The 230,686-nt window shown below is 62.4% G+C and carries 169 protein-coding genes and 7 pseudogenes (2 of these 176 cut by a window edge); 75 read left to right on the top strand and 101 right to left on the bottom strand.

Going from position 1 to position 230,686, the window contains the following annotated elements:
• The 4 genes from J3P86_RS12325 to J3P86_RS12310 all read right to left on the bottom strand — a co-directional run.
• Positions 1 to 356, bottom strand: the beginning of a protein-coding gene (locus J3P86_RS12325; RefSeq protein WP_434651871.1) for an MFS transporter. The gene continues 934 nt to the left of window position 1, outside the view; the window shows 356 of its 1,290 coding nt (coding positions 1-356); it begins with the start codon at positions 354 to 356; its stop codon lies beyond the left edge, outside the window.
• Between the two features lie 123 nt (positions 357 to 479).
• A complete protein-coding gene (locus J3P86_RS12320) occupies positions 480 to 1,211 on the bottom strand; it encodes a GntR family transcriptional regulator (protein WP_434623987.1) in 732 nt (243 codons plus the stop codon).
• Positions 1,212 to 1,338: 127 nt separating this feature from the next.
• Positions 1,339 to 2,544 carry an organoarsenical effux MFS transporter ArsJ gene (arsJ, locus tag J3P86_RS12315; protein WP_434623988.1) on the bottom strand — a complete coding sequence of 402 codons (1,206 nt, stop codon included), beginning with the start codon at positions 2,542 to 2,544 and terminating at the stop codon, positions 1,339 to 1,341.
• 9 nt (positions 2,545 to 2,553) lie between these two features.
• Positions 2,554 to 3,558 (bottom strand): ArsJ-associated glyceraldehyde-3-phosphate dehydrogenase, encoded by a 1,005-nt coding sequence (locus tag J3P86_RS12310; RefSeq protein WP_434700446.1) that lies wholly within the window; start codon positions 3,556 to 3,558, stop codon positions 2,554 to 2,556.
• Between the two features lie 269 nt (positions 3,559 to 3,827).
• On the opposite strand from J3P86_RS12310, the gene J3P86_RS12305 reads away from it, so the two are divergent.
• Positions 3,828 to 5,549 (top strand): amidase, encoded by a 1,722-nt coding sequence (locus J3P86_RS12305; RefSeq protein WP_434700444.1) that lies wholly within the window; start codon positions 3,828 to 3,830, stop codon positions 5,547 to 5,549.
• Between the two features lie 81 nt (positions 5,550 to 5,630).
• On the opposite strand, the gene J3P86_RS12300 is transcribed toward J3P86_RS12305, so the two are convergent.
• Entirely contained in the window at positions 5,631 to 6,410 is a 780-nt protein-coding gene (locus J3P86_RS12300; RefSeq protein WP_434651882.1) for an EAL domain-containing protein, read from the bottom strand.
• A gap of 197 nt (positions 6,411 to 6,607) precedes the next feature.
• Here J3P86_RS12300 and J3P86_RS12295 point away from each other — a divergent pair, with 197 nt between their 5' ends.
• On the top strand, positions 6,608 to 7,957 hold the full coding sequence (locus tag J3P86_RS12295; RefSeq protein WP_434700442.1) for an OprD family porin: 1,350 nt from the start codon (positions 6,608 to 6,610) through the stop codon (positions 7,955 to 7,957).
• Between the two features lie 71 nt (positions 7,958 to 8,028).
• Complete coding sequence (locus J3P86_RS12290; RefSeq protein WP_434700440.1) at positions 8,029 to 8,979, top strand: DNA/RNA non-specific endonuclease; 951 nt, start codon at positions 8,029 to 8,031, stop codon at positions 8,977 to 8,979.
• Between the two features lie 44 nt (positions 8,980 to 9,023).
• Here J3P86_RS12290 and J3P86_RS12285 read toward each other — a convergent pair whose 3' ends face one another.
• The 5 genes from J3P86_RS12285 to J3P86_RS12265 all read right to left on the bottom strand — a co-directional run bounded on the left by J3P86_RS12285 (position 9,024) and on the right by J3P86_RS12265 (position 13,701).
• Positions 9,024 to 9,863 (bottom strand): oxidoreductase, encoded by an 840-nt coding sequence (locus tag J3P86_RS12285; RefSeq protein WP_434700439.1) that lies wholly within the window; start codon positions 9,861 to 9,863, stop codon positions 9,024 to 9,026.
• 20 nt (positions 9,864 to 9,883) lie between these two features.
• Positions 9,884 to 10,648: an SDR family NAD(P)-dependent oxidoreductase gene (locus J3P86_RS12280; RefSeq protein ID WP_434568649.1), complete on the bottom strand. Its 765-nt coding sequence runs from the start codon at positions 10,646 to 10,648 to the stop codon at positions 9,884 to 9,886.
• A 184-nt stretch (positions 10,649 to 10,832) separates the two neighbouring features.
• Positions 10,833 to 12,125 carry a PQQ-dependent sugar dehydrogenase gene (locus tag J3P86_RS12275; protein WP_434700438.1) on the bottom strand — a complete coding sequence of 431 codons (1,293 nt, stop codon included), beginning with the start codon at positions 12,123 to 12,125 and terminating at the stop codon, positions 10,833 to 10,835.
• Positions 12,122 to 12,550 carry a DUF2231 domain-containing protein gene (locus tag J3P86_RS12270; RefSeq protein WP_434624001.1) on the bottom strand — a complete coding sequence of 143 codons (429 nt, stop codon included), beginning with the start codon at positions 12,548 to 12,550 and terminating at the stop codon, positions 12,122 to 12,124. Before J3P86_RS12270 ends, J3P86_RS12275 begins: the two co-directional genes overlap by 4 nt.
• A 227-nt stretch (positions 12,551 to 12,777) precedes the next feature.
• Positions 12,778 to 13,701, bottom strand: a complete 924-nt coding sequence (locus J3P86_RS12265; RefSeq protein WP_434700436.1) for a LysR family transcriptional regulator — start codon at positions 13,699 to 13,701, stop codon at positions 12,778 to 12,780.
• 113 nt (positions 13,702 to 13,814) lie between these two features.
• Here J3P86_RS12265 and J3P86_RS12260 point away from each other — a divergent pair, with 113 nt between their 5' ends.
• From J3P86_RS12260 to J3P86_RS12250, 3 genes are all read left to right on the top strand, one after another.
• The gene (locus tag J3P86_RS12260) at positions 13,815 to 14,810 is read left to right on the top strand and encodes an aldo/keto reductase (RefSeq protein ID WP_434700434.1); all 996 of its coding nucleotides are present in this window, start codon (positions 13,815 to 13,817) and stop codon (positions 14,808 to 14,810) included.
• Between the two features lie 176 nt (positions 14,811 to 14,986).
• Positions 14,987 to 16,396: a putrescine-ornithine antiporter gene (gene potE / locus J3P86_RS12255; protein WP_434700433.1), complete on the top strand. Its 1,410-nt coding sequence runs from the start codon at positions 14,987 to 14,989 to the stop codon at positions 16,394 to 16,396.
• Positions 16,393 to 18,681, top strand: a complete 2,289-nt coding sequence (locus J3P86_RS12250; RefSeq protein WP_434700431.1) for an Orn/Lys/Arg decarboxylase N-terminal domain-containing protein — start codon at positions 16,393 to 16,395, stop codon at positions 18,679 to 18,681. Before potE ends, J3P86_RS12250 begins: the two co-directional genes overlap by 4 nt.
• A 1-nt stretch (position 18,682) precedes the next feature.
• Here the strand turns inward: J3P86_RS12250 and J3P86_RS12245 are convergent, their stop codons facing one another.
• Positions 18,683 to 19,246 carry a TetR/AcrR family transcriptional regulator gene (locus tag J3P86_RS12245; protein WP_434651902.1) on the bottom strand — a complete coding sequence of 188 codons (564 nt, stop codon included), beginning with the start codon at positions 19,244 to 19,246 and terminating at the stop codon, positions 18,683 to 18,685.
• A 188-nt stretch (positions 19,247 to 19,434) separates the two neighbouring features.
• Between J3P86_RS12245 and J3P86_RS12240 the strand changes: the two genes are divergently transcribed.
• Positions 19,435 to 20,091, top strand: a complete 657-nt coding sequence (locus J3P86_RS12240) for a glutathione S-transferase (RefSeq protein WP_434700636.1) — start codon at positions 19,435 to 19,437, stop codon at positions 20,089 to 20,091.
• A 77-nt stretch (positions 20,092 to 20,168) separates the two neighbouring features.
• Here the strand turns inward: J3P86_RS12240 and J3P86_RS12235 are convergent, their stop codons facing one another.
• Positions 20,169 to 20,864, bottom strand: coding sequence for a tRNA (adenine(22)-N(1))-methyltransferase (locus tag J3P86_RS12235; RefSeq protein ID WP_434624014.1), 696 nt, complete (start codon positions 20,862 to 20,864; stop codon positions 20,169 to 20,171).
• Between the two features lie 247 nt (positions 20,865 to 21,111).
• Between J3P86_RS12235 and J3P86_RS12230 the strand changes: the two genes are divergently transcribed.
• Positions 21,112 to 21,846 carry a substrate-binding periplasmic protein gene (locus J3P86_RS12230; protein ID WP_434658183.1) on the top strand — a complete coding sequence of 245 codons (735 nt, stop codon included), beginning with the start codon at positions 21,112 to 21,114 and terminating at the stop codon, positions 21,844 to 21,846.
• Between the two features lie 12 nt (positions 21,847 to 21,858).
• Here J3P86_RS12230 and J3P86_RS12225 read toward each other — a convergent pair whose 3' ends face one another.
• Positions 21,859 to 22,317 (bottom strand): winged helix-turn-helix transcriptional regulator, encoded by a 459-nt coding sequence (locus tag J3P86_RS12225; RefSeq protein WP_434700429.1) that lies wholly within the window; start codon positions 22,315 to 22,317, stop codon positions 21,859 to 21,861.
• A gap of 141 nt (positions 22,318 to 22,458) precedes the next feature.
• Here J3P86_RS12225 and J3P86_RS12220 point away from each other — a divergent pair, with 141 nt between their 5' ends.
• Positions 22,459 to 23,640 carry an MFS transporter gene (locus J3P86_RS12220; protein ID WP_434700427.1) on the top strand — a complete coding sequence of 394 codons (1,182 nt, stop codon included), beginning with the start codon at positions 22,459 to 22,461 and terminating at the stop codon, positions 23,638 to 23,640.
• Positions 23,641 to 24,000: 360 nt separating this feature from the next.
• Positions 24,001 to 24,126, top strand: a complete 126-nt coding sequence (locus tag J3P86_RS12215; RefSeq protein WP_434624020.1) for a hypothetical protein — start codon at positions 24,001 to 24,003, stop codon at positions 24,124 to 24,126.
• A gap of 60 nt (positions 24,127 to 24,186) precedes the next feature.
• Here J3P86_RS12215 and J3P86_RS12210 read toward each other — a convergent pair whose 3' ends face one another.
• Positions 24,187 to 25,071, bottom strand: coding sequence for a LysR substrate-binding domain-containing protein (locus J3P86_RS12210; RefSeq protein ID WP_434624022.1), 885 nt, complete (start codon positions 25,069 to 25,071; stop codon positions 24,187 to 24,189).
• Between the two features lie 105 nt (positions 25,072 to 25,176).
• On the opposite strand from J3P86_RS12210, the gene J3P86_RS12205 reads away from it, so the two are divergent.
• On the top strand, positions 25,177 to 25,632 hold the full coding sequence (locus J3P86_RS12205) for a PACE efflux transporter (protein ID WP_434624024.1): 456 nt from the start codon (positions 25,177 to 25,179) through the stop codon (positions 25,630 to 25,632).
• Positions 25,633 to 25,642: 10 nt separating this feature from the next.
• On the opposite strand, the gene J3P86_RS12200 is transcribed toward J3P86_RS12205, so the two are convergent.
• The gene (locus J3P86_RS12200; protein ID WP_434624026.1) at positions 25,643 to 26,497 is read right to left on the bottom strand and encodes a LysR substrate-binding domain-containing protein; all 855 of its coding nucleotides are present in this window, start codon (positions 26,495 to 26,497) and stop codon (positions 25,643 to 25,645) included.
• Between the two features lie 74 nt (positions 26,498 to 26,571).
• On the opposite strand from J3P86_RS12200, the gene J3P86_RS12195 reads away from it, so the two are divergent.
• Entirely contained in the window at positions 26,572 to 27,534 is a 963-nt protein-coding gene (locus J3P86_RS12195) for a DMT family transporter (RefSeq protein ID WP_434700426.1), read from the top strand.
• 69 nt (positions 27,535 to 27,603) lie between these two features.
• Positions 27,604 to 27,873 carry a YceK/YidQ family lipoprotein gene (locus J3P86_RS12190; RefSeq protein ID WP_434568665.1) on the top strand — a complete coding sequence of 90 codons (270 nt, stop codon included), beginning with the start codon at positions 27,604 to 27,606 and terminating at the stop codon, positions 27,871 to 27,873.
• A 191-nt stretch (positions 27,874 to 28,064) separates the two neighbouring features.
• Here the strand turns inward: J3P86_RS12190 and J3P86_RS12185 are convergent, their stop codons facing one another.
• A complete protein-coding gene (locus J3P86_RS12185) occupies positions 28,065 to 30,119 on the bottom strand; it encodes a 2Fe-2S iron-sulfur cluster-binding protein (RefSeq protein WP_434700424.1) in 2,055 nt (684 codons plus the stop codon).
• Positions 30,120 to 30,440: 321 nt separating this feature from the next.
• Here J3P86_RS12185 and yghU point away from each other — a divergent pair, with 321 nt between their 5' ends.
• Positions 30,441 to 31,280: a glutathione-dependent disulfide-bond oxidoreductase gene (gene yghU / locus J3P86_RS12180; RefSeq protein ID WP_434624034.1), complete on the top strand. Its 840-nt coding sequence runs from the start codon at positions 30,441 to 30,443 to the stop codon at positions 31,278 to 31,280.
• A 161-nt stretch (positions 31,281 to 31,441) separates the two neighbouring features.
• Here the strand turns inward: yghU and J3P86_RS12175 are convergent, their stop codons facing one another.
• The gene (locus J3P86_RS12175) at positions 31,442 to 32,134 is read right to left on the bottom strand and encodes a B3/B4 domain-containing protein (protein WP_434700422.1); all 693 of its coding nucleotides are present in this window, start codon (positions 32,132 to 32,134) and stop codon (positions 31,442 to 31,444) included.
• Between the two features lie 157 nt (positions 32,135 to 32,291).
• Here J3P86_RS12175 and J3P86_RS12170 point away from each other — a divergent pair, with 157 nt between their 5' ends.
• On the top strand, positions 32,292 to 32,894 hold the full coding sequence (locus tag J3P86_RS12170; RefSeq protein WP_434604657.1) for an XRE family transcriptional regulator: 603 nt from the start codon (positions 32,292 to 32,294) through the stop codon (positions 32,892 to 32,894).
• 45 nt (positions 32,895 to 32,939) lie between these two features.
• Here the strand turns inward: J3P86_RS12170 and J3P86_RS12165 are convergent, their stop codons facing one another.
• Both J3P86_RS12165 and J3P86_RS12160 read right to left on the bottom strand, forming a co-directional pair.
• Entirely contained in the window at positions 32,940 to 33,866 is a 927-nt protein-coding gene (locus J3P86_RS12165) for a Gfo/Idh/MocA family protein (protein WP_434697904.1), read from the bottom strand.
• 90 nt (positions 33,867 to 33,956) lie between these two features.
• On the bottom strand, positions 33,957 to 34,742 hold the full coding sequence (locus J3P86_RS12160; protein ID WP_434568671.1) for a DeoR/GlpR family DNA-binding transcription regulator: 786 nt from the start codon (positions 34,740 to 34,742) through the stop codon (positions 33,957 to 33,959).
• A gap of 223 nt (positions 34,743 to 34,965) precedes the next feature.
• Between J3P86_RS12160 and mqo the strand changes: the two genes are divergently transcribed.
• Complete coding sequence (mqo, locus tag J3P86_RS12155) at positions 34,966 to 36,615, top strand: malate dehydrogenase (quinone) (protein WP_434700420.1); 1,650 nt, start codon at positions 34,966 to 34,968, stop codon at positions 36,613 to 36,615.
• Positions 36,616 to 36,642: 27 nt separating this feature from the next.
• Positions 36,643 to 37,155: a GNAT family N-acetyltransferase gene (locus J3P86_RS12150; protein ID WP_434700419.1), complete on the top strand. Its 513-nt coding sequence runs from the start codon at positions 36,643 to 36,645 to the stop codon at positions 37,153 to 37,155.
• 27 nt (positions 37,156 to 37,182) lie between these two features.
• Here the strand turns inward: J3P86_RS12150 and J3P86_RS12145 are convergent, their stop codons facing one another.
• Together J3P86_RS12145 and J3P86_RS12140 are read right to left on the bottom strand one after the other, a co-directional pair.
• Complete coding sequence (locus J3P86_RS12145) at positions 37,183 to 37,560, bottom strand: hypothetical protein (protein ID WP_434700418.1); 378 nt, start codon at positions 37,558 to 37,560, stop codon at positions 37,183 to 37,185.
• 165 nt (positions 37,561 to 37,725) lie between these two features.
• On the bottom strand, positions 37,726 to 38,067 hold the full coding sequence (locus tag J3P86_RS12140) for a hypothetical protein (RefSeq protein ID WP_434604648.1): 342 nt from the start codon (positions 38,065 to 38,067) through the stop codon (positions 37,726 to 37,728).
• Between the two features lie 142 nt (positions 38,068 to 38,209).
• On the opposite strand from J3P86_RS12140, the gene J3P86_RS12135 reads away from it, so the two are divergent.
• Entirely contained in the window at positions 38,210 to 38,452 is a 243-nt protein-coding gene (locus J3P86_RS12135) for a hypothetical protein (RefSeq protein WP_434651935.1), read from the top strand.
• Here J3P86_RS12135 and J3P86_RS12130 read toward each other — a convergent pair.
• Positions 38,441 to 39,616, bottom strand: a complete 1,176-nt coding sequence (locus tag J3P86_RS12130) for a XylR family transcriptional regulator (protein ID WP_434651937.1) — start codon at positions 39,614 to 39,616, stop codon at positions 38,441 to 38,443. The two genes, J3P86_RS12135 and J3P86_RS12130, sit on opposite strands and share 12 nt — an antisense overlap.
• A 155-nt stretch (positions 39,617 to 39,771) precedes the next feature.
• On the opposite strand from J3P86_RS12130, the gene xylA reads away from it, so the two are divergent.
• From xylA to leuD, 6 genes are all read left to right on the top strand, one after another.
• The gene (gene xylA / locus J3P86_RS12125) at positions 39,772 to 41,088 is read left to right on the top strand and encodes a xylose isomerase (protein WP_434651940.1); all 1,317 of its coding nucleotides are present in this window, start codon (positions 39,772 to 39,774) and stop codon (positions 41,086 to 41,088) included.
• Positions 41,089 to 41,237: 149 nt separating this feature from the next.
• Positions 41,238 to 42,239, top strand: a complete 1,002-nt coding sequence (gene xylF, locus J3P86_RS12120) for a D-xylose ABC transporter substrate-binding protein (RefSeq protein WP_305494967.1) — start codon at positions 41,238 to 41,240, stop codon at positions 42,237 to 42,239.
• Positions 42,240 to 42,403: 164 nt separating this feature from the next.
• Positions 42,404 to 43,960, top strand: a complete 1,557-nt coding sequence (gene xylG, locus J3P86_RS12115) for a D-xylose ABC transporter ATP-binding protein (protein WP_434700417.1) — start codon at positions 42,404 to 42,406, stop codon at positions 43,958 to 43,960.
• Positions 43,961 to 45,097: a sugar ABC transporter permease gene (locus J3P86_RS12110; protein ID WP_434700416.1), complete on the top strand. Its 1,137-nt coding sequence runs from the start codon at positions 43,961 to 43,963 to the stop codon at positions 45,095 to 45,097. It begins immediately after the preceding gene.
• Positions 45,098 to 45,222: 125 nt separating this feature from the next.
• Positions 45,223 to 46,644: a 3-isopropylmalate dehydratase large subunit gene (gene leuC / locus J3P86_RS12105; RefSeq protein ID WP_434700414.1), complete on the top strand. Its 1,422-nt coding sequence runs from the start codon at positions 45,223 to 45,225 to the stop codon at positions 46,642 to 46,644.
• Between the two features lie 2 nt (positions 46,645 to 46,646).
• Complete coding sequence (gene leuD / locus J3P86_RS12100; RefSeq protein ID WP_434700412.1) at positions 46,647 to 47,252, top strand: 3-isopropylmalate dehydratase small subunit; 606 nt, start codon at positions 46,647 to 46,649, stop codon at positions 47,250 to 47,252.
• A gap of 550 nt (positions 47,253 to 47,802) precedes the next feature.
• Here leuD and J3P86_RS12095 read toward each other — a convergent pair.
• Both J3P86_RS12095 and treA read right to left on the bottom strand, forming a co-directional pair.
• Positions 47,803 to 48,726: a LysR substrate-binding domain-containing protein gene (locus tag J3P86_RS12095; protein ID WP_434700411.1), complete on the bottom strand. Its 924-nt coding sequence runs from the start codon at positions 48,724 to 48,726 to the stop codon at positions 47,803 to 47,805.
• Positions 48,727 to 48,788: 62 nt separating this feature from the next.
• Positions 48,789 to 50,393 carry an alpha,alpha-trehalase TreA gene (treA, locus tag J3P86_RS12090; protein WP_434700410.1) on the bottom strand — a complete coding sequence of 535 codons (1,605 nt, stop codon included), beginning with the start codon at positions 50,391 to 50,393 and terminating at the stop codon, positions 48,789 to 48,791.
• A gap of 148 nt (positions 50,394 to 50,541) precedes the next feature.
• Here treA and J3P86_RS12085 point away from each other — a divergent pair, with 148 nt between their 5' ends.
• Positions 50,542 to 51,843 (top strand): SDR family oxidoreductase, encoded by a 1,302-nt coding sequence (locus J3P86_RS12085; protein WP_434700408.1) that lies wholly within the window; start codon positions 50,542 to 50,544, stop codon positions 51,841 to 51,843.
• A 21-nt stretch (positions 51,844 to 51,864) separates the two neighbouring features.
• Here the strand turns inward: J3P86_RS12085 and J3P86_RS12080 are convergent, their stop codons facing one another.
• Positions 51,865 to 53,865, bottom strand: coding sequence for a sigma-54 interaction domain-containing protein (locus tag J3P86_RS12080; protein ID WP_434700406.1), 2,001 nt, complete (start codon positions 53,863 to 53,865; stop codon positions 51,865 to 51,867).
• Positions 53,866 to 54,060: 195 nt separating this feature from the next.
• Here J3P86_RS12080 and J3P86_RS12075 point away from each other — a divergent pair, with 195 nt between their 5' ends.
• Genes J3P86_RS12075 through J3P86_RS12065 form a run of 3 tightly spaced genes read left to right on the top strand, consistent with a single transcriptional unit; the run spans position 54,061 to position 56,855 of the window.
• Entirely contained in the window at positions 54,061 to 55,083 is a 1,023-nt protein-coding gene (locus tag J3P86_RS12075; protein WP_434700405.1) for a Gfo/Idh/MocA family oxidoreductase, read from the top strand.
• Entirely contained in the window at positions 55,080 to 55,871 is a 792-nt protein-coding gene (locus J3P86_RS12070; protein WP_434624059.1) for a TIM barrel protein, read from the top strand. Before J3P86_RS12075 ends, J3P86_RS12070 begins: the two co-directional genes overlap by 4 nt.
• A gap of 57 nt (positions 55,872 to 55,928) precedes the next feature.
• Positions 55,929 to 56,855, top strand: coding sequence for a sugar ABC transporter substrate-binding protein (locus J3P86_RS12065; RefSeq protein WP_434700404.1), 927 nt, complete (start codon positions 55,929 to 55,931; stop codon positions 56,853 to 56,855).
• 158 nt (positions 56,856 to 57,013) lie between these two features.
• On the opposite strand, the gene J3P86_RS12060 is transcribed toward J3P86_RS12065, so the two are convergent.
• Positions 57,014 to 58,444, bottom strand: coding sequence for a diaminobutyrate--2-oxoglutarate transaminase (locus J3P86_RS12060; RefSeq protein ID WP_434700402.1), 1,431 nt, complete (start codon positions 58,442 to 58,444; stop codon positions 57,014 to 57,016).
• 35 nt (positions 58,445 to 58,479) lie between these two features.
• Entirely contained in the window at positions 58,480 to 58,695 is a 216-nt protein-coding gene (locus J3P86_RS12055; protein WP_186610593.1) for an MbtH family protein, read from the bottom strand.
• 197 nt (positions 58,696 to 58,892) lie between these two features.
• Here J3P86_RS12055 and fhuF point away from each other — a divergent pair, with 197 nt between their 5' ends.
• Positions 58,893 to 59,630, top strand: a complete 738-nt coding sequence (gene fhuF, locus J3P86_RS12050) for a siderophore-iron reductase FhuF (protein WP_434700401.1) — start codon at positions 58,893 to 58,895, stop codon at positions 59,628 to 59,630.
• Between the two features lie 9 nt (positions 59,631 to 59,639).
• On the opposite strand, the gene J3P86_RS12045 is transcribed toward fhuF, so the two are convergent.
• From J3P86_RS12045 to J3P86_RS12000, 10 genes are all read right to left on the bottom strand, one after another.
• The gene (locus J3P86_RS12045) at positions 59,640 to 61,283 is read right to left on the bottom strand and encodes a cyclic peptide export ABC transporter (RefSeq protein ID WP_434700400.1); all 1,644 of its coding nucleotides are present in this window, start codon (positions 61,281 to 61,283) and stop codon (positions 59,640 to 59,642) included.
• Entirely contained in the window at positions 61,280 to 65,062 is a 3,783-nt protein-coding gene (locus tag J3P86_RS12040; RefSeq protein WP_434700399.1) for a non-ribosomal peptide synthetase, read from the bottom strand. Before J3P86_RS12040 ends, J3P86_RS12045 begins: the two co-directional genes overlap by 4 nt.
• A complete protein-coding gene (locus tag J3P86_RS12035) occupies positions 65,059 to 74,091 on the bottom strand; it encodes an amino acid adenylation domain-containing protein (RefSeq protein WP_434700398.1) in 9,033 nt (3,010 codons plus the stop codon). Before J3P86_RS12035 ends, J3P86_RS12040 begins: the two co-directional genes overlap by 4 nt.
• Positions 74,092 to 74,102: 11 nt before the next feature.
• A complete protein-coding gene (locus J3P86_RS12030) occupies positions 74,103 to 83,567 on the bottom strand; it encodes an amino acid adenylation domain-containing protein (RefSeq protein ID WP_434700397.1) in 9,465 nt (3,154 codons plus the stop codon).
• Between the two features lie 43 nt (positions 83,568 to 83,610).
• Positions 83,611 to 88,425 (bottom strand): condensation domain-containing protein, encoded by a 4,815-nt coding sequence (locus J3P86_RS12025; protein ID WP_434700396.1) that lies wholly within the window; start codon positions 88,423 to 88,425, stop codon positions 83,611 to 83,613.
• A 70-nt stretch (positions 88,426 to 88,495) separates the two neighbouring features.
• Positions 88,496 to 89,449, bottom strand: a complete 954-nt coding sequence (locus J3P86_RS12020) for a TauD/TfdA family dioxygenase (protein WP_434631341.1) — start codon at positions 89,447 to 89,449, stop codon at positions 88,496 to 88,498.
• Positions 89,450 to 89,605: 156 nt separating this feature from the next.
• On the bottom strand, positions 89,606 to 90,544 hold the full coding sequence (locus J3P86_RS12015) for an ABC transporter substrate-binding protein (RefSeq protein WP_434568698.1): 939 nt from the start codon (positions 90,542 to 90,544) through the stop codon (positions 89,606 to 89,608).
• Positions 90,545 to 90,599: 55 nt separating this feature from the next.
• Entirely contained in the window at positions 90,600 to 91,649 is a 1,050-nt protein-coding gene (locus tag J3P86_RS12010) for a FecCD family ABC transporter permease (RefSeq protein WP_434624079.1), read from the bottom strand.
• Positions 91,646 to 92,629 (bottom strand): FecCD family ABC transporter permease, encoded by a 984-nt coding sequence (locus J3P86_RS12005; RefSeq protein WP_434568700.1) that lies wholly within the window; start codon positions 92,627 to 92,629, stop codon positions 91,646 to 91,648. Before J3P86_RS12005 ends, J3P86_RS12010 begins: the two co-directional genes overlap by 4 nt.
• Positions 92,626 to 93,429, bottom strand: coding sequence for an ABC transporter ATP-binding protein (locus tag J3P86_RS12000; protein WP_305495001.1), 804 nt, complete (start codon positions 93,427 to 93,429; stop codon positions 92,626 to 92,628). Before J3P86_RS12000 ends, J3P86_RS12005 begins: the two co-directional genes overlap by 4 nt.
• Before the next feature lie 290 nt (positions 93,430 to 93,719).
• On the opposite strand from J3P86_RS12000, the gene J3P86_RS11995 reads away from it, so the two are divergent.
• The gene (locus J3P86_RS11995) at positions 93,720 to 95,909 is read left to right on the top strand and encodes a TonB-dependent siderophore receptor (RefSeq protein ID WP_434697919.1); all 2,190 of its coding nucleotides are present in this window, start codon (positions 93,720 to 93,722) and stop codon (positions 95,907 to 95,909) included.
• Positions 95,910 to 96,093: 184 nt separating this feature from the next.
• On the top strand, positions 96,094 to 97,308 hold the full coding sequence (locus J3P86_RS11990) for a multidrug effflux MFS transporter (protein WP_434697920.1): 1,215 nt from the start codon (positions 96,094 to 96,096) through the stop codon (positions 97,306 to 97,308).
• 7 nt (positions 97,309 to 97,315) lie between these two features.
• Here the strand turns inward: J3P86_RS11990 and fabF are convergent, their stop codons facing one another.
• Genes fabF through J3P86_RS11975 form a run of 3 tightly spaced genes read right to left on the bottom strand, consistent with a single transcriptional unit; the run spans position 97,316 to position 102,767 of the window.
• Complete coding sequence (fabF, locus tag J3P86_RS11985) at positions 97,316 to 98,602, bottom strand: beta-ketoacyl-ACP synthase II (protein ID WP_434697921.1); 1,287 nt, start codon at positions 98,600 to 98,602, stop codon at positions 97,316 to 97,318.
• Positions 98,599 to 101,661, bottom strand: coding sequence for an efflux RND transporter permease subunit (locus tag J3P86_RS11980; protein WP_434700394.1), 3,063 nt, complete (start codon positions 101,659 to 101,661; stop codon positions 98,599 to 98,601). The genes fabF and J3P86_RS11980 overlap by 4 nt, the downstream gene beginning before the upstream one ends.
• The gene (locus tag J3P86_RS11975) at positions 101,658 to 102,767 is read right to left on the bottom strand and encodes an efflux RND transporter periplasmic adaptor subunit (RefSeq protein ID WP_434700392.1); all 1,110 of its coding nucleotides are present in this window, start codon (positions 102,765 to 102,767) and stop codon (positions 101,658 to 101,660) included. The genes J3P86_RS11980 and J3P86_RS11975 overlap by 4 nt, the downstream gene beginning before the upstream one ends.
• A 221-nt stretch (positions 102,768 to 102,988) precedes the next feature.
• Here J3P86_RS11975 and J3P86_RS11970 point away from each other — a divergent pair, with 221 nt between their 5' ends.
• Positions 102,989 to 104,449 carry an efflux transporter outer membrane subunit gene (locus J3P86_RS11970; protein WP_434700391.1) on the top strand — a complete coding sequence of 487 codons (1,461 nt, stop codon included), beginning with the start codon at positions 102,989 to 102,991 and terminating at the stop codon, positions 104,447 to 104,449.
• A 129-nt stretch (positions 104,450 to 104,578) separates the two neighbouring features.
• Here the strand turns inward: J3P86_RS11970 and J3P86_RS11965 are convergent, their stop codons facing one another.
• Both J3P86_RS11965 and J3P86_RS11960 read right to left on the bottom strand, forming a co-directional pair.
• Entirely contained in the window at positions 104,579 to 105,199 is a 621-nt protein-coding gene (locus J3P86_RS11965) for a TetR/AcrR family transcriptional regulator (RefSeq protein WP_434700389.1), read from the bottom strand.
• A gap of 97 nt (positions 105,200 to 105,296) precedes the next feature.
• On the bottom strand, positions 105,297 to 106,253 hold the full coding sequence (locus J3P86_RS11960) for a threonine dehydratase (RefSeq protein WP_434604597.1): 957 nt from the start codon (positions 106,251 to 106,253) through the stop codon (positions 105,297 to 105,299).
• A 106-nt stretch (positions 106,254 to 106,359) separates the two neighbouring features.
• Between J3P86_RS11960 and J3P86_RS11955 the strand changes: the two genes are divergently transcribed.
• The 6 genes from J3P86_RS11955 (at position 106,360) to J3P86_RS11930 (ending at position 113,022) form a co-directional block, all read left to right on the top strand.
• A complete protein-coding gene (locus J3P86_RS11955) occupies positions 106,360 to 107,172 on the top strand; it encodes a helix-turn-helix transcriptional regulator (RefSeq protein ID WP_434700387.1) in 813 nt (270 codons plus the stop codon).
• A 185-nt stretch (positions 107,173 to 107,357) separates the two neighbouring features.
• Complete coding sequence (locus tag J3P86_RS11950; RefSeq protein WP_434700635.1) at positions 107,358 to 108,317, top strand: response regulator; 960 nt, start codon at positions 107,358 to 107,360, stop codon at positions 108,315 to 108,317.
• 3 nt (positions 108,318 to 108,320) lie between these two features.
• On the top strand, positions 108,321 to 109,277 hold the full coding sequence (locus J3P86_RS11945; protein ID WP_434700385.1) for a diguanylate cyclase: 957 nt from the start codon (positions 108,321 to 108,323) through the stop codon (positions 109,275 to 109,277).
• 391 nt (positions 109,278 to 109,668) lie between these two features.
• A complete protein-coding gene (locus J3P86_RS11940; protein ID WP_434700383.1) occupies positions 109,669 to 110,679 on the top strand; it encodes a zinc-binding alcohol dehydrogenase family protein in 1,011 nt (336 codons plus the stop codon).
• 17 nt (positions 110,680 to 110,696) lie between these two features.
• Complete coding sequence (locus J3P86_RS11935) at positions 110,697 to 112,226, top strand: UxaA family hydrolase (RefSeq protein ID WP_434700381.1); 1,530 nt, start codon at positions 110,697 to 110,699, stop codon at positions 112,224 to 112,226.
• 82 nt (positions 112,227 to 112,308) lie between these two features.
• A complete protein-coding gene (locus J3P86_RS11930) occupies positions 112,309 to 113,022 on the top strand; it encodes a FadR/GntR family transcriptional regulator (RefSeq protein ID WP_434700380.1) in 714 nt (237 codons plus the stop codon).
• 810 nt (positions 113,023 to 113,832) lie between these two features.
• Here J3P86_RS11930 and uxuA read toward each other — a convergent pair.
• The 6 genes from uxuA to J3P86_RS11900 form a co-directional block, all read right to left on the bottom strand.
• Positions 113,833 to 115,020, bottom strand: coding sequence for a mannonate dehydratase (gene uxuA, locus J3P86_RS11925; RefSeq protein WP_434700379.1), 1,188 nt, complete (start codon positions 115,018 to 115,020; stop codon positions 113,833 to 113,835).
• A gap of 16 nt (positions 115,021 to 115,036) precedes the next feature.
• A complete protein-coding gene (locus J3P86_RS11920; protein ID WP_434700378.1) occupies positions 115,037 to 116,494 on the bottom strand; it encodes a mannitol dehydrogenase family protein in 1,458 nt (485 codons plus the stop codon).
• A gap of 12 nt (positions 116,495 to 116,506) precedes the next feature.
• Positions 116,507 to 117,799 carry an MFS transporter gene (locus J3P86_RS11915; RefSeq protein WP_434568715.1) on the bottom strand — a complete coding sequence of 431 codons (1,293 nt, stop codon included), beginning with the start codon at positions 117,797 to 117,799 and terminating at the stop codon, positions 116,507 to 116,509.
• Between the two features lie 78 nt (positions 117,800 to 117,877).
• Positions 117,878 to 118,909: a Zn-dependent oxidoreductase gene (locus tag J3P86_RS11910; RefSeq protein WP_434700376.1), complete on the bottom strand. Its 1,032-nt coding sequence runs from the start codon at positions 118,907 to 118,909 to the stop codon at positions 117,878 to 117,880.
• Positions 118,910 to 118,964: 55 nt separating this feature from the next.
• A complete protein-coding gene (manD, locus tag J3P86_RS11905; RefSeq protein ID WP_305495029.1) occupies positions 118,965 to 120,176 on the bottom strand; it encodes a D-mannonate dehydratase ManD in 1,212 nt (403 codons plus the stop codon).
• Positions 120,177 to 120,179: 3 nt separating this feature from the next.
• The gene (locus tag J3P86_RS11900) at positions 120,180 to 121,187 is read right to left on the bottom strand and encodes a sugar kinase (protein ID WP_434700634.1); all 1,008 of its coding nucleotides are present in this window, start codon (positions 121,185 to 121,187) and stop codon (positions 120,180 to 120,182) included.
• A 152-nt stretch (positions 121,188 to 121,339) separates the two neighbouring features.
• Here J3P86_RS11900 and kdgR point away from each other — a divergent pair, with 152 nt between their 5' ends.
• Entirely contained in the window at positions 121,340 to 122,122 is a 783-nt protein-coding gene (gene kdgR, locus J3P86_RS11895) for a DNA-binding transcriptional regulator KdgR (protein ID WP_434700374.1), read from the top strand.
• 299 nt (positions 122,123 to 122,421) lie between these two features.
• Here the strand turns inward: kdgR and J3P86_RS11890 are convergent, their stop codons facing one another.
• The gene (locus J3P86_RS11890; protein ID WP_434697934.1) at positions 122,422 to 122,847 is read right to left on the bottom strand and encodes a VOC family protein; all 426 of its coding nucleotides are present in this window, start codon (positions 122,845 to 122,847) and stop codon (positions 122,422 to 122,424) included.
• 124 nt (positions 122,848 to 122,971) lie between these two features.
• Here J3P86_RS11890 and J3P86_RS11885 point away from each other — a divergent pair, with 124 nt between their 5' ends.
• Positions 122,972 to 123,850, top strand: coding sequence for a LysR substrate-binding domain-containing protein (locus tag J3P86_RS11885; protein WP_434624117.1), 879 nt, complete (start codon positions 122,972 to 122,974; stop codon positions 123,848 to 123,850).
• Between the two features lie 15 nt (positions 123,851 to 123,865).
• On the opposite strand, the gene J3P86_RS11880 is transcribed toward J3P86_RS11885, so the two are convergent.
• From J3P86_RS11880 to J3P86_RS11810, 15 genes are all read right to left on the bottom strand, one after another.
• On the bottom strand, positions 123,866 to 125,476 hold the full coding sequence (locus J3P86_RS11880; protein WP_434700373.1) for a gamma-glutamyltransferase family protein: 1,611 nt from the start codon (positions 125,474 to 125,476) through the stop codon (positions 123,866 to 123,868).
• Between the two features lie 41 nt (positions 125,477 to 125,517).
• Positions 125,518 to 126,297, bottom strand: a complete 780-nt coding sequence (locus J3P86_RS11875) for an amino acid ABC transporter ATP-binding protein (RefSeq protein ID WP_305495035.1) — start codon at positions 126,295 to 126,297, stop codon at positions 125,518 to 125,520.
• 2 nt (positions 126,298 to 126,299) lie between these two features.
• Positions 126,300 to 127,076, bottom strand: coding sequence for an amino acid ABC transporter permease (locus tag J3P86_RS11870; RefSeq protein ID WP_305495036.1), 777 nt, complete (start codon positions 127,074 to 127,076; stop codon positions 126,300 to 126,302).
• Positions 127,077 to 127,088: 12 nt separating this feature from the next.
• A complete protein-coding gene (locus tag J3P86_RS11865) occupies positions 127,089 to 127,895 on the bottom strand; it encodes an ABC transporter substrate-binding protein (RefSeq protein ID WP_434700372.1) in 807 nt (268 codons plus the stop codon).
• 76 nt (positions 127,896 to 127,971) lie between these two features.
• Positions 127,972 to 128,640, bottom strand: coding sequence for a GntR family transcriptional regulator (locus J3P86_RS11860; protein WP_434624124.1), 669 nt, complete (start codon positions 128,638 to 128,640; stop codon positions 127,972 to 127,974).
• Between the two features lie 237 nt (positions 128,641 to 128,877).
• Positions 128,878 to 129,819: a helix-turn-helix domain-containing protein gene (locus tag J3P86_RS11855; RefSeq protein ID WP_434624126.1), complete on the bottom strand. Its 942-nt coding sequence runs from the start codon at positions 129,817 to 129,819 to the stop codon at positions 128,878 to 128,880.
• Positions 129,820 to 129,911: 92 nt separating this feature from the next.
• Positions 129,912 to 130,676 carry a 2-keto-4-pentenoate hydratase gene (locus J3P86_RS11850; protein ID WP_434700370.1) on the bottom strand — a complete coding sequence of 255 codons (765 nt, stop codon included), beginning with the start codon at positions 130,674 to 130,676 and terminating at the stop codon, positions 129,912 to 129,914.
• A complete protein-coding gene (locus J3P86_RS11845) occupies positions 130,673 to 132,280 on the bottom strand; it encodes a bifunctional 3-(3-hydroxy-phenyl)propionate/3-hydroxycinnamic acid hydroxylase (protein WP_434700368.1) in 1,608 nt (535 codons plus the stop codon). The genes J3P86_RS11850 and J3P86_RS11845 overlap by 4 nt, the downstream gene beginning before the upstream one ends.
• A 14-nt stretch (positions 132,281 to 132,294) precedes the next feature.
• Positions 132,295 to 133,146, bottom strand: a complete 852-nt coding sequence (locus J3P86_RS11840) for an alpha/beta fold hydrolase (RefSeq protein WP_434624132.1) — start codon at positions 133,144 to 133,146, stop codon at positions 132,295 to 132,297.
• A 26-nt stretch (positions 133,147 to 133,172) separates the two neighbouring features.
• A complete protein-coding gene (locus tag J3P86_RS11835; protein ID WP_434624134.1) occupies positions 133,173 to 133,775 on the bottom strand; it encodes an amino acid synthesis family protein in 603 nt (200 codons plus the stop codon).
• 14 nt (positions 133,776 to 133,789) lie between these two features.
• The gene (locus J3P86_RS11830; RefSeq protein WP_305495050.1) at positions 133,790 to 134,239 is read right to left on the bottom strand and encodes a VOC family protein; all 450 of its coding nucleotides are present in this window, start codon (positions 134,237 to 134,239) and stop codon (positions 133,790 to 133,792) included.
• A gap of 11 nt (positions 134,240 to 134,250) precedes the next feature.
• Entirely contained in the window at positions 134,251 to 135,291 is a 1,041-nt protein-coding gene (locus J3P86_RS11825; protein WP_434700367.1) for a YCF48-related protein, read from the bottom strand.
• 12 nt (positions 135,292 to 135,303) lie between these two features.
• A complete protein-coding gene (locus J3P86_RS11820) occupies positions 135,304 to 136,098 on the bottom strand; it encodes an SDR family NAD(P)-dependent oxidoreductase (RefSeq protein ID WP_434624138.1) in 795 nt (264 codons plus the stop codon).
• A gap of 25 nt (positions 136,099 to 136,123) precedes the next feature.
• Positions 136,124 to 137,614: an aldehyde dehydrogenase family protein gene (locus tag J3P86_RS11815; RefSeq protein ID WP_434700366.1), complete on the bottom strand. Its 1,491-nt coding sequence runs from the start codon at positions 137,612 to 137,614 to the stop codon at positions 136,124 to 136,126.
• A gap of 10 nt (positions 137,615 to 137,624) precedes the next feature.
• Positions 137,625 to 139,166 carry an acetolactate synthase large subunit gene (locus tag J3P86_RS11810; protein WP_434700365.1) on the bottom strand — a complete coding sequence of 514 codons (1,542 nt, stop codon included), beginning with the start codon at positions 139,164 to 139,166 and terminating at the stop codon, positions 137,625 to 137,627.
• Positions 139,167 to 139,439: 273 nt separating this feature from the next.
• Here J3P86_RS11810 and J3P86_RS11805 point away from each other — a divergent pair, with 273 nt between their 5' ends.
• On the top strand, positions 139,440 to 140,192 hold the full coding sequence (locus J3P86_RS11805; RefSeq protein WP_434700364.1) for an IclR family transcriptional regulator: 753 nt from the start codon (positions 139,440 to 139,442) through the stop codon (positions 140,190 to 140,192).
• 183 nt (positions 140,193 to 140,375) lie between these two features.
• On the opposite strand, the gene J3P86_RS11800 is transcribed toward J3P86_RS11805, so the two are convergent.
• From J3P86_RS11800 to J3P86_RS11785, 4 genes are all read right to left on the bottom strand, one after another.
• Positions 140,376 to 141,701 carry a hypothetical protein gene (locus J3P86_RS11800; protein WP_434700362.1) on the bottom strand — a complete coding sequence of 442 codons (1,326 nt, stop codon included), beginning with the start codon at positions 141,699 to 141,701 and terminating at the stop codon, positions 140,376 to 140,378.
• An 82-nt stretch (positions 141,702 to 141,783) separates the two neighbouring features.
• Positions 141,784 to 143,133 (bottom strand): aminotransferase class III-fold pyridoxal phosphate-dependent enzyme, encoded by a 1,350-nt coding sequence (locus tag J3P86_RS11795; protein ID WP_434624148.1) that lies wholly within the window; start codon positions 143,131 to 143,133, stop codon positions 141,784 to 141,786.
• 11 nt (positions 143,134 to 143,144) lie between these two features.
• Positions 143,145 to 144,566 (bottom strand): aldehyde dehydrogenase family protein, encoded by a 1,422-nt coding sequence (locus J3P86_RS11790; protein ID WP_434700361.1) that lies wholly within the window; start codon positions 144,564 to 144,566, stop codon positions 143,145 to 143,147.
• Between the two features lie 85 nt (positions 144,567 to 144,651).
• Positions 144,652 to 146,100, bottom strand: coding sequence for an APC family permease (locus tag J3P86_RS11785; RefSeq protein ID WP_434624152.1), 1,449 nt, complete (start codon positions 146,098 to 146,100; stop codon positions 144,652 to 144,654).
• A 497-nt stretch (positions 146,101 to 146,597) separates the two neighbouring features.
• Here J3P86_RS11785 and J3P86_RS11780 point away from each other — a divergent pair.
• The 4 genes and pseudogenes from J3P86_RS11780 to J3P86_RS11765 form a co-directional block, all read left to right on the top strand.
• A pseudogene (locus J3P86_RS11780) lies at positions 146,598 to 147,743 on the top strand (PDC sensor domain-containing protein); the annotation flags it as partial.
• A 150-nt stretch (positions 147,744 to 147,893) separates the two neighbouring features.
• Positions 147,894 to 148,649, top strand: a complete 756-nt coding sequence (locus J3P86_RS11775) for a methyl-accepting chemotaxis protein (RefSeq protein ID WP_434700633.1) — start codon at positions 147,894 to 147,896, stop codon at positions 148,647 to 148,649.
• A 94-nt stretch (positions 148,650 to 148,743) separates the two neighbouring features.
• The gene (locus J3P86_RS11770) at positions 148,744 to 149,910 is read left to right on the top strand and encodes an efflux RND transporter periplasmic adaptor subunit (RefSeq protein WP_434700359.1); all 1,167 of its coding nucleotides are present in this window, start codon (positions 148,744 to 148,746) and stop codon (positions 149,908 to 149,910) included.
• A gap of 3 nt (positions 149,911 to 149,913) precedes the next feature.
• Positions 149,914 to 153,009, top strand: a complete 3,096-nt coding sequence (locus J3P86_RS11765; RefSeq protein WP_434700357.1) for a multidrug efflux RND transporter permease subunit — start codon at positions 149,914 to 149,916, stop codon at positions 153,007 to 153,009.
• An 11-nt stretch (positions 153,010 to 153,020) separates the two neighbouring features.
• On the opposite strand, the gene J3P86_RS11760 is transcribed toward J3P86_RS11765, so the two are convergent.
• The 5 genes from J3P86_RS11760 to J3P86_RS11740 form a co-directional block, all read right to left on the bottom strand.
• The gene (locus J3P86_RS11760) at positions 153,021 to 153,923 is read right to left on the bottom strand and encodes a hypothetical protein (RefSeq protein WP_434700355.1); all 903 of its coding nucleotides are present in this window, start codon (positions 153,921 to 153,923) and stop codon (positions 153,021 to 153,023) included.
• Between the two features lie 185 nt (positions 153,924 to 154,108).
• Positions 154,109 to 154,957 (bottom strand): ureidoglycolate lyase, encoded by an 849-nt coding sequence (locus tag J3P86_RS11755; protein ID WP_434700354.1) that lies wholly within the window; start codon positions 154,955 to 154,957, stop codon positions 154,109 to 154,111.
• A gap of 25 nt (positions 154,958 to 154,982) precedes the next feature.
• Positions 154,983 to 155,723 carry an SDR family oxidoreductase gene (locus J3P86_RS11750; protein ID WP_434700352.1) on the bottom strand — a complete coding sequence of 247 codons (741 nt, stop codon included), beginning with the start codon at positions 155,721 to 155,723 and terminating at the stop codon, positions 154,983 to 154,985.
• Complete coding sequence (locus J3P86_RS11745) at positions 155,720 to 157,102, bottom strand: MFS transporter (RefSeq protein ID WP_434624165.1); 1,383 nt, start codon at positions 157,100 to 157,102, stop codon at positions 155,720 to 155,722. Before J3P86_RS11745 ends, J3P86_RS11750 begins: the two co-directional genes overlap by 4 nt.
• 306 nt (positions 157,103 to 157,408) lie before the next feature.
• Entirely contained in the window at positions 157,409 to 158,347 is a 939-nt protein-coding gene (locus tag J3P86_RS11740) for a LysR family transcriptional regulator (protein WP_305495087.1), read from the bottom strand.
• Between the two features lie 113 nt (positions 158,348 to 158,460).
• Between J3P86_RS11740 and J3P86_RS11735 the strand changes: the two genes are divergently transcribed.
• The 4 genes from J3P86_RS11735 to J3P86_RS11720 all read left to right on the top strand — a co-directional run bounded on the left by J3P86_RS11735 (position 158,461) and on the right by J3P86_RS11720 (position 166,799).
• Positions 158,461 to 159,642: a fumarylacetoacetate hydrolase family protein gene (locus J3P86_RS11735; protein WP_434624168.1), complete on the top strand. Its 1,182-nt coding sequence runs from the start codon at positions 158,461 to 158,463 to the stop codon at positions 159,640 to 159,642.
• Between the two features lie 46 nt (positions 159,643 to 159,688).
• Positions 159,689 to 161,473, top strand: a complete 1,785-nt coding sequence (locus J3P86_RS11730) for an IlvD/Edd family dehydratase (RefSeq protein WP_434700350.1) — start codon at positions 159,689 to 159,691, stop codon at positions 161,471 to 161,473.
• A gap of 191 nt (positions 161,474 to 161,664) precedes the next feature.
• A complete protein-coding gene (locus J3P86_RS11725; protein ID WP_434700349.1) occupies positions 161,665 to 166,449 on the top strand; it encodes an RHS repeat-associated core domain-containing protein in 4,785 nt (1,594 codons plus the stop codon).
• Complete coding sequence (locus J3P86_RS11720; protein WP_434700348.1) at positions 166,446 to 166,799, top strand: hypothetical protein; 354 nt, start codon at positions 166,446 to 166,448, stop codon at positions 166,797 to 166,799. Before J3P86_RS11725 ends, J3P86_RS11720 begins: the two co-directional genes overlap by 4 nt.
• Before the next feature lie 253 nt (positions 166,800 to 167,052).
• Here J3P86_RS11720 and J3P86_RS11715 read toward each other — a convergent pair whose 3' ends face one another.
• Positions 167,053 to 168,789, bottom strand: coding sequence for an OPT family oligopeptide transporter (locus tag J3P86_RS11715; protein ID WP_434700346.1), 1,737 nt, complete (start codon positions 168,787 to 168,789; stop codon positions 167,053 to 167,055).
• A gap of 231 nt (positions 168,790 to 169,020) precedes the next feature.
• Here J3P86_RS11715 and J3P86_RS11710 point away from each other — a divergent pair, with 231 nt between their 5' ends.
• The 4 genes from J3P86_RS11710 to J3P86_RS11695 all read left to right on the top strand — a co-directional run bounded on the left by J3P86_RS11710 (position 169,021) and on the right by J3P86_RS11695 (position 172,614).
• Positions 169,021 to 169,791: a substrate-binding periplasmic protein gene (locus J3P86_RS11710; protein ID WP_434700344.1), complete on the top strand. Its 771-nt coding sequence runs from the start codon at positions 169,021 to 169,023 to the stop codon at positions 169,789 to 169,791.
• A 1-nt stretch (position 169,792) separates the two neighbouring features.
• Positions 169,793 to 171,136, top strand: coding sequence for a GGDEF domain-containing protein (locus J3P86_RS11705; RefSeq protein WP_434700632.1), 1,344 nt, complete (start codon positions 169,793 to 169,795; stop codon positions 171,134 to 171,136).
• Positions 171,137 to 171,160: 24 nt separating this feature from the next.
• A complete protein-coding gene (locus J3P86_RS11700; RefSeq protein WP_434700343.1) occupies positions 171,161 to 171,895 on the top strand; it encodes a substrate-binding periplasmic protein in 735 nt (244 codons plus the stop codon).
• 188 nt (positions 171,896 to 172,083) lie between these two features.
• A complete protein-coding gene (locus J3P86_RS11695; protein ID WP_434652083.1) occupies positions 172,084 to 172,614 on the top strand; it encodes a cupin in 531 nt (176 codons plus the stop codon).
• 15 nt (positions 172,615 to 172,629) lie between these two features.
• Here J3P86_RS11695 and treS read toward each other — a convergent pair whose 3' ends face one another.
• The 6 genes from treS to J3P86_RS11665 form a co-directional block, all read right to left on the bottom strand.
• Complete coding sequence (treS, locus tag J3P86_RS11690) at positions 172,630 to 174,696, bottom strand: maltose alpha-D-glucosyltransferase (protein WP_434700341.1); 2,067 nt, start codon at positions 174,694 to 174,696, stop codon at positions 172,630 to 172,632.
• A 541-nt stretch (positions 174,697 to 175,237) separates the two neighbouring features.
• The gene (locus J3P86_RS11685) at positions 175,238 to 176,500 is read right to left on the bottom strand and encodes an alpha/beta fold hydrolase (protein ID WP_434700339.1); all 1,263 of its coding nucleotides are present in this window, start codon (positions 176,498 to 176,500) and stop codon (positions 175,238 to 175,240) included.
• A complete protein-coding gene (locus tag J3P86_RS11680; RefSeq protein ID WP_434700337.1) occupies positions 176,497 to 177,462 on the bottom strand; it encodes an alpha/beta hydrolase in 966 nt (321 codons plus the stop codon). Before J3P86_RS11680 ends, J3P86_RS11685 begins: the two co-directional genes overlap by 4 nt.
• Positions 177,459 to 178,487: a phosphoglycerate dehydrogenase gene (locus tag J3P86_RS11675; RefSeq protein WP_434700336.1), complete on the bottom strand. Its 1,029-nt coding sequence runs from the start codon at positions 178,485 to 178,487 to the stop codon at positions 177,459 to 177,461. The genes J3P86_RS11680 and J3P86_RS11675 overlap by 4 nt, the downstream gene beginning before the upstream one ends.
• 30 nt (positions 178,488 to 178,517) lie before the next feature.
• Positions 178,518 to 179,915, bottom strand: a complete 1,398-nt coding sequence (locus J3P86_RS11670) for an OprD family outer membrane porin (protein ID WP_434700335.1) — start codon at positions 179,913 to 179,915, stop codon at positions 178,518 to 178,520.
• Positions 179,916 to 179,999: 84 nt separating this feature from the next.
• Positions 180,000 to 181,289 (bottom strand): CitMHS family transporter, encoded by a 1,290-nt coding sequence (locus tag J3P86_RS11665; protein ID WP_434700334.1) that lies wholly within the window; start codon positions 181,287 to 181,289, stop codon positions 180,000 to 180,002.
• A 257-nt stretch (positions 181,290 to 181,546) separates the two neighbouring features.
• Between J3P86_RS11665 and J3P86_RS11660 the strand changes: the two genes are divergently transcribed.
• Positions 181,547 to 182,752 carry a citrate synthase gene (locus tag J3P86_RS11660; protein WP_434700332.1) on the top strand — a complete coding sequence of 402 codons (1,206 nt, stop codon included), beginning with the start codon at positions 181,547 to 181,549 and terminating at the stop codon, positions 182,750 to 182,752.
• Between the two features lie 672 nt (positions 182,753 to 183,424).
• On the opposite strand, the gene J3P86_RS11655 is transcribed toward J3P86_RS11660, so the two are convergent.
• The 3 genes from J3P86_RS11655 to J3P86_RS11645 all read right to left on the bottom strand — a co-directional run bounded on the left by J3P86_RS11655 (position 183,425) and on the right by J3P86_RS11645 (position 186,624).
• Entirely contained in the window at positions 183,425 to 184,834 is a 1,410-nt protein-coding gene (locus J3P86_RS11655) for an MmgE/PrpD family protein (protein ID WP_434700331.1), read from the bottom strand.
• Positions 184,835 to 184,903: 69 nt separating this feature from the next.
• Positions 184,904 to 185,212: a DUF4387 domain-containing protein gene (locus J3P86_RS11650; RefSeq protein WP_434700330.1), complete on the bottom strand. Its 309-nt coding sequence runs from the start codon at positions 185,210 to 185,212 to the stop codon at positions 184,904 to 184,906.
• The gene (locus J3P86_RS11645) at positions 185,209 to 186,624 is read right to left on the bottom strand and encodes an acyclic terpene utilization AtuA family protein (RefSeq protein WP_434700329.1); all 1,416 of its coding nucleotides are present in this window, start codon (positions 186,622 to 186,624) and stop codon (positions 185,209 to 185,211) included. The genes J3P86_RS11650 and J3P86_RS11645 overlap by 4 nt, the downstream gene beginning before the upstream one ends.
• 198 nt (positions 186,625 to 186,822) lie before the next feature.
• Between J3P86_RS11645 and J3P86_RS11640 the strand changes: the two genes are divergently transcribed.
• On the top strand, positions 186,823 to 187,755 hold the full coding sequence (locus J3P86_RS11640; protein ID WP_434700328.1) for a helix-turn-helix domain-containing protein: 933 nt from the start codon (positions 186,823 to 186,825) through the stop codon (positions 187,753 to 187,755).
• Between the two features lie 31 nt (positions 187,756 to 187,786).
• Here the strand turns inward: J3P86_RS11640 and J3P86_RS11635 are convergent, their stop codons facing one another.
• The 3 genes from J3P86_RS11635 to J3P86_RS11625 form a co-directional block, all read right to left on the bottom strand.
• Positions 187,787 to 188,689 (bottom strand): LysR substrate-binding domain-containing protein, encoded by a 903-nt coding sequence (locus J3P86_RS11635; protein WP_434700631.1) that lies wholly within the window; start codon positions 188,687 to 188,689, stop codon positions 187,787 to 187,789.
• Positions 188,690 to 188,791: 102 nt separating this feature from the next.
• Complete coding sequence (locus tag J3P86_RS11630; RefSeq protein WP_434700326.1) at positions 188,792 to 189,664, bottom strand: nickel/cobalt efflux protein RcnA; 873 nt, start codon at positions 189,662 to 189,664, stop codon at positions 188,792 to 188,794.
• An 8-nt stretch (positions 189,665 to 189,672) separates the two neighbouring features.
• Complete coding sequence (locus J3P86_RS11625; protein WP_434568764.1) at positions 189,673 to 189,966, bottom strand: metal-sensing transcriptional repressor; 294 nt, start codon at positions 189,964 to 189,966, stop codon at positions 189,673 to 189,675.
• Positions 189,967 to 190,279: 313 nt separating this feature from the next.
• Here J3P86_RS11625 and J3P86_RS11620 point away from each other — a divergent pair, with 313 nt between their 5' ends.
• The 3 genes from J3P86_RS11620 (at position 190,280) to map (ending at position 192,904) form a co-directional block, all read left to right on the top strand.
• The gene (locus tag J3P86_RS11620; RefSeq protein WP_434700324.1) at positions 190,280 to 191,836 is read left to right on the top strand and encodes a TerC family protein; all 1,557 of its coding nucleotides are present in this window, start codon (positions 190,280 to 190,282) and stop codon (positions 191,834 to 191,836) included.
• Positions 191,837 to 191,915: 79 nt separating this feature from the next.
• Entirely contained in the window at positions 191,916 to 192,128 is a 213-nt protein-coding gene (locus tag J3P86_RS11615; RefSeq protein WP_434568766.1) for a ParD-like family protein, read from the top strand.
• On the top strand, positions 192,125 to 192,904 hold the full coding sequence (map, locus tag J3P86_RS11610; protein WP_434700323.1) for a type I methionyl aminopeptidase: 780 nt from the start codon (positions 192,125 to 192,127) through the stop codon (positions 192,902 to 192,904). Before J3P86_RS11615 ends, map begins: the two co-directional genes overlap by 4 nt.
• Positions 192,905 to 193,052: 148 nt before the next feature.
• Here map and J3P86_RS11605 read toward each other — a convergent pair whose 3' ends face one another.
• The 7 genes from J3P86_RS11605 to J3P86_RS11575 form a co-directional block, all read right to left on the bottom strand.
• Positions 193,053 to 194,372, bottom strand: a complete 1,320-nt coding sequence (locus tag J3P86_RS11605; protein ID WP_434700321.1) for an NTP/NDP exchange transporter — start codon at positions 194,370 to 194,372, stop codon at positions 193,053 to 193,055.
• Between the two features lie 69 nt (positions 194,373 to 194,441).
• Entirely contained in the window at positions 194,442 to 195,497 is a 1,056-nt protein-coding gene (locus tag J3P86_RS11600) for an SDR family oxidoreductase (protein WP_434700320.1), read from the bottom strand.
• Positions 195,498 to 195,541: 44 nt separating this feature from the next.
• Entirely contained in the window at positions 195,542 to 195,802 is a 261-nt protein-coding gene (locus tag J3P86_RS11595) for a DUF2790 domain-containing protein (RefSeq protein ID WP_434568770.1), read from the bottom strand.
• Between the two features lie 296 nt (positions 195,803 to 196,098).
• Positions 196,099 to 197,472: a heavy metal sensor histidine kinase gene (locus J3P86_RS11590; RefSeq protein ID WP_434624213.1), complete on the bottom strand. Its 1,374-nt coding sequence runs from the start codon at positions 197,470 to 197,472 to the stop codon at positions 196,099 to 196,101.
• Entirely contained in the window at positions 197,472 to 198,176 is a 705-nt protein-coding gene (locus tag J3P86_RS11585) for a heavy metal response regulator transcription factor (protein WP_434568772.1), read from the bottom strand. The genes J3P86_RS11590 and J3P86_RS11585 overlap by 1 nt, the downstream gene beginning before the upstream one ends.
• Positions 198,177 to 198,346: 170 nt before the next feature.
• Positions 198,347 to 198,754 carry a VOC family protein gene (locus J3P86_RS11580; RefSeq protein WP_434624215.1) on the bottom strand — a complete coding sequence of 136 codons (408 nt, stop codon included), beginning with the start codon at positions 198,752 to 198,754 and terminating at the stop codon, positions 198,347 to 198,349.
• Between the two features lie 23 nt (positions 198,755 to 198,777).
• Positions 198,778 to 199,203: a YciI family protein gene (locus J3P86_RS11575; protein WP_434700319.1), complete on the bottom strand. Its 426-nt coding sequence runs from the start codon at positions 199,201 to 199,203 to the stop codon at positions 198,778 to 198,780.
• Positions 199,204 to 199,430: 227 nt separating this feature from the next.
• Between J3P86_RS11575 and J3P86_RS11570 the strand changes: the two genes are divergently transcribed.
• Together J3P86_RS11570 and J3P86_RS11565 are read left to right on the top strand one after the other, a co-directional pair.
• Complete coding sequence (locus J3P86_RS11570; protein WP_434700317.1) at positions 199,431 to 200,327, top strand: alpha/beta fold hydrolase; 897 nt, start codon at positions 199,431 to 199,433, stop codon at positions 200,325 to 200,327.
• Positions 200,328 to 200,488: 161 nt separating this feature from the next.
• A complete protein-coding gene (locus J3P86_RS11565) occupies positions 200,489 to 202,432 on the top strand; it encodes a sigma-54-dependent Fis family transcriptional regulator (RefSeq protein ID WP_434700315.1) in 1,944 nt (647 codons plus the stop codon).
• Positions 202,433 to 202,550: 118 nt separating this feature from the next.
• Here J3P86_RS11565 and aldA read toward each other — a convergent pair whose 3' ends face one another.
• The 6 genes and pseudogenes from aldA to J3P86_RS11535 form a co-directional block, all read right to left on the bottom strand.
• The gene (gene aldA / locus J3P86_RS11560; protein WP_434700314.1) at positions 202,551 to 203,987 is read right to left on the bottom strand and encodes an aldehyde dehydrogenase; all 1,437 of its coding nucleotides are present in this window, start codon (positions 203,985 to 203,987) and stop codon (positions 202,551 to 202,553) included.
• Between the two features lie 66 nt (positions 203,988 to 204,053).
• Positions 204,054 to 206,231 (bottom strand): PQQ-dependent dehydrogenase, methanol/ethanol family, encoded by a 2,178-nt coding sequence (locus tag J3P86_RS11555; RefSeq protein ID WP_434700313.1) that lies wholly within the window; start codon positions 206,229 to 206,231, stop codon positions 204,054 to 204,056.
• Positions 206,232 to 206,870: 639 nt separating this feature from the next.
• Positions 206,871 to 209,024: a glycosyltransferase gene (locus J3P86_RS11550; RefSeq protein WP_434700630.1), complete on the bottom strand. Its 2,154-nt coding sequence runs from the start codon at positions 209,022 to 209,024 to the stop codon at positions 206,871 to 206,873.
• Complete coding sequence (locus J3P86_RS11545; RefSeq protein WP_434700312.1) at positions 209,017 to 209,703, bottom strand: 2OG-Fe(II) oxygenase; 687 nt, start codon at positions 209,701 to 209,703, stop codon at positions 209,017 to 209,019. Before J3P86_RS11545 ends, J3P86_RS11550 begins: the two co-directional genes overlap by 8 nt.
• A pseudogene (locus tag J3P86_RS11540) lies at positions 209,697 to 211,010 on the bottom strand (polysaccharide pyruvyl transferase family protein); the annotation flags it as partial. The pseudogene J3P86_RS11540 and the gene J3P86_RS11545, both read right to left, overlap by 7 nt.
• Before the next feature lie 183 nt (positions 211,011 to 211,193).
• Positions 211,194 to 212,420: pseudogene (locus J3P86_RS11535) on the bottom strand (ABC transporter ATP-binding protein); the annotation flags it as partial.
• 182 nt (positions 212,421 to 212,602) lie between these two features.
• On the opposite strand from J3P86_RS11535, the pseudogene J3P86_RS11530 reads away from it, so the two are divergent.
• The 11 genes and pseudogenes from J3P86_RS11530 to J3P86_RS11480 all read left to right on the top strand — a co-directional run bounded on the left by J3P86_RS11530 (position 212,603) and on the right by J3P86_RS11480 (position 225,947).
• Positions 212,603 to 213,422: pseudogene (locus tag J3P86_RS11530) on the top strand (ABC transporter permease).
• 146 nt (positions 213,423 to 213,568) lie between these two features.
• Complete coding sequence (locus tag J3P86_RS11525; RefSeq protein WP_434700311.1) at positions 213,569 to 216,019, top strand: glycosyltransferase; 2,451 nt, start codon at positions 213,569 to 213,571, stop codon at positions 216,017 to 216,019.
• Positions 216,020 to 216,238: 219 nt separating this feature from the next.
• Positions 216,239 to 218,647: a phospholipid carrier-dependent glycosyltransferase gene (locus J3P86_RS11520; RefSeq protein WP_434700310.1), complete on the top strand. Its 2,409-nt coding sequence runs from the start codon at positions 216,239 to 216,241 to the stop codon at positions 218,645 to 218,647.
• Between the two features lie 11 nt (positions 218,648 to 218,658).
• Positions 218,659 to 219,678 (top strand): glycosyltransferase family 2 protein, encoded by a 1,020-nt coding sequence (locus tag J3P86_RS11515; RefSeq protein ID WP_434700309.1) that lies wholly within the window; start codon positions 218,659 to 218,661, stop codon positions 219,676 to 219,678.
• A gap of 92 nt (positions 219,679 to 219,770) precedes the next feature.
• A pseudogene (locus J3P86_RS11510) lies at positions 219,771 to 220,019 on the top strand (methyltransferase); the annotation flags it as partial.
• 135 nt (positions 220,020 to 220,154) lie between these two features.
• Complete coding sequence (locus J3P86_RS11505) at positions 220,155 to 220,457, top strand: hypothetical protein (protein ID WP_434624238.1); 303 nt, start codon at positions 220,155 to 220,157, stop codon at positions 220,455 to 220,457.
• Positions 220,458 to 220,516: 59 nt separating this feature from the next.
• Positions 220,517 to 220,867, top strand: a complete 351-nt coding sequence (locus tag J3P86_RS11500; RefSeq protein ID WP_434700307.1) for a GtrA family protein — start codon at positions 220,517 to 220,519, stop codon at positions 220,865 to 220,867.
• Entirely contained in the window at positions 220,864 to 222,147 is a 1,284-nt protein-coding gene (locus tag J3P86_RS11495; protein WP_434700306.1) for an SDR family oxidoreductase, read from the top strand. The genes J3P86_RS11500 and J3P86_RS11495 overlap by 4 nt, the downstream gene beginning before the upstream one ends.
• On the top strand, positions 222,137 to 223,723 hold the full coding sequence (locus J3P86_RS11490; protein ID WP_434624244.1) for an FAD-dependent oxidoreductase: 1,587 nt from the start codon (positions 222,137 to 222,139) through the stop codon (positions 223,721 to 223,723). Before J3P86_RS11495 ends, J3P86_RS11490 begins: the two co-directional genes overlap by 11 nt.
• Positions 223,720 to 224,823, top strand: coding sequence for a non-hydrolyzing UDP-N-acetylglucosamine 2-epimerase (wecB, locus tag J3P86_RS11485; RefSeq protein ID WP_434700305.1), 1,104 nt, complete (start codon positions 223,720 to 223,722; stop codon positions 224,821 to 224,823). Before J3P86_RS11490 ends, wecB begins: the two co-directional genes overlap by 4 nt.
• Complete coding sequence (locus J3P86_RS11480) at positions 224,820 to 225,947, top strand: glycosyl transferase (RefSeq protein WP_434700303.1); 1,128 nt, start codon at positions 224,820 to 224,822, stop codon at positions 225,945 to 225,947. Before wecB ends, J3P86_RS11480 begins: the two co-directional genes overlap by 4 nt.
• A 1-nt stretch (position 225,948) precedes the next feature.
• Here the strand turns inward: J3P86_RS11480 and J3P86_RS11475 are convergent.
• Positions 225,949 to 226,143, bottom strand: a pseudogene (locus J3P86_RS11475) (PLP-dependent transferase); the annotation flags it as partial.
• A gap of 87 nt (positions 226,144 to 226,230) precedes the next feature.
• A complete protein-coding gene (locus J3P86_RS11470; RefSeq protein ID WP_434604421.1) occupies positions 226,231 to 227,148 on the bottom strand; it encodes a LysR substrate-binding domain-containing protein in 918 nt (305 codons plus the stop codon).
• Positions 227,149 to 227,343: 195 nt separating this feature from the next.
• Between J3P86_RS11470 and J3P86_RS11465 the strand changes: the two genes are divergently transcribed.
• The 4 genes and pseudogenes from J3P86_RS11465 to J3P86_RS11450 all read left to right on the top strand — a co-directional run.
• Positions 227,344 to 228,093 (top strand): SDR family NAD(P)-dependent oxidoreductase, encoded by a 750-nt coding sequence (locus J3P86_RS11465; RefSeq protein WP_434700301.1) that lies wholly within the window; start codon positions 227,344 to 227,346, stop codon positions 228,091 to 228,093.
• A 99-nt stretch (positions 228,094 to 228,192) separates the two neighbouring features.
• Positions 228,193 to 229,490: pseudogene (locus J3P86_RS11460) on the top strand (MFS transporter).
• An 18-nt stretch (positions 229,491 to 229,508) separates the two neighbouring features.
• Positions 229,509 to 230,357 (top strand): transketolase, encoded by an 849-nt coding sequence (locus tag J3P86_RS11455; RefSeq protein WP_434700300.1) that lies wholly within the window; start codon positions 229,509 to 229,511, stop codon positions 230,355 to 230,357.
• Positions 230,354 to 230,686 carry the beginning of a transketolase family protein gene (locus J3P86_RS11450; protein WP_434605109.1) on the top strand. 690 nt of this gene lie beyond the right edge of the window, so 333 of the gene's 1,023 nt are visible here — the first part of the coding sequence; it begins with the start codon at positions 230,354 to 230,356; its stop codon lies beyond the right edge, outside the window. Before J3P86_RS11455 ends, J3P86_RS11450 begins: the two co-directional genes overlap by 4 nt.

Here is a 230,686-nt window from a genome sequence, read left to right as displayed (position 1 = left end):
TCTCCGCCAATGCCAAAGCCCTGCAATGCCTTGACGATCAACAGTTGGTGAAAGCCCGTGACGAACGCCGACAGGAAGGTGAAGAACGAGAACCACAGGATCATCCATTGCAGCGTGCGCACCCGGCCATAACGGTCGGATAGCGTCCCGCCGACCCAGCCACCCAGGGCCGAGGTCACCAGCGTAACGCCGCTGATCAGCCCCGCATCGCCCTTGGACAAGGCGAACGCGGCGATCAACGCCGGTATCGCCAGGCCGAACATCTGGACCTCCAGCGCGTCGAGCGACCAGCCGCCAAAACACGCCCAAAACGTCTTGCGCTCCCGCGAAGTGATCTGGCGATACCAACTGAACATGATTCTTATCCTTATGAGTGAAACAAAAGGCAGCCGAGAGCGAACCGCGCCGCTGCAGGGCCAGTCAGGAAAAACACACAGGGCAAGGGCAGCGGCGTTCGAGACGCCGCTAGCCCGCCGAAGTCAGCGGATTTCGACGCTGTAGCGGAAATGCTCGGCATGCCCGCGCGAACGGCGCCATTCCAGCGGGTTGCCGGCGTAATCGCGGGCCAGGCGCTCGATCACCACCACCGGGCTGTGGACCGGAACCTGCAACAGGCGCGCATGCACCTCGTTGACCGATTCGGCCGTGAGGGTTTCCTGCGCATAGGCAACCACCTGCCCGCAGATTTCCTCGTAGATGGGATAGAGCAACGGCCCTTTCTGGTTCAGGTCGATCTCCAGCAACGGCTGGAATCGGCCACGTGGCAGCCAGATTTCTTCGGCGAGCACCGGCTCGACTTCCAGCAGACGCACCCGGACGATGCGGATCACCGGCGCATCGACCGGCAACCCCAAGGCCTGCGCGACCGCCGATGGCGCCGCCACCGGCTCGACAGACAGGATGCGACTCTGCGGAACCCGGCGTTCACCGGACGCCGACTGAAAGCGAAAGAAACGAAACAACGATGACTGGAACTGCGGACGACGAATGAAGGTGCCCCGCCCTTGCTGGCGCTCCAGGATGCCCTCGCTGACCAAGGCATCAATTGCCTTGCGCACGGTTCCGGTGGACAGCTGGTATTCGGCTGACAACGCTGCCTCGGTCGGAATCGCCTCCCCCGGACGCCAGCGATTGTTGGCGATCTGCTCCGCCAGCTGGTCACGCAAACGTTGATAAAGCGGCAGGCGGGCGTCGCTGGACAGGGCGTTCATAGGACTATATCCACCTTGTTATCTAGTCATCTATATGAATTTGAGCCGAGTATTTGCTTCGACCCGCCGTGTTGTCAAGACGGGGCCTGATACTTTGCAGACCAACGGAAACAGCAAGGGCAGCGAATCAGTGCGTTGCGTGACGAGGCAACGCCAACGAAATCAGGGCAGCGAGCAACACGAATGCACTGGAAATCCACAGGCATGCCGCCAGCCCGTACCCTTGGTAGACCCAACCTGAAAGCAGCGTCCCGGCCAGCCGGCCGATGGCGTTGGACATGTAATAGAAACCCACGTCCAGCGACACGCCGTCCTCCTTGGCGTACGACACGATCAGATAACTGTGCAGGGAAGAATTCACCGCGAACAGCCCGCCAAAGACCATCAGCCCGCCCAACAGCATCGCCTGTTGTGACAGCCCCAGGGCCATCGCCGCCGGCAAGCCCGCCAACGCCAGCGCCCAGAGGAACGCGGCGCGCCCATCCGGCACCTGCCCGCGTTTCTTGCCGGTGATGTTCGGCGCCAGGGATTGCACGATGCCGTAGCCGATGACCCACGCGGCGAGAAATCCGCCCACGGTCGAGAAATTCCAGCCGTAGACACTGCTCAGGTAGACCGGCAGGGCCACCACGAACCAGACATCCCGGGCGCCGAACAGGAACATTCGCGCGGCCGACAAAATATTGATCGCCCGGCTCTTGGAAAGGATGTCGCGAAATCTGGGCTTGGCCTTGGCCTTGCCCAGGTCCTTCTTCAGCAGGATCAGGCTACCGCCCCAGATCAGTGCCAACACGGCGGCCATCGCCAACAATGCGCCCTGGAAACCGATCCATGCGAGCAACGCCCCACCGAGAAAAAAGCCGACGCCTTTGAGCGCGTTCTTCGAGCCGGTGAGGATCGCTATCCAGCGATAAAGCCTGCCCTGCTCACCGTCAGGCACCAGAAGCTTGATGGAGCTCTTGGCGCTCATCTTGTTCAGGTCCTTGGCGATTCCCGAAAGCGCCTGGGCCATCATCACCCAGGCGATGGTCAGCCAGGCGGACGGAACCGTCAGCATCAGCAGCGCCACCACTTGCAGGCCCAGGCCGATGTTCATCGTCCGATTCAGGCCCAGCCGGGCACCGAGGTAGCCGCCCAGCAGGTTGGTGACCACGCCGAAGAGTTCGTAAAACAGGAACAGCGCGGCAATCTGCAACGGGCTGTAGCCCAACGCGTGGAAGTGCAGCACCACCAGCATCCGCAGGGCGCCGTCGGTCAAGGTAAAAGCCCAGTAATTACCGGTGACGAGCAGGTACTGTCGCACTTGCGGCGCTAAGGCTGACAAGGCTTTCATCACGATTCCTCAGACAGCCAGGCCAACCATCCGGGCCAGTTCGACGGTGCGGTTGGCGTAGCCCCATTCGTTGTCGTACCAGGCATAAAGCTTGACCTGGGTGCCGTTGACAACCAGGGTCGACAGCGCATCGATGATCGACGAGCGCGGATCGGTGCGGTAGTCGATGGACACCAGAGGGCGCTCCTCAAAACCGAGGATGCCCTTGAGCTCGTGCTCGGCTGCGTCCTTGAGAAAACCGTTCACTTGCTCCACCGTGGTAGCTCGCTCGACCTCGAACACGCAATCGGTCAGCGACGCATTGGCCAACGGCACCCGCACGGCATGGCCATTGAGGCGCCCGCGCAGCTCGGGAAAGATTTCGGCGATAGCGGTGGCCGAGCCGGTGCTGGTGGGAATCAGGCTCATGCCCGACGCCCGGGCGCGGCGCAGGTCCTTGTGCGGCTGGTCGAGGATGCTCTGGGTATTGGTCAGGTCATGGATCGTGGTGATCGAGCCGTGACGGATGCCGAGCTTCTCGTGGATTACCTTGACCACGGGTGCCAGGCAGTTGGTGGTGCAGGAAGCCGCCGTCACGATGCGATGCCGGTCCGGCTCGAACTGCTGGTGATTGACCCCCATGACGATATTCAAGGCGCCTTGCTCTTTCACCGGGGCACTGACCACCACGCGCTTCACGCCCTGATCGAGATACGCCTGGAGCACCGCGACCGTCTTCATCTTGCCGCTGGCCTCGATCACCACATCGCAGCCCGACCAGTCGGTGTCGGCGATCGCTTTGTTGGCTGTGACCTTGATGCGCTGCCCCTCGATGATCATGCTGGCGCCATCGGCGTCGGCCTGGCGGTTCCAGCGGCCGTGCACCGAATCGAAGTTCAATAGATGCGCATGGGTCGCCGCGTCGCCCGCCGGATCGTTGACCTGCACGAACTCGAAATCCGGCCAGCCCCAGGCTGCGCGCAAGGCAAGGCGACCTATGCGTCCGAAACCGTTGATGCCTACTTTGATCGTCATTTTGAAGGGGGCCGTCTATCTGTGTTCAGTCGAATATATGTTTTTCCGGATACAAGAGGAAATCGAAAGTGGCGCGTCCCCGTGGCGAGGGAGCTTGCTCCCTCGCCACGGAGTCCGTTGTTATTTCAGAAGGGAGAGTGTTCCGATCACGCTCTCGTAGTACAGTCTGCACCCGATGTCAGCCCCCATTTGAACGGCATGAGGCGTCCGGGAATTTTGCTTGAACAGACCCGCACCTCATGTTCTTCGTCAGCCGAAGCGGTAACAGCATGATTGAAATCACCGAAGTCTCCATTGCCCAACTCCGGGCCGCGCTGGAATCCGGCCAGACCACGGCGGTCGAGCTGGTCCAGGCCTATCTCGCCCGGATCGACGCCTATGACGGTCCCGACACGCCTACCGCCCTCAACGCGGTGGTGGTTCGCAACCCTTCTGCGCTGGACGAGGCCAAGGCGTCCGATGCCCGTCGGGCCAAGGGCCAGACTCTGGGTCCCCTCGATGGCATTCCCTATACCGCCAAGGACAGTTATCTGGTGAAGGGGCTCACCGCTGCGTCTGGAAGCCCGGCCTTCAAGGACCTGGTTGCCCATCGCGACGCCTTCACCATCGAACGCCTGCGTGCCGCCGGGGCGATCTGCCTGGGCAAGACCAATATGCCGCCGATGGCGAACGGCGGCATGCAGCGCGGTGTTTATGGCCGCGCCGAAAGCCCTTATAACGCGGATTACCTCACCGCGCCTTTTGCCTCCGGTTCGTCGAACGGCGCGGGCACTGCCACCGCTGCCAGTTTCGCCGCCTTCGGCCTCGCTGAAGAAACCTGGTCCAGCGGACGCGGCCCGGCCTCCAACAATGGCTTGTGTGCCTACACGCCCTCGCGCGGGGTGATCTCGGTGCGCGGCAACTGGCCCCTGACGCCGACGATGGACGTTGTCGTGCCCTACGCCAGGACCATGGCCGACCTGCTGGAAGTGCTGGAAGTGGTGGTGGCGAACGACCCCGACCCCCGTGGCGACCTGTGGCGCCTGCAACCCTGGGTGCCGATTCCGTCCGTCGATTCGGTCCGTCCCGCCTCGTACCCGAACCTTGCCGCCAATCCCGAAGCGTTGGCCGGCATCCGTTTCGGCGTGCCGCGCATGTACATCAATGCCGACCCCGAGGCGGGCACCGCTGAAAAGCCAGGCATTGGCGGCCCGACCGGGCAACGAATCATCACTCGCCCGTCGGTGATCGCCCTCTGGGAAGCCGCGCGCCAAACCTTGGAGGCCCAGGGCGCCGAAGTGATCGAGGTGGATTTCCCGCTGGTGTCCAACTGCGAGGGCGATCGCCCTGGCGCGCCGACGGTGTTCACCCGCGGCCTGGTGTCCAAGGAGTTCCTGCACCATGAACTCTGGGACCTGTCGGCCTGGGCGTTCGACGATTTCCTGCGGGCCAACGGCGATCCGAAACTCAATCGCCTGGCCGACGTCGACGGACCGCTGATTTTCCCTCACGACCCGGGCACCCTGCCCAATCGCGAGGATGATCTTGCCGCCGGCATGGACGAATACGTGAAGATGGCCCAGCGCGGCATCACGCCGTGGGATCAAATCCCGACGTTGCCCAATGGCTTGCGCGGCCTCGAAGAGACACGCCGGATCGATCTTGAAGACTGGATGGAGCGGCTCGGGCTGGATGCGGTGATCTTCCCTACCGTGGCGGACGTCGGGCCCGCCGACGCGGACGTCAACCCGGAGTCAGCCGACATTGCCTGGAGCAATGGCGTATGGGTCGCCAACGGCAACCTCGCCATCCGCCACCTCGGCGTGCCAACCGTCACCGTGCCGATGGGCGTCATGGCGGACATCGGCATGCCGGTCGGGCTGACGTTCGCGGGCCGTGCCTATGACGATTCGAAACTGCTGCAGCTGGCCTCGGCATTCGAGTCGACGGGCTCGAAACGGATGATCCCGCCGCGGACTCCGCCGTTGTCTGGTGATCATCCGCGCGCGTGATCGCGGCGGGTACATGAAACAGGAAAGCAGGCTCACCGCTTCAATAGCTGTGAGGCCTGCGTCATCAGCGCCTGCTGCAGGCTAATCGAACCTGCCCACCGCAAGCCGCCCCGTCTCGGGCCGCGCATAGAGATACCCCTGCATCAGCTCGATGCCCAACTCCAGCAGCGTCGCGCTTTCTTCTCGCGTCTCGACGCCCTCGGCGATGACGGTAATCCCCAGCCGGCCGGCGACCAGGATGATCCCCTCGACAATCGCGCGCCTGACCGGATCCTGGTCGATGCCTCGGGTCAACGCCATGTCGATCTTCAGCACTTGGGGCTGGAACAGCGCAAGCAGATTGAGCCCCGAGTAGCCAGAACCGAAATCATCGATTGCGGTAGTGAAACCCTGACGTTCGTACTCCAGAAAGATCGACTTGAGGTGCTCGGGGTCGTCCACCCTTTCGCCTTCCGTGACCTCGAACATGAGCCTGTCCGGCGGAAAGCGGCTTTGACGCGCAGCTTCCAATGTCGCCCGTATGCAGGTCTCGGCCCGGTACACGGCGTTGGGCAGGAAATTGATGCTCAGCAGGCAACCGGGAATGTCGAGGATACCCAGCCTGGCAGCCTCCTCAATCGCTTTCACCCGGCAGGCCTGGTCGAACCGGTAACGGTTGCCGTCATTCACCAGCCCGAGGATATAACCTGCCGATTCGCCGTTCACGCCTCTGACCAGTGCCTCATAGGCAAAGGCTGTGCGCGTGCGGACATTGAAGATTGGTTGGAACGCCATGGTGAAATCAAATCCCAATGCCGAATGGTCGCGACACTCGGCGCAACCAAGGGATTTGAATGTTTGAGGAGAAGAGGATGCGGTCATATCAGTGTTCCGTCGCGGCAGCGGGTGTCCCTGTGTTGCAGAAACTATAGGCAATCTCCCTTGAATCGGCACGGGTCGCGCTTTCTGGAGTGCGGTCGGGCCCGCGTTACGCAATTAACAACGTTTAACTCGCCCCTGCGCGCGACCTCACCAAGAATGGCGCTCTGTCCAGGCCTTGGTTCACACGGAAAAGACGCATGTCGCCCGCATCCACAAACATGATTGTACCCGGGCCAGCACCGGTCGCCCTGAAGCCGATCTGGCTGCTGGCTTTGCTGGCGGGAAGCGCACCCGCACTGGCAGGACAAACCGCCGAGGGTTTCCTGCAAGGGGCGACATTTGAGGTGCTGAGCCGCAACTTCTACCTCAACAATGACTACCGGTCCCCGACCCCGGCGGGCAAGAGCTACAAGGCGGAATGGGCCCAGGGCTTCATCGCCACGTTCGAGTCCGGCTTCACGCCCGGCATCGTCGGTGCAGGCATCGACGCCCATGGGTTCGTCGGTTTGAAACTGGACGGCGGCAAGGGCCACTCGGGGACGGGACTGCTGCCGCTGGACGAAGACGGGCGCAGTGAGGACGAATACTCCAGCGCCGGCGCTGCACTGAAATTCAACACCTCGCGAACCACCTTGGCGCTGGGCGAAATGACCGTCGCGACACCGGTATTCGATACGGCTGACAAGCGCCTGCAACCGGAATACGCCAGCGGCGTGTTGTTGTCGAGCCAGGAAATCGATGAGGTCGATTTGCAGGCGGGTCATTTCAACGCCTTCAAGAATCAGGATGCCTCCACCGCCAAAGGTGATTTCTCCGGTTATGGGGCAAGTACCCGCCACGGCAGTATCGACTTCATCGGTGCCGACCTGTTCAGCGGCCGCACGGTGGGCGGCGCGCTCTATGCTTCCGAGCTGAGCGACACCTGGCGCCAGTACTACGGCAATCTGCATTCGACGCTGGGCCAGCTGTTCCTCGACGGTAACGTCTACTACACCCGCGACCATGGCCAGGCCAGCGCAGGCGCCATCGACAACACGGCCTTCAGCCTGTCCGGCAAATATCGACATGAAGCCCAGGCATTCACCTTGGCGTACCAGAAAATCAACGGCGACACGCCTTTCGATTTCGTTGGTGGTGACTCCATCTACCTGGCCAACTCGATCAAATACGCTGATTTCAATGGCCCGGGCGAACGCTCCTGGCAGGCTCGTTATGACCTCGACCTGGGCACGTTGGGCATCCCCGGCTTGAGTTTCATGGCCCGCTATGTAACCGGCGACGGGATAGATGGCAGCCATGCGCCACGGGGCGGCGCCTACAACCCGTTCGACAGCGACACCGGAACCTACAGCCCGCAGCAGGGGGACGGCGGCCGTCATTGGGAGCGCGACCTGGACCTGCATTACGTCGTGCAATCAGGGCCGGCCAAGGACCTGTCGCTGCAACTGTCCCACGTCACCCACCGCGCCAACAGCGCCCAGGCCGGCGATGACATCGACAGGCTGTACGTCGTCATCCAGTACCCGCTGAAGCTCGGACCGTTCTGAAAAGACGCATCATCAAACCTTCACGCTGCTGACGGCATGATAGTTGGCATCGAGCCCAGCGAGGAAGCGCCATGCCGTCATCAGGACTAGCGACGAACGTCTCTCACCGACCAAGGCTTGCGGATCTCAAACCGCTTGTCCAATCCTTGCGGGCAGCTCCCGCTGCCCTGCGCAGACAGGCGGAACCCAGCGTCACTCCGGCAACACAGCTGGAGAATCGAGAGGGTTATCGCAGCGACTTCCTTGGCGATTTCCTGGTGCCCTGGCCGTCCCTGGATGCAGCCCAGGCAGAGGACGTCCACCCGACGGGCGCAGCCATGAATCGCCTGGATTACACCCATTTCTCCATCATCATGTCTCGAAGTCGACGATTGGCGCTCGTGGCGGGAGTCAATATCGATGGCGCCAGCAGTGTCGAAGTCGATCGCGGGCGCGATGCCTGGGCCTATGACGGGCGACTGCCCAGCGATGCGCAGCTCGGCGAAGAGCTCTATGCCGACAACCTGCTGGATCGCGGCCATCTGGTGAGGCGCCAGGACCCCAACTGGGGCCAGGAGGCGCACACGGCCAACACCGACACCTTCCACTTCACCAACTGCTCGCCACAGATGGCCGCCTTCAACCAGAAAACCTGGCTGGAGCTCGAGGACTATATCCTCGACAACACTCGCCGCTGGAAAGCCCGGGCGACGGTATTCACCGGGCCGTTGCTGCGCGAAGATGATCCGACCTATCGGGGCGTGCAGATCCCCACCGCGTTCTGGAAAGTCGTGGCATTCCTCGGTGACGACGGCAAGCCCTCGGCCAGCGCCTACATGATTGACCAACGCCGGGAACTGGGGAAACTGGAACTCCTGTTCGGAGCGCTCAAGACCTACCGACACAGCGTTGATCAGATCGAAACGCTGACGGGTGTTCGTTTTGGTGATCTGGCCGACTACGACGGTTTCTCGAACGAGGAACGCTTGACCGGAACACGGATTGAAGCGGCCATCCGCGGGCCCGAAGATATCCTTCTGTAAAACGGACCGGCCGGCGCCCGGTACAACGGACGCCGGTCGGGCTATCAATGCTCCAGACCAGGAAAATCAGCTCCACGCGCCGTGGCCTCCCACGCGCGAAACTCTTCCTGCATGGCGGACAGCTTGGCCATCGCCACTTCGAACGCGCGATTGCCCAACAGCAACCGCTGAGGCGGCTGCTCGGCATTGACCGCGGTATAGATCGCCGCGGCCGCACGCGCCGGGTCGCCTTCCTGCCTGCCGACCGAGACGTGATAAGCGCGGCGTGCGGCGCCTGCGGTGGCGTCGTAGTCGTCGATCGACTCGCATACCTCGGCTGCCGAGCCGGCCCACTCGGTGCGAAACGCGCTGGGTTGCACGGTCATGACCCGGATGCCGAGCGGTTCGACTTCGGCCCGCAAGGCATCGCTGAGCCCTTCCACAGCAAACTTGCTCGCGCAGTAATAACCCACCGCAGGAAAGCCGGCGAGCCCGCCGATGGACGTCAGGTTGACGATCATCCCCTGCCGCCGCCGGCGCATGCCAGGCAGCACCGCGTGGATCATGTTCGCGGTACCGACCAGGTTGACCTCCAGAAGCCGACGCGCTGCCTGCGGATCGGTCTCCTCGACGGCGGCGAAGTAACCGATACCGGCGTTGTTGATCAACACGTCGACCTTACCAAAGACTCGCTCGGTGGCGGCCACTGCGTCGCGGGCCTGCTGTGGGTCAGTGACATCGAGCGGCAGCACCAGAGCTTCGCCGAGGCGGCCCAGGTCCTGCACTTGCTCGACTTTGCGGGCGGTGACGACCACGCGCTCACCCTGCTTGAGCAGATGCTCGGCAATGTATCGACCAAAACCAGTGGAACAGCCGGTGACCAGCCAGGTTTTACGATTGCTCATGACGGTTCTCCTCTGTTGGCTCAGCCGGCGGTGACTGTCATGCCGCCATCAGCCATGACCACCGAGCCGACCATGAAGCTGGCACGGTCCGAGGCCAGGAAGGCGACCACCTCGGCGATTTCTTCAGGTTGCGCGGCCCGGCCGATGGGGGCGGCTTCGCCGTGCTGGGCGAGAAACTGCGGGCCGTCCTCGACCACGTCATTGAGGATATTGGTGACCACATCGCCAACGCCGACCGCATTGACTCGGATGCCATGCTCGATGGCTTCCAGCGCCAGCGTGCGGGTCAACTGCGCCAGGGCGCCCTTGGACGCGGTGTAGGCGGCGATGGTCGGGAAAGCGAAATAGGATGCATAGGAGGCAATGTTGACGATGGCCCCGGACTTGTTGGGCATCATTGCCTTGACCGCTTCGCGTGAGTGCAGGAACGCCGCGGTGGCGTTGACGGCCTGGATGCGTTCCCAATCCTGGCGCGTCATGTCGACCACGAGTTTGTTGATGATGATGCCGGCGTTATTGACCAGGATATCCAACCGGCCGAACTGCTCGACCGCCAGGCCCACCGCGCGCTCGGCGGCGCCGTCCTCGGTAATGTCAGCCACCAGCGGCACCAGTCCCGGGCGGGCCAGCTCGTTGACGGCGGGGTTGATGTCCTCGGCGATCACCTTGGCGCCACGGGCGTGTAGCAACAGGGAAATGGCCTTGCCGATACCGCTGGCGGCGCCAGTGACCAGGGCGACCTTGCCTTCAACTTCGTGGGGAATGTTGTGTTTGATATCGCTCATGGTAGCTCTCCTCGTTGACCGACCGACGAGACATCCGCCGGTGCGCTGTCGTGATTGACGGCTTCACTGTCGCGCAACGAGGGTTACCGGGCTTTGGTGATGTTGCGGGGACTGTCGGGGTTTTGCGCAAACCTGCAAAACCGGCGGGATTACCCGGGACGGCAGCGCGTCCCGGGCATCGGGTTCATGGCTTGCGAGTCACCCGCCACACGGTGTTCGCCAGGTCATCGGCGATGATCAACGCACCGCGCGGATCAACGGTCACACCCACGGGCCGCCCACGGGTCTTGCCATCGTCGCCGCGGAAACCCGTGGCGAAGTCCACCGGTTCACCAGCGGGACGACCATTGCGAAACGGCACGAAAATGACCTTGTAGCCCACCGGCTGGTCGCGGTTCCAACTGCCGTGCTCACCCACGAAGGCGCCTTCGGCAAATTGCTCGCCCATGGCCGGGATGGAGAAATCGACACCGAGTGCCGCGACGTGGGACCCGAGGCTGTAGTCGGGTTTGACCGCAGCGGCGACTTTTTGCGGATCCTGCGGTTGTGCGCGCGGGTCGACGTTCTGCCCCCAATAGCTGTAGGGCCAGCCATAAAACGCGCCTTCACGCACCGATGTCAGGTAATCCGGCACCAGGTCGGGACCCAACTCGTCACGCTCGTTGACCACCGCCCACAACTGTCCGGAGCCAGGCTCGACCTTCAACGCCGTCGGGTTGCGCAGACCTGTCGCATAGGGTTTGTGGGCGCCTGTCTCGGCGTCGATCTGCCAGACCATGGCCCGGTCGATTTCGGCTTCCATGCCGCGCTCGGTGACGTTGCTGTTCGAACCGATGCCAACGTACAGCGAGCGTCCGTCGGGACTGATGGCCAGCGCCTTGGTCCAGTGGTGGTTGATCTCGGACGGCAGGTCGGTGACCTTGGTGGGCGCCCCACTGGCCTTGGTCTGGCCTTCCTGATAATCGAAGCGAACCAGTGCATCCTGGTTGGCCACGTACAGCTTGCCATCGGCAAACGCCAGGCCATAGGGTGCGTTGAGGTTTTCGGCGAAGACCGTCTTGAGCTCGTAGGTGCCGTCACCGTCAGCGTCGCGCAACAGCGTCAGGCGATTGCCGCCCTTGACCTGGGTGTTGCCCTTGGCCTTGATGACACTGGCAATCACATCCTTGGGCTTGAGCTTCGCAGCGTTTCCGCCACGGCCTTCGGCCACCAGGATATCGCCGTTGGGCAGTACCAGGGTCTGGCGCGGAATCTTTAAATCGGTGGCGATAGCGGTGATGTCGTAGCCTTGCGGTACCGTCGGTTTCTGCTCGCCCCAGGGCACCGGCTCGGCGATTTTCATGCTGGGCAACAACCCGCGCTGGGGCTCCGGCAATTTGGGGTCCGGACCGCGTGCCTGAGTGGCGTCCCCTTCTCCTCCACAGGCGCTCAACAACAACGCCATGCTCAGGGCTGTCAATGCGATGCGCGGTTTCATTGCTCACCTCCGGAACGCAGATTGGTCAGCCCGACCCACGCCGCAGCGCAGGCCAACAGGGTCACGACGACCGACAGAACCAGGCCCTGGGGCATGATGGCCCAGGCGTCCTTGGCATGTTCGAAGGCATTGATCAGCCCGAGTACCCAGGTCACCAGCAATAGCAGGAAATACACCACCGGACGCCCGCCCTTGCGCTCCGCACGGATCAGATTGACCAGCGCAAACAGCAATGCCAACCCACAGAACAGCAGTCCGCCGGCAATCAGCCAGGAGGCGAAATTGCTCCATTGGATCTGGTAGGTCTTGTAGTACGCGATGTCATTGAGCAGCGCCCCGAGAAACAACGGAACGCTACCGGCGAGCAGGACCGCGTGAAGCGGACCTGGCGTGCTTCGGTAGAGGGGATGGGTGGTAACGGTCATGACAGCTCCTTATCGTTCAGCGTCCCGTGGCGGTTTCCGTGAGATCCGGGCCGGCGGGGTCGCGTTGATTAACGCCTAGGGAAATGATCGTGCCGCCAAAGCGATAGTTCCGATTTTTCGCTTGGGATAAGGCGGCAGTTCCCAGCGTTTTGTGGCGAGGGGATAAATCCCCTCGCCACAGGACAAGGGTCTCGCCACGGGGGAATGGGGTTTCGGGGTGGTTCGTGTTAAACCCGCACCATCAGGGCCTCGTCCGCATCCGCCGCGCCATGCAGCAACTCGATCAGCCAATCGATGAACACCCTCACCCTCGGCGACAGCTGTCGATGAGGCGGGTAGACCACTGAAATTGGCCATGACGGCACCGGATGATCGCTCAGCACCTCGACCAACCGCCCCTCGGCGAGTTGCCGTTGCACGTGGTAACGCGGCGCCTGGATCAGGCCGAATCCTGCCTCACAAGCCGTTACGTAGCCGTCGGCGTTGTTGACGGTCAGCTCGGATGACATTTGCAACTCTCGTACCTGCCCTGCCACTTCGAATTCGAACGGGAAATAACGACCGTTACCGGACGCGAAACCGATGGCCCGGTGCTCTGCCAGGTCCTCCAGCGCCACAGGCGTACCTGAACGAGCCAGGTAGCCAGGGCTGGCGCAAGTCACCTGGCACAACCGCACGATCGGTCGCGCCACCAGCGCCTGGTCGCTGATGGCGCCGGCCCGGATGGCGCAATCCACCCCTTCACGCTGCAGATGAACCAACCGGTCATGAAACCCCAGGTCCAGTTTCAATTGCGGATAGCGCCGATAGAAGTCCGCCAGGTTCGGCACGATCCATGTGCAGCCGAAGGCGATGGGCATGTCCACGCGCAGGGTGCCGCGAGGTTGGCTGCGTTGCGCGGACAGCGAGGTTTCCAAGTCGTCCAGTTCATCGAGCAACTGGCCGCAGCGCTGGTAATAGGCTTCGCCATCCAGGGTTGCGCGCACCTGCCGCGTGGTGCGCTGTAGCAGTTGCACCCCCAGATGCCCCTCCAGTTGCTGGATCAACAGGCTGACGGTAGCCCGGGGCAAACCCAGATCGTCGGCGGCCTTGCCGAAACCGCCCAGTTCGACGATGCGCCGGAACACCTGCATAGCCTGTAATCGATCCATGGTTCTACTCACTATTCAGAAATCACGAATAGTTAAACCAAAAACAGCGGCTTTATCCAGAAAACTGCTTTACGGAGACTGATCGCGTCACTTCAACCCAAAGGAACAACCTCATGATCACTCGTCAACTTGGCCACCAGGGTCCACACGTCAGCGCCATCGGCCTGGGCTGCATGGGCATGTCGGATTTCTACACCACGGGCACCGACGAGCGCGAATCCATCGCCACGCTCCACCGCGCCGTCGAGCTGGGCGTGACCCTGTTCGACACGGCCGACATGTACGGCCCGCACACCAACGAAGAACTGCTCGGGCGTGCCTTGCGCGGCAAGCGTGAAGGTATCTACCTGGCGAGCAAGTTCGGCCTGGTGCGCAGCGATGATCCGCATGCCCGGGGCGTCAATGGTCACCCCGAATACGTCCGGCAGTCGATCGATGGCAGCCTCAAGCGCCTGGGTACCGATTACCTCGATCTCTACTATCAGCATCGCATCGACCCACAGGTACCCGTCGAAGAAACCATCGGCGCCATGGCCGAGCTGGTCAAGGCCGGCAAGGTCCGCCACATCGGGATTTCGGAGGCCAGCGCCGAGACCATCCAGCGGGCCCATGCCGTGCATCCGTTGGCAGCGGTGCAAAGCGAATACTCGCTGTGGTCCAGGGAGCCGGAACACAACGGCGTGCTCGACACCTGCCGACGCCTGGGGATCGCTTTTGTCGCTTACAGCCCCCTGGGCCGCGGCTTTCTGACGGGCGAGCTGAAGACCCCTGATGACTTTGCCGCAGACGACTACCGCCGCTTCAACCCGCGTTTCCTCGCCGACAATTTCCAGCGCAACCTGGCCTTGGTCGAACGGGTCAAGGCGTTGGCTGAGCAGAAGCAGATCAGCGCCTCGCAACAGGCCTTGGGCTGGGTCCTGGCCCAGGGCAGCAATGTGATTCCGATCCCGGGCACCAAGCAGCGCAAGTACCTGGAAAGCAACGTCGCCGCCGCCAGCGTCTTCCTGAGCGCCGAGGAGCTGGCTCACCTGGATGCGATTTTCGGCGCCCAAGGCGCGGTGGCCGGCGAACGCTACAGCGCCGAGGTGATGACCTTGCTCGACGGCTGATCAGGCCGGGCTTTTTACCTGCAACGGCACCGGGGATATTCGTCCCCCGTGCCACCCCGGCACGTTTTCGATCCGATTCTTGACCTGCGGCGCCAAATCCCGCTGCGATATTCTGGCTTACTGCAAATCCTCTGCTATAGCTTAAGCCCTTCACTTCATGCATGTGAGGCAAGGGAATGTCAGTCGCCAAGAAGATGAGTGTGAGCCAGCTGACCATGCTGACCGCCGTCAACATGCTGGGGTCCGGCATCATATTGCTGCCGACCAAACTCGCCGAAGTCGGCGGCATCTCCATCCTGTCCTGGCTGATCACCGCCACGGGCTCGCTGGCATTGGCCTACGCGTTCGCCCGCTGCGGCATGCTCAGCCGCAAGACCGGCGGCATGGGCGGTTACGCCGAATATACCTTCGGCAAATCCGGCAACTACATCACCAACTACACCTACGGCCTTTCGCTGTTGATTGCCAACGTGGCGATCAGCATTACCGCGGTCGGTTATATCCAGACGTTGTTCGATATCAAGCTGGATTCGCTGCAAGTCGGCCTGGCGACCATCGCTTTGTTGTGGCTGACCACCTTCGCCAATTTCGGCGGCGCAGGCATCACCGGCAAGATCGGCGCCGTGACGGTGTGGGGAGTCATTGCCCCGGTGGTGCTGGTTTCCACCGTCGGTTGGTTCTGGTTCGACAGCAGCGTTTATGCCGCCGGCTGGAACCCTCACGACAAGACCTGGTACGAAGCGGCAGGCGCTTCGGTGGCGATCACGCTCTGGGCATTCCTCGGGCTCGAATCGGCCTGCGCCAACGGTGACGCGGTGGAAAATCCCGAGAAGAACGTGCCGATCGCGGTCCTCGGCGGGACCCTCGGCGCCGCGGTGATCTACATCGTTTCCACCAACGTCATCGCCGGTATCGTCGATAACGCCGAGCTGGTCTCCTCCACCGCGCCGTTCGGCCTGGTGTTCGCCAAGATGTTCACGCCGCTGGTGGGTGACATCGTCATGGGCCTGATGGTGCTGGCCTGCATCGGCTCGTTGCTTGGCTGGCAATTCACCGTGGCACAGGTCTTCAAGAGTTCGGCGGATACCGGCTATTTCCTGCCGATCTTCGCCAAGGCCAACAAGCATGGCGTGCCGATCATCAGCATGCTGATCCTGCTGGCGATGCAGACAACCATGGCGCTGCTGACCATCAGCCCGGACCTGGCCAAGCAGTTCGATACGCTGGTGAATCTCGCTGTGGTGACCAACCTGGTGCCCTACATTCTCTCCATGGCGACACTGGTGACCCTGCAAAAGGTTTCGAATGTCCCGGCGAACAAAGCCCTGGTCACCAATATCGTCGCGGGCATCGCCGCGGCCTACAGCTACCTGGCCCTCTACAGCTCGGGCGAACAAGCCTTGATGCTCGGCGGCGTCGCGGTGATCTTCGGCTATACGCTGTTCGGTTTCGTCAACACCCGCCTGATCCGCCTGGAGGCCATGAACAACAGCGTACCGACCCAGACCGTCGCGGCGCAGCACATCGTTGGCGAGCCCATTCCCGTCAACCACCTGAAGGCAGCTAATCTGGAGCCCTTGCCATGACGGAACATCGAAATCTGTTGGGGATGCTGGCCTTGCTGGTCTCCAATGCGCCCGACAAACGCAGCGTATTCGGCCGCGCGCTGATCCAACTGATCAGCGACGTGGAGGACCGCGCCGTCAGCGTGCTGACCTCCGAAACCCTGAGTGATGCCAAGTCGATCCTGAGTTCCGACCCGGCTATTCAATGTGTGTTGCTCAGCTGGGAAATCGACACCAGCGACGACCACCGCGAATGCATCGACCTGCTCACCGCGCTACGCGAGCGCAACACCCGCGTGCCGGTGTTCCTGATCAGCGATCGCAGCACGGCGTCCAACGTGCCGTTGATCGTCATGCAACATGCCGATGACTTCATCTGGTTGCCTGAAGACACCAGCCGTTTCCTCAGCGGGCGGATACTGGCGGCTATCGAGCGCTATCGCCAGGCGGTGCTGCCGCCGATGTTCGGCGCGCTGCTGAAGTTTGCCCGCAGCTACGAATATTCCTGGCACACACCGGGTCATGCGGGCGGCACGGCGTTCTTGAAAAGCACCGCAGGCCGGGCATTCTATGAATTTTTCGGGGAGAACCTGCTGCGTTCGGACCTGTCGATTTCCGTCGGCGAGCTGGGTTCCCTGCTCGACCACAGCGGCCCCATCGGACAGGGCGAGCGTTATGCCGCCAAAGTGTTCGGCGCGCACCGCACCTATTACGTCACCAACGGCTCATCGATGTCCAACCGCGTCATCCTGATGGCCAGTGTGACCCGTGACCAGATCGCATTGTGCGACCGAAACTGCCACAAATCCGCCGAGCATGCGATGACCCTCTCCGGGGCCATTCCGACCTACCTGGTGCCGACCCGCAACCGCTTCGGCATCATCGGCCCGATCCTGCCGCGGACCCTCAGCGCCGAGGGGGTGAAGGCCGCCATCGCGAGCAACCCGCTGGTCAAGAGTCACATCGACCCGACGCCGGTGCATGCGATCATCACCAACTCCACCTATGACGGCCTGACCTACAACGTCACTCGCGTCGAAGAGTTGTTGGGGCAAAGCGTCGACCGCCTGCATTTCGACGAAGCCTGGTATGGCTACGCGCGTTTTAATCCGCTGTACAAGGATCGCTTTGCGATGCATGGCAGCCCGGACGATCACGACCCGTCGAAACCGACCGTGTTCGCCACCCAGTCCACGCATAAGCTGTTGGCGGCGCTGTCCCAGGCCTCGATGATCCATGTGCGCAACGGCCGCAATCCGATCCCCCATGGGCGCTTCAACGAGTCGTACATGATGCACGCCTCGACTTCGCCGAATTACGCAATCATGGCCTCCTGCGACGTCAGCTCGGCGATGATGGAGGCGCCCAGCGGGCAGATCCTCACCAGCGAGGCGATCGAGGAAGCCATCGCTTTCCGTCAGGTCATCTCGCATATGCAGAACGAGATGCGCAGCCATGACGACTGGTTCTTTTCCTGCTGGCAGCCGCCGTCGGTGCAGGTCGACGGGGCATCGATTGCGTTCCACGAAGCCGACCCGGCCAGGCTCAAAATCGATCCAGGCTGCTGGGTCCTGCACCCCAATGAGGTCTGGCACGGCTTCGGTGACATTGAAGACGGCTACTGCATGCTCGACCCGATCAAGGTCTCGATCCTAAGCCCCGGGATGGGCGACGACGGCAACCTGCTGGACTTCGGTATTCCGGCCTGTGTGCTCAGTGCCTACCTGGGCACGCAAGGCATCGTGGTGGAAAAAACCACTGATTTCACCATCCTGTTCCTGTTTTCCATCGGCATCACCAAGGGCAAGTGGGGCACGCTGGTCAACGCGTTGCTCGATTTCAAGCGCGACTACGACGCCAACCTGGAGCTGGAACTCTGCCTTCCCGACCTGTTGAGCGCCAACCAGCAACGTTATTCCGGCATGGGGCTCAAGGACCTCGCCGAGGAAATTTTCGCCGCCATGAAACAAACCAGGACCACTGCCGCCATGGCCCAGGCGTTCGGCACACTGCCTGAGACGCACTTCAGCCCGGTGGAGGCGTACGAGAAACTGGTCAAGAACGAGATCGAGCAAGTCACCCTCGAAGAAGCGGCCGGACGCATCGCCGCGACGGGTATCGTGCCGTATCCACCAGGAATTCCCTTGCTGATGCCGGGAGAGAATGCAGGGCCGTCGGAGGGACCGGTGCTGACCTACCTCAAGGCGCTGGAAAGCTTTGACCGATCGTTCCCCGGGTTCACCCATGACACCCATGGAATTGAAAGCGAAGCGGGCACTTATCGATTGCTGGTGCTGAAACAGTAGCTCAAGCCGGGATCAGTCCGGCTTCCTGGTAGCTGAGGATCAGTTCGTCGAACAGGTTGATGTCGAGCCGCGTCCGGGCGATCAACTGGGCACCGGCGACAGCGGTGTAAATGGCCAGGGCGCGGCGTTCACACTTTTCCACGCTGCCCGTGCCGGCGGCTGCCAGCACCTCGGCCAGCCACGCCACGTTGGCGTCGGCGAAGGCCTTGACCTCGCGCTTCACCGGCTCAGGCAAGTCTTCGTGTTCGGCCGCCATGAAGCTGGACAGGCAGAGTCTGTTGCCGTCTTCCAGTGACTTGCGAAAGATCGAGGGGTACAGCCGCAAGCAACCATGGGGATCGGGGTTCTCCTCACGGATCGTCTTCAGAACGGCGGCCGCGTCCTGCCAGTAGCGTTCAGCTACCGCCGCGCCCAGGTCGGCCTTGCTGGGGAAGTGGTAGTAGATACTCGCGTTCTTGATCCCCACCGCTTCGGCAATGCTTCGAAAGTTGATTCCGCTGTAGCCATGGGTCTGCGCAGCGCTTTTAGCGGCTGCCAGGATGGCTTCCCGAGCGTTTTCGCTCACGTCCCGTTCCTCATTCCGAATGGCTGAAAACGGGGTGATTGTACCCGCAGTTATTTTACCTGCCAAGTGACAGGTAGGGGTTGACAGCCCGAGAATTGTCGCCCAATCTTTTACCTACCAATTGACAGGCAGGTAACTTGATCATGACTCTTCCCCACTCCCACCACGACGTTTCCGAACTCCCAATGATGAAAATCCATGACTGGTTTGACGGCCCCTATCCGGCGCGAGTACGCATCGCCCTGGCAGAGAAAGGTCTACTCTCGAAAACCAAATTCGTCTCGGTCAATCTATGGACGGGCGAACACAAGAAGCCGGAGTTCCTCGCGATCAATTATTCGGGAACGCTGCCGGTATTGGAGCTGGAAGACGGCACGCTCATTGCCGAATGCACGGCAATCACGCAGTACCTGGACGCCTTGGTTGGCCTCCCTGCCCTGACCGGTGAAACGCCTCTGGAGAAAGGCCTGATCCAGATGATGACCAAGCGCGCCGAAATAGAATTCCTCGATGCGGTCAGCGTGTACTTCCACCACGCGACGCCGGGGCTAGGGCCGGAAGTCGAGTTGTACCAGAACGCTGAGTGGGGCATGCGCATGCGCGACAAGGCGGTCAGGGGCATGCGTTATTTCAATGACCTGCTGGGCCAACGCCCGTTTGTTGCAGGCGAGCGTTTTTCGATGGCAGACATCGCGGTACTGGGCGGCATGATCTTCGCCTCGCTGGTCAAGTTGCCAGTGCCCGAGGAATGCCAGGCGTTGCTGGCATGGCATTCGAAGATGCAGGCAAGACCCAGCGTCCAGCAGTGGCGAGCGATGGTCGAGCGCGGTGCAGCGCAACGTTGAAGTAAAAGCGCATCCGCCATTCGACGTAACGGCGGCGGATGCGCCTTGTCAGCCAGTCGCGGAACAGCTCGAGCGGCTCACGCCAACAATTCGCTGATCCAGCGAATCTGCCGCGCGATCTCCTGCACCTTTTCCTGCGCCACGCCCTGCTGCGCCCGGGTGAGGTTAGCCAGGTTTTTTTGTTTGAAGCGCAGCATGCGCTGCCACTTGTCCAGGAATACCGGGCTGCGAGCCTGCATCTGCAGCGGGCCGAAGTACAGTTCCTCGGCGCTGTACGTCACCGGCCCATCGCGCTCGGCGACGATGATTTCGTAATAGAAGCGGTTCTCCCGCAGCATTTCCTCATGAAGGATGCGGTAGTCGTGGGCCATCAACCATTGGCGCAATGGCTGCTCGCCGCCGTTGGGCTGCAGGATCAGCCGTTCCCGACCGCTCAGGCGGGACTTGCCGGCCTCGAGAATGTCGCGAATCGTCTCGCCCCCCATGCCGCACAGGCTGATCGCCGTTATACCGTCGCCGGGTTCGATCGCCCCCAGGCCGCTGGCCAGGCGCACGGCAATCGTTTGTTCAAGACCGCTTTCGCGCACCGTGCGTTCGGCCGAGCGGAACGGCGTCAACGCCACCTCCCCGGCCACCGCTGCGCTGATCACACCACGACGTAGCAATGCCACCGGCAGGTAGCCGTGATCGGAGCCGATATCGGCAAGCCGGGCACCCGCCGGCACATGCGCTGCCACGCGCTCCAGGCGCATGGATAATGTCTGTTCGTTCAAACTTCCAATCCTATTCTCGCCGGGCAGCCCCGGCGTCTGTAGCCATGGTCAGGCGCGACACTGTACCAGCGACGGAGGCAGTCAGGCTTGTGAACCCTCGCGCAGCCGGCCCGGCCCGGCACGCAACTGAGGGATCGTTCTCATAACGGAGCCGCAGCCGTCGTCAGCCACGTGTTTGGGTCTATGCTTGTCTTGGGTTCGCTCAGGAACGGCGAACCGCCTATCAGGAGAACATGTGAAGCATTCGATGCCTGCCGCAGCGCTGCTCTGTCTATTGCTCGGTTCAGGGGCCGCGGCTGAGCCATATCAGGTCGTGACCGAGGAATGGGCACCCTACAACTACGTCGAAAACAGTCAGCTCACCGGTATGACCACGGAAATCGTCCGAGCCATCATGGCCCAGACCGGGGACGACTTCGAAGTCGTGCTGCAGCCCAGCATGCGGGCCACGCAAATATTGCGGACCCGGCCCAAGACCATCATGTACTCGCTGTTCCGCACGCCGGAGCGCGAGCCGTTGTACAAGTGGGTCGGGCCGATCGTCGAAGAATCCATCCACGCCTATCAATTGGCTGACGCGCCGCCGATCACTTCGCTGGAACAACTGCTGCGCGCCCCGCAAATCACCACCCGCCATGCCGGCCTGGTGCCCCAGATGCTGAAATCGCTGGGCTTCAACAACCTGGACAAGAGCGCCACCGAGAGCAAGCTGCTCTACCGCATGTTGCTGGCCGGGCGGACGAATATCATCGTCGGCGATACCGATGCGGGAGTGGCGTATTACAGCCGCCAGTTGAAAATACCCGCCGGAACACTGCGCAGGATTCCCATCGAACTCTACCGCTCCTCGCTGTACATCGCCTTCAGCGTCGACAGCGACGAGCAGGTGATTGCCAAGTGGGCCAGCGCGCTTGAGCAACTGCGCCGGTCCGGTGAACTGGCGCGCATCCAGCAACGCTACGAGCAACCTGCCGGACGCTGAAGCACATCGGCTTCACGACGCGCCGGCAACCCGCCTGACCCGGTGACAATCCCACGGTTCGAGTTTCCGGCCGCCCGATGAGCGAACCTCCATCGGCATCAGCGGCTGCCCCGACTCGTTGTCTACCAACAGCGACCTTGTTTCCTGCGGGGTGAACAGGAACCTTTCGCCCCACTGCCTCAAGCTGACCACCAGCGCAAAAGTCGCCTGGCCTTTTTCCGTCAGGACGTACTCCTTGTAGGCGCTCCCATCCGAGGCGGGTCGCACCTCGAACACGCCGACCTCGACCAGGGCCTTGAGTCGCGACGCCAGGATGTTCTTGGCCACCCCCAGGTTCTTCTGAAACTCGCTGAAGCGGCGGAGCCCATCGAAGGCGTCGCGGATGATCATCAGCGACCAGCGATCACCGATGACTTCCAGCGTGCGTGCCACGGGGCATTCGCGGTTATGCGACACATCGTTCTCAACCATCTTGTTTACCTTCGGACGGGGCTGCGGTACGCCGTTTACTCGTCGGTCAGTCTCGCCCATGTGGTTGCAATTTAAAACCCAATCCCGCATAAATCTCAAACAGGTTTTTAATTGAAACCAGAATAACCCACGGAGAGGAACATGAGCGCATTTACCCCCCTGGAACGAGGCTTGTCCAAAACGCTGACGTTATTGTTTTCGGTGACTTGCGCACTGGCCGTTGCCAATGTCTATTTTGCCCAGCCGTTACTCGCCTCCATCGCACAAAGCCTCGGCGTGACGTCCGGATCGATCGGCATCGTGGTGACGGCCACTCAGGCTGGATACGCGCTGGGGTTGCTGTTCATCGTGCCGTTGGGCGACAAGGTCGACAGCAGGCGGCTGATCCTCACGCTCGTGACGTTATCGGTGCTGGCGCTGGCGGCCGTCGGTGCCTCCCGGCACTGGCTGGTCCTGTTGGCAGCCATGAGCCTGACGGGCTTGATGGCGGTGGTCGTGCAGGTACTGGTCGCCTACGCCGCGCTGCTGTCTCCACCGGCCCAACGCGGGCAGGCCGTGGGAGCCCTGACCAGCGCGATTGTGCTGGGCATTCTCATGGCTCGGTTCACTTCAGGGCTGATCGCCGACCTGGCGGGCTGGCGTGCGGTTTATTTCGTTTCGTCAGGACTGATGCTGACGATCGCGGCAGTGTTATGGAAAATAGCTCCACCCGCCAAACCGCTACGTAACCAGCATACCTACCCAGCGCTCATTCGGTCGCTGTTCGAACTGTTCCTGACTGAACCGGTCCTGCGCAGCAGAGGCCTGTTCGCCCTGCTGATCTTCGCGGCTTTTTCCGTGCTATGGACCGCCATGGTATTGCCCCTCAGTGCCGCGCCGCTGTCGCTTTCACACAGCGCTATCGGCCTGTTCGGCCTGGCCGGCGTTGCCGGGGCGCTCGCCGCCAGGAGGGCTGGCCGTTGGGCTGACCGAGGCTGGGGGCGACGGGTGACCGGCCTTTCCCTGGGGCTGCTGGCGCTTTCCTGGGTACCCATCGCCTTTGCCGAGTCGTCGTTGATCGCGCTGGTCGTGGGGGTGATCCTGCTCGATTTCGCCGTGCAGGCGGTGCATGTGACCAACCAGAGTTTTCTTTTCGCCGCGCGGCCCGACGCCCAGAGCCGCATGGTTGGTGCCTACATGTGTTGCTACTCGGTCGGCAGCGCGTTGGGGGCGGCAGCTGCCACTCAGGTGTATGCGCTTTGGGGCTGGCAGGCGGTGAGTTTACTGGGCGCCTCGATCAGCCTCGCGGCGCTGGTTGCATGGTTTTTCTCGGCGCGGAGTTAGCCTTTTCAAACCCCTGGCAAAAACTATCGATAACGGTGCTTTCGCCAATATATTGGCGACAGAAACGGCAGTTTTAAAAACATTCGAAAAAGCGACAATATTCCGACAAATGGCACTGACGTGCCATTGCTGAAGGTTCGATGAAGCGCTCATCATCCGCCTCATCCGCCCTGCCTGTTCAACTGAACAGGGGCAGGCGCAGAGGTAGTCAATCGCATCGCCCAGCGGAGCAATACAAGGATGATGACCGTATATTTTGTCGTTATGACGATTTGCAGTGGCTTCGAGGGCTGCGTTGAAGAACGCAGACCGGGGCCGACCTACGCTTCAAGGCAGATCTGCCTGGAGACGACCCGGGAGATGACGCCGCGCAAGGGCGTGAAGTTCAAGTGCCGCAGCGAGCGTTCCAACGTGATTTTCACCGAGGCGCCGCATCCGGAAAGTTACGAGAGTCTCGTCTCGACCAAAGTCCAGGGACAGCCTTGACCTCGAACCTGTTCCCACGCCAATCGGGTTTTCCCTGGCCCAGCCGTTTGACGCCTCGTTTCAGCAGGCGCCCTGCCCCAGCAACCATTCGCTGAACGCCCGTACCGCTGGCTGCCGCTCCCGTCCCGGTACGCACACCAGGGTATAGCGCGCACCCGCCAGGCGAACCTCCGGCCGATAAGGCACTAACTGTCCACGGGCCACAGCCTCTGCAACCAGGACCTGGCTGGCGAGCACCAGACCGTGTCCGACGATTGCCGCCTGCAGCGCGTGTTGCTCTTCGTCATAGCCTCGCACGCGGGCATTATCCAGCCAGACCGAAGTGCCGGCCCGGGCGCACCAGGCCGGCCAATCGACCGCGACATCGGAACTGCTCAGCCACGGCACGTCGATCAACTCGACGGGAGTCCCCGTTGCGGGCGGCTGCCAGCCGGGGTGGCAGTAGACGGCAAAATATTCATCCAGCAATGGCTGCTCGAACAGTTGCGGATCCGAGGTGAACACAGCGCGAATCGCCAGGTCGATGCTGGCGTCACGCTGCAGGTCGACGAGGTCATTGCTGCTGTGCAGTCGGACGCTGATGTCCGGGTGCGCTCGATAAAAATCACCGAGCCGCGGGATCAGCCACAGGCTGGCGAAGGCCGGCGTCGTGCTCACCACCAGTGATTGCGCGACACAAGGCGGCGCCAATGTCTGCAAGCCATGCTGAATCTCCGCCAAGGCCCGGTGGATATGCGGATAAAGCCGCTCGCCATCGGGGCTCAGGCGTACGCTTTGGCTGGAGCGTTCGAACAACCGCACACCCAGAAACGCTTCGAGGCTCTTGATCTGATGGGAGATCGCCGCGGCGCTGATACTCAGCTCTTGGGCCGCCGCCTTGAAACTGCCCAGCCGTGCGGCGGACTCAAAGCCGCGCAAGGCGGTCAGGGGCTGTCTGGCAAACATGGCGGGAAGCATTACTCAGGTTGAGCGAGGCTCAATTTAGCTCAATTGTGCGCCGTCGCTCAACTCGCCAGGCTGTGGTCCTGCCCCGTTTCCAGGAGACCACCGATGCAAGGCGCACCTCGAAAAATTCTTCAAGCCATCCTCTACGAAGCCGGCGGCGTGCTGTTCGTGGCCCCCGCACTGGCGTTGATCTACCAGCAAGGCATGGGTTATTCGACCCTGCTGTCGTTGCTGATTTCTTTCGTCGCGCTGGCCTGGAACATGCTGTTCAATGGTTTGTTCGAAGCCTGGGAGCGGCGCCAGGACAATCGCCAGCGCAACTGGCGGCGGCGTCTGGGGCATTCGCTGGGATTCGAAGGCGGCCTGACGCTGATCCTCACGCCAGTGATTGCCGCATGGCTGGATATCAGCCTGTGGCAGGCATTGGCGACAAACCTGGGGCTCTTCGTGTTTTTCTTTTTCTACGCCCTGGTTTTTCAGTGGGGATTCGACCGGGTGTTTGATGTTCCGCTCTCGGCGCAGCCCGACCAGGCCTCGACCTGCAAGGCCAACGCCACCTGAACCAGACCGCCTACAGTCGAAAACGCTGCTGCATGGCCTGGCCAAGCAGGTCTACCGCTTCATTGCCGCGTGATGCCTGGGAGCGCATGAACACCACTGCATGGTCGGGGATCACCGGCAGGCCATCGAGAATCCGCATGTGCTCGGTCACGCGGGCACGGTCGATCAGGCTGATCGCCAGGCCGGCTTCGACACAGGCCTTGACGGCCTGGTTGGACGGGCTTTCCAGAACTACGCGCAGCCGGTAACCGCTCTCCCTGAGCGCCTGCATCATGGCTTGCCGATAAGGGCACTGCGCTGCATGCACAGCCAACGCGAGCGGCTGCGCCGGGCTGGCCGTCGCGTGAACCGCGCCGACCCAGACCGGCGTCGTGGTAGTCAACACCTCGGTTTCCTCCCTTGGCTGATCCATCGGCTGAGCGAGCACGGCCGCTTGCAGTTTCCCGCGCTGCACCTGCTCACGCAGGGCATAACTGGGGGCCGTCCTGAGTTCGAGGATCACGTTAGGCCAGGCTGCCGTGAATGTCGGCAGGATGTCGCGGATGACGTGGTCGGCGTACTCGTCCGGCACGCCTAACGTGATGCGACCCGCCAGCCGCGTGCCGTGCAGGTCGGCCAGCACCCGATCGTGGGTGGTGAGCAACTCGGTGGTGGAAAGCAGCAAGCGTTTGCCCAGCGCGGTCAGGGATACCGCCTGATTGTCGCGGTTCAGCAGCCGACCTCCGGCGACCGCTTCCAATCGCTGGATGTGCACGCTCACCGCCGCCGGGCTTTTGTGCAGCTGCTCGGCTGCGGCGCTGAATTTGCCGATGCGCGCGACGGCGTGAAAGGTCCGTATCAGCTCGATATCCAATATGGCGGGCATGATTCATCTTTCCTGAACGACTGCTGCAAGATATTTTGATTTATTAGATTAGGCTGCTTTCGTAGCCTGTGACCATGAACCAGCCCAAATCGATCACTTGCCCTTTGCCGTCCAGCGTTTATTGGCTGATCCCCTTGCCTTTGCTGGAGGCCGCCCTGCTCCTGGCCTGGAGTTCCGGGTTTGTCGGTGCGCGATTCTCCATTGATTACGCGCCGCCACTGCTGGTGGTGTTCTGGCGCTGCCTGGTAGTCACACTGGTGCTGTTTCCTTTTGTCGCCGGGCAGTTGCGGCGAGCCTCGCGGGTCACTTTGTTGAAAAACGCCGGCATCGGCCTGCTCGCGATGGCTGGGTACCTGGCTGGCATCACCCAGGGCATCGCCTTGGGCGTGCCGGCCGGGCTGGCGGCGTTGTTCGCCGATCTGTTGCCGATCGGCCTGGCGTTGCTGGCCGCCGGTGCACTGGGCCAGCGCTTGGCGCCGCGAGTCTGGACCGGATTGATCGTCGGCCTGATCGGCGTTGCGCTTGGCACCCACGGCGCACTGGCTTGGGGCCACGCGCCACTGTGGGCGTACGGGCTGCCATTGCTGGGAATGTTTTCGCTGGCTATCGCGACCCTCTGGCAAAAGCGGCTGCCTGCCTCGCAATCGCTCGGCCTGCTGCCTAACCTCTGGCTGCAATGTTGCGTCTCTGGCCTGGCATTCGCCGTGATCGAGGGCACGCAAGGCAGCCTGGCGCCGATACCGAGTACCGGGTTCGCGCTGAGTGTTTTGTGGACGGCAGGTTTGTCGACAATCGGCGGTTACGGGCTCTATTGGCTGTGTCTGCGCCGGGCGTCCACCACCCGCGTCGCCAGCGTCCTGTACCTGAGCCCACCGATCACGATGCTGTGGGCCTGGACGATGTTCGACGAACCGCTTTCATGGCAGATGGCACTGGGGATGGCGGTGTCCGCCATCGGGATCTGGCTGGTGGTGCGCGAAGAAGCCCGGCAGACGCGGCGGACTGAAAATCGACAGGAGTCATCGCGAGCGCACTGAGTCAGGCGGATAAGTCAATTTGAGCCCGATCACAGTGCTACAGTCGCGCACCAATTACGAGGGACCGCCATGCGCATCGTGGGAATTGCTTTAACCATCGCACTGCTGACAGGGTGCGCGACGGCCAACGAAACCTTTGGCACCGGGCAGCTTTGCGGTATTCATCCTTATTGCGGCGTGTCCGTCGACCTCCAGGTGCTCAAGGCGACGACCGAAGATAACGCGACCATCGCGCGCGCACTGGCGCCGTTCGCAGTCATCGATCTACCCCTCAGCTTCGTCGCCGATACGCTGATCCTGCCCTACACCATTTTTCATATGAGACCGGCTGAGGAATAAATTCACTGTCCTGGGTGTTGAACACACAGGCCCTTTCGCGAGCAGGCTCGCTCCCACACTGGAATGGGCCAGGCGCTGGATGTGTATGCGCCGTAGGACCCATGTGGGAGCGAGCCTGCTCGCGAAGGCGGCGTGTCAGGCAGTGAGGATATTGAATGTGCTGGCGAAGGAACAAGCGCCAGCGCTGCACGCTAGGCCTCCAGCACCAAAGGCTCGCTGCCCTGGGCCGGTACGGCGCAGCAGATCAGCACCTCGCCGGGGGCCACGGGCTCGGCCGGATGGGTCAGGTAATGCACCTGACCCTGGGTAATTCGGGTCTTGCAGGTGCCGCAGGATCCACCGCGGCAACTGAACTCCGGATTCAGACCCCGCGCCTCGGCCAATTCCAGCAGCGTCCCGCTTTCCGGTTCCCAGCGGGCCTCCTTGGCCGAACCGGCGAACAGCACCTTTACCGCTTCGGTGGCCGCCGGCACTTGCTCGGCCGCCGGTACGCTGACTTCGATGTCACGCACCAGCGTGGACGGACCGAAGGTTTCGGCGTGAATGCGATCATCGGGAATGCGCAGCTTGCGCAAGCCGTCGTACAGCGCCTGGGTAAAGCTGCCCGGCCCGCACAGGTAGTAATCGTAATCATCGAGGGGTAACAGTTGCTTGAGCAACGTCACTTCGATTCTGCCGGCCACGTCGTAGCCTTGCCCGGCCGTCCCGTCGGTGGGCGGCTGGCTGACCATGCGCAGCACTCGCAACTTGTCACCGGCACGGGCTACCAGTTCATCGATCTCCTCGCGAAAGGCCAGGTCGGCCACGTGGCGAGCGCTTTGCACCAGCCAGACCGGGCGCATCCGGCTGATGCGTTTCCCCTGGTAGACCACTTCGCGCAGCATTGACAACAGCGGTGTGATACCGACGCCCGCCGCCAACAGTACCAAAGGCCGGCGCTCAGTCGGATTCACCGTGAAATGACCCTGAGGCGCCCGGGCGTCAATCTGGTGGGACGCCTGGATCTGCTCATGCAGGTGCGAAGATACCGCGCCGTCACGCTTGACACTGATGCGCAGAAAATCGTCCGACGGTGCGCTGGATACGCTATAGGTCCGGATCGACGGCACTTGCTGTCCTTCCAGCGTTATCCGTACGGGTAGATGCTGCCCGGCTTCGAACCGGGGTAAACCGACGCCGTCGTTGGTTTGCAGGTGGAAGGACCGAATGTCGTGACTTTCGTCCACCACCCGGGTGACCTGCAGCGCCCGCCATTGGCTGCGCAGGGCCTCGGCCTGCAAGCGCTCGGCGGTCTGCTCCCAGCTGCCGGTCATCAATGAATTGGGCGAGTCACCCTCGTCCTGGTCCTTCCAGCGCAACGGCAGCGCCGCCGGACGATGGACAATGCGCTGCGGAGTAAAACGCAACAGCCGCTCGGCGCCCTGGAACGCGGCGATCTGCGGATCGTCCAGCAACACTTGCGCCGATCCGCTCATCTGCAACAAATCGCCCGTTTGGAAATCAACGAAGACCAGGCCCGCACGCGGGTTCAGCAGGATATTGCCCAGCGTATTGAAGAACAGGTTTCCGGAAAAATCCGGAATGGTCAGCGTGCCGTCCTCGTCCATGCGCACAAAACCTGACTTGCCGCCGCGATGGGACGCATCGACTTGCCGCTCGCCGTCGCGTACCACGTAGGTGGCGATGTAGAACGAATCGGCCGCGGTGACCAACTGCCGGACCAACGGGTCGGCCGCCACCAGTTGGCGCGATTCGGCGGGCTGCTCATCGACGAAACGGTACTGGCGCAGGTTGATGTAGCGTGGGCAGTTGCCATAGGCCTGGCTCACCGAGATCTCCAGCCCGCGCTCAAGCCGGCGGCGCACGACGCCGTTCATGCGGTTGCGGCGACGGGTATGCAACTCGATGCCGAGCATGCCGATGGCATCGCCCTCGCCCATACCTTGCTCGGCCGGGTCTTCGGGCTCCGGGTCGAAATGGATGTGCAGCGTTTCCGGGTCCGGTGAATTCATGAAGCCGGGCTGCCCGGTGCGCAGGGTCGCCCAGACATCACCCTGGCGATCCACCGCGCCCAGCACCACGAAAGGCAACTGAGCGTAGAACTCGCGGTGCTGATCCGGCATCCAGCTACGCGCCAGTTGCCGCTGGCCGACACCCGCCATCATTTCTACTGCCCCGACAGTGCGCTGCAAGGCCAACTCGCCTTCATGCCAGGGCGAAGGGGCTACTTTCGAGGCTTCGTTCATCGGTTACTCCTTGCGCCTGCGGCATTGCTGCCTGGGCCAGTGCGCTACGGTCAGGGTTCGTCCGTCACCCCCTTTTGACTGGGTGTGTGGGCGGGTGGAGTCATCTTCTGCCCAATGCGCCGGCGCAGGAATACGCACGGATTGAAATCCATTGTTTCATCAAATGAAATGACCGTTGACCCTCGGCATTATTTTCGACGGCCCTTGTCTGCCTGACAGAGCGCCCATAGATTAGAGTCCATGTCCCCGACCTGAGCCATAGCGCAAATGTGCTATGGCTTCGCTTCAGGATCAGCGCATTCAAACGATAAGGTACGTCCCATGAGCCAAGCGTCTTACGTCCCGCCCAAAGTCTGGAAGCACGAAGCCCCCTCGGGCGGCCACTTCGCCAGCATCAACCGCCCTGTCGCCGGGCCGACCCATGAAAAAACCCTGCCGATCGGCGAGCACCCGTTGCAGCTCTATTCGCTGGCAACGCCCAATGGCGTGAAAGTGACCATCCTGCTTGAGGAACTACTGGCGCTCGGGCACACCGGCGCGGAATACGACGCCTGGCTGATTCGCATCGGCGAAGGCGACCAGTTCTCCAGCGGTTTCGTCGAGGTCAATCCGAATTCCAAGATCCCGGCCCTGCTGGACCGCAGCGTCGAACCTGCGATCCGGGTGTTCGAGTCCGGTTCGATCCTGCTGTACCTGGCGGAAAAATTCGCTGCGCTGCTGCCGACCGATCCGGCCGGGCGCACCGAAACCTTGAACTGGCTGTTCTGGCAGATGGGCTCGGCGCCTTACCTGGGTGGCGGCTTCGGACATTTCTACGCCTACGCGCCGGAGAAACTGGAATACCCGATCAATCGCTTCACCATGGAAGCCAAGCGCCAACTGGATGTGCTGGATCGTCGCCTGGCTGAAAACCGTTACCTGGCCGGCGACCAGTACACCATTGCCGACATCGCGGTCTGGCCCTGGTATGGCCAACTGGTGCGGAACAACGTGTACTCGGCGGCCGAGTTCCTGGCAGCCCACGAATACACCCACGTGCAGCGTTGGGCGGAGGAAATCGCCAAGCGTCCAGCCGTGGTGCGCGGACAGCGCGTCAACCGGACCTGGGGCGACGAAACGAGCCAGGTGCCGGAGCGGCATAGCGCGCAAGACCTGGACTGACTGACACCCCCTCGTGGCGAGGGAGCTTGCTCCCGCTCGGCTGCGCAGCAGTCGTCAGCCGGTCAATGCGATATGCCTGAATGACTGCGTTGGCTGGGTTGGGTCTGCTGCGCAGACCAGCGGGAGCAAGCTCCCTCGCCACAGGAGCTTCCGCCAGCGCGTTAGCTTCCGGGCCCGATCAGCACGCTCTCGATCTGCACGCCGGGCATCATCGACTGCAAGCCTTCTATCAGCCTGTCGCCCGCTTCGGTCAGCGCTTCGAGCGGCATCGCCGGCAGGCTTTCGAGGATGAACCACATCTGCCTGGCATCCGCGTCCAGGCGGGTCCTGACGCCCTGGCGCCAGTTCCAGCGACGGCACGTCACGCCCTGGTCGTCACGCCAGACCACTTCGCCGGCGTCGGGGTATTCATGGGCAGGCGCGCCCTCTTTCATCGTATCGAACGGTTCGCCACCCTCGGCAATCACCAGTCGCGGCGAGCCCACGTACGCCTCGATATTTTCCCCGCCCACCGGGATCGCATATTCGAGACTGATGGCGTTGTAGAGGTCAACGACCGGATCAAGGCTCGGCAAGCCGCCGTCGCGCAATACCCGCTTGCGCAACGCTTCGGCTGAACAAGGCGTGCGTTGCGGCTTGGCACCGAACAGTCGGAACGTTTGGGCCCACTGCTGCAAATGGGCCTCCGCCCAGGCCGGCCCGCCCGCCAGCACCGATTGACAGGCTCGCTCCAGCGCCGCGCGGGCGACGTAGGGATCGGTGAGCGGCGCAGCCTGCACGACGATGCTCAGGGCCCTGAACCCCGGCGCCAGCTCGGCAACGGCTTGGTCGATCAACGGCTGTACCGACAGCATCAGCATTCTCCAGCAATTCAAAATCGGTTTTCATGCTAGTCACCGCCGGCCGCCAAAGTCAATATATCGACTTTTTAGTCATAAAACTGCGATGGCCGATTGACGCCGTCCCCGGCAAACGCCGAGAATCCCTGGCTCATTTATCGCGACCTTGGTGATGCCCCTGAACAGCCCTCTATCGACCGTCCCTGGCGCGGACGCCCACGCGGTGAGCCTGGCCGTTGCGCGCACGCTCAAGCAGGCACGCAAGGCTCAGAAAATCACGCTTGACGAACTGTCCCGGCGCTCGGGCGTGAGCAAAGGGATGGTAGTGGAAATCGAGAAATGCACGGCCAACCCGAGCATCGGCATCCTGTGCAAGATCGCCGCGGCGCTGGGCCTTTCGGTAGCCGATATCGTCAACGTGGCGGAAGCACCTTCGGCCCATGTCATCGACAGCCAGGATATTCCTACACTCTGGACCGGAGAGTTGGGAGGCAGCGCGCGCCTGCTGGCCGGTACGCCAGGCCCGAACATGATCGAGCTGTGGCGCTGGGAAATGTTTCCCGGCGAAACCTTCGCCTCGGCCGGACACCCTCAAGGCACGCTTGAGCTGTTCCATGTAGAAAAAGGCACACTGAAATGTGTGGTGGGAGAAACGGAACTGGTCGTCCCCGCCGGTAGCTCGGCGGTCGCGAAAACCGATGTGGCGCACACGTATTCCAACGCCGGCAAGTCGAAGCTGATCTTCACCATGTCGGTTGCCGAAATACATCAATAGGCAGGCCGCGGGCCCATCCCCCATGAGGATGGGCCCGCTCGCCATTCAGTCGTAGAACGGCTCGACCAAGGTCCGGCTGCCGACGAAAAAGCTGTCCGCAACCAGGCGCAGCGGTTGCAGGTCCAGGTCACTGGCCTTGTTACCGATCAACTGCTGGAAGTGCCGGTACACCGCCGCGTACTCGCCCTCCTCCGACACCGACTGGCGCACGCCGTCGATGCTTAACAACGCACCACCGTTGTCCAGTCGCAACACGCCTTCGGCGCAGCGAATCTCGATGCTCCAGAGCTCATCATGACCGTGGTCGAAATCGAATTCGGCGCGGATATCGAGATGGCGGGCATCCGACATCCTGATGCTCGCGGCAATTGGTGACTGGCAATTGTCTGGAACGCGCAGCTCGGCCGACTCGACGAACAGCGACAGCGGCAGCAGATGGGTGACGATCGACAGGGCATTGATGCCCGGATCAAAGACCCCGAGGCCGCCCGGTTGCCAGATCCACGCCTGGCCAGGGTGCCATTTGCGCACGTCTTCCTTCCAGTCGATCCGGACGCTTTGCAGCGTGCGGCTGGCGAGCCAGTCCCGGGCAAGCTCGATGCCCGGAGCGTAACGCGAATGCCAGGCGAACAGGCCACTGACGCCTTGCTCGCTCGCCTGCTCCACCAGCGCCATCGCTTCGCCCAGGGTGGCACAGGGCGGTTTCTCCACCAGCACATGCTTGCCGGCCACCAGCGCCTGCCGGACCAGACCGAATCGCCCTTGTGGCGGCGTGCAAAAGGCAATTGCATCGACGTGCGGGCCGTTTTCCAGCAACTCGCCCAGGGACTGGAAATTCTCCACACCGGCGCAGGGCTTGCCTTGCGTGGCGACCGCTACCAGTTCGAACGCGGGGTTGGCCTGGATGGCGGGAACGTGTTGATCCTGGGCGATCTTGCCGTAGCCCACCAGGCCGAGACGAATCGGTTGCATCGATGACTCCTGACTTTTGTACTTATGATGGGCCAGCAAACTAGACGTAAATCGTCTGGCGGACAATGGGTCGAATCCCCTTGCCTTGCGTTATTGCTGCTCGACCGCCCTCACGACCTTGGAGATTCGCTCGAAAAAGGGGCCGAGTCGCTCTTGCGGCGCATCCTGCTCCACTACCAGCGTGGTCACCTCTTCACAAGAGGCCACTTGATAATGAGCGACGCTGGACAGCTTCTGGTTGGTCACCGCCACCACCACCTGACCGCTGGCCGCGACCACCGCGCGCTTGAACTCGGCGTCGTCCAGGCCAAACGCGGTGACGCCATTGTCCGGGTCGATGGCGCAGGCCCCGACAAAGCACAAGTCGAAATTGAACTGGCGCAATTGCTGGACGGCGGCCAGACCGATGGCCCCGCCCGCGACGCGGTTCATGCGACCGCCGAGCAGGATGACCTCGGCGCGGGGCAGCTTCATCAGTTCCACCGCGATCAGCGGGGAGTTGGTGCTGAGCGTCAATTGCAGCCCCGGGTCGATGGCACGGGCAATGGCCAGGTTGGTCGAGCCGGCATCCAGGAATACATGCTGGCCTGCGCTAAGCAGCGCGGCTGCCGCCTGGCCAAGATTATCCTTGCGCGCTGGATCCTGGTGGATCCGCACATCGATCGGCGCTTCGGCGGCCGGCAAGCGAATCGCGCCGCCATAGACGCGCTTGCACAAGCCCGCCGCCGCCAATGTGCCCAGGTCTCGGCGTATCGAATGTTCAGAGACGTTGAATTCAATCGCCAGATCAGCCGCGATGACCCGGCCATACAGGGCAAGCCGCTCGCTGATCAAACGTTGGCGTTCGCCGGGAAACACTTCGTGGGTAGCACTCATGACAGCTGAACCTGCATAAACGAGCATGAATATACATAACCGAGCACAATATGCCGCGTCTCCCTCGGGTCGTCAAACCCTCGACGTTGCCCAAGGGCAAGGCTGCCTTTCGTCACTCTCTGCCGCCAGGTCGCTGAACAGTCTTTTCTTCACGCAGGTCAACACAAGGTCGGTAGCGTCAATTGGTCAACGAGCGACTCCTCGGGTCGCCGAGGATGGAACTATGAACAGAATCATTATCGCGGTCCTGCTGGGCGCTGCGCTCTTATCAGGCGTCAACGGGGCCCGGGCGGCGGAAACGAAGAAGGTCGACGTGCTGCTGGTAGGCGGCGGCATCATGAGTTCGACGCTGGGCATCTGGCTCAACGAGCTTGAGCCTGGCTGGTCGATGGAAATGGTCGAACGCCTGGATGCGGTAGCCGAAGAAAGCTCCAACGGCTGGAACAACGCCGGCACCGGGCATTCGGCACTGGCGGAGCTCAATTACACGCCGATGGATGACCAGGGCAACGTCAACATTTCCAAGGCCATCGAGATCAACGAAGCCTTCCAGATCACCCGCCAGTTCCTGGCCTGGCAGGTGCGCAACAACGTGTTGAAGAATCCGCCTTCATTCATCAATTCCACCCCGCACATGAGTTTTGTCTGGGGTGACGACAACATCAAATTCCTGAAAAAACGCTACGAGGCGCTGCAAGCGAGCCCGCTATTCCGGCCGATGCAATATTCAGAGGACCCGGAGCAGATCAGGAAGTGGGTACCCTTGATGATGGAGGGCCGCGATCCGAACCAGAAGCTCGCGGCCACCTGGACGCCGATCGGCACCGATGTGAATTTTGGCGAAATTACCCGCCAGTACGTCAGCTACTTGCAGAGCCGGCCCAACTTCAGCCTGAAGCTTTCCAGCGAGGTGCGCGACATCACCCGCAACGACGACGGTACCTGGCGCGTGGAATACAAGAACCTCAAGGACGGCGAAACGACCACCACCGACGCCAGGTTCGTATTCATTGGCGCCGGCGGCGGCGCACTGCATCTGCTACAGGAATCGGGTATCCCGGAGGCAGACGACTACGCCGGGTTCCCGGTCGGCGGCTCGTTCCTGGTCGCCGAGAACCCTGGCATTGCCGAGCGACACATGGCCAAGGCGTACGGCATCGCTTCCACCGGCGCGCCACCGATGTCAGTGCCGCATCTGGACACCCGCGTACTGGATGGCAAGCGCGTCATCCTCTTTGGTCCGTTTGCGACCTTCTCCACCAAATTCCTCAAGGAAGGCTCGTACTTCGACCTTTTCACCAGCATGACCCCGCACAATATCTGGCCGATGACCAAAGTAGGCATCGAGCAGTACCCGCTGGTTGAATACCTGGCCGGCCAGCTCATGCTTTCCGACGATGATCGGTTCAAGGCCTTGCAGGAATATTTTCCCCAGGCCAGGAAGGAAGACTGGCGCCTCTGGCAAGCCGGCCAGCGCGTGCAGGTCATCAAGCGCGACGAAGAAAAAGGTGGCGTGCTCAAACTGGGCACCGAAGTAGTGGCCTCCCAGGACGGCAGCATTGCCGGCCTGCTTGGCGCATCCCCTGGTGCCTCGACGGCAGCCCCGATCATGCTGGAAGTGATGCAGCGGGTCTTCAAGGACAAGGTGGCCTCGCCGGCCTGGCAGGAAAAACTGCACCAGATCGTTCCCAGCTATGGCACACGGCTAAACGATGATCCTGATCGTGTCTATGAGGAATGGAAATACACCAGCGATGTGCTAAAACTGGCGCCGCCGCCGGACATCCGTGGAAACGCCGAATCGAAGGCCCCGACCAACAGCGATCCCGTGGGGCAGAAAAACAGCGATTCCGACCCGGATCTGGCGTTGTGAATGCTCCGACTGATGAGGACGTGAAACGTGGACAAGGAAGCCATCAGGATTCGTACCCTGCAAGTCGCCGATGCCGAGTCATTGCTGGCGTTTGAAATGGATAATCGCGAGTGGTTCGAGCAGCACATCGATGCGCGCGCGCCGGCGTTTTATTCGTTGCAGGGGGTCAGCGAGCACATCGGCGATTACCAGTCCGGCTTCGCCGCCGGGACCTGGCACCCATTTGTCATCGAGGACGCCGGCGGAATGATCATCGGACGAGCGAACCTCAAGGACATCGACACCAGCGAGCGAACGGCGCAGGTCGGCTATCGAATCGCCCAACACGCTTGTGGCAAGGGACTGGCGACGCTGGCAGTGAAGCACTTGATCGAGCAGGCCCGGTCACACTGGCGACTCGAACGGTTGCTCGCCGAAGTCTATGTACAAAATGCCGGCTCGGTGAAAGTGCTTGATCGTTGTGGTTTTCTGGTGGAGCCTACGCCACCAGAAGCCACCGAGCAGCATCATTGGTATTCGCTTTCAATCCAGCCCCGGTAGTTCTGGACGTCTCGATGAGCGACTTTTTCATCGAGCTACAAACGGATAATGCTCGATACGGCAAGGATAGTCGTTGCCGTCGCCCTTGCAGATTCCATCCAGATAGCGGTACTTGATCCGGATCGCCTGGCCTTTCCCGGGCCATTTGCGGCGTGGCAGCGTGGCCTGGTAGTCGGCGGTTTCCGGAATGAAGCTGATCATCGCGCCCTCTTCCGGGCATTCCACACTGGGCGAGGCCGGGCGCGCCTTCAGGACTTGGGCCTGGAGCTTCGGCGTGGGCCGTTTCACCACTTCGGTGACGTGCAGCTGGATATCGCAGATCTGCCACGTCGCGGCCTGCGCCGGTGCGCAAAAGGCTGCAAGCGCCAGGGCGAATGGCGCGGAGTACGCTGGGAGCATGGTCATTTCGGTCCTTTTTTCTGCGGCGGATTTGCGTCCGCCATCCTCTCACACCAAGGTATGTGAGGTCCCCGGACAAAAAAAGCCCCGCGACCGAAGACGGTGCGGGGCAAGGGAATTGGTTGGTTGCGGCCAACCAAAGGAGCACGGAGAAAAGCGTTTACGGGCCGGTCAGATGCATTCCTGTGCGGCGCGCTCGAAACTCGAAGGCAGGAGATTGGACGCCAGCAGGTGGCGCTCGTAGACAAACACCTTGCCGCCACTGCCGGCCTTGTAGGCTTCCAGCACGTTGTCCGCCGAAATCTTGCTCGGCACGACGATGCGGTAGCTGCGCTGGCTCTGCGAGACCATCGGGTGCAAAGCGCTGCCTTGCAACTTCGGCACGACGCATTCAGCGTATTCGGCCGGGGTCTTGCTGGTCTGCAAGGTCAGGGTCGGATCGTTCGGTGCCGAGGCACATCCCGCCAATAACAGCGGGGAAAACGCCAGGGACAGTAGAAATAAAGGGCGCATGGATCGGTCCTGAAAATAAAAACGTTGGGCTGTGTCTCGATGGCGCTGATTTTCCAATGATTGCCCGCAAAGCAGAACTTGCATTTGCTAATGGTCACTATTACTCATAGCAATAGTTGCAAGCCGGAATGATGAGGAACGGATGAGAACGTTTGACTTGATTCGCGACGCGGTACTGCCCGACTTCCGTGAGCGGGTGGCTGAGTACCTGGTCCAGTACGAAAGCGTGCTGTTGAGCAATGCCGACATCGCCCCCCAGCTCAAGCGCGACACGGCCAATCAACTGCGCGGTTATCTGCGGGGGTTGAACACTACCCGGGTGTTGGGCATGGCAGACTGGGAGGAACTGGATCGGCGGGTGATGAGTACCTGGCTATCCGACTGATTGGCGAAATCCCCTAGGCGTACAGCCGAATTCGCGGCGAAACACCGTGTGCAGGTACTGCGCCGACTTGAAACCGCAATCACGGGCGATATCGGCAATCGCCAGCTCGGTGTTCTCCAACCCGCTGGCCGCCGCCGCCAGCTTGAAGCGCAGGATCTCGTCGTGAACACTGCAACCACGCTCCTTGCGAAAATGCGACTCCAGGGATGAACGCGACACGCCGACATACGCCGCCACTTGCGCGGTCTTGATGCCCTGGCAGGCGTATTGGCGAATGAACAACAAAGCCTGCATGACGTAAGGATTGCCCAGTGGCTGGTGCAGGCTCGACGCTTGCACGTTGATCGCCTCGGGCGGGATCAACACCTGGGTGCCGGTGGCAGGCATGCCGTGCAGCATCTGGTGAAGCAGGCGCGCGGCGGTCCGGCCCATGGTTTCGGTGCCCTGCACCACCGAACTGAGCGGCACCCGGGTCAGGCTGCGGGTCAGCGGGTCGTTGTCGATGCCGATCAACGCGACTTGCTCCGGCACGGCGATCCCGGCTGTCAGGCAAGCTTGCAACAACTGCCGGGCCCGCGCGTCGCTGACCGCGATGATGCCGATGGGTTTGGGCAGGCTCTGCAGCCAGGCGATCTGCTGCTCGACCGCGCTGTCCCAAAGCGGCGCGCTGGTGCCCATGCCCCGGTACACCTGCGCCGGCAGGCCATCGCGCTGCATCAACTGGCGAAAGGCCTTTTCCCGTTCCTGGGCCCAGCGATTGGCCTGGGCTTCGGGCAGGCTGAAACAGGCGAATTGTGTCAACCCGGCTTCGATCAGATGCGCGTAGGCCAGCTTGATCAGCGCGTGATTATCCGTAGCGACATATGGAATGCCCTTCGGATAGGCGCGCTCGTCCTGATACGAGCCCCCCACCGCCACCACGGGCAGCTTGATCCCGGCCAGCGCCTCGCCGATCAGCGGGTCATCGAAGTCGGCGATGATTCCATCGCCCTGCCAGCGCTCGATCCCTTTCAACCGGCAGTGAAAATCTTCCTCGAGAAACAGGTCCCAGGACGCGCGCGTGCTGCTCAGGTAGTTGCCGATGCCGCTGATGATGCCGCGGTCGTAGATCTTGCTGCCGTTGAACAGCAGGGCGATGCGGTGAACGGGCGGGACGATTTTCATTGTTTTTATCCTGGGCCGATGGACACAGACTAGGCGCGCGAACGGCGAATCTCAATACTCAAAATCGAACTGCCGATTGGTGATTTTCATAATCAGCAGCCTGCGGGCCGGCGGTAGTATCGGGACACCGCCAAGAATAAAAAGGAAACCCGCCCATGTCGTACTTCCCCGATGTCGAGCCGATTTGTTATGAAGGCCCCGGCAGCGACTCGCCGCTCGCCTTCCGCCATTACGACGCCAACAAGCTGGTGCTCGGCAAACCCATGCGCGAGCACCTGCGCATGGCCGTCTGCTACTGGCATACGTTTGTCTGGCCAGGGTCCGATGTGTTCGGCGCCGGGACCTTCAAGCGCCCGTGGCAGCACGCCGGCGATCCGCTGGAATTGGCGATCGGCAAGGCCGAGGCGGCGTTCGAGTTTTTCTCCAAGCTGGGCATCGACTACTACTGCTTCCATGACACCGACGTCGCGCCGGAAGGACAATCGCTGAAGGAATACCGCAACAACTTCGCGCAGATGGTCGATCACCTTGAGCGCCATCAGGAACAAAGCGGAATCAAGCTGTTGTGGGGCACCGCCAATTGCTTCAGCAACCCGCGTTTTGCCGCAGGCGCCGCCAGCAACCCGGACCCACAGGTCTTCGCCTGCGCCGCCGCCCAGGTGTTCAGCGCCATGAACGCCACTCAGCGTTTGAAGGGCTCCAACTACGTATTGTGGGGCGGCCGTGAAGGCTATGAAACCCTGCTCAATACCGACCTTGCGCGCGAACGCGAACAGTTGGGCCGCTTCATGCGCATGGTGGTCGAGCACAAGCACAAGATCGGCTTCAAGGGCGACCTGCTGATCGAGCCCAAGCCCCAGGAGCCGACCAAGCACCAATACGATTACGACAGCGCCACCGTGTTCGGCTTCCTGCAACAGTTCGGCCTGGAGAACGAAATCAAGGTCAACATCGAGGCCAACCACGCGACCCTGGCCGGGCACAGTTTCCATCATGAAATCGCCACGGCGGTCTCCCTGGGAATCTTCGGCAGCATCGATGCCAACCGTGGCGATCCGCAGAACGGCTGGGACACCGACCAGTTTCCCAACAGCGTCGAGGAAATGACCCTCGCCACCTATGAAATCCTCAAGGCCGGGGGCTTCGGCAACGGAGGGTTCAACTTCGACTCCAAAGTCCGCCGCCAGAGCGTCGACGACGTCGATCTGTTCCACGGTCATGTTGCCGCCATGGACGTGCTCGCCCTGTCCCTGGAGCGCGCGGCGGCCATGGTGCAGAACGATCAACTGCAGAAATTCAAGGACCAGCGCTACGCCGGCTGGCAACAGCCGTTCGGCAAGGCGGTTCTGGCGGGGGACTTCAGTCTCGAATCACTGGCCGAGCATGCATTCACCAACGAGCTGAATCCGCAGGCCGTCAGCGGTCGGCAGGAGATGCTCGAAAACGTCGTCAACCGGTTCATCTACCCCTGACGGCAGGCAACCTTCGTGGGCGCAGGGAGGTTGTTACATTCGCGCGACAAATCTGCGCCCGAAACGCCAAACAAGTCTCTACAGTTCTACCGGCATCATGTTCATCGTCAGGCAGTGTCTTTCAAAAAACAATAAAAGGACGCACCACCATGAAAACCTTCAAACGTACCTTGCTCGCCGGCGCCCTCGCCCTGCTGTCGCTTCCGGCCATGGCCGACGCGACCCACCCGAAAATCGGTTTTTCCATTGACGACCTGCGCCTGGAGCGCTGGTCGCGCGACCGTGACTACTTTGTCGCGGCGGCGGAAAAACTCGACGCCAAGGTCTACGTGCAATCGGCGGACGCCAACGAGCAGAAGCAGATTTCCCAGATCGAAAACCTCATTTCCCGGGGCGTCGATGTGATCGTCATCGTGCCATTCAACGCTACCGTGCTGACCAACGCCGTCGCCGAAGCCAAGAAGGCCGGGATCAAGGTGGTGTCCTATGACCGGCTGATCCTCAACGCCGACATCGACGCCTACATTTCCTTCGATAACGAAAAAGTCGGCGAGATGCAGGCCGGCGGTGTCCTGAAGGCAGCGCCGAAGGGTAACTACTTCCTGCTGGGCGGCGCCCCTACGGACAACAACGCCAAGATTCTGCGCGAAGGCCAGATGAAGGTGCTGCAACCGGCCATCGACAAGGGCGACATCAAGATTGTCGGCCAGCAATGGGTGAAGGAATGGAACCCCACCGAAGCCCTGAGCATCGTTGAAAACGCCCTGACCCGGAACAACAACAAGATCGATGGCATCGTCGCCTCCAACGACGCCACCGCCGGCGGCGCCATCCAGGCCCTGGCCGCGCAGAAGCTGGCCGGCAAGGTACCGATCTCGGGCCAGGACGCCGACCTGGCGGCGGTCAAGCGCGTGATCGACGGCACGCAGACCATGACGGTCTACAAGCCGCTGAAACTGATCGCCTCCGAAGCCGCCAAGCTCTCGGTGCAATTGGCGCGCAACGAGAAGCCCACCTACAGCTCGCAGTACGACAACGGCAACAAGAAGGTCGACACCATCCTGCTCACGCCCACCGCACTGACCAAGGACAACATCGACCTGCTGGAAAAGGACGGGTTCTACACCAAGGCGCAGATTGCCGGGCAGTGATCAAAGCGCAGCTCTTTGGTTAAGCAAAAATCCTTGTGGGAGCGAGCCTGCTCGCGAAGACGGCGTCACAGCCGATGATGATGCAGGGTGTGCCGGCCTCTTCGCGAGCAGGCTCGCTCCCACAGGTTTTATGTTGTGTGAGCCCTTTTTTACGAGCCCTCGCCATGTCCGAATACCTGTTGCAAATGAACGGCATCGTCAAGACCTTTGGCGGTGTCAAAGCCCTCAACGGCATCGACATCAAGGTCCGGCCCGGGGAATGTGTCGGCCTGTGCGGTGAAAACGGCGCGGGCAAATCCACGTTGATGAAAGTCCTCTCGGCGGTCTACCCCTATGGCACCTGGGAGGGCGAAATCCTCTGGGACGGCCAGCCGCTGAAAGCCCAATCGATCAGCGAAACCGAGGCCGCCGGGATCGTCATCATCCATCAGGAACTGACGCTGGTCCCCGACCTGTCAGTGGCCGAAAATATCTTCATGGGCCACGAGCTGACCCTGCCCGGCGGGCGCATGAACTATCCGGCGATGATCCATCGCGCCGAAGCCCTGATGCGTGAGCTCAAAGTGCCGGACATGAACGTCTCGCTGCCGGTCTCGCAGTACGGCGGTGGCTACCAGCAACTGGTCGAGATCGCCAAGGCGCTGAACAAACAGGCGCGCCTGCTGATCCTCGACGAGCCCTCCTCGGCCCTGACCCGTTCGGAAATCGAGGTGCTGCTGGACATCATCCGCGACCTCAAGGCCAAGGGCGTGGCCTGCGTGTATATCTCCCACAAGCTCGATGAAGTGGCGGCGGTGTGCGACACCATTTCCGTCATCCGCGATGGCAAACACATCGCGACCACCGCCATGGCCGACATGGATATCCCGAAAATCATCACCCAGATGGTCGGACGGGAAATGAGCAACCTCTACCCCACCGAACCCCACGAGATCGGCGAGGTGATTTTCGAGGCGCGCCACATCACCTGCTACGACGTCGACAACCCCAGGCGCAAACGGGTCGACGATATTTCGTTTGCGCTCAAGCGCGGGGAAATCCTCGGCATCGCCGGGCTGGTGGGCGCCGGTCGCACGGAACTGGTGTCGGCCCTGTTCGGCGCCTACCCCGGACGCCATGAAGGTGAGGTCTGGCTGGACGGCCAGCGGATCGACAGCAGCACACCGCTCAAATCGATCCGCGCCGGCCTGTGCATGGTCCCCGAAGACCGCAAGCGCCAAGGCATCATCCCGGACCTGGGTGTCGGCCAGAACATTACCCTGGCGGTGCTGGAGAACTTCTCGAAGATGACCCGGATCGATGCCGAGGCCGAACTGGGCAGCATCGACCGGGAGATCTCGCGCATGCACCTGAAGACCGCAAGCCCGTTCCTGCCGATCACCAGCCTGTCCGGCGGCAACCAGCAGAAAGCCGTGTTGGCGAAGATGCTCCTGACCAAGCCCCGGGTGTTGATTCTCGACGAGCCCACCCGAGGCGTGGATGTGGGTGCCAAGTACGAGATCTACAAGCTGATGGGCGCGCTGGCGGCCGAAGGCGTGTCGATCATCATGGTGTCCTCGGAGCTGGCCGAAGTGCTCGGGGTGTCCGACCGCGTGCTGGTGATTGGCGACGGCCAGTTGCGCGGCGATTTCGTCAATTGTGAACTGACCCAGGAGCAGGTGCTTGCGGCCGCGCTCAGCCATCCCGAAGCCCCTGACAACAATGATCGGAAATCCGCGTAGATGAATCAGGTCAAACAAGTGTTCACCCGCTACAAAATGCTCGCCCTGGTGATTGCCGTGGCAGTCATCTGGCTGTTCTTCAGCTGGCAGACCGAGGGCGGATTCCTGACTCCGCGCAACCTCTCCAACCTGCTGCGGCAGATGTCCATCACCGGAATCCTGGCCTGCGGCATGGTGCTGGTGATCATCAGCGGTGAGATCGACCTGTCGGTGGGTTCGCTGCTGGGCTTGCTCGGCGGGCTCGCGGCGATTCTCGATGTGGTCTATCACATTCCGCTACTGGCGAACCTGAGCCTGGTCGCCCTGTGCGGGCTGGTCATCGGCCTCGCCAACGGCTACATGACCGCCTACCTGCGCATCCCCTCGTTCATCGTCGGCTTGGGCGGCATGCTGGCGTTTCGCGGAATTCTGCTGGGCATCACCGGCGGCACCACGATCGCCCCGGTATCGCCGGAGCTGGTTTATGTCGGCCAGGGTTATCTGCCCCATGCGGTCGGCACGGGCCTTGGCGTGGTGCTGTTTGCCCTGACGTTGTTCCTGACCTGGAGACAACGCCGCAATCGCGCCTTGCACGGCCTGGCCGCCCATTCATTGGTGCGCGACGTGGTGCGGGTGGTGCTGATCGGCGCAGTGCTCGCCGGCTTCGTCTACACGCTGAACAGCTACGACGGAATTCCGGTTCCGGTGCTGCTGCTGTTGGTCCTGCTGGGGGTGTTCAGCTACGTGACCAGCCAGACCGTGTTCGGCCGGCGTGTCTATTCCGTGGGCAGCAACATGGAAGCCACCCGCCTGTCCGGCATCAACGTGCAAGCGGTGAAACTCTGGATCTTCGGCATCATGGGCGTGATGTGCGCCCTCGCCGGCATGGTCAACACCGCGCGCCTGGCGGCCGGCTCCCCCTCGGCCGGCAACATGGGCGAACTGGACGCCATCGCTGCCTGTTTCATCGGCGGCACCTCCATGCGCGGCGGCTCCGGGACGGTCTACGGTGCGCTGCTCGGCGCGCTGGTCATCACCAGCCTGGACAACGGCATGTCGATGCTCGACGTCGACAGCTACTGGCAGATGATTGTCAAAGGCAGCATTCTGGTCCTGGCCGTCTGGGTAGACGTCAGCACCCGAACTGGACGGCGTTGATGGCCGCTCCTTGGGTGATTGATCACGACTCGTGTGCAACGCCTTCACTTTTGCGTGCTTGATGCTTTCAGGGCGGGGCATATGCTGTTCACAGCAAGCCCCGCCAGGACAAGAAGCGCGCGAAAATGAATAGCCCGAGAACGCTTTATCAGAAACATATCGACAGCCATACCGTTTGCCCGCTGGATGATCAGGGCCACGTGCTGCTGTACATCGACCGTCAGGTCGCCAACGAATACACCAGCCCGCAAGCGTTCAGCGGCCTGCGCGAAGCCCACCGCAGCGTCTGGCGCCCCAGCGCAACCCTCGCGGTGGTTGACCACGTCAACCCGACCACGCCCGAGCGTATCGCGGCCATGCCGGATGCGGGCGGCGCCCGGCAGGTGTCCTACTTCGCCGAAAACTGCCGAGACTTCGGCATCGAACTGTTGGATGTGCTCGACAAGCGCCAGGGCATCGAGCACGTCGTCGCTCCCGAGCAAGGCTTCATCCTGCCGGGCATGGTCATCGCCGCCGGCGACAGCCATACCACCACCTACGGTGCGCTCGGGGCGTTCGGTTTCGGCATCGGCACTTCTGAAATCGAACATTTGCTGGCCACCCAGACGCTGGTCTACAGGCGTCTGAAAACCCTGCGCGTCACGGTCGATGGCGCCCTCGGCGCGGGCGTCACCGCCAAGGACGTCATCATGGCGCTGATCGAAAAAATCGGCGCCTCGGGCGCTACGGGCTACGCAATTGAATTCACCGGCCCGGTCATCAGCGCACTGAGCGTCGAAGCGCGGATGACCATCTGCAACATGGCCGTGGAAGCGGGTGCGAGAGGCGCCTTCATGGCCCCGGATGACAAGGTCTTTACCTACCTGCAAAGCAAACCCCGTGCGCCTCGGGGCGAGCTGTGGGAACAGGCCGTGGCCAAGTGGCAAGACCTGCGCAGCGATGAGGATGCGGTATTCGATCGGGAAGTGAGCCTCGATGTCGCTGCGCTGGAGCCGATGGTGACCTGGGGCACCAGCCCCGACCAGGCAGCGCCGATTGGCGGCCAGGTACCGGATCCGGCGGCGCAGCCCGACCCGATCCTGCGCCAGGGCCTGCAGCGGGCGCTGGACTACATGGGGCTGACGCCAGGGATGCCCCTTGGCGAAGTGCAGATCAGCCATGCCTTCATCGGCTCCTGCACCAATGCGCGCATCGAAGACCTGCGCGACGCGGCACGGGTCGTTCGCGGCAAGCGGGTCGCGGCCCATGTTCGGGCGATGATCGTGCCCGGCTCCACCGCGGTGCGCGACCAGGCCGAAGAGGAAGGACTGGCTGCGATCTTCCGCGACGCGGGTTTCGAATGGCGCCAGTCCGGCTGCTCGATGTGCCTGGCGATGAACGACGACGTGCTTGCGCCAGGTGATCGCTGCGCATCCAGCACCAATCGCAATTTCGAAGGACGCCAGGGCGCGGGCGCGCGCACTCACCTGATGAGTCCGGCCATGGTGGCCGCCGCCGCGATAACCGGTCACCTGACTGACGTTCGCTCACTGCTCCCGGAGGCCTGAAGATGCAACCCTTTGACACCGTAACCGGCATCGCCGCCCCGCTGCTGGCCGCCAACATCGACACCGACGTCATCATGCCCAAGCAGTTCCTCAAGGGCATTGACCGCCAGGGGCTGGACCGGGGCCTGTTCTTTGACCTGAGATGGCGCGAGCCCGGCGTTGCCAATCCGGATTTCGTGCTCAATCAACCTGGCTGGCGCGATGCGACGTTCCTGGTGGTGGGCGAAAACTTCGGCTGTGGCTCAAGCCGTGAGCATGCGGTCTGGGGCTTGAAGCAGGTAGGGATCAGGGCGCTGATCGGTACGAGTTTCGCCGGGATCTTCTACGACAATTGCCAGCGAAACGGGGTGCTGCTGCTTGAGCTTGCCGAGGTCCAGTGGAAAAAAATTGCCGAACTCGCTGGCCGTGCGGATACGGCCGCTATCAGCGTCAACCTTCCCGAGCAGCGCATTGAGCTGGCGGACGGCAGCGTTTTGGCGTTCGAGATTGACGGACTGCGCAAGGAGTCGTTGCTGCTGGGGTTGGACGCCATTGGCGCAACGCTCCAGCGTGCCGAGCAGATTCGCCGGTTCGAGCGTCGGCATCTGGCGGAGAATCCTTGGTTGTAGGGGTTGGGGTTGGGTTTGACCTGGTTTTGGTAGGTTCGGGCTTCCCCTGTGGGAGCGAGCCTGCTCGCGATGGCGGCGTGTCAGTCAGTCAAGATTTTGAGTGAGCTGGCCCTTTCGCGAGCAGGCTCGCTCCCACAGGGGTTCCGTGTATACCGTGAGGTCTGTGTCTGTCGAATTACAATGTGGGAGCGAGCCTGCTCGCGAAGGCGGCGTGTCAGCCGCTGAAGATGTTGGATGGGCTGGCCCCTTCGCGAGCAGGCTCGCTCCCACAGGGGTTGCGTGTATACCGTGAGGTCTGTGCCTGTCGAAAATCCAATGTGGGAGCGAGCCTGCTCGCGAAGGCGGCGTGTCCGCCACTGAAGATGTTGGATAGGCCGGCCCCTTCGCGAGCAGGCTCGCTCCCACAGGGTTCCGTTTATACCGTGAGGTCTGTGCCTGTCGAAAATCCAATGTGGGAGCGAGCCTGCTCGCGAAGGCGGCGTCTCAGCCACCGAAGATGTTGGATGGGCTGGCCCCTTCGCGAGCAGGCTCGCTCCCACAGAGGACGCCACTACGTCTGACCAACCGACAAATCCCGGAAGCACTCCTCGAGAAACTCGACACATACCCGCAATTTGGCCGACTGGCTGAGCCGGGTCGGGTATACGGCCCAGACGTTGGCGCTTTGCGAATAGTCTGGCAGCACCTGGACCAGCCGCCCTTGCTCCAGCAGCGGCTTGACGTCCCACATCGAGCGCAGCAGGATCCCGCCGCCGCTCAACGCCCACTCCAGAACGATCTCGCCACTGTTGGATGATAACGGGCCGCCGACACGTACCGTGGCCTCCTCGCCATCCCGGGTCAGCGTCCATAGGCCGAACGCGTTATTGCGCTCTTTGAGCACCAGGCAATCATGAGCGTCAAGCTCTTCCAGCGAATGCGGGATGCCCCGCCGTTGCAGATACTCCGGACTTGCGCAGAGTATCCGCCGATTGCTCGCCAGCTTGCGCCCCAGGTGTTGGTCCGGCAGGTCATCACCGACGCGGATCTCCAGGTCGAAGCCTTCGCCGACGATATCGACGACGCGGTCGAATACGTCCAGGCGGATGTCGAGCCGGGGGTACGCCTGCGACAGTTTGCCGATGGCCGGTGCGACGTGGTTGCGACCAAAACCGAAACTGCTGCAGATGTGCAGAGCGCCGCTGGGCTGATGTCGCGCCTGGGCGATTTCACCGACAAATTCCTCGAAATCCCCCAACAGCTTTTCGGCCCAGACTCGCACACGCTCGCCATCGTCGGTCAGGGCGATACGCCGGGTAGTACGGTGCAGCAGGCGCGTGGCGAGCGTCGCTTCCAGTACCGAAATGCGCTTGCTGATATAGGCCGGTGAATAACCCAGCGCTTGCGCGGCACTGGCAAAGCCGTTTTTTCGAATGACGGTGAGAAAGACCTTCAGGTCCTCCGGTAATGGAAACTGATCACGACTCGTGTTCATAAGCCCCACGGCAGCGCTATTCTTCGCAGATTTTGCGAAGAATAGCATCGATCCCGCCCGGCTCAACCGCCGTATTTATTCATCAGCTTCAGTGTTACCCCGTTCGTCCAGCCGAAGCCGTCCTGCAGTTCGTATTCGCCGCCCCCACCGCCGTCGCCCTGTCCGGACATGTCGTACTTCTCGACCAGTTTGTCCTCTTTGAGATAAAGGTCTTGGACCTGCTTCAGAAAGCGGCTGCCTATTTCCCGGGCCAGTTCCGTTTGTCCGTAGCGGTCCAATCCTTCGACCGCCACCCATTGCAACGGCGCCCAGCCATTGGGCTCGTCCCACTGCTGGCCGTTATTGACCTGGGTGGTGGCGATGCCGCCCGGACGCAACAAACCTCGACGCACCGCATCGGCGGCACGATCGGCGCGTTCGGCAGAGGCCAGGCCGGTGAAGAGCGGGAACAGCGTTGCGGCAGTCAATCCCGGCCGTTGCCGGTTCTGCTGCCAGTCGTAGTCCACGTAATAACCACCCTCGGCGTTCCACAAGTGCGTCTCGATGGCGCGCTGGCGTTGCTCGGCACGTTGCCCATAGGCCTGGACGCAAGGCATATTCGCCACCGTCTCACAGGCCTTGGCAATGGTGCGCTCCAGGTGGAACATCAGGCTGTTCAGGTCCACCGGCACAATCGACGTGGTTCGGATGGTCGCCAGGTTCTTGCCGTCCCCCAGCCAGCGGGAGCTGAAATCCCAGCCGCTTTCGGCCCCGGCGCGCAAGTCGCGCCAGACCTCCTCCTTGGGTCGCTGTGGCGCCTGTTCGGCGGTCTTCGTGTCTTGCAGCCATGACTCCTGCCGAGGCGTAGCGCTGGCATCCCAATAACGGTTGAGCACACTGCCATCGGCGAGCTTGACGACATGCTGCACCGCCTCACCGGCCTTGAGGGCCTGCGCGCCGTCCATCCAGTAGGCATATTCCTTTTGCAACTGGGGAAGGTAGCGCCCGTAGGCCTGCTCGCCTTCGATGTGCGCCTGCAACTCGACCATGTAAGCAAAGAACGGTGGCTGCGAGCGGCTCAGGTAGTAGCTGCGGTTGCCATTGGGGATATGGCCGTAGGTATCGATCATGTAGGCAAAATTGTCGGTCATCTGGCGAACCTGCGTCTTGTCGCCGCTTTGCTCCAGACCGAGCATGGTGAAATACGAGTCCCAGTAATACATTTCGCGGAAACGTCCGCCCGGGACTACATACGGTTGCGGCAACGGCAGCAGGCTGCTGTAGGGTGGCACCTGGGTGTAGGTTCGGCTGAGCACGGGCCAGAGATTATCGATGTGCTCCTTGATCGGCGCACCCGGTTCGGGGGCAGGACTTTCAGCCTGGCCGGATTCGATGAAGTTGTCTTTTATGAAGGCATCGAGATCGAAATCGGCGCCCTCCCGACGGGCCAGGTAATCGGCACGGATCTTCGCCGGGTCACGCTTGGGCAACGCATCGACGAAATGCTTCTGGTCGGTGAACATCTGCTGACGCTGCACGGCTTCGAACAGCTCGGGGTACATCTGGTCGGGCGGCTGATTGGCCCGGTCCCGGGCGTCGGCGTAACCCCACATGGCGGGCGGTTGGCTTGAACAGGCCGTGCACAGCACGGCAGCGAGAGACAGGCTGGGGAAATACAGTGGTCGCATCGGCGGCTCCATCATTTGTCGTTCCTGACCAACGAGTGACATAACGAGGTGGAGCGCGGTTCACTCGAAATGCCTTTCCTCACCTCGACGGAACCCCTGCCTGACCCCTGCTCTCTATGGCAGGACCAACAGGACGGAGGTGTTGATCATGATTGCCCCAGCAACCGGCATGCGGCACGGTGAGCGTTACGCCGTTGAAAGCATCGAGCGCGCGCCTCACTTCCCAGGTTTCTTCCTTGATGGAAAGTATTACCTGGGCCCTGAATTGAATACGGCGGTGGGCTGGCTGGAAGGCCAGACATTCCTCTACGACCAGCTCGACCCCGAGGGCGAGCCGGTGTACCCCGGCAGAGTCGCCGGCACCATTGAGGATCTGACGCTGGTAATGGCCGATGGCGTGCGCCTGAAGTTGACCCCCTTGCAACCCGCCATCGACCGGCCCACGGGCCCCGCCGATACCGCTGCTCAGACCCAATCGCATCCTTTGGCGGAAAAACTCGTGGTCATCACCGGGGCGTCCAGCGGAATCGGTCGTGCCACCGCCCTGGCGTTTGCCCGGCAACGGGCGCGCCTGGTGCTGGCGGCACGTGACCGCGAGGCGCTCGCCGAAGTTGTCGACGAATGCCAGGCCCAGGGCGCCGCCGCATTGGCGGTGTGCACCGACGTCACCCGCAGCGAACAGATGCAGGCGCTAGCCGCCGAGGCCGCCGCGTTTGGCGACGGGCGCATCGATATCTGGATCAACAATGCCGGCGTCGGCGCGGTGGGCAGTTTCGAGCAAACGCCGCTTGAGGTACATGAACAGGTTCTGCAAACCGACCTGCTCGGCTACCTGCGGGGCGCCTATGTGGCATGGCCCTACTTCAAGGCGCAGAAGCGTGGAATCCTGATCAACACCCTGTCGCTGGGCAGTTGGGTCGCCCAACCCTATGCCGCGGCCTACTCGGCAAGCAAATACGGCTTGCGCGGCTTGTCCGAAGCCTTGCGCGGTGAACTCGGCGAATACCGGGACATCCACGTCTGCGACATCTACCCCGCCGTCATCGACACGCCGGGCTTTCGCGACGGCGCCAATTACACCGGCCATGCGCTCAAGCCACCGCCTCCTGTCTACGACCCGCAGCGGGTTGCCGAAGCGATGGTCAGCTGTGCGCTCAACCCCAAGCCCAGCACCACCGTGGGCAGCGCGGCGGTACTGGCGAGGGTCGCGCATTTCCTGGTGCCCGGTTTCCCGCAACTGTCCGGCTGGTTGACGCGTCTGGGCCTGAACCGCAGCCCGGCGTTGGCGCCATCGTCGGGCAACCTGTTCAACCCGCCCAGCGGTCCGCGTAAAGTCGAGGGCGGTTGGCGCAAGCCTGCGCGACGACCAGCGCCCCTGCTGGTGGCGGGCGCGGCGCTGTTGCTTGGCGGGTGCCTGGTGGCGTTGGGTCGGGAGCGTGGCCGCAGGTGACCGCACAGCGAGGCGATCGGATCAGTCCGGCGCCGAACGGAACGCTTCGACCTTGAGCCCGAAGCGGCTCATCTTGTTGTACAGGCCGCCCCGGGACACGTTCAACCGTTGGGCGGCCAGACGGATATTGCCGCGCGTGTCCAGCAGGGCGGCGATGATTGCGTTCATTTCGTGCGTGCCCAGATCGAGGGCCGCCCTGGGTTCAGGAGTAGCTTGGCGGGCCGAGGGCCGCCCGCCCTGCCTGATTTCCAGGGCCAGGTCATTCGCCTGGATGAGTTCGGTGGTTGCCAGGTTGGTCGCGCGCTCAATGACGTTTTCCAGCTCACGGACGTTCCCCGGCCAATGATAGGCATCGAGAACCTCCAGCGCCTGTGGTGACAGGTCACGTATCGGCTTTCGCAGCGACCGGGCACACCGCGCGAGGAAATGCCGCGCCAGCAAGGGCACGTCCTCCCGCCGCATCCGCAGCGGCGGCACCGTCAGGCTCAGCACATTGAGGCGGTAATAAAGGTCCTCGCGAAAGGCCCCGTCGGCGACGGCCTGGCTCAGGTTGCGGTGAGTGGCGGCAATGATGCGCACATTGACCCGCAGCGATTTTTTCGCCCCCACCCGCGTCACTTCGCCTTCCTGCAGGACGCGCAGCAGGCTGACCTGCGCATCAAAGGCCATGTCACCGATCTCGTCGAGGAAGATCGTCCCGCCATCGGCCAGTTCGAATCTGCCCGCCGAGCCACCGCGAGCCGATCCGGTGAACGCACCTTCGACATGGCCGAACAGTTCGCTCTGCACCAGATCCCGGGGAATGGCCCCGCAATTGACCGCCACGAACGGACCGCCACTGCGGTCGCTGGCGTTATGGATGGCCTGGGCAAACAGCTCCTTTCCGGTGCCACTCTCACCGAGAATCAGCGTGGTCGAGTCACTGCGACTGGCGATCCGGCCCAGTTGCAAGGCGTCCTGAATCGCCCGTGAACGACCCTGGATGGTCTCGAAGGTGTAGCTGGCCTGGGTGCCGATGAGGCGCCGGGTAATCTCACGGATGCGCCGATTCTCGCGCAGCGAAACGATACGACCGCCCTGCTCCAGAGGGCAGACAGATACCAGGCAGGCCAGATGACTGTGGTCATGCAGCTCGAAGGTGCAATCCAGGTCCCTTGCCCCTTCGCCATCCCCTCGCAGGATCTCGCCGCTCTGCTCGGTCTGCCCCAGGCTCTGGAACGGCTTGCCCAACCAGTCACGGTCGACGCGGAACAATTGCCGGGCGTAATGGTTGAGGGCCTTGATGCAACCCGTTTCATCGAGTACCACCAAGCCCTCGTTGAGCACTTCAAGGACCGTCTGTAGTTCTTCCAGCAGTGCCTGCAGCGCCATTTGCCGGGAGACCGCTTCAGCCGCGGCCTGGACGGTGCCCAGGGTATGGAAGTGAAACCAGCCGGGCTCGGCGGTCAGGGTCAGCATCGCCAGGGTCCGGCCATGAGCATCGCGGATAGGCGCGGCGGCGCAATGCATACGCCGCTGGCGCAGGCCTATGCCGAAATTTTCCTCGGCCAGCACATACACCAGCCGGTCCTCGACCAGCGCCAGCCCGGTGCAATTGGTGCCCTGCACCGATTCGAGCAATCGGCTGCCGATGGGCGTGAGGTCCAGCCCGCAGAAATACAGGGTCGTGCCTTCGGCATCGGTCAGGTTGATATGCCCGTTGGGGTTGTAGGCGAGCAAGCCGCGCATGACCTGTGCGGCGGCGGCGATCAACAGGCGATTCGCCGTCAGCGTGGCGGTCAGCTCGGCGGGCGCGACAAAACGGTACTCGCCGTCCTCCGGATCCAGCCCGGCATCGACGCTGCGCCGCCAGGAATTCCAGATCACTTGCCTGACACCGGCGGGACGCTCGGTGCTGGCGTTCAGGCAGGCTCGCCAGGCCTCTTCCAGCGCAGCGTTTGATCCTCCATTCAACGACGCGGGGCCGAGGGCGGTCAGATAGTCCCGGTCTTCAACGCTCAGGGCCATGGGTTGTGCATTCATTGTCGGCTCTATGTTCAGGTTTTCGACATGTCAGTGTAGACATGTCCACGAAATGAACACCAATCTTTCAAGATCGCAGAAAAAAACCTTTAAATTCAGCTCGTTGAATATTGGCACAGCAGTTGCTCCTCGCTGTATAGCGACACCGGCGTTCCAGCCAGCGAGTCGCGAACAACAATAAAAGGGAGTCATTTCATGAGCACCTCGAAAACCATTCGCCTGGGTCTTATCGGCGCTGGCCGCATGGGCAGTTTTCACGGCCTGACCGCCGCCCGGCACATCCCCGGCGCCTGCCTCGCCGCCATCGCCGACCCTACTCCCGGCCAGGCCGCGCGCCTGGCGGCGGAGCTGGATGTGCGCAAGACCTACGCCGACCCGCAGCAACTGCTGGACGACCCGGACATCGACGCCGTGCTGATCGCCGCCCCGGCACGCAGCCATGCCGAGCTGGTGATCAGCGCGGCCCGGGCCGGCAAAGGGGTGTTCTGTGAAAAACCCATGGCGATCACGCTGGACGAAGCCGACCGCGCCATCGCCGCCGCTGCCGATGCCCGGGTGACGCTCCAGGTCGGTTTCAACCGGCGCTTCGCCAGGAGTTTCCGCACAGCTCATCTGGACGTGGTCGCCGGCCGGATCGGCACACCCCAACTGCTGCGCTCGCTGACCCGCGACCCGGCGCTGAACAACCCCGCCGCCTCGCCGCAATGGGTGATCTTCCTGGAAACGCTGATCCATGACTTCGATACCCTGCGCTACCTGAATCCGGGCGCCGAGGCGGTCGAGGTATTCGTGATGGCCGATGCCTTGATTGCACCCGCCTACAGGGAGAACGGTTTCCTCGACACGGCAGTGGTCACGATCCGTTTCGACAATGGCGCCATTGCCACCGCGGAGGCCAACTTCCAGGCCGTCTATGGCTACGACGTCCGGGGCGAAGTGTTCGGCAGTGCCGGCATGCTGACCATGGGCAGCGTCAACGACTCCGACTTGTTGCGCTATCTGGCCAATGGGGTCCAGGCCGATACCCAACGCCTGGACACCGACTTGCTGCGTGATGCGTACGTGGCCGAGCTGAATCACTTCGTCAGTTGCGTGCGCAGCGGCGAGAAACCGCTGGCCAGCGGTGAAAATGCCCGGGCCGCCCTGGCCATTGCACGGGCTTGCATCGAGTCCTTCCAGCAGGGTAAAGCGGTACGTGTGCAAGGAGCCTCGTCATGAGTTTCATCCCCTTCAAACTGGCGGTCAGCGCCGAGATGGTCTTTCTTGACCTGCCCTTTGTCGAACGGGTCAAACGCATCCACGCGCAGGGTTTCAGCGTCGAGATATGGAACTGGACGAGCAAGGACATCCAGGCCCTCGCGGCGACTGGCGCGGATTTCACCTCGATGACCGGCTACATCTCGGGCAACCTGACCGATCCCGAGGCCGTCCGGCAACTGCTCGACAGCGCCGGGGAATCCTTGGCCGTCGCAGCCCGGTTGAACTGCCCGAGCCTGAACCTGCACGGCACCGGCCTGGGTGATCAAGGCTTGCCGGTCAAACCGGTAGCCCGAACAACCGGACGCATGTGGTTGAGCGCCTGCAAGACCCTGGAAAAGATCGCCCGCCTGGGCGAAGACGCCGGCCGGGTATTCCTGCTGGAAAATCTCAACACCGAAGTCGACCATCCCGGCACACCGTTCGCCCGCGCCGACGATACCCTGGCGCTGATCGAAGCCGTGGGCAGCCCGCACCTGAAAATGAACCTGGACCTTTATCACGCGCAAATCGGCGAAGGAAACCTGATCGAGCTGATCCAGCGCGCCGGTGACGCCATCGGCGAAATCCAGGTCGCCGATGTTCCGGGTCGCATGGAGCCCGGCACCGGTGAAATTCACTATCCGGCCATTGCCCGGGCGCTGTTCGGCATGGGATACAGCGGTGTCGTCGGCCTTGAAGGCTGGGCCAGCGGTGACAGCGAACGGGCGCTTGAGCGCTTCAGGCAGGCCTTCACGCTGGACGGGTGAGGCCAGTGCGGAAGTCCTATTGATGACTCACTCCATAACAACAAAAGGAAAACCATCATGCGTCGTTGCACACTGCTTTTCGCCACATTGCTCGTGCTGTTCAGCCAATGGGCCGCCGCCGATTATCGCATCGGCGTCAGCATCGCCAGGGTTGACGACAACTTCATGACCTACGTGCGTAACGGCCTGGACGAGGCCGCCAGAAAAGAAAACGTCCAGATCCAGTTCGAAGATGCCCAGGGCGACGTGGTCCGCCAGCTCAATCAGGTCCAGGGCTTCATCAACCAGAAAGTCGATGCGGTCATTGTCCTGCCGGTAGACACTTCCGCCACCGCCAACATCACCCGCGCCGCGGTCGAAGCCAAGACGCCGCTGGTCTACGTCAACCGCCACCCGGACGAGCGCACCTTGCCCAAAGGCGTAGTTACGGTGGCGTCCAACGACATCGAGGCCGGCCAACTGCAGATGCGCTACCTGGCGGAAAAACTCGGCGGCAAGGGCAATCTCGCGATCATCATGGGCGACCTCGCGCAAAACGCCACCCATGACCGCACCGAAGGGGTCAAGCAGGTGCTCAAGGACTTCCCCCAGATCAGGGTCGTCGAGCAGCAGAGCGCCGAATGGCAGCGCAGCAAAGGGATGGATCTGACCAGCAACTGGCTGCTCGCCGGCAGCCGTTTCGATGCCATCGTCGCCAACAATGACGAGATGGCCATCGGTGCGGCCATGGCCTTGCAGCAAGCCGGCAAAGCCAAGGGCGAGATTTCGATTGTCGGCATCGACGGTTTGCCTGATGGCCTGGCGGCGATCAAACGCGGGATGCTGGTCGCGTCGGTATTCCAGGACCCCAAGGCCCAGGCGACCAGCGCGGTGCAGGCAGCGCTCAAGATGATCAAGGGCGAGCCGGTTGAACCGGAAATCTGGGTACCGTTCCAGTTGATCAAGCCTGAGCAACTGGCGGTGTTTGAGCAGCGCTACAAGTAGCAGTAATCACCTGAGAAAAATGATGGCCTCGTGGCGAGGGAGCTTGCTCCCGCTCGGTTGCGTAGCAGCCGCAAGACTTTTGGGGCCGCTGCGCAGCCCCGCGGGAGCAAGCTCCCTCGCCACGGGTCGATTGCCTCACGTCAACAGCCAGCACCTGCTCAGGCGATGTGCAACGCCCTGCCCTTGGTCTCGGCGATGGCATTGTTCAAGGCCACCCGGAACAGCTCGACCAGCACATCGATTTCCTCAGCCTGGATGATCAGCGGTGGCAGGAATCGCACAACGGCGCCATGGCGCCCGCCCAACTCCAGGATGACGCCCAAGCGCAGGCACTGGCGCTGGATGGCCTGGGCCAGTGCCGTATCCGCGGCGGGCACACGGGCATCGCTCGGCGTATCGCTGACAACCTCTACGCCCACCATCAAGCCACGACCACGCACCTGGCCCAGGCAAGGGTAATCGCCCTGCAACTGACGCAGCTGCTCCATCAGGCGTTGCCCCATGATGTCAGCGTGCGCTGGCAGGTGTTCGCTGATGATATGACGCAACGTCGCGCCCCCCGCTGCCATCGCCATCTGGTTGCCACGGAACGTGCCGGCATGGGCACCGGGCTTCCAGGTGTCCAGTTCTTCGCGATACACCATCACCGCCAGCGGCAGACCGCCGCCGATGGCTTTGGACAAGACCAGAATGTCCGGCTCGATGTCGGCGTGCTGGAAAGCGAACAGCTTGCCGGTACGCCCCAGGCCGGTCTGTACTTCATCGATGATCAGTGCCACGCCGTGTTTGCGGGTCAATTGGCGCAAGCCCTGGAGCCAACGGACCGGTGCCGGGATCACCCCACCCTCGCCCTGCACGACTTCCACGACCACCGCTGCCGGTGGCAGCACACCCGACTCCGGGTCGCTCAACAGTTGTTCGATAAAGTGCAGCCCGGCATCGATGCCGGCTTCGCCGCCGATGCCGAACGGACAGCGGTAGTCATAGGGGTACGGCAGGAACTGCACGTCCGCCATCAACGAGCCCAGCCCCTGTTTCGGCCCCAGGTTGCCCATCAGGCTCAGTGTCCCCAGGGTCATGCCGTGGTAACCGCCGGAGAACGTCAGGATCGGTTTGCGCCCGGTGGCGATCCGCGCCAGCTTCAGGGCCGCCTCGATGCCGTCGGCACCGGTCGGTCCGCAGAACTGGATGCGCGCGTGACGGGCGAAGTTTTCCGGCAAGGCGTTGAACAGGTCCTCGACGAAACGATCCTTGACCGGTGTCGTCAGGTCCAGGGTGTGCAAGGGCAGGCCGGAATCGAGTGTATGGCGCATGGCCGCGATGGCCACCGGATGGTTATGGCCCAGCGCCAATGTCCCCGCACCCGCGAGGCAGTCCATGAACAATTGGCCTTGGGTATCGCGCACATAAAGACCATGGGCTTCTTGCAAGGCCAACGGAATGCGCCGCGGGTAAGAACGGGCGTTCGACTCCCGGGCCGCCTGGCGTTGCAGATACGGGTTGGTGTTCAGTTCACGCGGCGCTTGCTGGCGAAACTGCTCCAGCGTGAAGGTTGCGCTGGAGGATGAACGGGGCTGGACACTTTCCATTTTGACTCCCTGAGTAACCACTCGGTTGTAGGCGATCAGCCCTGTCCTTGTACCTGCATGGCCTGACGCAGGCTCAGCGGGCGCATGTCGGTCCAGACTTTCTCGATGTAAGCCAGGCACTCTTCCTTGCTGCCCTGCATGTCCACGGTGCGCCAGCCGTCGGGCACGCTGCGGTAGTCCGGCCAGATCGAGTACTGCTCCTCTTCGTTGACGACAACCAGAAACCGCGTATCCGGGCTATCCAAACTCATTGCTTGCTCCTTTGACTGGCATGACGGAAAAGATCGTTACGATACAATACTAATGGTAGCGATTCTCATTAATATTATAAAAATCTTACGTTGCGCACATATTTCATTGCTGGCGAGCAGTCGCAAGACAGCAGTACGCTGTTTATACTTCGCCCCTGAACGATAACCTCTCTCGATTCGCGGTCACGGATGAGTCAATGATTCCCAGCCTTGCTCCGCTGTTCATCGGGCCGCTCGCAGCCTTTGAAGACAAGCTGCAACTGCGCAGCCAACCGCGCTCCGATCTGCCGGCCGCCGTGTTCTTCCAGCATGAGACGTTCAGCGCATTCGTCGAAGATCTGCTGGCACGCTACAAGACTGATGAGCGTCTGGCCCTGGTGTCGCTGTGGTCCAAATGGTATTTCAGTACCTTCCTGGCGCCAGTGATGGCCGCCAACCTGCTCCAGCAACGGGAGCTGCCGCTCGCCCTGGCTGATGTCGGCTTGAAACTCGGCGATGACGCCAGGCCCCAGGCCCTGCATTTGCGCGACGATGGCCAGATACTCCCCCGGTGCACGGCCTTCGAGCGGTTCCATACGCTCGTCGAATGCCATCTGGAACCGGTCATCGAGATTCTTGCCAGTGTCAGCCGGGCATCGCCCCGGTTGTTCTGGAGCAACGCCGCCAACACCTTCGAATTCGTCACCACGCGGATCGAACTGCACCCCCTGGCTGATGCCTCCAGCACCCTGCCGGCCAGGGAGATCCTCACTGCCCGGCTGCGCCCCGACGGCCGGCGCAACCCTCTGTTCGCGCCCGTACGCTACCAAGACATTGGCGAGGACGAGCCGCAGCGCCTGAGGCGCATCTGCTGCATTCGCTACCGCCTCCCCGGCGTTGGCTATTGCAGCAGCTGCCCCCTCGATGAATCCAGACGCCAGGTTCAAGGCGCCTGAGCGCAGCCGTCATTTCACCAGCTGAAAGGGGTTCTCCGTGGCCCGGTCGTAATCGACGAGGTGGCCGTAGTCGAGGCGATAGACCCGGTCCGCCACATCGAAATAACGATCATCATGGGTGATCGCGATGACGGTCTTGCCGGCGGCCTTCAGCTCGGGCAGCAACTCGTTGTAGAACACATGGCGGAAGACCGGATCCTGGTCCGCCGCCCACTCATCCAGCAGGAACACTTCCCGGCCTTCCATCATCAGTAGCAGCAACGCGAGGCGTTTGCGCTGGCCCTGGGACAAGGCAGTGGTAGACAGGCGCCCGGCGGCGAATTCGACCTTGTGGGCCAGCCCCAGGCGCTCCAGATAATGGTCCACCCGGGCTTCGAGCCCGTCATGTTCACCCGCCTCGCCCAGCACATCGGCAAACAGATAGAAGTCGGCGAAGATCGCGGCGAAATGCTCCCGGTGCCACTCACTGGTACTGGCATCGAGTACCACTCCATTGAGCGACACCTCCCCGGAAGCGGGCACGTAGAGGCCGGTCAGCAGCTTGGCCAGGGTCGACTTGCCGCTGCCATTGCCACCGACGATGAAAATCAGCTCGCCACGACGAATCGTCAGGTCGATCGGACCCAGTTCAAATGCAAACTCCTCGTTCTTGCCGGCATAACGGTAATGCACGTCCGCCAGGCGCAGTTCGCGAAACGGCTGAGCCGCTTGCGCCGGGGTCTTGAATTGCACCGTCTCGCCCAGCGCCAGCGCGTCGATGGCTTGCAACGCGACATGACCGCGGATCACTGCGGGAATGGCGTCGAGGATCATCGAGATGGGCGTGCGCAGGAACATGATCGCCAACACGTAGCCGACCACCACCTGCTGGTCCAGCAAGCCCAGCCCCTGGCCGAGGAAAAAGAGGGTGCCGATCAACATGAACACCAGCAGTGTCGTCCAATTGAGGTTCACCGCCCAGAGGGTGTCGGCGCGCACCGAGGCGTCCAGCGAGGCGCGCGCAATGGGTTCCAGCTTGTGTTGATAAAGCAGATGCCGGCGCTCGCGGCTCAGGCCCAACTCGCAGCGCCCCTGGATCGTGGCTTCGAACTGCTCGGTCAATTGGTCGTCCTGTTGCCGGACAGCCTGCATCAAGGTCTTGACCTTGCGCCCCAGCAACACATCGAGACCAACGCCAGCGGCGATCACTGCCAGCGTCAGGCAAAAGAACGGCAAGCTCAACCAGCCCATGTAGGCCAGCCCCGCCAACAGCAGCAAACCGTTGTACAAGGAGATCGGCAGTTGCTTGAACGCTGTGGCGACGGTGGTCACATCCTTGGTCAGCGCGTTGTAGATACGTGGGCTGCCCAGCCGTTCGACGCGTTCGAGCGCGGTGCCCAGGACCTTGCCCACCAGCCGCAGGCGCAGCTGGTAGACCAGGCGATGACCGATCTGCACCAGCAGCCATTGCGAGATGACTCCGCTGATGAACAACAGCACCAACAGCCCACCGAACAGCAGCAAGCCCCGACCGAGGTCATCGAGGCCTTGTTCCAGGCAACGGTTGATGTAGCCGATCAGGCCGATACTGGTGGCCGCGCTCAAGGCACTGCACAGCACCGCAAGGAGGATGCGCCATCGCGCGTCATGCAGCAGTTCTTTCAATAACATCATGGGACCGGCACCACCTTGGCAGAGTTTTGCAACAGTAAAGGCAGCAGGTTTTCGACCAGTCGCGGCTCGCCGAGCATTTCATGATGCCCCACGTCCAATGTCCACTGGCTGACCGGTTGCAAGGCATGGCGTTGCCACGGCGCGCGCAAATCGCCGTGGGCATTGCCGCGCCAGAGCCAGACCGGCACATCGACGGTCGGCAAGGCCTGCTCGTACAAGCGGGTCTTGATCGCGCGATATTGCGCCATCAACGCCAGTAATTCCGCGTCGGCCGACTCCCATTGCAGATGCGCGCGCACTTGTTCGTCGTCCAGTAGCCGGGCGACACCCTCGGCATAGTCAAGGCCGGCCAACCGGCCCGTCAACCGCTCCCGTAGCGACTCGCCGAGCGGCTGGGCGTGGCTGCGGCAATAAAAAGCGAAATCGGCAATCAACTGGCCGGCTTCATCACCCTCGCCGGCCAGGCTGCGCTGCGCATCGTGATCCAGCACCACCAACCCGGCGACACTGAAACCAATTGCTTGCAGATGCGGCACCAGCAACATGGCCAGGCGCGCGGCCAGGCTCCAGCCCAACAGTACCAGCGGACGCTCTTTGAGCTGCGCCGGGATACTCGCCACGTATCGGCGCAGCAGTGCATCCATGTCGCCCTCGGCCCAGCCGCTTTCAAGCGCGGCGAGGCCAAACACCGCGACGCCGTCGCGCAGGTTGTCCACCAGCGGCTGGTAGGCCTGCAGATGCCCTTGCGCCCCATGCACCAGCAACAGCGCCGGGGCTTGCGGATCGGCAGTGTTCAGGACCTTCCACGGACCACTGTCGATCTCGCCCAGGCCTTGGACGAGGTCACGCACGGTGTGGCGTTCGAACAGCAGGTTGGTCGGCAGGTCGAGGCCCAACCGTTCACGAATCAGCGACACCACCTTGATCGCGGCCAGCGAATGCCCACCGACATTGAAGAAATTGTCGGTGACGCCAAGGTCCTCGACTCCCAATACTTCGCACCAGATGGCGAGGGTCGTCGCCTCCAGCTCGCCGACCGGTGCCACGCGGGTATTGTGCAAACGCTGCCGGGCGCGTTCGAGCAGGTTCTTGCGATCGAGCTTGCCATTGTTGTTCAACGGCATGGCCTTCAGCGCCAGGACAGCGCTGGGCAGCATGTAGTCCGGCAACTGGCGGGCCAGGCTGGCGCGCAACTGATCCGTTCCTTGCGAATACGCCTCCTCCGTGACCACGAAGGCCAGCAATCGGGCGTGGTCACCTTCGCCGTCCAGCAGCACGGCAGCCTGCGAGATGCCTGGCTGGGCCAGCATTGCCTGCTCGACCTCGGCCAACTCAAGGCGAAACCCACGGATTTTCACCTGCTGATCGTTGCGCCCCAGAATGCGCACGGCCCCATCGGCCTGGCGCATGGCCAGGTCGCCCGTACGGTATAGACGATGACCACTGGCAGGCTCGACAGCAAAGGCGTTGCCGCCGACATTGCCGACGTAACCCCGACCAACGCTGGCGCCGCTGATGCACAACTCGCCGGCCTGGCCTGACGGTACCGGCCGCTGCCGCTCGTCGAGCAGGTGGATACGGTTGGCACCCAACACCTGGTCCAATGCGCAGCCACTCACCCCCTGCTCCAGATCGATCGCCCGCCACAACACCCCTACCGTGGTCTCGGTCGGACCATAGTGATTGTAAACACGGCAGGTCGGTCCGGCCTGCGCCAGGCGGGTCAACAGCGCCTCGCCGATCGGCTCTCCGCCCAGCACCAGGACCTGGCGTGGAAGGACGTCGGCGGCCTGCTCGCCCATCAGCGCTTCGAGGTGCGAAGGTACGATCTTGAGCACGTCCAGTGGGTAGCGCCGAAGCTCATCGGCAAACGCCCGCGCATCGGTCACGGTCGTCTGCGCCAGGACATGCACGCAGCCGCCCTGCAGCCACGCCGGGAACAGCACGGTATTGCCCAGGTCTGCGAGCAACGAGGACACCAGCCCGTAATGCCCGCCCTCGGGCAATTGCAGCGCGCGGGTCACCTGGGTGGCGTAGTGACGCAATTGCCCTTGTTCAATCTGCACACCCTTGGGCTTGCCGCTGGTGCCCGAGGTATAGAGCACGTAGGCCAGGTCCTGCGCTGTGCCGGAGACTGGCGCGGCGAACGCCGGCCCGTTGCTCGCCTGCGACCAGCACAGGGTCCGCACCGATGTCTCGGGCAACAGCCCCTCCAGGTGCAGCAACAGCGCCGGTTGGGCGTCGTCGAGTATGCCGGCCAGACGCAGCGGTGGCTGCTGTGGGTCCAATGGCAGATAGGCGGCCCCCACCTTGAAGCAGGCCAGCATCGCGATCAGCATCTGCGCGCCACGCGGCAGATACAGCCCAACGACCTGCTCGCGGCCCACGCCAGCCTCGTTCAGGCTGCCGGCGACACGATCACTCAGGGCATCCAGGTCAGCGTAGGAAAATACCTGCTCGGCATACCGCAGCGCCGGACGCGACGGTTGTGCCTGGGCATGGCGGCGCAAGGTCGCGATGATATCGAGGTCCGGTCCAAGGGCAGCAGTCTGCGCCGAGGCCAGCCATTCTTCAGGCAGGCGCGCGTCAATGTCAGCGATGAGCCCGTCGGGCGATTGCACCAGCTGGCCAACCCAATGGGCAAAACGCTTGAGCAGCGCCTGCATCTGCCCCTCGCGATACAGGCCGAGGTCGTAGGCCAACGCCAGCTCGCCGTGGCCCTGGGCATCGAGCGTCAATTGCAGTTGCAGTTCGACCGGTGTGTCGAAAGACAGCCAGTGCGACATGTCCAGTTGCGGCACGGGCGAGACCCGCAGGCCGGCCTGGAAGCTGGCCCGCCATTCGGGCAACAACTGTGCCTGGCCGACATATTCCTGCCAGTCCACGGCGCTCTCCAATTGCCGGGCCAGTTGCCGGGCCAGGTTGGTCAGCGTGCTGTGTTCGGACACTTGCAAGACCATCGGTAAAGTCTGCTCGAACAGCCCATACGCGCCGGACAATTCCTCGTAGTTGTCGCGAGGATCGTGTTGCAACCCCAACTGCCCCTGTTGCTGCCCGTTGAGCCTGCCGAGCAATGACCCCCAGGCGGCCAGCACCCACTGCTCGACGGCCACGCCTTCACGATCGGCCAGTGCCGTGAGCATCGTCGGCAAGCGCTGCTCAAGTTCCTGGCGGACGACCGCGTGACGTCCGCTGGCGATGCCATAGCGCTCGACCAGGCGCATGCCGGGAATGTCCTGCAAGGCCAGGTTGCGCCAGAACTGCGCGCCCTGCTCGGCGTCTTCATCCAGTTGCAGGCCGTTGATCCACTCGACATAGTCGGCGTACTGCATGGGCTCGTCGTCAAGCGCTGTGGCACGCCCGAGCAAGTGTTCCTGCAAGCCGATCAGGCTGCGCTGGTCCAGTGAGTAAACCGGGACTGCCAACAGCAACAGATCGTCGAGCAGCCAGGCGAGAATGTCGGGTTGTTCGGCATCGCAACGACGCCGGGCCGCCTCCAGCCACGACTGTCCATCGTGACCGTCGGCTGCCCGCCCCTGGCGCCAGTCCAGCCGCAGTGCATCAGGTTCGATAACCCGCTGGCGCAGGCCGGTGGCGCCCAGTGGGCGCTCGTAACGCAGGCGCAACGCCTGATGCTGCGCCAGGGCGTCGCGCAAGCGTTGCTCGACGATGCCCTCGGGCACGCCCGCCAAGCGCATGCGGACCCAGCGCCAGGCTTGCGGATTGGCCTGGGCCAGTTGTTTCTGTTGCGGTGAAAGCGTCAGTCCAAGATCCATCATGGGGTCAACTCTGCGGAATGCTCTTCGGTCTGCGCAGGGGCAGCCATTACCTGGTGACGACCATAGATCTCGCCCATGGCCACGACAATCTTGCGCTCGCCCTCGAACGGATCCCGGGCATGCGCCGCCAGCATGTTATCGAGCATGACCACATCGCCCTGTTGCCAATCGAAACGCACGGCGCAGCGGTCATAGGCGGCATTGATGGCATCGATGGCGGCCGGCTCGAGGTCCGAGCCGTCACCGTAGAACACCTGCCTGGGCATGGCGGCTTCGCCATCGCGCAGGAACTGCTCGCGGATATCGGCATCGAGAAATGCCGGGTGGTACAGCTGGATCTGATTGAAGAAGCTCTCTTCGCCCGTCAATGGATGCAGAATCACCGCCGGGCAAACCTGGCGGGTGTGCAGGTCATTGGCGCCGCGCCATTGGAATTCAATGTTGCTCTCACGGCAGATTCGCTCGACCTCGGCCCGATCCTCGGTCTGGAAGAAATGCTGCCAGCTGACGTCCAGGCTGGCGCTGAAATTGCGCACGTACATCAGCTGTTTGCGCCGCAGGTTTGCCTGCAACCAGGCCGGCAGTTCGCCGTAGACCTGGCGGCTGTCGACGATCGGCGTCGCGCCACCGGAGGTCGCTGGCGTCTCGCAGTAGAACCACTGGCGGCGCGGCCAACGGTGCTGATGCGCACTCTCGTTATGGAACAGGATCATCCGGTCCTTGGGGTATGGCGTGGACTTGTAGATGTTCTTGCCACCTTCTTTCTTCGGCAGGTCGCCGTACTGTCCATACAGCTGCGGGCACAGCGCCTGGCAGAACGCCTCGAAATCCGCCGGTGTCGGCAGGTCGAACCCTCGGAACAGGATACCGCCATGCTCGCGCAGCCAGTTTTCGACCTTGTCGCGGTTGGCTTCGGCCCAGATAGCCGGGGCCAGTTCACGGTCACGCAGCGAGACCAGCAGCGGAAATTTCGCCTCCTCTCGCAGCGGCCGGGCTTCGATGGGCTCACGGGTCGCCGCCGATCCGCTCTGGCGCATCTTGCCCAATTTGCTCATTTTGCGTTGCAGCGGGTTGTCCGTGGACATTGCAGCGGCTCCCTTTACAGTCGGAATCAAGGTATCGATGGGATTGTCCGGCGCGCCGAGGGCCAGCTCCAGCAATGACTCGAAGGCATGGCGCAAGCGCTCGACGGTGGCCTGGCGGAACAGGCTGGTGCGGTACACCCAGCGCAGGCTGATGGCATCAGAGTCTTCGCTGGCGAACAGAGCCATGTCGAACTTGGAGTGGTGTTGCTCGCCGGCCAGCGGCTCGACCTGAAGATCGCCCAGCTGACGCTGCTGGCGTGGTGTGTTGTCGAGCACGAACAAGGTCTGCAACAGCGGGTGGACATTGGCCACGCGCGGCAGCTCGAGGCACTCCACGACCTGTTCGAACGGCGTGTCTTGCCAGGCGAACGCTTGCAGGCAAACCTCACGCACCTGGAGCGCCAGCTCACGGAAACTCAACTCCGGTTGCAGGCGGACACGCAAGGCCAGCAGGTTGACGAAGAAGCCGATCAGCGATTCGGTGGCCGGATGGTCGCGGTTCGCAACGTCCGTACCGATCACCAGATCGCGGCCCTGCGTCTCGCGTTGCAGCACTGCGGCATAACAGGTCAGCAGCACCATGAACGGCGACGTGCCACTGTCCTGGGCGAACCTTTTAAGCCGGCCAACCGTGGCGGGCGATAACTGGAAATCCACTGCGGCCCCGGCGCCACTGTCACGCTCCGGACGCGGGAAATCGAACGGCAGCGGCACCTGCGCGGGAATGCCGGCCAGGGTCCGTCGCCAGAAGTCCAGGCCTTCACGCTGACGCAACCGGACCGCGGCCGAACCTTGCCATACGGCGTAGTCGACGTACTGGATCGGCAACGCTTCCTGGCTCGGTAGCACGCCGGTGCTGTAGGCCTCGTAGCCCTCGATCAGCTCATCGACCAGAATAGCGCCGGACCAGCCATCGGAGGCAATGTGGTGCATGATCATTTGCAGCACATGATCCTGTTCGCCGAGGCGATACAGGACCACCCGCAGCGGAGCCTGGCGAACCAGGTCGAAGGGGCGCAGTGCCCTGTCCCGGGCTTCAACCGGCCACTGCGCTTGCGTCGACGCGACGGTTTCCAGGGCCACTATCGATTGCGAGTGGATGCGCTGGCGCGGTTCGCCGTCCCGCTGGTGATAAGTGGTGCGCAGGATGGCGTGGCGGCTTACCAGCCGCTGCAATGAACGCTCCAGGGCCTGGATGTCGAGTTGCCCGCGCAAACGGACATTACTGCTCATGTTGAAACTGCTGTCGGCAAGGTCCAGCTGCTGCATCAACCAGACTCGCTGTTGCGCTGATGACAAGGCTTGCTCGACCTCATGATCAACCGGCGAGATCGTCAGCGAAGCCAGGTCCTGCTGCCCCGCAAGCCCTTCGATTCGCTCAGCCAGTTGCGCCAGCACCGGCGTTTCGAACAGCCAGCGCAATGGCACGTCAAACCCCTGCTCGCGCAAGCGCCCACGCACTTGAGCGGCCATCAGCGAATGCCCGCCAATCTGGAAGAAATGGCTATCAACCGGCACGTGTTGCACGTGCAACACCGAGGTCCAGATCTGGATCAGCAAGGCCTCGCTCGCCGACAAGGCGCGCTCGGTAGCAGGTGCACTGTCGACCACCGCGAGCAGGCGCGGCAGCTGCTTGCGATCGACCTTGCCGTTGGTGTTGAGCGGCAGCCGCTCCAGCGCTTGCAGGTGCGTCGGCAACATGTAGATCGGCAAACGTGTCTGCAGATAGTCGCGCACAGCCGCCTCGTCAGGTGCGTTTTCAGCCTCCGCCACCCAGAACGCCGCCAGGTGCTCGCCTTGCACGGCCACGACCGCCTGCAGCAGTTGGGGATGGCTGAGCAGAACCGCCTCGATTTCTCCCAGTTCGATACGGTACCCGCGCAACTTTATCTGGTCATCGGTACGCCCGAGGTAGTACAGCTGGCCGTCGGGCTGCCAGCGCGCCAGATCGCCGGTGCGATACAAGCGCCCGCCGTTACCCACGAACGGGTCGGCAATGAAGCGCTCGGCGGTCAGCCCCGGCTGCCCGGCATAACCGCGGGCCAGGCCGTCGCCGGCAATATAGAGTTCGCCCACGCAGCCAGGCGGCACTTCGCACAGGTGTTCGTCGAGAACATGACAGCGCGTGTTCAGCAGCGGTCGGCCAATCGGCGCGACGGGCAGTTGCAGCGCATCGATCGGCGCCTGGGTCGACCACACCGTGGTCTCGGTCGGGCCGTAGACATTGATCAGTTGCGCCACGCACTGCTTCAGCTCGTGCGCCAACTCGGCCGACACTGCCTCGCCACCGGCCAGGGCCACGCGCCCCTTGAGCAGCTGGCGATCGCCTTGCAGCAACATCGCCCAGGTCGCCGGTGTGGCCTGGATCAGGTCGACATTCTTTTCCTCGATCAAGCGCGCAAGCAGCAGCGGATCCTGGCGCTCTTCATCGTCGGCGAGGACGACCGCGCCGCCACGCACCAGCGGCAGGCACAGCTCCAGGCCGCAGATGTCGAAGGTGACCGTGGTCAAGGCCAGATAGCGCTGCACATTTGCCAAGGGCAGCGCCTGTTCCATGGCCAGCAGGAAGTTGGCGAAGTTGCCGCGACTGATCTGCACGCCCTTCGGTTGGCCGGTCGAGCCCGAGGTATAGAGGGTGTAGGCCAGTTGCCCAAGGTTGGCCGCCACTTCCGGCGCCTGGGTCGCGAATTGCCCCAGCGGCAGGTCCGCCCATGGGCACACGCGCAACGGCGCCGGCAGATCGACGCTCGGCGAATCGCAGAGCAGCAGATGCGGCTGCGCCCGGTCGAGGATTTGCGCCTGGCGAGCCGGCGGATGGCCGGGATCGAGCGGCAGGTATGCCACCCCGGCCTTCTGAATGCCCAGCATGCACACCAGCAACCGCTCATCCCGAGGCAGGCAGAAGGCAACCATCGATTCGGCGCCCACGCCTTGGGCCAGTAGCCAATGAGCGAGGCGGTTGGCCTGGGCATCCAGCGTCCCGTAGCTTATCTGCCGGTCAGCGCAGTACACCGCGATGCGCTCGGGATGCGCAGCGGCTTGCGCTTCGAAACGCGTCACGAAATCCGCTTCGCCGGACAATCGCATCGGCTCACCGGCAGTCGCCAGGGTCGCAACGGAGCGCAGCGGGATTTCCGGCAAGCGTGTCTGGAGGTCAATACCCGCCAGGCTGGCGAGCAATCCCTGATAGTCCTCCACCAGCCGCCGGGTGGTGCCCGGTTGCAGCAGCGCGGTCGCGTATTCGACGATCAACCCGGTACTGGCCTCGGCACCACGCCCTTGGGTGAACAGGTTGAAGGTCAGGTCGAACTTGGCGCTCACCACCCCGCCCGGCAATGCCAGGGCCTGTGCGCTGACGCCGGGCAGGTTCAGGCTGCGGGACTGCTGGTGGTCGACCTGGTAGTTGAACATCGTCTGGAACACCGGCGTGCGATCCAGGCTGCGCTCGATATTCAGCACGTCGAGCAATTGCTCGAACGGCAGCGCCTGATGAGCCAGGTCATCGCTCAGTCTGCCGTTCAAGGCCTGGACGAACGATTGCAGGCTCTGGCGAGCATCGATCTGCACCCGGTGCGCCAGCGTGTTGACGAACAGGCCGACTTGCGCCTGGCTCTCTGCCGACTCGCGTCCGGCCACTGGAACGCCGACGGCGAAGTCACTGCGGCCGCCATGACGCCAGAGCAGCAATTGATACGCAGCGAAATACACCACGAACGGTGTGACGCCCAACGCCCTTGCCCGCGCCTCCACAGCGGCACTCAACGTACCGGGCAAAGCGAACTCGTCCCGCGCACCGGCGTATGCCTGCACTGTCGGCCGAGTGGGTTGTCCGGGCAATTCCAGAGGCTCGTTGCCCAAGCCTTCCAGGCGTTGCCGCCAATAAGCCAACAGCGTCTTGCCGTGGTCCCCTTCCAACTGTTGCCGCTGCGCATTGATCAACGGCAGCAGAGCGCTTGTTGAAGACAGCGTCCGCTCCTGATAGAGCGACGTCAGATCCTCGACCAGCAGGCCCATGGACCAACCGTCCACGGCAATGTGATGCACATTGAACAGCAAGCGGTAGTCAGCGGGTGCGACACAAAACACATCGACCGCCAGCAAGGGCCCCTGCGTGAGGTCGAACACCCGCTTGGCCGCGCTGGCGATGGCCGCATCCTGCTCCGCCCCGGTCAGACCGCCGATATCGTGGACGTTGAAGATCGCCGCGGGCGTATCGTCCAGGCGCTGCCAGACTTGCCCTTGCTCTTCGAAGAAGAGGCAGCGCAACGCATCATGACGGGCGACCAGCGCCTGACAGGCACGTTGCAGACGCGGCACATCCAGATCGCCGCGCAAGGCCAGCAACTGGGTGACGTTGTAGGCGGTTTCAGCCGGATCGAGCTGCTGCATGAACCACACCCGTTGCTGGGCGTGGGACAGCGGCTGTGGTTGCTTCGCCACGTCGCTCGGCTCGACCGCCGCGACGACAGGCGCCACGACCGGCGTCAGCGCCTTGGCCAACTGCCGAGGGGTTGGGTTCTCCAACAATTGCCGAGGCATCAGGCGCAGCTCGGCCTGACGCAAGCGCGCGATCAGTTGCAGGCTGAGGATCGAATCGCCGCCCATGGCAAAAAAATCCGCATCCGCGCCCAGCGCGGGTTGGCCGAGCAGCTCGCGAAAGGCCGTCAGCACCGTGAGCAAGGCGGGCTCGGCGCGGCAATCGATGCACAGCGCCATGGCCGCCAATGTCGGATGCTGCAAGACATCGCGAGGTTGCAGCCTCAGCCCTTCCCGCGAAGCGAGGCCGATCAATTGCAGGCTGAGAATCGAGTCGCCGCCGAGGGCGAAAAAATCATCCCCGCGCCCGACTTGCGCACAACCGAGAATCTGGCACCACAGTAGCGCCAGGCGCTGTTCGGTCGCGCCGTTCGGTGGCTCGGCGGCTTCAGCGGTCGGCTCATCCGTTGCGGGCTCGGGCAATGCGCGCCGGTCGAGCTTGCCGTTGGCGGTCAGCGGCAGTGTATCGAGGGCCAGCCAATAGGCCGGCAGCATGTGTTCCGGCAGTTGGCGCTTGGCCTCGGCTTGCAGCATCGCCAAGGCTTCGGTGGTCATCGAAGAGCCGATCCCGGGGGTGAGGTATGCCACCAGTTGCGTGCGTCCTTTCACTTCGCAGGCGAGCACCGCCCCCTCGCGCACCTGGGGTTGGGCGTTGAGCCAGGCACTGACCTCGCCCGGTTCGACGCGAAAACCGCGGATCTTGACCTGATCGTCCTGGCGCCCGAGGAATACCAGCCGCCCGTTGCGATCCAGGCGCACCCGGTCACCGCTGCGATAGAATCGCTGCCCCTGGGCCGTGCAACCGAACGCGCGCGCCGTCAACCCGGGTTGCCCGAGGTAGCCTTGGGCAACCTGGGGCCCGCCAATCAACAGCTCACCGGCAACCCCGAGCGGTACGGCTCTGTCATTGCCATCGACGATGCGCAACTCGCAGCCGGACAAAGGCTGGCCCAACGGCAAGTACTGACCCGCTTCGAGTGCGTCGGACCCGGTGATTTCCCCGCAGATCACCCCAACCGTGGTTTCCGACGGGCCGTAGTGATTGAAGATACGCAGTTGCGGCGCCAGTTCATGCACCTTGGCGAACAGGGCCTGATCGAACCCCTCGCCGCCGAGGATCAATATTTCCCTGGGCAACACACGGCGGGCGTCGTCCAATGCCAGCAAGCCGCGCAGATGCGAAGGCGCGATCTTCAGGCAATCGACGGGATTCTGATCAAGAAAGTCAGCCCAGCCGGGTGGATCGAAAGCCAACGACGCCGGCGGCAAGACCAGCGGGTCGCCAGCGGCGAGCGCGGCGAATACCGAGGTCAGCCCCAAGTCCGCGGCGACGGTCGCCAGGGTCGCCCAACGGCTGCCGGGTAAGGCGTGCAAGCGCTGGCCGACTGCGCTCGCGTAATGCGCCAGGTTGGCATGGCTGACCAGCACGCCTTTGGGTTGGCCGGTCGAGCCCGAAGTATAGATAAGGTAGGCAGGTAATTGCGGCTGGCTGAGGCTTTCGCCCTGCCCGGCATTGGCATCGGCCGACCAGTCGGCGTCGCTCATCACCAGATGCGCGAGGCCAGCGCCGGCTTCAGGCGCGTGCGCCAGCGTCACCCACAGGCTCGCGCCGCTGTCTTGCAGTAACTGCGCGAGGCGCTGCGGCGGTTGCGCCGGGTCGAGGAACAGGCAGGTCGCGCCACGCTGCCAACAAGCCAGGGTCGCCAACAGCTGTTCAGCGCAGCGTGGCATGCACAGAGCAACCACCTGCCCAGGTCCGATGCCCTGCCCGGCCAGCCGCGCGGCCATCGACCGACTGGCGGCGCCGAGCGTGGCGTAATCAAGGGTCCGCCCAACGCTGCAGAGTGCCGCAGCGGACGGCGTCTGATTGGCCCAGTGCAACACTTGCCGGTCCAACGGCAACGGCGCCGTATCCAGGGCGGGGCCATGCAACTCGCTGGGCGGCGAAACCAGTTGCAGATCCGCCAGGCGTCGCTGCGGATGCACCGAGCCCTCCTGCAGAATCGCCAGCAAGTCGTCGAGCATCTGCTCGACCGTCGCCGCATCAAACAATTCGTCGCTGTACTCCAGCTCGCAGCGCAGTCGCGCGTCAGCGCTACGTACCATGCGCAGCGTCAAGTCGAAACGTGCATGCCGTTGCGGCGGGTCAAGCACTTCGACGGCCACACCCGGCAAGGCCAGGGTGCGGCTTTCGGGTAGATCAACCTGAACGAACATGACCTGGAACAGCGGGCTCGAACGCGGACGCTCAAGGCTTTCAAGGATATTTTCGAAGGGCAACTGCTGATGGTCGAATGCGGCCGCGACCGTATCGCGGGTCCGCAGCAAGGCGCTGCCGAAGTCCGGGTTGTCCTGCAGACGCTGGCGGATCACCAGGGTATTGAGCAACGGGCCGATCAACGGCACCAGCTCCGGACGGTCACGTTGGGCCGCCGACGTGCCCAGGCACAGATCCGTCTCGCCGCTGTAGCGCGACAGCAGGCAGGTAAAGGCCGTCAGGCCGTAGATATACAGCGTCACCCCCTGGTTGCGAATGGCCGCCTCCACCGTCGCGGTCAGTTGCGGCGAAAGCTCCCGGGCCAGGATCGCGCCACTCTGGCGACGTTGGGTGGCCGCAGGGCGCGGCCGGTCCAGTGGCAACGCCAGGGGCGCCGGCGCGTCCGCCAGTTGGTCGCGCCAGAAGTCGATGTGCTGCCGGCAAGTGTCGCTGTCCAGCCACTCGCGCTCCCACGCGGCGTAATCGGCGTATTGAATGCTCAACTCGGGTTGTGCGGCAGGCTGGTTCGAAGCGAGCGCCCGATAGGCCTCGGCCAGTTCAAGGGTGAGTTGCTGGGCCGACCAGGCGTCATAGGCGACGTGATGGATGGTGAAAAACAGCCAGGTGGATTGCTCCTGGGCGTCACTGAACGCTTGCCAGCGCCAAGGCATCGACTGAGCCAGGTCAAACGGTTCGGCAAGTTGGCGGGCGTACTCATCGGCGCACCATTGCGCCTGGTCAGACGCCGCCAACGTCAACCGCTCGACGGCTGGCAAGCGGACCTGTTGCGGCGCGCAATGAGGCTGCAATTGCCCGTTGGCATCCGTGGTGTAGCGAGTGCGCAGGATCTGGTGGCGATCGACGACTTGCTGCATCGCCTGCTGCAGACGCTCGCCGTCCAGGCGCCCGTCGAATCGCAGCACCGAGCACAAATTGTAAAGGGCCCGGCTGCTAAGGGCTTCAGCCGACAGGAAGCGCCGCTGCGCCTGCGCCAGCGGCCTGGGCTCGCCTTCCCCGAGCACGGCGGGGACGATCGGCAGGCGCCAGCTGTCGATGCCCTTCTCGGCCAGGCGCTGGCGAAAGACTTTTTTCTTGTCCGCGGGCAAGGATGCCAGCCGCTGCGCAATCTCCAGGAAAGCTTGTTGCGTCATCGTACTCATCCTTACTCTTCCATCTCTGATAACAGGCGCTGCATTTCGTCCAGGGCTTCGTCGGTCGAAGGCCCCTGGGGCTTTTCGATCTGCTCGGCGAGCGCGGCGATCGTCGGGTTCTGGAACAGGCTGCGCAGCTCAAGCTTGACGCCGAAGCGGCTTTCGACCTGGGTCATCAAGCGCATCGCCAGCAACGAATGCCCGCCCAGCTCGAAGAAGCTGGTGAACACCCCGACTTGCGGCAACTCGAGCAGGTTCTGCCAGATGTCCGCCAGTTGCTGTTCCAGTTCATTGCGCGGTGCCACGCCCCGGATCGCCACGGGCTGCGGTGCCGGCAATGCCTTGCGGTCGATCTTGCCGTTGGCGTTGAGGGCAAAGCGCGGTTGTTCGATGAAGCCGGCCGGAATCATGTAGCCCGGCAGCACACCTTCGAGATACCGACGCAGCGCCGCCTGATCAACCGGGTTCGGCGTTTGCAGCCAGGCGAACAGGCTCTGGCTGCGCGAATCGATCATCACCACGGCTTCTTCGACGCCTGGGTAACGGCGCAGCAGCGATTCGATTTCGCCCGGTTCGATGCGGAACCCGCGTACCTTGACCTGGAAATCACCGCGACCGACATAGGCCAGTCGCCCGTCGTCGCGTCGGCGCACCAGGTCGCCGGTGCGGTACATGCGGCTGCCGGGTTCGCCGGCATAAGGGTCGGGCAAGTACGCCGCCGCCGTGATGGCGGGCGCGTGCTGATAACCACGGGTGACCCCGGAGCCGGCGATATACAGTTCGCCAGTGGCGCCCAGCGGAACCGGGCGGAGCATGTCGTCGAGCACGTAGCAACGGGTGTTGAGCAAGGGCGCGCCGATGTCGGCGACGCCGGACGGCACGTCTTGCAACGCCTGGGTGGTCGACCAGACGGTGGTTTCCGTCGGGCCATAGGCGTTGATCAACGTCACGCCTCGGCCGCGCAATTCGTTCACCAGTTCACCCGGCACCGCCTCGCCACCGATCAGCCCACGCAACGGCGGCCAGTCAGCCTGGCCGGTCTCCAGAAGGATCTGCCAACCGGCCGGTGTCGCCTGGAACACCGTGGCCCGACGCAGCAGCGCGAACAGCTGATGCCCATCGACCACCTGCTCGCGCCGCGCCAGCAGGATCGCGGCGCCGTTGACCAGCGGCAGGAACAGCTCCGGCTTGCACATATCGAAGGCGTACGTGGTGCTGGCGAGCCAGACATCCTCGGCGCCAAGCGGCAGCAAGCGATCGAGACCGGCCAACAGATTGCTCAGGTTGCCACGGGTCACCTGCACGCCTTTCGGGGTACCGGTCGAGCCCGAAGTGTAGATCACATACGCGCGCTGCCGCGGGTCCACCGCCAGCGTCAGGTTGGCGTCGCTGCTGGCGTCCAGCGTCAACTGATCGAGCAGGACGTGATCGACGCCGGCCAAGGCCTCGGCGCAGAGGCTTTCGCCGAGCACCAGGGCTGGACGCGCGTGATCGGTGATGAAGCGCAGGCGTTCACTCGGGTGTTGCGGATCCAGCGGCAGGTACGCCGCGCCCGCCTTGTGAATCGCCAACAGGGTTGGCAGCAACCACGGGCCGCGACTCAGGCAAACGGCAACCAGATCATCAGTGCCGACATTGCGCGCACGCAGCCAATGGGCCAGTCGATTGCTGATGGCGTTGAGTTGCGCGTAGTTCAGTTGTCGGTCCTGGCAATCGACGGCCAGGGCTTCAGGCGTCAGGGCAGCTTGCCGTTCGAAGCGGGCAATCACGTCCATTGCGGCGGTCAAGGATTGCGCGGGCCGGTTCCACGGCCGCTCGGCGAGCGCATGGTCGGCATTCGCCAGGTCGATGTCCCAGAGGCGCGCCTCGGGTTGCTCGAGCATGCCTTCGAGCAGGTAACGGAACTCATCGGCGTAACGCTGCGCGGTATGTGCCAGGAACAGGTCGGTGTTGTACTCCAGCACGCACTGCCAATCCTCGCCCTGCTGTTCGATATGCAGGCCGATGTCCACCAAGGCGCTGTCGCTTTCGACGTTGAGGCGCTGTGACGGCAGCCCGGCGAAGCGCTGTTCGAGCGCTGCGTTGGCATCCCGCTGGATCAGGTTGAACAACGCCTGGAACAGCGGCGTGTGGCTGAGATCGCGGCGCACCTGCAACGCTTCCACCAAGCGCTCGAACGGCACGTCGGCATACTGTTGCGCCGCCAGGTGAGTGGCTTGCAATTGCTGCCAGAACTGCTCGACCGATTGTTGCGGGTCGATGTGACTACGCAGTACCTGAGTGGTGGCGAAGTAACCGATCAGGTTATCCGTGTGGGCCTGATGGCGATGGGCGACCGGCAGGCCGACCCAGATTTCGCGCTGCCCCGAGTGCCTGGCCAACAGGGTTTTCCAGGCCGCCAGCAACGGCGCGAAAGCGGTCAGGCCGTGGCGTTGTGCCGTTTCGCGCAGGCGCCGGACCAGCGCAGTCGGCAGGTTGAAGCGCAGCCGCTGGCCGTTGTAGCCCTGCTCGGCGGGCCGCGGCATGTCGGTCGGCAGATTCAGCACAGGCGGCTCGCCCGCCAGGGCGTCACGCCAATACCCCAGCTGCGCTTCGATTCGCGCGTGCCCGGCCGGGCTCTGCCAACTGGCCGCGATATCGGAAAATTGCAGCGGCAGCGGTGGCAGGCAAGCGTCGCGCCCTTCCAGCAAAGCCTGGTAGATCAGTTGCAGTTCGTTGAAGAGAATCTCCAGCGAGCGCGCATCAGCGATGATGTGATGCACGGTCACTTGCAGCACGCTGCGGTCATTGCCTTGGTACACACGCACGCGCCACAGCGGCGGCGCGGTGAGGTCGAACGGACGCTGCGCCTCATGGCTCAGTTTTTGGGTGAAAGCGCTCGATTGCTCATCATTTTCCAGTGGCTCGAAGCTCAGCGGCATGGCGTCGAGGGCCTCGACACGCTGGCGCACACCCTCGGCTGTTTCGCTGAACAGCGTTTGCAGGCTGTGTTGACGGGCAACCAGTTGCGCCAGCGCCCGCTCCAGCACGGCCGGTTGCAAGTTGCCAGCCAGGCGCAGGGCCAGGGACAAGTGATAGGCCTGGGTATCGCCCTGCAGGCGATCAAGGAACCACAAGCGTTGCTGGGTGAAATGCAACGGTGCCAAGGGCTCTTCGAAAGCACGCGGGATGCCGTCGGCCTCGGTGCTTGCCTGGGCCAGCGTAGCGGCCAGGTCACGCAGCAGCGGTTGCTCGAACACGCTGCGCAACGGCAGACGCCGGCCATGCTGTTCGGCGATCCGCGCGACCAGTCGCGCCGCCAGGAGCGAGTGCCCGCCCAAGGCAAAGAAGTTATCGTCGGCGCCAACCTCGGTGCATCCCAACAGCTCCTTCCAGAGCTCGGCCAAGGTCAGTTCCCACTCACCCGCCAGCGCGCCATGCTGGCCGTCACGTTGCTGCGGTGCCGGCAGGGCCTTGCGGTCAACCTTGCCGCTCGGGCTCAACGGCAGCGTGTCGAGACGCACAAACTGACTGGGCAGCATGTAGTCCGGCAACTGAGCGCCAAGGGTGTCACGCAGCAGCGCTTCATCCAGCGCATCGCCTGCGTAATAGCCCACCAGGCGCGCCGACTCACCGCTGCCCAACAACACGACAGCCGCCTCGCGAACCCCATGAATGCGGGACAACAGCGCTTCGATCTCACCCAGTTCGATACGGAAACCCCGCAGCTTGACCTGGAAATCCAGGCGTCCCAGGTAGTCGAGGCTGCCATTGCTGTTACGCCTGACCCGGTCGCCGGTACGGTACATGCGCGCGCCGGCCACGAAAGGATCCGGCAGGAACGCCGCGGCGGTCAGGCGCGCAGCGGCGAAATAACCGCGGCCCAGGTTGGCCCCGGCCAGGTACAGCTCACCGGGAACATCGGCGGCCACCGGTTGCAAGTCGGCATCGAGAATGTACGCGGCGGTATTGGCCACCGGCTGCCCGATCGGCACCTCGGCGCCGGCTTCGTTGCCGCTGCGCACTTCAAAGGTGCTGTAGACGGTCGCTTCCGTCGGCCCGTAGCCGTTGATGACCTCGGCTCCCCTGCCCTCGATGGCTTCGGCCAATGCGCACGGCAAGGCCTCGCCACCGGAGATGGCGCGCACGCCTTGCCAACTGCGCGAGGTATGCGCCACCAGCATCCGCCAGGTGGCCGGCGTGGCCTGCATGACGGTGGGTTGCCCGGACAGCAACAACTGGTCGATGGCCTGCGGGTCCCGCGCCTGTTCGCGATCGGCCAGCAGAATACTGGCGCCTCGGGCCAGGGGCAGGAGCAACTCGACGATGGCAATGTCGAACGTCGCAGTGGTCAGCGCCAGGACCCGGTCCCGGGCCGTCATCGGCAGGACCTGCTCGACAGCCAGCATCAGGTTCATCAGGTTGCCACGGCTGATCGCCACGCCTTTGGGCTGGCCGGTGGAACCCGAGGTATACAGCACGTAGGCGAGCTGACCGGCGGCGCAGGCCACTGCATTGAAGGTGTCGGTTGAAGCGCTGGCATCAATGTCGAGCAACGGCAGGCCGCTGTTCCACTGCGCCAACACACCGAGACTCGCCGCCGTGCCCAGGCACAACGTGGGCCGGGCCGCTTGGAGAATGTAGCGGCCACGCTCCGGTGGCGTGTCCTCGGCCAAGGGCACATACGCAGCGCCGGCCTTGAGCACGGCCAACATGGCCATCGGCAGGCGCGCGTCGCGGGGCAGGCTCAGCGCAACGCGGTCTTCGACACCGACGCCCTGGGCCTGCAACTTCGCCGCCAGCCGCTCGGCGGCCTGATCCAGTTCGGCGTAGGTCAGCTGTTCATTGCCTGCCACGACGGCAATCGCCGCGGGCTGGCGGGCAACCTGAAGCGCAAAGGCCTGGAGGATGTCCTGATGACCGTTCACCGTGCGACCATCAATCCGCGCAAGATCCCGCTCGGCCGGCTGCCATGCCAGCTCACCCAACGGCTGATCGGACTGCTCGATCAACGCGTCGAGCAACGCCAGGTACTGTGCGGCCATCGCTTGCACGGTCTGTTCACGGAACAGGTCGCTGCTGTACTGCAAGCTCAGGGTGATGCCGTGCTCGCTGTCGCGCACATCCAGGTGCAGGTCGCACAGCGCGCTGTCCGGACGGTTGTCCAGCGGTTCGGCAATGACGTCGGTGAGGTCGAAACGCTCCAGGGCATTGCCCGGGAAATAGTTGAACATGACCTGGAACAGCGGGTTGTAGCTCACCTGCCGAACCACGCCGAGTTGTTCGATCAGGTAATCGAACGGCAGATCCTGATGGGACTGGACCGACACGGACAGCGCCTGCAGTTCGCTCATCAGTTGCAGCAGGCTGCGCTCGCCGGAAAGTTTCCTGCGGTACACCAGCGTGTTGACGAAGCAACCGACCAGAGGCTGCAACACCGCATGGTGCCGGTTGGCCGCTGGAACACCGACCAGAATGTCGTCTTCGCCGCTGCGACTGCGCAACAGCAACTGGAAGGCGGTCAGCATCGGGATGAAATTGCTCCAGCCGTGCCGAGCGCTGAACGCTTTCAGGCGGGCCGCCAGGTCCTCGGGCAGCCGTCGCTCGACGCGCCCTCCGGCCTGGCTGGCCTGGGCAGGTCGGGCAAAATCGGCCGCCAGGTCGAGCACTGGCAGTTCACCGGCCAGTTGCTCGCGCCAGTAGGCCAGCTCTTGCGCGCACGCCTTGCTGCCCATCCACTGGCGCTGCCAGACAGCGTAGTCAGCGTATTGCATCGCCGGGGCGAGTCGTTGAATTGCCTGGCCCTGGCGGCGGTTGCGATACTGCTCGCACAAAGCGTCGATGATCAGTTGCAGGGACCAGCCATCGGCAACGATGTGATGACAGTTCAGCGACAGGACCAACACCTGCGGCGCCAGGCGATACAGCCGGGCGCGCAGCAACGGCGCTGCTTCCAGCGCAAACGGGGTCATTGCATCCTGACGCAGCCGATCGTGCAGCGCTGCCTCGCTTGCCACATCTATCAGCGGCAAATCAACTTCGGTCTGCGCCAGGATCACCTGGCTCGGCCCTTCGGCCCCGCTGACAAAGCCGCTGCGCAGCACCTCGTGCTGGTCGACTACCGCTTGCAACGCCGCACGCAGATCAGCGACATGCAGCTCGCCGGTCAGGCGTACCGCGCCCGCCAGGTTGTACGCCGGGCTCTGCGGGTCGAGTTGCTGCAAGAACCAGAGACGTTGCTGGGCAAACGACAGCGGCAGCTTTTCTGGTCGTGCCAGCAGGGTCGGCGACGGTTTTACCGTACCGGCCTGGCTTTCCAGCCAATCGGCCATGGCGGTGATGGTCGGACGCTCGAAGACCACGCGCAACGGCAAGTCCTTGCCTGTGAGTTTGCCGATCAGGCCAATCAGTTGAGTGGCCAGCAGCGAATGGCCGCCGAGTTCGAAGAAGTTGTCCTCGACGCCCACCTGTTCGAGCCCGAGCACGCTTTGCCAGGCTTCCACCAACTGGCCTTGCAACGCGCTGCTGGGTGCCACATAGCGGGCCTGGCTTTGCGCGGCAAAATCCGGAGCGGGCAAGGATTTGCGATCGATCTTGCCGTTGCCGTTGAGCGGGAAACGCTCCAGCAACACGAATGCACTCGGGATCATGTAGGCCGGAAGATTGCCCAGCACATGCTCGCGCAACGCCTCGATGCTGCACGCGACCTCGGCCACGACATAAGCCACCAGCACCTTGGAGCGCTGCTGGTCATCACGGGCCACCACCACCGCCTCACGTACCCCTGGGTAACGGGTCAGGCAGGCTTCGATCTCGTCCAGTTCGATACGGTGGCCGCGGATCTTCACTTGGTGGTCGGTGCGTCCGACGTATTCAAGATCGCCATTGGGCAGGAAGCGCGCCAGGTCGCCGGTGCGATACAGACGCGAACCGTCGTTGGCAATCGGATCCGGCAGGAACACCGCCGCCGTGCGCGCCGGGTCGGCCATGTAGCCGCGCCCGACGCCGACACCGGCGACGAAAATCTCGCCCACTGCGCCAACCGGTATCGATTGCAGATCAGCATTGAGCAGATACAGGCGATTGTTCAGCGTGGCGCGCCCGATCGGCACGTTGATGCTTTGTTCCGGCAAACGCTCCAGCAGCGGGTGGAAGGCGACGTCATCGGAGCATTCGGCCGGACCGTAGGCGTTCATCAGCGGGATCGCCGGATAGCGCTCGAACCAGCGTCGCGCCAAGGCTGGCGGCAAGGCTTCACCCGTGGCAAGAACCCAGCGCAGGGGCGACGTCTCCAGGCCGGCGTCGAGCAGGCTTTGCATCAATGACGGCACCGCTTCGAGGATGCTGACGCCATGCCGGCCGATGGCCGTTGCCAGCGCCTCGGGGTCCTGTACCACACAGTCACCGAGAATCACCGTGCGTGCGCCCAGCACCAGGCCCGCGAGGGTTTGCCAGACCGAGATGTCGAAGCACTGCGGCGCGGTCTGGGCGATCACGTCATTCGCATCGAGCCCCAGCCCCGGCAGTTTGCCCAGAATATTGTTGAGCATGCCCGCCTGGGCCACCATGGCGCCCTTGGGCGTGCCGGTGGAGCCAGAGGTGAAGATGCAATAGGCCAACGAGTCGCCGTGCACCGCGATGTTCAGGTTTTCATCGCTGCAGCCGCTCAGCACCGAGGGGTCATAACGCACGGCCTTGGGCCGCTGTTCGAGCAGATCCAGTGCCTGCATGGCCAACTCGCCCTGCCCCGCGCTGTGCACGAGCAACGGCGTACGGCTCTGGCGCAGCACCTGGGCCAGGCGTTGGGCCGGGTTGCGTGGATCGAGCGGCAGCCAACCGGCGCCGGCCTTGAGCGTGGCGACAATCATCACCACCAGGTCCAGCCCGCGCTCATCGAACACCGCGATCAGATCGTCGCTGCTTACCCCTTGTGCCCGCAGGTGCCGGGCCAGCCGGTTGGCGGCGCGGTTCAACTGATCGAAGGTCAGGCTGTGCTCGCCATGGACTATGGCGACGCGCCCTGGATTCTGGCAGACCTGCTGCTGAAAGCGCTCGATGAACAACGGTTGCAGCAGTTGTTCGTCGGCCGCCAGGCCTCCACCGGCCCAGACCTGGTGCTGATGGCGGATTTCACTTTCATCGAGCATCGCCAGTTGATGCAAAGGCGTTGCGGCGTTCGCGCCCAGGGCCTGGCCCATGTTCAACAGCAGGGCACGGAAGTGCCGCAGCATCTGCTCGACTTCTTCACGCAGAAACCAGTCGGTCTGGTAGGTCAGTTGCAGGTGCAGGCGCTCACCCGGCACGATGACCACGGTGATCGGGTAATTGGTGTGGGTGCGGTTGGCCATGTCGCTGATCAGGTAGTCCAGCTGCCCCTGGCGCACGTCGGCGGCAATGGGCGCGTTCTCGAACACGAACAGACTCTGGAACAGGTCCTGGCGCTGGACGTCGCTCCAGCGCTGGATGTCGGCCAGGGACACACTCTCGTGTTCACGCAGGCTCAGGTTCTCGGTCTGCAAGGCTTTCAGCCACGGGCCAAGCGCGTCATCCGGGCGCCAGCTCCAGCGCAGCGGCAAGCTGTTGATAAACAGGCCGACGATGCTTTCCATACCTTGCAGATGGACCGGACGACCGGCGACGGTGATACCGAACACCAGGTCGTGATCGCCGCTGTAGCGCGCCAGCAACAAGGCCCAGGCGCCCTGCACCAGCGTATTGAGGGTAAGACCGTGCTGCGCCGCGACGTTTTGCAGCGCCAAGGTCTGCTCAGGCTGCAGAAACTCCACACAATCCTCGACCGGTTCACTGGCGCCCTGGATGCGGCCGACATGGCCGAAGCCGAACTCGTTTGGCGTGTCGAAACCCGCCAGGCGTTGTTGCCAGAAGGCCTGGTGATCCTCCGGCTTCTGGGTTTCCAGCCAACGAATGAAATCGCGATACGGACGTGGCGCCGGCAGGTTCAATCGACGGCCTTCCTGAGCGGCACGGTAGCCGTTGAGGAAGTCCATCATGATGATCGAGAAGCACCAGGCATCCATCAGGATGTGGTGGTAGCTGCGCACGAACTGATACGTGTCGGGCGCCAACTTGTACAGCCTGACCCGCATGAGCGGTGCCTTGGTGAAGTCCAGCCCTTCAGCGCGTTCCGCGCTGAGCAACTGCTCCAGGCGCGCGTGCTGCTCGGCTTCGCTCAGGTGCGACCAGTCCTCATAAGTGATCGGCAGTTCGACCTGCTTGTGCACCACTTGCATCGGGCGCTTCTGCTGCTTCCAGACGAAGGAGGTGCGCAGCAGTTCATGGCGTTCCACCACTTGCGCCCAAGCCTGGCGGAACGCCGCCAGGTCGAGGTTCGGCATGACCATGACGTGCCGGTATTGCAGCAGGTACATGCCCTTGCCCGGGTGCATCAGGCTGTGGAACAGCAATCCTTGCTGCATGGGAGCCAGCGGGTAAATAGCTTCGATGTTGCGCGAAAGAGCTTTGACCTTGTCGTTCATGCTGACGGTATCCGAACCTGTAATGTTTGGGGACGCAGAGGTTTCACTGTTCGAGTTGTTCGAGCAGCCCCAGGAATTCATCGTCGGACAAGCCTGAGTCGGCGAAATCCGAAGCCGTGGCGCGGCCAACCGAGGGCGCCTGGCAATGCTCTAGCAAGGCTGAAAGGCGCTGCTGGAACTGCCGCGCCAACTCGCCCACCAGCGCCGGGTCATGGACCTGCGGCGCATAACGCCACTCCACGTGCAGTTGCCCTTCGTTGACCAGCGCCGTCACGTCCAGCCAATGCGTGCGGCGCGTGCTCTCGGCGCGCATGCCTGGACATACCGGCCGCGCCAGGCGCCAGAGGCGCGAAGCGCCGATCCATTGGTCGACCCGCCCCAGGTAGTTGAACGTCAACAGCGAGGCCGCAGCCAGGCCGTGCGCCGGGTCCTGGCGCAACAGGCCGTAGCCGATGCCTTGCTCGGGTACGCGGCGCAGGGCTTCCTTGGCCGCGATGATCGAGGGCTCCAGATCCCAGGAAGTGTCGACCGCCAGTGGATAGCGGCTGGTGTGCCAACCGATCGAGCGGGACAAATCGGGAGCCTGCTCCCAGCCGCTGCGGCCATGGCTTTCCAGCTCAAGGGTGACGCGCTCGCGACCCTGCCACTGGCCGATGACGCCGGCCAAAGCTGCTACCAGCAAATCCTGGACCTGGGTGCCGTAGGCCGCGTGGCAGTCGCCCAGCAACGACTGCGTCTGCGCCGATGAGAGTTGCGTGTCCAGCGTGCGGCTTGCGCCATAGGCATTCGCCTGTTCCGGGACAACGCCCTCTGCACGTAGTTGTTCGTGCCAGTAATCAACCTGTCCCAGCAAGGCCGGCTCGCGGCGGTGCTGCTGCAGGGCCTCGCTCCACGCATGGAAACCCGCCGAGACGGCCGGCAACGCCAGGTCCGGTTGCAGGTAGAGACTTTCCAGCTCCTCCAGCAGCACCTGCCACGACACTGCATCGACGAGCAAGTGATGCGCCGTGCACAGCAGCTCCCGGCTCTGGGAGAAATACACCCAGCGAATCAACGGCGCCGTTGCCAGATCGAAGCCTTGCTGCCACTGCTGCAACAGCGCTTCGCTCAGGGGTTGCTCCTCGACATGGAACAACCCGTTGACCTGGGATTGAGAGAACGCCTGGTAACGTTGTTGCCAGCCATGCGCCGAGGCTTCGAAGACCAGGCGCAAGCTGGCGTGACGCTGCAACAGCGCGCCCACGGCCTGGGTAAACCGCGCTGGTTCCAATGGCTGGTCCAACGCCAGCAGCAACGACTGGTTCCAATACCCGGGCTGGTTTTGCTCCTGGGCGAAAAACCATTGCTGGATCGGCGTCAGGGCAAATGCCGCAGTGGGCTCGAGCTCGGAAGGCTTGGCACCCTCCTTCGCCGCGCCAAGGTCAACCACGTGTTCGGCCCAGCCGCGTACGGTCGGGAATTCGAAAATCTGCTTGGGCTTGAGTTGCAGGCCTTGCTGCTTGGCCCGGGCGATGATTTGCAGACTCAGGATCGAGTCGCCACCAACGCTGAAGAAATTGTCATCGACCCGCAGCTCCGGGTTACTAAGAATTTCCCGAGCGATGTCGAGCAAGCGCTGTTCGAGACTGCGCTGCGGTGTCTGCACCACTCGCGCCAAGGCGCGCACGGTCTGTTCGGCGAACAGCTGCTTGGGCGTCATCAGGATGTTCTGCTGGCGCGCCAGCGCAATGATCTGCAAGCCGAGGATCGAGTCACCGCCCAGGGCAAAGAAGTTATCATCGGGCCCCAGGTCGGAATTGCCGAGCAGCCCGCGCCAGATGTCCAGCAATGCGCTTTCAACCGCGTCCAACGGCTGATCGAGCGATGTTTTCGCCGGCGCTTGGGCCGGCGCCTGCTCGTCCCATCGCAGCAATGCCTGGCGATCGACCTTGCCGTTGGGCAGCAAGGCGAAACCCTCGAGACAATGCCATTGGGCCGGTTGCATGTAGTCCGGCAGTTGCGCTTGCAGGGCAGCTTGAATGTCGGGCAGCGCGGCAGCTGGCGCGACCAGAAAAGCCACCAGGCGATTGCCGGTCAACGGCGAAGGGCTGTTCAGCACCTGCACGTCGCCGACCTGCGGCATCGCCCGCAATCGCGCCGCGACTTCGGCCGGTTCTACCCGGTAGCCGCGGATCTTCACCTGCTCATCGAGCCGACCGAGAAACTCCACCTGCCCTTGATGATTGAGTCGAACCCGATCGCCGGTGCGATAGCCGTGCCGGCCAAAGCGGACCCGGTCTGCGTCGGTCGCGCTGAGGTAGCCCAGTGCAACGGTCGCCCCCTGGACGTACAGCTCGCCACTGACGCCTGTCGGCAAGACTGCGCCGGCGGGCGAACGCACGCTGACCTGGACATGCGGCAGGGGTCGACCCAGCGGCGCTGCGCCGCAGATATCGATCTCATGGGTCAACACCCCAACGGTGGTTTCGCTGGGGCCGTAGTGGTTGACGATGCGCAGGTCCGGCTGCAAGGCGCGCAAGCGTGAAACCAGCGCCTGGCCCAGGGCCTCGCCGCCGGTCACCAGGCACTGGCGCGGCAACAAGCGCTGCGGATCATTGGCGACCAGCAAGGCGTTGAGGTGCGACGGCACGATTTTCAGCAGGTCCACGGGCTCGCGCTCAAGCACCGCAGCCAGCTCCTCGGCATCGAAAGCCAGCTCCTCGGCCAGCAGGCGCAGGCGCCGACCACTGAGCAGTGCACCGAACAACGCCGTGTGCCCCAGGTCGGTGGCGCAACTGGCCAGGCTTGCAAGGCTGGCATCGGCGGACAGGTTCAGGCGTTCAATGCACCCGCTCACGTAATGAATCAGGTTGGCCTGGCTGACCGCCACGCCCTTCGGCCGTCCGGTGGAGCCGGAGGTATAGACGACGTAAGCCGGCAGGTCTGCGGCCACGGCTGCGCGCAATGGCGATTCGCTGGACAACGACGCGGTTGGCAACGACAGCCACCGTACCGGTTCAGGCAGCCATTCGGGACGCAGGCCCTCACCCACCCAGACCCGGGGCGTGGCATCCTCGCAGATGTCCTGCAAACGCGACTGCGGCCACTGCGGATCGAGGGCCAGGTACGTGGCGCCGCACTGCCAGGCCGCGAGCATGTGCATCACCAGCTCGCGGCTGCGGGGCAGGCACAAGGCGATGCGAGCACCCTCCAGGTTCGCGCCTGTCTGCAAGCGCTCGCCACGGGCAACCACCGCTCGGCCCAGCTCGGCATAGCTCAATGTGCCTTGTTCGTCTTGCAGGGCAATCGACTCAGACTTGTGGGCGCACTGCTGGACGAACGCCTGCCAGGCGTTGCTGACCGGGACCGGTAGGTCCTCGCCACTGAGGACCGATCGTTGCGCGGACGGTAGCCAGTCGAGCTGGGCAAAAGGTACGTCCGGCTGGTCGATGACCGCGTGGACCAATGCAACGAACTGGTCGCAATAACCCTGGACTGTTTCGTGACGGTACAAAGCCTTGCTGTAACGCCACCGACAGAGGAAACCCTCCTCCTCATCCACCACAACCATGTTCAGTTCATGGGCCGCTCCACGCTGTTCCGACAACACGGGGTCCACGTACTGGTGAAACGGCGCGGCACGTTCCTTGTTGAGCGTGAACATGTGCTGGAACAGCGGCGCCTTGCCCGCCTGACGCTCGAGGTTCAACTGCTTGACCAGGCGCGAGAACGGGTAGTGTCGGTGCGCGAGGGCCTGCTTGACGGTGGCGTCTACCTCACGGGCCCAGTCACGACTTGAAAGGTCTGGCTGCAAGCGACAGCGAACCGGCAGCGAGTTGACCAGATAGCCCGGCAAATTGAGGTGTTCGCGTCGCAAGCGCAGACCGCCGGCCGTACCCAGCACAAAATCGTTTTGCCCGGACAACACCCCGAGAAACTGTTGAAACAGCGAGAACCACCAGACGTAAGGCGTCACGCCCCACTCCCGGGCCCGGGCCCTCGCCCTCGCCGTGGTGGCGGGATCGAAGCGAACCGGCAGCTCCATCCCTTCGAATGAGCGGTTACCGCCAAAGGCGAAATCCGTCGGCAACTCCAGCGTTGGAGCTTCGCTCAGTTGTGCCTGCCACCATGCCAGCTCCGCAGCTTCGGTCGCCTCGCTACGCACGTGCAGCTCGCTGTTGTAGTTGCGATAGGCATCAGGATTGATTGCAGGCAACGGCTGTCCATCGACCTGTGCGAACAGCTCGTTGAGCACGATATGGAACGTGGCCGGATCGGCAGCGATGTGATGGATCACCAGCAGCAGCGTGAGCTCGGTATGACCGTCCCGGGCGTTGCTCAGCACCACACCTCGGCTGACTTCACCGGCCTGGAGATTGAAAGGCCGGTCGGCCAGTTCGGCAATGCGTTGCTGCAAGGTATCGGTGTCCGCCGCCTGCAAGGCAACCCACTGCAACGGCTGGATACTTTCGCTACGACTCCACTGCACCAGGTCGCCGTTGCGTTCACCGTAGGCCGTGCTCAACACAGGGTAACGCCGCTGAATCGTGGCCCAGGCGTCTTGTAGGCGCCGGGGCAAGTCCTCCGTTACGAACTGCGCCTTGATTCGTCCTGCGTAAGCGAGGTTATAGGCACAACTGTCGGGTTCCAGTCGCTGTAGAAACCAGAGCGCCTGCTCATTGTCGGTCAGTGGCCGCGCATCAAGATAATCGGGATGCAGGGCCAGCCATTGCAACACTTCGTGCTCTCGCGAACGGAGCTCAGCTTCAAGTTCATCCGTCAAAGCACCTTGCGACCCGGGCACGATGTCCAGTTGACCTTCGGCTTCCGATAGGCGAATTCCACGCAGCCAGCAGCGATGCATCAGGCGATCGAGCATTTGATGTCCTTCATTTTGCTTGTTTGAAATAAGCCAGCCAATGCGGCGGCTTAATGCAAGAGCGGCGGGCTCAACCCGCCGGAGCAGGCTCGGCCATGGCGACCACGACCTTTCGCGCGCCCTGGAATGTCGAGCGGCCGTGGGCCACCAGCATGTTGTCGAGCATCAGCACGTCACCCGCCTGCCAGGGGAAAGTCACCTGGCAGCGCTGCAATACGCCGCGCACATGCTCCAGGGCTTCCAGCTCGATGGGTGAACCGTCCCCGTAGAAGACGTTACGTGGCACACCCTCTTCGCCAACGATGGAAATCAGCGTCTCGCGTACCGGCGCAGCGAGATTGGAGATATGAAACAGATGCGCCTGGTTGAACCATACCCACTCCCCGGTCACCGGATGCTGGGCCACGGCCTGGCAGACCTGGCGCGTGGACAGCTCGCCGTCGTCCTTCCATTGGAACTGGATGTGGTTGGCGCGACAGAATTGTTCCACTTGCGAGCGATCTTCGGTGCTGAACGCCTGCTGCCAGGGCAAGTCGAGGCCGTTGCCGTAGTTGCGCACGTACATCAGGCGTTTCTCGGCGAAGCGCTGGCGGATCGCCGGATCGAGTTGCTGGTAGACCCTGCGGCTATCGGCGATCGGGGTTTCACCACCCACAGGAGAAGCCTGTACGCAGTGGAACCAGATCTTCATCGGCCAATTGAGCGAATAGGACTGCTCGTTGTGCAGCGGGATGACCTGGTGGGCCGGGTATTCAGTGGAGGTGTATACGCGGTTGTTGAGCTTGGTGCGCGGCGTGGAGGCGTAGTCGTAGGTCAGCAGCTCATGGCCAAAACCGCGGGCAAATTCCTCGAAATCGGCTTCCCCGTTGAAGGCAAAACCGCGGAACAGGATGCCGCCGACACGCGGCAACTCGGCCTCGACTGCCTGCAGGATCTGCGCTCGGCTATCCTGCCAGCGAGCCCCCGTGGCTGGCGCTTCGAAAATGAACGGCAAGGTCTGCTCGTTGCCCGGTACGCCTTCCATGGATTGAACCTGTGCACGCGCCAAACCAGTTTCCATTTGTAATCCCTCGCCATTCCGATGAGCGTATTTTTCGAGAGCACAAACTAATACAAACGAGTAACAACCGCAATAGAGAATGATTGTCATTAATGACGATAGTATGACAGCTGGTACGATTCACTTGCCCTGGAGCACACTCTCGCGCTCAGCGATATGGGACATCAGCAGGTAAGCGGACCCCAGCAGGCCTTGCATCGTATCGGCATAACGACTGCGGTTCAGGTAGAGAAACTGACGGTTCTTCACGGCGAACAGGTTCCGCCATTGAGGGGACTGGCGGAAAGCTGCGGTGCTGGTTTCCGAATCGAGCAGCTCCTCATAGGTGTCGATAATGAAATCACTGTCGAAGTCACCGATTCGCTCCAGGCTGTAGGGCACATTCTGCCGCGCCTCACGATACGCGGCGACACGCCCCAGCCCGAAATCAGCGATAACGTCATCCATCCCGCCACGGCCGATCAACTGGAAACCATCGGTATAGACTTCCAGCGTGGTGACCGTGATGCGCGCAGGGTCCTTGACGCGCTTCTTGAACTCGCTGACCACCCATTGGTATTCGCGAAGCATTTCTTCATAACGCTGTTGCTTGCCGACCAGGTCGGCGAGTTCCTTGGCGTAGGTCTTGATATCGCTCTCTCGCGACGGCAACAGAACGACCGGGGCGATCTTGCTGAGCTTGTCCTTGAGGTCGGCGTGATAGGACAGGCCGATGATCAGGTCAGGCTTCAACGCCGCAATGGCTTCGAGGTCAGGCGACTGGTGCGAGCCGATGTATTGAATGCCCGTCACATCGAAGCGCTCCTGCGCGCCACGAAACAGCACATCCGAAAACAGCTTTTTACGCCCTGTCGAGCCGCAGGGCTTGATACCCAACTCCAGCAACTGGGTGGTCAGGCTGAAATCATGCAAAGACACGATGCAACGCGGCGAAACGGGGACTTCAACCCGGCCGAAACTGTTCTCGAACACCTTGGTTTCGGCCGCGCCAGCAGGCATGGACAGCAATGCCAACGACACACACAGCATGCCGAGCAACCCTTGGAATATTCCCTTCACCCTTCCCCGCACGCGCTTGCCTCCAGATAACTTCAATATGAGCGTCGCTGTGTTCTCAGCGACTGCGTTGACGCGCCAACAAGACGATCAGGTAAGGCGCTCCGATGATCGCGACCACCAGCCCTGCCGGTAACTGCAACGGTGGGAAAAGCCCCCGCCCCAGTGTGTCGCCCGCCAGCACCAGCAGTGCCCCCATCAACGCGGATAAAGGCATCAGGGCACCGTGGCGATCACCCGCCAGTTGGCGCGCCAGGTGCGGGGCCACCAGGCCGACAAAGGTCATGGTGCCGACATTCGCCACCGCTGCCGCCGTCAGCATGACGCTGCAAAGCAACAGGAAGGCCATCACACCCGTCACATTCAGGCCTCGGCTGAGGGCGACTTTTTCACCCAACTGCAACAGGTTCAACTGGCGATGAAAAAACAGCAGCGGCGTCCCCGCCAGCAGCAACCAGGCGGCGAGACTATGGACCTGGGCCCAGCCGGCCCGATGCAAGCTGCCGCCCAGCCACATCAAGGCTGACTCGACCTGGTCGATATTGCCGTAGGTGATGAGCAGGTCGGCAACCGCACTGAGCATGGCGGTCAGCCCGACGCCGACGAGGATCAGGCGCAGCGGCGAGATGCCTTGGCGCCACGACAGCAACGCGACGAAGAACGCCACGGCCAGCCCACCGGTCAGTGCCGCCAATGGATACAGCTCCAGCGGCAGCAGCGTGGGCCAGAGCACGATGATCAACAACATGGTGACGCTGGCGCCTGACTCCACGCCTACCAGGCCCGGCGCCGCCAGGGGATTGCGCGTCAACGATTGCATCAACAGGCCGGCCAGCGACATCGCCGCCCCGGCGAGGATCGCCAGCAAGACACGCGGCAGGCGCAACTCCCACAGCAGGTTGCGCGTCGTCGGGTTGGCCTGGTCAGGGGCTGCCAGCGCTTGCCAGGCCTGGGCAACATCCAGTGAATAGCTGCCGACGGTTAGTGCATACAAGGCCAACGCAACCAAGGCGAGCAGCAACACCAGCACCGAAATCAGGTCGATCGGCCGGGCCACCCAGGGCAGCAACGGCAGCATTCTGGGCAGGGTCAGCCCCAAGCGCATCATCGGACTTTCCTCAACACCAGTACCACGAAGATCGGCCCGCCGATCAACGCCGTGACGATCCCGGTATTGAGCTCGAAGGGACGCACCACGGTCCTGGCGGCGATGTCCGCCAGGATCAGCAGGAGCGCGCCAAGCAAGGGCGCGGCCAGCAGCAACCGACGGTAGTCATCGCCGAACAACAGGCGCGCGGTGTGAGGCACCACCAGCCCGACAAAACCGATAGGCCCCGCCAGGGCCACGGCGCAGCCTGACAGCAGAACCACCGAAGCCAGGCCGAACAGACGCATCTTCAACAGGTTGACGCCCATGCCGGCGGCGGCTTGCGGACCCAGCCGATGCGCGTTCAGCGCGCGGACGTTGACCAGGCAGAGGAACATGCCCAACACGGCATACGGCCAGACCCACGCCTGCATCGAACCTCCGGTCACCCCGATCGAGCCGGTGAGCCAGCGCCGCAGGCTGTCCAGCCCCTGCTGATCGAGCAACAGTAAAATCGAAGTGATAGCACTGAATAACGCTGCGATCATCGCCCCGGACAACGTCAGTCGAATCGGGTTGTGGCCCCTGCCCGCCAGCAGCAGGACACCAACGGCGGCGACCAGGGCGCCGCTGAAAGCAAACAGCGGGATCATCGACAGATCGTGGCCCGGTAGCACCAGCAAGCCGAACACGACGAACAATGCCGCGCCGCTGTTGATGCCGAGAATCCCCGGGTCGGCCAATGGGTTGTCGCCCACCGCCTGCATGATCGCACCGGCCAGACCGAGACTCGCGCCCACCAGCATGGCCACCAGCAGGCGTGGCAGGCGGCTGCCACGAATGACGCTCTGGTCGGGGCTGTCTGGCGAATAGGCGACCAAGGCCTGCCACGCCTCGCTCCAGGGGATGCTCTTGGCGCCCACCGCCAGATGCAGCAGCGCGGCCAGGGCAATCGCAATCAGCAGGCCCAGCCACACCGGCAAGCGCAAACCGTGGATCACATCGCCTCCCGCACAGCCAGCGGCTGGCTACGGGTGGTTTGCGGGACACATAACGGATCGCCGGAATAAGGGTCGGTAATGATGTGCGCGTCCAGGTCAAAGACCGCCTTGAGGTTTTCCCGAGTGAACACCTCGGCAGGCGCGCCCTGGGCCAGCAACCGACCCTCGCGCATCATCACCAGGTGATCGGCGTAACGCGCGGCCTGGTTGAGGTCGTGCAGCACCGCCACAATGGTCTTGCCTTGCTCACGCAGATCCACCAGCAATTCGAGCAGCGTGATCTGGTGCGCGATGTCGAGAAAGGTCGTCGGTTCGTCCAGCAGGATCACCGGAGTGTCCTGGGCCAGGGTCATGGCAATCCAGCAGCGCTGCAACTGCCCGCCCGACAGGGTGGCCAGCGAGCGATCCAGCAAAGGCCCGATACCCGCCAGGTCGATGGCGCGATCAATCGCCTGCTGGTCCTGGTCGGACCATTGGCGCCACCAGCTCTGCCAGGGGAAGCGCCCCTGCATCACCAGCTCCCGCACGCTCATGCCGGCCGGCGACGTGGTGCGCTGGGGCAGCAACGCCATTCGTTGCGCCAATGCGCGGCGAGAATACTGTCCCAACGATTTTCCGCCCAGGTGCACGTCACCCGCGCTCGGCCGCAACATATGCGCCAGTACATTAAGCAGCGTGGTCTTGCCGCAGCCGTTGGCCCCGATCAACGCGGTGAAGCAACCCTCGGGAATATCCAGGCTGACACCGTTGAGAATCTGTTGCTCGCCATAGCTCAGCCGCACGTTGCTGGCTTTCAGCATGACCGTCCCTCCAACGCCCTAGAGGGCCTGATCGTTTCGTCCATCGTACAGATCCCCCTGGATCATTTCCCCCTGACAACACAGGGAAATCCACCAAGGGTCAAAAAAGTGGGGCACAGAATATGTCGAAACCAAAATAATTTCGCTACAAGCCTGACAATATTAATGCAAACCCTTATCATTCACAGTCAGATTATGGCCAGTAGACACTAACCTCGTTCGTCTGCCCGATGCCGCTGGACCGGGACAGCAGGCCTGCGAAGACAAAAACAACCCCAAGGACTTCCTCGATGCTCGTCAGAAAAACAATAGTTGGCACCGAAAAACGTTACGTCTCGCGTCATCCTGCGTTTCACCTGAGCACGCTGGCACTGGCTTTGGGGAGCATTTTTTCAGCACAGGCGATGGCCGCACAGCAAGAGGCTGCTGCCAATGCCCCTCTTCAACTCGGCGAAATCAACATCAACGCCGCCGCGGTGGAAAACCCGACGGCGCCGCTGGCCGGCAAGGTCGCCTTGCGTAACGGCAGCGCCACCAAATCCAACGCAGCCATCACCGAAACGCCGCAATCGGTTTCCGTGGTGACCGCCGATGAAATGCGTGATCGCAAGTCCGACACTCTGGCAGATGCCCTGAGCTATACCCCGGGTTTCACCAGCCAGCCAAGCAGCTTCAACCGCACTTCCGACCGGTTCCGCATGCGCGGATTCGACGTCGAATCCGCCACCGGCGGTTCGCTACGCGACGGCATGCGCTTGCAGTACAACTCTTACGACGGTGTGCAGGAACCCTATGGTCTGGAACGCGTGGAGGTCGTGCGCGGCGCGGCTTCGGTGTTGTACGGCCAACTGTCGCCCGGTGGCTTCGTCAACGGCGTGAGCAAACGCCCGACCGAAACCCCACAGCACGAGCTGGGCATGCAATACGGCAACCATGATCGCAAGCAACTGACCGCCGACTTCAGCGGGCCGCTCGGCGACAGCGAAGTCCTCAGCTACCGCTTGACCATGCTCAAGCGCGACAGCGACACCCAGCAGGACTACATCAACGACGACAAGCTCTATATCGCCCCGGCCCTGACCTGGCGCCCCAATGAAGATACGTCGCTGACCCTGCTCTCGTTCTATCAGAAGAGCGACACCCGTTTCTCCGCCCCGCTGCCCTATCAATTGGTCAAGGGCGTGGGCAACGGGCCGGTCACCATCGGCCGCCACGATTTCATCGGCGAGCCCGATTACGACGACATGAATGGCGAGATGTCCGCCATCGGTTATGAGTTCGAACACCGCTTCGATGAGCACACCCGCATCAGCAACAAGCTGCGTTACTACGAAGCGGATGTGAAGTGGAAATATCTTCAGGCCGGAGCAGTCACCAACGGCGTTCTAGCTCGACAATACAGCGACCGCCGCGAGCGCTCCCGGGCACTAGCCAGCGACACCAACATAGAGACACGCTGGAACATCGGAGGGGTGGAAAACACCTTTCTGGTGGGTGCAGATACCTACGACGCGTCGTACGACTCGCATAACTTCCGGGGCCCCGCTCCTTCCATCAACATTGGTGACTATAACTACGGGCAGCCGGTCGTAGTGGACAAACGCCGGAGCCGCGAGCGAGGTTCGCAGATCGACACGTTCCAGACAGGTATTTATCTGCAAGACCAGATCAAGTTCGACGATCACTGGTTGCTGCTGCTCGGTGGCCGCCACGATTGGGCTGATCAGGATCAGGAAGCGTTCAGGACCGGTCAAAAGCTGAGCCAGGACGACGAATCTACCACCTGGCGCGCCGGACTGGTTTACCAAGCCGATAACGGCCTGGCGCCCTACATCAGCTATAGCGAATCGTTTTTCCCGGTGGCGGTAGCCGACGCACCAGACCAGACGTTCGATCCTACCGAAGGTAAGCAGTACGAAATCGGCATTCGCTACCAACCTCCTGGCAGCAACATGCTGCTGAGTGCCGCGGTGTACGAGCTGACGCAAGAAAACGTCGTGAAGCGCGACCTAGCAGGCAACAATCCTCGGCAGATTGGCGAGCAGCGCTCCCGTGGCTTGGAGCTGGAAGCCAAGGCTGACGTCACGCCCCAATTGAGTGTGATTGCCTCGTACGCTTACACCGATGCGCGGACTACTAAAAGTCAGGTCCAGAGCGAAGTGGGCCAGCGCAGCGAAGACACTCCTTACCACCAAGCCGCGCTGTGGGCTGACTACAACTTTGCTCTCTTCGGAGTGCCACAGCTGAAGGTAGGTGGTGGCGCACGTTACAAGGGCACCACCCAGGCCTCGGGCATCGATTCGCAAATGCCGGCCTATACGCTGTTCGACGCAATGGCTAGCTACCAGATCGATAAAAACTGGGACATCGCTCTAAACGCTAACAACGTGACGAACAAAAAGTACGTGTACTGCGAAGCCGCCATCTGCCGCTACGGCGATGAACGCGAGCTGGTGACGTCCGTCAACTTCCGTTGGTAAAAATGATGATTCGGTCGGCGCCGACCCGCGCCGACCGAATCATTTTTACGCTATTCCCCCCTCCGCGCTTCCCAAAGACCCTCTCTGCCCCAGCGGCCCCCCCGATCCACTTTTTGACTTGACGCCTCCGATGACGATCGTCATATTACGATCATCATAAGCGGCTGGAAGAAGGGGATAGCGCATGGAAACCGGGAATGCATCCGCGCTGGCGGGTTCGCCGCCACTGGCAACAAGCCAACCCCTGACCGGTCGAATCGTCGCCCTGCTCGCAGGCCTCGCGGCGATCGGAATGCTCTCCACCAACATCATCCTCCCCGCGTTCCCGGTCATTGGCGATGACTTGGGCGTGACCGCCCGCGAACTGGGCCTGACACTCTCCAGCTACTTCGTCACCTTTGCCCTGGGCCAGTTGGTGGTCGGGCCGCTGGCCGATCGTTATGGGCGCAAGAAGCTGGTGCTGGGCGGATTGTCGGTATTCATGGTCGGGACCGTCATCGCAGGGCTCGCCACCACGCTCGATGTCATGATCGCCGGACGCATCGTCCAGGCATTGGGTGTGTGCGCTGCCTCGGTGCTGTCGCGCGCCATCGCTCGGGATCTGTTCGAAGGCGAGACGTTGGCCCGCGCCCTGTCGTTGACGATGGTTGCCACCGCCGCCGCGCCAGGTTTCTCGCCCTTGGTGGGCAGCGTGCTGTCCGTCACGCTCGGGTGGCGCGCGATGTTTATCCTGGTTGGATTGGCGGCAGTCGTACTCGCCTTCTTCTACGTCCGCGACCTCGGTGAAACCCATCCCGCCGATCGCCGGGCGCCGCACTCCACCGGCAGCGTCGTGCGCGCTTACGCAAGGCTGATGGCGGACAAGCGCTTTATCCTCCCCGCCCTGTCGATGAGCCTGCTGCTGAGCGGCTTGTTCGCCTCTTTCGCCGCCGCCCCGGCGATCCTGATGAAAGGCATCGGCCTGACGTCAGTGCAAGCCGGCCTGTATTTCGCCTCGACGGTGTTCGTCGTGTTCGCCGCCGGCATGGCGGCCCCGCGCCTGGCGCACCGCTACGGCACGCGCACCATCGCCTTGCTGGGCATTGCCTGCGCCATGCTCGGCGGTGGCCTGCTTGTGGTCGGGCCGGCTGACCCAGGCCTGGGCTGGTATGCCGTCTCGATGGTGACGTTTCTCTGGGGCATGGGCCTGGCGAACCCGCTGGGCACCGCCATCACCATGGGGCCTTTCGGCAAGGAGGCCGGCATGGCCTCGGCGTTGCTGGGATTCTTGTCCATGGGCGCGGCGGCGCTGACCACCTGGCTGGCCTCCGTATTGAGCTTTTCGCCCATCACCACGCTGGGCGCGATCCAGGCGTTGACCTGCCTGATCGCGCTGCTGCTGTTCTTCTTGCGCCGCTGAGCCGACGTCAGTCTTCCCAGCGACGGAACAGCACGCTGGCGTTGACGCCACCAAAGCCGAACCCATTCGACAGCGCGTGGGTGATTGGCATCTTCCGCGACTTCAGGCCAACCAGATCGAGCCCGCTGGCCGTCTCATCCGGATGAAGCAAATTCAGCGTCGGCGGCACGATCTGGTCACGAAGCGCGAGCACGGTGAAGATGGCTTCGATGCCCCCGGCGGCGCCCAACAGATGCCCGGTGGCGGATTTTGTCGAGGTGATCGCCACACCGGAGTCCACGCCGAACACCGCGCGAATCGCCGCCAGCTCTCCCGCGTCGCCAACCTGGGTGGAGGTCGCGTGAGCATTGATGTGCTGCACCTCGGCGGGGCTGATACCGGCCTGGCGCAGCGCCTGTTCCATGGCGCGGCGGGCACCGTTGCCATCCTCCGGCCCTGCGGTCAGGTGATAGGCGTCGGCGCTGGTGCCATAACCGACCAGCTCGGCCAGGGGCTTGGCCCCACGTGCCAGGGCGTGTTCCAGCGATTCGATCACCAGCAAACCGGCGCCTTCGGCCATGACAAAACCGTCGCGATCACGATCAAACGGCCGCGAGGCCTCTTGCGGGCGCTCCGCGAAGCCGGTGGACAGTGCGCGAGCCGCCGCGAAACAACCCAGGGTCACGCGGTCTATCGCCGCCTCGGTGCCGCCGCAGATGGCAATATCCGCCTCGCCACTCCTGATCAGCCTGGCCGCATCGCCGATGGCCTGCACACCGGCGGCGCAAGCCGTGACGGGTGCGCCCAGCGGCCCTTTGAACGCATGCCGGATCGACACCTGCCCGGCCGCCATGTTGGCCAGGAAAGCCGGCGCGGTGAACGGCGACAAACGACGCGGGCCACGACTGTCCGTGGTGCGCACGGCATCGGCAATCGTGGCGAAACCACCCACGCCCGAGGAAATGATCGTGGCGGTCCGCTCCTGATCGATGGCCTCGACGGGATGCCAGCCGGCCTGCTCCAGGGCTTCGTGAGCGGCCACCAGGGCGAACTCGATGAAGCGGTCCATCTTCTTGCGATCCTTGGGCGCGATGAGGCGCTCCGGGTCGTAGCCGGCAACGCCGTCCTCTTCAAAGGTCGGCACCTGCCCACCCACCGCGACGCCGGTGCCTTCGGTGACGTCGACGGACAGATTGCGTATGCCGGAATGCCCGGCCAGCAATCGCTGCCACACCTCATCCACGACGCAACCCAGCGGCCCGACCATGCCCACACCGGTGACGACGATTCGTTTCAGACCTTGGTGATTTTTCATGCTGCCCTCTTCGTCTCGGGACGGATCTTGAACCAGATGGAATACATCGCCGGCAGGAATACCAGCGTCATGATGGTGCCGACGAACGTGCCACCGATCAGGGTGTAGGCCAGCGTTCCCCAGAACACCGAATGGGTCAGCGGAATGAACGCCAGGATCGCCGCCAGCGCCGTGAGCAGCACCGGCCTGGCTCGCTGCACCGTGGCTTCGATCACCGCGTGGAACGGATCCAGGCCTTCATTGGCGTTGTGATGGATCTGCCCGATCAGGATCAACGTATTGCGCATCAGGATGCCCGACAGCGCGATCAGCCCGACCAGCGCGTTGATGCCGAACGGCTGATTGAAGATCAGCAGCGTCGGCACCACGCCAATCAAGCCCAGCGGTGCGGTAAGGAAAACCATGATCATCGCCGAGACCGAACGCACTTGCAGGATGATGATCAGCAGCGTCATGGCGACCATGATCGGCACCAGCGGCACGATGGCCTTGCCGGCCTTGCCCGACTCCTCGATCGCGCCCGCCTGCTCGATCCGGTAGCCGCTGGGCAATCTGTCGATCACAGGTTGCAGCTGCTTGATGATTGCGCTGGAGACATCCGGAGGTTGCAGGCCTTCGGCGATGTCGCCGCGCACGGTCATGGTCGGCGTGCGGTCACGTCGGCGCAGGATCGGGTCCTCCATGCGCACATCGACTTCGCCCACCTGGGACAGCGGAATCCGCTGGCCCGTCGCGCCCACCAGGGTAAAGCCGTCTATTTTCGCGGGGTCGAGGCGGATATCGCCGGCAGCGCGGCCGACCACCTGCACCGAGCGGATGTCCTCGCGGACCGCCGTTATCGGCACGCCCGTGAGCAGGAACTGCAGTTGCTGGGCGACTGCGCTGGACGTCAGCCCCACCGCCTGCAAGCGGTCCTGGTCGAGGTTGAAATGCAGCGTCGGCACCAGCGGACCCCAATCGGCGTTAACGGTCCTCATCAGCGGGCTAGCCTGCATGATGCCTTCAACCTGGCTGGCGATCTCGCGCAGTTTCGCCGGATCCGGCCCCATCACCCGATAGGCCACGGGGAACGGCGAGTAAGGGCCAAACACCAGTTGGGTCACCCGTACCCGCGCCTCTGGGGCAAGCCCTTCGGCGACCGCTTCACGCAGACGGAACTTGAGGGCTTCGCGCGCCTCCTGGCTGTCGGTCAGGACCACAATCTTGGCGAAGGACGGGTCGGGGAGTTCCGGCGCCATCGCCAGGTAGAAACGCGGCGCGCCTTGACCGATATAGGCGGTGACGATCTTCGCCTCTTCCTGCTCTTGCAGCCAGGCTTCGACCTTGGCGGTGGTGGCGCTGGTCTGCTCGATGGAGGTGCCATAAGGCATCTGCACTTCCACCAGCACCTCTGGCCGGTCCGAGGTCGGGAAGAACTGCTTCTTCACCAGGCCCATGCCCACAATCGCCACGAAGAACGTTGCGATCACCGTCCCGGCCACCCACCACTTGCGTGCGATGACGCGGGTCAGTATCTGGCGGAAGCGGTTGTAATGACGGGTGTTATAGATGGCCGCGTGACCACCCTCGACCTGCTTGATGTCGGGCAACAGCTTGACACCCAGGTACGGCGTGAACGCCACCGCGACCACCCAGGAAGCGATCAGCGCAATGCCGACGATCCAGAACATGTTGCTGGTGTACTCGCCGGCGGTCGATTGGGCGAAGCCATTGGGCATGAAGCCGATGGCGGTCACCAGGGTGCCGGAAAGCATCGGCGCGGCCGTGTGGCTCCAGGCATAGGCGGAGGCCTTGATCCGGTCGTAGCCCTCCTCCATCTTCACCACCATCATTTCAATGGCAATGATGGCGTCATCCACCAGCAGCCCGAGCGCCAGGATCAGCGACCCCAAGGTAATGCGGTCGAAGTTCTTGCCGGTGGCGGCCATCACCACGAACACCACCGCCAGGGTCAGCGGCACCGCTGCCGCGACCACCACCCCGACGCGCCAGCCCATGCTCAGGAAGCAGACAAGCATCACCACCAGCAGCGCGACGAAGAACTTGACCATGAACTCGCCGACGGCCGAGTCGATGTTCACCGATTGGTCGGTGACCTTGGTCAGCGTCATGCCCAGTGGCATGCCCGCATTGATATTGCTGGTTTCCACATCCAGCGCTTTGCCCAGGTCGAGGCCGTTCCAGCCCTCGCGCATGATCACGCCCAGCAACAGCGCCTCTTCGCCGCCGTTGCGCACCAGAAATGCGGCCGGGTCTTCGTAGCCGCGCTCGACGGTCGCCACGTCCGACAGTTTCAGCGAGCGACCTTGTACTACCACCGGTGTATCGCGAATCTTCTGCAACTTGTCGAAGGCGCCGTCCAGGCGCAGGAAGACCTGCGGCCCGACGGTTTCGATCGACCCTGCTGGCGTGAGCATGTTCTGGCCGTTGAGGGCGGCAAAGATTTCCTGCGGCGAAACCCCCAGGGTCGCCAACCGATCATGGGAAAAGGACACAAAAATCCGTTCGGCCTGCTCGCCAATGATGTTGACCTTTTTTACGCCCGGCACGTGCAGCAGCCGTTGGCGCAACGCCTCGGCGTCACGCACCAGCAATCGCTGCGGCTCGCCTTTGGCTTTCAGGGCGAACAGTGCAAAGGTCACGTCGGAAAACTCGTCGTTGACCATCGGCCCGATGACACCGGCCGGCAGCTTGATGGCTTCGTCAGCGAGCTTCTTGCGCGCCTGGTAGAACTCCTCCTGGACCTCGGACGGCGGCGTGCGGTCGACCAGCGACACCATGGTGAACGCGAGCCCCGGGCGCGTATAGGTTTCCGTGCGGTCGTACCACTTCAATTCCTGCAGGCGTTTTTCCAGCGGCTCGGCGACCTGGTCCTGCATCTCCTGGGCCGTCGCCCCTGGCCAGGCGGTGATGACGGTAAGTTGCTTGACGGTGAACGGCGGATCTTCCGCGCGGCCCAGCTGGAAGAACGCCAGGACACCCGCGACAGCAATCAGGAACAACAGGAACACCGTGATCGAGCGCTCGCGAACGGCGAGCGCCGAGAGATTGAAGCTCATGGGCGATTCTCCGCAACCTGCACATCGCCCGGTTGAGCCAGCCTCACCTCTTCACCATCGCGTAGCAGATGCGCGCCAAGCGCGACGATCCGCTCGCCGACGTTCAGCTCGCCCGAGACTTGCGCAGTGTCGTCGCTCAGGCCCAGTAGCTGGACCGGACGCCAGGAAACTTTTGCCGGTTCACCGGCGATCACCCAGACGCCGGCACCTTTGCCCGAGTCGTGCAGCGCGGCGATCGGCACTTGCAGCGCCTGCCCCAACCGGGTGCCCGGACTGATCCGCAGCGTCACCGTCGAACCCAGCGGGGCATTGGCCAGCGCGCCCTCCAACACATAACGTGCCTCGAAGGTGCGTGTCACCCGATCGGCGGAATCCGACAGCCACCTGAGCTTGGCGTTAACCGTCGCGGCGGCGTTGCCATAAAGCGTCGCCTGCGCGGTTGCGCCGGGGGCCGGCCGCAGGGTCTCGGGCAACTGCACAGCAGCTTCGCGCTGGCCTGCACGCGCCAGCCGGACGACGATTTGGCCAGGGGTGACGACTTGTCCGGGCTCGGCCAGGGTCTCCATCACCACGCCATCGGCGTCGGCCAGCAGCACCGCATAGCCGGAGGCATTGCGCGCTACGTCAGCCTGCGCCTGGGCGGCGCTGAGTTGCGCTTTCGCGGTGTCGGCGGCGGCCTTGATCTGGTCGTAGCCCGAGGCGGAAACAGCGCCCGCAGCGACCAGGTCGCGATACCGCGCCTCGTCATCCGCGGTCTGCCGGGCCCGCGCCCGGGCCGCGGCGACGGCCTCCTGCTGCGCGCGTGCCTGCAAGCCGAGGTCGATGGGATCGAGGCGCATGAGTGGCTGGCCCCGCTTGACGGTCTGGCCAGTGTCGACCAGACGTTCGAGCACCTTGCCCGAGACCCGGAAACCCAAATCGCTCTGGACGCGGGCGGTCACCACGCCGGTGAAGGCGCGAGAGGTATCGGACGCCGCCGATACCTCGGACACCCGCACCAACGGCGCCAGCGTGCGCGGATCCTTGGTGGTGGAGGACTCGCCGCACGCCGTCAGGACGAGCGGCAACAAGCAAGCGGCAATGGTGACAGGTCGGCGCCGGAGCATAGGGTCCCTTACTTGAACGCTAGGATGGAAGGCGCATTCTCAATGCTTGTGACCGTTTCTGTCAATCGTCACCAAAACACCAATTGATGGGACGCCCTCCTTCTGAGCACTGTACGTTCTGGCCTAAACGACGAGATAAAAACCGTTGCGAACAAGATGATTTGACTTTAAGTGACCAATAATTAGTATGGTCACAAACAATCTCCACTCAAGGAAATACGATGCCTCCCCTGCGCCCCATTGCTCTTCTAATGAGTGCCAGCCTCATGGCAGGTTGCGCGGTCGGCCCGGATTACCAACGTGCCGCCGCGCCGCTTTCGAGCCGGTACCTGGGCCAGCCTGCGGTCGAACAGCGCTCCACGGCCGCACCGACCCTGCTGGTCAACTGGTGGGAAGGCTTCGCTGATCCCACCCTCACCGCCTTCATCCAACAAGCCCTGGAACAGAACCTGGACCTGGCGCAGGCGTCGGCGCGCGTCACCCAGGCACGGGCCGGCCTGGGCGCGGCCAACGCCGCTTTGCTGCCCTCGGGCAACATCAGTGGCCAGGCCGCGCGCTCATACCAATCGGTCGAGACCCCGCTCGGCCAGGTGCTGGACTCGACGCCCGGCTACGACCGATACGGAAACTTCTACGAGCTCAACCTTGGTGCCAGCTGGGAGATAGATGCCTTTGGCGGCCTGCGCCGCGGGCGCGAGGCGGCGTTGGCCGAATACCAGGCGTCGGAGGCCGGTGCCGTCGCCACGCGCCTGGCCGTTGCCGCGCAGGTCGCCGACGTCTACATCACCGTGCGGGGTTTACAGACCCGGCTGGACATCGCGAACCGCCAGGCGCGGACGCAGCAGGACCTGCTGGAAAAAGTCCGATTGCTCTACAGCAAAGGCCTGGCCGCCAACTATCAGGTCCGCCAGACCGAGGGACAATTGTCAGAGGTACAGGCCACCGTGCCGGTCTTGCAAGCCGGGTTGGACGCGGCCATGAATGCGCTGGATGTGATGCTCGGCACGCCACCTGGCACCCATCGCCCGCAATTGGCTCAGGTGGGCGATATTCCTCTCGCCCCACCGATGGCGACGACAGGAACCCCTGCGGACCTGCTTCGACGTCGACCTGACCTCATCGTCGCCGAGCGCCGCCTGGCAGCCTCCAACGCACGCATCGGCGAGGCCGTCGCCGAGTATTATCCGAAATTCTCCCTCAGCGCCTTGCTCGGCAGTGCCACGGCGGTGTCCGGCGGCAATCTTTTCAGCGGCGGGGCCAGCCAGTCGGCGGGTGTGCTGGGGCTGCGCTGGAGGCTCTTCGATTTCGCCCGCATCAACGCGCAGATCGAACAGGCCAAGGGCCAGGAAGCCGAAGCACTGGCGGCTTATCGCCAGTCGGTGTTGCGCGCCACCGAGGAGGTTGAAAACGCCCTCAGCGCCCTGGTGAACCGCGAAGCCCAGGCGACGACTCTTGCTCAAGGGGAAACGTCGCTGACCCAGGCTCGCCAATCGACATTTGTCGCCTACCGCAAAGGTACGGCCAGCCTGATCGATGTGCTCAATGCCGACGAGACGCTGCTGCGCACGTCCGACACCCGAGCGCAGGCGCGAACGGAATCGGCACGGGCGGCAGTCGCGGCTTTCCGGGCGCTCGGCGGTGGCTGGCAACCGCCCGAGGAAGCGCCCGTGGCAACCCGGTGATCATTCCTTGAAATGGTCACCAACTGGCGATATCAGGTAAGACTACTCACTTGAGGTGCTCACCAAATCCGTGGCGAGGGAGCTTGCTCCCGCTGGGCTGCACAGCAGCCCCATCCCCGAGCCCCTGGCTCAGGGCATAAGACTGCGCAGGATCAGGTTGGAAGTGAGCGTGGGCGCTTCCTCGACGAAATCGAGGTTGTACTGCAGCAGCAACGGATTGACGAACGGCCGCAGCGCCAGGTGAATGGCTTCGACGGTCTCGTCCAGCGGCGTCTTGCGCTCAAACTCGCCGAGCTCACGACCTTCCCGGACGATCTGCAGCACGAAGCTCTTGATCTGCTCGTTGTAGATTTGTGAACTGGGCCAGCGCTCCGAGGCCGAGAACGCGGCGATGTCGTAGAGCTTGCGCTCATTGAAGAACAGGTCCACGCCCGTCGCGATCACGGTCTTGACCAATCGCCGGAAACGCTCCGTCGCCGACAGCCCTTCTTCCTGGATGGCTGCTTCGACGGCAGCAACGATTTTCGACAGGCAATTGGCGCAGATAGCCTCGCCGATCGCCTGCTTGGAATCGAAGAATTTATAGATGTACGCCTTGGAAAAACCGATGGCCTTGGCCAGGTCGGAAACCGTGGTCTTGCCATAACCGTACTGGCTGAAGTGTTCATTGGCGGCCGCGACAATCTGATCGCGAATTTCGTGATCAACGGGGCCGCGGGCGCTGGGTGAGGTAATGGATGGCTGGTTCATGGGGGCAGCTTACGCACCCGAAAGGTCGCTGACAACTTATGACCTTTCCGGAATAGAGTCACAAACACCCCCCTTCGAGCCGGCCATCCTTTGGCTGTCAGCCAATCACATCGGCATACACCGCCCTGTCGACATTGCCCCCGGACAGCACCACCCCGACCTTTTTTCCCTCCATCAACCCACGCTCCTGGATCAACCCTGCCAGTGCCGCAGCGCCAGCACCTTCGGCGAGGTTATGGGTGTCGGTGTAATAGACGCGCATGGCCTCGGCAATCTCCTGGTCACTGACCGCCACGATCCGCGCCGCCGCGGCGCGGTAGATGGCCAAGGCTTCGGGAATCGGCCTGCGCACGGCAAGGCCGTCGGCGAAGGTGTTGGCCGAAGCGGTTTCGCAGATTTCTCCGGTTTCAAATGACATTTTTGCAGCCGTTGCCTCGGTGGAGACCACCCCCACGATCCGGGTCTGCAAGCCCAGGGCATCGCGCGCGGCAATCACTGCGCAAATCCCCGAGCCACAGCCGATGGGTACGTAGACGGTGTCCAGGTCGGGCACAGCCTTGAACAGCTCAAGGGCATAGGTGGCGACGCCCTTGACCAGCTCGGTATGAAACGGCGGCACGAGAAACAGGCCCTGCGCTTGCGCCAGGCGTGCCGCCTCCTCCCGGGCCTCATCGAAATCGCGGCCGTATTCGATCACTTCGCCGCCGAAGCCGCGCATGGCGTTGTTCTTTTCGATCGAGTTACCCTCCGGCACGACAATCAACGCCTTCAGCCCCGAGGCGCTGGCCGACAGCGCCAGGCTCTGGCCGTGGTTGCCACGGGTGGCGGTGACGATCCCCTTTGCTTGCGGGTGCTCACGCTTGAGCCAATGCATGAAGGTAATGCCGCCACGCACCTTGAAAGCCCCGGTGGGGGTATGGTTTTCGTGCTTGACCCACACCGTGCATCCCAGCCGCTGCGCCAACAAGGGCCAGGCGTACTGGGCGGTGGCGGGCATGACTTGATAGACCTGCCGAGCCGCTTGTTCAATCTCGTCGAGCGTCAGTGTGTACATGAGAATGGCCTCCTGGAATTTCGTCCAGTCTAGCCAGGGGCGCCGAGCCCCGGCTTTCAAAAAACCGACCTGACTTTTCCGGCGCCGCTTCACTACTATGGACACCATGAGCCATCGCAACCGCCCACAGCCGCCGCGCAAGACTGAATCGACCCGTCGCATCGAGGCAGGGCCGTGGGCGATCGAATTGCTCCCCGGCTGCGCCTATGCAGCGCGTTACATCGCGAGCCAGTCGGCGATCGGTTTTGCGTTCGACAGCCAGCGCGGTTTGCATGCGATCGGCAGCGACCGGGTGCAGCCCTTCAATGCGCTGCCCAACGGGCTGGCGTTCGTCCCGGCCCAGTGCGACGTGTATTCGCAGTCACCTCATGGCGGCGAATACCTGCGCCTGATACGCACCGATGGGTTCGTGCTTGAAGGCGATCACCCCTTCAACAATCGCATCGACCTTCGGGCCATTGCGCTCGCGCAGCGCATGCGTCGCGCGCTCCTGCACGGTTCGATCGACGACGATTGGGAGGCTTGGGCCCTGGCACTGGCCGAATGCGCGGCAGCGGAAAACTCCAAGTCGGCAAGGCCCCAAGGTTCCCTCACCGACAGCCGGATGCGCTTGCTGGATGAATTCATCGACGCAGGCCTCGATCAGCCATTGGCCGTACCGGCGATGGCGCAGCTGCTGGGGCTGTCCGAGGGCTACTTCATGCGTGCGTTCAAGGCCGCGACAGGCAAGAGCCCCCATGGCTACCTCATCGACCGACGCCTCGCCAGGGCCCGGGCGCTGATACGCGATTCCTCGGCCACACTGCCAGAAATCGCCCTCGCCTGCGGTTTCAGCTCACAAGCGCACATGACAACGACGTTCAAGCAGCGCCTTGGTGTGAGTCCGGCGCAATTGCGTCAAATGACGAAGTGCATTTGACGTCCTTGACTTAATGGTCCAGTTTTCAAGGACAGCATCTCACCGGACGTTGTGCTGGATACACCCCATTCGTGAATCAGAGGACCGCTGCCGCCTATGATCGATGTACGAAGAATCTGCGCCGTTGAGTCTTGTTGGGTGCGCCTGTGTCGCTGATCCCCCTGGTTGTGTGCGACGACTCCACCATGGCGCGCAAGCAGGTGTTGCGTGCGCTGCCGCAAGATTGGCCGGTTTCAGTCACCGAGGCGGTCAACGGTCGCCAGGCGATGGATGCCATACGCCAGGGCCTTGGTCACGTGGTGCTGCTCGACCTGACCATGCCGGAGATGGATGGTTATCAGGTACTGAGTGCCTTGCGCGCCGAGGGCTTGAAAGCGCAGGTCATTGTGATTTCCGGCGACGTCCAGGATGAAGCGGTACGCCGGGTGCATGAACTGGGCGCGCTGGCGTTCCTGAAAAAACCTTTCGACGAAAACCAGTTGCGCCAGACACTCACCGGGCTGGGTCTACTGACTCAACCCGGCAAGGCTCCGCTGCAAAATCGACCGGCACCGAACGCGGCCATCAGTTTCCAGGATGCGTTCCGCGAGACAGTCAACGTTGCCATCGGCCAGGCCGCGGCGCTGATTGCCAAGGTCCTGGGCGTCTTCGTGCAATTGCCGGTGCCGAACGTGAACATCCTCGAAGTCGGGGAACTGCACATGGCGCTGAACGACGTCGGCAGCTCCCAGCAACTCACGGCCATCTGCCAAGGCTTTATCGGCAGCGGCATCGCCGGCGAAGCACTGCTGATATTCCATGACTCGGAGATCGCCGACATCGGGCAACTGATGCAGCGCGAGAGCGCCGACTATTCGGACCTGGAGATGCTGGTGGACCTTTCCAGCATCCTGATCGGTGCTTGCCTGAGCAGCATCGCCGAACAGATCGACGTGATTTTTTCCCAGGGGCATCCGCAGATCCTGGGTCAGCATGCAGCAATCGATGAATTGATCCGCGCCAACCGCGTCCACTGGAAAAAGACCCTGGCGGTGGAAATCAGCTATGGCCTGGAAGGCCAGGATATCCGCTTCGACCTGTTGCTGCTGTTCACGGAAGACTCTATCGAGCGGCTTACCCACAAACTCGCCTACCTGATGAACTGAGCCATGAGCGAATCCATCGATCTGAACGAATTCCACTGGTTGCTGGCCATCGTTCAGAGCATCGACGTCGGCGTGGTGGTACTTGACCGCGAATACCGCGTACAGGTCTGGAACACCTTCATGGAGAACCGCTCCGGCGTGCAGCCCAAGGATGCCCAGAACCGCAACTTCTTCAGTCTGTTTCCTGAGATCGATCGCCCCTGGTTCAGCCGCAAGGTCGAGAGCGTCGCGACCCTCGGCACGCCGGCATTCACGGTCTGGGAGCAGCGCCCGTACCTGATGCGGTTCAAGAGCTACCAGCCGATCACCGGCCAGGAAGAGTTCATGTACCAGAACACCACGCTGCTGCCGCTGCGCTCGCCCGACAACCGGATCAATCACATCTGCCTGGTGATCTACGACGTCACTGACGTCGCCACCAACCGCCATCAGATCCAGGCCGCCAACGCACAGTTGCAACTGCTGTCCAGCACCGATCGCCTGACCGGCCTGTACAACCGTGGTCATTGGGAAGCCAGCCTGAAAGCCGCCTACGCCCGCCATCAACGCTACGGCAATGCGCTGAGCCTGGTGATGCTCGACATCGATCACTTCAAGCGGGTCAACGACACCTACGGTCATCAGGCCGGCGACAAGGTCATCGAGCAAGTCGCCCGACTGTTACACGAGCATGTGCGCGAATCCGACGTCGCCGGGCGTTACGGCGGCGAAGAGTTCGGCGTGGTGCTATCGGATACCGACTCGGCCGGCGGGCAGATTTTCGCCGAGCGCCTGCGCAAGGCAGTTGAAGAGTCGCTGGTGCAGTACAACGGCCAGGACATCCGCTTCACCGTCAGCCTGGGCGTGGCCGACCTGAGCCAGCCCGCCAACGACCACGCCGAACTGATCGCCAGGGCCGACCAGGCGTTGTACACGTCGAAAAAGACCGGACGCAATCGCGTGACGGTTCACGGGCACTGAGCCACCGCCCCTTCCTCCACAGGAAATCTCTGCCAGCTCGGAATTTGCCCTCCCAATCAAATTGTGGGAGCGAGCCTGCTCGCGAAGTCGGCGGCACATTCAACATCATTCTGGCTGATGGATTGCTATCGCGAGCAGGCTCGCCCCCACAGGGAATTGCGTTGGTTTCGGAGTTTGCGTTCGCTAACAACTGGTCTGTCCAATCTACTTTTTATTTGATTGGTCTTGCCAATATTTTTTCCGCCGTGTAGTTTCGAGCCAACATCAGCGGCGCAGCTCACTGCGCGCCTACAACAAGAAAGAGCGTCCCGGTCCCGGCAGCCGTGCGCTCACTTCCCCTCCTACCGCGTGCAGCCAGCCTCCGCTTGCGCGCCAGCCAAGGAGCATCAACATGCTGACTGTCGTCTGTAACGAACCCGGCTCGCTAACCGCCATCGAACGTGAAATGCCCGTCAGGAAACCGCGAGAGGTCCTGATTCGAGTCAAGCGTGTCGGCGTCTGCGGCACCGATCTGCATATTTTCAGCGGCAACCAGCCCTTCCTCGAGTACCCGCGCGTCATGGGTCATGAGTTCTCCGGAATCGTCGAAGCCAGCGACGCCTCCAGCGACCTGGCTGTCGGTGATGTCGTCTACGTGATGCCCTATCTCTCCTGCGGCACTTGCGTTGCCTGCCGTCAAGGCAAGACCAACTGCTGCACCCGCATCCAGGTTCTGGGCGTCCATTGCGACGGCGCCTTCACTCAATACCTGAGCGTTCCCCAGGAGTTCGTGCACAAGGCCGTCGGGGTTTCCCTGGACCAGGCGGCGATGATCGAATTTCTCTCCATCGGAGCCCACGCCGTACGTCGCTCGAACGTCCAGGCAGACAAACACGCCCTGGTGGTCGGCACCGGCCCGATCGGCATGGCGGCGGCGATCTTTGCGAGCCTGCGCGGGGCGAAAGTCACCGTACTGGATACGCGCCAGGATCGCCTGGCGTTCTGCAAGGAACATCTGGATATCCACGCGGCCGTGCACATCGGCGAAGGCGACAAGCAGGCCTTGGCCGAACTGACCGGGGACGACTTTTTCGACGTGGTATTCGATGCCACCGGCAACGCCCGGGCGATGGAGCGCGGATTCGAATTCATCGCCCACGGTGGCACCTACGTGATGATCTCGGTGGTACGGGACTCGATTACTTTCTCCGATCCTGAATTTCACAAGCGTGAAGCCACGCTGATGGGCAGCCGCAACGCCACCCGGGAAGATTTCCAGTATGTCGAGCAATGTTTGCGCGAGGGCTTGATTCCCGATGCAGCCCTGAACACCCATCGGTTGCTGCTGAGCGACGTGGCCCGCTCCTTCTCCACATTGCTCGACCCCAACCAGGGTGTGGTCAAGGCGATCATCGAGTGCTAGGCAACGGAGGACACCGTATGAACCTGCCTGCTTCCATCTTGCTTGTCCTGGCGTCCGGTGACGATGTTGCCGTAGCCCGGGGCGACATTCCCGAAGGTCAAAGCCTCAGCGCCGATGGCATCACGCTGACCGCCCGACAACCGATTCCATCCGGTCACAAGATCGCCCTGCGCCCGGTGTCGGCCGGCCATCGGGTACTTAAATACGGGCAGACTATCGGCCAGGCAACTCGAGACATAGAGCCCGGCGATCACGTCCACGTGCACAACCTGGACATGTCTGCGACCAATGCCGAACACAGCGTGCGGAACGTCTATGTGCCCACATTGCCGAGCGCTCACCCCGCTACGTTCGAAGGTTATCTGCGTGACGATGGACGCGTCGGGACGCGCAACTACATTGGCGTGATTTCCAGCGTCAACTGCTCGGCGACCGTCTGCAAGCACATCGCCAAGGCCTTTTCCTCCGAGCGGCTGAAAGACTTCCCCAACGTCGACGGCGTCGTCGCAATCACCCATGGCAGTGGCTGTGGCATGGGGGCCAAGGGTGAAGGCATCGACATCCTCAAGCGCACCTTGCGTGGGTATGCCGATCACGCCAATTTCGCCGGGGTGCTGTTGATCGGCCTCGGTTGCGAGGTCAACCAACTCACCCCGCTCATGGATGAGCTGGGCGATCGCCGCGCTGCACTCAAGGCCAGCCTGATCATTCAGGACGAAGGCGGCACCCGCGAAGCCGTGCAACGCGGTATTGCCGCGATTGAAGCGATGCTGCCCATCGTCAACCAATGCCGACGCACGACCGTAGCCGCCAGCCACCTGTGCGTCGGTCTGCAATGTGGCGGCTCGGATGGCTACTCAGGCATCACGGCCAATCCGGCGCTCGGCGCGGCCGTGGACCTGCTGGTGCAACAGGGCGGCACCGCGATCCTTTCGGAAACCCCGGAAGTCTATGGCGCAGAACACCTGCTGACGGCCCGCGCCGCGTCCGCCGACATCTCGGCGAAACTGATGGAGCGCATCCATTGGTGGGAAGCCTATGTGCAGCACAACGACGGCGACATGAACAACAACCCGTCACCGGGCAACAAGGCCGGGGGCATCACTACCATTCTGGAAAAATCCCTGGGCGCGGTGGCAAAAGCCGGCTCGACCGGGCTGATGGGGGTCTATCACTACGCTGAAAAAATCGATACCCGGGGCCTGGTGTTCATGGACACGCCCGGCTACGACCCGGTATCCGCGACCGGCCAGGTGGCCGGCGGCGCCAATCTCATCTGCTTCACCACGGGTCGCGGCTCGACCTATGGCTGCAAGCCCACGCCCTCCTTGAAGATCGCCACCAACACCCGCCTGTTCCAGCACATGGAACTGGACATGGACTTCAACGCCGGTGGCATTGTCGACGGTGTGGAATCGGTGGCCGAGGCCGGTGAACGGTTGCTCCGGGTGATGCTGCAGACCGCTTCCGGAAGCCGCACCCGCAGCGAGGAAAACGGCCTGGGCGATAACGAATTCCTGCCCTGGCAGATCGGTGCGGTGATGTGAGTCGTTGCACTCTTTTCCACATCAATGAACACGATCAAGCGGCTATGGTAGCCTTTGCGGACTCTCAGATGGACGCCCACCCATGGTCTCACCGATCAATCCCGCCGAACGCAAGCCGTACCAGAAAATCGCTGATCAACTGCGCAACTACATTGCCGAGGGGGAGTTCAAGACGGGCGCAAGACTTCCCCCCGAGCGCGATTTGACCCAGCTTCTCGGGGTTTCCAGGCCGTCCCTTCGCGAGGCGCTGATCGCCCTGGAAATCGACGGCGACATCGAGATCAAGATGGGCTCCGGCGTGTACGTACGGGCCAGGTCCGGCGATGCAAAAAAACCGAGCATGACCTTGGGCGAGAGTCCCTCGGAACTCATGCAGGCTCGTGCCTTGATCGAGGGCGAGTCGGTGATCCTGGCGTGTCTGCATGGCAAGAAAAGCGACTACCGCTACCTGCAGGAATGCATCGAGGCCATGCGCGCGAGCATCGCCTGTGGCCTGCCGCCGTTGGAGGATGACCGCAGATTTCATCAGCGCCTGGCGAAAATGAGCGGCAACTCCGCCCTGGTGCGGATCATCACCGCCCTGTTCGATGAACGTCACAATCCGATTTCGGCGCACCTGAGCAAACACGCGGAGAACGCACTGACGTGGGAGGCGGCAGTCGTCGAACATGAAGCAATCCTGCACGCCGTAGCCGGCAAGGATGTGCTCGGCGCCCAAACCTCGATGCGCCAGCACCTGAGCCGCTCGGAAAACCGCTGGCTGCGGGCGCTCGAACCTGAAGCCCCCGCCGACTAGCCCCACCCGTTCAATCCTCTGAACACAGAACTGTTTGGTCCGGGGACATGGTGGAACCTGTGGCGAGGGGATTTATCCCCGCTGGGGTGCGCAGCGCCCCCAATCCGGTTGAATACGATTTGCCTGATGCACCGAGGTGCCTGGGTTCAGGACTGCTGCGCAGCCCAGCGGGGATAAATCCCCTCGCCACAAAAGCCCCGGCGTCCTGACGCTTGCCTCAATTGATGTTGGTACCGCTTTTGTGGCGAGGGAGCTTGCTCCCGCTGGGGTGCGCAGCGCCCCCAAACCGGTTGAATACGACGCGCCTGATACACCGAGGTGCCTGGGTTCAGGACTGCTGCGCAGCCCAGCGGGAGCAAGCTCCCTCGCCACGGAGATTGTGCAGGCTGTTGGGTATGGTATGCACCGACGCGTCTGCACTCCTGCCTCGTTTCCCTACCGGTACCCGCTTTTGTGGCGAGGGAGCTTGCTCCCGCTGGGTTGCGCAGCGACCCCAAACCGGTCGAACGCGATTTGCCTGATGCACCGACGTGTCTGTTTCAGGGCTGCTGCGCAGCCCAGCGGGAGCAAGCTCCCTCGCCACGGGTTCGTGTAGGCAGTTGGGTATGGAATGCACCGACACGCCTGCACTCCTGCCTCGTTTCCCTACCGGTACCCGCTTTTGTGGCGAGGGAGCTTGCTCCCGCTGGGTTGCGCAGCGACCCCAAACCGGTCGAACGCGATTTGCCTGATGCACCGACGTGTCTGTTTCAGGGCTGCTGCGCAGCCCAGCGGGAGCAAGCTCCCTCGCCACGGGGTGTTGCTCGGGATTTAGTGTGCTGTTTGGTCCAGTTGTCGGCGCACGGCCAGTTCCACGCCGCGGATTTCCGCCAGGCCCTTGAGGCGGCCGATCAGGGAGTAGCCGGGATTGCTCTTGCGATGCTGGTCGTCGAGCAACTGATGCCCATGATCTGGACGCAGCGGCAAGCGCGGGCCGCCTTCTCGCTCGCGCCGGCGCTCTTCGGCCACCAGGGCACTGATGACCCCGACCATATCGACGTCCCCAGCCAAGTGATGAGCTTCATGAAAGCTGCGTGGATCGGCTTCCCGACGGGTCGAACGCAGGTGAGTGAAGTAGATGAACGGCGCAAAGTGCCTGGCCATCGCCACTAGGTCGTTATCCTCGCGCACGCCGTAGGAGCCGGTACAGAACGTCAGGCCATTGGCCGGGCTTGGCGCGGCATCCAGCAACCATTGGGCATCTTCGGCGGTAGAAAGGATGCGCGGCAGCCCGAGCAACGCCCGGGGCGGGTCGTCCGGGTGGATCGCCATGCGCACGCCCACCTCCTCCGCAACCGGAATCACCGCGCGCAGAAAATACCCCAGGTGCTCACGCAACCTGGCCTCGTCGATGTCGGCGTAGGTACGCAGCAACTCGCGGAATTTGTCCAGGCTGTAGTGTTCTTCGGCGCCGGGCAATCCTGCGATCAGGGTATCGACCAAGGCTTCGCGCCCGGCCGGCGACAGTTGTTCGAAATAGGCCTTGGCCTGCCGGATATCCTCGACGCTGTACTCGTCCTGCGCTCCCGGCCGCTGGAGGATGAACAGGTCGAAGGCGGCGAACGCAGTCTGGTCGAAGCGCAAGGCCCAACCGCCATCCGCCAGTTCATACGTCAGGTCGGTACGGGTCCAGTCCAGCACCGGCATGAAGTTGTAGCAGACGATATCGATACCGCAGCTCGCCAGGTTACGCACGCTTTGCTGGTAGTTGGCGATGTACTCGTCACGACGGCCGCAGCCGCGCTTGATGTCTTCGTGCACCGGAATGCTTTCCACCACCGACCAGGTCAGGCCAGCCGCTTCGATCAGCGCCTTGCGCGCCGCGATGGCGTCCACCGGCCAGACCTGGCCATTGGGAATCTCGTGCAACGCGGTGACGATGCCGGTCGCACCGGTCTGGCGAACGTCTGCCAGGGAAATCGGATCTTTGGGGCCAAACCAACGCCATGTCTGTTCCATGTTTTTCTCCTTGTTATCAGTTGGGTGCGGCAAAGGTGTGCAACAGGCTGTCGACGCCATCGCGGGTCAAGGCGTCATAGGCGCGGTGCACGGCGTCGCGAAACGCGGCGCGAGCTGACAGCGCCGGCGGGAAGACTTCTTCAAGGTCGAGAAAAGCATCGACCCGCGATGCACCGTCGAAGCGTCCCGCAACGTCGGCAAAGGTTGCGCTCAGCGGGTCGTCAACCACATGCGCCGGTCGGCCGGGCAACGGCTGCGTGCAGTAATGAATCCAGGCGGCAATTCCCAACGCGGTGCAGTCGATGCCGCGCCCTTGGTCGAGCAATTGCTCTGCGCCGAGCAACCAGCGTTGCGGCAGTTTTTGCGAACCGTCCATGGCAATCTGGCGCAAGCGGTGTTGCAGGCTGTCATTGGCGAAGCGCGCCAGCAGGTCGCGACCGTATACCGACAGGTCGATCCCTGCCGGCATGTCCAGCGTGGGCGCGGCTTCCTCGGTCATGTAGCGCTCGATGAAATGCGCCAGCCTCACATCGCTGACGGCCTCGAAGACTGACTCATGCCCGGCCAGCAGCCCCACATAGGCCAGCAACGAATGGCTGCCGTTGAGCATGCGCAATTTCATGGTTTCGAACGGGCGCACATCGTCGACCATCTGCACGCCTTCGGCTTCCCAGTCCGGTCGGCCAAGGGGAAAGTGGTCCTCGATCACCCACTGGCTGAAGCTTTCACAGACCACGGCGGCGCGGTCGTGGCAGTCCAATTGTTGCGCCAGCCGGACGAAGGACTCCTCGTCCATGGCCGGCACGATGCGGTCGACCATGGAGCTGGGAAATGCCACCTGTTGCTCGATCCACTGCGCCAGCGCCTGATCCTGCAACGCCGCCAATGCGCTTACCGCCTGGCGGGTGCGCTGGCCGTTGTCGGGCATGTTGTCACAGCACAACACGGTAAACGCCGGGACGCCCGCGGCGCGGCGACGACGCAAGGCTTCGAGGACGATGCCGGGCGCTGAACGCGGCGCCTGCGGATGGGCGATGTCATGGGCAATTGTCGGATCCTCACGGCGCAACTGCCCGGAGGAAGGGCTCAGGCAGTAGCCTTTTTCAGTAACGGTGAGCGTGACGATCCGCGTCTGCGGCGCGGCCATGCGTTGCAACAACTGCTCCAGTTCCTGACCGCCCTCGCCCGCATACAAGGCCTCGCGCAACACGCCGATCTCGCGCAGCGTCACCTGCTCGCGGTCACGATACTCCGCCACATGGTAACGACCGTCCTGCTCGCGCAATTGCTCGACCAAAGCGTGATTGGAGCGCAGGTTGGCGCTGCACAAGCCCCAATCGCTGTCGCCGTGGCGATTGAGATTGCGTTGCAGGTACACCGCCTGATGCGCCCGGTGAAAGGCCCCCAGGCCCAGGTGCACGATGCCGATCTCGCGGGCCTGGCCAGTGGCGGGAACGCGTTGGTTGAGCGACATGGCTATCCTCCTTCAGGGATGGTCGAGGGCTGGACGCGGCTGGACGCCTGCATCGGCCTGCGGCGCGACACCTGCCACCGCCAGCGGCTTGACGTAACGCGCCACGCACAGCGCGCCGATGATGGTCAGCAGGCCCGCCAGCAGGAACGCGCTGGTGAACGAGCCGGTGAACTGGACGATGAACCCGGTCAGGGTCGGCCCGATGATGCCCGAGGTGTTAGCCAGGAAATGCATGAAGCCACTGACGCCGCCTACCCGCGCCGCAGGCACCGTATCCTGGATGATCGCCCAATAGATCGCGCCGGTGAGGTAGAGGAAAAACACCGCCAGCGCCACCAGGATGACGGCCGGATATAGCGTCTTCACCACCCCGGCGACGCCGATGCAACCGGCGCAGGCCAACAGGCAAGTCACCAGCACGACTTTGCGCGAGAACATGATCCGCCCGGTCTTCTTGAACACGAAGTCGGAAATGAACCCACCCAATGCCAGACCCAGGAAACCCAGCAGCCAGGGGATGACCGTGGCGATGCTCATGTCCTTGACGTTCAGGCCGTGGGCCATGGTGAGATAACTGGGGAACCAGGTCAGGAAGAAGAACAGCGTGTAGTTATAGGAAAAGAACGCCAGGGAGGTGAACAGCACCGTCGGCTGCTTGAGGTAGAACCGCAGCGGGAATACCGGTTGCGACGCCAGCTCGCTCTGCCCCTCGGCCCGCAGGATATCCTCGGCGCCCTCGCCCTCGGGCTTTTCCTTGACGAACTTGTACCAGATTGCCGCCCAGATCAGGCCGACCAGCATGATGATGATGAACGACACCTTCCAGCCGTAGGTGACCGCAATGAAGCCCACCACCGGACCGGAAATCGCCCCGCCCAGCGGCGTGCCGGACATCGAGGCACCGAGGGCTCGTGCCCGGCGCTTGGGGGTGTACCAGTTGTTCACCATCTTGCTGGTGGTGACGCTCAGCGGACCTTCGCCCATGCCGAACAGGATCCGGATGAGCACCAGCGACGCGAAGCCCACCGTCAGCACCGTGAGGCCGCTGAACAACGACCACAGGACCATGGCCAGCAGCAACGTGGTCTTGGCGCCATAACGGTCGGCGGCCCAGCCACCGATGAAGTTGAAGGCGGCATAACCGACGAAAAAGCTGCTGAAGATCATGCCCATCTCACCCGTACTCAGACCGTAGTCTTTCTGGATGAACGGCGCCGCCACAGACAATGCCGACCGGTCGAGGTAATTGATCACCCCGGCCAGGAACAGCATGATGATGATTAAGCTACGTCCTTGACCAAACATGGTGGAACCTCCCGCTTGTTGTGTTTATTCGGTGAGGGTGCCCATGACAGGCACGATGAAACCGGTGATGCAGACGGCTCAGTGAAGGGCGCTCGTCAGCTCCACCAGGACTTTTCGGGTTTGCTCGGGGTGCTTCTCGATCAGGTCGATGGCGCCGGGCATTTCATCGAAGCTGACGCGATGGCTGATCAGGTCCTGGACCTGCAATTTGCCGCTGGCGATCAGTTCGATCACCTGGGGGAACTTTCGGTTGTTGAGCCTGGAACCGACCAGCGTCAATTCCTTCTTGATCATCTCCAACTGCACCAGATCGCTGGGCGTGGCATTGAAGCCGAGCAATCCGATGCGCCCGGCCGGCGAGGCCAGGCGCACCATCTGCGGCATCAGCGCCGGAATGCAGGCAGCGTCGACGATCAACGGCACGCCCTCGCCCTGGGTGTGCTCACGCATCAGCGCTTCAACGTCGACTTGCTGGCCGTTGAGGGTCCGACTGGCGCCCAGCGCACGCGCTGTCCCCAGGCGGCTGTCGATGACATCGGTCACGGTGATGTCGGTCATTCCCAGCGCCCGGGCCATTTGCACCAGGGTCAGGCCGATCACGCCGGCGCCGTAGATCAACACGCTGTCACCCGGCTGCGGCTGCATCCGATCGAGCACGTTCAGGGCAATGGAATAAGGCTCCACCAGGGCGCCGTGGCTGAGGGACATCAAATCGGGCAAGCGGTGGGCGTTCTCGGCCGGGACGCAGACCTGCTCGCTGAAGCCGCCGTCACGATGCACGCCGATCACTTGCAGCCGCGTGCAGACGTTCGGCCGCCCAATGCGGCAGGGATAACAGGTGCCGCAACTGATCACCGGATCGATGCACACCCGGTCGCCTGTCTGGAGGTGCTCGACACCTTCACCGACCTGCCGGATCACTCCGGAGAATTCATGGCCGGTGACCCTGGGGAAACGCACGAATGCGTTCTGCCCGTGAATGATGTGCATGTCCGAGCCACAGATGCCGGCATACGCCACATCGACCAGCACCTCGCCACGAGCGACCTCGGGGCGGTCGACCTGGGCCAGGCCGAACTCGAAGGGTGCTCTTACCTGGAACGCTTTCATCGGATGACTCCTGGCGGGACATTCGTCCCGTTTCCTTGAATGGGTTGAAACCGTTTCACCAATGCCACAGCGTGCCGTCTTCAAGACGGTTGACCGGCAAGCTGGCGCGTTTGTAGGGGTATTGGCGGGCAAGCTCTTCATCGATATCGACGCCATGCCCTGGCGTTTCGCCCGGGGTGAAATGGCCGTCCTCGAAGCGATACGCATGAGGGAAGACTTCATCGATGCGGTCTTCGTGAGGCATGTGTTCCTGGATGCCGAAGTTCGGCACCCACGTATCGAAATGCAGGGCCGCGCCCATGCACACCGGTGACAGGTCGGTGGCCCCGTGAAAACCGGTACGCACCTGGAACAGCGCGGCGAAATCGGCAATTCGCCGCACGTGGGTAATGCCGCCGGCATGCACCAGCGTCGTGCGGATGTAGTCGATCAACTGTTCCTGGATCAGCTCGCGGCAGTCATGGATCGAGTTGAACACCTCGCCCACCGCCAGCGGCGTGGTGGTGTGCTGGCGGATCAGGCGGAAGCTCTGCTGGTTTTCCGCCGGCGTGCAGTCTTCCAGCCAGAACAGGTTGTACGGTTCCACCGCCTTGCCCAGGCGCCCGGCCTCGATGGGCGTCAGGCGATGATGCACGTCGTGGAGAATGTGCAGGTCGTCGCCAAAACGTTCGCGCACGGCGGCAAACAGCTTGGGTACGTAATTGAGGTATTTGGCGGTGTCCCAGACGTGTTCCGCGGGCAGGTCGCTGTCGGCCGGCTCGTAACGCTCGCCACTGCGTTTGGCGACCCCGTACGTCGTGGCAATGCCCGGGACTCCGCATTGCACCCGCACGGCCTTGTAGCCCAGCTCGACGTGACGGGCGACTTCGTCCAGGCAGCCTTCGATGTCCTTGCCGGTGGCGTGCCCGTAGACCATCACCCGCTCACGGCTCTTGCCCCCGAGCAATTGGTACAGCGGCATGTTCGCGGCCTTGGCCTTGATGTCCCAGAGCGCCACGTCGACGGCGGCGATGGCCGTCATGGTCACCGGCCCCCGGCGCCAATAAGCGCCGCGATAGAGGTATTGCCAGATGTCCTCGATGCGATGGGCATCGCGGCCGATCAACGCAGGAAGAACGTGCTCTTCCAGATACGCGACGACGGCCAGTTCGCGGCCGTTCAACGTGGCATCGCCGATGCCGTAGATGCCTTCGTCGGTGACAATCTTCAACGTGACCAGGTTGCGCCCCGGGCAGGTAACGATGACACGCGCTTCAACGATTTTCATAAGTCAGACCTGTTCGACAAAAGGAAGTGAGGACGTGTCCATGCTCGGCATGGCCGCCTGCGGAATCAGCGCGCCCCGGTACTGGACGACCTCGGCAGCCAGGCGATGGCCCCAGCGGGCGGCCTGCTGCGGATCACCGCCGCGCAGATGGCAGGCCAGGTACGCAGCGTTGAACGAATCACCGGCAGCGGTGGTGTCGATAACCTGCGCGACGGTCTGCGCGGGCACTTCGAAACGCCCCGCGGGACACTGGATCAGGCAACTGGCGGCGCCACGCTTGAGGGCGACTTCGCGGACTCCCGCCTCGGCGTAAACACTGAACAAGGCATCAGGGTCGTGGTAGCCGAACAGGCTCGCGTCGTCTTCCCAAGTCACCAGCGCCAGGTCGCTCAAGTGCAGTAGATCGCGATAGGCCTGGCGGGCCGTTTCGGGGTCGGGCCAAAGGTGGGGACGGTAATTGTTGTCGAAGACAATGCGCGTGCCCGCCCGGCGAGCCCGGTGCAAGGCGTGGATCAGGCGTTCGCGCCCCTCCGGCAGGAGGATCGCCAGGGTGATGCCGCTCAGGTAGACATAGTCGTAATCGGCCAGCGCAGCGAGCATGGCCTCGGCCTCGGCCTCGGCGCCTTCGAACATGCGCCGCGCCGCCGCTTCCCCGCGCCAGTAGAGGAACCGCCGCTCGCCGTGTGGATCGGTCTGGATGAAGTACAACCCCGGCAGCGCGTCTTCAATCACCCGGACATGCGCATCGCCAATGCCTTCGTCCAGCCAGGACTGGCGCATGGCCGCGCTGAATGCGTCGTTGCCTACCGCGGTCATGTAATCCACGGCGACGGCGCCACGTGGATTCAATCGGGCCAGGTAGACCGCGGTGTTAAGCGTATCGCCACCGAAGGTCTGCGTGATTGCGGCATCCGGCCCGCCGCGCACCTCGATCATGCACTCACCCACCAGCGCGACCTTCAGCGGTCGGGGGAAGCGGGTGTCCGGGCCATGGTTGAGTGTCAAATCCATCATTACGCGCCTTTCTTGTTTTTAAAACGGCGTTTCATTTTTATCTCAAGGCCCGAGTCTAGTCAGATTTCCGGCCTCGTCAAGCAAAAATGAAACAGCGTTTTGTTCTGCTTGCGTATATCCTTGGGTTTTACTTTCACGTTGGAGCCTTCATGGACAACAGCGTCATTCCCAACAACGATCTGGTGTCGGCGGTTGGCCGGACCATGGCCGTGCTCGAAGCCCTGGCCGAGCATCCGGAAGAAAGCGGCGTGTCGGAAATCGCCACCAAACTGGACATGTCCAAGGCCACGGTTTATCGCTTCCTGCAGTCACTCAAGGCTCGCGGGTATGTGGTGCAGGATGCCGAAGACCGTTATCGCCTCAGCGTCCGGCTGTTCGAACTGGGCGCCCAGGCCCTGCCCCATCTGGACATCGTTCGCGAAGCGGAGCCGGGGATGCGCCGGATCAACGAGCTGACCGGCGAGACCGTGCACCTGGGGATCCTTGATGAAGGCAGCATCGTCTACGTGCACAAGATCGACTCCAAATACAACCTGCGCATGTACTCGCGCATCGGCCGGCGGGCGCCGTTGTACTGCACCGGCATCGGCAAGGTGCTGATGGCGTGGCTGGAAGAGGAAGAGCTGCTCGCGCACCTCGCGCAGGAAAGCTTCGAGCGCCGTACGGCCAATACCTTGACCAGTGTCGAGGCGTATCTGCAGGAGTTGGAGATCGTTCGCCAGCGGGGCTATGCCGAGGATCACGAAGAATTCGAAGACAACATGCGCTGCCTCGCGGCACCGATCCGCGACCGGTTCGGCCATGTGATCGGCGGGATGAGCGTTTCATTCCCGTGCTTTCGCTTCAGGGAAGAATTGAAGCAGGACTATGTCAAGCAACTGATGCAGGCGACGCAGCAGATTTCAGCTCAGTTGGGTTGGCATGCACGTTGAGCGCTAGATCCGACGACAAACCCGTGGCGAGGGAGCTTGCTCCCGCTGGGCCGCAAAGCGGCCCCTTTTTTTGGGCCTGCCGCGCAGTCCAGCGGGAGCAAGCTCCCTCGCCACAGGATCGTCGTTGCTCTCAAATGAACTGCATTACCTGTGGGAGCGAGCCTGCTCGCGAAGACGTCGGCACATCCAACATCACTGCAAGCTGACCCTCCGCTTTCGCGAGCAGGCTCGCTCCCACAGGGATAGGGAGTGTTCAGCCTTGCATTCAGCTTGCTTCCACAGTCTTTAACGCCCAACCGTTATTTCGCGAACAGCTGGCTCATGTCCTTGAACGCCTTGAACTCCAGCGCATTGCCGCAAGGGTCGAACAGGAACATCGTCGCCTGCTCGCCCACCTGGCCCTTGAAGCGGATGTAGGGTTCGATCACGAATTCGGTACCCAACGACTTCAATCGCTCGGCCAGCGCTTCCCATTCAGCCCAACCCAACACGACGCCGAAGTGCGGCACCGGCACATCGTGCCCATCCACGGCATTGCTGTGCGCGTTTTCCTGGGAAGCGGTCTTCGGATGCTCGTGGATCACCAACTGGTGCCCGTAGAAGTTGAAGTCGACCCATTGATCACTGGAACGGCCCTCCTCCAGCCCGAACACCTGGCCATAAAAGTTTCGGGCTGCCGCGAGGTCATAAACCGGGATTGCGAGATGGAAGGGTGAAAGGCTCATCAGGACTCCAAATGACAATATTCTTGTTCAAGGGCACGCTCATCAAGGCGTGCCCTATCGTAGGCGCGGCCACTGAACAATAAAATCAATATAAATTTCTCAGAATCACAATTACTCTTGATGAATGATCAAAGAACTCAAGACCCTCATCGCGGTGGCGCGCGAAGGCACCTTTGCCGCCGCCGGGCACAGAATCGGCCTCACCCAGGCGGCGGTCAGCGCGCAAATCCAGCGTCTGGAAGCCGAACTGGGCTTCGAGCTGTTCGACCGCAAGGGACGCTCGGCCCACCTCAACAAGCGGGGCCAGCAGATACTCCTGCAAGCCCAGGAGCTGCTCCGTCTTTACGACAATCTCGGTTCCACCCTGCCCGGACTACCCGCCAGCGTCCTGGTAAATATCGGCGCGATCGCCTCCGTCCAGCGCTCCTACCTGCCGGACGCCCTCGCCAGGTTCCACCAGCAATGTCCGCAATGCCGCACGCGTGTGGTGCCAGGCCTGTCGGTCGAGCTGATCAACCTGGTGGACGCCGGCGAAATCGATCTGGCGGTGATGATCCGCCCGCCGTTCTCGCTGCAAAGCGACCTGCGCTGGACGACCCTGGCGCTTGAGCCCTACCGGTTGATCGTCCCCCGTGGAATGCTCGGCGAGGACTGGTCGGCGCTGCTGTCCAGCCAACCTTTCATCCGCTATGACCGGTCGTCCTTCGGTGGCAGGCAGGTCGACCGTTTCCTGCGGCAGATGCACTTCACCTTGCGCGAAGTGTGCGAGCTGGATGAACTGGACGCGATCATCAAACTGGTGGAAAAAGGCGTCGGTGTCGCCCTGGTGCCGCAGACATCGGCCCATCAGCCATGGCCGAAAGGTGTGCGGGCGCTCGACTTGGGCCAGCACACCTTTCACCGCGATATCGGCCTCATCCATCGGTCGCGACAGAGCCTTGCCGACCCCGTCGCGACCTTGGCCGAACTGATTCAAGAGCAGGCCGGCGGTGGTGTTGGGTAACGCCCTCTGCAGCGGCTACCAAACCGCGATATGCGCATCCGCCCGCGGTTCGGTCCCGCCACACAACACGCCACTGACCGGATCGCGCAGGATGATCTGGCCGCGCCCGTAATCGGTCAGGTCGCTGGCGACCTGAACCTCATGGCCGCGGCGTGCCAGGGCATTGACCAGGTCCCGTGAAGCGCCCTGCTCGATGCCGACCTTCATCTCGCCCAGCCACTGCCAGCGCGGCGCATCCAGGGCCGCTTGCGGGTTCAGGCCGAAATCCACCAGGTTCATGACCATCTGCACATGCCCCTGGGGTTGCATGTAGCCGCCCATCACGCCGAAAGGACCGAGAGCCTCGCCATCGCGGGTAAGAAACCCGGGAATGATGGTATGGAAGGTCTTCTTGCCTGGGGCCAGGCAATTGGCGTGGGCCGGATCAAGGCTGAATTCCTGGCCGCGATTCTGCAGGGCGATTCCGCTGTCGGGCAGCACCACGCCGGAGCCGAACCCGTGGTAGTTGCTCTGGATGAACGAGACCATATTGCCCTCGCCGTCGGCGGTCGCCAGGTACACCGTGCCGCTGGCGTGGGGATCGCCGGGCTTCGGCGGTTGGGCCTGTTCGCCGATCTGTCCGCGACGGCGGGCGCTGTAGTCATCACTGAGCAAATCAGCCACCGCCACGCGCATGTGCAGGGGGTCGGTGATGTGGTGCAGGCCGTCGCTGTAGGCGAGCTTCATCGCCTCCAACTGGCGATGCCAGGTCTGCTGGCTGTCACGGTGATCGAAGTCGAAGCCTTCAAGTATTTTCAACGCCATCAAGGCCACGAGGCCCTGCCCGCTCGGAGGGATCTCCCAGACGTCCACGCCACGGTAATTGACGTGGATGGGGTCGACCCACTGGGCGTGATAATCCTTCAGGTCCGAGGCACGCAGGTAGCCGCCGCTGGCTCGGGAATGGGCATCCAGGCGCTCGGCCAATGCGCCGCGATAGAGGCTTTCGCAGCACGTGTCGGCCAGTTCCTGGAGCGTGCGGGCCTGGGCCGGGTTGCAGAAAATCTCCCCGGCCCGTGGCGCGCGACCTTCGATGAGAAAGGTATCGAACCAGGCCTCCAGGACCAGATCGCGATGAGGCGTGAGCTCGTTCACCGCGACCTGCCATTGATGGGCAACCACCGGCGACACTACAAAACCGTCCCGCGCCAGGCTGATCGCCGGTTGCAGCAACTCGGCAAAAGGCAGCTTGCCGAAGCGCCGAGACAGCTCGGCCCAGGCCGACGGGCAACCGGGAACGGTGACGGGTGTCCAGCCATACACCGGCATCTGTTCATGGCCGGCCGCTCTGACCGCCTCGATGCTCAAGGCCGCCGGTGCATGGCCGTTGCCGTTGAGCCCATGCAACTGGCCCTTGCACCAGACCAACGCGAAGGCGTCACCGCCGATACCGCAGCCGGTGGGCTCCACCACCGTCAGCGCCGCCGCCGTGGCGATGGCGGCGTCAATGGCGTTGCCGCCTTTTTGCATGATCTCGATGCCCGCCTGGGCTGCCAGGGGCTGGGATGCGGCGACCATGCCGCGACGGGCAAAAACGCTCTGGCGCTGCGACGGATAGGGGTATTCGTGGGCAGAAAATTTCAGCATGGCAAAGGCTCTTCAATACGGGAATTCATGGCCGGGAAAGGTCACAGCACGCGACTGAGAAAGGCCCGGGTGCGCGGGTGGATGGGGTGACAGAAAATCTGCTCCGGCGGCCCTTGCTCGATGAGCTCGCCCTGATCGAGCACCACCACGCGGTCCGCCACTTCGCGGGCAAAGCCCATCTCGTGGGTCACCACGACCATGGTCATGCCCTCCTCGGCCAACTCCTTCATCACCTGCAGGACCTCGCCAACGGTTTCCGGGTCGAGGGCGCTGGTCGGTTCGTCGAACAGCATGGCCTGGGGTTTCATCGCCAGCGCGCGGGCAATCGCCACCCGCTGTTGCTGGCCGCCGGAAAGCATCGACGGGTAGTGATCGGCCTTGTCCGCCAGGCCGACCCGCTCCAGCAAGCCGCGAGCCTGTTCCAGCGCTGCGGCGCGAGGCACGCCGAGCACTTGGATCGGCGCCTCGATGATGTTCTCCAGGGCGGTCATGTGGGGGAACAGATTGAAGCGCTGGAACACCATGCCGATGTCCCTTCGTTGGCGGGCGATGTTGCGCTCCGACTCACGCACCAGGCTGCCGTCGGCCCGCTCGCGGTAACCCATGGCCTGGCCATTGACGCGAATGCGTCCGCCCTGGATGTCTTCCAGCAGATTGATGCAACGGATGAAGGTGGTCTTGCCGGAGCCTGACGCACCGATCAGCACCACCACTTCACCGCGCCGCACCTGCAGCGAGATGCCCTTGAGAATCTGCAACTCACCGAAGGACTTGTGCACGTCCAGCGCCTCGATGATCAGCTCTTCACTCTTGTGCGCCATGGTCAACGTGCCCTCAGCAGATTCAAGGTGCTGCGACCAAACATCCGCAGCGACGCCGGCGGCGGTGACGACGGCCGGTCCGACTGGCCGAAACGGCCCTCCAGCCAGCGCTGGAAAAAGCCCCACAGGGTGGTCAGCAGCAGGAAATAGATCGCCACCACCAGGTACAACTCGAACACCCGGAACGTCGCCGACGTGACCATCTGGGTACTGAGCAGCAGTTCCTGCACGCCGATCACGCTGACCAGCGTGGTGTTCTTGAGCATCACGTTGAACTCGTTGCCCAGCGGCGGAACGATGACCCGGAACGCCTGGGGCAAGACAATGCGACGCATCAGCTTGGCGAAGGTCATGCCCAGGGAACGTCCGGCCTCGTATTGGCCCTTGTCCACCGCACCGATGCCGGCGCGGATGATCTCGGCCATGTAGGCGCCCTCGTTGAGACCCAGGGCGATGATCGCCGCCTGGATATTGCCGGGCACCACCAGGCCGAACAGTTCGATGTCTTCGAAGCGGAAAATCCCGCCGGCGGCCAGCGCGGTGTAGAGAAAGACGATCTGCACCAGCAACGGCGTACCGCGCATCAGCCACACGTAGAAGCGCACCGGCAGGTGCAGCAGCGGGTTCTTCGACAACCGCAGCAGCGCGGCCGCCAGCCCCAGGGCACAGCCGAGCAGCATCGCCAGCACGCTGATCAGGCAGGTCAGCCACAGCCCGGTGAGGTACACCTCACTGGGCTGCAACAGGTACTGCCAGAACACATCCCAATTGAAATTCATCGACGGTTCGCCTCAATCAAGGGTGTCACTGGAGACATGCCATTTGCCGAGCAGTTGGCTGTAGCTGCCATCGCTGCGCATATCGCCGATCACCTGCTGCACGGCGGCGGTCAGTTGCGGATCGTCCTTGCGAATACCCAGGCCGGTGAGAATCCGGCTGAACGCCGGCACGCCTTCCTCGAACAGGTCGGGGGCCATGGTGGCGTAGTAACCGGCGGTTTCCACGGTGGTGCCGTAGGCGTCGACCTGGCTGATGCGCAGGGCCTGGAAGGCATCGGTGTCGGTGTTGTAGACCACCAGCTTCATCGGCGGCTTGCCGGCCTTGGCCAGAGTTTCGTTCTCGGCGTCGAGCAGGGTCTTGATGGTCGAACCGTTGAGTACCGCGACCTTGTGGCCGGAGAGACTCTGCAGCGTCTTCAAGCCCTTGGGATTGCCCTTGGGCACCACCACCGCCTGGCTGGAATACATGTAGTTGACGATGTCGATCACCTCGCGGCGCTCGGGCTTGTCGAACAGCTGGTCGACGATCATGTCGCACTGCCGGGCCAGCAGCGCCGGAAGCAGTCCCGAGAAGGGAATGACCCGCCATTCGACCTTCTTGTCGCCCAGGCGCTTGGCGATTTCCAGCCCCAGGTCCACGGTCAGTCCCTTGGGTTTCTGCGCCGCATCGAAGGACACCAGCGGTGGCGAATCCATGCCCGAGCAGTAGACGAGTTTATCGGCCTTGAGCAGACGCTCCGGGACAACGGGCGCAGCCGCCGCCCATTGCGCGAAGAAACCCAAGGATAAAGCGGCGACCAACAGGCGAGGCTTATGCATGACCAGACACTCCAGTTCAGTAAATGACGGCAGTACTCAAAGTCAAAACACGGGGCAGGCTTAAAGCCTGCTCTCGTTATTTTTTCGATTGCAGAAACTCGATCAATTCAGGAACGGTGCCCTCGATGTGCGCACGCACCACCGCCTCGGCCTTCCCCGCATCGCCTGCACGCAGGGCATCGAGGATCAGCGTGTGCTCCTGGCGCGCACTCAGGGGCTTTTCCACGTGCTGCAGCCACAGGCGCATCGGCGCTTCGATCAGCGAATAAAGCGCGCTGATCTGCTTCAGCAAGCGCGGCCGACCGCTGAGGCTGCATAGATATTCATGGAACGCGCGATGGCGGCTGACCCACTCGGCGCTCTCTTCGCGGTAATCGTCCATCTCGTCCAGCAGGCGCTCCAGGGCTGCCAATTGACGCTCACCGATCTTTGCTGTCGCGACACGCACCGCCAGGCCTTCCAGTGCGCTGCGCATTTCGAAGACTTCGTGCAGTTCGTCAATGTCCAGGCCACTGACCACCGCGCCGCGATTGGGCCGCAGGGTCACCAGGCCCTGGGCATCCAGACGCCGGAAAGCCTCGCGCACGGGCATGCGGCTCATGCCGATCTCGTTGGCGATGTCCTCGGCGATCAGCCGGTCGCCTTTGCGCAGGCGACCGCCGCAAATGGCTTCGAGCAGAAAGTTGTAGGCTTCTTCCTCGGCAGTGATGGGCGGACGTTCAGCGTAGGTCGGGGCAAACTGCATGGCAGCACCTTCTGCATTTTTGTATCCAATTATCCATGGATTCACAAAAGCAGCATGCGTGCCAACCGCGCCGCTGGTTGTACAAGGGATTGATTTTGAGGAAGTTGTTGAGGAAAACGGCGGGCGCGCTACAGGCTGGGTCGCACCCGGTGTGCTACCAAACAGCTCAGCGGCTGCCTTTTATGAGTGCAGGACAGCGCTTCGGTAACACCGCGATGCCGTTCACTTAAGGCATGTTCATGCGGGTGCCCGGGGTGTATCGGAAGGCGACTCACCAAACAGCGCCCGGTAATGGGCGGCAAAGTGGCTCAGGTGGAAAAAACCCATCGCCACGGCGATCTCGCTGACATTCAGCGCGGTCGCGCGGGTGCTGATCAAACGACGACGCACCGCATTGAGCCGCAGGTTGCGCAAATACTCCACCGGACGTATCCCGGTGACCGCCTGGAAGCTGTTCTGCAGGGTCCTGCGGCTCACGCGTAATTGTTCGCACAGGTCCAGGATGCTCAACGGCACTTCGGCGCTGGCCATGACCAATTCCTGGCACCGCTTGACCAGGTAGGCATTGACGGCAACGTTGCCGCGACGCCCACGCACCTCGTCCGAGGCATGGCTGAACAGATCGAGGAAAGCATTGAGCAGGACGTCTTCGAGGATTTTTTCCACGGCGGGATTGGCGGCGCTCGCCTGTTCCAAAAGGTGACGAAACAGCGGTTGGATCTGCTGCTGGACCCTCGACAACACCGCTTCATCCACGCTGATTTGCGAAACGCTTTTCAGGCGTTTGAGCTGTTCGTCCGCCAGCTCATAAGCCGCCAGCTTGGCAAAACGCACCGTGTCGACGTTGGCCGCGAAGAAATGCGTGCCTTCCGGGGCGTGCAAGATGAAGTCTTCGCCGTCGCGCAACAGCACGACGCTGTGGGCGCCGACCTGGTGCCCTTGGACCACCGGCGCATTGCCCAGCGACAGGGCAATGCACAAGCGCCCTTTCGGCGCGCTACCGCGCTGCACCACGCGTTTGTCCAGCACCTCCTGGAAGATCTGGAAGCGCTCGGCGCACACCTGCCGCAGCTCGCTGGAAAGGCAGCCACGGCCGAGTTGGTCATAGACCTGATGCCAGCCGAGGATCGAACCGGCGTGTTGTTGAGGATCATTGAAGGTACGAACTTCGGCGAACATGATCGTTGTTCCTCGGTGGCCCTGCGCTTATTGCCCGATGCTGATATCCAAAGAAATCGATAAACCCCGTGGTGTCCTTGAGAGAATTGTTCTCATCGGTGAAAAACCAAAGCCAGTTCCGTGCCAAGCATGTGCAAGCGATATTCGCCGGGCCTGATGTCCAACGGCGCCAACAACGACCCGGAAAGCACCACCTGCCCCGCCTCAACGCATTGCCCATCGGCCAGTAATCGCCTGACCAGCCAACACAAATTCGACACCGGCGTGTCCTCGCGCGCCAGCACGTTTCCTTCTCCGCATGCCACCCCGTCGCATTCCAGCCGGTAGTTCACGTGGGGCAATTGATCAGGACTGAACCCCACCCGTGGCCCCAGGCAGTACAGCCCCGCGGCGGCGTTGTCGGCCAGGAACGCGCCGACGCCGAAACGCCAGCCCTGCCAGCGGCAATCGGCGATCTCAAACGCTGGCACGACCTCCGACACGGCGGCGAGGATGTCCTCGTCGCTGTGAAAACCAGGCTCCAGCGCGCGCCCGAGGACAAACGCCAATTCGATTTCCAGCTTCGGCTGGATCAGCCGTGCAAGCGCCACCGCACCGCCGGGCTCCACGGCCATGGCATCGGTCAAGCCGCCCAATACCGGCTCATCGAGCCCGAAGCGTTCCTGCGCCGCGCGGCCAGCGAAAGCGACTTTCCAACCGCTCAACTGCTCACCGCCGGCCTGGCGTCGGCGCAACGCCTCGCGCTGCAAGGCGTAGCCCTTCGGTAAATCGAAAGCCTGTGATTCCAATGAAGGCAAGGCATGTACCGCCTGCGCGGCGTCGTGAAGCCGGACCAACAGATCATCTTCACGCCTCATGACAGTTGCTCCGCCAGTTTGCGCAACACGCCTTCGAGCCGCTCGGGCGTGGTGATCGCCGCGACAAACCGATCCGGCCGCACCACCACGATGCAATCGCGCACCCTGGCAAACCACTCGCCCAGACGGTTATCAACGTCCTCAATGCCTATGGCGCCGTCGGCCGCCAAGGGCTGGTTGCGCCCCGCGCCACTGCGCGAACGATTGATCTGGATGAAGCGCGTCTCCCAGTGCGCCCACCAGGCCGCGGTTTCTTCGCTCAGGTGCGCGGCCGGATTGACCCGATAACCGAGCACCGCGTAGGAATGCCCCAGCACCTCATCCAGCTGTCGACGCTGCCCTTGGGCATCTTCGATTGAAGGCTGGATGAACAATTGCCCGACCAGGTCATCCTCGTGCAGTTCGGCGCGCTCGTGGTAGACCAGGCCTTTGGTGATGGTCGCCTTGGGTTTGAACTTGAACTCCAGCAAGTGCGAGCGAAGGTTGTCGACGCTGTTCACCGCCTGGAACAACCAGTCCCGCACCCCAGCCATCAGTGGGTTGGTCAGGCCGAGGACCGCGCCCATGTTGTCGGCCAGCGCGATGAGGTCTGTCGCATGGCCGCGGCGCTCCTGGTCGTAACTGGCGAGTATCGCCGGTGATGCCCGGCCCTGGAGGATCGCCGCCAGTTTCCAGGCCACGTTGACCACGTCACGCAGGCCCGAGTTGAGTCCCTGCCCGGCCCAGGGCGGAGAAATGTGCGCCGCATCGCCCACCAGCGCCACGCGGCCGGCGACAAACCGCGCCGCCACTCGCGAGTTGTGGGTGTAGGCACGGATCCGGATGATTTCCAGCTGATCCACCGCATCGCCGATATGGCCACGGATCAGCTGTCGGATCGTTGTTTCTTCGCACATGCGGGCCTCGTCCTCGCCTTCCAGCAGCATGAACTCCCAACGTCGTTGCTGGTACGGCAAATAGATGCACACGAAGGGCCGCTGGGGATCGGCATGCAGAGCTGTGTACGGCGCATCCAGGGTGTCGTTGGCCGTGTCGACCACCACCCATTTGCGCGGATGGGTCAGCCCCAGCAGCTCGATACCGAGTTTCTTGCGCACGCTGGAGCGGCCGCCGTCGGCACCGATCACGTACTGTGCACTCAACTGATACAGCTCACCCTGGGCATCGCGCACCTGCAAGGTCACGCCCGCTTCATCCTGCTCCAGGTCGAGCATTTCATGGCCTTGACGCAGCTCGACGCCCGCGTGCTTGCCCAACTGCTCACGCAAGGTGCCTTCAAGCAATTGCTGCATGAAGATGTTGCGCATCGGCCAGCCATAGTGGGCCGTGCTCGGCTTGACCTCGGCAAAGCACACACCGCGTGCGTTGTAGTAACGCAGGGGCACGTTGCAGATCATGTCCCGCGCAGCCAGCTCCGCAATGCCGATGCCTTGCAGCACGCGCAGCGCTTCATCGTCCATGCCCACCGCCCGGGGATACGGCAGGATGCCCTCGGCCAATTCGAGGACGATGCAGTCGATGCCGTACAGCCCCATGTAATGCGCCGCCGTGATCCCGTTCGGGCCGCCGCCCACGATGACAACCTGGGTTTTGTCCTGCTTCATCGCTATCCACCGCTTTATTGTTGTAGTTGCAAGAGTTGATCACGCAGGTAATCCGCGACAACCCGGTTGAACACGTCGCCCTGGTCGTCATGGACATAATGGCTGGCGTCCGCGATTTCCGCCGTCAGCACCCGCGGATTGGCCTCGCGCATCGCCTCCAGGGTTGCCAACGGAAGAAAATCCGAACGCGCGCCACGGATGAACAGCGTCGGGCAGTCCAGCGCCCGCACCGCGGGCCACAGATCAGTCGGGGTGATGCTCAGGCGCGCCTCGGCAATGCCCTTCTGGTCATGACGCCATTCGATGCCCGTCGGCGTCTGCTTCATGGAAAAGCGCAATCGGGACGCCAGCGCATCGGCCGACAGACCCGGTCGCGACTGCCGCCAGAACTGCGCGGCGCTGTCCCAGTCGGGAAACACCAGCGGCGTCTGGCTCATCTCGCGGCGGATACGCTCGGCGCCCTCGCCACGGATCGACGAACCGGGGCCGATGTCCTCGATTACCAGCGCGTGCAGTCGCCCGGGATTGAGCCGGGCGTACTCCAGCGCGTTGGTGCCGCCGAGGGAATGGCCCACCAGGACAAAACGCTCCAGGCCCAGATGAGCCACCCAATCTTCCAGGTCGCTCACATAGCGCTCGGTGCGATAGCTGGACGCCTCGGCCCAGTCACTCTCGCCACGGCCGCGCTGATCCAGCGCATGGCAGACATACTGCTCGCCCAGCGCAGCGGCCAGCGGCGCCCACGTCTGGGCGTAGGAGCGCAGCCCATGGAGCAGCAGCAGCGGAATTGCTGACGGGTTGCCCCAGCGCACATAACGCAGGCGCATCCCCGTCCGATTGGTGAAAAACTGGCTGTTTGCCGACATACGTTTGCTCCCGCGATCAGCGCGCTTCAGTACAGGCCGTCGTTGCCCTTGACGTCCGCTGCCTGGAGGCCGCCCAGACGCGCATGCAGACGTCCGCGCGTGGCGAAGGCCCAGATGATGATCAACTCGTCCGCTGAAGGACCGTCACCGAACGAAAGCGAAATGCTGTCGTAGTGCGAACGCACATACAGCGCGTCCTTGTGGGCCAGCGGCACATCGATGGCCGTACCCGGCCCACCGCGCTTGCCGGTGGAAGGCACCCAGGATTTGCCGCCGCCCAAGGCCAGGCGAATCGGGTCCGCCGCCGGGTTGGTCAGTAGCGCATTGCCGTGTTCGTACTCACCCTGGCTGCCCACCAGGCAAGCCTTGCCGTAGCTGATGATGTGCCGCCCGCCCGCCAGTGCCTGGATACGCCGGCCGAATTCCTCGCCCAACAACGGTGACGGTTCGATCAGCTCGGCCAGGCTCTCGCTGAAGCGTCCGGCATAAGGATTGGCGATCACCGCACCGATGGCGTATTTGAACAACGGCTCGCCATCGGCGAGCTGGCCGGTTTCGTTGGCCAGGGTTTCCTCGACGAAGCTGTACCATTTGCGGATGTGGTAGCTGGCGAAATTCGCGTTTTTCATAACGGAAGCCTCTTTCAAAGTGGGTCGAGATCGAAGTGCCGGCTGGGCGCGCCAGCGGCCTTGAAGCGGGCCTTGCCGCGCTCGTCGTCGTGTTCGGACTCGAGGAAAAATTCCATGCGATTGCCATCGGGGTCGTTGAAATACACGCCGTTGCCGATCTCGTGATCGGTGATTTTCACCACCTCGACGCCCTTGTTCAGCAACATGCCGTAGAGCTGGCGCAGGGTGGTCATGTCACCCGCGATCTCCAGCCCGTAGTGCTGCAATCCCAGGCCGCCCTGATGGGCCCCCGGTGCTGCGCGGATCAAGGCGATGTCGTGGTGCTTGGCACCGAAGGCCATCATGATCCAGCTTTCACCGCGGGCACTTTCATGCATGCCCAACACGTCGGCGTACCAGCGCGCCGACACTTCAGGGTCGCTCACGAACAGCGACAGATGAGTACGAACGACCTCGACTTTCATCGCGCGATACCTCAGTTTTTCTTGACGATGGATTGATGCCCGGACTTGATCTGCGCCACGGCGGGCGTCCAGAGCACATCAGCGATTTCGCTGAATTCACGCCACTGCTTCTGCCAGCCATCACCGCCGTTCTCGGAGGTGAACAGGTGTCCGTACTTGGTGCCGGCGACGATCTGCCGAGGATCAGCCGGGTTGAAGGCAATCGCCCAGACACACGAGTTGGGTTGTTGCGACAGCGGCAACACTTCCCAGCTCAAAGCTGCGTCCCGGGAAACCAGCACCTTGCTGGTGGTGCCTGGCGTGCCGTCGGAGATGCTCAGGTACAGGGTGTCCTCGCTGCCCAGCGGCGCGTTCATGGCGCGCACGTAATACAGGCCGAAGGTTTCCCGGGCGACGATGCCGGTCCAGGTCTGCCCCTCGTCGAGGCTGCGGTAGACGGCATTGACACAGACCACCACGATGACTTTTTGCCCATGGTTGGGCAGGACCAGGATGTTGTGCACATCCGAGTTGTAGTCCCACAACAAGCGGTCATCGACGCGGGTCCAGCTTTCGCCGCCATCGCGGCTATGGAACAGCCCGCCCTCTTCCAGGCCGAACCAGAGCTGGTTGCGATCCGTCGGGTCGTAGGCGAAGGCCAGCAAGCGTGGACGACTGACGCCGTCGCAGAACTCCGGAATCTCCACCGGGGCACGATCCCAGCTCTGGCCACCGTCGAGGGTGCGCCACAGCACCGCCCGGGAAGGCGCGCCGGTGCCGACGAAAATCCGTTGTGCGTCCTGCGGATCCACGGCGACCTTCCAGACGGTCTGGCCATTGAACGGCGAATCCACCCGCTGCCAATAACCGCCAGCATCCCGGCTGATGCACAGGCCGACGTCGGTGCCGGCGTAGATCACTTGGGGAGTGCCTGGGTGGAAACTCAGCGACCGGGTGATTGCATCGAATTCCAGATCCTGGCCCAGGCCCAGGCGATGCCAGGTGCGGCCATCGTCGGCGCTGCGGATGACCGCCTGCCCTACGGTGGCGACTAAAAGCGTTCCGTTACTCATCACAGCTGCTCCTCAAATGAAGATGCCACGGGTCAGGCCGCCATCGATGCCGATGGATTCGCCGGTCACCGCGCCGGCCTTGGGGGACGCGAGGAAACCGATCAGCCAGCCCATTTCGATCGGCGCCAGGGTGCGCCGGATCGGCGTCGCGTCGATGTAGCCCTGCTCCACCTGCTCGGGCGTCTTGCCCTGCTTGACCCCTTCGCGCTCGTACAACTCCTGGATGTGCGGGGTGTCGACCACGCCGGGGTGAATCAGGTTGACCGTGATGCCGGATGGGCCCAACTGATCGGAAAGGGTCTTGGTCATGTGGGCGATGGCCAGGTTGCGCATGCCCGAGAGCACCTTGCTGCCGCGCCCGGTCAGGCCACCGATGTTGATGATGCGACCGAAGCCGCCGGCCTTCATGTGCGGGGTCACGGCCTTGGCGCACCGGAAATAGCCGATCACCTTGGTGTTCAGGTCCGAGAGCAATTCGTCGTCGCCGGCATGCTCGATGTCGTTGCGCACCACGCCGGACGGGGCCGCGGCGCCGTTGACCAGGATGTCGATCCGGCCGAAGTGCTTGTGCGCGGCCTGGACCATGTCGGACACGGCCGACATCTGGTTGGTGTCACAGAACAGCGGCAGCACGTCGTTGCCGGTTTCGGCGCTGATTTCCTCGGCGGCTTGCTGGAGATACTCCATGCGCCGCGCGCAGATCACCACCTTGCAGCCCTCCTGAGACAGAAAACGCGCGACTTCCTTGCCGATACCCATCCCACCGCCGGTGACGATTGCCACGCGGCCTTGCAATTCCAGATCCATAACAGTTCCTCTTGTGATTATTCGCTCAGGCCAGATCGACAAAGACACTTTTGGTTTCGGTGTACGCATCGATCACGTTCTTGCTCATTTCCCGTCCCCAACCGGATTGCTTATAGCCACCGAAGGGCGACGCCGGGTCGACGACGTTCCAGCAGTTGATCCACACCGATCCGGCCTTCAACTGCGCGGCCACGCGATGGGCGGAACGCAGGTCACGGGTCCAGAGACCGGCCGCCAGCCCGTACGGCGAGTCGTTGGCGCGCAGCACCAGTTCATCGATTTCGGTCCAGCTCATGACGGTCAGCACCGGGCCGAAGATTTCTTCCCGGGCGACGCAGGCGCGCTCGGCACGGTCAAGAAACACGCTGGGGCGAATGAAGTGGCCCTGCTCCAGGTGGGCCGGCCGGTCGCCGCCGCAGATCAGTTCGGCACCCTCCTCCTGGCCCCGTTGCAGGTAGCCACGGACCGTGCCCAATTGCCGGGCCGAGACCAGCGGGCCCATGCTGCTGGCCGGATCCAGGCCTGGCCCGAGGACATGCGCGGCCGCGTGGCGCTGGAGTTCTTCAAGCACATGGTCGAGGACGCTGGCGTGTACGTAGAGACGCGAGCCGGCGGTGCAGACCTGGCCCTGGTTGTAGAAGATGCCGTCGGCGGCACCCTTGGCGGCGCGGACGATATCGGCGTCCGGCAAGATGATGTTCGGCGACTTGCCACCCAGTTCCAGGGAGACCTTCTTCATGTTGCCGGTGGCCGCCTGGGCGATCAGCCGGCCGACCTGGGTCGAGCCGGTGAAGGCGATCTTGTCGACGTCCGGATGCCCGGCCAGCGGTGCACCGGTCTGGGCACCGAGGCCGGTGAGCAGGTTGACGACGCCGGCCGGGAAGCCGGCGGCCTCGATCAACTGCACCAGGCGAATCGCAACCAGCGGCGTCTGCTCGGCGGGCTTGAGCACCGCGACACAACCGGTCGCCAATACCGGGCCGAGCTTCCACACGCACATGGTCAGGGGGAAGTTCCACGGCACGATCAATGCGCAGACGCCCACCGGTTCGCGCAGGGTGTAGTTGAGCATCGGTGCGCCGCTGGCGGGCGACACTGGCAGCGTGCTGCCTTCGATCTTGGTCGGCCAGCCGGCGAAGTAGCGAATGATGTTGGCCGCGCTCGCCGCTTCTCCACGGGCCGTGGCAATCGGCTTGCCGTTTTCCAGGGTGATCAGTTGCGCCAGCTCTTCGCGATGCTGATCGAGCAGCTCCGCCAGACGAAACAGCAACAAGCCCCGCTGGGCCGGCGACTGCTGCGCCCAACTGCCGGTGAAGGCTGCGCGGGCGGCAGCGACGGCGGCGTCGACGTCCCGCTCAGCGCCTTCGGCCACTTCGGCCAGGGTCTGTTCGGTGGCCGGGTTTTCCACGGCGAACTGGCGGCCGCCGGCGGCGTCCTGCCAGGTGCCGCCAATGAACAGGCGCCCCGGCTGCGACAGGAACTGCTCCACGGCAGGTAACAATTGGATCTGGCTCATATCCGCTCCTTCACAGCGCCATTTCGATCAGGCACGGGCCGCCGTCGGCCTTGGCGTTTGCCAGGGCGCGCTGCAACTCGCCATTGGTATGCACCGTGCTGGCCGGCATGCCGTAGCCTCTGGCCAGGGCTTTCCAGTCGATGCGTGGACGGTCCAGCACCGTCAGGCTCAAGGCCTCGGGGCCCAGCTCGGTCATGCCGAAGCGGCGCAGTTCGTTCTGCAGGATCGCGTAGCGATGGTTGGCCGCGATCAGGATCACCACCGGCAATTGTTCGCGGGCGATGCTCCATAACGTCTGGATGGTGTACTGGGCGCTGCCGTCCGATTGCAGGCAGAACACCTTGTTGCCCCGCTCGGCCATGGCGGCGCCGAATCCCACCGGAATCCCCTGGCCGATGGCGCCGCCGGTATTGGTCAATACGCGATGCCGCGCGGCATGGGCCGAGGCGGTGAAAAACGGATAACCGCACGTGCCGCCTTCGACGGAAACGATACTGTCGTCCGGCAGCGACGCGGCCAGCACCTGCCCGACCGACTGAGGCGTCAGTTCAGCCTCGGCGGCGGGCAGCTCGATCCCGATCGGCGTAGGTATATGCGCCGGCGCCTCAAGCGCATCGGCCAGTGCGGTTAGCGCTCCGGCAACGTCGTCGCCCACCTCGGCCAGACACAACAGCCGCTCACGCTCCGCCAGCCGCGACGCAATGCCTTCGTAGCCGAAATAGCTGATGGGCTCGGGGACGCCGGCGCAGACCACGGCGTCGTATTGGTCGAGGATTTCGATGGCCACTTCGGGAAAATAAGGCAGGCGATCCAGGTCCGGCAGGCCACCGCCGCGATAGCTCAAGCGCGGGAAGGTTTCGGCGAACATCCGCACGCCGGCCAACCGGGCCAGGCGCCCCGCCGCTTCCAGGCCAGCGACCGAGAGGCCCTGGTCGCCAACGATGAACACCAGCCGCCGACCGTCACGCAGCGCCCGCGCTACTGCTTCGACCCGATCACCGGCAAAGCGCCGGACCGGGGCCTGCAAAGAGCTGAAGGCTTTTTCCCGCTGCACCGGGCTGGCTTGCAGATCCATCGGCAGGATCAGGCTGGCGATCTGGCCCTTGGCTTGCCAGGCGGCGCGCACCGCTTCCTGGAAATCTTCGCCAATGCCCGCTGCCGTGCGCGAGGTGCGCACCCAGCCGGATACGCTCCCGGCCAACGCCTGGATATCACTCGCCAGCGGCGGATCGTAATTGACGTGCCATGAGGCGTGGTCGCCGATGACGTTGACGATCGGCGTGTTGGCGCGACGGGCGTTGTGCAGGTTGGCGATGCCATTGGCAAAACCCGGCCCGAGGTGGGTCAGGGTCATCGCCGGCTTGCCGGCAATCCGGCCGTAACCATCGCCGGCACCGGTGCATACCCCTTCGAACAACGACAACACCGGCTTGAGGGCTGGCGCGCTGGCCATGGCCGCTACCAGGGGAATCTCGGTCGTCCCGGGGTTGGCGAAGCAGTACTCGATACCGCTTGCCACCGCCGCCTTCACTATCAGTTGCGCACCATTCATTTCCAGCCCTCTTCATCGAGCGTTTGCAGTGGCTGAGATTTACACACATGAAAAACGACAAAACAAGTTATTTTTTAACGAAAAACTCGTATTTTGAGATTTAAGTGATTTTATCGAGCTTAAACGTCGGTCTTGAGACTTGTATTTCTCAGGTATTGGGTTACCTTGGCAGCGCACGCATGGACGACCTCGCAGGCTTTTCATCAGCGACGCGCCTACCTATAGTGCTCACCCAAACGGCCACCTACGCGCCACTCCCCCTTTAGGAGCGAAATGAGCAGCCTGAGCAAAATGCTGAGCGTCCTGGACCTCTTCGGCCCGGATCGACTGAAGATCGACCCCGATACCATTGCCGAACGCATGGGCCTGTCGCGGGCGACCGTGTACCGTTACGTCAAGGACTTGTGTGACGCGGGCCTGTTGACCCGGGTGGATGCCGGCAGCTACGGCCTGGGGCCGCGCATCATCGAGCTTGACTGGATGATGCGTCAGTACGACCCGATCCTCGTCGCCGGGCGCGAGCTGATGCATGAGCTGTCCGAACAGACCGGCCTCGCCGTGTTCGCCAGCGTTTTTTATGACGGTCACATCATCAATACCTACATCGCCGACCCGAATGACACCTACCAGTTCTCATTCGGCCGCGGCCACCCGCTGCCGTTTTTTCGCGGTGCCCAATCCAAGGTATTGATTGCCTTCCAGAAAGGTCGGCGGCTGCAGCGGCTGTTCGACGAGCACCTGGCCAACGACCCTGCGAACACCTACGACTGGGCGGGCTTTTCCAAGGCGACAAAAAAGATCCGCAAGGACGGCTATTGCCTGACGCACGATGAGCTCAATCAAGGGCTGACCGGTATCGCGGCGCCGATCATCAATCCCGGGCTCGATGAAGTGGTGGGCAGCCTTTCGGCCGTCGGCAGCACCCAAAGTTTCAAGCTGCTGCGCCAGGAAACCGTGATTGAAATGGTCATGGACACCACCCGGCGGATTGCCGAACGGATGCAAAATCCGCCCGCTGTCGGCTAAAGGCCGGGGCTCAAGTGAAACAGCTCCATGTGGCGAGGGGATTCATCCCCGTTGGGCTGCGCAGCAGTCCTGAAGCCAAGCAACTCGGTGTATCAGACAGATTGAGTTGGCTGTATGGGGCTGCTTCGCAACCCAGCGGGGATAAATCCCCTCGCCATAGGGTTTTGCAAGCATCTCCAAAACTCAAAACGGCACTGCCACCGTCACCTGGCTATAAACATTGGTGCCATTGCCCGCCACTTGATTGCCCCCTGTCGTCGCATCCCGATCCGGCTTGTAGAGGCCTACCAGCGGCGTGATGATCAGATGCTCGTTCACCGCCCACTCGGCGTACAGGTCCAGCTCCCGGGCATCCAGGTTCACGGCGTTGTCCTTACGCACCGTGTTGAAGTCGAAGTACAACGCACCGAGGGTCAGGTTCTCCAATGGCCTGGCGGTCAGGCCTAGATGGTGGATGCCGGTATTACTGTTGAACGGGCCGGCATAGTTCCCCGCGACTTCGCCCTGGAACCAGGTGCCGTAACCGGTGCTCTGGCCGGTGAACAGCGAGTCCCATTTTTGCGAATAACGGGTGTAGCGGTAGGTCAGCTTCGGCGTCCAGGCGATATCGGCAAAGGTGTAGCCGGCCTCGGCGTACCAGGCGCTCTGCGGGCCGGCGTCCTTGTCTTGCCAGGCGTATTCGAAGGCCAGGCTGGCGTTCTCAATGCCGGCATCGCCCTCGCCGCGAACACTGTAGACGTCCATGCCCTTGCGCTGGCGCTGGAAATCACTGGCCCAGCGGTCGTTCACGTCCATGCCATGCACCCAGGTCAGCCCCAGCGTACCGGCCTGGGTGGTGTAGTCCAGCGTGCCGGCGGCCAGTTCGGTTTCGGCCTGGGCGCGGTTGTCGGACTTGAGCCACAGCACACTGCCGTGCAGCCCATCCTGCCCGCCCAGGCGCAACACGGCGGTTTGGTCGAACGCATGCCGGGCGGCCAGGTAATAGGCGCCACCACGGTTCAAACGTCCGTCCGCCGGGCCTTTGCCCAGGTTGGGCCCGTCATCGTTGATCAGGAATCCCCGGCCCAGCTTGACCACCTGGCGGCCGCCGGAGATATCGATACCGTCCCGTCCCAGCACCGGGAACAGGTCGGCGGAGCGCCAGCCCAGGTAAACGTCTTCGATCTTCGTCGTGCGCTCGCTGCCCAGCGTATTGCCGGCCGCATCGCCATCGCCCCAGGTGGCCGAACTGACCAGATTGAACGCGCCGTAGGCGGTGCCATGACCGGCAAGACCCTGGTCGCCGCTTAATCCATACTTGATGAAGCCCTCACGCCAAGTCGAACCGCCGGACCTGCCGTCGTAATTCTTGCGGCTGTTGAAATGGCCGAACACCGCGAGCATGTCGGCGTTGAGGTGCGTGTCGTCATCGGCATACAGCTCATAGGCCTGGACCTGGCTCGCGGCGCAGAGCGCCAGCGTGCAGGCAAGACCACTGCCGAAAAATTCCATACGCGCTAGGGACCGCATGGCTGAGCTCCTTGTGGTGCGCCTTTGCAGGCTGTTTTTTTATTTGGGGAGCCGGCGCAGCACGCTACGCCGGTGGACCGGGTCAGCGGCAGTTGGCGAGCGCGTCATCCAGCGCGTCGACCATCAAGCCGGCCTCATCGGAGGTGAGGGTTAGCGGCGGCGAGAGGACGATCTTGTTGCCGATCGGGCGCACCAGCACGCCGGCGCGGCGCGCATGCTCGGCGATGCGCGAGGCCAGCCCGGTGGCCGGGTCCAGCGGTTCACGGGTGGCCTTGTCCGCCACCAGGTCGAGAGCGATCATCAAGCCCTTGCCGCGTGCTTCGCCGACCACCGCGTGACGCTCAGCCAACGGTTGCAGTTGCTCCAGCAACTGGGCGCCGACCTTGCCGGCGTTGCGCGGCAAATCTTCGGCCTCGACGATGTCCAGCACCGCCAAAGCCGCGGCGCAAGCGGTCGGGTGTCCGCTGTAGGTGTAGCCATGCATGATCACGCTGCTGAAACCCGGCCCGTTCTCGATCGCCTCGACGATGCGCCGGTTGAACACGGTAGCGCCCATGGGCACGTAGCCGGCCGTGATGCCCTTGGCCAGGCACAGTACGTCTGGCGAGACGCCCCAGCCACGACTGCCGAGCATGCAGCCGGTGCGGCCGAAACCGGTCACCACTTCATCGGCGATCAGCAGGATGCCGTGGCGATCGCACACCTCGCGCAGGCTCTTCCAGTAGTTGGCAGGCGGGACGATCACGCCGCCGGCGCCCTGCACTGGCTCGGCGATCAGCGCGGCGATGGTCTGCGCACCGAGCAACGCGATCTGGTCCTCCAACTGACGAATGCAGTGGGCGGTGAGCTCCTGCGGGTCGCGGCAGTCCCAGGGGTTGCGGTACAGCCAGGGCGTGTCGAGCAAATGGCAGCCGGCCAACAGCGGCCCATGGTTGTAGTGATAGACGCCGTTGCCACCCACCGAGGTGCCGCCCATGTGCACGCCGTGGTAACCGTTGCGCAACGACAGGAAGCGCGTGCGTCCGGGTTCGCCGCTGGCGATCCAGTATTGGCGGGCCATTTTCAACGCGGTCTCGACTGCGTCGGAACCGCCGGAACTGAACAGCACCCGCTCCATGTTTTCCTCGGCAAACATCGACGTCAGCCGCTCGGCCAAATCAAACACCCGAGGATGCGCGATGCCGTCGAAGGTCTGGTAATACGCCAGTTCATCCATCTGCGCGGCAATGGCCGCCTTCACCGAAGCACGGTTATGGCCAACGTTCACGTTCCACAACCCGCCGACACCGTCGAGCATGCGATGGCCTTCGATGTCGGTGATGTAGTTGCCGTCGCCCCGGGCAATGACCAATGTCTTCGAGCGGTTCGCGGGGGCCGATGAACTCATCGGATGCCAGAATTTCTTTTGCGCTGTCTTGTAGTGCTCGTACATGGTTGCAGTCCTCACTGTGTTTCACGCTTGCGTACGTACAGCAGTTGCTGGCCGGTGAATTCCAGCAACCCCTCAAGGCCGAACTCGACGCCGAACCCGGACATCTTGCTGCCGCCAAACGGCGTATTCGGCTGGATCTGCGCGTGGCAGTTGACCCAGGCCACGCCGCTTTCAAGACGACTGGCCAACGCCTGGGCCTGCTCGATATCGCTGCCCCAGACCGAGCCACCCAAGCCCATGTCGCCGGCATTGGCGCGGCGCAGGACATCCTCGACGTCCTGATAGGCGATCAATGGCAACACCGGGCCAAACTGTTCCTCGTCCACCAGGCGATGGCCATCGGTGACGTCGGCGACCAGGGTTGGCGGGTAGAAGAAGCCCGGCCGGTCCAGTCGCGCACCGCCACACAGCACCCGCGCGCCATGGCCACGGGCGTCGGCTACCAGCGCCTCCACCAGCGCCAATTGTTCAGCGTTCTGCACCGGGCCGAAGGTCACCTCGGGCTCCAGGCCATCGCCCACTACCTGGCGCGCCGCAATGCGCGTCAACGCATCGGCAAAGGCCTCGTATTGGGATTGATGGACGTACAGACGCTTGAGGGCGGCGCAGGTCTGGCCCATGTTGAGGAAGGCGGCCTGGAAAATATCCTCGGCCACCGCCTCGACCGGCGTGCCGGGCAGCACGATCGCAGCATCGTTGCCGCCCAGCTCCAGGGTCAGGCGTTTGAGGTTGGCGGCGGCGCCGCGCATCACACTCTGGCCGGTGGCGGTCGAGCCGGTGAAGACAATCTTTTGGATGCCGGCGTGGGCAGTGATCGCGCTGCCGAAACCTTGTTCACCGGTCACCACATTGATCACGCCATGAGGCACATGACCGGCGATGATTTCCACCAGGCGCAGGGTGCTCAAGGGTGTCAGGCTTGAAGGCTTGCTGATCACGCAGTTGCCGGCCCGCAACGCCGGCATGATGTGCCAGACGGCGATCATGAACGGCCAGTTCCACGGTGTGATCGAGGCCACCACGCCCAAGGGTTTGCGATGCAGCTCGATGCGCTGGGTCGGGGTCTCTTCCACCAGTTCGACGGGAATCTGCTGCTCGCCGGCATAGCGGGTCCAGGCCGCCGCGCCCATGACTTCGGAGAACGCCAGCGCCAGCGGCTTGCCCTGCTCCAGGACGATGAGCCGGGCCAATGCGTCGGCCTCCTGCTCGATATCATCGGCGATATCCAGCAAACGTCGGCGGCGGTCTTCGTGGCTGCTGTGTCGCCATTCGATAAAGGCCGACTGGGCCGCTTCGACAGCAAGGTCCAACTGGGCCAGGGAACCGGCCGGGCAACGGGCGAACGCGGTACCGGTGGCCGGATTGAGCACATCGAAGTGGCCATTTTCACCGTTGACCGGGAGCCCATTGATGAGCATTTGATAATCGTGCATGGAACCTTCCTTTCACGCACTGCCGGACCGTGCGGAACGGCAGCGAACGGGTTTTCTGGGTGATTGGCGTTGCCGGGTTGGCGCCCTAGAGCTTGTGGCTACCCAGTGCGCTGTATCGCTCGGGCGCGACCTTGCGCAGTCGGGCGGCGAGGAACACACCGACGATCAGCGCGACGGGAATGACGGCGCACAGGCCGTAGGACAAGAGCTGGCTGGCGCCGGTCAGCACATCGAAATGCAGCACGGCAAGGACTAGCACCGCGAGTAACGCCAGGCATGAAAAGCCGGGAAGGATCCGACCGCGCCACAGCCCGAGTTTCAGTTCCGGGTGTTTGCGGAAATAGACCAGCACCGCAGCCGAAGTGAGCGCCATGAGCAGGATGACGCAGAGGGTGGCCAGGTTGGAGAACCAGGCGAACAGTTGCAGGATCGGGTCGGCGTCCAGCGCGGCGAAAATCAGCACCACCACCGCGGCAATCAGGCTTTGCAGGACCGAGCCCATGTGTGGGCTCTGGTGTACGCGATGGGTCGTCCCCAACCGGCTATGCAGCAGCCCGTCCCGGCCGATGGCGTAGAAGTAACGCGCCGCGGCATTGTGGAACGCCAGCAGCCCGGCGTAGATGCTGACCATGAACAGCACGCGGATGACCTGGGTCAGCTGCGGGCCGACAAAATGATCGGACAGGCCGTAGATGAACGTGGTCGGATCCTGCAGCGCCTGCAGGGTCGGGACGATCTTGTCGGCCCCGACGCCGATGACCATGGCCCAGACCGACAGCGCATAAAAACCACCGATCAACAGCACCGACGCGTAGGTGGCAATGGGAATCGTGCGCTGCGGGTTCCTCGCCTCCTCGCCGTAGATGGTCGTGGCCTCGAAGCCGATGAAGGCGGCAAAACAGAACAACAGGCCGATCGAAGGCGTGCCGCTGAATACGTGGCTGCGGTCAAACGAATCGAGGTTGATGCCACTGTCGCCACCGGACTTGAGCATGGCGAAGTCCAGCGTCAGGATCGCCAGGTATTCGGCAATGACCACTACCGACAACACACGGGCCGACAGGTCGATCTTGCGATAGCCGAGAATCGCCACGCTCGCCATCGCCAGCAGCGAATAAGCCCACCACGGCAATTCCAGGCCGAACATGCTGGCCATCGTGCCACTGACCACACCGCCGAACATCCCGTACAGGCCGACCTGGAGAATGTTGTAGGCAAACATCGCCAACACGCCTGCCGCCCCGCCCGCCAACCCACCGAGGCCACGGGAGGTAAAGGCGTAGAAGCCCCCCGCATTGGTCATGTGCCGGGACATGGCGGTGTATCCCGCCGAAAAGGCCAGCAACACCAACAACGCCAGAAGCAGCAGCGCGGGCGTACCGGCGCCGTTGCCGAGCATGATGCCGATGGGAAAGCCACCGGCGATCACGCTCAGGGGGCTCGCCGCCGAAATCACAAAGAAGATGATGAAGCCGACACCCAGGGCGCCGCGCTTCAACTCCGTCGAGCCATTGATCGGGAAAGATACGCTCATTGTTCTTGACCTTATTGTATGAGGCAGTGTTGCGGGATCGGGACGGCCAACGGCGCCGTTCGCCAAAAGCTTATTGTTCTGGTTGTACGCTGGAATCGATGCTATGCCCTCGCCAGAACCCTGCGCTATCCCAAAACGGCAGCATCCGAAGCGACGCCCCAAAACTGCTCAGCCTGTTTGGTCCGGGGACATGGCGGACCTGTGGCGAGGGGATTCATCCCCGTTGGGCTGCGAAGCAGCCCTGAAGCAGTGAAATCAATCTTCCTGGTACACAGAGCGGCCTGGTTTGGGGCCGCTTCGCAGCCCAGCGGGGATAAATCCCCTCACTACAAATTCAGCGTGCTCTTGAGTGACGCGTATTGGCCCGATGACGACGCACAACGGCTGCCGATTCGGGATAACCGGCAGGCGTTTCCTGGCGCAAGATAACGTTGCCCACCGGTCAAACGACGCGGAGCCCAAAACAATAAAAATCCCCAAGCGCAGGAAACCTCAGCATGTTCTTCGCTCGTCTCTCTATCCAATGGCGGATCACGCTGTTGAGCGGTCTGTGCCTGCTCGCCGTGGTCGGGGCATTGACCGCTGCCTCGCTGTACCAGAACCAGCAAGGCGCGACGCTGCTGAAGCAGCAAAGCAGCCAGTTGCTAGGGCAATCGGCCTTGGAAGGCCTGCGGGCACAGGCTCTGGCGCACGGTCAGCGCGTGGAGCGTTTTTTCAGCGAAACAGCGATTTATGGCGAAGGTTTTGCCCAACAAGTGCTTCAACTGCGCACCCAGGCATTGCACGGGCGACTGACCCCGGGGCAACTGCGCCAGGACCTGATCGCCGCAACCCGTCAGGCCCTTGCGAAGCGCGAAAAAGTCCTCGGTTTCTACGTGGTGCTGCTTCCCGACGCGCTGATCGGTCCAGACGCCGGTTTCGCCGGGCAGCGCGACCTGGCCGGCAATGAAAACGGCCGCTTTGCCCTGTACTGGTCACAAAGCCAACCCGGCCATCTGGTGCAAGAAGTGCTCAGCGAAGCCCAGATCAGCGCCAACACCGCGCCACCGGGCAGCGAGCCGGCAAACGCCTGGTACATCTGCCCGCAGACCCAGGGGCGCACATGCGTGACAGAGCCCTACGCGATCGAAGTCGAAGGCCGCAAGACCCTGATGAGCAGCATTTCCATACCGCTGCTGGACGAGGGCAAAGTCATCGGTATCTTCGGCATGGACATCAGCCTGGATACCCTTCAGCAACTCGCCGCCAGCCTTGCCGATGACTTGTACCCCGGCCACAGCGAGATCAGTATTCTCTCCCCCTCCGGGCAGATTGCCGGCCACAGCGGCGCCGTGGCGGGCGCTTCGGTCGATGTGCAGCAAACGGTGCAAACCGCTCCGGCCAACAATCCCTGGCAATTGCAGATACGCGTGCCGGAAGCACTGGTGCAGGCGCCCGCCCTGCACATGCAGGCGCAACTGGACGACAAGCAGCGCCAGTCCAACGGGTTCAACCTCAGCCTCGGGTTGCTCTGCGCCGGACTGGGCCTGTTGCTTGTCTGGCTCAGCGCTTACGGCGTGACCCGGCCACTGCTGAGGGTGGCGCATATGCTCGATGCGATTGTCGAAGGCGACGGTGACCTCACCCAGCGGCTGCCGAACACGCGGCACGATGAACTGGGCCGACTGGCCGACGGCTTCAATCGTTTTCTCGACAAACTGCAACCGATCATCCGGGATATCCAGCAAGCCTCCCTCGATACCCGGGAGACGGCCGACACCTCGGCGCGGGTTGCCCGCGAAGTCAGCGCGGGCATGCAGCAGCAATACCGCGAGGTAGAACTGGCGGCGACGGCTTTGCATGAAATGAGCGCCAGCGCCCAGGAAGTTGCCCGCCATTCCCACCAGGCCGCCGATGCCGCAACGGTGGCCGAAAATGCCAGTCGATCGGGGCAGGAAATGTTCGCCAATGCCGTCAACAGCATCGATGCCCTGGACCAGCGGCTGGAGGCAACGCTTGGGCAGGTCAGAGTACTGGCGGACAACAGCCAGCAGATCAACCAGGTGCTCGACGTCATCTGTGCAATTGCCCAGCAAACCAACCTGCTGGCCTTGAATGCCGCTATCGAAGCGGCCCGCGCCGGCGAACAGGGGCGCGGCTTCGCGGTGGTGGCTGACGAAGTCCGGCATCTGGCGAGCAACACGCAGAACTCGGTCGAGCAGATACGCACGGTGATCGAAGCGTTGCAGCAACTGAGCCAGGACGTGGTGCACAGCACCCAGTCGAGCCGCGAGCTGGCCAGGGGCAGCGTGGTCCAGGTCGAGCAGACCCACGGGGCACTGCAACGTATCACCCGGGCCGTGGAAGTGATCGAACAGATGAACCAGCAGATCGCCAGCGCAGCCCTGGAGCAAAGCTCGGTGGTGGAAGACATCAGCCATCGGGTGAGCGGCATTCGCGGCATCAGCGAAACCTTGAGCGGCCAGATGCACGAAGCCTCCGAGGCTAGCCACTCGCTGCATGCCATGGCCAACCATCAACAGCAGTTGGTGGAGCACTTTCGGATCTAGCGCGGTTACACAATTTCACAGAGCGCCTACAAAGCTTCACCCCTGACCTTGGCTCCGGTCCCTACCATGGGCGGTTCAATATTGGGGAAGCACCATGTCCAAGATTCCTTTCGTCACACTGGGCCTGTTGGTCGGGGCGTTGCTGAGCGGCTGCGACGGCGCCTCGACCCCGGAAGAATCGGCGCCGCTGGCAAGCGTGCGTATCGAGACCGTCCAGGCCGGGCCACTGTCGATCAGCAACGAACTGAGTGGCCGTATCGCCGCGCCACGGGTGGCCGAGGTCCGTGCACGGGTAGCCGGCGTGGTCTTGCAGCGAGTGTTTCGAGAAGGCCGCGACGTCAAGCAGGGCGACGTGTTGTTTCGCATCGACCCGGCGCCGTTCAAGGCCGACCTGGACAGCGCCGAGGCGGCGTTGCGCAAGGCCGAGGCCAATGCATTCCAGGCCCGGTTGCAGGCGCAGCGTTATGCCCAGTTGATCGATGACCAGGCGATCAGCGGCCAGGAATATGACAATGCCCGGGCCGCCGTGCGCCAGACCGCAGCCGACGTCGCCGCCAACAAGGCGGCCGTTGAACGGGCGAAGCTGAACCTGGGCTACGCCACGGTGACCGCACCGATTTCCGGGCGCATCGGCCGGGCCCTGGTGACGGAAGGCGCGCTGGTGGGGCAGAACGAAAGCACGCCACTGGCGCTGATCCAGCAGTTAGACCCGATCCACGCCGACCTCACCCAATCGACCCGCGAACTCAACGAGCTGCGTCGCGCGTTCCGTGCGGGGCAGCTGCAAGCCGTCGGCCAGGGCCAGGCCAAGGCCACCTTGATCGAGGACGACGGCAGCCCTTATCCGCTGCCGGGCAAGTTGCTGTTCACCGACCTCAGCGTCGACCCGAGCACCGGCCAGATCACCCTGCGCAGCGAGTTCCCCAACCCCGACCTCGATCTGCTGCCCGGCAGCTTCATTCGCGTACGCCTGGAACAGGCGGTCAACCGCCAGGGAATCACCGTGCCGCAACGGGCGATCCTGCGCGACAGCGCCGGCGTCGCGCAGGTGCTGCTGCTGGACGCCGAGCAGAAGATCAGTCAGCAACCGGTGCAACTGGGCGCGGCGCAGAACGATCGCTGGATCGTCACGCAAGGCTTGAAGCCGGGCGATCGCATCGTCGTCGAAGGCCTGCAGCATGCCCGCCCCGGTGAACAGGTCCGGGTCGACGACGCCCCTCTCCCCCTCGCCCAGGTTCCCGGGCCACAGGCAGGACACTAAGCCATGCCGCATTTTTTCATCGACCGCCCCGTCTTCGCCTGGGTCGTCGCGCTGTTCATCCTGCTGGCCGGGATCCTGGCCATTCCGCAACTGCCGGTGGCGCAGTACCCGGTCGTGGCTCCGCCGCAAATCGAGATCTACGCGGTGTACCCGGGCGCTTCGGCGCAGACGGTGGACGAAAGCGTGGTCAGCCTGATCGAGGAGGAGCTCAACGGCGCCGACAACCTGTTGTATTTCGAATCCCAGAGCAGTCTCGGTAGCGCGACGATCACCGCGACCTTTCAACCGGGGACGAACCCGGAACTGGCCCAGGTCGACGTGCAGAACCGCCTCAAGGCCGTGGAGTCGCGCCTGCCGCAGGCGGTTACCCAGCAGGGCTTGCAGGTGGATAAGGTTTCCGCCGGCTTCCTGCTGCTGATCACCCTCACCTCCAGCGACGGCAAGCTCGACGACGTGGCGCTCAGCGATTACCTGGCGCGCAACGTGATGAACGAGATCAAGCGCCTCGACGGTGTCGGCAAGGCCCAGCTGTACGGTGCCGAGCGAGCCATGCGGATCTGGATCGACCCGCAGAAGTTGCTGGGTTTCAACCTGACCCCGGCCGACGTCAACGCTGCCATCGTGGCGCAGAACGCCCAAGTCTCGGCCGGCAGCCTCGGCGACCTGCCGAGCCGCAGCACCCAGGAAATCACCGCGACCATCGTCGTCAAGGGCCAGCTCTCGACCCCGCAGGAATTTGCCGACATTGTGCTCAAGGCCAACCCCGACGGTTCCACGGTGCGCATCGCCGATGTCGCACGGGTGGAAATCGGCAGCCAGGAATATCAGTTCTCCACGCGCCTGAACGGCAAACCCTCCACCGCCGTAGCCGTGCAGCTGTCGCCGGGCGCCAACGCGCTGAACACCGCCACCCTCGTTCGAGCGAAAATGGACGAGCTGTCGCGCTACTTTCCGGCCGGCGTGGAGTACAAGATTCCCTACGACACGTCGCCGTTCGTCAAGGTCTCGATCACCAAGGTGGTCTATACCCTCGGCGAGGCGATGCTGCTGGTGTTCGCGGTGATGTTCCTGTTCCTGCAGAACATCCGCTACACGCTGATCCCCACCCTCGTCGTGCCGGTGGCGCTGATGGGCACCTTCGCGACCATGCTCGCGCTGGGGTTCTCGATCAACGTACTGACCATGTTCGGCATGGTGCTGGCCATCGGCATCCTGGTGGACGATGCCATCGTGGTGGTGGAAAACGTCGAGCGGATCATGGCCGAGGAAGGCCTGTCACCCAAGGAAGCGACGCGCAAGGCCATGGGCCAGATCACCGGGGCGATCATCGGCATCACCCTGGTGCTGGTGGCGGTGTTCATTCCGATGGCGTTCATGCAGGGTTCGGTGGGCGTGATCTACCAGCAGTTCTCGCTGTCGATGGCGACGTCGATCCTGTTCTCGGCCTTTCTAGCGCTGACCTTGACCCCGGCGCTTTGCGCGACCTTGCTCAAACCGATCACCCAAGCCGATCACCACGCAAAGGGCGGTTTTTTTGGCTGGTTCAACCGTGGCTTCGACCGGTTCGGCAACCGCTACCAGGGTTGGGTCGCCTACGCGATGAAACGCAGCGGCCGCTATCTGCTGATCTATGGCGTGCTGCTGGTGGGCATGGGCCTGCTGTTCAGTCGCCTGCCCTCCTCGTTCCTGCCGGTGGAAGACCAGGGCTACACCATCACCGACATCCAGCTGCCGCCGGGTGCCAGCAAGAATCGTACGGTTCAGGTGGTGGAGCAGATCGAGGCGCACAATGCCGGCGAGCCTGGGGTCGGCGACAGCACGGTCATCCTCGGTTTCAGTTTCTCCGGCAGCGGGCAGAATGCGGCCCTGGCATTTACCACGCTGAAAGACTGGTCGCAGCGCGGTGGCGACGATTCGGCGGCGGCCATCGCCGATCGCGCCAACCAGGCCTTCGGTGGAATCAAGGACGCCATGGTGTTTTCCGTGCTGCCACCGCCGGTGGACGGTCTCGGCACCTCCAGCGGTTTCGAGTTCCGCTTGCAGGACCGCGGCGGCCTCGGCCACGCCACGCTGATGCAGGCCCGCAGCGATCTGCTCGCCGCCGCGGATAAAAGCCCGGTGCTGATGAATGTGCGCGAAAGCGCCCTGGCGGAAGCGCCGCAGGTGCAACTGGAAGTGGATCGGAAACAGGCGAATGCCTTGGGCATCTCCTTTGCCGACGTCGGCAGTGTGTTGTCCACGGCGGTGGGCTCAGCCTACATCAATGACTTCCCGAACCAGGGCCGCATGCAGCGGGTGGTGGTCCAGGCCGAGGGTGACCAGCGCAGCCAGGTCGAGGACCTGCTGAAGATTCACGTACGCAACAGCAGCGGGAAGATGGTGCCGTTGTCGGCGTTTGTCCAGGCGCGCTGGACCCAGGGGCCGGCACAGTTGACTCGCTACAACGGCTATCCGGCGGTGAGTATTTCCGGAGAACCGGCGCCGGGCTACAGCACCGGGCAAGCCATGGCCGAGATCGAACGGCTGGTGGCCCAGGGGCCCAAGGGCATGGGTCAGGAATGGACCGGCCTGTCCTTGCAGGAGCGCTTGTCCGGCAGCCAGGCACCGATCCTGCTGGGCCTGTCGCTGCTGGTGGTGTTCCTGTGCCTGGCGGCACTGTACGAGAGCTGGTCGATCCCGACCTCGGTGTTGCTGGTGGTACCGCTGGGCGTGCTCGGCGCCGTAATGGCTGTTTCGTTGCGTGGCATGCCCAACGATGTGTTCTTCAAGATCGGCCTGATTACCATCATCGGTCTGTCAGCGAAGAACGCCATCCTGATCATCGAATTCGCCAAGAGCCTCTACGACGATGGCCATGACCTGCTCGACGCCACGCTCCAGGCCGCGCGCCTGCGCCTGCGGCCGATCATCATGACCTCACTGGCGTTCATCCTCGGCGTGGTCCCGTTGGCGATCGCCACCGGGGCCAGCTCGGCGAGCCAGCAGGCGATTGGTACCGGCGTGATCGGCGGGATGATCAGCGCCACGCTGGCGGTGGTGTTTGTCCCGGTGTTTTTCGTGGTGGTGATGAAGCGGGTCGCGCGCAGCAAAACGCGTTGAGGCTGGCTACGCTAATTGCCCTGTGGCACAGCCTGGCTCTCGACGCTGGCCAGGGCTTTGTCCGCCAGGCGTCGTACCCAGCCGGCGTCCCTGTCATTGACCACCGCATAACGGTCCGGCGGGAAAAACATCCAGTGATGGGCAATCTGCGCGAGTCGCTTGATCTCATCGGCAGACATCCAGTAAGACGTCTGCGTCATTGGCAAAGGCGCACCGTCGAAACGCCGGCCAAGCGCCAACTGGGTGCCGGGAGCGAAGGCAATCGCCAGTTGCTGCCGGGGTTGCATCTGCTTCTCCGGCGCGGGCATCTGCCCTACCCGTCGGTAGCAGAAATCACCGGGGAATTCCTCCTTGAGCACCAGCCAATGGCCGGCCGTGGTCATCGCCAGGATCCACTGCGACACGCCGGAGCTTTGCACCCGCACCAGCTTGTCGTTTTTCCATAACATCAGGCTGCTGCAATCGGGATCAAAGTCGTTGGCCCACAGGCTGATGGCCGAGATCAGCGTGTGACGCTCAAGCTCGACCAGCCCTTGATCGGGCATCGATTGCCAATAGTGCTTGGTCGGGTCGCGCGAATCGCGCAGGTAATTGGACAGTATCCACGCCGCCACGAAAAGCAGCGTCGCCAGCGCCAGCCAGCCCAAGGAGTCGCCGACGATCCGATCAACGTCCAGGTCCGGGGCGAACAACTTCTGGACCAGGCCCAGGCCCGCCAGGAACACCACGCCCGGCAGCACCGGGCCCATGCTCAATGGCGGCAGCAGTACGACCAACCAACTGAAGTCATGCATGGACGCACGGTCACGCGCCCAGGCCAGCTCCTGCGCAAGCATCGGTGCCTGCTCACGCGGACCGATGGCTGGGTCAGGGGTCTGGAAGCGGAAGAACTGCGTGTGGGAGTCGTCGCGCATGGAGGGCGTCATTTCTCTTGAAACGGTCGCGCATCTTCGGCGATTTTTGATTGCGCGAACAGTCTCTCCAGAGTTCCCATTCTGTGTGGCTGGACCCGCGTCTTCGCGAGCAGGCTCGCTCCCACAGGGAGGCGGAGATTCTGTGGGAGCGAGCCTGCTCGCGAAGACGGCGGTAAAGCCAGTGATCAGTCCGCCTGCACCGTCACCTGACGCTGTTCACCCAAACCTTGAATGCCCAGGCGCATGGTCTGGCCCGGGCGCAGGAACACCGGGTTGGGCTTGATGCCCAGGCCGACACCCGGTGGCGTCCCGGTCGAGATCACGTCGCCGGGCTGCAGGCTCATGCACCGGCTCAGGTAGGCAATCAGTTGCGGCACGCTGAAGATCAGCGTCCGGGTATTGCCGTTCTGATAACGATGTCCGTCGACTTCCAGCCACAGATCAAGCGCGTGGGGATCGGCGATTTCGTCCTTCGTCACCAGCCAGGGTCCAAGCGGGCCGAAGGTGTCGAAGCCTTTGCCCTTGTCCCAGGTGCCGCCGCGTTCGAGTTGCCACTCGCGTTCCGACACATCGTTGATGACGCAATAACCGGCGACATGCTCCATGGCGTTCGCTTCGTCGATGTAGCGCCCGCCCTTGCCAATGACCACGCCGAGTTCGACTTCCCAGTCGGTCTTGAGCGAGCCACGGGGAATCTGGACATCGTCGTTCGGTCCGCAGATGGCGCTGGTCCATTTGTTGAAGATGATCGGTTCCTTCGGCACCTCCATGTTCGACTCGGCGGCATGGTCGGCGTAGTTCAGGCCGATGCAGATGAACTTGCCGACTTGCCCGACGCACGCGCCGATCCGCGGCTGCCCGCCCACGACCGGCAGGCTGCCTGGGTCGATGGCGGCGAGTCTTGCCAGGCCTTCAGGAGCCAGGGCTTGCCCGGCGATGTCTGGCACGTGGCCCGACAGATCACGGATCTGATTGTCATCATCCAGCAGCCCGGGCTTTTCCGAACCTTTTTCGCCGTAACGCAACAGTTTCATGAAGTGCTCCTGCTCAAGTGAAAATTCAGAGGCTCATGCCACCGTCAATGACGTGCACCGTCCCGGTGGTGTAGGCAGATGCGTCGCTGCCCAGGTACAGCGCCAGTTGCGCGACCTCCTCGGTGTTGCCGATGCGCCCCATGGGCTGGCGGTCGAGAAACTGCCGGTAGACCTGTTCCTCCTCGACCCCCTGCTGCGCCGCCTGGTCGGCAATGCGCTGGCGCAGCGAAGGCGAGTCGACGGTGCCGGGGCATATCGCATTGCAACGGATACCCTGGCTGACGAAGTCGATGGCGACGGACTTGGTCAGACCGACTACCGCCGCCTTGCTGGCAGCATAGGCGAAACGATTGGGCACGCCCTTGATACTGGACGCCACCGACGACATGTTGATGATCGACCCGCCGCCACGCGCCAGCATACCCGGCAGAAACGCGCGGATCATGCGATACATGGCGCTGACATTGAGGTCCATCGAGCGCGCCCAGGCGGCTTCGTCGCAATCGAGAATGGTGCCGCTGTGCACGTAGCCGGCGCAGTTGAAAAGCACGTCCAACCCGCCAATCCGCTCGCGGGCAGCGTCGATGGCGCTGGCCGAGGTGACATCCAGGAGCATCGGCGTGACCCCCTCGATGCCCGCCAGCGCGCGAATATCGATGTCACTGGCGAACACCTCGGCGCCGGCCCGGGCGAAGGCCACGGCGCTGGCCAGGCCGATGCCCTGTCCCGCCGCCGTCACCAGCACCCGCTTGCCTTGCAGGTTCATGCGGTCTCCAGTTGCGCGGCCGTGGGCGCGGTCTTGGGCGTCCTGCCGAGCATCGAGGCGGGGATGGCCAGGATCAACCCGCCGCTGACCAACAGGCACAGCGCCAGGACGTACGTACCGTTGTTGATATTGCCCGTCAGGGTTTCCGCCACGGCCGTGATCATCGAACCGGTGAAGCCCGACAGGTTGCCGATCGCGTTGATCATGCCGATCCCGGCTGCGGCGGCAACGCCCGACAGCACAGTGCCCGGCAAGGTCCAGAAAATCGGCATCAGGCTGAGGATCCCCGAGGCGGAGACGCTGAGGAACAGCACCGACAGCACCAGGTTATCGGCGAAAAACGCGCTGAGGATCAGCCCGGCGCCACCAATGAATGCCGGGATGGCTGCGTGCAGGCGCCGTTCGCCGGTGCGGTTGGAGTGCCGCGCATTGAGCAGCATCGCCACGATTGCCACCGAGTAGGGAATGGCGGTGAGCAAGCCGATGTGCAGGCTATTGGTGATGCCGGTGCTCTTGATGATCGAGGGCATCCAGAAGGCCAGGCCGTAGAAACCGGTGTTGAAGGTCAGCAGGATCAGCACCAGCAACCAGACGCGAGGGTTGAAGAACACTTCGCTCAAGCGCGAAGCCTTGCCCTGGTTGTCGGTTTGCAGGTTGGCCTTGAGCATGGCCTTTTCCGCTGCCGACAGCCACTTGGCCTTGTCGATGTTATCGGCCAGGCAGACGATCACCACGAAGGCCATGATGATCGAAGGGATGCCCTCGATGATCAGCATCCACTGCCAGCCGGACATGCCTTGCACGCCCTGCATGCTGTTCATCAGCCACCCGGACAGGATCCCGCCCAGTGTCAGGCTGACCGGCAACGCCAGCAGGAACCCGGACATCACCCGGCTCTGCCGGTGGGTCGGGAACCAGTAGTTGAGGTAGAGGATCACGCCGGGGAAAAAGCCTGCTTCACAGATGCCTAGCAGGAAACGCAGCACATAAAACATCGTGCTCGATTCGATGTGGAAGAACGCTGCCAGCGGCACCGTGTAGGCCACGGCCATGGAGATCACCGCCCAACTGAGCATGATCCGGGCGATCCAGAACCGCGCGCCCAGACGATGCAGCAACAGGTTGCTGGGGACCTCGAACAGGAAATAGCCCCAGAAAAACATACTGGCGCCCAAGGCGTACACGGTGTTGCTGAATTGCAACTCGGCGAGCATGTCGAGCTTGGCGAAGCCGATATTGACCCGATCGAGGTATGCCGCCATGTAGCACAACAGCAGCACTGGCAGGATCCGCCAGATCACCTTGCGGTAGGTCCGGTCTTCGAAATCCAGTTCGCCGGCTTGCGCCTGGGCAGGCAACGGCTCGGAGATGGTTTGCATGAGGTAACCCCTGATTGTTGTTATTGGGTCACGTCGGATGAGCGGCTCATCCGGCGATTGAACGAGGACTCTACTGTCGCGGATCGATTCTTTCCCAATGGCATTTTTGGATTAGTTGATAACCAGTTGTTATCGGAATCCGAGGGGCTACTGCGTAGCCCAGCGGGAGCAAGCTCCCTCGCCACGGGGTTTGGTGCTGGCTGGACCCATGTCTTCGCGAGCAGGCTCGCTCCCACCGGGGTTGTGATTTACCTCAGTAGAAAATCCACTGTGGGAGCGAGCCTGCTCGCGAAGGCGGCGGCACTGTCAACCACTCTGGCGGGCGTTGTCCTTGAGGATCTCGGCAAACTCCAGCGCCGCGCCCACCAGCGGCTCGTCCTTTCGCGTGAGGATGCCGTAATCCTGCGGCACCAGGTGCAACGGGGTATCGAGGGTCTTGAGCTGGCCGCTTTCCAGCAGCGGATCAACCATCGCATTGGGCAGCATGCCGATCATCGGGCCGCGTTTCAGCACCTGGAGGAAGGTCTGCATGGAAATCGTATCGATGGTGTTGCGCGGCATCCGCACGCCCGCTTCGGCGAACGCCAGTTCCATGCGGGCGCGGATCGGCGTGCCGACCGGGTAGAGAATCCATGGCAGGTCCACCAGTTGCTGCAGCGATATCGGCCCGGCGTCTGCCAGCGGATGCCGGTCGTTGACGACGATGCAGAACGGTTCCGGAGCCAGGGGCTGGAAGTCGTAGCGCTGCTGCTGGCTCTGCTCGGTAAACCGCGCCACGGCCAGGTCGAGCTTCTTCTCTTCCAGCATCTTCATCAGGTGATTGCTGGTCTGCTCTACCACCTCGATGGACAACAACGGCCAGCGCTGCTTGATCTGCAGGATCGCCTCGGGCAGGGCCACCGCGGTCGCGGCAAAGATCCCGCCGACCTTGAGATAACCATGGCCGCCCTCCCGCAGGCTGCTGATCTGCTCGACGAACGAGCGCGCGTCATTCAAAGCGATCTGTGCGTAGCGCAGCACATGCTCGCCCAGCGCGGTGGGCGGCATGCTGCGCGGACGCCGCTCGAACAGGGCGAAGCCGAGCAGGCTCTCGATTTCCTTGAGCATCTTGCTCACCGCCGGCTGGCTGAGGTTCATCTGTTCGGCCGCCAGGTGCATGTTGCAGGTGCGGCCCAAGGTATCGATCAGCAGCAGATGGCGGAATTTGAGCCAGCCGCAGAAGCTGGAAAAGGACAGATCGGACATGGGCAACCCTCACGATGCAATAACCGGACGTTATCAGATACTGAATATATCTCATTGGAGTTCATCACCAGCGCGCCCTAGCTTGAAAGCTTTACGAACCAGGAAGACTGCCCATGTCGCTGATGCTTACCCCCGAGAACACGCTGCCGGTCGATGGCCTGGCCGGCACCCTGATTGGTCGTGCCTGGGTCCCTGGCCGGGTCGCCGGGCCTTCGCCAATCGTGCTGCGCAGCGACGGAGTGTTCGACCTGTCGGAGCGTTTCGCGACGTTGAGCGATTTGCTGGAAACGCCCGCGCCGCTGACAGCGGTCAGGCAAACGCCTGGCACGTTCATCGCCAGCGTCGACGCGCTGCTGGCCAACACCGGCATGCATGCTGACCCGACCAAGCCGTTCCTGTTGCCGCCCTTGGACTTGCAAGTGATCAAGGCCGCCGGCGTGACCTTCGCCGCGAGCATGATCGAGCGGGTGATCGAGGAGCAGGCTGGCGGTGACGCGGCCCGGGCCGAAGCCGTGCGCGCGACGGTGCACAGCGTCATTGGCGACAACCTGCGCTCGATCGTCCCGGGCTCCGAGCAAGCCATGCGCCTCAAGGCCTTCCTTATCGAACAGGGCATGTGGTCGCAGTACCTAGAGGTCGGCATCGGACCGGACGCGGAAATCTTCACCAAGGCGCCGGTGCTGGCCGCCGTCGGCAGCGGCAGCCAGATCGGCATTCATCCAGCCTCGCAATGGAACAACCCGGAACCGGAAGTGGTGCTGGCGGTGAATAGCCGCGGCCAGATCCACGGCGCCACCCTGGGCAACGACGTCAACCTGCGGGACATCGAAGGCCGCAGCGCGTTGTTGCTGAGCAAGGCCAAGGACAATAATGCCTCGTGCGCCATCGGGCCGTTCATTCGGCTGTTCGATGAACACTTCAGCCTGGACGACGTGCGGGCCTGCGAGGTCGATCTGCAGGTACACGGCGAAGACGGTTACCGCCTGCACGGCTGCAGCTCCATGAGCCAGATCAGCCGCGACCCGCAGGACCTCGCAGGCCAGACACTCAACGCCAACCACCAATACCCGGATGGCTTCCTGCTGTTTCTCGGTACCCTGTTCGCCCCCACCGAGGATCGCGACCACGCCGGCAGCGGTTTCACCCACAAACTGGGCGACCGGGTCAGTATCAGCAGCCCGTTGCTCGGCTGTTTGCATAATCAGGTGACTCACAGCTGCGAGGCCGCGCCCTGGACCTTCGGCGTCGGCGCCTTGCTGCGTAATCTCGCCGCGCGGGGGCTGCTCGATCGCTGAGCCCGACAGATCGTCGATTCATCCAATTACAAGAGAGAAATGAATCATGAGTGACACGCCAAAACGCCGCCTGCGCAGCGAGCAGTGGTTCAACGACCCGGCTCACGCGGACATGACCGCCCTGTATGTCGAGCGCTACATGAACTACGGGATGACTCGCGAAGAGCTGCAATCGGGCCGGCCGATCATCGGCATCGCCCAGACCGGCAGCGACCTGACGCCCTGCAATCGTCATCACCTGGAGCTGGCGCAACGGGTCAAGGCCGGCATCCGCGATGCTGGCGGCATCCCGATGGAATTCCCGGTGCACCCGATCGCCGAACAGTCGCGCCGGCCCACTGCCGCCCTGGACCGCAACCTGGCCTACCTGGGCCTGGTGGAAATCCTCCATGGCTACCCGTTGGACGGCGTGGTGCTCACCACCGGCTGCGACAAGACCACCCCGGCGTGCCTGATGGCGGCGGCGACCACCGACCTGCCGGCCATCGTGCTCTCCGGCGGGCCGATGCTCGACGGCCATCACAAGGGCGAACTGATCGGCTCCGGCACCGTGCTCTGGCACGCACGCAACCTGATGGCCGCCGGCGAAATCGACTACGAAGGCTTCATGGAAATGACCACGGCGGCATCGCCCTCCGTGGGCCACTGCAACACCATGGGTACCGCGCTGTCGATGAACGCCCTGGCCGAAGCCCTGGGCATGTCGCTGCCCGGTTGCGCGAGCATTCCGGCGCCCTATCGCGAGCGCGGGCAGATGGCCTACGCCACCGGCAAGCGCATCTGCGAACTGGTGCGCCAGGACGTGCGCCCATCCCGGATCATGACTCGAGAGGCGTTCGAAAACGCCATCGCCGTCGCCTCGGCACTCGGCGCATCGAGCAATTGCCCGCCGCACCTGATTGCCATCGCCCGGCACATGGGCGTCGAACTGAGCCTGGACGACTGGCAGCGGATTGGCGAAGACGTGCCGCTGCTGGTCAACTGCATGCCGGCCGGCAAGTACCTCGGCGAAGGCTTCCACCGCGCCGGTGGCGTGCCGGCAGTCATGCATGAACTGCAAAAGGCCGGGCGCCTGCACGAGGACTGCGCCACGGTCAGCGGCAAATCGATTGGCGAAATCGTCAGCAGCAGCCTGACCAGCAACGCCGATGTCATCTACCCGTTTGATACCCCGCTCAAGCATCGCGCCGGATTCATCGTGCTCAGCGGCAATTTTTTCGACAGCGCGATCATGAAGATGTCGGTGGTCGGCGAGGCGTTTCGCAAGACCTACCTGTCCGAGCCCGGCGCCGAAAACAGCTTCGAAGCCCGGGCGATCGTGTTCGAAGGGCCGGAGGATTACCACGCGCGGATCGACGACCCGGCGCTGGACATCGACGAGCGCTGCATCCTGGTCATTCGCGGCGTTGGCACCGTGGGTTATCCGGGCAGCGCCGAGGTGGTGAACATGGCGCCACCCGCAGCGTTGATCAAACGCGGTATCGACTCCCTGCCCTGCCTGGGCGACGGCCGCCAGAGCGGCACCTCGGCGAGCCCGTCGATCCTCAACATGTCCCCTGAAGCGGCGGTGGGCGGCGGCCTGGCGCTGCTGCAAACCAACGACCGGCTGCAAGTGGACCTGAACACCCGCACCGTCAACCTGCTGGTCGACGAGGCCGAAATGGAACGGCGCCGTCGCGAATGGACACCGAGCATCCCGCCCTCGCAAACGCCCTGGCAGGAACTCTATCGGCAACTGGTCGGGCAGCTGTCCACCGGCGGCTGCCTGGAGCCGGCCACGTTGCATTTGCGGGTAATCGCCCGGAGTGGCGAGCCGCGGCATTCGCACTGACTCGGAGCGCCCGGTCGTGAGTGGCCGGGCGTTTGGGAGCACTTAAAGAAGCCTCCTACATCACCCGTCTCCTTGTCTGACTTATTTCCCTAGCCTTCCTCGGCAAAGTCTCGCGCACCCCGATTTTTCGCGAGACGCCTGCCCATGTTCGACCGATTTTTCCTGCTGGCCGCTGATCAGACCGCTTCCTGATGGATCAGGTGCGCCGCATCGAGGCGGAACTCGACAGCTTCAAAGACAGCCTTTCCCTCTACCGCGAACAACTCGACCGCTGGTACGCCCGTGCGGCGGACCGGGCCAGCCAGGCGGCCGACTTGCCTTCGCTGATGGGCATGGAACGGGTGCTTCTTTTTGGTGGCAACGCCACGACGGTCAGCAGCCGCGACAGTGATTTTCACTCGACCGTCGCTCGATGCCCCAAGGGTGGGGTCCTGACGATCGAGAGCAAGCTCGAGTCGGTGTACGACATTCCGCTCGGCGACATCGTGGTGGATGTAGTGTCGGTGGACAGCGGCGAGGTCACCCCCGTCCAGCTGAATGCCCAGGGCGTCGGGACCTTCAAAGGCGAAGCGGGTCGCTACTACCGGGTTCACGTTCAAAGCGAAGTCACCCCCAGGCAGATCGAGGACCTGTTTTCTTCCTACAACGGCCTGACTGCTGATCTGACGGACTGGCTGCGTAGCGAATGGCAGGTTTTCAAGCCGCAATGGGCGCAGCAATCGTCGGCGGCCGCGGTGGGCAATGGCCTGCTCGCCGGCGGTTGGGCGGCCATCGAGGGCGTTTGGGACAGCATCAGCTTGCTCTCGGACATCCTCAAGGACCCGAGCCGGTTTGGCGATCAATTGGGCAGCGGTGCGGCGGACCTGATCGAACTTGCCGAGTCGTCCCCGCAGATCATGGCCAAGCTGCAGTTGCTCGCCAGCGACGAAGCGGCGCTGTGCCTGCTGGTGCGCACCGCGAGTCTCTGGCTGGACATGCTGCCGCCCAGCGAAGTGGCCGGCGGCACGGCCGAAGCGTTGTCCATGGTAGTCGTGCAGCTGGTGATCGACCTGCTGATCGGCGTGGTATTGACCTTCGCCGGGGCGGGCGCCGGGATTGCCTACCTGTCGATGCGCCTGGTCCGGCACAGCGCCCGGCTACTGGACGCGATGACGCGTTTCATCCGGGCGATCTTCGCGGTGGTGAACGGGTTCATGGCCTACGTGGACCGCTACAAAACCGTGGCGGCGCGAGGCATCGCCGCTGGCGTGAAAAAAGGCCGGATGCAATTGCGCTGGGACGCGCAGCGCAACACCACGCTGAAAAAAGACGAAGCCCACGACGACGCCCCCACCCCATCGAAAAACCCCAACGGCGACCCCGCCGACAGCGCCGCCCAGACCCGCACCGACGGCTGTCCGGTGTCGATGGTCACTGGCGAGGAACTGCTGACCCTGGAGGACGGCACCCTCGACGGGCGCTTGCCCTTCGTCTTCACCCGTCTCTATCGCACCAGCGCCGCCGAGCTGGACGTCGGCCTCGGCCGTGGCTGGAGCCATGGCCTGGCCCATCGCCTGGTGATCGAGGGCGAACAGGTGACCTGGATTGATCAGGAAAACCGCCGCACCACCTTCCCTCGCCCCAACCTGCAACGCCCGGCGATCCACAACAGCCTGGCCCGCGCGGCGATCTACCTGAGCTGCGAGCCGGACGAACTGATCATCGCCCAGCCCGGCGAAGACGCCCCTTTCCTGCACTTTCGCGACGGTCATCTGACGGCGCTGAGCGATCGGTACGACAACCGTCTGACCGTCCAGCGCAACATCTACGGCGACATCAGCCGCCTGGACAACGGCGCCCGGCGCGGTCTGCGGTTGCGCTACGAGCATCGCCACCTGGTTGCCATCGACTATCAGAGTTTTGACCCGAAACAGCATCCGGACGATGCCTGGCGCACCGAACAGACGCTGGTGACCTACCGCTACGACGGCCGTTTCCGACTGGTAGAGGCGACCAATGCCGCTGGCGAAAGCGAGCGCTACGACTACGACGACCAGCACGTCATCCTCCAGCGGCAACTGGCCGGCGGCGCAAGTTTCTACTGGGAATGGCAAGGCCTCGGCCCGGCGGCGCGCTGTGTGCGGCACAGGGCGTCGTTCGCGCAGATGGACAGCCACTACAGCTGGGGCGAAGACGGCAGCGTCACGGTCCGGCATCGGGACGGCAGCCAGGAGGTGTACGTCCACGACGACCGTGCGCGGCTGGTGCGCCAGGTCGATCCCGTTGGCGGCGAACAGCTCAAGGCTTATGACGAGCAGGGTCGGCTGACCGCCGAGCAGGATCCGCTGGGCGCGGTCACCGAATACCGCTACGACGAAGCCGGACGGCTGGTGGCGCTGATTCCGCCTGAAGGCGAGCCCACGTCCTACGAATACCGCAACGGTTTCCTGCACGCCCGACAGCGCGGCAAAGCCGTGTGGACCTACCGGCGTAATGCCCAGGGCGATGTGGTCGAGGCCATCGACCCGGATCGTCACAGCACCCGATACGCCTATGACGCCCAGGGGCAACTGCTCTCGATACGCTACCCGGACGGCGGCACCCATCATTTTGTCCGCAATAGCCAAGGCCAGCTGACTGAAGAAACCCTGCCCGACGACAGCCAGCGGAGTTTTTCCTACGACACGTTGGGGCGGCTGCTGACCCGCAAGGACGAACATGGCGCGATTACCCACTACCAGTGGGATGCCGTCGGCCGCTTGCTGCAAACCACCCTGCCCACCGGCGCCACCCGCGCCTGGAGCTACAACGCCTACGGCAAGGTCACCGCCGAACGCGACGAACTGGGGCGCATCACCCGCTACGAATACGCCGACGATCTGCACCTGATCAGCCGGCGGCTCAATCCCGATGGCAGCGAACTGAAGTATCGCTACGACTCGGCGCGGCTGCTGCTCACCGAAATCGAGAACGAGGCCGGCGAAAAATATCAGTTGGCCTACACGCCCAACGGATTGATCCGACAGGAAACCGGCTTCGACGGCCAGCGCACCGGCTACGCCTACGACCTCAACGGCCACCTGCTGGAAAAGACCGAGTTCGGTGCCGATGGCAGCCAGCGGCTCACCGCTTATCAGCGCGACAGCGCTGGCCGCCTGTTGCGCAAGACCTTGCCCGACGGCAAACCGGTCGAGTACCGCTACGACGCCCTCGGCCGGCTGGTCAGCGTCGACGACGGCCACTGGCCGCTGGCCTACGAATACGACAACCAGGACCGCCTCGTCGCCGAACACCAGGGCTGGGCCACCCTGCACTATCGCTACGACGAGGCCGGCCGGCTGACCTACTGCCGCCTGCCCGACCGCAGCACCCTCGACTACCGCCACCTCTATGGCGGCGCGCTGCTAGCCATCGACCTCAACGGCCAGTGCCTGACCGAACACCGCTTCACCGGCACCCGCGAACGCCAGCGCCAGCAAGGCCTGCTGCTCAGCGACTACAACTACGACGAACAGGGCCGCCTCAAGGCCCAGACCGTATGGCAGACCCAGCAGAAGCAATTGTTCTGGCGCGACTATTCCTACAGCGCCAACGGCAACCTCGCCACGCTGTCCGACAACCGAAACCGACGCGCCTACCACTACGACCCGCAAGATCGCCTGCTGCGCATCGACTACGCCCACAGCCAGCCCCCCGAGCACTTTTCCCACGACCCGGCCGGCAACCTGCTGCTGCACGACCGCCCCGGCCCGACCACCCTCAAGGGCAACCGCCTGCTGATGGAGGGCGATCGCCACTACGACTACGACGCCTACGGCAACCTGGTCCGCGAGCGCCGCGGTAAAACCCAGTGCCTGATCACCGAATACCGCTACGACAGCCAGCACCGCCTTATCGGCCTCACCACCCCGGAAGGCAACGAAACGTCCTACCGCTACGACGCCTTCGGCCGACGCATCGAAAAGACCGTGGACGGCCAGACCACCGAATTCATCTGGCAAGGCGACCAGCTCATCGCCGAAAGCAGCGACCATCATTACCAAAGCTACGTCTACGAGCCCGGCACCTTCCGCCCCCTCGCCCTGCTCGAAGGCCAAGGCCCAAAAAACGCCACGCCGTTCTACTACCACAACGACCACCTCGGCACACCGCAGGAACTGACCAGTCACCAGGGCGAAGTCGTCTGGGCGGCGCGCTACACCGGCTACGGCAAACTCACCAAGCTGGCCCACGGCGCCGGCAAGCAACTGACCCAGCCGTTGCGCTTCCAAGGCCAATACCACGACCTGGAAAGCGGCCTGCACTACAACCGGCATCGCTACTACAATCCGGACACGGGGCGGTATCTCACGCCTGACCCGAGCAAGCTGGCGGGTGGGCTCAATGGGTACCGGTACACCCTGAACCCGACGGGGTGGGTGGATCCGTTGGGGTTGGAAGATTGCCCGGGGGACGGATGTAAGAAGCCGGCGGTTGGGGAGCAGGATCCGGCGGCTAAGGTTGGAGTGGATGAGGGTGAGCCGGCGCTGCCGATGACGGCGGAGCAGCGTCGGGCGCGGATTGATGCGTTGGCGGAAGCGAATGCCTATCGGCGTTTGGACGAGATGGAGCGATCAATCGACGGCGCGCACTTCCTGCAGAAACATGGTGCTCAAACTACGGCGGATGCTCAGCTGGAGCGTGTAACGACAGGGCGAAATCCTGGGACTGGGGAAATCGATGTTTATAGAAGCGGAAGAAATATAGGTCAGCCTGCGATTCCATCTGCAGCAACTCGTTTTTTCAGTCATCGCGACCAAATCAATGCTATTCATCGGGCTCAACTTATTTTCAGACACGCAGGCATGGCTGCATCTAGAAAGCCAATTGAAATGACACGGACAATTGGTGAGGGTTATAAACGAGAAAATCTGGAATATGGTCAACAAACCAAGGCGATAGTTATCCTTGATAGGAATGGCCTACCAAAAACAGCTTATACAGGATCGGAGATATGAAAAAGCCATATGATTTGCATGACATCTGGGCGTTACTTTTTGTCTTCAGCATTGAAAACACCCATGACGTGGCGCGCGAGGAAATAATAACTTCAAAAAACGTTAATAATGATGAAGAGCTTGGGCAGCTATTCGATTTGCTGGTTCGCCCGGAGTTCCTATTTTACAGTCCGAAGGAACGTATTTTGTTGATTGACACTCTCAGCTATTTCCTCGAGAACAATGATAGCTTTGATAGAGTTTTCTTAAAATTGGATACGTATTTTGATGAGGACGTTCGGGATCAACGTAGATTTATGCAAATACTATTAAACTCTTTAATCAGGTATAGATCCGAGATTGAGAATTAGAATTAGAATTAGGGCTTTGACAGTTTCGATGCCCAAGAATATCGGCCAAAGAATGCGAACCTCTACTGCACCGCCAAACCGTTTTCCGTGGCGAGGGAGCTTGCTCCCGCTGGGTCGCGAAGCGGCCCCAAAACATTCTGCGTGATCAGCCGGGCACACCAAGGGGGGGCTGCTGCGCAGCCCAGCGGGAGCAAGCTCCCTCGCCACGGTGGGTTGCAGACACATGTAAGCTGCCACTCATAGATACCCCTACTCACATATTCCCAACCATCTCCCACAACGACGCCCCTACCCCGGTAATGCTCTCCCCCGCAATCAACCCCGCCGCCGCCGTAATAGCGAAGCGTTCCGTGAGGCTTGGCCAGCGGCAGCTCACCAGCCAGGTGAGTACGGCGCCGAGGGCCATCATCAGCGATACCGAGGCCGGCAGGACAAAGGCCAGGCCCAAGGCCGCCGTGCTTGGCAGGTAGCGGGCCCGATGGGCCGGCAGCAGGCTGTCGAGGATGCCCAGCAGCAAGCCGGCGATGGCGCCGATGAAAATCGCCCAGCGGATGCTGGCTGACAGTGAGTCCAGGCCATGGGTGAGGGTCTGTGCCACGGCCTTCCAGGTGGCGACCGCCGGGGCCGGCCACTCTTCGGTGAGCAGCATGGTCTGGGGGTCCGGGATCAGCGCCAGATAGGCCAGCACGCCGACGATGCTGCCGATGAAGATTCCCAGGGTCTGCGCCTGCAGTTGTTTGCGCGGCGTGGCGCCGATCGCTCGGCCCACCTTGAAATCGTTCATCAAATCTGTGCATTGCCCGGCCGAACCGCCGGCGGTATTGGCACTCATCAGATTGATCGGCACCTGGCCCGGGGCGACGATGCCGAAACTCAACTGGGACAGTTGCCCGATGGCACCGATAGGCGGAATACCCGTGGCGCCAACCACACGGGCCGCCACCGCCGCCAGGCAGATGGCCAAGGGGATGGTCAGCAGCGCCATCCACGGATTGATGCCGAACAACAGCGCTTGCAGGCTTACCACCAGAAAGATCGCCAACAGGAAACCGAGGGCGGGGCCGGCCTTGGGAACCACCCAGGTCGCCGCGCCGCTGGCCTTGGTGGAACCGTGCAAGGCCCACAGGCGAATCGCCAGGGAAGCCAGCGTCGAGCAGACCATCAGGCTCACCCCCGGCCACAGCAGCCACTCCACCAGCACCGCAAATTGCGGTCCACTGCTGCCGGGCGGTAACTGCACCAGGCCATTTTCCAGCAGCCACGGCGCCAACCCGCCCCACGCCAGCAGCGCGCCGAGCAGCAGGGTCAAGCCGACGCGGATGCCGATGATGCCGCCGAACCCCACCAGCAACAGCGAAGGGTCTGCGGTAAAGGTCAGGCGCTCCAGTTGGGCGCTCGGCGACCAACGCGGGATGGTCCACCAAAACGTATCCACCCACTTGGCGAGCCCGGACAGCAGCGCCGCGCCGAGCAGCACCTTGAGCCGCGTCGCGGCTTCCTGGCCATGGTTGTAGATGTGCAGGAGGGTTTCCAGGGTCGCCATGCCTTCGGGGAACCTCAGCGCCTTGTCATTGAGCAATGACGGCCGCAGGTACCAGGCAATCCAGATGCCCAGGAAGCTCACCGAAAATACCCAGGCAATCATCGGCACCGGGTCCAGTTGCTGGCCGGTCAGCAAGGTGTACGCCGGAATGGGCGCGACCAGCCCGCCGGAGATGATCGACGCCGCTGCCGACGCAACGGTCTGGTTGATGTTGCTTTCGTGCAACGTCCACGGCAGCCCCGCGGCCGAGCGTTTGGCCAGGCCTTGCCAGATGCCGTAGCCGACCAGCAAGGCAATGATCGACATGTTGAACGACCAGCCGATTTTTAATCCGGCATAGACATTGGAGGGCGTCAGGAGGATGCCAAGCACGATCCCCGTGATGACCGCGCGCGGACTGAATTCGCGTTCGACGGGGAGGACATGCGGGCTCGAAATCTGGTCCATGCGAATTCCTTATCGGCAAAAAACAGTCGGCTCAGCCGAGCCAACTACCTGACAAGTGAGTGCTGTATCGACGCAAGGTTCACCGACGGTGGTTCTGGCGACCACGGGATAGAGCCGTCAGCCCCGACAATCGAACGCTCTCCTCAAGCAGCCCCCCACCTGGCCGATAACCTGTGTGACGGCGGCCCTCCGGCCTCGTCAGGCTCTGCTGGTCGCATAGGGTGATGATCAATGGCTTTGCAGCTTAACCGCTTACTGATGTCTGGCGTCCTGATGCTCCTGCTTGCAGGTGGGTCGGCGTTGGCCATCGCGGCTGAGCCGCCGCTGCGCATCGTCACGGAGGAGTTGCCGCCCTACAACATGACGCAGAACGGACGCGTGACCGGCATGAGCACCGAGGTCGTCGAGGCCGTGCTCAAGGAAATCGGCGTCCAGGCGTCGATCCAGCCCATGCCCTGGGCCCGCGCGTACGAGTTGGCGCTCAATGAAAGCAATGTCCTGATCTATTCGATCGTCCGCACGCCCGCACGCGAAGCGCTTTTCCAGTGGATCGGCGCCATCGCCCCGACCCAGTGGTACATCTACTCCCTGGCTGAGCGGCCAGTGAAGCTCAACTCCCTGGCCGACGCCCATGGGCACCAGATCGCGACCGTCAATCAGGATGTCGGCGAGCAATACCTGGTCTCGAAGGGATTCCGCATCGGCAAAGATCTGCAATCGAGCACCCGATACGAACACAACTACCGCAAGCTCAAGGTCGACCATGTGGAGTTGTGGATTTCCAACGAACTCAACGCGCTGTACCTGACTCGGCAGAATGGCGAAGACCCGGAAAAAGTCCTCATCCGGTCATTGCCGCTGCCCGAACTGAGCAGCGCCGACGGCTTGAACATGGCATTCAGCCGCAACACGCCGGCGCAAACCGTCGAGAAATTCCGCGCCGGCCTGGAGGCCATTCGTCGCAACGGCGTCTACGATGCCATCGCGCGCAAGTGGTTATGAGATGGACGGCAACTTCGCCCCGGCGCCCTTTCAACGACCACAGGCCAAGGCCCTCAGCTCCCTGGGGCGTCGACTGGTGCTCGCGACGCTGCTGTTCTGTCTGATTTTCACCGTGGCGATGGTGACATGGCGCACCTGGCTGGCCTGGGAAAGCAACCTGGCGGAGATGAATTCCGAGCTGGGGCTGATCGACCAAGTGTTCCAGGACACCCTGGCCCATGCCATCTGGGAAATGGATCGCGAGTCCCTGGACAAGCAGCTCAACAGTGTCGCCAGTGCCGCGCCGGTCGGACGCGTGGTCCTGAATGTCCTGCGGCCCGGCCGCTCACCGGAAATCATCGAACTCAACCGCTACACCAGCGGTAACGCCGGCTCGGCACCGGTGTTGCAGCGCCAGCTCATCGCGCAACCCTATCTCGGCGCCCATGAAAAAGTCGGCGAGCTGATCATCGAGGGCGATAACCAACTGCTCTGGAAGCGCCTGTGGGGCGAAGCGCGCACCATCGTCATTACGCAAATCATCCAATCGATGCTCCTGGCCGGGCTGGTCATGACCATGTTCAACCGCCTGGTGACCATCCATGTGGTGCATATTGCCCGGCATTTGGGTGAGCTCGCTCCGCAAACTCTCAAGCGTCACCTCAAATTGCAGCGCTCGGTCAACCGCCAGGACGAACTGAGCCTGCTCGAAACCCAGGTCAACGAACTGCAGGACAATCTCCACGCGCACCTGGAACGCCAGCGTTCGGACGAACTGGCGATCGCCGCCAGCCGCGATCAACTGGTCGAACTGGTCGAGGCGCGCACGGCGGAACTCAAGGCCGCCAACCAGGCCCTCGAAGCCTTGTCCCGCCACGACGCCTTGACCGGCCTGGCCAACCGTCGCCACTTCGACGAACTGAAGGAAGTCGAATTCCGCCGCGCCATGCGTCATAGGACGCCGCTGGCGGTGCTCATGTGCGACGTGGATTTTTTCAAGATCTACAACGACACCTACGGCCACATGAACGGCGACCTGTGCCTGCAACAGATAGCCGAAACCCTGCGTGACGTGTTCGGGCGCTCCGGCGAGCTGACCGCACGGGTGGGTGGCGAAGAGTTCGTCGTCGTGCTGCCCAACATCGACGCGCAGCAGGCCTGCGAGGCGGCCGAGAGGCTGCGCGCCGCCCTGGCCGAACGCAAGCTGCCTCACAGCGGCTCATCGGTCTCGCCCTTCGTCACACTGAGCATCGGCGTCGCCGAGCTGGACCCCGAGATCATGGATCATTTCGATCCACTGATGCAACGCGCCGACCAGGCGCTGTACCGGGCCAAGCACCAGGGACGCAACCGCGTCTCCCTCTGAAGATCCGCCAACGTCGAGGTCTGTATGCGCCACTCTCTGCTGCTCTGCTCCTGCGTACTCCTGGCCTTGATCAGCCTCACAAGCCAGGCCGAAATGATCGAGGTCGTGACCGAGGACTCGCTTTACGCGTATCTGCGCGATGACAAACTCGTCGGCCCCGGTATCCATATTGCGTCCGACACGCTGCAACAGGCCAACCTCAGCGATTTCCGCATGGCGCTGTATCCCTGGGCGCGGGCTTATGAGATGGCCTTGCGCGAACCCAACGTGCTGATTTTCCCACTGGATCGCACCCCGGCCCGGGAGCAGCTGTTCAAGTGGGTCGGTGAAATCCATCGTTCCACCAGCCGGCTCTACAAGCTGCGCGACGCCGACCCCATCACTGTCCGCAACCTTGAAGAGGCCAAGCAGTACAGCATCGGCGTGATACGCAATGACGCCAAGCAGATCTATCTGCAAGAACGTGGCTTCAGTCGTCTGGTCGTGTCGGCGAACAACCACGACAACTTCCAGAAACTGTTGAACCGTCAGGTCCAACTGGTGCCGATGCCGGAGAACACGGCACGCCTGATGAGCCAGGATGCCCAGATGGATTTCAATCAGCTGGAGGAAGTCTATGCCCTCGACGAGCAGCCCCACCGGGTCTACCTGGCTTTCAGCCTGAGCACACCGGACGAAACGGTCGCCCGTGCCCAGCGCGCGTTTGAAGCGCTCAAGGCATCGGGCGAAGTCGAGCGGATCATGAAGGAGAAGCGTTGACGAGCGGCACCGGTCAGCGACGTTGAACTCTCGCATCGCAAACATCGTCTAGCCCATTAGATTCTGTGGGAGCGAGCCTGCTCGCGAAGACGGCGGCACATTCGACATCAGTGTCGTCTGTCACACCGATTCGCGAGCAGGCTCGCTCCCACATTCCTGGGTTCGGCTACAGCGATGGAGATGTATCGATGAGCACACTGAACTCGGCATCGGAGTCCATTCAGACCCTGATGCTGGAACGCAACGATTGGGTACCCAACCACCCGCGCCTGCCGGTGATCATCTACCGTGACGCGATGACTGCCCAGGCAGGTGACCTGGCCGCCCAGCTGGAAGAGATGTTTCGCAGCAACGGCTGGCCGCCGCAATGGCGCTACGGGATCTACGATTTCCACCATTACCACACGGAGGGCCACGAAGTCCTGGGCGTCGCCAGCGGTCAGGCGCGCTTGATGATCGGCGGCCCCGATGGCCAAGTGATCGGCGTCCAGGCAGGCGACGTGTTGCTGCTGCCTGCTGGCACCGGGCATTGCAACCTGGGTTCCAGCGAAGATTTCCTGGTCGTCGGAGCGTATCCACCGGGCCAGCAGGCCGACATCTGCCGGGAAGCGCCGAGCGCGGCGCAACTGGCAAACATCGACGCGCTACCGTTTCCTGATCGGGACCCCGTGCAGGGATCACCGGGGGCCGTCGGCCGATATTGGACCAAGCCCCGTTGAGCCTGCCGGGCCCGGCTAGATCATCGGCGAACTGCTCACCACCCGCAGCGCCAACCCCTCGAACGCATCCAGAGTAATGGTGAACTCACCCTCGGGCGTGAGATCCCCTTCGACCCGCTCATTGATGATGTCCACCACCGGCCCCGGTGCGATACCTGGCAGGTGCAGGGTTTCGGTGATCGGCGTCGAACCGAAGTTCAGCGCGGTGATCTGCGTGCCTTTGCCGGCTGGCAGTTCGTGAACCATGATCAGCAGCCCCGGATGCTCGACGTCCGGGATGAGGATCTGGCGGCTCGCCGCGATGTCGTAGGCGCGGCGCGCGGCCAGGATCCTGCGCAATTGCGAGGCGAACGAATCCGGATCCTTCAACTGGCTCGGCAGGCTGCCGTACAAGGTCTTTGGACGTGGCATCTGCCCGGCTGACAGCGGCGCTTCCGGGTTGAGGTCGACCAGGTCGTAGGCACCGCGATGAATCCAGCGCGTGTCGCCGTCGCGCATCAGGTGCTCGACCTGTTCCGCCGGCAACGGCAACGCTCCCACCAGATCCCAGCCAGACAAGGCGAACACGCCCGGTTGCATGGCGTTGAACATCACCAGCAGCAGATGCACCTGGCGAATCTGCTGGATATCGGCCGCTGTGATCGCGTCGAGGTCGCGAATGCCCAGGGCGGCGGTGATGATGCTCGCCGTGGTGCAAGACACGCCGTTGGTGACGAATTTCAGGTTGTAAGGCGCATGCTCGCCGGACAAGCGTTCATACATCTGCTCGCGGATGTGCTCGCGCAGGATGCTGCCGGGAAACGTCTGGCCTTGATACAGGTAGGTGTCGTGGGCATGCAGCGTCCAGAAGTGCACCAGCTCCAGGGTCAGTTCATCGTGATTCTGCAAGGCGTGGATCAGCGAGCCCGGGTCGATGCCGAAGCTGTGCATCTGGCGCAGCATCAAGCGCAGGAATTCGGTGTCGCCCATCAGCAGGGCGTGCTGGTAGGCCGGTCGGGTGATGAAGTCGTAAGACAGGTCCGCCCCGCCGTGGGACATGGCGGCAATGTCGTCGAGGGTCAGGTTCAATTCCTGGAAGCTGAAACCGCCGGCCTTGCGAATCGCCCCGCCGAGCAACTGGTTGCCGGTGATCGACAGCGGATGGCTTTCGGACCAGGCGGTGCCATCGAGCTTGCGCTCCACGCCGAGGAATCCGTTGGCGTCCAGCCGGAGGATTTTCGCCCCCATGACATCGATGGCGTGCAGCGCATCGCCAATGATCATCTGCTGCGCGGCAAAGGTCGGGTCCAGCCAGTTCAGCGACGGCTGCCCTTCCTTGAAATAGTGCAGGTAAACCCAACGCCGTGGCTTGCCGTCGACGCCCAGGATGATCGGCGTCGCGCTCCAGTCGGTTTCCTTGACGCCAGGCTCGAAGAAAATCACTCGCTGCAACTGGCCGACGATGTAGTGCTTGTCCCGCAGGGCATCCACCTGCTGCGCGGTGAGGTTCTGGGCATCACGCCCCTCCCCGACCTCGGGCAGCAGCGGCCAGTCTTCCTCGCGAATTTCCACCATGTGGTAGAGGCCCGGATAGTCTTCGTAAGCCATCTCCGCCAGGCGAAAATCGGCGCCCTTGCCGGTGTGGGACGGGATGACGTCGTCGATGACCACCGCGTTGTGTGCAGCGGCCATGCGGGTCAGTGCCTGGAGTTGAGCGTCGGTGCCCAGCTCAGGGTCGATGTCGAAGCTGATACGGTCGAAATTGCCATCGATGGTTGGCGTGTAGTCAGTGCCGCGCAGGCCGCCGGATCTTTTCAGCGGACCATTGTGGATGCCCTGGATGCCGATTTTCGACAAGGCGTGCCACAAGGTTTCGTCGCCCAATGCCTCGAGCACCGTGCCATTTTCCCGGGTGACGATGGAGGCTGGGTATGCGGTAAACCACACAGAGGAAAGCGCTGAAGCATCACGGGGCCGGGTGTGCGCATAGGGCTGCTGCCACAAGCGTCCTTGCCCCGAATAGAGCTTGGCCCGCTGCCGCGCCGCGTGGAGCATCGATTGTTCGACCAGCCAGTCGACATGATTTTTCTCAGCCATCGTCATAAAAATCCCTGTCGTGAAGAAAAAACCGGACCGGCTGCCGACATCGGCGGCGCCGCTCATTAGTCATATGAGGCTCTGGCCCGGTATTCGTTGCATTGAGGCACGAAGCGGTGGGTATTCGATGGGTGAACCCGAACCAAGGTGGGAGCGAGCTTGCTCGCGATGGCGTCAGCCCAGACGCCTCAAAATACCGTGGCGAGGGAGCTTGCTCCCGCTCGGCTGCGCAGCAGTCGCAAAACCGGTAGATGCGGTCTGCCTGAAAGACTGCCGGGGCCCGCTTCGCAGGCCAGCGGGAGCAAGCTCCCTCGCCACGGGGATTTGCTCCGGCATGGCGGCTCGTGTTCAGGCTGATGTCCCGCCGCAAATCGGACTGACCCACCCCTGTGGGAGCGAGCCTGCTCGCGAACGCGTCAGCCCAGACGCCTCAAAATCCCGTGGCGAGGGAGCTTGCTCTGGCATGGCGGTTCGTGTTCCACAGCCTGCGTTACCGCCTTCGCGAGCAGGCTCGCTCCCACAGGGGTTGAGGTGGCATGAAACAGACTCAGTCGTCGTTGAACGGTGCTGCCACGTCTCTTTCGCCTGGCGCCCCGGGGTTCTGCAGGATGGAGCAATTGGAACCATGCTCCTGTCCATCGAACCGGGCCTCGACAAAGGCAAACACGTCGTCCAGGGAACCATGTAGTACCCCGTCATGCCCCAGGCCTTCATACGTCCGCCACGTCACCGGATTGCCAGCGGCACACAACGCCGCCGCGACCGCGTATTGCCGCTCTGGCGTAATGGTCTGATCCGCCTTGCCCGTGGCGATGAACACCGGAAAAGCAATCGACGCCTGGGGCATGTCAGTCGTCGGCATGCGCGCAGCGTTCAATGCCTCTGGGGTAATCGTGAACAGCTCGGCAAACGAACCAATCTGCAACGCCTTGGACTTTTGCCCAATATCACCGGTACAGCCTTGCCGGGCGACGCTCAACAGTTCGAGCCCCTTGGCCGTCAGGATGCCTTCGATCGGTGGCCCATCCTCACGCAACGCGCCTGACGCCATTGCCAGGAACACCGTATTGGACTGGCGCGGCGGCAGCTTGATGGGGCCTTCGGGGAATGTGCTGTTCGGCGCCGTGAGCACCGCGCCCAGAATGGGCAGTTCCGGTGCGTAGGTGCCAGCAAGGATCGCCGCGCCCAGTGCCGCCCCGCCGCCCTGGGATTGTCCGGCCAGGACAACGCGATTGGCGATCAGGCCTGGCTTGAAGGCTTGGGCAGCGCGAATCGAGTCCAGGACCGAGCGTCCCTCGGCCTGCCAGAACGTATAGGGATGCGGTCCCGGTCCTCCCAAGCCTTGATAATCGCTGGCCACCACGGCGAAGCCGCGCGCGAGCCAGCGATTGATGTACGCCGCGTCACGCTCACGCAATCCCGCCCAGGAAGGCGCACAGGCATCGGCGATGCCCAGCGTGCCGTGAGCCCAGGCCAGCAGCGGCCAGCCTCCGGCCGGAGGATTTCCTGCCGGCAGATACAAAGCTCCGCTGACCGGAACGAGACCGGACTGCCAGCGCTGATCGATGGAGCTGTAGAGCAGACGCAAGGCCCGCGCGGCGGCAGGCATTTGAGCCTGAACCGCCATGGCCTCGCTGCGCAGCAGCACGCCAGGCTGCGCAGGCATCGCGTCAGACCATCGATAAAACGGCGACAGCTGCATGTCTCCGGCAGCGGGACCGACGGGAAGCGTGCCGGCCGCCATCGCGTTGGCTGCCACGACAATGACCGCCCCCACGCAAATTCCTCTGAAGGCTTGGCGGATACTCATGGAAAGTTTCCCCGTCCGGAAAATGCCTTGCGCAAGGCGTTGCCCTGCGCAGCGATGACGTTGCGTGCGACAGGAGCCACCTCATTGAAGCGAATGAACCCGTGAGGCATGTTCGCGAGTACTTGCAGATCTATTGTCACGCCCGCGCTTTGCAATCGACTCGCCAGCTCACGGTTTTCGTCCACCAGCGGATCCAGTTCACCGACCACCAATCGCACCGGCGGCAGGCCCGCCAATTCACCAATGATCGGCTGCACCCTCCAGTCGGCCTCGTCATTGGCCAGGTAGCTGGCCCAGTAAGCGTGCATGGTCTCGACCGACAGATTCTGGCCGCCGTAGCCGCCAAGTCGCTGCCAGGAATCGGAGGTCAGGTCCCGCGAGTAGCTGCCGTAGAACAGCAATAGCTGCCGCAACGCATCGATTCCCGCGTCGCGTAGTGCAATGGCGACGCCCAAGGCGAGATTGGCGCCTGCCGAATCGCCGCCCAGGGCATAGCCGCGTACCGGGCAGTCGGTGATAGCGCCGAGCTTGATGACCCGGCTGACGATCGCCGCCACCTCGTTGAACGCCACCGGAAAGCGATGTTCCGGCGCCAGCGCATAGTCGATGGAGAGCACCGCCAGGCCACTGTCGCGCACCAACTGGCGCAAAGGTGCGTCCCAGCCGGCGAGCGAACCGTGGCGGAATCCGCCGCCATGGCAGTAGAACATCAGGCAAGGCGTCTCATCGCCCTCCGGCCAATAGAGTTTGCAGGGCACCGTTCGCCCATCAACGGCAAAGCCCAGGGTCCGCTCGTAGGACAGCGGCACGCTGCGTTGCGCCGCCCAGGCATTGATCCGTTCCAGATGCGCCCGGACGCTGTGCACGTCCCCATGAACGACGGGCAGCAATCCCTGCTCCCGGAGCGCGCCGACCACGGCCGTCAGGTCGGGATGCACCGGCGGATTTTCGTCGCGACTCATGGCCGGTTATCCACGCGGCTCTCGCAGCCGACAGTTCGACGTCCGTCCGCGATGACGCAATGGCTGGGCGGGCTGCGTCCTTCCAGGACGGCCACCGCGCATTGGGCGGCGATCAGATTGGTGCGATTGAGCCCTTCCACCGTGGACGCGCCGACATGGGGCGTCACGATCACGTTCGGTAGCTGAATCAGTTGTTCGGTCACCGGCAAGAGCGAGGGGTCCGACTCGCTTTCGAAGACGTCGAGCCCTGCCCCTGCGATTCGCTTTTCGCGCAGGGCCCGCAGCAGATCGGCATCGCGCACCAACCCGCCCCGCGCGGTGTTGATAAGCACCGCGGAACGCTTCATCAGGTTAAGCGCGCGCTCATCGATCAGTCCTTGGGTTTGCGCATTGAGCGGCGCGTGAAGGGTAATGAAGTCGCTTTGCCTGAGCAGCGTATCCAGGTCAACAAAATTACCGTCGGCCTCGGCGCCGCCTGGATGAGGCGTATAGATCAGCGGCCTGACTTCAAACCCGGACAAGCGCTGCAGGACACCCCGGCCAATCCGGCCCAACCCGACGATGCCAACCGTCTTGCGGTACAGATCACCGCCCAGGGGGATCGACCAGTCATTGGCCGACAAGCCCATTTGGCAGCGCTTGAGTTGACGGCAAACGGCGAGCATCAGCGCAACGGCGTGGTCGGCGACGCTGGCATCGTTGCCGCCAGTAGCAATGGTCGCCACCTTCCCTGCCGCTGCCACCGCTGCCGTATCGACCCGCTCATAACCGACGCCGCGACGGGCGATGACTTGCAGGCGCGGCAGTGCACCCAGCAGGCTGGACGTGACATTCGCGTGCCCGACGATCCAACCGTCGGCGTCTGCCAGCAGGTCGATCAGCTGCCGTTCATTCAGGTCACCATCGGCTTGGCCGGGCGCCAGCTCCGCGACGACCACCTCACAGCCATGGCTCTCCAGAAAGTCGCTGGCCATGGCGTCGAAAAACCGCTGTGTAACCACTATTTTATGGCGATGGTCAAACATCACGGACCTCTTGATAGAAACGTCCAGCGTTCAAAACGCGTAATCCAGATACACCCTGGCCTCCGAGCCGCTGACCACGTTGTCGGGTTGTGCGGATATCAATGCGACAAAGTCCTGGTCAATCCGGTAATCGATATAAATCAAGCCGACCGAGAGCCCGGCGTATTCCTTTTCATCGAAGCGATAATAGAGACGGTATTCATTCTGTCGCTCGGTCACATCGGTGCGGCGGCCGCTGAATGGATCGGTGGCGTCAAACTGACCTTGCTTATAAATAGTCATGACTTTGAAACCGTCCAGCGAAGCCCCCAATAAAGAATGTCCGCTCAAGTCATATTCGGCGCCGATTTGCCAGGTTCGCTCGCCATCGTTATTGAAGTCGTTGCCGGAGCGTGTCCAGGCATCCATCCTGCCGTCGACATTGTCCGCATGATCAAAGTAGGCATAACCGAGTTGCCCATTGCTCAACTCGGCTTTGGTCTCGGAAAACGAAACACCCAGGCGAAGTTTGTCGAGCAACAAACCAACGTTGATATTCAACCAGCTCGCATCATCGTCATAAGCGGCCTGGCCGGCCTGCCAATCACGCTCCCAGATACGTCCGGCCTTTTCGAACTCATAATATTGAGTGTCCAGTACGATCCCGGCTTTATCGCCGAGAGGCGCTTTCAACGTGAGTCCGTATCGAGTGTTTTCATTGAAGTCCCGCGATACGCCATGGTCGTAGCCAAGTTCGATGGCCTTCAGGTCGTATTTGACGCCGTAGGTGTACAGGTCTTTTATTTCCTCGCCCGACTGACTCAACAAATGCTCGAACTCTTCTCTGTCCCGAGGCGACGTACGGTTGATATAGGCCGTTTCGAACCCCAGCGTGCCGGGAAGCGGACCAATGCCCATCTCGGTGAAATTCAGATGAGCCCGACCTCCCTGGTAGGACCCAGGGACAATCCGCGTGTCGAGCGTGACCAGCGTTCCCGCATCGAACCGGCCCCGCCCTATCTGGGAGTCGACGTTCCAGCCATTCCCCTCATAACGCAATTTGAAATAACTCTGCCCGACTTTTGCGAAACCGCCATTCGTGCCATCGCTGTCATCGAACAAGTCCCGGCCGTTATCTTTGGAATCGATCATTGCCACGCCATACAGCGAGGCGTCAAACCCTACGACGCCGGCCCAATAACTTGAGTTGTAATCCAGAATTGCGCCGATTCCGGTACCGCCCAGTTTGTTGCCGTCCGGAAAACCGCCAAAACGGTCTTCGATCAAATCGTTAGATATTCGAGTATTGATATAAACCGAGCGCAGATAAGCATTCAACTTTCCTTCATGCTGGAACCGGTCCGGATAACTGATCGTTGCTGAAAGAGCCACTTCAGACACAAACATTGTCGACAGCAACGTCATAGCGACGGCGTTAATCGATTTCATCGACCACCTCATCTATTATTTTTATTTTGACGTGAGCAGACGCAACTCGGCGTCCTTCAAACTTCGGCGCTACGCGTTAATGAATCAGATAATCGCCCGGGTAATGACCGCGGTTACAATCAAGACAAGGCTGCTGCCGATCGCCCAGAGCAGGCAATAGCGTTGCATGTCGCCCATGTCACGCTTGATGATTCCGCTGATCAGATAAACCGCCGCCACCAAAGGGCTTAATGCGTGAACCGGTTGGCCCAGCACCGAGGCCCGCGCTATGTGCATCGGGTCAATACCGTATTCGACGCCCGCCGCGCCCAGTACCGGCAAGATGCCAAAGAAAAACGCGTCATTGGATAACAGGAAGTTGAGTGGCAAGGCGACGAGCGCGGTAATGATGCTGAAATATTGGCCATGGTCGTCGGGAATCAATTGCACAATCTTTTCGGACATCCCATCAACCATGCCGGTACCTGACAAGATCCCGGTAAACGCACCTGATGCAAATATCAGGGCGATGACCATCAGGACACTTTCAGAGTGCGCCGCGACTCTGGCCTTCTGTTCCGCCAAGCGTGGATAGTTGATCAGCAGCGCCAGGGAAAGCCCCACCATCATCAACATCGGCAAAGGTGCCAGCCCTGTCGCCATCGCATACATAAGCCCAGCGGTGAGCGCGAGGTTGACCCAGAAAAGCTTCGGCCGATGCGTCTCGGAATGCGTGGTGGGCAAGACGACATTTTCCGGCGCGGCGTCCTTGGCAGCGGCCGTCCAGCCCAAGCGACGGCGCTCTCTGCGGCCGATCCAGAACGCCACGACAAACGCATAGGCAAGGCCCGCGAACATGGCCGGCACCAACCCCAGGAACAACTCGGCCACATCCAGGTGAAGCGCACTGGCGGCGCGGGCCACCGGCCCTCCCCAGGGAATCAGGTTGACCACGGTATTGGTCAACAACAGCATCAACGCCAGAATCAGCGGGTTCATGCCCAGGCGCAAATAAAGCGGCAGGAATGCAGTCGTTACAATCAAGACCGTCGTTGCGCCATCACCATCAAAAGAAATGACCGTGGCCAGCAGTGCAGTGCCCAGCACCACGCGCAGAGGATCGTTGCCCACGTAACGCAGAATCTTTCGTACAGCGGGTTCAAAGAGCCCGGCGTCAAACATGATTGCGAAATAGAGGATTGCAAACATCAACATCAGAGCGGTGGGCGCTACTTGCTTGACGCCGTTCATCACCATCGCGCCCAGTTCCGGTCCTGCTCCACTGGCCAGGCCAAACGCGACCGGGACAAGAATGAGTGCCGTCACAGCGGAAAGTCGCTTGCTTATGATCAATGCCATAAACGTGACGACCATTGCGAAACCTAACCAAGCCATGCGTTTCACCTTTTCGTTTTTATTGTTATCGATCTTCGAAAATCAATGTGAACAACTCTTGCGCAGCCGAAATCTACATAGGGGGCGAAACGCTGTAAATCTTGATTTTTTCCGTCAACATCCCTGCTGAATAAGGCTCGTCAGAGACAGCCTGGGTAGAAAAAACCAAGTTGAAACCCGGCGCCGATACACATTGACTACAGGACGGTAAATCCAATAAACATGTATACCTCTCGATCAATCCGGTTGGACCCGTCATGCCAGAACAAGAAGGCCTTTACCTCTCGGCAGAAGAGGCGGCAGCCATACTCCGGGTCAGCCTGCCGACGCTGTACGCCTATGTCAGCCGTAAAAACATCCGCTCCATCAAGATTGCCGGCTCGCCCAAGCGGCGCTACTGGGCAGAGGACATTCAACGACTGGTGAAAGTACCGGCGCAAGACAAGCCCGTTGCCAAGCGTACGACGCCGGCGGACAGCGCGATTACGCTGATAACGGACGATGGCCTGTTTTATCGCGGCCACAATGTCGTCGAGCTGGCTGATCGTTCAACCGTCGAAGAAGTCGCCGAGTTGATCTGGCAGGTGCCTTCGGCGTTCGGCACATCGCTGCCTCGGACACCGAAGGACGCTGCCAGGCTGTTGAAGATCTATGAACACACGTCCGCCCAGGAAAAAGCCATCGCGCTGTTTCCTCTGGTGCAGCGCGAAAATCCCAAGGCCTTCGACCTTTCCCCTGACAGTTACGCCCGCACCGGCGCCGATGTCGTGCGCTGGTTTGCCGCGTTGGTCGTGGGGGCGACCGAACCGAGCAACCAGCCCTTGCATGAGTTCATCACCCAGGCCTGCGGCGCCCCGCCAGCGCATGCCGATCTGATCCGGCGACTGCTGATTCTCAGCATTGATCATGAACTGGACCACACCACTCACAGCGTCCGCGTTGCCGCCACCACCGGCGCAACCCCCTATTATGCGGTCATCGCCGCGCTCGCCGCCGCGCGAGGCCACAAGATCGCCTACGGACGAAATGAAGCCGCCAGCCGGATGATCGAGGAAATCTGTACGGCCGCGGACCCTACTCGACCGATCCTGCAGCGCTACAGCCAGGACGGACACATCGTCGGGTTCGGCCCCAATGTGCATTCGATCAACGACCCGCGAGCCAGCAACCTCATGGCCGCGTTGACCGCGGTATTTGATGGCGACAGTGAATTCATCAGGTTGCAGAAAGCCTTTTCGGTGGCCTCGGAACTCGTTGCATACCCGCCTGAATTCATTCTCCTGGTGAGTTTCATCGGCAGGAAAATGGGACTGCGCGGACAGGAAATTTCATTGGCCGGCGTCGGTCGCTCGATCGGCTGGATCGCCCATGCCAGCGAGCAATACAACCAGCACCACGAGGGCCGGCCTCGCGCTCGTTATACCGGGACGTTGCCAACGGCGACCGACATGGGGCGCCGTTGAAGTCCGCTCCGGGCGCGCCTGCGGACGAAAGATATTCCCTGCCTGTGAGGCCTCTTCGCGAGCAGGCTCGCTCCCACAGTAGACCTGCGCCATCCAGAGCATCCAAGCACGGCACATGACCTGCTCGCGATGGCGCGTTTCAGGCGATGGGGATGTTGGATGGACTGGCCTCTTCGCGAGCAGGCTCGCTCCCACCGTAGGTCTGCGCCATCCAGAACATCCATGCACGACACATGACCTGTGTGGGAGCGAGCTTGCTCGCGATGGCGGCGTTTCAGGCGATGGGGATGTTGGATGGACTGGCCTCTTCGCGAGCAGGCTCGCTCCCACCGTAGGTCTGCGCCATCCAGAACATCCATGCACGGCACATGACCTGTGTGGGAGCGAGCTTGCTCGCGATGGCGGCGTTTCAGGCGATGGGGATGTTGGATGGACTGGCATCTTCGCGAGCAGGCTCGCTCCCACCGTAGGTCTGCGCCATCCAGAACATCCATGCACGGCACATGACCTGTGTGGGAGCGAGCTTGCTCGCGATGGCGGCGTTTCAGGCGATGGGGATGTTGGATGGACTGGCCTCTTCGCGAGCAAGCCCCACCACCGTAGGTCTCGCCATCCAGAACATCCATGCACGACACATGACCTGTGTGGGAGCGAGCCTGCTCGCGAAGCTTCTCAAAGGCGCAGTGCAGCCGGTTTCTGGTCCGCAATGGGGGCGACAGCCATCGCCGCAAACAACGAATTGAACTGCGTCTGCCGCTCAAGCCCGGCGACGAACCCAAGCACCAGGTCTTGTGCCGACGCGTCGATATGCGGCATCGCCATGCGCCGGAATTTCCGCTCGAAATCCCCATCGGTCATCGGCGTTTCGACTGACCCGGGGCCGGTGATCATTTCGCTCACCACCTGCTCGCCGCAGACCAGCGTCACACTGACACGATTGGCAAGGTGCCTTGGAAACAGCGCCGTCAACGCCGGATCCTCCGTGACGCTGACCTTGTCCATCAAGGCAATCGCCGCAGGGTCGGCGATTTTTTCCGCGGAATACGAAGCGATGGTGATATCCCCGTCGAGCAATGCCCGAGCCACGTTATAGGGCAGGCTGTGGTCCGCCGTCTCGCGGGTTTTCGGCAACCATTTCTCCGCGGTGTCCGCGAGGACACGACGGTTGAATTCGGACGTTTCGATGGTAATGGCAGCGATGTCATTCACGTTGTCGATGCGCTTGCGGATATCCAGCGCGGCCCAGACGGCGGTGTGCAGCTCGCCGTTGGTGGGGAATGTCTTGGTCAGCGAGCGTCGTATCGCATAGTCGCCATTGTCGGGCGTAGCAAAACGATCAGTGTCCAGCTCGAACGGCCCTGAAACCAGCTTGAAGAACCCCATCTCGCCCTCGAAGACCGGCGACGGCCCGGTCATGCCATGGCGCGCCAGCTGGGCCGCAAAAACCGCGTTGCGCGCTGCATTGGCGGCCGAACAACCCTTCCAGTCGGACAAGGTTCCACTGCGCACCTGGCGCATTGCCAAGTGCCCGCTCAAGGCGATGTTGATGGCTTGCTCGGTCTGCGCAACGTCCAGCTTCATCAGGTTGGAAGCCGCCGCTGCCATCGCGACGTTGATGTAATTGACGTGGTCCCAGCCACGCCTGTTCAAGCTTGCCGCATCCTGCAAGCGCATCTGGATCTCATAGGCCAGGACGATGGCCGAAATCAGTTCGGCGCCGGTAGCGCTCTCGGCTTGCGCCACGGCGAGGCAGGCCGGGATGTTGTCACTCGGATGGCCCGGCTCCAAGCCCATGTAGCCATCGTTGTAGTCGAGGAAACGAACCATCAGGCCGTTGGCGAAGGCAGCAATTTCCGCTGTCGTTTGCAGGTTCGAGCCGAATATGCCGGCGGTTGTCGCGGGGTTGGCAGCCGCATAACCCAGCGCAGCCTTTACCGGGGCCGCCCCGTAGGCGCCCAGCACGCAGGCCAGGCTGTCGATGAAGCGCTGGCGCACCAGGTGGATGATTTCGTCGGGCAGGCGCTGTTTCCTGAATGCGTGGGCATAGCGTGCCAGCCGCATCGCAACGGTTGAATCCGTCATGATTACCTCGGGTAAATGGATGGGTCAGTCCTCGTCCATGAGGCGAACAGAGCAAAGCGCGAACGGGCCTCAGTCGATGGTCACATCAAGCAGCCGGACGTATTGCTGGCCGGCATGCATGTCGCGCTCGACCATTCCGCCCTGGGATGTTGGGCGGGGAAAGGAAATCTTGACCATTTCCAGGTTCGCCACCGGGATGTGCTTGACCCGCTCGGGATCAGTGCCGTAGAGCTTCGCGAATTGCGCCGGGGAAAGTGCCGCGCAATCGGAATAACGCTCGAAATTCTCCCGCCCGTTGAAAAAGATATCGAAGGTAATCCAGAACGGCCCCGCTTGCTTGGACCGGACATGCCGACATACATCACGCAACTTGGTCATTGTGCAAGCTCCTTCCTGGCCACCGAGGTAGCCGATAAATCAATCCACTCCAGACGAACCAACTCCATGGGATCGTCAAGTTCCACCACGTGATTCAACTTAAACTCGAAAATCTGCCCACGCGGTATATCAGCCGGGGTAAAGGCAAATCCATACGACGGCAGTTCCTTGCCCATGACACTCGGGTAATGGAAGAAATAGGGATTACACGCGTGGGCAATGGTATTGGCCATTTCCTGGGTTGCGGCAGTTGCCACAAACAACATACCTAGTTCCGGCGGCGGTAGTGTTCCCGCAGGCGGCGTTACACCGGTGACGCCGTTCCACCCATACATGCGCAGGGAAATATGAAACTCGCCCAGTTCCTCGGCGGGGATGGATTGGCGGGTTCTTGTATAAAGCGCTTCAAGTAACCGATCATGGAAACCGTCGATATCCTTGAGTACATCGGGGTCTTGAATGCCCACCAGCATGATCGTTTGATATAAACCGGCCGCGGCGCCTTCCAACTTCATGGTGTACGGCATTTCCTCCCAGCGCGAACCTTCGACCCGGACAGCACGGCCATTGAGATCGGTGTAACGTGCCTCGGCTACATTCAAGATGCCACCGGGCTCGACCAACCGGAACGGGTCGCTGTTTTCGTAGAGCATGTGGGCCGAAACGCTATGGGGCGTGCACCGGTTGTCCTGGCTCAACGGCTCGACTTCGAAGCCGTTCGCATCGATACTCAGCAGGATTCCCGAGCCTAGCGTGGGATTGACGGCACACTGCACGCCGCATTCGCCGGTCTTGCCAGCGTGCCACGAAGGCCCCCAAGGCGCGCCTTTCCAGATTGGATAACAGGCAATGACCGCGGTATCGGTGGAGCGGCCGGCCAATATGATATCGGCACCGGCCTCCAGCGCAGCGAGAAAGGGCTCCACCCCCAGCGCGGCGACAATATGTTCGCAAGCGTCCACCGTTGCGTCGTCCAACGCAGTATGTGGCGACAAGGGTTTTATACGCCCCTCGGCGTTCAAGTTCTTTATCGTGTCCTTGTCCTGCTCGCAATAAATGAGCGCAATCTTTGGCGCCACGCCCAACTCTTCGGCTATTTCCAAGGCGATATCACGCGTCCAGTTCAAATTAAGATCGCCTCCGGCCTGACCGGCGGTACCGACAATGATCGGCACTCCGGATTGCGCCTGGGCTTTCATTAATATCATCAAGTCACGCTTGACCGCGCCTCGGTTGTTCTTCGATTTACCCAGTGCAAGATAAGCCGCGCCACTGTCGGTTGAACCGGCATCGGTAGCGATAACTTGTGCACCGGCGGCCAATCCATAGGCTATTTCCTGTTCCCGAACGCCCGCGCCCAAAGAACCGCAGGGAACAATGACTTTTATACAATCTTGAAATACCGTTCGCATAAATCCCTCTTCTTTTTTACTTCTTCTTTGAGGCGATGATAAGGCTTGCAACGGTGTTGACAAGTGGACAGATTTTGTCCATATAACTACGCCAACGCTAACTTCGCCGCTTCGAAAAACTCGCAGCGAGTTGAGCGATATCAAAACTGTTTTCGGCGTGGACTCAGTAGGCAAAGGACTTCATTGATGGAGCAACACATGCGCCAGACCGGACCGGATGAACCGCCGCAGAACGCTCCCCAGCGCATCAGCGCCGAGTCGATGGCGCGTTTCATGCCGGGCACGCCGCAAGTCGTGCCGACGCGTGCGCAGGTCCAGGAAATGGTGGTGCAGCTGTTCAGCCACCCTACGGTAGTCGAGCCGATCCTGGTGCCCGCGGTGGTCGAGCCTCTGCTCGTCCTGGTGCTGACCGGGGGCGCCCGGATCGAGGAACGTTCGCTGGGCGGCGAATGGGAAGCCGTCGATGTTCAGGCCGGTGATTTCTACCTCACCAGCACGAACGAGCCTTACGAGATGCGCTGGCAAACGCAAGGTTGCGACACCTTTGAAGTCATGCACCTGTATCTCGGTTTGCCGTTGATCGAGCGCGCCGCGCGCGACGTGCTCGGGGAACGGGCCGGTCCTGTCACCTTTCGCGATATCTCCGGAGCCCGGGATCTGCGGGTGAGCTTCATGCTGGATCAGTTGCGCAACGAGCTGGTCGACGAACGCCAGCCCAGCCCACTGTTTGCACAGAGCCTGGCCCAGGCACTGGCGGTGCACCTGGTGCGTACCTACCTCGCGCCCCACAGCGGAGCCTCGCGCAGCAACGCGCTGCAGGCGTACAAATTGCGTCGGGTCCTCGAGACGATGAACCAGCGCCTCGCCGATGATTTCAGCCTTGCCCACCTGGCCCAGGTCGCGGAGCTGAGCGAGTATCACTTCAGCCGAATGTTCAAGCGCGCCACGGGCCTGTCGCCTTCACAGTATTTCATTCGCCTGCGCATGAGCCGGGCCCGGCAGCTGCTGCTTGAAACGGACCGCAGCGTCATCGACATCGGATTGGAGGTGGGTTACTCAAGCCCGAGCCATTTCTCCCAGGTCTTTCGCCGGGAGACAGGCGTGACGCCCAGCGATTATCGCCAGGCGTGAGGACTGTTTCAGCCACTCGCCAGCGCCCTGCTCACTCGTTGATGTAACGTTCACAGCGCGCAGACAGGAAGGCCCTGAGCACCTGGACCGACGGCGTCAGCGAGGTTCGATGGGCGCACACCAGTTGCAGCGGCGCTGGCTGGCCATACTCCGCTGGAAAAATCTCCACCAGGCGACCGCTGCGAAGATCGTCCATTACATCGAGCTTCGATTTGTAGACGATCCCCTGGCCCGCCACGGCCCAACGCCTGGCAATATCAGCGTCATCGCTGATGCGATCGCCAGCGACCTGAACCGTTTCCAGCCCATTCGCTGTCTGGAAAATCCAACGCTCGTAGGTTTGCTCACCCATCACGTAACGCAGGCAATTGTGCCCGCTCAGCTCACCCGGCGTCTTTGGCAGGCCGTGCCGCGCGATGTAGTCGGGTGAGGCACACACGGTCCTTCGGTTGGATGGGGCCAGCATCAAGGAGACGAGGCTCGAATCGGCCAACTGACCATAACGAATGCTCGCATCGAGATGCTCCCCGAACAGGTCGGCGACCTGGTCGCTGACCCGCAGCTGCAACAGTACCTTGGGATGCATCTGCTGGAACTCGTCCAGCCACGGCAGCAGCAGGTTTCGCCCGATGTCCGAGGGCACCGACAAGCGCAACGTCCCGGCCACTTCGTCACGCCCCTCGGCCAGGGCGAGCTCGCCATCCTCCAGCACCTCCAATGCCCGCTGGGCATGGGCCAGGTAGCGCTCGCCATCATCCGACAAACGCAGCCGCCGCGTAGAGCGCACGAACAGCCTCACCCCCAGGCTTGCCTCAAGTCGCTGTACCGCGACGCTGGCCAGCGCCGGAGAAATATCCAGCAAGCGCGCCGCCGCGGAAAAACTCCCGGCGTCAGTGGTCGTCACGAACACCTGTAGATCATCGACTCGAACTATCTTCTTCACGCTGCGCGATTCTTTACCTGGACAGGAGCTTTTCAGCGTAATGGGAAAAGCGCTCATTGCACAGGGCAGCCGAGGCCCAGCCGATCAAGGTTCTCATGCGCTCAAACCGATCCAGCCGTGGATACCCACATACAGGCCGACTGCAATTATCAACACGCTCGACAGATAAGGCGCGCGCCGGGCAACAGTGCCCAGCCACGGCCAGCGATTGGAGGCCTGCCGAGCGCCAAGGGCCGCGGCCGCTCCCACCGTAACCAGGGTAATTGCCAGGCCGATGCTGAAGCACAAGACAAGCATGCCGCCGAGCGCAACTTCCTTGACCTGCAGGCAGAGCAGCAGGACGGTTATCGCCGCAGGACACGGGATCAGCCCACCCGTCAGGCCAAACACAATGATCTGGCCCGTGGTGACGTCTCGATTGCTGAAACGCTTGCGGATGTCGTTGGCATGCGCCCGTTCATGAGCGTCCTGGTAACCCTCCGATGACAGCGCCAGTTCCGGATGCGCATGATCGTGATCGTGATCGTGATCGTGATCGTGATCGTGATCGTGATCGTGATCGTGATCGTGATCGTGATGAGCATGGCGATGCCCGTCACCGCTCTCAAGCTTGAACATCTGTTCGCCACGCCAGGTACGCCAGAGCATCCACAACGCGATCGCAATGATCAGCACCGCAGAGGCGAGTTGGAAGTACGGTTCCGTAGTCTCGGCGTCCAGCCCCTGGCCCAGGTACATCCCGCCAATCGCCACCAGCCACACCACGGCGGTGTGCGAAAGCGTCGCGGCCAACCCCAGCAACACCGCCTGCTTGACCGAGCCGCGAGTGGCCACGATGAACGCCGCCATCATGGTTTTCGAATGACCAGGTTCCAGCCCGTGCAAGGCGCCCAGCAAGATCGCACTGGGGAAATACAGCCAGGCGTGAGCGCCCCCCTGTTGCAGCAGTTCAGCAAAATTCGGCATGTCGAGGCCTAGAGGTACTTGGTGATTTGTTTGAAGGCTTCCAGCGGCGCGCGCTCGCCCCTGTCCAGTGCCGAAACGGTGTCTTCGAGGCAATGATCGATGTGATCCTGGATCAGTGTGCGCTTGGCCTGGCACACGGCTTTCTCAACCGCATGCAACTGCTGGGCGATGTCCACGCAATCACGACCTTCCTCGATCATGAGGATGATGCTGCGCAGGTGACCGTCCGCGCGCTTGAGGCGCTTGATGATCGCTTCATGGCTTTGGTGGACATGGGGATGATCGTGGTTGAGTTCACTCATGGACGAGGCTCGGATCGCTATGGAATGCGCCGGATCATATCCCCCCCGGGGGGATATGACAAACAAGCCCTCTCCCCCATGACGCACCGCAAGACATTGCGGCTTCGTCAGATCCTGTAATAAATCGCTTCGTATGAAATGCTGGGAACCGTTGTAGGATTTCTTCCCCAATTATTGCCAGACCCGCATGAACAGCCTCCAGGAACCTCCCAGTAGTTTTTCAGAAAACGCTGTCTCCCCCGCTCCAGCGCCGCCTGTATCGCGGTTACAGCCCTCTTCCCTCATATTGATCGCCCGAGGGAGCGAATAACCCATGGAATGGATCGTTGACCCCACGGCATGGCTCGGCCTGCTGACCCTGATCGTGCTGGAGCTGGTGCTCGGCATCGATAACCTCGTATTCATCGCCATCCTGGCGGACAAGCTCCCCCCCGCGCAGCGCGACCGTGCCCGAGTTATCGGCCTGTCCCTGGCGCTGCTGATGCGCCTGGGCCTGCTGGCGAGCATCTCCTGGATGGTGACCCTGACCAACCCGCTTTTCGAAGTGTTCGGCAAGACGTTCTCGGGCCGCGACTTGATCATGCTGTTTGGCGGCGTGTTCCTGTTGTTCAAGGCAACCATGGAGTTGCATGAGCGACTCGAGGGCCACGTGGCGCAACGTTCCGGCAACGCCGCCTATGCGCTGTTCTGGCCGATCGTTGCGCAGATCGTGGTGCTGGATGCGGTCTTTTCCCTGGATGCGGTGATCACCGCCGTGGGCATGGTTGAACATCTGTCAGTGATGATGATCGCGGTGATCTTCTCCATCGGCCTGATGATGATCGCGAGCAAGCCGTTGACGAAATTCGTCAATGGCCACCCTACCGTCATCATGCTGTGCCTGGGCTTTTTGATGATGATCGGCTTCAGCCTCACCGCCGAGGGCCTGGGTTTCCACATTCCTAAAGGTTACCTGTACGCCGCGATTGGCTTCTCGATCCTGATCGAGCTGTTCAACCAGTTGGCGCGCTCGCGGCGCAAGAAAAACCTGCAAGGTCTTCGGCCGATGCGCGAGCGTACCGCCCATGCGGTGCTGCGCCTGCTGGGCGGTCAAAAGCTGGGGGCCGATGAGGTCGGTGAAGAAATCGCCGACCTGCTGGAAGGCGAAAAAACCGAACAGGTTTTCCATCGACGCGAACGGGTGATGATCAGCGGCGTGCTGCAATTGGCGGAGCGCCCGATACGCAGTGTGATGACCCCTCGCGCGCAAATCGACCACCTCGACCTGGCGAACACGCCGGAAGACATCCGTACGACGCTGATGCACTCGTCGTATTCGCGCTTGCCGTTGATTCGCGACGGACGCGTGGATGAGCCGTTGGGTTTCGTCCACAAGAAGGAGCTGCTCAAGGAAATACTGGCGGGCAATCAACCGAATCTGGAAGCCATGGCGCGCAAAGCCATCAACCTGCTCGACAGTTTCACGATCCTCAACGCGCTGGAGCAAATGCGCAAGGAGTCGACCCACATCGCCTTCGTGGTCAACGAATTCGGTGACTTCGTCGGCCTGCTCACGATGACCGACATCCTTGAGTCCATTGCGGGCGAATTGCCCGACGCCAGTGAAATCGACGGGCCGAATATTGTTGCGCGAGAGGACGGTTTCCTCGTCAGCGGGGCCCTGAACCTCAGCCAGGTTCGCGAACACATCGGTTTCCAGGCGTACGCGACGGAGGATTACCAGACACTTGCCGGGCTGGTGATGAGCTTGCTGGATCGCTTGCCGATGATTGGCGATACCCTGAATTGGCAGGGATGGAGCATGACCGTCATGGAGGTTGAAGAGCGTCGGGTAACCAGGGTCTTGCTGCGTATCGAGGAACAGGCGTGACCTGCTAGCTGCCAAATGGTGCTGGCGCCACAGCATATGAAACGTATATCCTCGATATACGAAACATATGGAGCCACACATGGGCATTGTCAACATCGACGACGAACTTCACGACCAGCTACGCAAGGCCACCAAGGTCTCCTGCCGTTCGATCAACGCGCAGGCGGCCTTCTGGATCAAGGTCGGCATGCTGTGCGAGACCAACCCTACCCTCAGTTTCAACGAGATCATCCAGCGCGAACTCAGCGACGCCGGCGTTACGGCGCAACCGTTGGAGGCGAACTGGCAATGATCAAGCGACCCGAAGAACTGGCCCTGATGGCCGAGTCCGGCCGACTGCTCGCCTTGGTGTTCAAACGGCTGGATCAAACCAATTTGATGGGGCTGTCAACGCTGCAGATCGATGCAATGGTCGAGGATTTCATCGTCCGCGATCTCCATGCGCGCCCCGCCAGCAAGGGACAGTACGGGTACGGTTTTGTACTCAACTGCTCGATCAACGAAGTGGTTTGCCATGGTGTGCCCTCGCGCTCGCGAGTGCTTCAAGACGGCGACATCGTCAATCTGGACATCACCCTGGAAAAGAACGGCTATATCGCGGATTCGAGCAAGACGTACCTGATCGGCAACGTCGACCCAGCCGCCAGGAAGCTGGTCCAGGTCACTTATGAAGCCATGTGGAAGGGCATCCGCGCCGTCCGCCCGGGCGCTCGCCTGGGCGACATCGGCTCGGCCATCCAAGGCCATGCGACACGCAACGGTTATTCGGTGGTCCGTGAATATTGCGGCCACGGCATCGGCCGGCAAATGCACGAGGAACCCCAGGTGTTGCACTTCGGCAAAGCGGGAACGGGCCTGGTCCTGCGCGAGGGCATGGTCTTCACCATCGAACCGATGCTCAACCAGGGCACATCGGACGTCAGGACCGAAGCCGACGGCTGGACCGTGGTAACCCGGGACGGCGCGCTCTCCGCGCAGTTCGAGCATACCGTGGCCGTCACGGCGTCCGGTTTTTCGGTGCTGACGTTGCGGCCTGATGAATCGGACAAGATCACGGGCACGCTTTGAACTACTGCTTATTCATCCTGTGGGAGCGAGCCTGCTCGCGAATGCGGAGCCACAGCCGATAAAGATGCCGAATGTGCCGAACCCTTCGCGAGCAGGCTCGCTCCCACAGGGTCTTTCGAACCCGCCGGGCGAACAACTCGATGGATGCCTAGGTTTCGGCAACGCCAGCTTCCAGCTCCAGTTCATCACGGCGATGGTCAGCTTGCCGTCCCAGCCGCCATCCAAGGCCGGCCCACAGCAACGCACACCCTGCGCCGATCAACGCGACCAGGCCGGCGCCCTGCCCCAGCATATCGAGTGCCGTCTTGATCCAACCGCTGACCGCATCACCGCCGCGATAGACCACCGTGTCGATAAAGTTCTTGGCTTTGTATTTATGTTCCGCGTCCAACGGCGTGAACAGCATTTCCCGGCCCGGCCTCACGAACGCGTACTCGCCGATCCTTCGCACAATCATCAATGTCGCGAGGATCGCAAAGCCTGGCGCCAGTGCCAGACCGACGAAGCCGATGCACATGATCAGCGGGACGATCGCCAATAACGCACCGATGCCGAGCTTCGGGGCGATGCGCCCGGTGATGAACAGCTGGGACAGTAGCGCGCCCGCCTGCACAATAAAATCGATAGTGCCGAAGACCCGTACCTGGGCCTGGCGGTCCGGAAACAGCTCGGCCACCAGACGTGCCTGCTCGAAGTAGAGAAAGGTGCTGACCGTTGCCAGCAGCACGACGAAACCGGCGATCCCCAGCAGATACGGCGAACGGAACACCGCCGTCATGCCGCTGAACGGATTGCCAGTCAGGGGCCGCTGCGGGCTTTGCGTGGGTGCCGCGCCGGGACGCCCGGCCCCACCGGTTTCACGCCAACGCATCAAGGTTCGTTTCAATCCCAGCGTGGCCCCCAGCAACACGGCAGCCACGAACATCAACCCCGAGGCACCGAGGCTGTCGACCAGCAGTGCACTCAAGGCCGGCCCGAGCAGGCCGCCAGTGCTGGCGCCGGCCGCGATGAAGGCGAACAGACGCTTGGCCTGCTCGCTGTCGAATACATCGGCCATCAGGCTCCAGGCCACGGAGACGACGAACAGGTTATAGACCGAAATCCATACGTAAAAAGTACGCGCCAGCCAGACGTTGTCCGAATCGAACTGGAACAGCTCGACGAACATCAGCAAGTTCAAGACGAAGAAGCCATACACCCAATCGACGAGGCGCAGGCGCGGCACTCGCGCGCTGAGCCAGGCGAACAACGGCACGGCCACCAGCATGACGAGAAAGGTCGCGGTAAACAGCCATTGCAGATTCTCCACACCCGCGGCGATCCCCATCGACTCACGGATCGGACGCAACATGAAGTAGCCGGTGAACAGGCAGAGGAACAACAGGAACCCGCACATTGCCGGACGCAGTTCATCGTCACGGGCGTTGAGGGCCAGGCTCAGCCGATGCAAATAGGAAGGGGTACTCATGGAAACTCCTGGGAAACGGCAACAAGCCGGAGGTCGAGCGCGGGGACGAATGCCCGCGCCCAGGCTGCGTCAGCGATAGGTCACGCCGGTCAATTGCTCGGAGATGGCCCAGAGCCGTTCGGCATCCGCCTGCGAGTTCGCGGCAGGCGGCGTCTTGGCGACACCCAACGGACCGCGCCTTTCATCGTCCCCAGTCGGGCCGTAGTAAGCACCGCCCACGGCTCGCACAGCGGTAGCGGCATACAACGTGGGCAACGCGCCTTGCGCCGCCGAGTGGTACGCGTCGCGATCCTTTGCCCAGCGCTGGCCGAACTCGCTTTCGAGGCCGGGCCCGCGCGCGACCAACTCGGTGACCGCTACCCCGGGGTGCGCCGCCATGCTGCGAATACCCCAGTTTTCGGCGTCACTGCGCCGCTGCAAGGCAAACGCCCAGTGCAGGACCGCCAGTTTCGATTGCGCGTAGGCCGCGTATGGGTCGTATTTGCGCTCGAACTGCAGGTCATCGAAATTCATCGTGCCGCGCGTCGCCGCAATACTTGAAACGCTCACAACTCGGGCGTCCTGGCTCTGGCGCAAGAGCGGCACCAGCAGGCCGGTCAGCGCGAAGTGCCCCAGGTAATTGGTCGCTAGTTGCAGTTCGAAACCGTCGGCAGACGTACCGCGCTCTGGCGGCGCCATGATGGCGGCATTGTTGATCAACACGTCGAGGCGCGGCAGCTTGCTCTGGAGACGCTGGGCCAGGGCACTTACCGATGAGAGATTGGCCAGGTCCACAGCCTCGAATTGTACCTTGGCATCGGGCACGGACTCGCGGATACGGGCGATGGCCTCAGCGCCGCGCTCCGGGTTGCGGGCGGCGATAATGACGTCGGCCCCGGCACGCGCCAATGCCAGCGCATCTTCATAACCCATGCCGCTGGTGCCGCCGGTGATCAGGACAATCCGGCCTTTCTGCGACGGTATGTCGCTGGTGGACCAGTCGGGTTTGGGTGCAACGCGAGCCGATGCTTCGACGCTGATGGCGCTGAACAGCGCTACGCCCGCAGCGAGCGTCCGGGCCAGCGTGATGATCCGACCCAGGTTGGGCGAAAGTCCGATTGCGGGGATTGTTGTTCTATTCCACATGACTGGCTTCTCTGTTGGGGGCGATGAAGGGGTATGGCCGGTGTTCACTGGATGGAGCACGCATCGGCCAGCTGCAGGAAGCTGACGTGCCGGAGTTCACCCTGGGTATCGACATAGGTCATCTTGGCCCGCACCACCTCGCACACCGACGGGCTCGGTGCCTCGATGCGAATGGCCTGGGCCACGTCCAGCGGCATGCCGTATTCGTAAGCCGGGGGATTGGTTTGCTCTTTCGCATAGAGCGGCGCACCGCCTAATGCGATGACGGCCAACAGACTGGCGATCGATAGGTTCTGAATGTTCATAGTGGTCTCCACAAATGCCCTTACCGGGATAGTGGTTGCACTTTATGAGGGGGACACTGACGTCAAGGTGACTGGCGACTGACAGGAACATGTCAAACGCCGGCGCCGGGAAAAACGCGGTGGCTCAGCCAACGGGATATGGATGTGCTGGCCTCTTCGCGAGCAGGCTCGCTCCCACAAGAAATCGGTGGTTTACCTTGAATTTTGCGGCTACTGGAGATCCACTGTGGGAGCGAGCCTGCTCGCGAAAGCGCCAGTTTGGCTTACGGCGATGTTGAAGCTTCGCGAGCCAGCGACTAGCGCGCCGCCTGGCTCGTCAGGGAAAAGCCGAAGGTGTTGAGTCCGTCCTGGCTGTGGGCGAACACCCGCCCACCGTGCATCGACGCCACCGCCCGCACGATGGAGAGCCCCAGGCCATGGTGCGCGTCGCTTCGGGCCCTGGCGACGTCGGCTCGATAGAAGCGTTCGAACAAATGCTCCAGGTGCACGCTTTCGATCGGTTCGCCGGCGTTGGAAACGCTCACCCTGGCCTGCATCCCATGGTCTTCCAAGCTCACCGTGATGGTGCTCGCCGGCACCGCGTAGCGCGCCGCGTTTTGCAGCAGATTGGCCAGGGAACGGTGGAACAGACGCCGATCGATGCACACGCGCATGTCGCCCTGGATGACCACGCTCAACTGTTTGTCGTGCAGGACCGGCTCGAGGTATTCCACGGTCTTCGACGCTTCCTCGTAAAGCGAGACATCGCTCAGCTCGGTTGCCCGCTGGCCGCTTTCGGCGCCCGCCAGGAACAGCATGTCGTTGACGATGGTGCCCATCCGTTCCAGTTCTTCGAGATTGGACTGCAACAGATCCTGGAGCTCATTCACGTCCCGCCCGTGGGCCAACGCGACCTGGGTCTGCCCGATCAGGTTGGTCAGCGGCGTTCGCAGCTCATGGGCCACATTGGCATTGAACCCTTCGAGCTGGCACCAGGCGGCTTCCTGGCGCGCCAGGGCGCCATTGAATGACACCGCCAGCTCCTGCAATTCGCCAGGCAGCGCCTGCGTGTCGAGTCGCTGCTTCGAATCCCCCGGCGGCAGACTGTTGGCCTGCCGGCTCAAGCGCCGGACCGGGCCCAGGCCAAAACGCGCGATCCAATAGCCGAGCAGCGCCACCAGCACGACCCCCAGCGCAGAAGTCAGGATCAATATCCGGGTGAAGTCATCCAGAGTCTTCATGAACGGCGTCGAATCCAATCCCACGATAAAACGCAATTCCGGACGGCTGCCCATGGCCGCAATGGTCTCGACCATCAGCACCATGGGGCGGTCTCGGTCGGGCAGATCGAGGGTGGCGAAACCATCCGGGCGCTTCGACCAGTCCAGGCCGTCCGGCATCGGCCCGCCATAACTGTAGGCCGGGTCGTCGACCACCACCCAATAACGCACGCGCTCATCCGCGGGCGTCAGGCCATCGAGCTTTTGTCGCAAGCCGACCCAGAACGCCGGCGAATCGTATTTGGCGAGCACCGGATCGAGCACCGAATGGCGCAGGATCAGCTCGTTCTGCATCTGCTCGTCGAGCGACTGCTTCAACGAACAGCGCAACAGCGTCGCACTGACCGCGGTGATCAGCGTGACTGCAAGCGCGAACATCAACGCCAGTCGCTTGGCTATGGATCCCTTCATCACGCTGTACCCGCTTGCCTGTCACTGAGTTCACGGCTCTCCAGCACATAACCCATGCCGCGCACGGTATGCAGCAACTTGCGCGGATACGGCGCATCCACCTTGGCCCGCACCCGCTTGATCGCGACTTCGACCACATTGGCGTCGCTATCGAAATTCATGTCCCAGACCTGCTCGGCAATCATCAACTTGGAGAGAATCTCACCCTGGTGTCGCGCCAGCAGGCTCAACAGGCAGAACTCCTTGGCGGTCAGGTCCAGGCGCAGCCCGGCCCGGGTTACCTTGCGCGCCTGCAGATCGACCTCCAGGTCATCGATGCGCAAATGCGTCGGGTCGGCGGCGTCATCGGCACGCCGTCGGATCAATGCCTGGACCCGCGCAACAAGCTCGGCGAAGGAAAACGGTTTGCCCAGGTAGTCGTCAGCACCCTCGCGCAGCCCCCGGACCCGATCATCCACCGTGCCCCTGGCCGACAACATGATCACCGGCGTCTTCTTGTGCAGGCGCAAGCCCTGCAACACGCCGTAGCCGTCCTTGCCCGGCAGCATCACATCCAGGATCACCACGTCGTAATCCATTTCCAACGCGTAATGCAGGCCATCGATACCATTGGTCGCGACATCGACAATGTAGCCAAGCTCGCTCAAGCCACGATGGACATAGGAAGACGTTTTTTCTTCGTCCTCGACGATGAGCAACCGCATCGGATATTTCCTCCAGCAAAGGGGTGCGCTGTACAGGCGCTCATGCATGTTTCAAGCGGCCCGGGCAGACCGGTACAGCGTCCAGCAGAGTATCGGGCCGAAGGTGTCCGCAGGCTGACCGCTTCCTGACATTCCTGTCAGAATTGGCGCGGCCGTGCCGGCGGTTCGACTTATGGCCGCCCCTCGAAATTGACCATCCAGGCGACCCCGAAACGGTCTTCGAACATCGCAAAGCGCTCCGCCCAGAAAGTCTTGCCCAAGGGCATCTGCACGCTGCCGCCGGCACTCAGGCCATTGAACAGCCGCTCGGCCTCCTCCGCGCTGTCGACATTGAGAGACACCGACACGCCTTGCGGCTTGCTGAACGGTTGGCCGGGCGCGCAGTCGGAAGCCATCAGGCTGAAGCCGCCCACGGTCAGGCAGGTGTGCATGATCAGATTGGGGTCCTTGGGCATGCCGACGTCCTCGGGCGCCTCGGCAAAGGACATGGAAAAAAGCTCGCCGCCCAGCACCTCCTGGTACAACGCGAAGGCTTCCTTGCAGCGGCCGTTGAAGGTCAGGTAGGGAATGATTTTCATGTTCTGCTCTCCTGTCTGCGGTTTCACGATTGATCGGAAATCTGCGCTCGCAAACGTTCTTCCTGCTCGCGCAACTCGGTGGTAAAAGACTCGCCGAAATCCTCAGCCTCGAAGATCTGGCGAATTTCAATCTCACTGTCGCTGACCATAGGGTTGGGGCAGCGCTTGACCCAGTCGACAGCTTCCTGCAACGACTGGACCTGGAAGATCCAGAAGCCGGCGATCAATTCTCCTGTTTGGGCAAACGGGCCCTGGACGACGGTCCGGTTGTTTCCGGAAAACTGTACGCGAACACCCTTGGCACTGGGATGCAGGCCTTCACCGGCGAGCATCACCCCGGCCTTGACCAGTTCTTCATTGTAGGCGCCCATGGCGGTCAGCAGCTGCGCGCTGGGCATTTCTCCGGCTTCGGATTCGGGACTGGCTTTGATGATCACCATAAATCGCATGCTCATAGCTCCTCAGAATAGATGGATCAAGCCGTCCGTGTGGCGGCTCTGCAGACTAATCGAATGGCGATGACGCAAATCGACAGCCCGCGGCGATTTTTTTGAACCATCGCGTGTATGGCGTCCAGTTACTCACGATTCGTGAAGAAAGCTTTCACACGCCGTACCTTCGTACGACAGCGCGCTCGCCCTAGAATGGGAGCAACAACCAAAAGGAGTTTCGAGCGATGTTTGCCTCATTTGAATCGGGTCGATGCCACGTCAACGATATCACCGTCAACTACCGCAAAGGCGGCAGTGGCCAAGGTTTGCTACTGCTTCACGGGCACCCTCAGACTCACGTGATGTGGCACAAGATCGCCGAGCCGCTGGCGCAACATTTCACCGTGGTGGCGGCGGATCTTCGGGGCTACGGTGACAGCGAAAAACCGCCGAGCGACGCGCAGCACCTGGCCTACTCCAAACGGCAGATGGCGCTGGACGGGGTGGAGCTGATGCGCGAACTGGGATTCATAAAGTTCGACGTGTTGGCTCACGACAGGGGCGCACGAGTGGCCTGTCGGATGGCGTTGGATCACCCGGACGCAGTAAAACGCTTGATCGTTCTGGATATCGCTCCGACGCTGGCGATGTACGAGCAGACCAATGAAGCTTTCGCCCGCGCCTACTGGCACTGGTTCTTTCTGATTCGCCCAGCCCCTTTTCCCGAGACGCTCATTGAAGCGGATCCGCAGCTGTATCTGCGCAGCGTCATGGGTGCTCGCAGCGCGGGCATGGCGCCCTTCACCGAAGCGGCATTGGCCGAGTATCTGCGTTGCCTGAGACTACCGGGGGCAGCCCATGGTCTGTGTGAAGACTACCGAGCCAGTGCCAGTATCGATCTGGAGCACGACAAGAGCGACCTGCAAGCCGGCAGGAAACTCTCACTGCCGTTACTCGCCCTATGGGGAGCTGACGGCGTTGTGGGCCGCTGCTTCGATCCGCTTGGCGAATGGCAAAAGGTCGCCAGTGACGTCCGGGGAAAAGCCCTGCCGTCGGGGCATTACATCGCAGAGGAAGCGCCAGGGCTTCTGATTGACGAAGTGCTCGGGTTCCTGCTCCCACCGGTCCCCAGCGCCAGGTGATTTCACGCGGCGAAACTTCCTCGGCATCAATTGCGAACATTTCCAGAGGCTGAAAATTCACGCTCCAGCGTCTATGGTAGATACTTGCAACGGCGGCCATCGTCCAATAACAAGATCGCTGTGAAGGCCCTTCGCGGGCCTCACGCCTGATGGAGCAATTCATGACCCTGCATGACTCGCAGACGATCCCCGGCGAACTCGCGGCGTTCGTCAACGACCACTTTTCCGGGCGCGGCCTCAGGCCGGACGGGGTCATTGCGCAATCCTGGTACCGCAGCGTCGTGGAGCACCGGCTCGATCCTGGCGCGCCGAGCCGCAAGAATATCCTCAGCGCCGACGCCATACGGCGTCATCAGGAACAGCACCAGCAATATCTTTCCATCGCCAGCCAGGGCGTCAGCGGCCTGGCCCAGCGCGTGGTGCCAGCCGGTTTTGCCGTACTGCTGAGCGACGAGCATGGCATCACCCTGGATTCCCGGCTCCCCAGCCAGCACGACATCTACACCCGATCGGGGCTGGTAGTGGGCGCGCAGTGGGACGAGTCGGTGGTGGGCACCAACGGCATCGGTACCACCCTGGCGGCGGCGCAGCCGTTGATCATTCATCGTGAGGAGCACTTCCTGGCATCGAATTTCAGCCTGAGCTGCTCGGTGGCGCCGATCTTCGACGCCCAAGGCTTGTTACGCGGCTGCCTGAATGCGACCTGCATGAACAACGAGGGCCCTCGTGAAAGCCAGTACCTCACGCTGCAACTGGTGATCATGTACGCGCGGCTGATCGAGAACGCAGACTTTCGCCAGCGCTATCGCGACCGCTTGACCCTGTCCCTCAAACCCATCGATGAAATTGCCGACCTGGCCAACGAACAACTGCTCGCGCTCGATGAAAGTGGTCGCGTCATCGGCGCCAACCGTGCCGCGTTTGTCGCCCTGGAGCTGGCAGATCAGCCGGCACTGCTCGGCACGCTCATCGACAGCCTGCTCCCGACTACGGTGGACGAACTGCTCCGGCTCACCAATGGCGGCGCCCAGGGTGTGCGCTTGCGCCGTTGTCAGGATGAAGCATTGCTGGACGTCGGCCTGCGTATCCCTTCCGAACGGCACCGCCCGCTGCCCGTCGCCCGCCCGGCCCCTGAGGCTCACCCGGATCTGCAGCAACTCGCCGGTCTCGACGCCCGGCTGCAACAAAACGTGCGACGCGTACGCAAGGTGATCGACAAGGGCATCCCGATCCTGATTACCGGCGAGACCGGCACCGGCAAGGAGGCCTTTGCTCGTGCCATCCACCAGGCCAGCCAACGTCGCGCCGGGCCTTTCGTGGCATTGAACTGCGCGGCGATTCCGGAAACGTTGATCGAGAGCGAGCTGTTCGGCTATCGCGCCGGCAGTTTCACCGGCGCCAACCGCAAAGGCATGAAAGGCAAACTGGAGCTGGCGAACGGCGGAACCCTGTTCCTTGATGAAATCGGCGACATGCCCGCCCATTTGCAGACGCGTTTGCTGCGGGTGCTGGCGGAGCGTGAAATCTCGCCTCTGGGGGCCGAGGTGCCGGTGACCCTGGATGTCCAGGTGATTTCGGCCACACACCAGGACCTGCAGGCGATGATCGGCGACAAGCGCTTTCGTGAAGACCTGTTCTATCGCCTCGCCGGCATGAACCTGGCGCTGCCGGCCTTGCGCGAACGCAGCGATCGGGCCGAGCTGATCGACAAGTTGCTCGCCGCCCAACCTGGCGCCCGCGGGTTATGGCTGAACGCCGATGCGCGCCAATGCCTGATCGACTACCCGTGGCCCGGCAACATTCGCCAGTTGCTCAATAGCCTGCGCTACGCGGTGGCCCTGGCGGAAGACGGCGTGATCGACCTGGATTGCCTGCCCGGCGAATTACTCTCACCGCAGGCGCTGCGGTTGCCTGGCAGCGCCCAACCGTCGACCAGCAACCTGGGTGAACAACTCGGGAGCGAAGAGGCCCGTCAACTGCTCGGCACCTTGCGTCGGCTGCGCTGGAACATCAGCGCCGCCGCCACCGAACTCGGCGTTTCGCGCTCGACGCTGTACCGCAAGATGAAAAAGCACGGCGTCGTCGCGCCCAACGATCAGCCCTGATGCTACTCGAAGGCTTTCGACAGCCCCGTGGCGAGGGAGCTTGCTCCCTCGCCACGGGATCCCGGTTTCCCTTTGACAGCATCAGGCGGGGAGCCGGCATTTTTTCAAGCACAGGTGATCAGATTTGGATGTAAACCACATGAGTATGGGTGTACTCATACAAACCGTGCTTGCCATCCGCGCCGCCGATACCGGATTTGCGCGCCCCCGCATGAAAACCCTGCATCGCTTCGAAATTCTCCCGGTTGATGTAGGTTTCGCCGAAATCCAGTTCATGGCTGGCGCGCATGGCCGCGCTCAGGCTGCGGGTATAGATCGATGAGGTCAGGCCGTACTCGCTGTCGTTGGCCAGGGCGATGGCTTCGTCCAGGTCATCGACAATCTGGATCGGCAACACCGGGCCGAAAATCTCCTGGCGCATGATCGCCATGTCGCTGCCACACCCGGCCAGCACCGTCGGCTGGTAATGAAAGCCCTGGCCCTTGTCGGCCACCGCGCCGCCGGTGACCACTTCGGCCCCCTGCCCCGTGGCGGTCCGGACCATTTGTGCGACCTTGTCCAGCGCCGCCTGGTTGATCAGCGGGCCCATGTCCAGATTGTCTTCGGCCAGCGGGTCGCCGTAGCGGGTCGCGGCCATCGACGCGGCGATCTGCTCGATGAATTGATCCGCAACCTTGCGTTCGACGTACACCCGCTCGGCGCAATTGCAGACTTGCCCGCTGTTGATCACCCGCGACGCGGTGACCGCCTTGACCGCCAGCGCCAGGTCGGCGTCCGCCAGCACGATCGCCGGGGCCTTGCCGCCCAGTTCCAGGTTGAGCTTGGTGATGTTCGGCGCCGCTGCGGCCATGATTCGCGAGCCGGTGCCGACGCTGCCGGTGAAGCTGATCAGGTCGATGCCGGCATGGCGGGTCAGGTCATGCCCCACCGTTGCGCCGGTGCCGCTGACCACGTTGAACACGCCTGCCGGCAAGTCGGTTTCGGCGACCAGGCGGGCGAACTCGAAGCAGTTGATCGGGGTTTCTTCGCTGGGCTTGATCACGATGGTGTTGCCGGTCACCAGCGCAGGCGCCATCTTGCGTGCGATCAGGAAGAACGGGAAGTTCCACGGCAGGATGCCGGCCACCACACCCAGGGGTTTGCGCAACAGGAAGATGCTTTCGCCGGCGCGATCGCTGGTCAGCACCTCGCCTTCAAGGCGCCGCGCCCATTCCGCCATGTAATCCAGATAGTCGGCGGTGAAGTTGACCTCCACCCGCGCCAGCCCCAGCACCTTGCCCTGTTCGGCGGTGATGACATGGGCGAGGCGCTCGGCGTTGTCGCGCACTTTGCTGGCGATCTTGCGCAGGTAACCAGCGCGTTCGATGGCCGGGCGGGCCGCCCAGCCTTTCTGCGCCTTGCGCGCCGCGGCAACGGCCGCTTCAACCTGTTCGCCGCTGGCTTGCGGCACCCGCGCCAGCAAGCGTCCGTTGGCCGGGTTGTGCACTTCGATGCTCGGTTCGCTGGGGACAAAGGCGTTGGCGATGAAGTTCTGGTAATCGATGATCTCGGTCATGGGTCTGCTCTCGCGGTCAGTGTCGAAAGCGCTGCAGAGGCGCACCGGCCCCTGCGTCGCGGGCGTTCATTTGGCGCTGAAGGTTTTCCAGACGCCGCCTTCCTGCTGCAGGTCGTGGGCGCGCTTGATCAGGTATTGATGAATCTGCTCGACCTGTTCCGGCGTGAAGGCATCGGCAAAGGACGGCATGCCGTCAGGTACTCGGCCGCCATAAAGAATGCCGAGGAACATCTGGTGTTTTTCGCTGGTCAGCTTGCGCAGGTCCGGCAGCACGCCACCGCTGACGGCATGGATGCCGTGGCACTGCGAGCAGTAGCCGTCATAGAGCTTGCCGCCGGCGTCCACCGCCGCCATGTCAGCGGTCAGTGGCGGCGGTTTCGGCGTGTCGGCAAGCGGCGCCGGCTCGTTGAGTTTCGCGGTGCCGCCCAGTTTGTAGGTCAGCACCTGGGAGAACGGCCGCACCCCGGCGCGCAGGGACAAAGCCCCGGCAAACGTCGAGAAGGCTCCGCCCCAGCCGGCCATGAAGGTGACGTATTGCTCACCGTCCACGCTGTAGGTAATCGGCGCGGCCATGACGCCACTGGCCGCCGGCTGCTCCCAGAGTTTCTTGCCGGTGTCGGCGGCGTAGGCGATCACCCGGCCATCGGCGCTGCCCTCGAACACCAGGTTGCCGGCGGTGCTCAAGGTGCCGCCGTTGAAGATCGTCACATAGGGCACTTCCCAGGCCGGTTGCTGCTTGACCGGATCCCAGGCAATCAGTTTGCCCGACCAGCCCTTGGCCATTTCCAGCAGCCCGTCGGCATCCTCCGGCATCATCCCGGTGCGCAGGCCCAACTGGTACATGCTCTTGAACGGGTTGCGCTTCGGCGCCTCGGGGATGTGCTCGTAGTAGGCCGACATGATGTGCGCCGGGATATACACCAGGCCCGTGTTCGGGTTGTAGGACATCGGCTGCCAGTCGTGGGCGCCCCAGAACGCCGGCGTGACCAGTTTGCGCTTGCCATCCTTCCAGTACGCGGCATTCTCGTCGTCGACGATCGGCCGGCCGGTCTTCATGTCCATGCCCTTGGTCCAGCTTTGCGGCACGATCCCCTTGGCCGACAGCAGCTCACCCGTGGCGCGGTCGATCACGTAGAAAAAACCGTTCTTCGGCGCCTGCATCAAGACCTTGCGCGGCTTTCCATCGATCGGCAGTTCAGCCAGGATCATGTGCTGGGTGGCGGTGTAGTCCCAGGCGTCTCCTGGCGTGGTCTGGTAGTGCCAGGCGTACTCGCCGGTGTCGGCATTGACCGCGACGATGGATGACAGGAACAGGTTGTCACCCTTGGCCTGGCTACGCCATTTCGGGTCCCACAGCGAGCCATTGCCCACCCCGATGTACAGCAGGTTCAAGTCCGGGTCGAAAGCGAAAGAGTCCCAGGCCGTACCGCCCCCGCCCTGGGCCACATAGGCATCGCCGTGCCAGGTCTTGGCGGCGATCGCCATGGCCTTGTCTTCGGGCGGCAGCTTGGGGTCACCCGGTACCGTGAAGAAACGCCAGGCCTGCTTGCCGGTTTCAGCGTCGTAGGCGGTGACGTAACCGCGTACGCCGAACTCGGCGCCGCCGTTGCCGATCACCACTTTGCCGTTGACCACCCGCGGGGCCCCGGTGATGGTGTAGCTGCGCGAGTGATCGGCGCGGGTGTCCACCGACCAGGCGCGCTGGCCGGTCTTGGCATCGATCGCCTCCAGGCGCCCGTCGAGCACACCCACGTAGACCTTGCCCTTCCACACCGCCACACCCCGGTTGACCGCATCGCAACAGGCCTCGCCGGCGCGGTTGCGGTCAGACTTGGGGTCGTACTTCCAGATCAGCTTGCCGTCGCGCGCATCCAGGGCGTAGACCACGGAGAACGGACCGGTGGTGTACATCACGCCATCGACCACGATCGGCGTGGCCTCGACACCACGATCCAGGTCGAGCTTGTAGCTCCACGCGAGGCCCAGCTGGCCAACGTTCTGGTCGCTGATTTTGTTCAGGGGGCTGTAGCGCTGCTCGTCGTAGGTACGGCCGGTACTCATCCAGTTCCCCGGCTCCCGGTCGGCGGCAATGATGCGCTTGCCATCGACATTCGCCGGCATGTCCTGCGCCCAGCCTGGGGCGGCATTGAGGGCAAGCGCCAGCACGATAAATAACGTCTTGAGGGGAACGCGCGGGCACGCTTTCGCAGAAGCAGTAGGCACGGCGAGGCCAATCTGTGTCATGGGAGACTCCTGGTTCTTATTAGTAGCGAAGCCATTGCGCTGCGCACCAGAAGAAGAGCAACCCCCATGCCACCGTTCTAAATATCGCTGCAGGCCCTGTAATACAGGGCCCTCATCCCTGGCCGCCGATAGCGTCGGCGCGCGACAGCTGTCGCATTGGCCGCGACAGTTGTGCCGGACCTGACACAACGCAAGCCGACACTCAACGCTTTGGAGTATGACTGGCTCCAAGCGCACACCGGCCCAGAAACTGATCGAAGTTCTAACGATGACAGCCTGGCGCGGCTGACCTGGTGTTCGACCACTCGCAGGCCAGTCAACAGTTTGGCTTTGCCCCCAAGGCGTTTCAGCTGCTGGATGAGGATTTGCCTGGACGCTGAAACGGCCTTGGCGATGGGTGGGATGTCTTGTGTCTGCCTGCCGAACATCCAATGTGGGAGCGGGCTTGCTCGCGAAGGCGGAGTGTCAATCGACGAAGATATTGGATGGGCCGGCCATTTCGCGAGCAGGCTCGCTCCCACAGTGTGGTGCGGTGTACATGGTTTTTGTGGCTTCCTGAAGATCCAGTGTGGGAGCGAGCCTGCTCGCGAAGGCGGAGTTACTGTCAACGAGGATGCCGAGGGGTGACCTTATCGCGCCCTACCCCTCCGCACCGGGCTCGTCGCGATGTACGTGGGCTTGCCACGCCCCCCATTTGCTTTCGAAATACGCCTGGTTTTTGTCCCAGAGCGCCTGGTATTCGCCGCTGGCGATCAGCTTGCTGAACGAGGCCTGCCCGTAGTGATGGATAAACGCATCTTCAGCGCAGACCGTGCGGTAGCCGGCAGCCTGAACACGACGGCTGTAGTCGTCATCTTCGAACAACCCGATACCGAACGTTTCATCCAGATACCCCACCTCATCGAAGGTGGTTCGGCGAAAGGCGACACAAAACATTGCGAGCATGGATATATCGAACGACTGCCCCTTACGGGCTACGGTGTAGTGGTCTGCAAACGCCTGCATCTGTTGGATGTCAGTATAGGAAATCTCGATCTTCGCTTCGTTTCCTACCGCATTCGTGACCGGCCCGACCAGGCCGATACTCGGGTCACGCAAAAGCCTGACCAGCGGATCGAGCCAACCGCCCGGTACCACCGTGTCGTTATTGAGCAGTAGCAGGACGTCACCGTCGGCTTCTCGCAAACCCTGGTTGTTCGCCGCAGCGAAGCCCCGGTTGTCCGGGTTGAGGATGATCTTCGTGAACGGTACCTCACGGCCCAGGCGTTCAAGATAATCTTGCGTACCATCGTCCGAGCCGTTGTCGACGACAATCAGTTGGTAATTGGGCCAGGTGGTATTACGCAGAATGCTGTTGACACATTGAATCGTCAGATTGAGGTTGTCGTACGTCACGATGACGATGGAGACTTTCTCGTACAGCCCGACGATGGCAAGTTGCATGCTATTAAATCGATCCTTCCAATCGTTGGCCCGAGCGAGCTCCACACGCCGCTTGTAAAGGGCCAGATCGCGCTCGGCCAGGGCACGCTCGATCTGCTCGATGAACTCATCGACTCCGGTTGCGAAGTACAGCAGGTCCTTGTAGATGGCGATCTCCGCCAGTGGCGTGGAGATCACCGGTTTGCCGGCGCTGAGGTACTCGTAGAACTTCACCGGATCGACCGCATGGGTCACGTTGTAGAGCCTGAAGGGAATCAGGCACGCATCGAAATGATCCAGGTACAGCGGCATGTCGGTGTACGGCTTGCGGCCCAACAACCGCACATTGGGCTTGTGCTCGAGCCCCGCCAGGTCCTCTACGAAAATATCCCCCACCAGGATGAAATTCCACGTCGGTCGCAGGTCCGCCAACGCCGCCAGCAGTGGATAATCGAGCCATTCAGCCAAGGCGCCGTAATAGCCAATCACCGGGCCGACCAGCCCGCTCAGCAGATCGTTGGTAAAACAGTGCTGGTGGAAAAAAGCAAAATCCACAGCGTTTCGCACCAGCACGCAGCGAGGGTTATGAGCGCACCATTTCTGGTAAAGCACCGCCGCGGAAACAGTCACCAGATCGGCCTGGGCGACCAGGGTCTTTTCCTCGCTCAGCAGCTGTTCGCCGATGTTCGGAAAACCATCCCAATCGTCCATGCAGTCATAGTGAATGCGCCAGCCATGCAGCGTGCGCAGGCTGAGTACCACGGGGCTCCAGTAGGCAATATGCACCACCGAGAGGGCGGTTCTGATCTGCATGTCAGTGACCAATGCAGCAATCGCACGCAGCAACGCCTGATGGTTCTCAGGCGTCACTATCTTTTCGTAATAGGCCATTTGCACATCGCGATGCAGCGCCACCTCGAAAAGGTTGGACGCCACTGACGTCACTCGATAAAGCTGTCCCTGCTCCGGCACACTGGATGGAACGATATAAAACACCCGATAACCATTGCTCGCGAACTGGCTCATCAACTGCTGCGGTCGCTGGAAGCGCGCGGCCCAGTCGATATTGGCGAAGCAGAGAATATCCAGCTGCCCTCTGGTGGCGAAATCCGCTTGTACCTCAACGTTCGGCAACGGTTCCGGCGCTGCCGGGTAGACGATTGCCGGAGCCGTTTCGGGAAACTCCCGGTAGGCGGAAAATCCATAACGCAGCACCCGGAACAGCGTACGCAGTGGCCGGGTGAAACGCCACGAACGGGTGTTTTGCAGGAAGTCGACTTTCGCCAGCGCGGTATCGCGCTCATTGACGGCCGCATCTCGCTGAGCCAAGGCGGCGTTCCGGTCGAGCAAGGTGCTGTCGGGCTTAAGCATGCGGGTACCGATGCAGCGGCGTGCTGTCATCCGGCGGCCACATGGAACTGCGCGAGCCCGGCCGGTAGAACGTTGCGGTCAGGCTACGACGGGAAGAATGGCAGCCATTGACTACGGGCGTGACGGCATGCCAGGAATTATCCGAGCGCACCAGGATCGCCGAATTACCCACCAGGGGCTCGATCTCGGCCGCCACTGCGCTGGGATCGTTGCGGTGCAGGATGTTCAGGCAACCGCCGTCGTTGCGGTCCCAGGACTCATTGAAATAGAGGATATGGGTGACCAGTTTATCGGGCAGGTCCGGATGGGCGCCCAGGCTCGCACCCGGACCGTAATGAAAGACATTGACCTCCATCGGCACGCTGCGCAGATCGATTCCAGTCATTTGCGACATGGCTTCGCGATAACCAGCCGAGCCAAGATCCCGAGCCAGCCGCAACCATGCCTCGCTCAATTCCTGCGCATGAGCGATGGTATCGTCGCCCATGCCCAACAAGGCTCGTGCCTCGTAGTCATAGTTTTTTTCACCGCCATAACCACTCACGGTCTTGAAGTGATCATGAGGAAAAGACGCTGCCAACGCGGCGGCATCCTCGGCCGAGTACAGGTTGCCGATTTCAGCCCATGAGAACGGCTGATCCTTTAGCGCCGCTGGCGTGAGACGAGAGAGATCTAGCATTGTCGGTCTTTGTTCGCTGTCAGGTTTCTGATACCACGGGCGATGGAACGCAGTGGCGCGGTCATTCGGAATGAATTGGAGTTCTGCAGCTCACGCATCCTGGCATCGCTGCGAGCCAGTTGCTCACGGAGCTGGATGATCCGTTGCTGTTGGGCAAGCTCTCGTGCTGCCAGGTCCTGCGCGGGTTCGTTGATCTGCGGCACAGGGATGACCGGACTCACCGGCGATTCAGCTGGCACTGGGTAGCACGTCTCGGCCGCGGCTTCGAGCAGATTCGGCAGGTGCTGCAGAAAAGCCCCCAGCACCGGCTGTGACGCCGTTTTACCTTGGCGAATGATCTCAGCGACCCGGTCCCAATGCTCCACCAACTGATCCGCCGCCGCACGCGCCAAGGGCGATGGCTGAGTCTTGCCCACGCGGGCGAGGAACCATTGCGGATCGATCGTCGCGACGTTCGGCAACGCATGTAGCGTGTCGAACCCCGCCAGCGCCGTGTACTTGCCCGTGGTCAGGTCCGCCGAGCAAAACACCGGCACGCCAAACGCCAGGGCGGTGATCGCCAGGTGATAGCTATGGCCGATCACCGCTTGGGCCTGGCTGAGAATTTCGGCCATGAGCAACGGCTTCGGCCAGAACGGCAAGGTGATGGATCCGGGCAGCCGCCCGGCAATCACTGACGGATCGTCGCCCAGGACCGGTCCAATCGGCACCACCAGGAACTGGTAGCCCAGGAACGCCTCAGGGTGGTCTTCGAACAATTTTACAAAGGACTCCACCACATGAATGGCGTGGATCACGATGTAGGGCCCGGTCAGCCCGGCATGCTCGCGCAGCCGAACAAACTCGGCCGAGGGCCGTTGCTCACCGATCAGGCGCGGCAAGCCGAACGCGGTGTCGGGCAGCACTTCGATCTCGATTTGCTGGCTGAGCGCGCCGAGGGTATCGCGCGACAGGGCATCACGGACGCGCACGTACCGGCTCTGCTCAAGGGCCATCGTCAATAACGGCCTGGCCCAATCGGGAATACTGTTGCAATGCATCCCCGGTGCATTCCACATGACCGGAACGGCATGCTGCAGCGCGATGAGCGCGGGGGTCAGCCAATAACCGGTAGGGTGATGGATGTCGGCAGTGGTCGGACCATAGCCATGGGCAACGACTTTATCGAATCGGATCAGGAAACCACCGCCGATCAACACGCCATCCAGGCCTGCCGCTACAGCGGGCAGCTCTGTCAACGACGTCACCGCATAGGGCCATTCGGATGGGGTTTTCCCATGATAGGAAAACCGCTGCAGATTGACCGAACCCAAGCGCCGGGCCAGCTCTGCCTCGGCGATGATGGGGAACAGCAGGTCACCATAGTTTTCTACGTCGAAGGTGCCGAAGATAGCCACCTGCCACGTGCGCTCATCCAAGTGTTCCGCCAGGTCCTCCTCTGCTTGAATCCCGCAGGTCTTGGGAGGCGACTCGGCCGCTCGCGGGTCGACGCTCTGCAATCCCAAGTCAACCATACCCAGGAAATGCTTGTGGCTGGGCAACATGTCGAACGCCAAGGGCGCGACTTGCTTCTCGATCAGTTGCGAGGTGTCTTCCGTCGCGCCATGCAACAGCTTGAGCGTGACGTGGTAACGCCCCTCGGCGAGGTTGGCCGGGAAGCGCACCGTAATGGCCGTATGCCGCAAGCCGTTTTCGACCGGGCCCGGCTGCAGGGCGAAGTTGCCCCCGCCGATCACCAGCAGCCTCGCTTCCTGGATAGTGAAGCTGATGTTGGGCTGAGTGATCGACTCATGCAGTAACGCTTCAACGCGAATCTCGACGTCGTCGCCATACAGGTAACTCGAAGAAAGCTGCCGAGTGTTGGTGAAGCAGGCGGCGCTGATGTGTCCCTCCCCGGTTCCAAAGGCCATCCCCTGCTGACCGCCAATAAAGGATTTTTGTGTAACCGGTATGGCCCCGCCACTGGCCCAGCGACGTTGCTCGTCACGCATGTCGAGCAAGTGCAACTCGGCCATTTCATCGGGTGAGCCGCTGGCAACGACGCGGCCTGCGCGCAGATAGATGACCCGGTGGCAAAACCGTTTGACCATGCTCATGTCGTGGGAGACGAACAGCAGCGTGGTGCCTTTGGCAGCCAGTTCTTCCAGGCGGTTCAGGCATTTGAATTGAAAAGATGCATCGCCGACGGAGAGGGCCTCGTCGACGATCAGGATCTCCGGTTCCACACAGACCGAAACGGCGAAGGCCAGCCGGACCAGCATCCCGCTGGAATAGATTTTGGTGGGCTGGTCGATGAAGTCGCCGATGTTGGCGAAGGCAATGATGTCATCAAAACGAGCATCGATTTCCGCGCGACTCAAGCCCAGCACCGCCGCGTTCACATAGACGTTCTCGCGGCCGCTGAACTCCGGATTGAAACCCGACCCGAGCTCAAGCAACGCCGCAATCCGGCCATGCCCGCGAACACTGCCCCGGGTCGGCATCAACGTTCCGCAGATCAGTTGCAACAAGGTGGATTTGCCACTGCCGTTACGGCCGATTATGCCGACGGTCTCCCCCCTTGCGATGGTCAGGGAAACATCGTCCAGGGCCCAGAACTCGCGGTAGAAACGCTTCCTGCCGCGCACCAGCATCTGCAACAGGCGGTCCTTGGGCGCATCGTAGATCTGATAACACTTGCTCAGGTTCTCGGCGCTGATGGCCACTTCAAACGACATCGGCAAAGCCCTTCCATGAGTCACTTCCGTTAGCGGCACTACAGAATCACTCCTTCGCTGGGCACTGCCGATGAGTTAAGCACAAATGGGGAAAAAAACTTCGAATGTCCTGAACTTGGCCTACCCTCCATGAGGATGCGATTCACCGAGTTTCGATTTTTTGTCCTGAGGCCCCAGTACCAATGCAGTCGTTCAACACTTCCCCTGCCGCCATGATCAAGAGTGTGCTGGTCAATCGAATCCTGATCTACGTGTTGATCCGCAGGGAGATCATCGGTCGTTATAAAGGCTCGGTGCTCGGTATCCTATGGTCGTTCTTCACCCCGGCGTTCATGCTGGTGGTCTACACGTTCGTCTTCAGCGTGGTCTTCAAGGCCCGCTGGTCGGGTGGCGGCGAGTCCAAGAGCGAATTCGCCCTGGTGCTGTTCGCAGGCCTGCTGGTGTTCAACCTGTTTTTCCGAATGCCTGAACCGCGCGCCGGGCCTGGTGCTGGCCAATACCAACTACGTCAAAAAGATCGTCTTCCCGCTGGAAACCCTGCCGATGGTGTCGCTCGGCGCTGCGCTGTTCCACATGGCGATCAGCATCCTGGCCTGGCTGCTCTTCTATATCGTGCTGTTCGGAACCCCTCCGGCAACTGCCCTTCTGCTGCCGTTGGTGCTGTTTCCGTTGGTGTTGTTGACGCTGGGTATTTCCTGGTTCCTCGCCTCGATAAGCGTATACCTGCGCGATATCGGCCAATTCATCGGCATCGTCATAACGGCGATGCTCTTTCTCTCGCCGATTTTCTACCCCCTTACGATACTTCCACAAAGCTATCAGGCCGCCTTGCAGGCGAACCCCCTGACGCTGCCGGTGGAAATGGTTCGTGACGTACTGTTCTGGGGCAGGACACCGCAATGGGCGCAGCTGGCGGCTTATTCGGCAATTTCCTTGCTGATTGCCTGTGCCGGATTCGCCTGGTTCCAGAGGACACGCAAAGGCTTTGCCGATGTCATATGAGTTTGTTGACGTGGCGCCTCGTCCAGCAGCCGCTATGCTGATGGATGGCACGGCTGAAACCTGGGCCTGCCTGGTTATTGAAGTCGACAACAAACCTGAACGACCCGGGGTGCGTTGCCGTAATGTCCAAGGGACTGGAAGAACGCATGGATCAGATCAACCGTCTTGTCGATCACATTGACAAACTGACTCGCTCAACACAGTCCAGATCCATTGAAGCCTTGCAGTTGGTCAAGGAAATCGAGAATCGGGACCGGCTGATCAAGCAACTGAACCTGGGCTCACAAGCGCTTCGCACTCGCCTGTCGCTTCAGGAAGGCAAGGCCGGGCGACTGCGCGAGCAATTGCAAGTGACCGAACGGCGCCTCAAAGACACCCAGGCATCACTTCGCGCAAAAGAACGGCAAGCGGTGGAGCTGTCTGATTGGGCGGTGGATCTGCGCGCACAACTGGCGGCGAAGCAGACTGAGCTGCTCAAGCTTTCTGACTGGGGCAACGCCATCGAACGCGCACCGCTGCGTTATTCGATACGCAAGCAGCTGTATAAATTATCGCGCCGGATCTACGCCTGGTTGCCGCTCACCGCACAGCAGAAAAGCAGGCTGGCCCAGCGGCTTCGAAGCTGGCTGAAACGCACCACGGCGACAGCCGGCGAATCATCGGCGTCCCCAAGCCTCGCGCCGCTGCAACCCCTGCTACCACCGATTGACCTTGCCGTGCCATCCAGTCACGGGCAGCCGACGATCCTGATGTTCGGCGTGATCGATTGGCACTTCCGCATCCAGCGCCCACAAAACCTGGCCAAGGAGTTGGCGCGGGCGGGACAAACGACGTTTTATATTTCCAACCACTTTATCGACGATGATGCTCCCGGCTTCGAGGCGGAGCGCCTGGAAGGCTCCGAGCGGCTGTTCCAGATCCGTTTCAAGGTGCGCGGGGCTCCGGCCATTTATCATGCCCCGCCTTCAGCGGCCGCGATCAGCCAGTTGCGCCAAGGCCTGGCCATGCTGCTGGACGCGGCGAACGTCGCCGCCGTGGATTGCATCGTCCAGCACGCCTACTGGTTCCCGCTGGCAAGACGTGTCCCCAACGCCACGCTGGTCTATGACTGCATGGATCATCACGAAGGTTTCGGCAATGTTGCCCAGGAACTGCTCGACCTGGAAATCGCCTTGATGCGCCGGGCCGATCTGCTGGTGGCGACTTCCGACTGGATCGAACAACACGGCAAGCGGGAAAACCGCAACGTAGAGGTGATCCGCAACGCCTGCGAATACGGTTTTTTCAGCCAACGTCCCGACAAGATCTACCGGGACCCGGCCAACAGAAAGATCATCGGCTACTACGGCGTCATCGCCGAATGGTTCGACCTGGAACTGGTCAAACGCGTCGCCCAGTCCTTCCCACAGCAGCTGATCCTGTTGATCGGCAGCGATATCGTCCAGGCGAAAAAATATTTCAAGGCCTGCCCGAATGTGGTCCTGGAAGGCGAAGTCCCGTATGCCTCCCTGCCCTATTACCTCTACGCCATGGATGTTTGCCTGCTTCCGTTCAAGGTCATGCCCCTGACGCTCGCCACCAATCCGGTCAAAGTCTATGAATACCTGAGCGCAGGAAAACCGGTAGTGTCGGTGAAACTGCCAGAGTTGAGCCAGTTCGGCAAACTGGCCTGGGCTGTTGAACAGCCCTCTGAATTCATCTCTGCCATACGCGGTGTACTCGATGCTCTGCCAGAGGTCGGCGCAACGCCAAAGGCGCGTCAATCGTTCGCCCAGGGCCAGACCTGGCAGCATCGGGCCGCCAGCCTGCGCAAGGCCATCGCGTCATTGCCCCTGCCCAAGGTCAGCGTCGTGGTGTTGACCTACAACAACCTCGAACTGACCAAGGCTTGCCTCGACAGTCTGTTGACCCAGAGCCAGTACCCGAACCTCGAAATCATCGTGGTCGACAACTGCTCCAGCGACCAGACCCCGGCCTATCTCACTGCCTGGGCCAAGGGACATCCCGAACGGATCGTCATCCTCAATCCGGACAACAAGGGATTCGCCGCAGGGAACAACCAAGGGCTCGCGGCAGCCAGTGGCGAGTACCTGGTCATCCTCAACAACGACACGGTCGTCACCGCCGGCTGGATCAGGGGGTTGATCCGTCATCTGAAGGACCACGAGGAAATCGGCATCATCGGTCCGGTCACCAACAACATCGGCAACGAAGCCAAAGTCAGCACCCGTTATGGCCGGATGGAGGACATGCCCGCCGAAGCCGCGCAAATGACCCGTGCCCGAATGGGCGAGTGGTTCGAAATCAACACCCTGGCGTTTTTCTGCGTGATGTTCCCGCGCTCGACCTACGAGCAGATCGGCGGTCTGTGCGAGGAGTACGGCCTGGGGTTCTTCGAGGATGACGATTACTGCCGCCGCGTGCAGCGTCGCGGCCTGCGCGCGGCTTGCGCCGAAGACGTCTTCGTCCATCACCACCTGTCCGCCTCGTTCAACACCTTGGGTGCCAGGAAAAAACAGGCACTTTTCGAGAAGAACCGGGCGATCTACGAGAACAAATGGGGATCCTGGGTTCCGCACACGTACCGAGATGTATAGGCCCCTCTTGGATGCAACGCTGTTTACGAGCGTTGACCAACCGTGGCGAGGGAGCTTGCTCCCGCTGGGCTGCGAAGCGGCCCTGAACCCGGCCACCGCAGCGTGCCAGGTAGGTTGCATTCAGCTTTTGGGGCTGCTGCGCAGCCCAGCGGGAGCAAGCTCCCTCGCCACAATGAATCGAGAAAGCCTTAAGCGAGTTCCTTCAGCCGAGACGATATTTTGCCTGGATCAAGCCTGAAATACGCAGTGGTGCTGTTGGTTTTACTGGCGAGTACGGCGGTCGGCGTGTACGGTTTTTCGACGCTTGAACTGGCGTCCATGAACAGCAGCAGCCGCACGATACTGCTGTCAGTGGCAGTCCTGGCGGCCCTTACCGCTTTCACTCGCAAGCCGCCGATCATTCTTTGCCTTGGCCTGCTGGCGTGCCTGACCATTGCCTGCGCGCAGATCTGGCCGATGATTGTCGTCGCGGTCTTCGCGCTGTCTGCCACCGTGCTCGGCAGGTGGCTGCTCAGGCAAGAAAATCCGGCCGACTGGAGCATCCATCTGCTGATGGGCATCGGCACGTTCGGTACGCTGACAGGCCTGGCTGCGTATATGCCGATCAACTATCCCTGGCTGTATGGCGCGATGCTGGCAGTGCCGCTTGTACTGGGGCGCAAACAGGTCCTGTCGATAGGTCGCGAACTGCTGACACAAATCCAGGCCACCCGCTCGGCACAAACGCCCCTGCAAACCGGGCTCGATGTATTGATTGGCGGCTTCGCCTGCCTCTACGTGCTGGTAGCCTTCATGCCGGAGGTCGGCCACGACGCCTTGGCCATGCACCTCTTCGTCCCTTCACACCTGGCCCAGCGGCACCAATGGTCGTTCGATGCAAACACCTATGTGTGGGCCGTCATGCCCATGCTGGCCGACTGGATCTATAGCATCGTCTATATGCTGGCGGGCGAAACGGCGTCACGCCTGAGCAATAGCGCGTTCGCCTTGCTGGTGGCGTGGCAGATTCGCAACATGACCCTTTGGGCCGGGGGCTCCGCCACGAGCGCTCGCGGGGCAAGCCTGATCTTTCTGTCGACGCCCCTCGCCTTCGCTGAAAGCAGCAGCCTGCATATAGAGTCGGCGTGGACCGCCTTCATGCTGGCCGGGACCCTGGCAATCCTGAAGGTCTCAGGCTTCACTGCGGATCCTCGGGAACGCCTGTCGCAACTGGCCCTGGCCGGTGTCCTGCTGGGCTTCGCCATGGCGACCAAGGCGGTGACGCTGAGTGTCCTGCCGGTCCTGCTGTTGGTCCTCTTGCTGCAGTACAAGGCCTGGGCCATGCGAGGAATCGTCAAGACCCTCATGCTCGGCAGCGCCGGCCTGCTGCTGGCGGGCGCTACCCCTTACGTCTGCGCCGGGTACTTGACCGGTAATCCGGTGTTCCCGTTTTTCAACGGGGTTTTCCATTCGCCGCTCTGGCCGGACATGAACTTCGAACCGCCCGCCACTTTCGGTACCGGGATGACCTGGGACACCCTCTATCGAATGGTCTTCCAGTCGCCGCAGTTCATCGAGGGGCGGGTCGGCGCGGCGGGTTTCCAGTGGCTGCTGCTACCCACAGCGGCCGTCGCCGTGCTGTTGAGCGGCAACAAAAAAGCCCTGTGCATCCTCCTGGTCGGCGCCGGCGCGATGTTCATGACGTTCCAGTCAACGGCCTACCTGCGTTATGTGTTTCCCTCCTTTGCGCTGTTCTCGGTGATCCTCGCCCTGCCCTTTTCCGACGCCAGGGCCTTCCCCCGCAGCCTCGCCATCGCGGCCGGTGCCGTGTTGGTCCTGGCCAATACCCGCTTCATCCAGGCCGCGACTTACTATGGCGAAATCAAACCCTCGGCACTCTTGAGCCAGGCCGGTCGGGAGGCCTTTTTGCTGGAGCGCCTGCCGATCCGGAAAATGGTCGACACCGTCAACGCCTTGAACAGCGGTTATCAACCCGTGGCGGTTTTTGCGTCGCCCTTGATGGCGGGTTTGCGTGGCGATGCCCTTTACGCATCGTGGTACAACCTGAAGTGGAAGGGCGAATTCGACGCAGCGACCTCGCCGGCGGAGCTTACCCGGCGCTTGCGCCAGCGCCAGGTGAACTGGCTGGTGATCGATCTCAAGTCTCTTCCCCAGGCGCAACTCGACCGCCTGCTCGCCGTGTCCACGTCATATTCCAGGCTGGGTAACCTGGACCTGCGCAAACTCAACGCCACCCACTACGAGCTCCTGCTCAATCCGGACCTGTCCAGCCTCGACGGCTGGAACCTGCTGTCGCCCTCGACCTATGACACCTCGCGCAAAATCCTGACCGTCAACGTCAACACACCCGCCACCCAGCGCGTCGACGTCACGCCGGGGCTGACCTACATCAACAGTGTGTCCGCACGCTGCGCGGAGGCAGCCACTACCGGAAGAATCCAGGCCAACTGGATTGACGACCAAGGCGACTTCATCAGCGCCAGCATCGCAACGTTTGATTGCACCACGCATTGGGAGACCCATGAGATGAGTGTCATCGCCCCGGCTAATGCCACGTCCGCGGTCATTTATGCGTCCGGGCATACCGACACTCCCCTGGAGTTCAAATCACTTTCATTCAGGCAATAGTTGGCGAGTCGATGAACACAACAACAGCGATTTTCACGGATGAACTACGCGTTGCCGTCGTCATCCCCAGCTATCGGGTCACCGCACACATCGTCGGCGTCATCGACGCCATCGGGCCGGAAGTCTGGCGCATCTATGTCATTGACGATGCCTGCCCGGACGGTTCGGGCGGGCATGTCCTGGCCTCCTGTGACGACCCTCGGGTCAAGGTGCTGCCCCATGACATCAACAAAGGTGTGGGGGGTGCGGTCATGACCGGCTATCGAGCAGCCCTCGCTGACGGCGCGAGTATCATCGTCAAGGTCGACGGCGACGGTCAGATGGACCCTACCCTGATTCCGCTGTTCATCGAACCGATCCTGGCGGGTGAAGCCGACTACACCAAGGGCAATCGGTTTTTCGACCTGGAGGAAGTCCAGTCGATGCCGCGAATTCGACTGTTCGGCAATGCCGTGTTGTCGTTGATGGCCAAACTGTCGACGGGTTACTGGGATCTGTTCGACCCGACCAACGGCTATACCGCGATTCACCGTGACGTCGCCAGGCTGCTGCCCCTGGACAAGGTCAGCCAACGCTATTTTTTCGAGACCGACATTCTGTTCCGCCTGAACACCGTGCGCGCCGTGGTGGTGGACATACCGATGGAAGCACGCTACGGCGATGAGGTCAGTCACCTGAAGATCTCGAAAATCGTCGGCGAATTTCTCTTCAAGCATCTGCGCAACTTCACCAAGCGCGTGCTCTATAACTACTACTTGCGCGACATGTCCCTGGCTTCGATCGAGCTGCCGATCGGGATCCTGATGTTCGTGTTCGGCATCCTGTTCGGCAGTTATCACTGGTTCGAGTCGGCGCAGCATGGCGTCGCGACGCCAGCCGGCACCGTGATGCTCAGCGCATTGCCCATGCTCATGGGGCTGCAATTGATCATGGCGTTTCTCGGTTATGACATCGCCTCGGTCCCCAACAGGCCTCGGCATTCCAGGCGCAGGGCCACTTCATTGCGGGAAGAAAAGTCATTAAAGCGCTAAGAGATTTTTTATCGGACCCGTCGCTCAAGACGCTGGATGTCGATGGCTGCGAACGCCTCGAACTTCACGGCAAGGTGCTTGAACGCAAGCAAATGCTCAGGGAAGTCTTCGTGGAATTCCACCACGCGTTCCGTCGACTGGCAGACCGCTATTTCCAGGTCGGGGGTCTTGAGGTGGAGTTGGGAGCGGGCATCGCGCCCATGCGCGATTCGTACCCGCAGGTATTGGCCACGGACGTTGTCGCCAGCGAGAAACTCGACATGGCGCTCGATGCCCAGGCAATGAGCCTGGACGATGATTCGGTGAGAGCCTTTTATGGCCAGAATTGTTTTCATCATTTTCCTCACCCCGAGTGCTTTTTCACGGAGCTGGAAAGGACGCTCAGGATCGGCGGCGGGGCCATTTTGATCGAGCCCTTTCACGGCCCCTTTGCCGCGTTCCTCTATAGGCGCCTGTTCAAGTCCGAAGGCTTCGACATGCACTTCCCTTCTTGGCATACACCGTCAACCGGCCCCATGAACGGTGCCAACCAGGCCCTCAGCTACATCGTTTTCGTTCGCGACCGGCAGGCGTTCGAGCACAAGTACCCGGGCCTGGAGATCGTCCACCAGGAGATCTGTGGCAGCTACCTGCGTTACCTGATTTCCGGCGGCCTGAACTTTCGCCAGCTGTTGCCTGACGTATTCATCCCTGTGCTCAAGGTCATTGAAAAACTGCTGTATCCGTTGCACCGGATATTGGCCTTGCACCACATCGTGGTGATCCGGAGGACGTCTTGACCTTTATCCGATACGGCGCCATCCAACTCGTGGCCTATGGGTTGGACATGGGGACGTTTTTGCTGCTGCTCGCGCTATTCGATAATCAACCCGTGCTGGCCAACGTCGCTGGCAAAGTCGCGGCCGGGACGTTCGCGTTCTTTTCGCATCGGCATTTCACATTCCAGTCGACACGCGTCGGCAGCAAGGCTCAAGCGCTGCGCTATTTTTCATTGCTCGCCATCAATATTCCGCTCGCTTCGGTGCTGCTCAGCGCGGGGCTGTACCTCATCGACAACCCTGTCCCGGTGAAATTTGTCAGCGACGTGATCTGCGTAGCGCTGACCTACTGGATCAGCAAGCGGTTCGTGTTTCGTACCGATACGCACCCGCCGGCTCCCGCTGACCGAGCCGAAGGCGCACGACCATGACGCTACTGATTACCGGCGCGACCGGCTACATTGGACGACGCTTGAGTGCCCTCGCGGCGGCAAGCGGTCACGAAGTCATTTGCGCTACCCGCAAGCCGTGCCCTGCCCCCTATGCCTGGCTTCCTTATGATCTGCGGGGCCCGGCGCCCGAGTGCCCGGCCGGCACTCAGGCGCTGATCCATCTGGCGGCCGACACGTCACCCGATACTGACACTAACGCGGACGCTGAAATAAACGCGGCCCTGGCGCTGATCGATTGCGCCCGACAAGGCTCGGCCAGGTTCATCTTCATTTCCAGCCAAACCGCCGGGGCCACGGCCCCGAGCGTTTATGGCCGGACCAAGTGGCGTATCGAGCAGCATGTGCTCGCCGCCGGGGGTACCGTGATCCGCCCCGGACAAGTGTACGGAGGCCCCGAATGCGGGCTCTTTGGCCTGTTGACCGGGCTGGTTCGCCGGAGCCCAGTCATTCCGATCCTCTTGCCGGCGCCCTGCGTGCAGCCCATCCATGTCGACGACCTCGCGGCCGCGATACTGGCCATCGCCGAGCGGGACGACATTCATGGCGAGGTCCTCAAGCTGGGTGCCGTAAAACCGATTGCCTTTGGGCGCTTCCTGAGCGCCATTGCGACGCACCGGGTCCGCGCCGTGCGCATGCCAATCCCTCTGCCGGTGGCATTGCTCAGGCTGTTGCGGCTGATACTCGGACGATCCTTGAACAGAAAACTGGGCCTGGAGCGGATCTTTTCCCTTATTCATCTGCCGCCCATGGACAGCGAGCGTTCCCTGGAAAAACTCGGCATCGCGTTGCGCCCTCTTGCCCACGGCATGCATCGCTCCGGCCATGGGCAACGTCGAGGCCTGCTTCAGGAAGCGGCGGTGCTCTTGGGCTACCTGCTCAAACGCCCGCCGCAAAAAAGCCTGGTAAGGCGCTATGCAAGGGCACTGGAGCGTGCGGGCAAAACCCGTCCTGTCATTCACTCACGCCTGCTGATGGGCCGGCCGATACTCTTGACGCTGCTGGACAACCCCGGCGTCCTGCGCACGCCCGAGGGCCAGGAACTGGCCTGGCGCCTGCAGGTTGCACTCGGTATCGCCGAAGCCAGCCCCCAAGGCGCGCAGGTATTTCTCGGCACCCGATGGCCGCGCAGCCTTGTCGCCACGCTGGCTGCGTTGGGACTCACCTCGGTCAAAGCGTTGGTGTGGAAGATAGCGGCGTTGTCGTGCCGTGCTTTTGCCCGCCCGCTGCTGCTTGGAAGTGAATCCCACCGTGAAGCCTGAGTTCGATGTGATCATTGTCGGCAGCGGCCCAGCCGGGACTTCAGCGGCCTTTCCGCTGGTCAAGGCGGGCCTGCGAGTGGTCATGGTTGATGCCCAGGCCAACAGCGACTCACCGGTGCCGCCGACCCGCCCATTCCTCAGTGCCAGGGCCGACGACGCGCATCAGTGGAAATGGATGATCGGCGAAAACTTCCACGCCCTGGACCAACTGGACGCCGTATCGCCCAAGCTGAAGACGCCGACCCACGCCCATGTCTTCGAAGGGTTCAGCGCCGGCAATCGCATCGAGACCAACAACTTTATCGGCATCGGATCACTGGCCACCGGAGGCCTGTCCAATGCCTGGGGTTGCGGCGTGGCAACGCTGGGCGCCGGTGACTTTGCCGGGCTGCCCATCGATTATTCCGAGATGCAGGCGTCCTACGAAACGGTCGCGCGCCGGATCGGTATCAGTGGCCGGTTCAACGACGATCTCTCCAGCTACTTCGGTCTGGATGAGTGGTCGCAACCGCCCCTGCCGCTGGACAGCCTGCATCAGCGCCTGCTCGACCGCTACACCCGGCGCCGAGCGGTGTTTCCCGACCTGGGGTTTCGTCTTGGCCGTTCAAGGGTCGCCGCCTTGAGCCAGCCCCTCGACGAGCGCAAGGCCTGCGATCTTTCTGGAAACTGCTTGTGGGGCTGTCACCACCAAGCCTTGTACAGCGCCTCGCAAGAGCTGCGAAAACTCAAGCAATACCCTGGGTTCCAGCACGTCCAGAATTTCCTGGTGGAGGATCTGCTGAAACAGGACGACTCCTGGACCATCACCGATCATCGCTCCGCCCGGCGCTTGCGCGGTGCGCGCCTGTTGCTGGCGGCGGGCACACTGGCCTCGACCCGGCTCGTCCTCAAGTGCCTGAACCATTCGGCACCGGTACCGCTGCTGTCATCGCCGACGGCGGCCTTCCTGCTATGGCTGCCAAGAATGCTCGGCACCCCGAGAGTGCCGGCATTTGGCCTGGGCCAGCTCTCGTTCACCCTGGAGTTGAAGTCCGGCGCCACAGCTTTCGGTTCGACGTTCAGCACCACGGGCTTACTCATGACCGAGTTCGTCAGCCGGATTCCCATGAGCAAACGCTACAGCATCGAATTGCTGAGGAACCTGCTCAGCGCGTGCGTCGTCGGCAACATCTTTCTTCCCGGGCAGCTGTCCAGCAACACGGCGGTGCTGCGCCTCGACGGTTCGTTGAGCATCACCGGCCAAGTGCATCCCGAACTCCCCGGGATCATGAAAGCCGCCGAGACCAGGCTGCGCCGGATCTATTGGAAGATGGGCGCGCTGTTGATGCCCATGAGCTTCACCGTCGGCAGACCGGGAGCAGATATCCACTATGCGGGAACCCTGCCCATGCACTCGACGCCGAAGATTGGCCAGACCGATCGCCTTGGCCAGGTCGCAGGCCTCGACGGCGTGCATGTCGTTGACGGCGCCTGTCTGCCCAGCCTTGCCGAGAAATCGCACACGTTGACCCTGATGGCCAACGCGGACCGGATAGCACGCTCTCTGACAACAATGATAGGAAATCAGCAGTCATGACCCGCAAAGTACTCTGCATCGTCGGTACACGCCCGGAAGCCATCAAGATGGCTCCGGTGATCAACGCCCTCAAGGCCGAAAAAAACATCCAGTGCCGGGTGCTCGCCACCGCCCAGCACCGCGGCCTGCTCGACCAGATACTGAAGGGCTTTGCGATTAACGCCGACCTCGACCTGGACATCATGCGTCCCAACCAGTCTCTGGCAGCGCTGACCTCACGCCTGCTGCGTGAACTCGACGGCGTTCTGCAAGCCGAGAAACCCGATGTCGTACTGGCTCAAGGTGACACGACCACCGTCATGAGCGCCGCACTGGCGTGTTTCTACCTGCGAATTCCCTTCGGCCATGTCGAAGCGGGCCTGCGTACCGGGGACCTGTACAATCCGTTCCCCGAAGAGGCCAACCGGGTCATCGCCGGCAAGCTGGCCCGCTGGCATTTCGCGCCGACCCAGGGCGCCGTGGCCAACCTGCTGGGCGAAGGTGTTGCCGCCAGTGATATCACCCTGACCGGCAATACCGTCATCGATGCCTTGCTGATGACCGCGGCACAGGACTCAGCCTTGACCGTCCCACTCGATGCGCACAAACGCATGGTGCTGGTGACCTGCCATCGTCGGGAAAACTTCGGCGAACCGTTCCAGGATATCTGCCAGGCACTCAAGCGCCTGGCAGAACGGAACCCGGACATCCAGATTCTCTATCCCGTCCACCCCAACCCGAACGTCAAGGACGTCGCGCATCAGTTGCTCGGCCGAACCCCGAACATCATCCTTTGCACACCGCTGGACTACGCTCCGTTTGTCGCGGCGATCAAGCGCTCATACCTGATCATCAGCGATTCCGGGGGCGTGCAGGAAGAAGCCCCTGCCCTGGGTAAACCGGTGCTGGTACTCAGGACAGAAACCGAACGCCCCGAAGCGGTCGACCTCGGCGTAGTCAAGTTGGTGGGCGCCAATCGGGACACCATCGTTGAACAGGCACAGCATCTCCTGGATGACCCTGAGGCCTATCAGGGCATGGCGCGGGGCGTTTCCCCCTATGGCGACGGCAGGGCCGCAACGCGTATTGCCGACGTCCTGCGCCAGCACTTTCAGCCATGAGAATGATCTACCTGTCCCCGGTGCCATGGGCCAGTTTCAGCCAGCGCCCTCATCATTTCGTCAACTGGTATCACCACCAGACTGGCGCACAGGTGCTCTGGATCGACCCCTACCCGACGCGCTTGCCCATGCTGAACGATCTCAGACGAAAGGCGACTGCTATCGATCAGCAAAGCGTCACCGTTCCGCCCTGGTTGAAGGTTTGCAGCCCGTTGAGTCTGCCCATCGAGCCCCTTCCAGGCTCGGCAATGCTCCTCAAGAGACTGTGGCGCAACGTGTTCAGGTTGGCCGCGGCATTTTCCGCGCAAGGGCCTTGTATGATCTGCGTGGGGAAACCTTCCGAACTGGCCTTGCAACTGCTGGCGCTCAACCCTGCAAGCCATGCCGTATACGATGCCATGGATGATTTCCCGGCCTTTTATCAGGGACTGTCACGCAGATCCATGGAGCGTCGCCAGGCGCAGCTCATTCAACGGGTAAACAAAGTGCTGGCCTCCTCCAGCCATTTGCGCGACAAACTCCTCGGCCTGACCGATCAGGTAGAACTTGCCCTCAATGCCTGTGACATGCACGGACTTGCGCCGGTCGAAAGCCTGGACCTGGCCGCCAAACAACAAGTACTTGGTTATGTCGGCACGCTCGGTCGTTGGTTCGACTGGGACATGGTCACCGCGCTGGCGCAGGCCAATCCTGGAAACCGCATCCGGCTGATTGGTCCCGTCTTCGCACCAGCGCCCTGCGTATTGCCTGCCAACATCGAGCTGCTACCCAGGTGTTCCCATGCCAGCGCAATCGCGGCCATGGCAACGTTTTCGGTAGGCCTGATTCCGTTCAAGCTCAACCGCCTGACCGCCTCGGTCGACCCGGTCAAATACTACGAGTACCGCGCCCTCGGCCTGCCTGTCATCTCGACCCGCTTCGGTGAAATGGCCCTGCGCGACCGGGAGCCGGGCATCTGGATCGTGGATCAAGGCACTGACCTGCGCAACACCGTCGTTGCAGCGCTCGCCAGTCAAAGCGACCATGCCACCGTTCAGCAATTTCGTCAGGCGCATCTCTGGGCCAAGCGTTTTTCGGCGGTCGACCTCATGCCTGCCTCATTGGAGAAACCAGAAGTCTGGTAAATCATCCGGCAGCCACAAAACCACGCTGCAGGTCCTCGATCAATACCTCGACATCCTCCAACCCCACATGCAATCGCACCACCGGGTTCAACGCCCGATCCTCGGCGCTCTGCCGATCCTGGGTATCGGCAACGGTCACCAGACTCTCGAACCCACCCCAGGACGCCCCCAACCCGAACACCTGCAACGCATCGATAATCAACGCACTGGTGCGCCGGGCTTATGAGCTGATCAGGAACAATCAGGGGCATTGAGTCATCGCTGCGCAGAAAGATCCGCTCGGTCAATAGGCGAAGCCCTGCCCCAGCTCACTTTCCATCCACTCCAGAAAACGCCGGACGCGGGGGAAGCTCGAGTGGGCCTTCGGAAACACCAGGTGATGGGCAGCCACCGGTGCGCTGAGCGCCTCGGGTGCCACCTCGACCAGGCTGCCGGTGGCAAGATACTTCTTGGCCAGCAATGTGCTTTCCAAGGCAAACCCCAAGCCATGACTGGCGGCCTCCAGCGACATGTACGACCGGTCGAAGCTCAAGGCATAAGGCTTCTCCGGGCGCGCCAGGCCATGTTGCGCAAACCATTGCGGCCATTTGAGCAACGTGGCTTCCGAAAGCACCAGGTCGCAATTCAACAAATCGGACGCGTTGCGGATCGGGCATTGCGCGAGCAGTTTTGGCGAAGCGAGCACCGCGAAGGTCTCGTTCTGGACGGTACGGACTTCATAACTGGGCCAGTTTGCAGTGCCGTGGCGGATGTCCACGTCAATCTTGTCCCGACTGAAATGCAGCGATTCGTAAGAGCAGGAAAGATTGATCTGGATATCAGGGTTGGACGCCCGAAAAGCTTCCAGCCTCGGCATCAACCACAACAACCCGAAGCTGGGCGCCGAATGCAGGCGCAAGCAGTCCAGGCTCACGTCGCTGGCCGCGCGTTCAGTGGCGACGGCCAGGCTATGGAGCAACCCGGACACCTCCTTGAGGTATTGCTCCCCCACAGGCGTGAGCGTGACGCCCCGCGCGGCACGCACAAACAGTTGCCGGCCAATCATCGCTTCAAGTTTCGCCAATTGATGACTGACCGCGGACGGTGTCAGGTCCAGCACTTCCGCCGCCCTGGCGACATTGCTGAACCGGGCCGTTTGCTCAAAAGCCTGAATTGCTTTCAGCGGTGGAAGAATCAAAGGGGCATCGGCATCGGTACGCATGGCAGGTCCCTGCATGACAGTTCTAATGATTGTTGAGCTTCGCCGTGAAAGGCTCCAGCCGCAAGCCAGCGAGTGCTGAATTTTTTTCAGCACTGAATGACTTTCAGGCCATTGCTCAGCCAGGGAACCAGGACGAAGCTGAGTCATCAGTTTTTGCCGAATCGACCCAATAAAAACAATCCGAGGTATCCCTTCATGCTTCTTCAAGGCAAAGTCGCAATCATTACCGGCGCCGCATCTGCCCGTGGCATTGGCCGCGCCACCGCTACGACGTTCGCCCGGCACGGCGCCCGCGTCGTGATTCTCGACCTGGATGAATCTGCCGCACGCGATGCCGCCAGCGCCCTGGGCGACAGTCATCTCGGCCTTGCCGCCAACGTCGCCAATGAAGCGCAGGTCCAACGGGCCGTCGCCCGCGCCATCGAACATTTCGGCCGAATCGACGTTCTCATCAACAACGCGGGCATCACCCAACCCCTCAAGACCCTCGATATCCGTGCGTCGGACTACGACAAGGTATTGGACGTCAGCCTGCGCGGCACCCTGCTCATGTCACAAGCCGTGATCCCGCTGATGCGCGAGCAGCAAGGCGGCAGCATCGTCTGCATGTCTTCGGTGTCTGCCCAGCGCGGTGGCGGCATATTCGGTGGGCCACACTACAGCGCCGCCAAGGCCGGTGTACTGGGCCTGGCCAAGGCAATGGCGCGCGAACTGGGCCCGGACAAGGTGCGGGTCAACTCCATCGCCCCAGGTCTGATCCACACCGACATCACCGGCGGCCTCATGCAGGACGAGCGTCGTCACGCAATCATCGAAGGTATTCCGTTGGGTCGCCTGGGTGCGGCCCAGGACGTCGCTAACGCCGCCCTCTTCCTCGCCAGCGACTTATCTTCGTACCTGACGGGCACCACGTTGGATGTAAACGGTGGAATGCTGATTCATTGATGTATCTGGGCGGGCCCACGCGGCCCGTGCGGTTCTGGATCGACGACCCCAGCCGGGCTGTTTGCCTGGCGGTAAATAAAAACAAGAGATCAGGCCATCATGACTACTCTGTCGCTCGAAGCGGTTTCGACCGTGCGCTCCAATGCCTACCGGAAAACGGCCTGGCGGCTGATGCCATTCCTGATGCTGTGCTATTTGTGCGCCTATCTGGACCGGGTCAACGTCGGCTTCGCCAAGCTGCAAATGATGAACGACCTGGCGCTCAGCGAAACCGTCTACGGGCTGGGTGCGGGGATGTTCTTCATTGGCTACTTCCTCTGCGAAGTCCCCAGCAACGTCATCCTGCACAAGGTCGGCGCTCGCGTGTGGATCGCGCGGATCATGATTACCTGGGGCATCATTTCGGCGCTGTTCGCCTTCGTCGAAACGGCCTGGCAGTTCTATGCCCTGCGGTTTCTGCTCGGGGTCGCCGAAGCAGGGCTGGCGCCGGGATTGCTGCTCTATCTCACCTACTGGTTCCCATCCTATCGCCGTGCGCGCATGACTGTGCTCTGGTTCATCGCCATCCCTTTGTCAGGCATGGTGGGCGGTCCGCTCTCGGGCTGGATCATGAACCATTTCGCCGGCGTGCACGGCTGGGCCGGATGGCAGTGGATGTTCGTGCTTGAAGCCATTCCCACCGTCATTGTCGGTTTGCTGGTGCTGAGTTACCTCAAGGACGGCGTCCATCAGGCCCACTGGCTGGACGACGAAGAAAAGGCGTTGGTCAGCGGTGAACTGGCCGAGGACAACCAGCAAAAGGTCACCCATGCCTCGGTGGGCGAGTTCGTCCGCGACCGCCGCCTGTGGTTGTTGGCAGGTATCTATTTCTGCGTCGTCATGGGCCAGTACGCCATCACCTTCTGGCTGCCGACGCTGGTGCGCAACGCCGGGGTTTCCGATCCGCTGCACATCGGTTTCCTGACCAGCCTGCCCTACCTCTGCGCGATCGCGGCCATGTTGCTGATCGGCCGCAGCGGCGACAGGCATCGCGAGCGGCGCTGGCACCTGATCATACCGATGATCGCCGGTGCCATCGGGCTGACGCTCGCCGCGCTGCTGGGTGGCAACATCCTGCTGTCCATCCTGAGCCTGTGCCTGGCGGCATCCGGCATCCTGTCCGCGTCCTCGATGTTCTGGATGCTGCCCACGACCCTCCTCGGCGGGGTGTCCGCCGCCGCAGGCATCGCGGCGGTGAACAGCTTCGCCAACCTCGCCGGCTTCTGCTCTCCCTATCTGATTGGCTGGATCACCACGCAAACCGGCTCCAGCGCCATCGGCATGTACCTGATCACCGCGTACTGCTGGGCGGCGCCTCGCTGGTGCTGCGCATCCCCGCCGCCCTGGTCAATCGTTAAGTTCACCGGAGTTTCACCATGACTCGCTCGCTTTCCTCTGCTTCAACCATGTCCCTGACCGAACGCGCCCACAACATCCGTCATCACGCGCTGCGCATGGGTCAGGTCCAGGGCCAAGGCTACGTTGGCCAGGCCCTGGGCGCCGCCGACCTGCTGGCGGTCGCGTACTTCCACGCCATGAACTATCGGCCCGAAGACCCTGAATGGGAACAACGTGATCGCTTCTATCTCTCCATCGGCCACTATGCGATTGCGTTGTACGCGGCATTGATCGAGGCCGAAATCGTTCCGCTCGATGAACTGGAAACCTACGGAGCGGACGACAGCCGCCTCCCCATGTCGGGAATGGCGGCGTACACGCCAGGCATGGAAATCACCGGCGGCTCCCTCGGCCAAGGCCTGGGCATCGCGGTAGGCGCCTGCCTGGGGCTGAAGCGCAAAGGCTCGCCCGCCTTCGTCTACAACCTGCTCTCGGACGGTGAATTGAACGAAGGTTCAACCTGGGAAGCGGTGATGTCGGCGTCGCACTGGAAACTCGACAACCTGATCGCCATCGTCGACGTCAATAACCAGCAGGCCGATGGATACTCCAGCGAAATCCTCTCGTTCGAGCCGATCGTCGATCGCTGGCAAGCCTTTGGCTGGTTTACCCAGCGCGTCGACGGCAACGATCTGGATGCGCTGGTCGCGGCATTCGATGCCGCGCGCAACCATCCCGCCGGACAGCCCCGGGTGATTATCTGCGATACCCGCATGGGCAAGGGTGTGCCATTCCTGGAAAACCGCGAAAAGACCCATTTCATCCGCGTTGAAGAACACGAGTGGGACCTGGCGCTGAACAACCTTGAAGAAGGAAAAAAGTCATGAACAACGCCGCCAACACACCGAACGCGATGGGTGAACCGGGCAAAAAACGCCTCACCACCTCGGCGATGATCGCCTCGATTGCAGCCGAGGGCCAAGCCACGAAACCTGCACCATTCGGACATGCACTGGCTGCATTGGCCGACCAGCGCCCGGACATCGTCGGGCTGTCCGCCGATCTGTCCAAATACACCGACCTGCACATCTTCGCCAAGGCCCATCCGGATCGCTTCTATCAGATGGGCATGGCCGAGCAGTTGCTGATGAGCGCAGCAGCTGGCATGGCCCGGGAAGGTTTCGTGCCGTTTGCCACGACCTACGCGGTGTTCGCT

Source organism: Pseudomonas sp. D1-1 (assembly GCF_051132225.1).
Classification (GTDB): domain Bacteria; phylum Pseudomonadota; class Gammaproteobacteria; order Pseudomonadales; family Pseudomonadaceae; genus Aquipseudomonas.
The sequence above is the reverse complement of the archived record's forward strand: the minus strand, read 5'-3'. Positions and strand labels throughout refer to the sequence as shown.

What these genes read in the sequence shown, in the direction of transcription:
- J3P86_RS11720 (WP_434700348.1), top strand. Translation starts at nt 166,446, where the DNA reads ATGAAAAAGCCATATGATTTGCATGACATCTGGGCGTTACTTTTTGTC.
- J3P86_RS11600 (WP_434700320.1), bottom strand. Translation starts at nt 195,497, where the DNA reads ATGTGGAATAGAACAACAATCCCCGCAATCGGACTTTCGCCCAACCTG.
- J3P86_RS11890 (WP_434697934.1), bottom strand. Translation starts at nt 122,847, where the DNA reads ATGAGCCTTTCACCCTTCCATCTCGCAATCCCGGTTTATGACCTCGCG.
- J3P86_RS11525 (WP_434700311.1), top strand. Translation starts at nt 213,569, where the DNA reads ATGGATCAGATCAACCGTCTTGTCGATCACATTGACAAACTGACTCGC.
- J3P86_RS12095 (WP_434700411.1), bottom strand. Translation starts at nt 48,726, where the DNA reads ATGAACACGAGTCGTGATCAGTTTCCATTACCGGAGGACCTGAAGGTC.
- J3P86_RS12290 (WP_434700440.1), top strand. Translation starts at nt 8,029, where the DNA reads ATGCCGTCATCAGGACTAGCGACGAACGTCTCTCACCGACCAAGGCTT.
- J3P86_RS12085 (WP_434700408.1), top strand. Translation starts at nt 50,542, where the DNA reads ATGATTGCCCCAGCAACCGGCATGCGGCACGGTGAGCGTTACGCCGTT.
- J3P86_RS11650 (WP_434700330.1), bottom strand. Translation starts at nt 185,212, where the DNA reads ATGACCAAGTTGCGTGATGTATGTCGGCATGTCCGGTCCAAGCAAGCG.
- J3P86_RS11565 (WP_434700315.1), top strand. Translation starts at nt 200,489, where the DNA reads ATGACCCTGCATGACTCGCAGACGATCCCCGGCGAACTCGCGGCGTTC.
- J3P86_RS12185 (WP_434700424.1), bottom strand. Translation starts at nt 30,119, where the DNA reads ATGAACGAAGCCTCGAAAGTAGCCCCTTCGCCCTGGCATGAAGGCGAG.
- J3P86_RS11630 (WP_434700326.1), bottom strand. Translation starts at nt 189,664, where the DNA reads ATGCCGAATTTTGCTGAACTGCTGCAACAGGGGGGCGCTCACGCCTGG.
- J3P86_RS12075 (WP_434700405.1), top strand. Translation starts at nt 54,061, where the DNA reads ATGAGCACCTCGAAAACCATTCGCCTGGGTCTTATCGGCGCTGGCCGC.
- J3P86_RS11765 (WP_434700357.1), top strand. Translation starts at nt 149,914, where the DNA reads ATGCCGCATTTTTTCATCGACCGCCCCGTCTTCGCCTGGGTCGTCGCG.
- J3P86_RS12270 (WP_434624001.1), bottom strand. Translation starts at nt 12,550, where the DNA reads ATGACCGTTACCACCCATCCCCTCTACCGAAGCACGCCAGGTCCGCTT.
- J3P86_RS12160 (WP_434568671.1), bottom strand. Translation starts at nt 34,742, where the DNA reads ATGAGTGCTACCCACGAAGTGTTTCCCGGCGAACGCCAACGTTTGATC.
- J3P86_RS11480 (WP_434700303.1), top strand. Translation starts at nt 224,820, where the DNA reads ATGAGAATGATCTACCTGTCCCCGGTGCCATGGGCCAGTTTCAGCCAG.
- J3P86_RS11920 (WP_434700378.1), bottom strand. Translation starts at nt 116,494, where the DNA reads ATGTCGCTCAACCAACGCGTTCCCGCCACTGGCCAGGCCCGCGAGATC.
- arsJ (WP_434623988.1), bottom strand. Translation starts at nt 2,544, where the DNA reads ATGAAAGCCTTGTCAGCCTTAGCGCCGCAAGTGCGACAGTACCTGCTC.
- J3P86_RS11845 (WP_434700368.1), bottom strand. Translation starts at nt 132,280, where the DNA reads ATGAAGCAGGACAAAACCCAGGTTGTCATCGTGGGCGGCGGCCCGAAC.
- J3P86_RS11935 (WP_434700381.1), top strand. Translation starts at nt 110,697, where the DNA reads ATGAACCTGCCTGCTTCCATCTTGCTTGTCCTGGCGTCCGGTGACGAT.
- kdgR (WP_434700374.1), top strand. Translation starts at nt 121,340, where the DNA reads ATGGACAACAGCGTCATTCCCAACAACGATCTGGTGTCGGCGGTTGGC.
- J3P86_RS11960 (WP_434604597.1), bottom strand. Translation starts at nt 106,253, where the DNA reads ATGTACACACTGACGCTCGACGAGATTGAACAAGCGGCTCGGCAGGTC.
- J3P86_RS11590 (WP_434624213.1), bottom strand. Translation starts at nt 197,472, where the DNA reads ATGAAGGGATCCATAGCCAAGCGACTGGCGTTGATGTTCGCGCTTGCA.
- J3P86_RS12170 (WP_434604657.1), top strand. Translation starts at nt 32,292, where the DNA reads ATGCCCCTGAACAGCCCTCTATCGACCGTCCCTGGCGCGGACGCCCAC.
- J3P86_RS12165 (WP_434697904.1), bottom strand. Translation starts at nt 33,866, where the DNA reads ATGCAACCGATTCGTCTCGGCCTGGTGGGCTACGGCAAGATCGCCCAG.
- J3P86_RS11545 (WP_434700312.1), bottom strand. Translation starts at nt 209,703, where the DNA reads ATGCTAGATCTCTCTCGTCTCACGCCAGCGGCGCTAAAGGATCAGCCG.
- J3P86_RS11680 (WP_434700337.1), bottom strand. Translation starts at nt 177,462, where the DNA reads ATGAGTCGCGACGAAAATCCGCCGGTGCATCCCGACCTGACGGCCGTG.
- wecB (WP_434700305.1), top strand. Translation starts at nt 223,720, where the DNA reads ATGACCCGCAAAGTACTCTGCATCGTCGGTACACGCCCGGAAGCCATC.
- J3P86_RS11965 (WP_434700389.1), bottom strand. Translation starts at nt 105,199, where the DNA reads ATGAACCAGCCATCCATTACCTCACCCAGCGCCCGCGGCCCCGTTGAT.
- J3P86_RS11740 (WP_305495087.1), bottom strand. Translation starts at nt 158,347, where the DNA reads ATGTCCGATCTGTCCTTTTCCAGCTTCTGCGGCTGGCTCAAATTCCGC.
- J3P86_RS11830 (WP_305495050.1), bottom strand. Translation starts at nt 134,239, where the DNA reads ATGAAAGTCGAGGTCGTTCGTACTCATCTGTCGCTGTTCGTGAGCGAC.
- J3P86_RS11715 (WP_434700346.1), bottom strand. Translation starts at nt 168,789, where the DNA reads ATGGACCAGATTTCGAGCCCGCATGTCCTCCCCGTCGAACGCGAATTC.
- J3P86_RS11595 (WP_434568770.1), bottom strand. Translation starts at nt 195,802, where the DNA reads ATGAACATTCAGAACCTATCGATCGCCAGTCTGTTGGCCGTCATCGCA.
- J3P86_RS11940 (WP_434700383.1), top strand. Translation starts at nt 109,669, where the DNA reads ATGCTGACTGTCGTCTGTAACGAACCCGGCTCGCTAACCGCCATCGAA.
- J3P86_RS11770 (WP_434700359.1), top strand. Translation starts at nt 148,744, where the DNA reads ATGTCCAAGATTCCTTTCGTCACACTGGGCCTGTTGGTCGGGGCGTTG.
- J3P86_RS12140 (WP_434604648.1), bottom strand. Translation starts at nt 38,067, where the DNA reads ATGCGCCCTTTATTTCTACTGTCCCTGGCGTTTTCCCCGCTGTTATTG.
- leuC (WP_434700414.1), top strand. Translation starts at nt 45,223, where the DNA reads ATGAATAGCCCGAGAACGCTTTATCAGAAACATATCGACAGCCATACC.
- J3P86_RS11815 (WP_434700366.1), bottom strand. Translation starts at nt 137,614, where the DNA reads ATGAGCCAGATCCAATTGTTACCTGCCGTGGAGCAGTTCCTGTCGCAG.
- J3P86_RS11785 (WP_434624152.1), bottom strand. Translation starts at nt 146,100, where the DNA reads ATGAGCGTATCTTTCCCGATCAATGGCTCGACGGAGTTGAAGCGCGGC.
- J3P86_RS11605 (WP_434700321.1), bottom strand. Translation starts at nt 194,372, where the DNA reads ATGAGTACCCCTTCCTATTTGCATCGGCTGAGCCTGGCCCTCAACGCC.
- J3P86_RS12195 (WP_434700426.1), top strand. Translation starts at nt 26,572, where the DNA reads ATGAACCAGCCCAAATCGATCACTTGCCCTTTGCCGTCCAGCGTTTAT.
- J3P86_RS11665 (WP_434700334.1), bottom strand. Translation starts at nt 181,289, where the DNA reads ATGGCTTGGTTAGGTTTCGCAATGGTCGTCACGTTTATGGCATTGATC.
- J3P86_RS11975 (WP_434700392.1), bottom strand. Translation starts at nt 102,767, where the DNA reads ATGCTCCGGCGCCGACCTGTCACCATTGCCGCTTGCTTGTTGCCGCTC.
- potE (WP_434700433.1), top strand. Translation starts at nt 14,987, where the DNA reads ATGTCAGTCGCCAAGAAGATGAGTGTGAGCCAGCTGACCATGCTGACC.
- J3P86_RS11695 (WP_434652083.1), top strand. Translation starts at nt 172,084, where the DNA reads ATGAGCACACTGAACTCGGCATCGGAGTCCATTCAGACCCTGATGCTG.
- J3P86_RS11705 (WP_434700632.1), top strand. Translation starts at nt 169,793, where the DNA reads ATGGACGGCAACTTCGCCCCGGCGCCCTTTCAACGACCACAGGCCAAG.
- J3P86_RS11945 (WP_434700385.1), top strand. Translation starts at nt 108,321, where the DNA reads ATGAGCGAATCCATCGATCTGAACGAATTCCACTGGTTGCTGGCCATC.
- J3P86_RS11790 (WP_434700361.1), bottom strand. Translation starts at nt 144,566, where the DNA reads ATGCACGATTATCAAATGCTCATCAATGGGCTCCCGGTCAACGGTGAA.
- J3P86_RS11570 (WP_434700317.1), top strand. Translation starts at nt 199,431, where the DNA reads ATGTTTGCCTCATTTGAATCGGGTCGATGCCACGTCAACGATATCACC.
- map (WP_434700323.1), top strand. Translation starts at nt 192,125, where the DNA reads ATGATCAAGCGACCCGAAGAACTGGCCCTGATGGCCGAGTCCGGCCGA.
- xylG (WP_434700417.1), top strand. Translation starts at nt 42,404, where the DNA reads ATGTCCGAATACCTGTTGCAAATGAACGGCATCGTCAAGACCTTTGGC.
- J3P86_RS11710 (WP_434700344.1), top strand. Translation starts at nt 169,021, where the DNA reads ATGGCTTTGCAGCTTAACCGCTTACTGATGTCTGGCGTCCTGATGCTC.
- J3P86_RS11885 (WP_434624117.1), top strand. Translation starts at nt 122,972, where the DNA reads ATGATCAAAGAACTCAAGACCCTCATCGCGGTGGCGCGCGAAGGCACC.
- J3P86_RS11620 (WP_434700324.1), top strand. Translation starts at nt 190,280, where the DNA reads ATGGAATGGATCGTTGACCCCACGGCATGGCTCGGCCTGCTGACCCTG.
- J3P86_RS12220 (WP_434700427.1), top strand. Translation starts at nt 22,459, where the DNA reads ATGAGCGCATTTACCCCCCTGGAACGAGGCTTGTCCAAAACGCTGACG.
- J3P86_RS12225 (WP_434700429.1), bottom strand. Translation starts at nt 22,317, where the DNA reads ATGGTTGAGAACGATGTGTCGCATAACCGCGAATGCCCCGTGGCACGC.
- J3P86_RS12045 (WP_434700400.1), bottom strand. Translation starts at nt 61,283, where the DNA reads ATGATGTTATTGAAAGAACTGCTGCATGACGCGCGATGGCGCATCCTC.
- J3P86_RS12215 (WP_434624020.1), top strand. Translation starts at nt 24,001, where the DNA reads ATGACGCCGCGCAAGGGCGTGAAGTTCAAGTGCCGCAGCGAGCGTTCC.
- J3P86_RS11645 (WP_434700329.1), bottom strand. Translation starts at nt 186,624, where the DNA reads ATGCGAACGGTATTTCAAGATTGTATAAAAGTCATTGTTCCCTGCGGT.
- J3P86_RS11470 (WP_434604421.1), bottom strand. Translation starts at nt 227,148, where the DNA reads ATGCGTACCGATGCCGATGCCCCTTTGATTCTTCCACCGCTGAAAGCA.
- mqo (WP_434700420.1), top strand. Translation starts at nt 34,966, where the DNA reads ATGAACAGAATCATTATCGCGGTCCTGCTGGGCGCTGCGCTCTTATCA.
- J3P86_RS11575 (WP_434700319.1), bottom strand. Translation starts at nt 199,203, where the DNA reads ATGCGATTTATGGTGATCATCAAAGCCAGTCCCGAATCCGAAGCCGGA.
- J3P86_RS11700 (WP_434700343.1), top strand. Translation starts at nt 171,161, where the DNA reads ATGCGCCACTCTCTGCTGCTCTGCTCCTGCGTACTCCTGGCCTTGATC.
- manD (WP_305495029.1), bottom strand. Translation starts at nt 120,176, where the DNA reads ATGAAAATCGTTGAAGCGCGTGTCATCGTTACCTGCCCGGGGCGCAAC.
- J3P86_RS11515 (WP_434700309.1), top strand. Translation starts at nt 218,659, where the DNA reads ATGAACACAACAACAGCGATTTTCACGGATGAACTACGCGTTGCCGTC.
- J3P86_RS11810 (WP_434700365.1), bottom strand. Translation starts at nt 139,166, where the DNA reads ATGAATGGTGCGCAACTGATAGTGAAGGCGGCGGTGGCAAGCGGTATC.
- J3P86_RS12070 (WP_434624059.1), top strand. Translation starts at nt 55,080, where the DNA reads ATGAGTTTCATCCCCTTCAAACTGGCGGTCAGCGCCGAGATGGTCTTT.
- J3P86_RS12240 (WP_434700636.1), top strand. Translation starts at nt 19,435, where the DNA reads ATGAAAATCCATGACTGGTTTGACGGCCCCTATCCGGCGCGAGTACGC.
- J3P86_RS12130 (WP_434651937.1), bottom strand. Translation starts at nt 39,616, where the DNA reads ATGAAAATCGTCCCGCCCGTTCACCGCATCGCCCTGCTGTTCAACGGC.
- aldA (WP_434700314.1), bottom strand. Translation starts at nt 203,987, where the DNA reads ATGACCGAGATCATCGATTACCAGAACTTCATCGCCAACGCCTTTGTC.
- J3P86_RS12305 (WP_434700444.1), top strand. Translation starts at nt 3,828, where the DNA reads ATGATTGAAATCACCGAAGTCTCCATTGCCCAACTCCGGGCCGCGCTG.
- J3P86_RS11850 (WP_434700370.1), bottom strand. Translation starts at nt 130,676, where the DNA reads ATGAGGCGTGAAGATGATCTGTTGGTCCGGCTTCACGACGCCGCGCAG.
- J3P86_RS12190 (WP_434568665.1), top strand. Translation starts at nt 27,604, where the DNA reads ATGCGCATCGTGGGAATTGCTTTAACCATCGCACTGCTGACAGGGTGC.
- J3P86_RS11950 (WP_434700635.1), top strand. Translation starts at nt 107,358, where the DNA reads ATGGCGCGCAAGCAGGTGTTGCGTGCGCTGCCGCAAGATTGGCCGGTT.
- J3P86_RS12250 (WP_434700431.1), top strand. Translation starts at nt 16,393, where the DNA reads ATGACGGAACATCGAAATCTGTTGGGGATGCTGGCCTTGCTGGTCTCC.
- J3P86_RS12280 (WP_434568649.1), bottom strand. Translation starts at nt 10,648, where the DNA reads ATGAGCGATATCAAACACAACATTCCCCACGAAGTTGAAGGCAAGGTC.
- J3P86_RS11505 (WP_434624238.1), top strand. Translation starts at nt 220,155, where the DNA reads ATGCACTTCCCTTCTTGGCATACACCGTCAACCGGCCCCATGAACGGT.
- yghU (WP_434624034.1), top strand. Translation starts at nt 30,441, where the DNA reads ATGAGCCAAGCGTCTTACGTCCCGCCCAAAGTCTGGAAGCACGAAGCC.
- treA (WP_434700410.1), bottom strand. Translation starts at nt 50,393, where the DNA reads ATGCGACCACTGTATTTCCCCAGCCTGTCTCTCGCTGCCGTGCTGTGC.
- J3P86_RS11670 (WP_434700335.1), bottom strand. Translation starts at nt 179,915, where the DNA reads ATGAAATCGATTAACGCCGTCGCTATGACGTTGCTGTCGACAATGTTT.
- J3P86_RS12020 (WP_434631341.1), bottom strand. Translation starts at nt 89,449, where the DNA reads ATGGAAGGCGTACCGGGCAACGAGCAGACCTTGCCGTTCATTTTCGAA.
- J3P86_RS11585 (WP_434568772.1), bottom strand. Translation starts at nt 198,176, where the DNA reads ATGCGGTTGCTCATCGTCGAGGACGAAGAAAAAACGTCTTCCTATGTC.
- J3P86_RS12310 (WP_434700446.1), bottom strand. Translation starts at nt 3,558, where the DNA reads ATGACGATCAAAGTAGGCATCAACGGTTTCGGACGCATAGGTCGCCTT.
- J3P86_RS11835 (WP_434624134.1), bottom strand. Translation starts at nt 133,775, where the DNA reads ATGAAAAACGCGAATTTCGCCAGCTACCACATCCGCAAATGGTACAGC.
- J3P86_RS11685 (WP_434700339.1), bottom strand. Translation starts at nt 176,500, where the DNA reads ATGAGTATCCGCCAAGCCTTCAGAGGAATTTGCGTGGGGGCGGTCATT.
- J3P86_RS11855 (WP_434624126.1), bottom strand. Translation starts at nt 129,819, where the DNA reads ATGTTCGCCGAAGTTCGTACCTTCAATGATCCTCAACAACACGCCGGT.
- J3P86_RS12010 (WP_434624079.1), bottom strand. Translation starts at nt 91,649, where the DNA reads ATGATGCGCTTGGGGCTGACCCTGCCCAGAATGCTGCCGTTGCTGCCC.
- J3P86_RS11825 (WP_434700367.1), bottom strand. Translation starts at nt 135,291, where the DNA reads ATGAGTAACGGAACGCTTTTAGTCGCCACCGTAGGGCAGGCGGTCATC.
- J3P86_RS12175 (WP_434700422.1), bottom strand. Translation starts at nt 32,134, where the DNA reads ATGCTGTCGGTACAGCCGTTGATCGACCAAGCCGTTGCCGAGCTGGCG.
- J3P86_RS12300 (WP_434651882.1), bottom strand. Translation starts at nt 6,410, where the DNA reads ATGACCGCATCCTCTTCTCCTCAAACATTCAAATCCCTTGGTTGCGCC.
- J3P86_RS11980 (WP_434700394.1), bottom strand. Translation starts at nt 101,661, where the DNA reads ATGAGCTTCAATCTCTCGGCGCTCGCCGTTCGCGAGCGCTCGATCACG.
- J3P86_RS11800 (WP_434700362.1), bottom strand. Translation starts at nt 141,701, where the DNA reads ATGCGGTCCCTAGCGCGTATGGAATTTTTCGGCAGTGGTCTTGCCTGC.
- J3P86_RS12060 (WP_434700402.1), bottom strand. Translation starts at nt 58,444, where the DNA reads ATGGAAAGTGTCCAGCCCCGTTCATCCTCCAGCGCAACCTTCACGCTG.
- J3P86_RS12230 (WP_434658183.1), top strand. Translation starts at nt 21,112, where the DNA reads ATGCCTGCCGCAGCGCTGCTCTGTCTATTGCTCGGTTCAGGGGCCGCG.
- J3P86_RS11930 (WP_434700380.1), top strand. Translation starts at nt 112,309, where the DNA reads ATGGTCTCACCGATCAATCCCGCCGAACGCAAGCCGTACCAGAAAATC.
- xylF (WP_305494967.1), top strand. Translation starts at nt 41,238, where the DNA reads ATGAAAACCTTCAAACGTACCTTGCTCGCCGGCGCCCTCGCCCTGCTG.
- J3P86_RS11880 (WP_434700373.1), bottom strand. Translation starts at nt 125,476, where the DNA reads ATGCTGAAATTTTCTGCCCACGAATACCCCTATCCGTCGCAGCGCCAG.
- J3P86_RS11750 (WP_434700352.1), bottom strand. Translation starts at nt 155,723, where the DNA reads ATGAACCTGCAAGGCAAGCGGGTGCTGGTGACGGCGGCGGGACAGGGC.
- J3P86_RS11675 (WP_434700336.1), bottom strand. Translation starts at nt 178,487, where the DNA reads ATGTTTGACCATCGCCATAAAATAGTGGTTACACAGCGGTTTTTCGAC.
- J3P86_RS11745 (WP_434624165.1), bottom strand. Translation starts at nt 157,102, where the DNA reads ATGCAAACCATCTCCGAGCCGTTGCCTGCCCAGGCGCAAGCCGGCGAA.
- J3P86_RS11775 (WP_434700633.1), top strand. Translation starts at nt 147,894, where the DNA reads ATGCAGCAGCAATACCGCGAGGTAGAACTGGCGGCGACGGCTTTGCAT.
- J3P86_RS11555 (WP_434700313.1), bottom strand. Translation starts at nt 206,231, where the DNA reads ATGACACAGATTGGCCTCGCCGTGCCTACTGCTTCTGCGAAAGCGTGC.
- J3P86_RS11550 (WP_434700630.1), bottom strand. Translation starts at nt 209,024, where the DNA reads ATGCTTAAGCCCGACAGCACCTTGCTCGACCGGAACGCCGCCTTGGCT.
- leuD (WP_434700412.1), top strand. Translation starts at nt 46,647, where the DNA reads ATGCAACCCTTTGACACCGTAACCGGCATCGCCGCCCCGCTGCTGGCC.
- J3P86_RS11865 (WP_434700372.1), bottom strand. Translation starts at nt 127,895, where the DNA reads ATGCATAAGCCTCGCCTGTTGGTCGCCGCTTTATCCTTGGGTTTCTTC.
- J3P86_RS12000 (WP_305495001.1), bottom strand. Translation starts at nt 93,429, where the DNA reads ATGCTGAAAGCCAGCAACGTGCGGCTGAGCTATGGCGAGCAACAGATT.
- J3P86_RS11580 (WP_434624215.1), bottom strand. Translation starts at nt 198,754, where the DNA reads ATGAAAATCATTCCCTACCTGACCTTCAACGGCCGCTGCAAGGAAGCC.
- J3P86_RS12055 (WP_186610593.1), bottom strand. Translation starts at nt 58,695, where the DNA reads ATGAGTTTGGATAGCCCGGATACGCGGTTTCTGGTTGTCGTCAACGAA.
- J3P86_RS11875 (WP_305495035.1), bottom strand. Translation starts at nt 126,297, where the DNA reads ATGGCGCACAAGAGTGAAGAGCTGATCATCGAGGCGCTGGACGTGCAC.
- J3P86_RS11915 (WP_434568715.1), bottom strand. Translation starts at nt 117,799, where the DNA reads ATGTTTGGTCAAGGACGTAGCTTAATCATCATCATGCTGTTCCTGGCC.
- J3P86_RS12275 (WP_434700438.1), bottom strand. Translation starts at nt 12,125, where the DNA reads ATGAAACCGCGCATCGCATTGACAGCCCTGAGCATGGCGTTGTTGTTG.
- J3P86_RS11820 (WP_434624138.1), bottom strand. Translation starts at nt 136,098, where the DNA reads ATGGATCTGGAATTGCAAGGCCGCGTGGCAATCGTCACCGGCGGTGGG.
- J3P86_RS11955 (WP_434700387.1), top strand. Translation starts at nt 106,360, where the DNA reads ATGAGCCATCGCAACCGCCCACAGCCGCCGCGCAAGACTGAATCGACC.
- fabF (WP_434697921.1), bottom strand. Translation starts at nt 98,602, where the DNA reads ATGAAAAATCACCAAGGTCTGAAACGAATCGTCGTCACCGGTGTGGGC.
- J3P86_RS11910 (WP_434700376.1), bottom strand. Translation starts at nt 118,909, where the DNA reads ATGAAAGCGTTCCAGGTAAGAGCACCCTTCGAGTTCGGCCTGGCCCAG.
- fhuF (WP_434700401.1), top strand. Translation starts at nt 58,893, where the DNA reads ATGATTCCCAGCCTTGCTCCGCTGTTCATCGGGCCGCTCGCAGCCTTT.
- J3P86_RS11725 (WP_434700349.1), top strand. Translation starts at nt 161,665, where the DNA reads ATGGATCAGGTGCGCCGCATCGAGGCGGAACTCGACAGCTTCAAAGAC.
- J3P86_RS12110 (WP_434700416.1), top strand. Translation starts at nt 43,961, where the DNA reads ATGAATCAGGTCAAACAAGTGTTCACCCGCTACAAAATGCTCGCCCTG.
- J3P86_RS11655 (WP_434700331.1), bottom strand. Translation starts at nt 184,834, where the DNA reads ATGACGGATTCAACCGTTGCGATGCGGCTGGCACGCTATGCCCACGCA.
- J3P86_RS11455 (WP_434700300.1), top strand. Translation starts at nt 229,509, where the DNA reads ATGACTCGCTCGCTTTCCTCTGCTTCAACCATGTCCCTGACCGAACGC.
- J3P86_RS12260 (WP_434700434.1), top strand. Translation starts at nt 13,815, where the DNA reads ATGATCACTCGTCAACTTGGCCACCAGGGTCCACACGTCAGCGCCATC.
- J3P86_RS12065 (WP_434700404.1), top strand. Translation starts at nt 55,929, where the DNA reads ATGCGTCGTTGCACACTGCTTTTCGCCACATTGCTCGTGCTGTTCAGC.
- J3P86_RS11495 (WP_434700306.1), top strand. Translation starts at nt 220,864, where the DNA reads ATGACGCTACTGATTACCGGCGCGACCGGCTACATTGGACGACGCTTG.
- J3P86_RS11860 (WP_434624124.1), bottom strand. Translation starts at nt 128,640, where the DNA reads ATGCAGTTTGCCCCGACCTACGCTGAACGTCCGCCCATCACTGCCGAG.
- J3P86_RS12320 (WP_434623987.1), bottom strand. Translation starts at nt 1,211, where the DNA reads ATGAACGCCCTGTCCAGCGACGCCCGCCTGCCGCTTTATCAACGTTTG.
- J3P86_RS11870 (WP_305495036.1), bottom strand. Translation starts at nt 127,076, where the DNA reads ATGAATTTCAATTGGGATGTGTTCTGGCAGTACCTGTTGCAGCCCAGT.
- J3P86_RS12295 (WP_434700442.1), top strand. Translation starts at nt 6,608, where the DNA reads ATGTCGCCCGCATCCACAAACATGATTGTACCCGGGCCAGCACCGGTC.
- J3P86_RS11755 (WP_434700354.1), bottom strand. Translation starts at nt 154,957, where the DNA reads ATGAAACTGTTGCGTTACGGCGAAAAAGGTTCGGAAAAGCCCGGGCTG.
- J3P86_RS12265 (WP_434700436.1), bottom strand. Translation starts at nt 13,701, where the DNA reads ATGGATCGATTACAGGCTATGCAGGTGTTCCGGCGCATCGTCGAACTG.
- J3P86_RS11970 (WP_434700391.1), top strand. Translation starts at nt 102,989, where the DNA reads ATGCCTCCCCTGCGCCCCATTGCTCTTCTAATGAGTGCCAGCCTCATG.
- J3P86_RS11730 (WP_434700350.1), top strand. Translation starts at nt 159,689, where the DNA reads ATGAGTGACACGCCAAAACGCCGCCTGCGCAGCGAGCAGTGGTTCAAC.
- J3P86_RS11840 (WP_434624132.1), bottom strand. Translation starts at nt 133,146, where the DNA reads ATGTCGGCAAACAGCCAGTTTTTCACCAATCGGACGGGGATGCGCCTG.
- uxuA (WP_434700379.1), bottom strand. Translation starts at nt 115,020, where the DNA reads ATGGAACAGACATGGCGTTGGTTTGGCCCCAAAGATCCGATTTCCCTG.
- J3P86_RS11795 (WP_434624148.1), bottom strand. Translation starts at nt 143,133, where the DNA reads ATGTACGAGCACTACAAGACAGCGCAAAAGAAATTCTGGCATCCGATG.
- J3P86_RS12145 (WP_434700418.1), bottom strand. Translation starts at nt 37,560, where the DNA reads ATGACCATGCTCCCAGCGTACTCCGCGCCATTCGCCCTGGCGCTTGCA.
- J3P86_RS11995 (WP_434697919.1), top strand. Translation starts at nt 93,720, where the DNA reads ATGCTCGTCAGAAAAACAATAGTTGGCACCGAAAAACGTTACGTCTCG.
- J3P86_RS12135 (WP_434651935.1), top strand. Translation starts at nt 38,210, where the DNA reads ATGAGAACGTTTGACTTGATTCGCGACGCGGTACTGCCCGACTTCCGT.
- J3P86_RS11660 (WP_434700332.1), top strand. Translation starts at nt 181,547, where the DNA reads ATGCCAGAACAAGAAGGCCTTTACCTCTCGGCAGAAGAGGCGGCAGCC.
- J3P86_RS12025 (WP_434700396.1), bottom strand. Translation starts at nt 88,425, where the DNA reads ATGCTCGATCGCCTGATGCATCGCTGCTGGCTGCGTGGAATTCGCCTA.
- J3P86_RS11735 (WP_434624168.1), top strand. Translation starts at nt 158,461, where the DNA reads ATGTCGCTGATGCTTACCCCCGAGAACACGCTGCCGGTCGATGGCCTG.
- J3P86_RS12080 (WP_434700406.1), bottom strand. Translation starts at nt 53,865, where the DNA reads ATGAATGCACAACCCATGGCCCTGAGCGTTGAAGACCGGGACTATCTG.
- treS (WP_434700341.1), bottom strand. Translation starts at nt 174,696, where the DNA reads ATGACGATGGCTGAGAAAAATCATGTCGACTGGCTGGTCGAACAATCG.
- J3P86_RS12205 (WP_434624024.1), top strand. Translation starts at nt 25,177, where the DNA reads ATGCAAGGCGCACCTCGAAAAATTCTTCAAGCCATCCTCTACGAAGCC.
- xylA (WP_434651940.1), top strand. Translation starts at nt 39,772, where the DNA reads ATGTCGTACTTCCCCGATGTCGAGCCGATTTGTTATGAAGGCCCCGGC.
- J3P86_RS11625 (WP_434568764.1), bottom strand. Translation starts at nt 189,966, where the DNA reads ATGAGTGAACTCAACCACGATCATCCCCATGTCCACCAAAGCCATGAA.
- J3P86_RS11465 (WP_434700301.1), top strand. Translation starts at nt 227,344, where the DNA reads ATGCTTCTTCAAGGCAAAGTCGCAATCATTACCGGCGCCGCATCTGCC.
- J3P86_RS11760 (WP_434700355.1), bottom strand. Translation starts at nt 153,923, where the DNA reads ATGCGCGACGACTCCCACACGCAGTTCTTCCGCTTCCAGACCCCTGAC.
- J3P86_RS11900 (WP_434700634.1), bottom strand. Translation starts at nt 121,187, where the DNA reads ATGGATTTGACACTCAACCATGGCCCGGACACCCGCTTCCCCCGACCG.
- J3P86_RS12030 (WP_434700397.1), bottom strand. Translation starts at nt 83,567, where the DNA reads ATGAACGACAAGGTCAAAGCTCTTTCGCGCAACATCGAAGCTATTTAC.
- J3P86_RS12200 (WP_434624026.1), bottom strand. Translation starts at nt 26,497, where the DNA reads ATGCCCGCCATATTGGATATCGAGCTGATACGGACCTTTCACGCCGTC.
- J3P86_RS11615 (WP_434568766.1), top strand. Translation starts at nt 191,916, where the DNA reads ATGGGCATTGTCAACATCGACGACGAACTTCACGACCAGCTACGCAAG.
- J3P86_RS11640 (WP_434700328.1), top strand. Translation starts at nt 186,823, where the DNA reads ATGCGCCAGACCGGACCGGATGAACCGCCGCAGAACGCTCCCCAGCGC.
- J3P86_RS12210 (WP_434624022.1), bottom strand. Translation starts at nt 25,071, where the DNA reads ATGTTTGCCAGACAGCCCCTGACCGCCTTGCGCGGCTTTGAGTCCGCC.
- J3P86_RS11805 (WP_434700364.1), top strand. Translation starts at nt 139,440, where the DNA reads ATGAGCAGCCTGAGCAAAATGCTGAGCGTCCTGGACCTCTTCGGCCCG.
- J3P86_RS12035 (WP_434700398.1), bottom strand. Translation starts at nt 74,091, where the DNA reads ATGACGCAACAAGCTTTCCTGGAGATTGCGCAGCGGCTGGCATCCTTG.
- J3P86_RS12285 (WP_434700439.1), bottom strand. Translation starts at nt 9,863, where the DNA reads ATGAGCAATCGTAAAACCTGGCTGGTCACCGGCTGTTCCACTGGTTTT.
- J3P86_RS11990 (WP_434697920.1), top strand. Translation starts at nt 96,094, where the DNA reads ATGGAAACCGGGAATGCATCCGCGCTGGCGGGTTCGCCGCCACTGGCA.
- J3P86_RS12040 (WP_434700399.1), bottom strand. Translation starts at nt 65,062, where the DNA reads ATGATGGATCTTGGACTGACGCTTTCACCGCAACAGAAACAACTGGCC.